This window comes from Mesorhizobium sp. M0029 (assembly GCF_040323735.1).
GTDB lineage: Bacteria > Pseudomonadota > Alphaproteobacteria > Rhizobiales > Rhizobiaceae > Mesorhizobium.
In genome coordinates, this window is sequence record NZ_JAMYVF010000001.1 from 1 (window position 1) to 227,758 (window position 227,758).

A 227,758-nucleotide genomic window follows, 5' to 3' on the forward strand; every position below is an offset into this window, starting at 1 on the left:
GGTGTGTTTGTCCGGCGGGCGGGGCGCGTTTTTCTCCTCCCTCCGGCGGGGGGGGGGTCGCCAATGCCGGCGGGGCGCGGGGGCGGGGCCTTGGGGCGGGGGGGGGGCGGCCCGGCGGCCGCCTTCGCACGTATGGTCGCAGCCCTTGGCGGTCCCGCCGATTTCGTCGAGAAGCCGGAAAAATACCTGCCGAAAGCGGCGGTGGAGTTTGCGGTCAAGGCGGCAGGCAACGGCTTTGCCACCGGCATTGCCACCCGCGATATCGGCCTTGCCGTGGTCGGGCTCGGTGGCGGGCGTACGCGGCCGGACGACAGGATCGACCATGCGGTCGGCATCACCAGGCTGCTGCCGCTCGGCGCCGAGGTGCGGACCGGCGAGCCGCTGGCGCTCGTCCACGCCCGCACGCAAGCGGAGGCCGAAGCGGCCGCAGCCGCCGTGCTTTCGGCCTATACGATCGGGGCGTCGAAACCAGCCGCCGACAAGACTGTCATCCGGCGCGTGCTGCCGCGCGGGTAGCGGAAGGCGCTACTGCACCAGCAACAGTGTGCCGTTTTCGACCTGGTATTTTGCCAGCCGCTGCAAAAAGCTCATGCCGATCAGGTTGGTGCGCAGCGCCTTGTCGTCGAGGACCACGGCCTGGATGTTGTCGACGCTGATCTTGCCGATCTGCAGGCGGTCGATGTTGACCACAGCGGCCCTGATCGCGCCATTGGCGGTGTTGACCTGATGGCTGAAATCCGACGGGTTGAGCGAGATGCCGATGCGGCGCGCCGTCGAGGTGTTGATGGCGACCAAAGTGGCGCCGGTGTCGATCATGCCGTCGACCTGGCGGCCGTTGAGCTTGAAGGCGGAGGTGAAATGGCCGCGCTCGTCGGCCGCCACCAGGACCTTGCGACCGGTGGGCAGCGGTGCGGCCGGCTTGTCGGGAACCGAGGCGAGGCTCAGCTCGGGCTGCGGTTGCGGCTTGCCGGCGACGGTCGACTTCAACAGGTTGTCGAGAATCTGCGGGTTCGACTGATAGACGATCGGGATCGATGCCGACGTTCCGGCGAACACGCCCAGAATAAGAAGCTTGCGCAGCATGAATGGACCTTCGTGAAGGCCCATTTTTGCCCACGTATGGTGTGTGCCGCTTTAACGCCAACCCGAAACCGCGGCTTTGCGTAAACGGGCGGTAAACGACTGGATGCCAGCTGGCCTTGCCAGCCGCCGTCATTTGGTTCCGTACATGCGGTCGCCGGCATCGCCGAGGCCGGGCATGATGTAGCCCTTCTCGTTGAGCTGGCGGTCGATGGAAGCGGTAAAGACCGGGACATCCGGATGCGCCTTGGTGAAGCGCTCGATGCCTTCTGGCGCCGCCAGCAGGCAAAGGAAACGGATGTTGGTGGCTCCGCGCTCCTTCAGCTTGTCGATGGCCGCGATGGCCGAGTTCGCGGTCGCCAGCATCGGATCGACGACGATCACCAGCCGGTCGGCGAGATCGCTCGGCGCCTTGAAGAAATATTCCACCGCCTCCAGCGTTTCGTGATCGCGGTAGAGGCCGACATGCGCGACGCGGGCCGCCGGGACCAGGTCGAGCAGGCCTTCGAGCAGGCCATTGCCGGCGCGCAGCACCGAGGCGAAGACCAGCTTCTTGCCCTCCAGCGTCGGCGCTTCCATGGTTTCCATCGGCGTTTCGATGGTCGTCGTCGTCAGTTCGAGGTTGCGGGTGACCTCGTAGCCGAGCAGGAGCGAGATCTCGCGGAGCAGTCGCCGGAAGCCGGCGGTCGACGTCTCCTTCTTGCGCATGATGGTCAGCTTGTGCTGGACAAGCGGGTGGTCGACGACGGTGACGCCCTGCATGGGTTGCTCCAGTGAATGGTGAATAGTGAATAGTGAATAGTGAGCAGGTTTGCGAGTCCCGATGGATCGATCATTGCCGTTGACAGGCCGAACCGCCGGCAAACCAATCACCAATCACCAATCACCAGTCACCTCTTCGCATCGAGCCGGGCAAGCAGCGCGCTTTTCGTCTTCCTGTCGACGAAAGCCGCTTCGATCGCCGTCCTGGTGACGGCGGTCAAAGCTTTTTCATTCATGGAGAAATGCTCGGCGGCGATGTCGTATTCGCGCTTCAGCGAGGTCCAGAAATAGGGTGGGTCGTCGGAGTTCAGCGTCACCTTGCAGCCGGCCGCCTGCAGGGCAGGCAAAGGGTGATCGGCGAAACTGTCGTAGACTTTGAGCGCGATGTTGGAGCCGGGGCAGCATTCGAGCACGATGCCCTCATCGGCGATGCGGCGCACCAGGTCGGGATTTTCGATGGCGCGCACGCCATGGCCGATGCGCGAGGGGCGGATGTGGTCGAGTGCGGCCTGCACCGTCTCCCACCCGGTCAACTCGCCGGCATGGATGGTGATGCCAAGGCCGGCTTCGCGGGCGATCTCGAAGGCCCTGACATAATCCTCCATCTCGCCCATGCGCTCGTCGCCGGCGACGCCGAAGCCGGTGACCAGCGGATTTCCGCAGCGCGCCGCAAAGCGCGCCGCCTGCTCGATCGACTCGACGCCGACATGGCGTACGCCGGTGACGATCATGCGGCCCTCGATGCCGGTCTTGGCTTTGGCGCGCAGCATGCCTTCGCCGAGCGCATCGGTATAGGCCTTGGGCGACAGGCCGGCCCTGACGGCATGGTCGGGCGAGGTGAAGACCTCGGAATAGATGGCGCCGTCGCGGGCAAGGCTGGTCAGATAATGGTCGGCGAGGCGGGCATAATCCTCCTCGGTGCGGAACAGGTCGGCGGAAAAATCATAAGCCGCCAGGAACGAGGTGAAATCATGCCAGACGAAGGAGCCGTTCTGGATATAAAGCGAGGTGTCCTTGCCGTATTTCTGCGCCTGACGGATGACGAGTTCGGGCGCCGCTGCCCCCTCGATGTGGCAGTGCAGTTCTGCTTTCAAAGGCATGCAGTTATCCCGTCTCATCAGTCCAGGCCGTAAAGCCCACCACCTGGAAGCGCGGCCGAACACCGCGCCTTAAACAATAGCGCCCGCACCATCGATCGGCTATGGTCCCGCCGGTTTTATGACGGATCAAAATAATGTCAGTTGAGAGAACCACGGCCGCGGGCGGCATGGAAACCTCCTATGGTTTCAAGAAGGTAGGGCCAGGCGACAAGCAGCCTCTGGTCAACGATGTTTTCCACAAGGTGGCGAACCGCTACGACCTGATGAACGACCTGATGTCGGCCGGGCTGCACCGGCTGTGGAAGGATGCCATGGTGACATGGCTCAATCCGCCGAAACGTCCGGGCTGGAAAGTGCTTGACGTGGCGGGCGGCACCGGCGACATCGCCTTCCGCATTGTAGACGCCAGCCAAGGCAACGCGCATGCCACGGTGCTCGACATCAACGGCTCGATGCTCAGCGTCGGCCGTGACCGCGCGGAGAAAAAGGGCCTGTCCGGCAACACCGATTTCGTCGAGGCCAATGCCGAGGAACTGCCTTTCACCGATAGCACCTTCGACGCCTACACCATCGCATTCGGCATCCGCAACGTGCCGCGCATCGATGTCGCGCTGACGGAAGCCTTTCGCGTGCTGAAGCCCGGCGGACGGTTCCTGTGCCTGGAGTTTTCCGAGGTCGAGATGCCGCTGCTCGACAAGGTCTACGAAGCCTGGTCGTTCAACGCCATTCCGCAGATCGGCAAGATGGTGACGGGCGACGGCGAGCCCTATTCCTATCTGGTCGAATCGATCCGCAAATTTCCCAACCAACAGAATTTTGCTGCCATGATCACCCGCGCCGGCTTCGAGCGCGTGTCGTTCCGCAACTATTCCGGCGGCATCGCAGCGCTTCATTCGGGCTGGAAGCTTTGAGGCCGGACAGTTTGCAGCAGCAGGGTAGACGATGAGCAGCGTCGGCGCCGCCTTTCGGCTCGCGCGGGCCGGCTGGGTGCTGGTCCGCGAGGGCGTGATCGCAGCACTGCCGGGGGACGAACTCAGCGGCCTGCCGAAATTCGGCTGGCGCATGGCCCGGCTGTTCACCCGCCGCCGCGCGCTCGCTTATGAGCGCAGCGACCGGCTGGCCAAGGCGGTGGTCCGGCTCGGACCCTCTTATGTCAAGCTCGGCCAGTTCCTGGCGACGCGGCCCGATGTCGTCGGCAACGACATGGCGCTCGACCTCGCCATGCTGCAGGACAAGATGCACACTTTTTCGCAGGCGGAAGCGGTGGCGGCGATCGAGGGGTCGCTCGGGCGCAAGATCGGCGAACTCTATACGCAGTTCGGCGGGCCGGTCGCGGCGGCCTCCATCGCCCAGGTCCATCCCGCGCAGGCCATGCATGACGGTGTCGATACCAAGGTGGCGGTGAAGGTGATCCGGCCTGGCGTGCGCCGCCGCTTCTTTCAGGATCTCGAAAGCTATTTCCTCGCCGCCCGGCTGCAGGAGAAATACATCCCGTCGTCGCGCCGGCTGCGGCCGGTCGAGGTGACCGAGACGCTGGCGCAGACCACCAAGATCGAGATGGATCTTCGCCTCGAGGCGGCCGCACTTTCGGAACTGGGCGAAAACACCAAGGACGATCCGGGCTTCCGCGTGCCGTCCGTCGACTGGGAGCGCACCGGGCGCGATGTGCTGACCATGGAATGGGTCGACGGCGTCAAGATGAACGACATCGCCGGCCTCGCTGCGGCGGGGCACGATCTGAAGGCGATCGCCACCAACCTGATCCAGTCGTTCCTGCGTCACACGCTGCGGGACGGCTTCTTCCATGCCGACATGCATCCAGGCAATCTGTTCGTCGAGGCCAATGGCAATATCGTCGCCGTCGATCTCGGCATTGCCGGACGGCTCGGCAAGAAGGAGCGCCGGTTCCTCGCCGAAATCCTCTACGGCTTCATCACCCGCGACTATTTGCGCGTCGCCGAGGTGCATTTCGAGGCCGGCTACGTGCCGCGCCAGCACAATGTCGCGGCTTTCGCGCAGGCGATCCGCGCCATCGGCGAGCCGATCCACGGCCAGCCGGCCGAGACCATTTCGATGGCCAAGCTTTTGACGCTGCTCTTCGAGGTCACCGAACTGTTCGATATGGCCACGCGGTCGGAACTGATCCTGTTGCAGAAGACCATGGTGGTGGTGGAGGGCGTCGCGCGTACGCTCGACCCGGCCTTCAACATGTGGAAGACGGCCGAGCCGGTGGTCGGCCAGTGGATCGCCGGCAATCTCGGGCCGAGCGGCCTGCTGATGGACGCGCGCGACGGCGCCAAGGCGCTGCTGGCGCTCGCCCGCCAAGCGCCGGACCTTGCCGCTCGCACCGAGCGGCTGTCACGCGAGATCGATTTTATGGCGGAGCACGGCCTCCGCTTCGACGAGGCGACATCGCGCGCCATCGGCAAGGCCGAAGCCCGTTACACCCGCTCGGGCCGGCTGGCGGTGTGGGTGATCGCGCTGACGCTGGTTTACATCGCGTGGAAGCTGCTCTGATCGCTTGCAACGCTAGCAACGGTGGTGCTAGCGTTGCAGTCGCGCTATTGATGTCGCGGAGCAAGTCATGGGCACCATTACTGTCCGCAATCTAGCTGACGACGTGAAGCAGAAATTGCGTGAGCGCGCTGCGGCGCGCGGGGTGTCGATGGAGGAAGAGGCGCGTGATGCGCTTGCCAAGAGCGTGCTGTCGGCGGAAGCCGGCATGCCCGCGAGCGAAACCCTCTATGCAACAATCCGCCGCTTGGTTGAGCCTCATGGAGGTTTTGACATCGATCTGCCCCAGCGAGGTCAATCCACAAAAACGCAAAAAACCCTCGACGGCAAGCGCATCCTGCTGATCATCGGCGGCGGCATCGCCGCCTACAAGGCGCTCGACCTGATCCGCCGGCTGCGCGAGCGCGGTGCTGGCGTGCGCGTGGTGATGACATCGGCCGCGCAGGAATTCGTCACCACGCTTTCGGTCGGCGCGCTTTCGGCCGACCATGTCTTCACCGAACTGTTCGACCGCAATGACGAGCACGATGTCGGCCATATCAGGCTGTCGCGCGAGGCCGACCTTCTGGTGGTGGCGCCGGCCACTGCCGATCTGATGGCCAAGCTCGCCAACGGCCATGCCAACGATCTGGCCTCGACGGTGCTGCTCGCCACCGACAAGAAGGTGCTGATGGCGCCGGCGATGAACCCGAAAATGTGGTCGCATGCCGCGACGAGCCGCAACCGGGCGACGCTCGCCAAGGATGGCATCGCCTTCGTCGGCCCGGCCAAGGGCGAGATGGCGGAAAGCAACGAGGCGGGCGAGGGCCGCATGGCCGAGCCGCTGGAGATCGTGGCAGTGATCGAGGCACAGCTCGACAGCAGGCCGAAGCCGCTGGCCGGCCGCAGGATCATCGTCACCTCGGGGCCGACGCATGAGCCGATCGACCCGGTGCGCTACATCGCCAACCGCTCTTCGGGCAAGCAGGGCCATGCGATTGCGGCAGCGCTGGCAAGACTGGGCGCGGATGTACGCCTGATCTCCGGTCCGGTCAGCATTGCCGATCCGGCCGGCGTTGTGACGACACATGTCGAGACCGCGGCCGAGATGAAGGCGGCCGTCGAACAGTTGTTGCCGGCGGACGCTGCGGTCTTCGTAGCTGCCGTCGCCGACTGGCGCACCGCTGGCACGGCCGGCGAGAAGATCAAGAAGGTGGCGGGCCAGGGCCCACCGGCGCTGCAGATGATCGAAAACCCCGACATTCTCGCCGGTGTTGGTCATCACGGGCAACGGCCGGGGCTGGTTGTCGGCTTCGCCGCCGAGACGCAGGACCTGATTGCCAACGCCGAGGCCAAGCTGAAGAAGAAGGGCGCCGATTTCATTGTCGCCAACGATGTCTCGCGTGAAAGCGGCGTCGGCCCCACCGGCGTCATGGGCGGCGACCGCAACAAGGTGCGCATCGTCTCGAAGGACGGCGTCGAGGAATGGCCTGAGATGGGCAAGGACGAGGTGGCGGCGCGGCTCGCCGCGCTCATCGCCGAGCGTTTGCAAGCCTGAGCGGCCGCCGGTCCGCAATCAGGCACGGGCCATGGTCTTGCAAGCAGCCTTGTGGTCGAGGGCATTTGACGCCGACAGCGCCGGCGGAATGCTGTCGCCAAATTCTCCATCCGCCGTGCCCTCAGCCTGTCGCCAATTGCGGCCGGCGTGCCGCCAAAGCCATCTTCAACGCCGCCAGGCAACCGACAATGCCAAGTGGCACGAAGGCCAGGTACAGCCAGCCGGCGACGTGCGCTGCTGCCTCGCGGTTCAGCCCGTCCGAAAAGCCGCTGGCATTGGCGATGATGCCGGCCATGGCGGCGCCCACGGCGTAGCCGATGCGCTGCATGGTCGGCACGGCGGCCGAGGCGATCGTCTGCTCGCCGTTGCGGGCCGAGGCGACGATGATGCGGGTCAGGAAGGGCCATGACATGCCGAAGCCACCGCCTTGCAACAAAGCGCAGAGCAGGATCACCGGGATCGAGCCGGCGGGGATGGCATAGGCGAAACCGGCGAGGCCGGCTGCAATCATCAGCGCGCCGATAACGAGGATCTGCCGTTCGCGCTGCAGCGGCGCATTGGCGACGGCGATCGACAGGATTGACCAGGCGATCGATTCGGCGGCGATGATGTAGCCTGTGGTCAGGATCGGGATGCCGTGCAGCGTGGTAAGCAGAAGCGGCCCGTAGATGGAAAAAGAGACTGTCGCCACCGAGAAGGCGGCAACCATGCTCATGCCGCTGCCGACCGGCGAGCGCCATGAGAACAGGCCCGACGGGAACAGTCGCGATTGCGGCTTCATGGCGTCAACGAAAACGAACAGCGCCAGGCCGGCGAGGCCGAGGACCAGCAGCAGCGACGAGCGCAGCAAGGCGACGTCGACGCCTGCGGTGGCGATCAGCACGACGGCGATGGCGAGGCAGCCAAGTGCTGCAAAGGGGAAGGGCGGCGAGGTGCCGGCGGCGGCTTGCGGCTTCGTCGCTTCCGGCGTGTTCAGGACGATGAAGCTTGCCGATGCCATGGCGATGCCACCCAGCACGAAGACGCCGAAGGCCCAGCGCCAGGACAGGAGCTCGACCATGATCGCGCCGAGCATCGGGCCGCTGAAGGCGGCGACGCCCCAGATCGCCGACATTATGCCGAACAGCTGTGGCCAGATGCTGCGGTTAAACAGCCGCTCGACCGAGACGAAGGCCAGCGACACCAGCGCACCGCCGCCGAGACCCTCGACCAGACGGCCGCCAAAAACACCGGCATGGACGGCGCGGTGGCGCAGATCAGTGCGCCCACGGCATAGAGCAGGGCGGCGACCGTGACGTTGGAGCGTAGAGCGACATAGCTGACCAGCCGCCCGGCCGCTGCGCCGGCGACAATGGCGCCGAGCTCGTAGACGGCCAGCGACCAGCCGACGAACTGCACACCGGCGAGGTCCCCGACCATGGCCGGCATGACCGTCGCCACCATCGTTTCGTTGGTGGCGTGCAGCAGGATGCCGAGGCTGATGAAGCAGAAGCGCGCGAGGTCGCCGCTTGCCCACAATGCCCGCCAGTCGACCTTGTTGCTGGTGATTTCAGTCATTCTTTTACCCTGCCTTTGCATATCTCGATGCCGGCGCATGGCGCCAGAAGCCAGTCGGGCTTACCAGCGGGGCCATGCGCGCTGTTTCAGTCAGGCGAGTTGTAAAACCTCAAGCGCAGTTGAGCTCAAGTGGCTTTTTATCGAAGTGGAAACGGTCGAGATTGGCCGGAAGCCTCTCCGCTTGATGCGCCGGTCAGTTCTCAATGCTGCGCAGCTGAAACTGGCTGACGCCGATCGCAATGTTGATACCGGTCTGCGTCTGCAGGCTGAGCGGCTGCAGGGTGAAGGCCTGCGAGGAGCCGCCGACCAGGAGATTGGCGCCGGCGCCGACCGCCGCGGTCACTTCGGCGCTGGCGCCGATATAGTCGCCGGCCAGCCCGCCGGGCGCATAGATGTTCCTCAGCGGCGTCAGCACCAGCCATTGCATGATCGTCTGCTTGGTGGTGCCGATGTCGAGCCCGTATTTGTTGACGGCGCCGAAATAGGCTTCGGGCGAAAAGCTCTTGTCGGCCGGCGTGAAGGTGCAGCTCAGATCCTTGCTGGAGCCGAAGATGAAGCCGGTGCCGCCGCCGATGGCGCAATCGAGCACGCCGAGTTCGATGCCCTGGTCTTGCGCTTGGGCCTGGGCGGTACAGATGATGGTGATAGCGGCGGCGATGGCTGGTTTCAGCACGGCGGATCCCCCAAAAAGCATACGGCGCGAAACAGTAACCTGTTCCGCGCCGCGCGTAGAGGGATCAGTCGATCCTTATTTGCCGATGCTTACTTGAACGAGTGGATCAGCTCCAGGGAGGTCACGGCGACCGCTACATTGACGCCGGTCTGCGCCTGGACGCTGAGCGGCTCCAGCACAAAGGCGCCGTCGAGCCCGCCGACCAGCAGATTGGCGCCGCCGCCGGTCACCACGCTCGCCTCGGCGTTGACGCCGTAATAATGGCCGGCAAGGTCGCCCTCATCATGGCCGCGGGTGGCGGCCAGAACCGCCCACACCAGCTGGCCCTGATGCGTCTGGCCGAGATCGACGCCGAGCTTGGAGATCATCCCCGTGTATTTCTCGGACGGCCCATGGTGATAAGGACGGAACGTGCAGTCGACGCCCTTGTTCGACGTGATGACGTAACCGACGCCGCCGTCGATGGTGCAATCGAGCGTGCCGAGTTGAAGCTTGCCGGCGCTGGCGGGAACGGCAAGCAGCGTCGTGGCAAGTGCCGCGGCACAGATGATTTTCTTGATCATGGGTCAGTCCTTTCGAAAATGCCTTCAACAACGGTTGAATGGCCCGGAGCGTTCCGCTGAAAACTTGGCGCGATCAAGGCAGGGGTTAACGCTTTGCCCCGGTGGTTAAGATTGGGTGATAGTGGGGTTTTCTGGATACGCAATCCGTAGCGGAAGGGCTCTGCGCTTTCCCGGGGAGAAACCGCTCACGCGGCGCACCGTATCAGGAATGGAGCGTTGTTGAAGAAGCCGCCGCCGATGGCGGCGCGCCGGCCGCATGTCAGCCGGCGGTGGCGCCCGATGTGCGCGACAGGCCGTCCTTGGCCGGCTGGTAGGTCGGGTCGAGATGGACGGCTTCGCGGTAGGCCTTCGAGGCCTTGACCTTGTCGCCGCGGCGCTCGTAGATCAGCGCCTGGTTGGACCAGGCTTCGGCGTTCTTGCCGTCGAGCTTGATGGCCATGTTGAAGTCGGAGAAGGCGTTGTCCTCGTCATTCATGGCGAGATAGGAGAGGCCGCGGCCGTTGTAGGGTTCGGCGGCGTCCGGCGCCAGCGAGATGGCGGTCGAGAAATCCTCGATGGCAAACTTGTGCTGGCCCTGGCTCTGATAGATCAGGCCGCGATTGTGGTAGGCGCGGGCATCCGTGGTGTCGAGCTGGATCGCCTTCTGGAAATCGTTGAAGGCCTGCTGGGTCTGGCCGGCCTTGCGATAAAGGTTGCCGCGGCCGATATAGGCGGCGTCATAATTTGCATTGATCTGGATCGAGCGGTTGTAGTCGGCAAGGGCGGCCGCCTGGTTGCCGAGGAAGCGCTGGATCAGCGCCCGGTTCGAATAGGCCTGGTAGAAATTCGGGTTGAGCTGGATGGCGGTGTCGAAATCCTTCAGCGCCGCCTGATACTGGCCGCCACGGCCATAGGCTGAGCCGCGCACATTGTAGCCTTCCGGATCCTGCGGATTGCGCTGGATCACCGCCGACAGCGAGGAGATGTTCTCGCTCGAGCCTTGCGCCTTGTCGATGTTGTTGAATTCGCCGGTCGGAACGCTCTGGCAACTGGCAAGCACAAGGCCGGACATCAGGGCTGCCGCCAGGGCCAAACCGCGCATTGTGGTTCTGCGCTCTACGCCGATTGCGTTCATGTCTGCCCTGTCCTCACTTCAGCCTCGCCGTCCAGGTCCCCCTCCGGGCCGGGTCACAGATTCTCGTAACAAAATCTAGAACGCCGTTTGCGCGTTCAAGGGAACGGCCTCCAACAGAATGGCGGCGCTCCAAACAAAAAGGTGGCGGCGATTCCGCATCGCGCCACCTCTGAGTATCCTTCGAAAAGGACGAAAAATTGGCGTCAGAACCGCGGCGGACGCGGAGCACCACCAGGACCACCGGCGGCGCCGGCAGCAACCGGGCGCGGCGTCATCGGCAGCAGGCCTTCGCGCTGGGCGCGCTTGCGGGCCAGCTTGCGGGCGCGGCGAACGGCTTCGGCCTTTTCACGGGCGCGCTTCTCGGAAGGCTTCTCGTAATGGCCGCGCATCTTCATTTCGCGGAAAATGCCTTCGCGCTGCATCTTCTTCTTGAGAGCGCGAAGCGCCTGATCAACGTTATTGTCGCGGACGAGTACCTGCACGGGCAATCCTGTCTTTCGGGTTTGATATCAACAGGCAAGTGGCCATAGCCACATGCCTCCGCGGCGCTTTACACCACGAATTGTGGCGGCTGATAGCAGAATCAGGCCGCGCTGTCCACACTGGAAATGAAGGACAACCGCCAATTTGCCACGGCAGCCCCGAGATAGGGCGCCAACTAGGCGCTGGCCAGATGGAGCCGTGCGAAATCCTCGAAGAATTCGCCGTAATCGCAGGTAATTTCCTCGCCGGCTGATATATCTCGAGTGGCGGTGGCGCCGCCATATTGCGAAAAATCCGTGTTCGGCCGCTCGGCGTGGTTCATGAAGCGGCCATTATCGACTTCATAGACCATGAAGCCGGGACGGTCGGGGCTCGGATAGGCATAGCGGTCGAGCAATTCCTTGAGGTGCGGCGGCGCCGCCTCATATTTGTCCATCGGGATCAGCCGGTCGAAATCCGGATCGAGCCGCCATATCGAGGCGCCCTTCCTGATCGGCTCGGCGGCGAACACGCCGACGCCTTCGATTGCGCTCTGGGCGACATAGGTCCTGATCAGCAGCATGTCCGTCCTCCTCACCCGAAACCGAATCGCCAAATCGCGAGGAAAAAGCAAGTCCGGTTTCGGGTTCTATGGCTGATCGGCGCGGGCGATGACCCGCGAAATGCTTCACGTCCGGGTGATCGAGACGCCGCCATCGGCAAACAGCGCCGATCCTGTGGTGAAGCTCGACGCATCCGATGCCAGGAAGAGCGCAGCGCGGGCGATCTCTTCAGGCACAGCCACACGTTTCAAGGCATGCAGGTTTTCCACGAAAGCGCGTGATTCCGGCGTCTTGAATGTTGCCGACGGCGTGTCGGTGCCACCCGGCATCAGCGCGTTGACCCGCACGCCCCTGGGGCCGTATTCGGCGGCCAGCACCTGCGTCAGGCCGATCAGTCCGGCCTTGCTGGCGGCATAGCTGGTCATGCCCGGCATGCCGACTGTGTGACCGACGAAGGTCGAGGTGAAGATCAGCGATCCGCCGCCGCGTTCGACCATCGCCGGCACCTGGTATTTCGCGCCGAGAAAGGCGCTGGTCAGATTGGCGTCGAGCGTCTCGCGCCATCCGTCCAGCGACAGTTCCGAAATCGGACCCATCGTTCCGACGGAGCCGACATTGTTGAAGGCGATATCGAGCCCGCCGAATTTTTCGACGGCGAGATCGACGAGGGCTTTTGCATAGGCTTCGTCGCGGACATCGCCGGCAAGCGCGACTGCCGTGCCGTCGGCGTCCTCGATTTCGACGACCAGCGCATCGAGTTCGGCCTGGCGGCGGGCGGCGATGACGACCCTGGCGCCTTCTTCGGCGAAGAGTTTTGCGGTGGCGCGGCCGATGCCGGAACTGGCGCCGGTGACGATCGCTATTTTATTGGTGAGTGCGAACATTTTTTACATCCTTTCATCGCGCCGGCTGTGCCGGCAACCGGGATGTTGATCGCAGTTCGGGACGGTGCTAGCCACCCGATACGTGCTCGACTTGCTGAATGGCTTCGCAGCGGCACAAGCGCCGCGCGCCGGACTATTGCTTCAGCAGCCAGCCGAGGCGATCGAGCGAAAATGCGTAGCTGATGGCGATGAGCAGCGTGATGACAACGCCCGTGGTCGTGTGACCGGCGGCATAGAATCCGGCTGCACCGCCAAACAGGATGGCCAGTTCAAGCACCAGCCTGACTGCGCCTGGTACAGGAACCGGCGCGCGTCCGGACCGGCTCGGGTCGCCGCGCACCGCGAAGGTTCCCCACAGCGCAGCTGCAATGAACGGCAAGGCCAAGGCGAAGAGCCAGCGCCACCATCCGCCGGAGAGGCTCCAGCCGGCAAAGCCGAGGCCAAGCAAGGCGGCAAGTTCCAGCAGGAAACGCAAGGTCAGATTCCACCAGGCGTTGCCCATATTCGTCCTCCAGAGTCTCTCGATCGCCAGTGTGTCCGAACGCAGCCATGCCTGCCAGCCCGGGTAGGTCTTTTCCACCGCGGCGCAAAACGGCAAGCGCCGTCGCAAACAGCGCAAGGGTGGAAGCGCCGTTTCGCTAGTGATACACCTCGCGCGCCGGGGCTGCGTAAAATACCCCATCGCCATTTGCGAGGCTGGAACGTTGAAAAAATATTCGGTATTCGCCATCGCCCGCGAGGCCATGCGCGGCCACAAGGGCTGGGAGGAACAATGGTCCTCGCCGGAGCCGAAGAAGGAATATGACGTCATCATCGTCGGCGCCGGCGGTCATGGCCTGGCCACCGCCTACTATCTCGCCACCGTGCACGGCATCACCAATGTCGCGGTGCTGGAAAAGGGCTGGCTAGGCGGCGGCAACACCGGGCGCAACACCACCATCATCCGCTCCAACTACCTCTATGACGAGAGCGCCGGCATTTACGACCATGCGCTGAAGCTGTGGGATGGGCTCTCCCAGGAACTCAACTACAACGTCATGTATTCGGCGCGCGGCGTCATGATGCTGGCGCACAATGTGCACGACATCCAGGTGCTGAAGCGCCATGTCCATGCCAACCGTCTCAACGGCATCGACAATGAATGGCTGACGCCTGAGCAGGCGAAGGAATTCTGCCCGCCGCTCAACATTTCCAGGCAGGCGCGCTATCCCGTCGTCGGCGCCGCGTTGCAGCGGCGAGGCGGCACGGCGCGTCACGATGCGGTGGCCTGGGGCTATGCGCGCGGCGCTTCGGCGCGCGGCGTGCACATCATCCAGAATTGCGAGGTCACCGGCGTCAAGCGGGCGGCCAATGGCGCGGTCATGGGCGTCGACACGACGCGCGGCTTCATCAGCGCCAAGAAGGTCGGCGTGGTGGCTGCAGGCCACTCCTCGGTGATCATGAACATGGCCGGCGTGCGCATGCCGCTGGAAAGCTATCCGCTGCAGGCGCTGGTGTCGGAGCCGGTCAAGCCGGTGGTGCCGTGCGTGGTGATGTCGAACACGGTGCACGCCTACATCTCGCAGTCCGACAAGGGCGAACTGGTGATCGGCGCCGGTACCGACCAGTATGTCTCCTATTCGCAGACCGGCGGCCTGCACATTTTGCAGCATACGCTGGACGCCATCTGCGAGATGTTCCCGATCTTCACCCGCATGAAGATGCTGCGCTCGTGGGGCGGCATCGTCGACGTGACGCCCGACCGTTCGCCGATCCTGGCCAAGACGCCGGTATCAGGCCTCTATGTCAATTGCGGCTGGGGCACGGGCGGCTTCAAGGCAACGCCCGGCTCAGGCCATGTCTTTGCCCACACGATTGCCAAGGACGATCCGCATCCGATCAACGCGCCCTTCACCATCGAGCGCTTCCGCACCGGGCGCCTCATCGACGAGGCAGCAGCGGCGGCGGTGGCGCACTGATGATGGTGGAACTGGCTGTAGCGGTGCCGCTGGTGCTGGCGGGGGAGCAGGACCTGTTCCATTTTCCGTCACCGGACGAGGTGCGGACGCAGCCGATCAGCCGCGCCGGCAACGAAGCCAATTGGCCGTTTTCGATCGACGCCGGCATTCTGGGATGCGTGTGGAGTGGTGGCCAGAAGGTGGTCATCTTCATGGAGAACAGGCCCTCCGGTCTCGGCGAGGACGACACATTCGATGCGCGCAGCGTCATCGTGACGACCGATCCGTTTCAGCTCACGATCGGCAACATGGCGTATCGCGAGCTGTTTCGCCCCGCCGCAAGTGTAGAGGAGCGCATTCGGCTCGTCGCGCCTTTTGCTGCGATGGGCCAGAGGCTTTGCAACCAACCGGCCGGCGCGCATGTCGGCCACGGCGAATTGTAGGAACGAACGATAATGCTTCTCATCCGCTGCCCCTATTGCGAGGAAGAGCGCCCGGAGCTCGAGTTCCGTAACGCCGGCGAGGCGCATATTGCGCGTTCGGCCAACATGGCGGGCGAGAGCGACGACGATTTTGAAAAGTTCTTCTTCATCCGCTCGAACCCCAAGGGCATCATCTATGAGCGCTGGCGCCACATCCATGGCTGCGCACGCTTCTTCAATGCGGTGCGCGACACCGTCACCGACAAGTTCGTCATGACTTACAAAGCCGGCGAGCCGAAACCGTCCAAGCTGCCCAAAAACTCCAACGAAATGGCTTCCAAATGAGCGGCGCGTTCCGCATTCCGAGCGCCGGCCGTCTCAGCCAGGCCAAGACCGCGCGGTTCTCTTTCGACGGCCAGTCTTACACCGGCATCGAAGGCGACACGCTGGCCTCGGCGCTGCTTGCCAATGGCGTGCATTTGGTGGGACGTTCGTTCAAGTATCACCGTCCGCGCGGCTTCCTGTCGGCCGGAGCGGAAGAGCCCAACGCGCTGGTCGAGGTCAAGCGCGACGCGGCACGCAAGGCGCCCAACATCCGCGCCACGGTGCAGGAGCTCTATGACGGGCTGGTCGCGCAGTCGCAGAACCGCTGGCCTTCGCTGGCCTTCGATGTCGGCGCGGTCAACGACATTGCATCGCCGCTGTTTTCGGCCGGCTTCTACTACAAGACCTTCATGTGGCCGAAGGCAGCCTGGAAGAGCCTCTACGAGCCGAAGATCCGCGCCGCGGCCGGCCTCGGCGTTTCGCCTGACAAGCCAGATCCCGACCATTATTCGTCGCGCTATGCGCATTGCGACGTGCTGGTGCTAGGCGGCGGTGCGGCCGGCATTGCGGCAGCGCTCGCCGCTGCCGAAACCGGCGCGCGTGTCATCCTCGCCGATGAACAGGCCAGCTTCGGCGGCAGCCTGCGCTTCGAGAGCGGGGCGAAGATCGACGGCCAGGACGGCTATGCCTGGGCGCAAGGCGCGGTGGCCAAGCTCACCGCCATGGACAATGTCCGCGTTTTGTCGCGGACGACGGCGTTCGGCTACTACGCGCAGAATTTCGTCGGCCTGGTCGAGCGGGTCAGCGACCATCTGCAGAACCCCGGCCGCGATCTGCCGCGCGAAAGGCTGTGGCAGGTCCGCGCCAAGCGCGTGGTGCTGGCGACCGGCGCCATCGAACGCCATATGGTGTTTGCCGACAATGACCGGCCCGGCATCATGCTGGCCTCGGCGGCGCGGACTTATCTCAACCAGTACGGTGTCGCGGTCGGCAAAAATGTCGGCGTCTACACCGCAAATGACTCGGCCTACTCCGCCGCGATCGACCTGAAGAAGGCCGGCGTCAACGTGGCGGCGATCGTCGACCTGCGCGACCATCCGACCGGGCCTGTGATCGACGAGGCGAGGGCGCTCGGGATCGAGGTCAATTTCGGCCGCGCGGTGATCCGCGCCGGCGGCAAGTTGCGCGTGACCTCGATGACGGTGCAGCCGAAGAATGGGGGCGGCGAGCGCACCATTCCGGTCGACGCCATCCTGATGTCGGCCGGCTGGACGCCGTCGGTGCATTTGTTCTCACAGTCGCGCGGCAAGGTCGCCTTCGATGACGAGACCAAGCGCTTCGTGCCGGGCATCTATGCGCAGGACTGCGTTTCGGTCGGCGCCTGCAACGGCACCGATGGGCTGTCGGCGTCGATCGACGAAGCCTATGCGGCCGGCGCCAAGGCGGCGAAGGATGCGGACGGCAAAGTGGCCAAGGGCGTTAAGCCGAAGGTCGACGCGTCGGAAAGCTGGTCGCGCGGCATGCTGGGCGCGGCGCCCGGCGCCGGGCCGGACAAGACGGTCAAGGCCTTCGTCGATTTTCAGAACGACGTCACCGCCAAGGACATCCGCCAGGCGGTGCATGAAGGCATGCGCTCGATCGAGCACGTCAAGCGCTTCACCACCAACGGCATGGCGACCGACCAGGGCAAGACCTCCAACATGCACGGCCTGGCGATTGCCGCCGAGACGCTTGGCAAGCCGATCCCCGAGGTCGGGCTGACCACGTTCCGCGCGCCCTATACGCCTGTCACTTTCGGCGCGATCGTCAGCCATTCGCGCGGTCCGCTGTTCGACCCGACACGGAAGACCGCGATCCATCCCTGGGCGGAAGCTCAAGGCGCGGTGTTCGAGGATGTCGGCCAGTGGAAGCGCGCCTGGTATTTCCCCAAACCCGGCGAGGACATGCACAAGGCGGTCGACCGCGAATGCGTCGCTGTGCGCACCAATGCCGGCCTGTTCGATGCCTCGACGCTGGGCAAGATCGAAGTGGTCGGACCGGATGCGGCCAGGTTCATGGAACTGCTCTATACCAATCCATGGGAGAAGCTTGAGCCCGGCCGCTGCCGCTATGGCATCATGCTGCGCGAGGACGGCTTCATCTATGATGACGGCGTCGTCGGCCGACTGGCGCCGGATCGTTTCCATGTGACGACGACAACGGGTGGCGCGCCGCGCGTCATGAACCACATGGAGGACTATCTCCAGACCGAGTTCCCGCATCTCAATGTCTGGCTGACGTCGATCACCGAACAATGGGCGGTCATCGCCGTGCAGGGGCCGAAGTCGCGAGACATCATTGCACCGCTGGTCGAAGGCGTCGACATGTCGGACGAGGCGCTGCCGCATATGTCGGTGCGCGAAGGCAAGATCTGCGGCGTGCCGACCAGGCTGTTTCGCATGTCGTTCACCGGCGAGCGCGGCTTCGAGGTCAATGTGCCGGCAGACTACGGGCAGGCCGTTTGGGAAGCGCTGTGGGCCGAAGGCCAAAAGCATGGCGCGACTGCTTACGGCACCGAGGCGATGCACGTGCTGCGCGCCGAAAAGGGCTACATCATCGTCGGCCAGGACACGGACGGCACGGTGACGCCGAACGATGCCGGGCTCGACTGGGCGGTCGGCAAGAAGAAGACCGACTTCGTCGGCATCCGCGGCCTGACGCGGCCCGATCTGGTCGCCAAGGGCCGCAAGCAGCTGGTCGGCTTGAAGACCAAGGACCCGAAAGTGGTGCTTGAGGAAGGCGCGCAGATCGTCGCCGACCCGAAGCAGGCGATCCCGATGAAGATGATCGGTCACGTCACATCCAGCTACTGGTCGGAAAATTGCGGTCGCTCGATCGCGCTGGCGCTGGTTGCCGGCGGCCGCGACCGGATGGGCGACACGCTCTATGTGCCGATGCCGAACAGGGTGATCGAAGTGGAGGTTACGGGCATGGTGTTCTTCGACGAGACGGGAGGGCGCCTCAATGGCTAAGGCTGCTGCAAAGAAGACGGCCCCAGCTGCAGCGCCGTCCATCGAGCGCCGCCCGGCCCTGGCTGGACGCGTCGTTTCCGCAACGGATGTCAAGGTTGAGGTGCTGCCGCCGGCGGAGCGCATGTCGCTGCGCGCGCCGGAGGCTTCCGTCGCGGCGCTGTCGAAGGCGCTCGGCCTGACCTTGCCGAAGCAGCCGAAAACTTCGGCGGCCAAGGCTGGCCGCACGGCGCTGTGGCTCGGCCCTGACGAGTGGCTGGTCATCGACGAGGCCGGCAAGGATCCGCTGGCCGATTGTGCTGGGGTTGCCGCATTGCATTCGGCGGTCGGCATCTCGCACCGCAACGTCGCCTTCGTCGTCACCGGCCCGGCGGCGGCCGCCGCGATCAATGCAGGCTGCCCGCAGGATTTGTCGCTCGAGGCTTTTCCGGTGCGCGCGGCGTCGCGCACCAGTCTCGGCAAGTGCGAAATCCTGCTGCTGCGCACGGCAGCCGATGCCTTCCGGGTCGAGTGCTGGCGTTCCTTCTCGGACTATGTCTTTACTTTCCTGTCGGAAGCAGCCAGCGACGCGGCGGCGTAGGAACGTTTGACGGGTCAAGCCGTTCTGCTTCCCTCATCAGGGAGAACATACGATGCCGTCGAAAGCGCCGCCGAAGTCAGCTGGCAAGACGTCCGCCGTGCGCTCACTCGAACATGAGCAGCATCACGAGGTGACTGCCGAAGAGGAACTCGAGGAAGGCCTCGAGGACACGTTTCCGGCCAGCGATCCGGTGTCGATCACCTCGACCGCCATCCCAGGCGCGCCGGCAAGACCCGGCAGGGCCAAGACGGCGCCGGGTCGCAAACCGCGCAAGAAATAACCGTTCGGCTACGCCAGGTTTGAACTCGAAGAAGCCCAGCTTGCGCTGAGAAAATGGGGGCGCTGAGGAAAAAACGGGCGGCCGGGATTATCCTGCCGCCCTTAAATTAATCGTTGTGCTGTGGTCGAGCCCGATCAACTTAGAACGTGCTCGGCACGATCCATGGGTTGATCTCGATGCCGAGACGCGGGCTCTTGGCCTTGACGTCGGACTTTTCGACCGAGCCGGTCACGGCGCAATCGAGCTTGGCATTGGTCGTGGTGTCGACGCAGGTGGCGGCGGGGGCCTGCTTGGTCGAGTGTGTGTTGTTGGCGGCGAAAGCCGAGCCGGAGAGAGCCAGCACGGTGGCGAGAGCGAGAAGGGTCTTGTTCATGTCTGTCTCCATCGGTTAAATTCTTTTCGTACATGTACGATACAACGTACACATACGTCCACCGAGATGGGTTTTCAAGTCGGAAAACGTACGCGTACGAAAAATCTTTTTGAACGCCGAAAATTGCGGCGCACTGACACAGCCGAAGCTGTCAGGCCGGACGTTGAATTGGAGGGGCGGGGATGCTCAGCAGTCGACCGGGGTCTCGGTCAGCGGCGGCACATTCTGAGTGCTGAGCGTGGCGAGTGTGAAATCGCACATCCGCGTCACGAAAGCCTGCGGATCCCCGAAGGGGTAGAACGGGAACGTGATCAAAAGCGAGATGGTGCCGTGGCCGACTGCCCAAAGCATGGTGGCGATGGCGCGCGGATCGCCCTGCAGCTTGCCTGCAGCAACGCAGGCCTCGACCCTGGATATCAGCGCTTTCATCGCCGGGTTGGCCTCTTCCATGTCCTCATAGCTTCTGCCTTCCGGCAGCTTGGTCTTTTCGGTCATGAACACGGTGCGGTATTCGTTGGGATTGCCGAGCCCGAAGGCGGCATATTCGGTCATCACCGCACGCAAGGCCTCGATCGGATCGTCGGAAGGATGCTCCTCGATGCGGCGGGCAAGTGTTTCGAAGGCATCCTCGGCCAGCGCAAACAGGATGTCCTGCTTGTCGGCGAAGTAGGAATAGACCGACATCGGAGCATAGCCGACCCGCTTGGCCAACTTGCGGATGGTCAGCCCTTCATAGCCTTCTTCCTTGACGAGCTTGTGGGCTGCGTCGAGCAATTCGGAACGCAGTTCGGCTTTTTGTTTTTCGCGGCGTTTCTGGACGCTCAGTGGCAAGACCCGGTGCCTTTGGTTGGTTGTGCATGGCTAAATATATACGCTGTACGGAAACGGGCAAGGGCGCTGTCAGGGACATCAAAAAGCGACCTCAAGCTTTCTCTCGAATAGTCGTGCCCGTTCTGGTCCATTTCGACAGCATCTATGTCACAGCATGTGTAACCTGGGCGCACGCAGGCAACATCGGACTGCTACAAACAAAGCCTATTTGGCGGCTCTGCAAGAAATTTCGGTTTTGGGGGGCCTCTATGACTGCGATAGAGCTTTCGTCCGGGCTGCCGGGCGCACATCCACTTTCTCATGGCGCAAGGCTGGCGCTCAGGCGAGTCGTGATAGTCGCATGGCTGGCGATCGCAATCGGCTTCGCCATGGAAGCGCTTATTCTGACTGCCGGATTTGCGGCAGGTTCGCACCCGGCCCCGACCCAGGTTCTGATCGACTTGGCGCAAGGCGTGACCTGGTCATTCTTCGTCTGCGCCGGCGTCAGCCTCGGCACGGCGATCACCAAGGTGCGAGCCTCGCTTGGCGGCCTGATCGCCATGATCTCGGGGCCGCTGGCCATGGGCATCGCCAAAGGTACGCAAAAGGTGATGGTGAGCGCGCTTGATGTATCGGCAAAGCCCGTGATCCTGTCGCTCACCACGCTCGGTATGTTGCGGGCGATCGAGTATGGTTTGCTGGGCTGGATGCTGGCTTCGCTGGCATCCAAGGAAGAACCTCGCTCGCTGCATTTCATGCTGGCGGGTGCCTTGGCCGGCGCGGTGTTCGGCGGCGGGATCACGGCGCTGACGATCGAGACCGCCGCAGCCAAGGACATTGCGCTGGCATTGCCGCAGGCTGTCGCCACCGGCCTCATTGAGATCGTGTTTCCGATCGGATGCTCGCTGGTCGTCTACATCGCCCTGCAAGTCAGCCGGCACATGAAGTTCATTTCCAGCGATGCGCGCTAGAGCCGGATGATTTCAGGTCGAATTGACCTCAAATCTGAAACCGGCTCTAATCAAATAGATAGAGCATGATGTCGTCCGAAAACCGCTTCACACTTTCGGCATCATGCTCTGTCTACAGACGGTGATCGGTTTGCGTCCTGTTTCCAGGCCGGTTGCCACCACCTCCGTATGGGCTTGCTCCCCGGTCGGGGAACGGAACTGATCCGATCTGTCATCAAATCGCGCCGACCACAATATCTCATTGTCGAGTCAGGTTCGGTCGATCAGGTTGGCGGAAAGGTGCGACAGCAGCTTCACCGCTTCGCCATAGGTTTTTGCCTTTTCGGGATTTGAGGCGTTGCCGTCGAGCGCCCGCTTGTAGACACCCTGGCAGATGGCCGCCAAACGGAAGAAGGAGAAGGCGAGGAAGAAGCTCCAATTGTCGATGCCGCCCAGCCGGCGCCGCCTGCAATAGGCCGCGACATAGGCTTCCTCCGAGGGCAGGCCGAGGGCGGCGCGGTCGACGCCGCCAAGGCCGCGAAAGCCTGAGGCGTGCGGCAGCCGCCATTGCATGCATTGATAGGCGATGTCGGCGAAGGGATGGCCGAGTGTCGACAGTTCCCAGTCGAGAACCGCCAGCACTTTCGGCTCGCTGGGCGCGAAGATCATGTTGTCCAGCCGGTAGTCGCCATGCACGAGAGATTTTCGGCCGTCATCGGCCGGCATATGCGTCTCCAGCCACGCGATCAGCAGGTCCATGTCGGCGACCGTGCCGGTCTCCGAGGCGCGGTACTGGCTGGTCCAGCGTGCCAGCTGGCGTTCGAAGTAATTGCCGGGTTTGCCGAAATCGCCGAGCCCGACCGCCTCGACATCGACATCGTGCAGGGCCGCCAGCGTGGCGTTCATAGCATCGTAGAGGGCGGCGCGCTCATCGTTGCCAGCGGCCTCCGGCACTGCCGGATCCCAGAAGATGCGGCCGTCGAGAAAATCCATGACGTAGAACATGCGGCCGATCGGCGTCGCCTCCGCCGACAGATGCAGCATCGCCGGCACCGGCACGGCGGTGCCGGCCAGCGCCTTCATGACCGTGAATTCGCGGTCGACCTGATGCGCCGATTTCAGCAACGGGCCCGGCGGCTTGGCGCGCAGGACATAGCGGCCGCTGGCCGCGGTCAGCAGATAGGTCGGGTTCGACTGGCCGGATTTGAATTTTTCGATGGAATGAAGCCCGGCAAAACCCGGGATGTGCGCCTCGAGATAGGGCGCTAGTGCCGTCTGGTCCAGCGCGTTGGCGTCGCCGCTCATGCGGTCTCCGGCTCACGCTCGATCAGCGTCAGCGTCAGCCAGCGCGCCGTCAGCGCCGGCTTCTTCGAGCCTTCGATCTCGATGGTCACGTCATGCGCCGTCTGCACCCAGCCCGACGGCCTGACCTTGACGTCGGCCAGCACGAAGCGGGTGCGGATGCGCGCGCCGGTCTTCACCGGCGCCAGGAAGCGCAGCGAATCGAAACCGTGGTTGACGCCCATCTTGCCCTTTTCCAGCGGCGGCATGGTCTCGAAGGTCATCGCCGAGAGCAGCGACAACGACAGGAAGCCATGCGCGATGGTGCCGCCGAACGGCGTCTCGTTTTTGGCCCGCTCGGGGTCGCAATGGATGAACTGGTGGTCGTCGGTGGCGTCGGCGAACTGGTCGATCATGGTCTGTGTGACCTCGCGCCATGGCGAGACGCCGACTTCCTTGCCGACGCTGGCCAGAAGCACATCGAGACTGATCGGTTCCACTGCGGTGTCCTCCCCTCGCCGCCGACCGCGGCTCATTCCTTGAACAGTGTCAGCCCATGCTGCACCGACTGCCCGCCGTCGATCGGCAGGATGGCGCCGGTGACATAGGAACCGGCACGGCTGCACAAATAGAGCGTTGCGCCGCCGATGTCATCCGCCACGCCGATACGGCCGATGGGGACATGGCTGCCGACATGTCTGGCCTTTTCGTCGGTGCCCGTGGCAAAGGCGGTCATCCGGCTCTGGAAGGGACCGGGCGCGAAGGCGTTGACGGTGATGCGCCGCGCCGCGAGTTCGATCGCCAGCGTGCGCGTCAGGTGGTGAACGGCGCCCTTGGACGCGGTGTAGGAATAGGCATCGTCGGCCAGCGGCTGCGTGCCCATCACCGAGCCCAGATTGATGACGCGGGCCGGATCGGCATCGCTCGCGGCGGCTTCCAGCAGCGGCAGCAATTCGCGCGTCAGATGAAAGACGGCGGTGACGTTGACGGCGAACACCTTGGCCCAGCCGCTATAGGGAAAATCCTCCAGGGAGGCACCCCAGGATATGCCGGCATTGTTGACCAGAATGTGCAGCTTCTCGGTGCGCGCCTTGACCTCGCCGACCAGCGCGGCAATGCCTGCTTCGCTCGAGACGTCACCGGCAAAGCCTTCGGCACTGCCGGAGCCGCCGAGCCCGTTCAACTCAGCGGCGACCTTGATGCAATCCTCGCCCTTGCGCGAGGCGATCATCACGGTAGCGCCGGCTTGGACCAAAGCGGTCGCCACCATGCGGCCGATGCCGGTCGCGGCTCCCGTCACCAGCGCTGTCTTGCCGGCGACTGAGAACAGTTCTTCCAGATAGCTCATCGCAATTCCTCCGCGCCTCTCTGCTCACGGTCTGGGGCGAAAGGGCTCGCGTTGACAAGGCTACCCGAAGTACGGTCATCCTTGCCACGGGTAAAGTGCCCCAGATGCGTGAAAGGGTTGGAGACCGATGGCGGACATGAATCTCGGCATGACCGAGCGGCTGAAGCCGATCCACGCCCGTGTCGCCGCCATGGTGTGCGACGAGATCATGCCGCTCGATCATGAGTTTTTGAGCGAGGTCGGCAAGGGCGGCGACCGCTGGGTCTACACCGCGCGGCAGACCGAGATCCTCGAAGGGTTGAAGAAAACGGCCAAGGATCGCGGCCTGTGGAATTTCTGGCTGACCGGCTCCGAGCGCGGCTATGGGCTGTCAACCGTCGAATATGCCTATCTGGCCGAGGAGATGGGCAAGGCGCATCTCGGCGCGGAGACCTTCAATTGCTCGGCGCCCGACACCGGCAATATGGAGGTGCTGGAGCGCTATGGCTCGGAGGACCACAAGCAGGCATGGCTGGCGCCGCTGCTCGAGGGGAAAATCCGCTCGGCCTATCTGATGACGGAGCCGGATGTCGCCTCCTCCGACGCCACCAACATCGCCATGCGCTGCGAAAAGCAAGGCGGCGACTATGTACTCAACGGCGAGAAATGGTGGGCGTCGGGCGCCGGGGACCCGCGCTGCGCCATCTACATTGTCATGGTTCGCACCGGCGAAGCCGAGACGCAGCACCGCCGCCATTCGATGATCCTGGTGCCGTCCGGCACCAAGGGCGTGACCAAGCTGCGGCCGATGCAGGTCTATGGCGACGACGACGCGCCGCATGGCCACATGCATCTTCGCTTCGACAATGTCAGGGTGCCGGCCGGAAACCTGATCCTCGGCGAGGGCAGGGGGTTCGAGATCGCCCAGGGGCGGCTTGGCCCCGGCCGCATCCACCATTGCATGCGCGCCATCGGCCAGGCCGAAATGGCGCTGGAGCTGCTGTGCCAGCGCTCGGTGCGCCGCGAGGCCTTCGGCCAGCCCTTGGCCAAGCTCGGCGCCAATTTCGACATCATCGCCGAATGCCGCATGGAGATCGAGATGGCGCGGCTGCTCTGCCTCAAGGCGGCGTGGATGATCGACCAAGGCGATGCGCGCGCAGCCGCGCCCTGGATCAGCCAGATCAAGGTCATCGCACCGCGCGTCGCGCTCAAGGTCACCGACGAGGCGGTGCAGATGTTCGGGGCGCAAGGCATCAGCCAGGACACGCCGCTGGCACGCTCATGGACGCATCTGCGAACCCTGCGCCTCGCCGACGGGCCGGACGCCGTGCACCGCCGGCAGGTGGCGCGTACGGAGCTCAGGAAATACACGCAGGAAAAGGTCTGAGCGGATGAAGGCCATTATCGCCCGCGATTTCGCGCCGCTCGACCAGCTCGTCCATGCCGACAATCTGAAGGAACTGGTCGGCTGGCATCTCGCCGGCAAGGTTCGGCCGGTCATCGAAGGCACTTATCCGCTGGCCGATGCCGCCGCCGTGGTGACGCGCGTGCTTGGCCGTGGCGCATCCGGCAAGCTCATCCTCAAACTGTAAGGAGCCCCGCCATGGCGATCCCCTCAGACATGAAAGCACTGCTGCTGACCGGCGACGGCTACACCAGGACGCCCTCCGGCAGTGCGCTGGAGGCGATGGAGCCGTATCTCAAGCTTGGCAGCATCGGCGTGCCGACGCCCGGACCGAGCCAGGTTCTGATCAAGGTCAGCCTCGCCTCGATCAACCCGTCCGACGTCATGTTCATCAAGGGCCAGTACGGTCAGCCGCGCGCCAAGGGCCAGCCGGCCGGCTTCGAGGGTGTCGGCACGGTCGTTGCCAGCGGCGATGAGCCCTATGCGAAAAGCCTGATCGGCAAGCGCATCGCCTTCACCACCGGCGTCACCAATTGGGGCGCGTGGGCGGACTATGCAGTTGCCGAAGCTGCCGGCTGCATTCCGCTGCTCGACACGGTCCGCGACGAGGATGGCGCGGCGATGATCGTCAACCCGCTCACGGCGCTCGCCATGTTCGACATCGTCAAGGAGACGGGCGAAAAAGCCTTCATCATGACCGCCGGCGCCAGCCAGCTTTGCAAGCTGATCGCGGGTCTCGCCAAGGAGGCTGGGTTCCGGCCGATCGTCACCGTGCGCCGCGACGAGCAGATTCCGCTGTTGAAGGAGGTCGGGGCGGCCCATGTGCTCAACGAGAAGGCGCCGGATTTCAAGGCAGCACTACGCGATGTGGTCAAGGCCGAGCAGCCGCGCATCTTACTCGATGCGGTGACCGGGCCGCTGGCCTCGGCGATCTTCGACGCCATGCCGAAGCGCTCGCGCTGGATCATCTATGGGCGGCTCGATCCGGACACCACTGTCATCCGTGAGCCCGGCCAGATGATCTTCCAACACAAGCACATTGAAGGCTTCTGGCTGGTCGAATGGATGCGCCACTTCCGCGACAAGCGCGGCCCGGCGATCATGGAAGCACAGAAGCGCTTTTCGGATGGGCGCTGGTCGACCGACGTGACGGCGGTGCTACCGCTGGATGAGGCGATGGCGAAGGTCCCGGCGGAGCTGGCCAAGCCGAACGGGAAGGTGTTTATCAGGCCGTGACTTTCTACCCTCCCCCTTGTGGGGAGGGTCGACGAAAGAGCAATTTTGCTCGTTCGTCGGGGTGGGGGTCTTGGCTCCACCTCTGTTATTCGCGGGAGCGCTGGACCGACGTTAGTTGGCGCTGCACCCCCACCCCGGACCTGCGGTCCGACCCTCCCCACAAGGGGGAGGGTAAGCGGAGCTACTCCGCCGGCTCCACATTCGTGTACGCCGCTTCCTCAAGCTCCCGCTTCAGCCTCGCTTCCTCATGCGACTTCGGCGTGACGAAGCGGCCGAGCAGGAGGTAGGCGACCGGGGTCAGGAAAAGCGTCGAGACGGTGGCGAGACCCAGCCCGCCGACGATGACCCAGCCGAGCGCGATGCGCGCTTCGGCACCGGCGCCGGCGGCCAGCACCAGCGGGACCCCGCCGAGGATGGTGCAGATCATCGTCATCATCACCGGCCGCAGGCGGATGATCGAGGCCTGCTCGATCGCCTCGCGCACGCCGAGGCCGCCGTCGCGCAGCTGGTTGGCGAATTCGACGATGAGGATGCCGTTCTTGGCCATGACGCCGACCAGAAGCACGAGGCCGATCTGGCTGTAGGCATTGAGGCTGGTGCCTGACAAAAGCAGCGCAAAGATTGCGCAGGCAAGGCCGAGCGGGACCGTCGCCATGATGATGACGGCGCTGACGAAGCTTTCGAACTGGGCGGCAAGCACCAGGAGGATGATGACCAGCGCGAAGCCGAAAATGGTGATCATGGCGCTGTTGGTCTCGCCGAGCGTCGCGGCTTCGGCCAGCGGCAGGACGCGGCTGCCCGGCGGCAGCAGCGGGGCGGCGATCTGCTCGGCAACGCCGAGCGCGTCACCCAGTGCGAAATTGCCGTTCAGGTTCGAGGTGATCGCCACCGAAGGCTGCTGCTGTTCGCGGGTCAGCGACGGCGGCACGGCGCGCTCGGTCAGCGTGGCGATGGTCGACATTGGCACGAAGCGGCCGTCGGCGGTCTTCAGGAAGATGTTTTCCAGATCGGTCGGATCATTGATCGGGTTGGTGGTCGAGACCAGCTTCACGCCATAGCTGCGGTCGGCGATGTAGACATCGACGACATCGTTGCCGTCGAGCATCGCCTGCAAGGTGTTGGCGAGCCCTGATATGTCGATGCCGAGATCGGAGGCGCGCTCGCGGTCTATGGCCACCGCCAGCTGCGGCTGCGTCGGGTCGATGGAAAGCCGCGGCGTCTGGAAGCGCGGATCGGCCTGCATCCGGGCGATGATCTTCACCGCCGCGTCGCCGAGCGCCTTGCGGTCGTTGCCGACCAGCGCGAATTGCAGGCCGTTGCCGGCGCCGCGAATGCCGAGGCTATTGGCCTGCACCGGGAAGATGCGCACGGATGGCACCTGCCGGGTCAGCTGGCTTATCTGCGCCATGATCTCCTGCTGGCTGCGCGTGCGCTCGTCCCACGGCGCCAGCGTCATCACCATGAAGCCGGAATTGTAGGCGCCGTTCTGGCCGGCGTTTTCGAAGGTCGAGACGATCTCGCCGGAATCGCGCAGCGGCTGGATCAGCCGCTCGATCTTCTGCATCTGCTGCGTGGTGTAATCGAGGCTGACGCCTTGCGGCGCGTTGATGCGCAACAGCACGACGGCGCGGTCCTCGCTCGGCGTCAGTTCCTGGCGGATGGTGCCGAACAGGCTGAAGGCGACGCCCGCAAACAGCACCGCAACCAGCAGCACGATCCACGGCGCGCCGAGGCAGGCATGCAAGGCGCGCTTGTAGGCCGCGTTCAGCGCGCCACCGACGCGCGCGCCAATGCCGTGACCGCCTTCATGGTGGAGCGATGCGCCGGTCAACATGCGCGAGGCCAGCATCGGGCACAGCGTCAGCGCCACCACGCAGGAGAGCAGCACCGACATGGCGAGGACGAAGCCGAATTCGCGAAACAGGCCGCCGGTCTGTCCCGGCAGGAAGGAGATCGGCACGAAAACGGCAACGAGCGTCAGCGTCGTGGCGATGACTGCGAAGAACACTTCTTGGGCGCCGAGCACGGCGGCGGCACGAGGCCCCATGCCTTCGTTGCGCCGTCGCACGATGTTTTCCAAAACGACGATGGCGTCGTCGACGACAAGGCCGGTCGCCAGCACCAGCGCCAGAAGCGTCAGAATGTTGATGGAGAAGCCTGCGAGATAGATGGCGGCGATGGTGCCGATCATGGCGACCGGCATTGACAGACCAGGGATCAGCGTCGCGCGCCAGTCGAGCAGGAAGATGTAGATGACGATCAGCACCATGGAGATCGACAGGCCGAGCGCGATCTCGACCTCGTGCACGGCGCCGTTGACGAAGACTGCGTCGTCGCTGGTGATCTTGATCGACATGCCCTTGGGCAGGTTTTCCTGCAGCTTGGCGACGGCTGCTTTCACTCCGGTGGAAATATCCAGCGTGTTCGATTCCGCCTGACGGATGATGCCAAGGCCAATGCCGGTCTTGCCGTCGGAGCGCAACGAGGTCTGGCCGATGTCGGGACCGAGCGTGACGGTGGCGACGTCGCGGATGCGCGTCGTGCCGCCGATGATGATGTTTTCGAATTCTTCCGGCGTCGTCACATCGGCCGTGGTGCGGACGATGAGATCCTGGTTGGTGGTGGTGATCGAACCGGCTGGTGAATCGAAAGCGACCGAGGCAAGCGCTGCCCTCAGATCGGCGACAGTGAAGCCGAGGCTGGCGAGCTTGTTCTGGTCGACATCGATGCGGAAGATCTTGTCGCGGTCGCCATAGACCTGAACGTCGGCGACGCCAGGCACGGCAGCCAGTTCGTCCTCGATCTGGTCCTGGACAATCACCGTCATGTCCTGCACCGACATGGTGTCGGAGGTGACGGCCAGTCGCATCACGGCATCGGAATTGGCATCGGCCTTGACGATGCGCGGCGGATCGGAGGTCTCCGGTATCATGTTGGCGACACGGCCGACCGCGTCGCGCACGTCGGAAGCGGCGACGTTCAAATCGACGCCGTCGTTGAACTCGATGGTGACGCGGCTCTGGCCGAAGGACGAGGTCGACGAGATCGACTTGACGCCGGATACGCGCGCGACCGCACCCTCGATGGTGTCGGTCAGTTCACGGTCGACGGTTTCGGCGGCGGCACCCTCGAAAGCCGTCGACACGGTGACGACGGCGCGGTCGACATCGGGCAGTTCGCGGATTTCGACGCCGTAGAAAGCGGCAAGGCCGGCCACTGCGATCAGCGTGTTCAGCACGAAGGCCATGACCGGCCTGCGGATGAAGAGAGCGGTGAAGCCGGTTTCGCTGGCGGTGCTGACAGGCGCGGTCATGAGCCTTCGGCCGCGTCCGCGGCGCGCTGATCCTGGCCGGCGATGCGGACCGCGCCGCCTTCGCTGACGCTCTGGGTGCCTTCGGTCACCACCATGTCGCCATCCTCGATCTCAGCGTCGATCAGCACCGTCTCGGTGTTGCGCTGGATGATGCGCACGGGAACGCGCCTGGCCTTGCCGTCCTCGACCTGCCAGACATAGGCGCCGTCGGAACCCCACAGGATCGCCAGGGGGCTGATGGCCGGGTAGGTGTCGCCGGGGAAGCGCATGGTGATGCCGAACGACATGCCGGCGCGCAGCGAATCCGCCGGATTGGCGATTGCAGCCTTGACCAGCAGAGTGCGGCTCTTTTCGTCGATGTGGTTGTCGATGGCCGACACGGTGCCGGTATAGGCCTTGCTCGGATTGGCGATCGGCGTCGCCGACAGTTGCGCGCCGACCTTGACGGCGGCGGCGAAGCGCTCGGGCACCAGGAAATCGACCAGGATGGAGGAGCGGTCGTCAAGCGTGGCGATCGCCGACTGGCTGGTGACGTAATTGCCGGCCGATATCGGCAGGATGCCGACCGTGCCGGCGATAGGGGCGACGATCGAACGACGCTGCAAGGCGAGTTCGGCATCCTGCAGCGCCAGTTTGGCGCCGGCCAGCACCACTTGGGCATCGGCGACGGCGACCGGGGTCGCGGCGTTAGAGGCCCTCAATGATTTCACCCGCTCGAGCTTGTCATGGGCATCCTGCAAGGCGAGCTTGGCACGATCTTGCGAGATCACCTCGGTCTCGGAATCGAGAACAGCGATGATCTGCCCCTTGTCGACGCGGGTGCCGGATTGGACGAGAAATTCAACGAGGCGCCCAGAGCTGTATGGGTTGACCGTCACCGAGGCGTTGGCGCGGCCGGTGCCGATCGCCTGCAGGCGATCGTTGATGGTGGCGGTGGTCGCCGGCAAGGCGACGACATTTGCCGGGCGGCCGGCAGCGTTGCGGCCGCCTGCCTGTTTCGTCGTGTCGACCGCACCGGTTGTGGCGGGCGCCGAAGGATAGGTCCAGTCGATGCCCCAGCGTGCTAGAACCTCCGGCGCGCCCGGGAAGAATCGCGCCCAGGCGAGGACAGCCGCGACCAGGATCACAAGCGCAAAAACGATCTGTTTCCAGGCGGCCATCGACACTCCGGTTGGCAAAACGTCTACCGGTTTCGCCAAGCAAAAAAACGCGCAGCGACGCACCCGGTATGTGCGAAGCCGCCGCAATATCATGGCTTTATGGCAATTCTGCCGCTTCCATGCACATTAAATCTGCGTAATTTTGCGCACCTGCGGCGGGGATTGAACGTGTCAGCGCAGGCTTTCGAGGTCGCGGATGCGCCTGGCGCTGTCGGCCTCGAGCTGCCTCGTGACGGCGCCGATCAGCGTCTCGGCGACAACGAACAGAGCGGCCGAAGAGTCCCACGCCGAAGGCACGCCGGTGCGTCCGGCAATGACATGGCGGGCAAAGCGGGCGATCGGCGATAGCCACTGGTCGGTGAACAGCACGATCTGAACGCCGCGCTGATGCGCGGTCTGGGCAAAGCGGACCAGACTGTCCTGGTAGCGCCTGATGTCGAAGATCACCAGCACGTCGCGCTTGCCCATGTCGATCAGCCGGTCGCGCCAGATGCTCTCCTGGCCGGCAAGGTGATAGACATCGGGCTGGATGATGGCGAGATGGGCGGCCATGTAGCGTGCCAACGGATCGGTGAAGCGGCCGCCGATCAGGAATGTCTTGCCGCGCCGGTCGGCAAGCCTTGCGGCGATGTCGGCAAGCTGTCTGTCGGAGAGATGCCTGAAGGTCTCACGCATATTGTCCAGCGTCGCCTCCAGCATTGGCGATACTGCACCGCTTGGGGAGGCCGGGTTGAGCGTGCGCGATGCCGGCGACTGCAATTGCGCCGCCAGTTCGTCCTGCAGCGCCGACTGGAATTCGGGATAGTTCTGGAACCCCAGCCTGGAGACAAAGCGCAGGATGGTCGGCGACGATACGCCGGCGGCGGTCGAGAACTCGGCGACCGTCTTCAGCCCGATCAGCGGATAGTTCGCAATCAGTGTCTGCGCGGCGCGGCGCTCGCCGGCCGGCATCGTGCCGATGCGGTCCGAAATCAGTTCGGCAATGCTGGAAATCATCGTTTTCCCCACCCCTGAGCCCGTCCAGACCGCTTCCCCGAAATCGCATTTGACAAAGCCGGACAAACTGTATGAAATCATCCACAGGGACGCAATGAGGCAAAATACGTAACATAAGATACAGCGCTCCCCAGGGGACGGCAGACTATGGAGAGAGCACGGCCCGCCAGCCTTGCATCGTCTGATACCGTAGGGGTGACGAACCCCGGCGGGTCCAGCCCTTTCGTGCTGACCTGCGACCACGCTTCCAACTTCCTGCCGTCCGAATTCGGCACGCTTGGCCTGCCGGCCGAGGACCTCTCCCGCCACATCGCCTGGGACCCCGGCGCGCTGCCGGTGGCCCGCCGCATCGCGACCGCCCTCGATGCGACGCTCATCGAAACCCGCATCTCGCGCCTGATCATCGACTGCAACCGTCCGCTCGACGCACCGGACCTGGTGCCGCCGGTCAGCGAGACGACGGCCATTCCGGGCAATGCCGGCCTGTCGGACAGTGAGCGCGCCGAGCGCATCGCTTTGTCGTGGCGGCCGTTCCACGACACGATCGCATCGATCATCGACGACCGGCAGGCGCGTGGGCAGGAGACCCGGCTGGTGTCGGTGCATTCCTTCACCCCGGTCTACAAGGGCAAGAACCGGCCCTGGCATATCGGCATCATCCATGATGACGACCGCCGGCTGGCGTCGCCACTGTTAGCGGCGCTGCAGCGGCTCTCCGGCGTCACTGTCGGCATCAACGAGCCCTATTCGCCGGCCGACCGCGTCTATTTCACTTTGGAGCGCCATGCACGCTCGCGCGGCCTTGCCTGCGCAATGATCGAAATCCGCAACGACGAGATTTCCGGCGAGACCGGGCAGCGGAAATGGGCGGATCTGCTCACAGGCATTTTTTCTGACCTGGAACCTGAGGAGGCCAAGGGTTCCCGGCGACAAGCAATGGGAAAGTCAGTTCAATCGGCCAGCTAGAAAACAGGGGACGAAAATGGCAGGACCGGACAAATCAGACGCTGAAAGATCGGAGGATGTAAAAACCCTCCATAGCATGGGCTATGCCCAGGAGTTGGCTCGCCGCATGAGCGGCTTCTCGAACTTCGCTATTTCCTTTTCGATCATTTGCATTCTGGCGGGCGGCATCACGTCCTTCCCGCTGGCCATGGCGACCGGCAGCGGCTTCGAGGCGACTGTCGGCTGGGTCATCGGCGGCGTCTTTGCACTTGTCGTTGCCGCGTCCCTTGGCCAGATCGGCTCGGCCTATCCGACGGCCGGCGGTCTCTACCACTGGTCGTCAATTCTCGGCGGGCGCGGCTGGGGCTGGGCCACGGCCTGGATCAACTTGCTCGGCCTGGTCTTCGTCGTCGCCTCGGTCAATGTCGGCGTCTACGCGCTGTTCAAGGACCTTGTCTGGTCCGGCGTGTTCGGTAACGACGTCTCCGCGTGGGGCTATCAGGAGCAGGTGATCGGCGTTGTGATCATCACGGTCGCGCAGGCGCTGATCAATCATTTCGGTATCAGGCTCACCACCATGCTGACGGATTTCTCGGGCTACCTCATTCTGGTCGTCGCCGTCGTGTTGACCGCGATGTTCCTGATCTGGGGCGCAAGCTGGGATTTCTCGCGGCTCACCACCTTCGTCAACAACACCGGTGATCCAGGCGCAGGCTACGTTCCGACCGCACGGACGGCACTCGTCGCCTTCCTGATCGGCCTGCTCTACCCACTCTACACCATCACCGGCTTCGACGCTTCGGCCCACACGTCCGAAGAGACCCACAATGCCCGCGTGGCGGTGCCGCGCGGCATGATCCATTCGGTTCTGTGGTCGCTGGTGTTCGGCTTCGTCATGGCCGTTTCGTTCGTACTGGCCAGCCCCGATCTGGCAGCGACGGCCAAGGATGGCGCCAATGCCTGGTTCAATCTCTTCAACAATCTGCCGGCACCATTCCTGCTGAAGAGCATGATTGCCATCGCAATCGTGCTGGCGAATTTCATCTGCGCGCTCGCCGGACTGACGTCGACCTCGCGCATGATCTTTGCCTTCGCGCGTGACGGCGGCCTGCCCGGTTCGTCGGTGTGGAAAACCGTCAGCCCGACATGGCGTACGCCGGTGGCGGCGATCTGGCTCGGAGCGGTGCTCGCTGTCGCAGCGACATTGTACTCGCCGGCTTTCGCCGCACTGGCGGCCGGCTGTGCATTGTTCCTCTACGTGTCCTACGCCATGCCGGTGGCCGCAGGCCTGCTTGCCGAGGGCAAGAGTTGGACCGAATTCGGCCCGTTCCGCCTTGGCATCTGGTCCAAGCCGTTCGCCGTCATCACGGTGCTTGGCGTTCTGGTGCTGATGTATGCCGGCATCCAGCCGCCCTTCGACATCCTGATCAACTATGCCATCGGCCTGATCGTTCTGCTCGTGGTTCTGTGGTTCGGTATCGAATCGCGCCGCTTCAAGGGCCCGCCGATCGGCGCCGACATTGCTCGCCGCGCTTCGGAGATCGCGGCCGCGGAAGCAGCCGTCGGCCAGACGGCAGGCTAACAGCAAGACTAGATGCTCCGGCCGGCGCAAGCCGCCGGGGCAGGGCCGGCCAGCTAAGAACGCAAAAGGGGACTACAATGGCAGCACCGGGTTATTCAGACACAGACAAGGCGGAAGACGTAAAGCACCTCCATTCCATGGGCTACGCCCAGGAACTTGAGCGGCGGCTAAGCCGCTTCTCCAACTTCGCCGTTTCCTTCTCCATCATCTGCATCCTGTCGGGCGGCATCAATTCGCTAGCGCAGGCAACGTCGGGCGCCGGCGGTATCGGTATCGGCATCGGCTGGCTGGTCGGCTGCTTCGTTTCGCTCACCTTCGCGGTCGCCATGTCGCAGATCAGCTCGGCCTATCCGACGGCCGGCGGCCTCTATCACTGGGGTTCGATCCTCGGCAATCGCGGCACCGGCTGGGTGACGGCCTGGCTCAACCTGCTCGGCCTGATCACCGTGCTCGGCGCCATCAATGTCGGCACCTGGACGTTCTTCATCGGCGCCTTCGGGCCGACGCTCGGCATCGAGGGTACGCTGACCAATCAGATGATCTTCCTGGTCATCATCACCGGCGCCCAAGCGCTGATCAACCATCTCGGCATCAAGCTGACGGCGAAGTTGACCGACTTTTCGGGCTACCTGATCTTCTTCGGCTCGATCCTGATTGCGGTCGTCTGCCTGTTCTCTGCCGAGACCTGGGATTTCAGCCGGCTCTTCACCTTCCACAACTACTCGGGTGAGGCCGGCGCCAGCGTCTGGCCGTCCGTCTCGAACGCCTGGGTGTTCGCTCTCGGCCTCTTGCTGCCGATCTACACCATCACCGGCTACGATGCTTCGGCACACACTTCCGAGGAAACCATCAAGGCGGCCTCATCGGTGCCGCGTGCGATGGTGATGTCGGTTATCTGGTCGGCGGTCTTCGGCTATTTGTTCCTGGCCGCCTTCGTGCTGATGATCCCCAACATGGACGACGCCGCCAAGCAGGGTTGGAACGTGTTCTTCTGGGCCTTCGACCAGCGCGTCAGTCCCGGCCTCAAGGAGTTCGTCTACCTCGTCGTGTTCATCGCCCAGCTGTTGTGCGGCCTCGCAACCGTCACCTCGGCTTCGCGCATGATCTTTGCCTTCTCGCGTGACGGCGGCCTGCCGGGCTCGTCGGCACTGGCCAAGGTCAGCCCGACCTATCGCACGCCAGTGGCGGCCATCTGGACGGCGTCGGTCCTGTCGGTGCTGTTCGTTTGGGGTTCGACGCTGGTTTCGGTCGCCGGCACTTCGGCCTACACCATCGTCGTCTCGTGCACCGTCATCTTCCTGTTCCTGTCCTTCACCGTGCCGATCGTGCTCGGCATGGTGGCCTGGGGCACGCCGAAGTGGGACAAGATGGGACCGTGGAACCTGGGCCGTGGCATCTTCATGCTGTTCGGGGTCCTTTCCATAGTGTCGATGATCCTGATCTTCATCATCGGCATCCAGCCGCCGAACGACTGGGCGCTGTACATCACCGTCGGCTTCTTCATCCTGACGGCGATTGTCTGGTTCGCCTTCGAGCGCAATCGCTTCCAGGGCCCGCCGCTGGGCGACATCATCGCGGCGCGTCAGGCAGCGATCAAGGCTGCCGAACAAGCTGTCGGCGAAACCGGCCACTGACGTCACGATCATGGCCATGGCCGGCGGGCAGCCGGCTATGGTTCGTCCTCAACGACCAAGCACTGGAGTGCCAAAGGAATGGCCGGAAATTTCTCGTTCGATCAGTTGAAGAAAGCGGTCTCCAGTGGCGAGATCGACACGGTGCTGGCCTGCATCGTCGACATGCAGGGGCGGCTCGCGGGAAAGCGTTTCCTGGCGCAGTACTTTGTGGATTCTGCTCATGACGAGACGCATGGCTGCAACTATCTGCTCGCCGCCGACATCGATATGGAGCCGGTGCCGGGCTACAAGGCGGCAAGCTGGTCGAAGGGCTATGGCGACTTCGTCATGAAGCCGGACCTTGCGACGCTGCGGCGGATTCCGTGGCTGGAAAAGACCGCGCTGGTGATCTGCGACGTGCTCGACCACCACACCCATGACGACCTTCCGCATTCGCCGCGCGCGATGCTGAAAAAGCAGGTCAAGCGGCTCACCGAACGCGGCTATATCGGCTACTTCGCCTCCGAGCTCGAATTCTACCTGTTCAACGAGACCTACGATTCCGCCCGCAAGAAGCACTGGCAGGGGCTCGACACCGCGTCGCCCTATATCGGCGACTACCAGATCGGCATCACCACCAAGGAAGAAGGCGTCATGCGCCGGCTTCGCAACGAGATGGAAGCGGCGGGCATTCCGATCGAAAACTCCAAGGGCGAATGGGGCCCGGGGCAGGAAGAGATCAATGTGCGCTATGCCGAGGCGCTCGACATGGCGGACCGCCACGTCATCCTGAAGAACGGCGCCAAGGAGATTGCCGAGTCCGAAGGCAAGTCGATTTCCTTCATGTCGAAATACAATTACGGGCTCGCCGGTAATTCCAGCCACATCCACAATTCGCTGTGGAGCGCCGATGGCAAGACGCCATTGTTCTTCGACAAGAAGGCGGACTGGACTTTGTCCACGCTTGGCCAGCAATGGGCGGCTGGGCAACTGAAATATGCCAGGGAGTTTACCTGGTTCCTGGCGCCCTACATCAACTCCTACAAGCGCTTCCAGGCCGGCACCTTCGCACCGACCAAGATCATGTGGAGCGAGGACAACCGCACCGCCGGCTTCCGCCTGTGCGGTGAGGGCACCAAGGGCATCCGCATGGAATGCCGCATCGGCGGCGCCGACCTGAACCCCTATCTCGCTTTCGCGGCGCTGATCGCCGCCGGCCTTGCCGGCATCGACGAGAAGCTCGAACTGCAGAAGCCGTTCGTCGGCGATGCCTACCAGGCCTCGCGCCTGCCGGAGATCCCGAAGACGTTGCGCGACGCCACCGAGACGCTGGCCAAGTCGAAGATGCTGAAGCAGGCGCTCGGCGACGATGTGCTCGAACATTATGTCCACACCGCAAAGTGGGAGCAGTTCGAATACGACCGCCGCATTACGGATTGGGAACTGCACAGGGGGTTCGAGCGGTATTAAAACTTTATACAGCTTTAATGTTGACAATGTAGTGAAGTTAGTACCATATGGTACCTGTAAAGTGCAGTGCGCTACATTGAGGAGTTTGCAATGTCCAAATATGCGCCGCTCAAGGACTTTCTCATTGCCCAAAATGTCGATCGCATTCCGATGTCATTCGCCGAAATCGAGAGAGTGCTCAATCTGCCGCTGCCCGCATCGAAGCAATACCCTGCATGGTGGAGCAACAATCCGAGCAACAATCCCATGACAAGGGAGTGGCTTGAGGCTGGGTTCGAGACCGAATCCGTCAATATAGGGAGTGGGAAACTGGTATTTCGCCGCGTTCGCAAAGTACCCATTTCGGCGCCGCCCAGTGGTAGCGTGCCTGCCGCGCCAAAGGAGGCGCGCGCGGATCGCCACCCCGGTTTTGGTTTCATGAAGGGCCTGATAACAATCGAAGCCGGATTTGATATCACCAAACCTTTCGATGACGAGCCATGGGACGGGGGCTATCTGGGCGGTGAGGCTGACGCGCGTCACGGCAAACTTGCGGTGCGTAAATGAGCGAAGGGCCAAACCTGCTTCTGGATACATGTGCGATGATCTTTGTCGCCAACGATAGTCTGATCGATCCGCACGCAAGCCGGGAGATTTCGGAAGCGGCCTATGACGGCCGTCTGTATCTTTCGCCGATGTCGGCATGGGAGATCGGAATTGGCGTAGCCAAGGGCCGGCTCAATCTGCCATTGGCGCCACTCGACTTCGTGGAGCGATTCATCGAGCGAATGTCGGCAAAGCTCAGCGCTATCTCACCAGCCATTCTGATTGCGTCATCCAACCTGCCCGGTCCGCCTCATGGTGATCCCACGGATCGGATACTGATGGCAAGTGCGAGAGCGTTGGACATGGTTCTGGTGACGCGTGACGAGCCCATCCTTCGCTATGGCCGCAATGGCCATCTGCGCACCCTAGCCTGCTAACTTGGAGTATCCATTGGAAACCGTAAAACTCAAATCGCCCATCGATGGTTCGATTTACGCCGAGCGGCCGATCGCGACCGACCAGGCGATCAATGCCGCGGTCGAGCGCGCCAAGGCGGCGCAGGAGAAGTGGGCGCTGACGCCGATCGTCGAGCGCGGCAAATTTATGCTGGCGATGCTCGAAGCGCTGGTCGCGATGACCGACGAGATCGTGCCGGAGATCGCCTGGCAGATGGGGCGACCGGTGCGCTATGGCGGCGAGTTCGGCGGCGTCAGGGAACGCACCAATTACATGGTCGAGATCGCTGAAGCCGCGCTGAAATCCGTGCCGGCATCCAACCCGAAGGACGGCTTCCGACGCTATGTGAAGAAGGATCCGCTCGGCGTCGTCATGGTGATCGCGCCGTGGAACTATCCCTATCTGACCGCCGTCAACACCATCGTGCCGGCACTGATGGCCGGCAATACCGTTATCCTCAAACATGCGGCGCAGACGCTGCTGGTTGGCGAACGGTTCCAGCAGGCGTTCGACAAGGTTGGGCTGCCCAAGGGCGTGTTCCAGAATGTCGTGCTGAACCATGCCCAGACCGAGAAGCTGCTCGGCTCGGGCAAGATCGACCATGTCAATTTCACCGGTTCGGTCGGCGGCGGCCGCGCCATCGAGAGGGCGGCGGCCGGCACCTTCATGACGCTCGGGCTCGAACTCGGCGGCAAGGATCCGGCCTATGTGCTGCCCGACGCCAAGCTCGACCATGCGGTGGCCAATCTGGTCGACGGCGCCTTCTACAATTCCGGCCAGTGCTGCTGCGGCATCGAGCGCGTCTATGTGCATGAGAAGGTCTACGACCAGTTCGTCGAAGGTTTCATCGCCGAGACGAAGAATTATGCCGTCGGCAATCCGCTGGAACAGGCGACGACAATGGGGCCGATGGCGCAGGCGCGCTTTGCCGACCTGATCCGCGAGCAGAAGGCCGAGGCGCTGCGCAAGGGTGCAATCGCACACATCAATATGAAGGTGGCTAACGACAAGGCCGGCTCGCCCTATCTGGCGCCGGAAGTGCTGACCGGCGTCGACCACCAGATGAGCGTCATGCGCGAGGAAAGTTTTGGCCCGATCGTCGGCATCATGAAGGTGCGCAACGACGAGGAGGCGATCGCGCTGATGAACGACAGCCCCTACGGGCTGACCGCTTCGATCTGGACCGACGATATCGAGCATGCGGTGGCGATCGGCGACCGCGTCGAGACCGGCACCGTGTTCATGAACCGCTGCGACTACCTCGATCCGGCGCTGGTCTGGACCGGCGTCAAGGACACCGGCAAAGGCGTCGCCCTTTCGGCGCTCGGCTACGACAATCTGACCCGGCCGAAATCCTTCCATCTGCGCGAAGCCATCTGATTTTTTGAAAGACAAGACATGTCCAAGCTGATCTCCAAATGGAACTACCCGACCACCGTCCGCTTCGGCGCGGGGCGCATCAAGGAACTGCCTGAGGTGCTCGCTGCCACCGGCATTAAGCGGCCGCTATTCGTCACCGATCCGGGGTTGGCGAAACTGCCGGTCGTCGCTTCGACGCTGAAAATCCTCGACGACGCCAAGGTATCCTATGGCGTGTTCTCCGAGGTGAAGCCGAACCCGGTCGATTCCAACCTCACCGCCGGCATCGCCGTGTTCAAGAAGGGCAAGCATGACGGCGTCATCGCCTTCGGCGGCGGTTCAGCGCTCGATCTCGGCAAGCTGATCGCGTTCCAGGCCGGCCAGACGCGACCGATCTGGGACTTTGAGGATGTCGGCGACTGGTGGACGCGCGCCAATTCGGATGCCATCGCGCCGATCATCGCCGTGCCGACCACTGCCGGCACAGGCTCGGAAGTCGGGCGTGCCGGCGTCATCACCAATGAGGCGACGCACACCAAGAAGGTCATCTTCCATCCGAAGCTTTTGCCGGCAATCGTCATTGCCGATCCGGAACTGTCGGTCGGCATGCCCGGCTTCATCACCGCCGGCACCGGCATGGATGCGCTGGCACATTGCCTCGAAGCCTATTGCGCGCCGGGCTACCATCCGATGGCCGACGGCATTGCGGTGGAAGGTGTGCGCCTGGTGTTCGAGAACCTGCCCAGGGCCTACGCCAAAGGCAAGGACCTTGTCGCGCGCGCCCACATGATGAGTGCGGCCGCCATGGGTGCTGCCGCCTTCCAGAAGGGTCTTGGCGCCATCCACTCGCTGTCGCATCCGATCGGCGCGCTCTACGACACCCATCACGGCATGACGAATGCGGTGTTCATGCCCTATGTCTTGGCCTTCAATCGCGACTCCATCGAGGAGCGGATTGCCCGGCTCGCTGCCTATTGCGGCATCAAGGGTGGCTTCGACGGCTTTGCCAAAGCGATCATCAAGCTGCGCAAGGAATTGAAGGTGCCGCATGCGCTGCCCGATCTGATCAAGGGGCTCGACATGGACAAGAAGCGCAAAGGGCTGATCGCCGACATGGCGGTGGTCGATCCGACCGCCGGCGGCAACCCGGTCAGGCTGACCAAAAAGGCGGCGCTGACGCTGCTCGAGAACACTATCGCCGGCACTGTCTGAGGCGGTTTCTGCGCCGGACGTGATCTAAAAACGAAGGGAAAGGAAGGGCAAGGGGGCAAAAAGCAAGCCAATAAACCATTAGCCGGGAAATTAAGTCGAGGCTAATTGCTACAGCCGGTTAAAAAGAGTTAACTTTTCGTACCGCCGGGGGCCAGTTTCAAAAAGCTTTCATCTGGCTGTCATATGAAACCGATACCGCATCGCAGGCGTCCAGGACGCCAGTTCAACGGAGAGAACACATGTTCAAGTTCACAGGGAAAGTGCTTTCCCTTTCGGCCGTCGCCCTCATGGCGACCTCTGCTATCTCGTCGGCCCAGTCCATGGATGAACTGGTTGCCGCTGCGAAGAAGGAAGGCCAGCTCACCACCATCGCGCTGCCGCATGACTGGTGCGGCTACGGCGCCGTCATCGACGGCTTCAAGGCAAAGTATCCTGAGATCACCATCAACGAACTCAACCCCGATGCCGGCTCCGGCGACGAGGTCGAGGCGATCAAGGCCAACAAGGACAACAAGGGCCCGCAGGCGCCCGACGTCATCGACGTTGGCCTGTCCTTCGGCCCGACCGCCAAGGCTGACGGCCTGATCCAGCCCTACAAAGTGTCGACCTGGGACTCGATCCCCGACAGCGCCAAGGATGCCGATGGTTACTGGACCGGCGACTACTATGGCGTGCTATCCTTCCTGGTGAACAAGGACCTCGTCAAGGAAGCGCCTGCTGACTGGGCTGACCTGCTGAAGCCGGAATTCGCCAACACCGTGGCGCTTGCCGGCGACCCGCGCGCCTCGAACCAGGCCATCCAGGCCGTCTACGCGGCCGGCATTTCCGGTGGTGCGGCTGCCGGCGAAGCTGCTGGCACTGCTGGTCTCGACTTCTTCAAGAAGCTTAACGCCGCCGGCAATTTCGTGCCGGTCATCGGCAAACCGGCGACCCTGGCACAAGGCCAGACGCCGATCCTGGTGACCTGGGATTACAATGCACTTGCCGGTCGCGACACGCTGAAGGGCAATCCGCCCGTCGACGTCGTCGTGCCCAAGACCGGTGTCGTTGCCGGCGTCTATGTGCAGGCGATCAGTGCTTTCGCACCGCATCCGAACGCTGCCAAGCTCTGGCTTGAGTATCTCTACTCCGACGAAGGCCAGATCGGCTGGCTGAAGGGCTATTGCCACCCGATCCGCTTCAACGATCTTGCCAAGAACGGCAAGCTCCCGGCCGACGTGATGGCCAAGCTGCCGCCGGCCGAGGCTTACGCTGCCGCGGTGTTCCCGACGCTGGACGAGCAGGGCAAGGCAAAGGAAGCCGTCACCAAGAACTGGGATGCCGTCGTCGGCGCCAACGTCAAGTAAGGCTTGAAACCAACCGGGCGGCCTCGCGGCCGCCCGGTGTTCCTCGGAGACGGTAGCCGCCGCATGACAGATATCTCGCTTTCCGATCACGCAGTTGCCGGGAAGACCGCGCCCCCCAGCCAGGCGCGTGCAATGCGACTGCCGACGCAATGGCTCGGCGTTGCGCCATTCTTCATCTTCGCCATCATGTTCCTGATCCTACCCACGCTCTATCTGATGCTGGGTGCATTCCAGAACGATGCCGGCGAATTCACGTTCGAAAACATAGCAGCACTGGCGCAGCCATCGATTGTCGCCGCCTACTGGATCTCGCTCAAGGTCAGCCTTTCCTCGGCGCTGATCGGCGCCTTGGCCGGGCTTGCGATCGCCATCGCGATCGTGCGCGGCGGCCTGCCGGAGTGGATACGCTCGGCAACGCTAACCTTTTCCGGCGTTGCTTCCAATTTCGCCGGCGTACCGCTGGCCTTCGCCTTCCTCGCGACACTGGGACGGCTCGGTCTCGCGACGGTGCTTCTGAACACGGTGTTCGGCCTCAACATCTACGCACACGGCTTCAACATCCTGTCGTTCTGGGGCCTGACGCTGACCTATGTCTATTTCCAGATCCCGCTGATGGTGGTCATCATCACGCCGGCGATCGACGGTTTGAAGAAGGAATGGGGCGAGGCCGCCGCGACGCTCGGCGCCACCCAGGCGCAATACTGGCGCATGGTGGTGATCCCGGTGATCTGGCCAAGCTTCCTCGGCACGGTCATCCTGCTCTTTGCCAATGCCTTCGGCGCGATCGCCACCGCTTATGCGCTGACCGGCTCCTCCCTCAACATCGTGCCGATCCTGCTCTATGCGCAGATCCGCGGTGACGTGCTGCACAATGCCCATCTCGGCTATGCGATCGCCTTCGGTATGATCGTCATCACCGGGCTGGCCAATGTCTTCTACATCTGGTTCCGGACGCGCTCGGAGAGGTGGCTGAAATGAAGTCCGGAAAATTCTGGGCCTGGGTCGTCTTCGGGCTGGGCGCGGCCTATTTCTTCATTCCGCTGATCGCGACGGTGGAATTTTCCTTGCGCATGCGGCGCGGCGCTTATTCCTTCGACGCCTATCAGATCGTGCTTGGCGACCCTCGTTTTCAGGCGACCTTTGGCTACTCAGTGCTTGCCGCCATCTTCACCATCATTCTGGGCGTGTTGATCGTGGTGCCCGCCGCCTACTGGATTCGACTGCGCCTGCCGCAACTGCGGCCGATCGTAGAGTTCATCACGCTGCTGCCGCTGGTCATTCCCGCCATCGTCATCGTCTTCGGCTATATCAGGATGTACGGTTCGAATTCGCCGCTGCCGTTCCTGGCGACCGACATGGGCACAAATGCCTTGCTGGTCATCGGCTATGCAATGCTGGCGCTGCCCTACATGTATCGCGCGGTCGATACCGGACTGCGCACCATCGACGTCAGGACGCTGACCGAAGCGGCGCAGATCCTTGGCGCCGGTTGGGGCACGATCATTGGTCGTGTGATCCTGCCCAATGTGCTGATCGCCGTGCTGTCGGGCGCCTTCCTTACCTTCGCCATCGTCATTGGCGAATTCACCATGGCCAGCTTGCTCAACCGGCCCGCCTTCGGTCCCTATCTGCAAAACGTTGGCGCCAACCGCGCCTATGAGCCGGCGGCGCTTGCCATCATCGCCTTCGCCATCACCTGGGGCTGTATGTCGCTGATCCAGATCCTGTCCCGTTTCGCGCCGAGATCGGCGAACCGCCCGAACTGATCGACAAAGTACTGATCGAAAGAAAAAGCCATGGCCGAACCATTCCTCTCCATCCAGCATGTGCGAAAATCCTTCGGCGCCACCACCGTGGTCGAAGATTTCAATCTTGATGTCGAGCCGGGCGAGTTCGTTTCCTTCCTTGGGCCATCGGGTTGCGGCAAGACCACCGTGCTGCGCATGGTCGCCGGTTTCGAAGAGCCGTCGGCGGGCAAGATCGTCGTCGCAGGCAAGGACATCACGAGGCTGAAGCCCAACCAGCGCAATGTCGGTATGGTGTTCCAGGCTTACGCGCTGTTCCCGAACCTGACCGTGGCGCAAAATATCGGCTTCGGCCTGAAGGTCGCCGGCATGGCAAGGGCAGAGATCGATTCCCGGGTCGCCGAGATGCTCGACATCATCAAGCTGCCGCAGATGGCCGCCCGCTATCCCTACCAGCTCTCCGGCGGCCAGCAACAGCGCATCGCGCTGGCCCGCGCCATCGCGCCGAAGCCGAAGCTGCTTTTGCTCGACGAGCCGCTGTCGGCGCTCGACGCCAAGGTGCGCGTCTCGCTGCGCGAGGAAATCCGCTCGATCCAGAAGAAGCTCGGCATCACTACCATCTTCGTCACACATGACCAGGAAGAGGCGCTGTCGATCTCGGACCGCATCGCGGTGATGTATGGCGGCAAGGCCGAGCAGGTCGGCACCCCGTTCGAGATCTACAACCGGCCGGCGACCAAGTTCGTCGCCAATTTCGTCGGCACGCTGAACGTGCTCGAAGGCACTGTCACCGATGCCGCGTCCGGCAAGGTGCGCGTCAACACGCAGGAAGTCTCGCTAATGGGCAAGCTCAACGGCTCGAAGTCCGGTGACACGCTGTCGCTGGCGCTGCGACCGGAGGCGATTTCGCTCGGACGCCAACCCGGGCGCGATTCAAGCCTGTCGGGCGAAATCTCCGAAGTGCACTTCCTCGGCTCAGTCATTCGCGTTCGCGTCGGCATCGGCGGCAACACAGTGTCGCTCGACACCTTCAACAGCCCGGCAACGCCACCGCCCGCGGTCGGCGAGAAGGCCGACATATCGTTCTCATCAAGCGATATGCTGGTGCTGCACTAGCAAGCAGCATTTTGGCGCGACCGAGGCGGTCGATTCGAGCTGGCGCGATGAACGGCCGTATCATTGCCGGACCCCGAGTGCTGGATAATCAACAGCATCTTGCCATCCAGCCACTGCCCATGATGCCGCTTCGCCGCTACGATGGGCCATGGCGCTATTCGAACTTACCCTCATCCTGCTTCTGGCTGCCGTCGCGCTGACGGCGCTGTCGCGGCGGCTGGAAATTCCCTATCCGTCCCTGCTGGCTCTGGCCGGCGTCGCGATTGCCTTCGTACCCGGTGCGCCGACGATCGAGATCGATCCGGAGCTGGCGCTTGCCCTGTTCATCGCGCCGGTGCTTCTCGACGCCGCCTATGACACGTCGCTGCGCGACCTCAAGCGCTACCGGCTGTCGCTCGCGTTGCTCGCGCTGGGCGCCGTGGTCTTCACCACCGTGGTGGTTGCCTTGGTCGGCTGGAAGATGGCCGGCCTGCCGATCGCGGCGGCAATCGCGCTTGGCGCCATCGTCGCGCCGCCGGATGCGGTGGCCGCATCCGCCGTGCTCAGCCAGTTCAAGGTACCGCACCGCATCACCGCCATCCTGCAGGGCGAGAGCCTGCTCAACGATGCCACGGCGCTGCTGATCTACCGGCTGGCGGTTTCGGCCGCGCTTGGCACGATCATGCTCAGCAACGCCGTTCCGGTGATCCTGCTGGCAACGATCGGCAGTGTGATCGCGGGCTATCTGTTTGGCCGCGTCTCGCTGCTGGCGCTCGGCCGCATCGAGGATGCGGCGAGCAGCACGGTGGTGCAGTTTGCCGGAACCTTCGCCGTGTGGATCATCGCCGACAGGCTCGGCCTTTCCGCCATCATCACCATCGTCGTCTATGCCATAACCATTGCGCGCAGGGCGCCGCGCCAGTCGTCGGCGAGACGCCGCGTCAGCACCTATTCGGTCTGGGAGTCGGCGGTGTTCGTGCTCAACGTGCTGGCTTTCGTGCTGATGGGCCTGCAGGCACGCACGATCGTTGGCAGGCTGGCCGGCGACGGGCAAGGCGAAGCATTCCTTTTCGCCGCAACGGTGCTGGTCGTCGTTATCGTCGCGCGCCTTGTCTGGGTGGCGAGTTACGTCGCGATCATCCGGTGGCTTGCCCGCTTCGGCAGCCAAGAGGCAAGGCGGGAATTGCCGACGTTCGGCGGCGCCGTCATTGTCGGCTGGTGCGGCATGCGTGGGTTGGTGACGCTGGTGGTGGCCATTGCGCTGCCGGCCGATTTTCCCGGCCGCGACCCGATCGTGCTTGCCGCCTTCGCGGTGGTGCTGGGCACGCTGGTGCTGCAAGGCATGACGCTGAAGCCGCTGCTGCGCTGGATCAACTTCGACCCCGATAGAACCGTCGACAATGAGGTGGCGCAGGCGCGCGTCGCCATCATGCAGGCAGCACTGGACGTGCTGAGCCGCAAGACATCTGCGGCCGCCGCCGTCGTGCGCGAACAGTATGAAGCGCAGCGCCTGATTGCGGAAAACCCGGAGGACGCTCAGGCCGCGACCGAATACGACCGGCTGCGCCTCTATGCCATCAACCGCCAGCGCGACACGCTCGAGGAGTTGCGCAGCAACGGCACGATCGGCGACGAAGCCTACCACCGGCTGGAGGAAGAGATCGACTGGGCCGAACTGGCGGCATCGCCGGCGGGCCGGTTCCAGCCGCTGACCACATCATAGACGCTGGCCCAGTTCCGCCGTCGTGCCGGTACATTGCAACCCGTCTGCCGAACCGCTACTGCCAAAGCGAAATTGAGCCGGATAAGCAATGAAGCTGGTCAGCTACAACATCCAGTACGGGTTCGGCGGCGATGGCCGTTACGATCTTTCGCGCTGCACCAAGCTGGTCGACGGCGCCGATATCATCGCGCTGCAGGAGGTCGAGCGGCATTGGCAGCGCACCAATGAGGACGACCAGCCGGAGGTCCTGTCCAAGCTGCTGCCTAGCTATTACTGGGTCTATGGCCCGGCCTTCGACATGGACGCCAGTGAGCAGCGCGACGGCCGGGTCGTCAACCGCCGCCGCCAGTTCGGCACCATGCTGCTGTCGAAGCTGCCGATCGCCTGGTCGCGGCTGCACGCGCTGCCCATGCGCCGCACGCTGCGGCCGCTCAACACGCGTAACGCCGCGCTCGAATGCATGATCCGCACGCCGGCCGGACCGGTAAGGGTCCTGTCGCTGCATCTCGCCCATATCGCGGCGGAGGAGCGTCTGGAGCAGATCGACTATCTCTTGGCCGAGCATCGCCGCGCGCCGTCCGAGGGCGGCCCGTGGAGCGGCGCGGACGATGAGCCTTCGCGCAACTGGACCAGCGGCGAGGCCGAGCCGGAGAACCCGACGGCGGCGATCTGGATGGGCGATTTCAACATGGAGCCTGGCAGCGCCGAATACAGCCGCATCGTCGGCAGCACGCCCTATCATCGCGGGGCGGCCTATCTCGACGGCTTTGTTGATGCCGCTGCCGTCGCTAGCGAGCCGGCTGCCGATTACCACACCCATGTGAAAACTATCGACGGGAAAGTGGCAAAACGCCGGCTCGACCATTGCTTCGTCGGCGGTATGTTCGCCGACCGTGTGCGCTCGGTCAGTGCCGATATAGGCGAGATCGCTTCAGACCATTTTCCGGTCCGGATCGATATCGATCTCGAAACGCCTTTGAGCTCGGGAGATCGGTGAGCCCTCGATGACGCTTTTCGTCTTCTTCGCGGTGCTTGCCGCCGCCGCCATGCACGCGATCTGGAACGCGCTGGTCAAGGTCCATCTCGATCGCTTCCTGTCGATCACGCTGATGACACTGGGCATGGGGTTTGCCGCGCTTTTCGTGCTGCCCTTCGTCGAGTTTCCGAAGGCCGAAGTGTGGCCTTTCATCATCGCCTCGGTGATTTTCCACATGGGCTACCGGACTTTCCTGATCGGCGCCTACAAGGCCGGCGATTTCGCCCAAACCTATCCGCTGGCGCGCGGCACGGCGCCGCTTTTGACCGCCCTCGGCGGCGTTGTCGTGGTGCAGGAGATGCCGGCGCCTTTCGCCATCCTCGGCATCCTGCTGCTGTCGGCCGGCACGTTGGTGATGTCGTTTCGCGGCGGCGCGCATCTGGAGCGGATCAATGTGCGGGCGGTCGGCTTTGCGCTCGGCACTTCGATCTTCATATCCAGCTACACGCTCTCCGACGGCAGCGGCGCGCGGCTGGCCGCAACGGCAACGAGCTATGCCGCATGGCTGTTCATCTGCGATGCCACGTGGGCGCTGGTGCTGTGCCTCATCTTTCGCGGGCCCAAGGCGCTGCCCGTGCTGGCGCGCGACTGGAAGGCAGGCCTGTTCACCGGCGTGCTTAGCGGCGCGGCCTACTGGATCGTCATGTGGGCGATGACCAAGGCGCCGATCGCCTCGGTGGCGTCGTTGCGCGAGACGTCGATCCTGTTTGCCATGATGATCTCGGTTTTCGCGCTCGGCGAGAAGATGACAGGCTGGCGCGGCGCCGCCGCGCTCAGCATCGTCGCCGGTGTCGTGGCCCTCAGACTGGGCTGAGAGCCTGATACTTCAGCCGAGCACCGTCATCACCTGTCCGCGCCGTTCCGGACTGAAGCGGATGACGACGATGATGCAGACGGCGACCACGCCGGCAAACAGCGCCAGCGCGTAGCCATAGCTGCCTCCAGACGTCTCGGCGATGCCGGCCTGGTAGGGACCGCCATAGGACGCCGCGAGATTGCCGGCCTGGTAGATGAAGCCGGGCAAGGTTGCCCGCACGGCGCCGGGCGACAGCTCGTTAAGATGCACCGGGATGACGCCCCAGGCGCCCTGCACCGCGACCTGCATGACGAAGGCGCCGATGGCCAGCATGAACGGTGTCGAGCTGAAGGCCCAGAGCGGAATCGAGGGCAAGGCAATCAGGCAGGCGAGCGTTATCGCGCTGACGCGGCCGATCTTCTCCGACAGTGCGCCGAACGCCAACCCGCCGACGATGGCGCCGATATTGGCGACGATGGTGATCCAACTCACCGTGTGCGGGTCGAAGCCATGCTGCTTCTTGAGGAAGGTCGGGTAGAGGTCCTGCGTGCCGTGGCTGAAGAAATTGAAGAACATCATCAGCACGACCGCATAGACGGCGACGCCCCAGTGCTTCCGCAGCGTTTCAAGAACGCCAGGTCTGACGGACTTCTGCGCCTCGACGAAGGCCGGCGATTCCGGCACATGCGAGCGGATGAAGAGCACGATCAGTGCCGGCAGGAAGGAGAGCAGGAACATGGCGCGCCAGCCGATCGTGTAACCACCGATCGTCTGCTCGTAAAGCACGCCGTAAACCACGGCCGCCAGAAGGTAGCCGGTGGGATAGCCGCATTGCAGGATGCCCGAGACCATGCCGCGGGCACTGGGCGGAATGGACTCCATGGCGAGCGAACTGCCCAGCCCCCATTCGCCGCCCATGGCGATGCCGAACAGAGCGCGCAGCGCCAGGAAAATGCCGAGATTGGGCGAGAAGGCAGCCAGCGCGCCGATCACCGAATAGCTTACGATGTTGAGCATCAGAATGGGCTTGCGGCCATATTTGTCGGCCAGCCTGCCGAAGAAGAAGGCGCCGATGAAGCGTGTCGCCAGCGTCAGGAACAACGCTTTGGAGACTGCCGGGACGTCAGTGTTGGATTCGGTTGCGATATCGGTGAGCAGGAACGTCAGAAGGAAGAAATCAAAAGCGTCGAGCGTCCAGCCGAGGAAGGAGGCAAGGACGGTTTTCTTCTTCTGCGCGGTGAGAGCCACGACGTTCCTCCTAAACGCCCCCGGGGAACGATATGTTCCTTGGGGCGCAAAAGAGAACAGGCGTCAGCCGGCTTTCGAAAGAAGCGCGGTCACTTTTTCGTAATGTCGAGATCGAACACCATCAGCCCGTCGGTGCCGCCTTCGAGCGCTGCGACCAATCGGGCGCCGGCGCGCTGATGCGCTTCATGCACGAGATAGGCGTCGCGGGCGGCGGCATCGCGGAAGTCGATGGTGAAGGCATGGCTGAAGCCGCGCGCGAACGGCTCCGGGCTGACATTGGTGCTGAAATGGACCGTGTCCATGCCGTCGACAACAGAGCGCAGTGCTTCGAGATCGGCGTGGATTGCCGTGCGCTCGGTGGCGGGCACATCGCTGCGGAAGCGTACGAAGACGCAGTGTCTGATCATTGGTTCGTTCTCCTAAGTGGCTATGCGGCCCGATTGCCGGAGAACACCGCCGGCGGAAGCGGCTCGCGGCCGAGGATGATGTCGGCGCCTTTTTCGCCGACCATGATGGTCGGCGCATTGGTGTTGGAGGAAGGCACGCGCGGCATCACCGAGGCATCGCAGACGCGCAGGCCCTCGATGCCGCGCAGGCGCAGGTCCGGTGTGACCACCGCCATATCGTCATGGCCCATGCGGCAGGTGCCCACGGGGTGATGGTCGGTCTTGGCGGTGCGGCAGGCATAGTCGATCAGCTCGTCGTCGCTGGCGAGCGATGGTCCGGGCAGCACCTCGCGCAACACGTAAGGTGCAAGCGCCTTCTGCCGCATGATCTCGCGCGCAAGCCTGAGGCCCTTGATCGACATGGCGCGGTCATAAGGGTCCGACCAATAGTTGGGATCGATCAGCGGGTGGTCGGCCGGGTCGGCGCTGCTCAGCCGCACCGTGCCGCGCGAGCGCGGGCGCAGGAAGGCCGAGTTCAAGGTCACGCCGGGGTTCTGCAACCTCTCGACGCCGGCCTCGATGCCGGAGCCGAGTCCCAGATGGAACTGGATGTCGGGCGAGGCGGCGGTCGGATCGGCGTACCAGAAGCCGCCGGTCTCGAACAGGCTGGAGGCGACCGGCCCTTTCTTCAGCAGCAGATACTGCAAGCCGGCCCACGCGGTGCGGTGCAGCTTGGCGTAGTTGTCATAGGTGTGGTCGCCGGTGCATTCGGCGATGACGAACAAATCGAGATGGTCCTGCATGTTGGAGCCGACACCGGGCAGATCATGCACCGGCGTCACGCCGACCGATTTCAGGTGATCAGCCGGGCCGATGCCCGACTGCATCAACAGCTTCGGCGAACCGATGGCGCCGGACGAGACGATCACTTCGCGCTCGGCGCGCATGATGGTCTTCTCGCCGCCGGGTTTGTCGACGATCTCGACGCCGGTGGCGCGGCCTTTCTCGACGACGATGCGGGTGACCAGCACATCGGTTCGGACCGTCAGGTTCTTGCGGGCGCGGATGGGCTTCAAATAGGCGACCGAAGCGGATGAGCGCCGGGCGTCCTTCTGGGTCAGCTGGTAGTAGCCGACGCCTTCCTGGCTAGCGCCGTTGAAATCCGGGTTGAAGGGGATGCCCATCTCTTGGCCGGCGCGGAAATAGGCCTCGCAAATCGGCAGCGGCGAAATCGGGTTCGACACGCCGAGCGGCCCCTGGTCGCCGTGAAAATCGTTGGCGAAGCGCTGGTTGTTCTCGGCGCGCTTGAAATAGGGCAGCACGTCGCGATAGCCCCAGCCCGCGAGGCCCTCTTCCTTCTCCCATGCGTCGTAGTCGCGAGCGTTGCCGCGCGTGTATATCTGGGCATTGATGGACGAGCCGCCGCCGACCACCTTCGCCTGCGTATACCAGAAGACGCGGTTCTGCATGTGCCTCTGCGGCACGGTCGACCAGCCCCAGGAAGCGATGCCCTTGGTCATCTTGGCAAAGCCCGCCGGCATGTGGATGTAGGGGTGCCAGTCCTTGCCGCCGGCCTCGAGCAGCAGCACGGAGTTCGCTGGATCCTCGCTCAGCCGGTTGGCCAGAACGCAGCCGGCCGGGCCGGCACCTACGATGATGTAGTCGGTCATAACCCTATCCACCTACAGTCGAGGCACGGAGAGCGCGCCGTCGACATTGATAATCGAGCCTGTGGAAAAGCCGAGCTTGCCGGCGGCAAGCGTCGCCACCACGGCGCCGATGTCCGATGCTTCGCCCCAGCGTTTTGCCGGCACCAGGCCGCTGTCGATAAGCGCGTCGTATTTGGCTGATACGCTCGCGGTCATGTCGGTGCGAATGATGCCCGGCCGCAGTTCGAACACGCCGATGTTTTCCGGCGCAAGCCGTAGCGCCAGGTTCTTCACCCACATCGAAAGGCCGGCTTTCGAGATGCAGTAGTCGGCGCGTTCCGGCGAGGCCATATCGGCGCTGACCGAGGTGATGGTGATGATCGAGCGCGGATGATTGCTGGGAGCCGCCAGCATCGCCTTGGCGACGGCCTGGCTAAGGAAGACTGTGCCGCGCAAATTGACGTCCAGCGCACGGTCGAAATTCTCGGGCTTCAGCTCCAGCAGATCGCCGCGCACCACGGCGCCGATGCCGGCATTGTTGACGAGGCAGTCGATGCGGCTGAAGGCACGTATGGCGGCGTCGACGAGGGCCGTGTGATCCTCGAGGTTGGCGATATCACAACGGACATAGGCGAACTCCGCACCCCGTGCGGTGATGTTGGCGGCCAGTTCGTCCGGCGCTTGTTCGGCAAGGTCGGCGATCAAAATGTCGAAGCCGTCCCCGGCCAGCGCCTCGGCGCAGGCGAGCCCAATGCCGCGCGCACCGCCGGTGACGATTGCTGCGGGGCGGGTCATGCCGCGAGGTCCGTTCGGCGAATATGCTCGGCCACGCGCAGCGCCTGTGCCGCAATCGACAGCGCCGGATTCACGGCGGCCGAGTTCGGCAAAAAACTGGCGTCGACAACGAACAGGTTCGGGTGGTCGAAGGCGCGGCAGAAAGGGTCGAGCGGCGACGTCGCCGGATGGTCGCCCATTTTCACCGTGCCGCACTGGTGCGAGGGCGTGCGCTTGTCGAAGGGACGCGACAGCACGATGGGATAACCGCAGGCGCGGAAGTTCTCACGCATCACCCTGGTCAGCCCGTCCAGCGACTGCATGTTGGAGCGCCGCCATTGCATGACGATGTCCTTGCCGTCGACCATGATGCGGCTTTCCGGATCGGGTAGATCCTCGCACATCAGATACCAGTCGACGGCGTGACCGGCCATGTAATCGAGCGCGAATTTCGGCACGCGTTTGACGTTGGCCTTCAACATGTTGCCGTCGATCTTGCCGAGCAGCTGGACGTTGCCGAGCGGCTTGCCGCCTTTGCCGTCGGAGAGATAGTAGTCATTCAGCATCAGCGTCTTCTGGTAGACGCTGTCGTTCCTGCGGCGCGGATCGATCGCCAGCATGGCGCTCGAATTATGGTTCATGAAATTGCGGCCGACCTGGTCGGAGCGGTTGGCGAGGCCTTTGCCATCTGGTGAAGGCGAGCGCAGCAGGATGACGGCGGAATTGACCGCGCCGGCCGACAGAATGACCAGCTTCGGCGCGACTTTCTTCATCTCGCCATTCTGACGGTAGTGAACGGCAGCGATGCTTTTGCCGTCGGACGACGCTTCGAGATATTCGACATGGCAGCCGGTTTCGAGTCGGATATTGCTGTCCTTAAGTGCAGCCGTCAGCGGTCCGGTCTGCGCATCAACCTTGCCCTGGGCGGTGTTGGGGAATGCGTCCCAGCCGGTCTTGCCCCCTTTCAGCCAGGTGTCGATGTCGACGCCGAGCGGCAGCGAGGCGGGGTGCAGGCCCAGTCCCTTCAGCTCGGCGCGGGCGCGCGCAATCGGCGCCTCGTCGGGCACCGGCTTGAAGGCATAGGGGATGGAGTGGAACGGTTCGGTCGGGTCCTCGCCGAGTGAACCGCGGACGCGAAACAGCTGCTCGGCTTTCGAATACCAAGGCTCGAATTCATCGTAGGAAAACGGCCATGCCGGCGAGACGCCACCGAAGTGCTCCATGGCGGCGAAATCCTCTTTGCGGTAGCGGATCAGCACCGCGCCATAGAATTTCGAATTGCCGCCGACATAGTAGTAATTGCCGGGGTTGAAGGCCGCACCGCCGGCCTCGCGCCACATCTCCTTCGGACGGTAGTGGCCGTCGACGAAAATGGAGCGCGTGTCGCGGGCATGCGGCGTTGCCGTCAAGGGCTCACCGCGCTCCAGCATCAGGATCGAGGCACCGCTGCCCGCCAGACCGGAGGCGATCGTAGCGCCGCCGATACCGGAGCCGATGATGACGATATCGGGGCTGACCATCTCGATCAGCGGATGCGGTGTTCGGTCGCCGGATCGAAGAACACGGCCTTGGTCAGGTTGAAGGCGAGCGGCGTGCTGGTGCCCGGCTGGATGTTGGCGTCGGCCCGCAACCGCGCCACCACGCCCTTGCCGCCGAGGTTGGTCACCGCGAACGTGTCGGACCCTGCCGGCTCGACCACTTCGATGTGCAGGTCGGCAGTGGCAATGTTGGAGGCGTTGCGTTCCGCACCTTCCGGATCGGTCAGCGCTTCCGGGCGCACGCCGAAGATGATCGGCTTGCCCTGGAATGCCGAAAGACCCGCCGGCGCGTTGGCCATCGGCAGCGTGATCGGCTCGCGCGCCTCGCGCTCCAACACGACGGACAGCGCATTGCCCGACGTGGCAATGGTCGCCGGGATCAGGTTCATCGCTGGCGAACCCATGAAGTCGGCGACGAACAAATTGGTCGGGTTGTTGTAGATCTCGGCCGGGGTGCCGAACTGCTGCACCTCGCCGTCGCGCATGACGGCGATCTTGGTAGCCAGCGTCATCGCCTCGATCTGGTCGTGGGTGACGTAGACGATGGTTGTGCCGGTGGTGGCATGCAGGCGCTTGATCTCGATGCGCATGTCGACGCGCAATTTGGCGTCGAGGTTGGACAAAGGCTCGTCGAACAGGAACAGCTTGGGGTCGCGCACCAGCGCCCGGCCCATGGCGACGCGCTGGCGCTGGCCGCCGGAAAGCTGGCTCGGCTTGCGCTGCAGGAGGTGGCCGATCTGCAGGACCTTGGCCACCTTGTCGATCGCCTTTTGGCGTTCGTCGGCCGGCACGCCGCGCATCTCCATGCCGAAGGAGATGTTTCCGGCCACCGTCATGTTCGGATAGAGCGCATAGCTCTGGAACACCATGGCGATGTCGCGCTTGGATGGGTGCAGATCGTTGATGGCGCGGCCGTCGACGCGGATTTCGCCCTCGGTGATCTGCTCCAGGCCGGCAATCGTGTTGAGCAAGGTGGACTTGCCGCAGCCGGACGGGCCGACCAGCACCAGGAAGCCGCCCTTTTCGAGCTCGACATCGATGCCCTTCAGGATCTCGACATTCCCGAAGCGCTTCTTCAGCCCATCAATTTCCAGAAAAGCCATGGTCGTTCCTTCCGAATTGATCAGCCCTTGACCGCGCCAGCCATCAGCCCGCGCACGAAATAGCGGCCGGCGACGACATAGACGATCAGAGTGGGCAGAGCCGCGATCATCGCGGCCGCCATGTTGACGTTGTATTCGACGACGCCGGTCGAGGTGTTGACGACGTTGTTGAGCGCCACCGTCATCGGCATGGAGTCGCCTGTGCCGGCGTAAGCCGAAGCGAACAGGAAGTCGTTCCAGATGTTGGTGAACTGGTAGATGACGGTGACGACGAAGATCGGCATCGAGTTCGGCAGCATGATGCGGCGGAAGATCTGGAAGAAGGAGGCGCCGTCGACCTGCGCCGCCTTGATCAGTTCGTTCGGGAACGCCTCGTAATAGTTGCGGAAAAACAGCGTGGTGAAGCCGATGCCGTAGACGACATGGACGAAGACCAGGTTGACCGTCGGATTGCCGAGACCGAAACTCGTACCCGTCGCATTCTGCAGCTTCACGCCGAAACGTCCCAGGCTGCCGAGGATGGTCGCCATCGGCAGCAGCACCGACTGGAACGGAATGAAGCAGGCAAACAGCATCAGCCCGAACACCAGCGTGGCGCCGCGAAAGCGCCATTTGGTCAAGACGTAGCCGTTGAGCGCGCCGAGCATGGTCGAGATCAGTACGGCTGGAACCACCATCTTGATCGAGTTCCAGAAATAGCCCTTGATGCCGGCGCAGGTGAGGCCGACGCAGGTCTCGCCCCAGGCCTTCAGCCACGGGTCGAAGGTCGGCGCCGTGGGCAACGCCAGCATGTTGCCGTTCTGGATCTCGTCCATGGTCTTGAACGAGGTCACCAGCATGACGAACAGCGGCATCAGATAAAACAGCGCAAACAGCGCTAGAAGCCCGTAGATGACGATACGGTTGAGGGTCTTGGTGCTCATGCCGCCGGAGGCCTTTTGGGAAGCAGCGGGGCGGGCAGGGGTGGCGACAGCGCTCATCGCGGCTTCTCCCTGAGTTCCGAATAGAGATAAGGCACGATGATGGCAACGATGGTCATCAGCATGATCACGGCACTGGCCGAGCCGACAGCCATTTCGTTGCGCTTGAACGTGTACTCATACATGAAGTTGGACGGCAGCCAGGCCGAGCCACCGGGGCCGCCGCTGGTCAGCGCCACCACCAGATCGTACGACTTGATGGCGAGGTGGGCGAGCACGATGAAGGCCGACAGGAAGATTGGCCGCAGCAGCGGAATGACGATGCGGCGATAGAGCTGGAAGGTGGTGGCACCGTCGATCTGCGCCGCCTTCATGATCTCGCCGTCGATGCCGCGCAGGCCGGCCAGGAACATCGCCATGATGAAGCCGGAGGCCTGCCAGACGCCGGCAATGACCACCGTGTAGATGACGAAATCCTTGTTCTTGATCCAGTCGAAATGGAAGCTCGTCCAGCCCCACTGATGCAAGGTCTGCTCAAGACCGAGGCCCGGGTCGAGGAACCATTTCCAGGCAACGCCGGTGACGATGAAGGACAGCGCCATCGGGTAGAGATAGATCGGCCGCAGCACGCCTTCGCCGCGGATCTTCTGGTCGAGCAGGATGGCCAGGAACAGGCCGAGCGCCAGGCAGATGGCGATGTAGAGAAAACCGAAAATGCCCATATTGACGATCGACGTGTACCAGCTCGATGGCGGGTCGGAGTCGAACGTCCAGCCCCATAGCCGTAGATACGCGCGTGGTCCGGTAATGACATAGGACGGGAAGGTCTTGGAATTGGTGAAGGACAGATAGACCGTCCACAGGATAAAGCCATAGACGAAGACGATGGTGATGGCGAAGCTCGGCGCCAGCACGATCTTCGGCAGCGCGTCCTGCAGTCGCGCGCGCACGGAGGGGCGAGACCGCTCGGGTGTCAGCTTGATCTGGGTTGTCGCTACACAGCTCATGAGGCTCCTCCCGTTAGGGTCGTCCGTGCTCTGCCGTCAGGAGGCAAGGCGGCCCCGTGCATACGGGTCTCTGGTCGGCATGGTGTTCAAGAGCGCTTTCACCGTTTCACGGAAACGGCGAACCTCTCTAACTCTTTCTTTCACGCAATTCCGGCCGGAAAACCGCTCACACTTTTCCTGGAATTGCGCCAGCTGGCCAATCCTTAGGTGACACCTTCCCCGCCGAAGCGGGGAAGGTGTGTTTCTGGCCAGCGCTTACTTGGCGTCGTCGATTGCCTTGACCAGTTCGGTCACGGCTTCGTCCGAGGTCTTGATCTGACCATGGACGAACTTCGAAACGACGTCCTTGTAGGCATTGGCGACCGCCGGAGGCGCGCCATAGCCCTGGGCAAGCGAGCCGAACAGTGTGCCGCCTTCGTTGGCAGCCTTCAGGTCGGCGATGCCCTTCTTGCCGCACGCGTCGAAGTCGGTGTCCGGAACGTCGGTACGGGCGGGAACCGAACCCTTGACGACGTTGAAGGCCGACTGGAAGCTCTTCGACAGGGTGGCGGTGGCCAACGCGACCTGGGCGGCCTTGCGGTCGTCCGGAACGTTGAACATGCCGAACATGTCGGAGTTGTAGACCACCGAGCCTTCCGTGCCCGGGAAGCGATAGCACAGGAAGTCGGTGCCCGGCGTTTTCTTGGCGGCGTTGAACTCGCCCTTGGCCCAGTCACCCATCACCTGCACCAGGGCATCGCCCTTGATGACCATGGCGGTGGCAAGGTTCCAGTCGCGGCCCGAGAAGTTCGGGTCGACATAGGTGACGAGCTTGGCGAGGTTGTCGAACGACTTCTTCATCGTGTCCGACTTGAGGGACTCGTCGTCGAGGTCGTTGAAGGCCTTCTTGTAGAACTCAGGTCCGCCGGTCGACAGCACAACCGAGTCGAACATGGTGGCTTCCTGCCAGTTCTGGCCGCCAAGGGCGAGCGGAATGACGCCAGCCGCCTTGGCTTTGTCGAGCAGGGCGACGAAGTCGTCGAAGGTCTTTGGCTCGGTGCCGCCGATCTTGTCCATCACCGCCTTGTTGATCCACAGCCAGTTGACGGAGTGGACGTTGACCGGAGCAGCGACCCACTTGCCGTCATAGACGGAGAACTTCTGCAGGGCTGCCGGAACCGACTTGTCCCAGCCTTCCTTCTTCGCCGTCTCGGTCAGGTCGCCCATCACGCCGGCCGCCGCATAGTCGAGCACGGTGTAGCCGAGCATCTGCGACGCGGTCGGGTAATTGCCGGCCGCGACCATCGCCTTCAGCGCAGTCATGGCGGCGTCGCCGCCACCACCGGCCACCGGCACGTCCTTCCAGGCATAGCCTTCCTTGGCAAGGTCGCCCTTGAGGACGTTGAGAGCAGCCGCTTCGCCGCCCGACGTCCACCAATGCAGCATCTGCACTTCCTTGACGTCCTCGGCATGGGCCGAGAAAGCAAAGGCCGTCGCCAGAGCCGTTCCGATAAGCAGTTTGCGCAACATGTTCTACCTCCCTTGTTGCATTACACGACCGGTGGAAGCCCCACCGGGTTCTTCCAAACTCAGCCGACCCACCAACCGGTGCGCTGGCCGCGATGAAACTGGATTGTCTTTTCCTCGGTATAATCCTCGACAGCGCGTTTGCCGAGTTCGCGTCCGATGCCGGACTGCTTGTAGCCCCCGAATGGCAACTCGGGAAAGCCTTCCATGAATGTGTTCACCCAAACGGTCCCCGAACGCACACCACGCGCCACCGACATACAAGTGTCGATGCTGGCGCTCCACACCCCTGCAGACAGACCATAGGGCGTGTTGTTGGCGATGTGCAACGCCTTTTCAATCGATCCAAAAGTCAGCACGGAGAGCACCGGGCCAAACACTTCCTCGCGCGCAATAGCCATGTCTTCGGTAACGCCGCGGATGATGGTCGGATCGAGGTACTGGCCGGCATTGGACGCCAATTGGCCGCCACCGGTATAGACATTGCTGCCGTCTTTTGCTGCCGCCACGACGTAATCCGCCACCTTGGTCAGATGGTCGGCGGAAATCATCGCGCCAACCTTGGTTCGGTCGTCGAGTGGGTCCCCGACCGTTACCTTGGCGGTCAGGGCCTTGACAGTGGAGAGGAAATCGTCGGCGATGGCTTCATGCACGATCAGCCGGCTGCCGGCATTGCAGCATTCGCCGGCGTTGAAGAAGCCGCCGAACACTGCTGCGTCAGCGGCCGCCTCGAGATCGGCATCGGGGAAGACGATCTGGCCGTTCTTGCCGCCGAGCTCCATCGAGACTTTCTTCAGCGACTGCGCGGCGGAAGCCATGGTCATCTTGCCGACGCGGGTAGAGCCGGTGAACGACACCATCTCGACCAGCGGATGGCTGACCATCGGCCCCCCGACATCGGCGCCGAGGCCGGCCAGGATGTTGACGACGCCCGCGGGCAGGCCGGCCTGCATCAGGATGTCGCCGAGCACGAAGGTCGAGGCCGAGGTCATTTCGCTCGGCTTGACCACCGCGGTGCAGCCGGCGGCGAGCGCGAAGGGCAGTTTCTGGCTGACGATCAGGAACGGGAAATTCCACGGGGTGATGATCGAGACGACGCCGATCGGCTCGCGCAGCACCACGCCCAGCATGGCGTCGCCGAGATTGGCGTAACTCTCGCCGTGCAGCGTGCGGGCGAGCGAGGCGGCATAGCGCCAGATGTCGACGGCGCCGCCGATCTCGCCGCGTGCCTGGGCGATCGGCTTGCCGGATTCCAGCGCATCGAGGCGGGCGATGTCTTCGAGCTGGGCCTCGATCAGGTCAGCCGTCTTGAGCAAGATCGCGGCGCGCTCGGCCGCCTTCGTGCGCGGCCACGGGCCGGTCTCGAATGCCTTGTGCGCGGCCTGCATGGCCGCCTCCACCTCGGCCTCGCCGGCCTGCGCATAGCGCGAAACGGTGAAGCCATGGCCGGGGCTGTTGCGCGCAATCGTGCGGCCGTCACGGGCATCGACATGCTTGCCGTCGATCAGGAGCTTGTAAGCCTTCGGCGCCTTGGACGCCTCGGCCGGCATGGAAATGTTGAGCGGTGCGTTCATCATGCTTTCTCTAGGATCTTGAAAAGGCCGGCTTCTGCTTGGCCTTGAAGGCGCTCACGCCGGCTTTGAGGTCGCCGGTCCGCGCAATGAAGCCGCTGGCGAGCGCCTCGGTGGCGGCGGCGCTTTCCTCGCCTTCGGCGACCGCAATCATCAGCTTGGCGGCTTCAGTTGCGAGCGGCCCCCGTTCGGTGATTTTTTCGGCCCAAATCCTGGCCTCTGCCAGCGCCTGGCCGGTCTCGACCACGCGGTCAACGACGCCGAGTGCAAGCGCGTCGGAGGCGGCAAAGAGCTCGCCGCCGAGTGCCATGCGGCGCACGATCTGGGCCCCAAAGCGGCGCACGGCGCGCTGCGTGCCGGACCAACCGGGGACGACGCCGATCGATGTCTCGGGAAAGCCGAGCTTCACCTGCGTTTCGGCGACACGGAAGTCGCAGGCGACTGCCAGCTCCAGCCCGCCACCCAACGCATGGCCGGAAAGCACGGCGATGGTCGGCTGCCGCAGCCGCGCCAGTCGGTCGAAGACGCGGTGGCCATAACGCACCCATTGCACCTGAAAGTCGGCAGCGCTCATCTCGCCCCAGGCCTCGACATCGCCGCCGGCGCAAAAGCCCTTGCCTTCGCCGCGGATCAGCACGACGCGCACGCCTTCAGCCATTTCGGCTTCGTCGAGCGCTGTCTCGAGCGCGCGCAGCATTGGAATGTCCAGCGCGTTGAACTTCTCCGGCCGGCGCAGCGTGACGATACCGATGGCGCCGTCCTGCTCGAAGGTGACGAGGCGCTCAGCCATGCGCGCCTCCGAGCGAAGCGCCACCATTCAGCGACAGGCCGATCGGCCGATCCTGGTACAGCGCCGCCGGTGTCACCTTGAGGTCGTTGGCGACGCCGAGCGGTGTTTCGGACTGCGCCAGCACATCGCGTTCGAGGTCGATGCCAGGCGCCAGTTCCGTCACCATCAGACCGTCCGGCGTCAGCTTCATCACACAACGCTCGGTGACGTAGGTGATGTCCTGGCCTTGAGCGACGGCGCGCTTGCCGGAGAAGGAGATGTGTTCGACCTCGTTGACGACCTTCTTGACCTTGCCTTCCGCGTCGATGCGGATGCCGCCATCGGCGAGCGAAAGCTTGGCGCCGGCATTGAAGAAGCCGGAGAAGACGATCTTTTTCGCCCGTGCCGTGATGTCGACAAAGCCGCCGGCCCCGGCGGTGACATGTGGCCGGGCCGAGAGTTTCGACACGTTGACGGAGCCATGGCGGTCGATCTGCAAGAAGGAGAGCAGCGAGGCATCGAAGCCGCCGGCCTGGAAATAGATGAACTGGTGCGGCGAGGGCATGATCGCCTCGGCGTTGGAAGCGCAGCCGAACTTGAAGTCGAGCAGCGGCACGCCGCCGACCGCGCCCTGCTCGATCACCCAGGTGACCTTGCCGTGCTGGCCTTCCTCGAGAAGGATACGCGGCACGTTGGCCGAGATGCCGAAGCCGATATTGACGGCCATGCCATCGCGCAACTCCATGGCGACGCGGCGCGCGATTACTTTCTGGATGTTCATTTCGGCGTTGCGAAAGCTTGACAGCGGGCGGAAGATCTCGCCCGAAATCGCCGGGTCGTAAGGCGTCAGCGTCGTCTGCAACTGGTCCGGCGCCACCACGATGTGGTCTACCAGCACGCCGGGCACGCGCACGTCATGCGGCTTCAGCGTGCCGTTCTCGACGACGCGCTTGACCTGCGCAATGACGATGCCGCCATTGTTGCGCGCGGCAAGCGCCTGTTCGAGGCCGCCGAGATAGGCGCCTTCATGTTCATAGGTCAGGTTGCCGCGCTCGTCGGCGGTGGTGGCGCGGATGATCGAAATGTTGGGCACGATCGAGCGGAAATAGAGCCATTCCTCGCCGTCGAACTGCTGCACCGAGACGATCGGCTCGCTTGCAGCCGCGTTCATGGCGCAGCCCTGGTGGCGCGGGTCGGCAAAAGTGTCAAGGCCGACCTTGGTCAGCACGCCCGGCCGCTTGGCGGCAGCTTCGCGGTGCATGTCGAACAGGATGCCGGACGGCACATTGTAGGCGGCGACCGAATTGTCGCCGATCATCTTCCATATCTGCGGCGGCTCGGACGAGGAGGGGCCCGAGGGATAGGAGCCGCAGAGCGTGCGCTTCAACAGGCCAGGCTTAGCCAGATGGTCGATGCCCTTGATGCCATACATGTCGCCGGCGGCGATCGGATGCAGCGTGGTGATATTTTTCGGATGGCCTTCAGCGTCGAAGCGCTCGCCGATGGCAGCCAGCACGGCATCCGGGCAGCCGAGGCCGCTCGATGACGAGACGGAGACGGTCATGCCGTCCTTGATGAGGCTGGCGGCCTGCTGAGCGGAGACGAGCTTGCTCACTTGGCGCTCCCGAGTTTCGGCTCGATGGCAACCGCCTTGCCGGATTTCCCGGACAGCAACGCTGCTTCGGCGCAGGCTAGTGACCAGACGCCGTCCTCGCCGGTTGCGGAGGGCTGGCCCGCGCCGCTAATAGCGGCATGGAACTGGCGCAGCGACCTGACGTAGAGGTCTTCGCGGTCGAAGCTCAGTTCCTCCTCGCCCTTGGCGGTGCGTAGCAGCACCGAACCGACCGGCTTCTGCGTCATCACATTTTTTGCGATCAGCGAACCTTCGGAACCATGCACCTCAAAGCCGGTATCGGCGAACTTGGTTGTGAAGCCTTCATGCGACTGGGCGATGATGCCCGACCCGAAGCGCCAGATGCACATGGCGCCGTCTTCCAGCCCGCTGCTGGCCATGCCGGCCAACTGGGTGAAGGCGGAGACCTCGACCGGGTCGTCGCCGAGCACGAAGCGCAGCGTGTCGGCATCATGCACGGTGATGTCGAGCACCACGCCGCCGCCGGCCTCAGGCTTGGTAATGCGCCAGCCCTGCAGGTTTTCCGGCAAATAGACGGAATGGAAGACGCGCGCGGCAATCGGCTTGCCGATATGGCCGGCTGATATGGCGTCGCGCATGGCGCGGTGGGCGCCGGCATTGCGCAGATGATGATTGGTGCCAAGCACGACACCGGCTTCCTTGGCGGCGGCGACCATTGTGCGCGCGTCGGCGCTGTTCAGCGCCAGCGGCTTTTCGCACAGAACATGCTTTCCCGCCTTGATCGCAGCCAATGCCTGTTCGAGATGCAGTTCATTGGTGGTCGAGATGTAGACGGCGTCGATTTCGGCGCCGAGCAGGTCGTCCAGCGTCGAGACGGCAAGCGGAATATTCTGTTCCGCGGCATAAGTCTTGGCGCGCTGCGGACTGGAGCTCATCACCGCCGCGATCTCGCCACTCTCTTGCGCGCGGATTGCGTTGATCATGAACTGTTTGGCGATCGTGCTGGCGCCGATCAGTCCCCATCTGACGCTCATGCTGCGTCTCCCATTCCTGCTGATGTGTTCTGGGCTCGGCGACCGGGACCGCAGCTGTCCCTGACGACCAGATTGACGGCGCCGATATGGTCCTCGGCATGCGTGGTGCGCGACTGGATCATCTTCAGCATGACGTGGGCGGCGCGTTCGCCGAGGCCGGGTGTGTCGACCGAGACGCTGGTCAGCGCCGGCATATAATGCTCGGCCTCGACCACGTCGTCGAAGCCGACGACGGCAAAGTCCGCGCCGGGCTCCAGCCCGCGCTTGCGCAGCGCCAGCATGACGCCGAAGGCGACGGCGTCGTTGAAGCACAGCGCCGCCGTCGGCGGCTCGGCCATGGCAAGGGCGGTTTCCAGGCACGCGATGCCGCCCCTGCGGCTGGTCTCGCCTTCGACGACAAGCACGTCGCGCCTGGCGATGCCCAATGTTTCGCAAGCTTCACGAAAACCGCCCAGGCGCTCCTGATAGACGATCAGGTCGGAGGTGCCGCCGAAGAAGGCCAGCCGGTGATGGCCCTTGCCGATCAGATGGGCGGCGGCGAGATACGCGCCGCGATGGTTGTCAGGAGCGATCACCGGGATGCGGCTGTCCGGCAGGCGGCGCATGGCGAAGACGACCGGCACGCCCGCCATCTCGAGGCGACGGAAGGCGCCCGGCGTGGTGCCGCGTGCCGGTGACACGATCAGGCCTGCGACGCCCTGTTCCATCAGCGACTTCAGCACTTCTTCCTGGCGCACCGGGTTCTCCGCCGTGTTGGCGATGAAGGGCACGATGCCGGCCGACTGGAAGACGCGCTCCATGCCGACCGCCAGCTCGGCGAAAAAGGGGTTGGTGAGATCGTTGATGACCATGCCGATGACGTTGGAATGGGCTTTGCGCAGATTGGCGGCGCCGCGGTTGTAGACATAGCCGACATCCTCGATCGCCTTGCGAACCTTGACCGCGGTTTCAGGCCGGATCAGCCCTGAGCCTTGCAGCACAAGCGACACCGTCGATTTGGACACACCAGCCTCGCGGGCGATGTCCAGGATCGTTGCCTTGGCCCGGCTGGCCATGTCGGTGGTTTCCTTCGCCTGAATGAGAAAATCTATTGGAACGTTCTAATCACTCTGCCAAACGAGAGTCAATCGGGATTCTTGCGGAGATCGAAAAGGTGATGAATGTGGTTCCCAGCAAGGACTCTTCGCCTTATTGAACGTTTGGGCCGGTTCAATCGCCGGAATCATAAAGTTCATTGATTTATTGGAACGTTCCATTTATAGGATGCCGAAACGGAGGTTGCCATGGATATCACCCTGCCTACGCAGAATGGCGGCCGCGTCAGCTACAAGCTCGCGGGCAGTCCGGTCGAGCCCGTAATCGGTGCGGTTTTCCCGCGCATCGCCTATGCCGCGGCCCATGTCGTCGCCGACCCTTTCGCGATGACCGACCCCTGGTCGAAGCCTGCGGTCGACTGGGACAAGACGATGGCGTTTCGGCATCATTTGTGGCGGCTTGGCTTCCGCATCGCCGAGGCGATGGACACCTCCCAGCGCGGCATGGGTTTCGACTGGGCGAATGCGCAGGAATTGATCCGCCGCTCGATCGCCGAGGCGCGCAGCGTCGAAGGCGCAGACCTCGCCTCGGGCGCGGGCACCGATCATCTGGCGCCGGCCGCTGCCAGAACGCTCGACGATGTGATCGCCGCCTATGAGGAGCAGTTCACCTTCATCGAAGGCGAGGGCGGCAAGGCGATCATGATGGCCAGCCGGTCGCTGGCGACGGTCGCAAAAGATCCGGACGACTATATCAGGGTCTACGATCGCATCCTCAGCCAGGCATCCGGCAAGGTCATCCTGCACTGGCTGGGCGACATGTTCGATCCGGCGTTGCAGGGATATTGGGGCAGTGGGAATTTCGAGGCTGCGCTCGACACCGTCGTCGCCATCATCGAGCGCCATGCTAATAAGGTCGAGGGGATAAAGATATCGCTGCTCGATGCCGGCAAGGAAGTTGCCTTGCGCAACCGGCTGCCGGAAGGCGTCGTCATGTTCACCGGCGACGATTTCAACTATCCCGAACTGATTGCCGGCGACGGGAAGCGGCACTCGCACGCCTTGCTCGGCATCTTCGACGCCATCGCGCCGGTCGCCAATGCGGCGCTCGCAAAACTGGCTGACGGAGACCGCGCCGGCTATGACGCGCTGATGGCGCCGACCGTGCCGTTGTCGCGCAAGATCTTCGAGGCGCCGACCGAGTATTACAAGGCCGGCATCGTCTTCATGGCCTGGCTCAACGGCCATCAGGACCATTTCGCCATGGTCGGCGGCATGCAGTCGGCGCGCGGTATCCTGCACTATGCCGACATCTTCCGCCTTGCCGACCAGGCAGGGTTGCTCGCCGATCCCGAGCGTGCGCTGGCCAGGATGAAGCATTTCTGCGCGATTGCAGGTGCCTGAGAACGACACAATCGCTGGCTGAAACCTGTCCCCCGTATGGGGGATTTGCGTTCTCGCGCCAAATCTGTATTCGGTTGCCGGGATTGGATGCGGACGGAGCGGCAATGACGGAAAAAGTGGCGCTCATCACCGGGGTTACCGGGCAGGACGGGGCCTATCTCGCAGAATTGCTTCTGCAGAAGGGCTATATTGTCCATGGCGTCAAACGCCGCTCGTCCTCGTTCAACACCGAGCGCGTTGACGACATCTATGTCGATCCGCACGAGCGCGGTGCGCGTTTCTTCCTGCATTATGGCGACCTGACCGACGCGACCAACCTTATTCGCCTGGTGCAGGAGACACAGCCCGGCGAGATCTACAATCTCGGCGCCCAGAGTCATGTCCAGGTGAGTTTCGAGACGCCGGAATACACCGGCAATGCCGATGCGCTGGGAACACTCAGGCTGCTCGAGGCGATCCGCATCCTGCGCCTGGAGAAGTCGGTGCGCTTCTATCAGGCATCGACGTCGGAGCTTTACGGCAAGGCGCGCGAGGTCCCGCAAAGCGAGGCGACGCCCTTCCATCCGCGCTCGCCCTATGCCGCGGCCAAGCTTTACGCCTACTGGATCACGGTCAACTACCGCGAGGCTTACGGCATGTTCGCCGCCAACGGAATCCTGTTCAACCACGAAAGCCCGACACGCGGCGAAACCTTCGTCACCCGCAAGATCACGCGGGCCGTCGCCTCGATCCATCACGGCCTTCAGGCCACGCTCTATCTCGGCAATCTCGACGCCAAGCGTGACTGGGGCCATGCGCGCGACTATGTGGAGGGCATGTGGCGCATTCTGCAGCACAGTGAAGCCGACGATTTCGTGCTGGCGACCGGCGAGGCGCATTCGGTGCGTGAATTCGTCGAACTGGCGTTTGCCGAGACCGGGCGCAGCATTCGCTGGCAAGGCTCGGGTGTCGACGAGGTCGGTGTCGACGCCGGTTCGGGCGCTGTCGTGGTGCGCGTCGATCCGCGCTATTTCCGGCCGACCGAGGTCGATCTGCTGCTCGGTGACCCCGCCAAGGCCAAGGCAAGACTTGGCTGGTCGCACACGACCGGCTTCAGGGATCTGGTGACGGAAATGGTGCAGGCCGATCTGGCGCGCGCGGCCGGCGGCACGCGGCAGAACAGCCGTTCTGCGTGAGGCAGGCCGATGGACGCGACATTTGAGCTGAAGGGCAAGCGTGTCTTCGTCGCCGGGCATCGCGGCATGGTCGGTTCGGCCGTCGTGCGCCGGCTGGCGAGCGAGGACTGCGAGATACTCACCATATCGCGCGACAGGCTCGACCTGCTCGACCAGGCAGGGGTGCAGCGCTGGATGGCCGAGCACAGGCCGGATGCGGTGGTGATGGCGGCCGCCAAGGTCGGCGGTATCCTGGCCAATGACCGGTTCCCGGTCGATTTCCTGCAGGACAATTTGGTCATGCAGGGCAATGTCATCGACGGCGCCTTTCGCAGCGAGGTCGGCAAACTGCTGTTTCTCGGTTCGTCCTGCATCTATCCCAGGCTCGCGCCGCAGCCGATCAGGGAAGACGCCCTGCTGACCGGTCCGCTCGAACCCACCAATGAATGGTATGCGATCGCCAAGATCGCCGGGCTCAAACTGTGCCAGGCCTATCGGCGCCAGCATGGCGTCGACTACATCTCGGCGATGCCGGCCAACCTATACGGTCCTGGCGACAATTTCGATCTCCAGTCCAGCCATGTCGTACCGGCGCTGATGCGCAAGGCGCATGCGCTGGCACTGAGCGGTGGCAACAGCCTCGAGGTCTGGGGCTCGGGCACGCCACGGCGTGAATTCCTGCATGTCGACGACGCCGCCGATGCCTTGGTCTGGCTGTTGAAGAATTATGCCGGCGACAGCCACGTCAATGTCGGTTCGGGCGAGGATGTCACCATTGCCGAGCTTGCCCAGACCGTCGCATCGGTCGCCGGCTTCGAGGCTGATATCGCCTTCGATACGACCAAGCCAGACGGCACGCCGCGCAAGTTGATGGATGTTTCGCGGCTGTTTGCGACGGGATGGCGCCCGCGCTACGCGCTTCGCGGTGGATTGGAACAGACATATGCGTGGTTTCTCAACCATATTGGGAAGGGTGGTGTCCGCCTCGGCGCGGCCTGATTCCAATTTTCCTTGAACCATTTCGCTGCCGCCCGCGACCAAGCGGTGTGTAGCAAACACGGTCCATCAAGGAGAACGTCAATGTTTATCACTTCAAGAAACGCATTTCTCGCCGCCATCGCGGTTTCGGTGCTGGCAGGGTGTCAGACGGCACCGCCGAGGGAATGCGAGAAGACCAAGCCCGGTGTCACCTACAACGGCAAATGCTGCGGCATCGGCACACCGTGCCGTGAAGGCAACAACACCCCTCATGACAAGCCCGACAGGCCCGATCCGCGGCCACAGTGATCCGCGAGCCAGAAACGTCCCGGCACGTGCCGGGACGTTTCGCCCCCGACAGGGCGGATTTACGGATCGGAAGGCCGCTACCCGGTTCCTTGCTGGCCGGCATTTGAATACGAAACGGGACGGCGGGGCAGTAGACGATGCGGTCGCGCAGATCGCGCGAAAACTTCCCGCCGGATCTGTACTTCAAGGGGCTGTTCGACTGTTCGAAGGGAAGGTCCCGTAGAAACTCAGATTTCGCTTTCCGTCGATGCGAAGGATGCTACTAAAAAAAATTCGAGATGCTCTTGAACTCATTTGGGGCGCCTCCTAATTCGATTTCCGCCAAGGCCATAAGGCTCGGCAAAAAATGGCGGCGCCGCACGGGGCGGCGTCCTTGTACCCATGTTGCTTCAAGGAGGATGTGGCTATGAGAACCTTTGATACCCTCTATCGGACCACCGTCGGTTTCGACCGGCTTTTCGACATGCTCGACAGCGGCACGCGTCCGGACTGGCCGCCCTATAACATCGAGAAGGTCGACGAGAACGATTACCGTATCTCGATGGCCATCGCAGGCTTCAGCCAGGATGAGGTGGAGCTGACCCAGCATGGACCCGAACTGGTCGTGGTAGGCCAGAAGGCTGATGATCAGAGCGGACGCCAGCTGCTGCACCAGGGCATCGCCTATCGCAGTTTCAGGCAGACGTTCAAGCTTGCCGACCACATGAAGATCAAGGCAGCCAAACTGGAGAATGGCCTCCTCTCGATCGACATCGTCCGTGAGATTCCCGAAGAGCTGAAACCGCGCCGCATCAGCATCGGCGTGGGCGACACGCCAACGGCCGCCACTCAGATCACGCAAGACACGGACCGCGCGCGTAAAGCCGCGTAATCCTGTCGATCTGTCACTTTGAACTGCGGGTCCGCCTCCCGGTTCCGGCCGGGAGGCTGTGATTGCGGAGAAACGAAGATGATCACTGCAGGACGTACTGGCGCGCATCTGTCGCGCGCCCGCAGTTGGCCTGGACCGCGCAAACCATGAACTCAATGGTTCGTTCGATTTGGAGGATCATATGAACGATCGGATGTTTGACAGCGCCGTTTTCGTGAAAAGCGGCGACAACCTTGTTCAGGAAATCACGTGTCTCGAGGACGCTCTGGAGTTCCTCTATGAGTGGCCGAAGGACAGGCGCGGCCCCATTCACCAAACCGCATTGCGGGCCTGCCAGCGAGCTTTCGATAGCGATTATCCGCTTTCCGCAGCCAGAGACGCGTTCAGCGGTTTTGCGAAAGCAGCCAGAATCCTTGAGGAAGAAGTATCCACGACAATGCCGTGGATGATGGGCAGAGGTGGCGAAGGCGGAGGAGTGACTGCCTAAAGCGCGTCGCGCTGAAACCGATTCATGCGACACGCTTTAAGTCTTTGTTTTGATGCATGTCGTTGTCCCAGACCCGCGGCACACTTCTGGGTGACATGCATTAGGGAAGGAGGTCATGATGCTATCGAAACCTTTTGAAAAGCCAGTCCGGGTGTGGGTGGGCTTAGGCTTTCCCCGCCAACTCAACACGGTCGCAGATGCCTATCAATTCGCATCCGAATGGTGTGGCAACAGCCCGGAGCAGAGAGCTGCTATTCGCGCTTGCAAAGCCGCTCTGATTGGTGACGTGGAACCCGAGACAGCACGAGGCGTCTTCGTCGCGTTCGCTCGCAAGAAGGATATTCTTATGGAGGACGGCATCGAGCCTGCGCCTTCAAGGACGCTAAGCCCGCACCACGTCTAAAGCGCGTCGCGTTTGAACGAGGCGGCTGCCACAAGCGGTGGCCGCCTTACCGGCTAAGTTGTCGAAGGGGTGCGCCAAAAACGGGCTTGGCCAAGTTATCGAAAGGATGGTGGGCGTGACAGGGCTACCCACCATCGTCTCAAAGCCATATGCCGCTTGGCTCTCGGCGAGGTAGGGAGACACAATGCCTCCCTTTTATGTCTCACCTGACATGGGTCGGTCCTCGAATGCAAGCCACCATCGCTCAGGACGGCCAGGGAGGGCCGCCAGACGGGACGTGAAGATGTGGTGACAATTGGGGGACTCTCAGTCCTGCAAGCCGCTATGAAAGGCCGCCCCATGCCTTTGGGTGGAGAGCTGAGGAGGGCGTCTGCCAGGCTGCGCAAAGGCTTGCCTACCATGGGTCATAGCAGGGAGGAGGCAGTGACCTTAAACCAAACTCGCACCGACTGCTCGGTCAGGCCAAGCCCAACTCCTCACTCTCTGATTGGCTGTGGCGACAGGCTCAGAAGCAGACTCTAGCGCACGTCATTGATCACGTGACAGCTATGTAAGAGCAATTTATGTGCTTTTTTTGCACATTATAGGTGTTGATTTTTGTGCATTAAATGCTATATGAGCCCAGGTCAATTCCCCCGCAGGCTACAAAAAAGGAGCAGAAAAAATGGCAAAAGTTCGGATGAACGTTGAAGTTAGCCAAGAGATCGCAGACTGGCTGGACGAACTAGCCCGCGATGAGGATACCACGAAAACCGAGTTAGTTCGTCGGGCGCTTTCGGTGCTGAAGGCATATAAGAAGCAAAAGACGCTTGGTAGAACCCATATGGGGTTCACATCAGATCCAAGCACACTTCAAGCAGAACTCGTTGGCATTTTAGATAATTAGGAGATCCAATGAATAGAAATTCAGACCCGGATATTATCTCCTCCGAAGATGTAATCGAGCCAGGCAAGGTTGAAGTTGATCCGGATCCTGAATTAATCAAGGTTAAGGCTGCGGTGGCAATTGCCGCCGCAGCAATATTGATTGGTGTCGGTTTTTTGATTGTATCCATATGCATAGTGGATAATGAGTTGAAATCGTGGGCTACCGGATTGATATCGCTGGTGGTTGGTGCTGCAATTGGATTTGTGTTTAGTAGCAGCAGTCGCGCAAGTTGAAAAGATTCGGGGGTTTTTTGAATGAGCATTGCAACGGCCTTAGAAGGTCTGGACCTTCCCGGTAAGAAGCGGCCCGGTGCATGGAGAGTTCTAGAGAAGCTTTCACACAGCAAGCAAAATTCGACAGAGAAGTGTTCTGTTGGTTATCGTGTTCAACACAGCGATGGGACATTGGGTTTTCTAAAGGCCTCAGACATTGATCTGATGACGTCTGGTGACGATATGCTGGCCCGCTTATTCGCTGCAACTGAGTTGCAAACATTCGAGAGAGCAATATTGAACCACTGCCAAGGCAGTAACATGGACAGAGTCGTAACGCCGCTTGATTATGGTGATGATCTTCGTGTTTATGAAAGTGTACGGCAGCCTTTGTTCTGGATTGTGTTCGAGCTTGCTAAATGTGATGCTCGGATGCAGATGAATATAAATCGAAGGTTAGATTTTTCTTGGAGTCTTACGGCGCTTCATAACCTCTCGACGGCGGTTAGCCAGCTGCACGGTGCCTCAGTCTCGCACAATGACATAAAACCTTCGAATTTGCTCGTATTCGATGATCTCCTGCAAAAGCTAGGAGATCTTGGTAGCGCGACATCGCCTTCATATCCGGCCCTCCACGATGGTGAAGGGTGTATCGGAGATGCTCGGTATGCTGCGCCTGAGACTGTCTATTCAGACTTCGAGCAAGAGAGTTCCATTGTGTTCGCAAGCCGACGAGCTAGCGACCTATATCTTCTTGGCAGCATGGCCTTCTTCTTTATGACTGGCACCATGCTAACGCCAGCAGTGTTGAGTCGTATGCTTGAGGTCCACCAGCCCCATAAGTGGGGCGGAGGATTTCAAGCCATTCTTCCGTATTGGCGACAAGCATTTGCTGATACCCTGATGAGTCTTCGTCGCGAGCTTCCTGCTAATGCCGATGGCGCTTTGACCAATCATTCTCAGCGGTTCGTAGAGGCTGTAAAGCAACTATGTGAACCCGATCCTTCCCTGCGGGGGCACCCACTATCGCGTAATGTTCACGGCGACCCATATTCGGTTGAAAGGTATATCGCGCTGTTCGATCTGCTTCGTAAATCGAGCTTAAACTAGCGATGGAACCGAACGGCGTTGGCAATAATAGAAGCGTGGTTCCGCGCTGGCGTCCCTTAGGCGAAACGCCGAGCTATGAGCTGACGGTTAAGCCGCACGGTAAGCGCAAGCCAGCTGTTCGTGCAGTCACTCGATTTAAAGATTCGCTAGACGAGAGCACGAGCAAACTGTTTATCGCCGCATCTGAACTGGAGAGTGATCTAATAGATGGACCATCCTCGTCAACGGTAAAAGCTGCTATTTATATTATTTCTCGCACCTCGGAGGCCACAGCTGAGCTGAGAGGCATGGCTCAGCGAATAGTGGATAGGGCAACTCCTGTTGCTGATAAATTCCTTGATGAGGGTGCATCTGGCATAAGGGACAAAATATATTTACAGATAAGGAATTTTAAGAGAAAGCTTGCTGAGTATCCGCGAGATGCACTCACGTCTCTGGAATTAGGGCGCCTATATACCGTTGTTGGTCAGCCGGGTAGGGCTAAGCAATTTGTCGAGAGGGCGGCTATTCTTTGTCCGAATGACAGGTACGTATTGCGCTCGTGCGCTAGTTTCTTCTCACATACAGATAGACCAGACATAGCCTACGATATCATCAAGCAGAGTGAGTTGGCTTCGGTAGATAGCTGGGTCCAGGCTGCTGAGTTGTCGGTTAGTGTTCAACTTGGGAAAATTCCAAGGTGGGCTGAGCATGAAATTAAGCGATTTCATAAACTGGTTCATACAAGGGTCAATGCCAGTGAGCTTGCTGCGGGCCTCGGATCTGTTGAGCTTAATAATGGCAGTATTAGAAGAGCCAGGAGGCTTTTTGAGAGGAGCATGGATGCGCCGACGGAGAATGCGCTAGCGCAACTGCGTTGGACGCAGACAACAGGCGACCTCAAAAATGTGGCCAACAACAGAGAGTTTAATATCCCCCAGTCATATGAGGCTCAAGCCTACGCGTTCTACGCAAGAGAAGAGCCTGCTGGAATTGTGGATGCGGCGAGTAAGTGGCTAGAGTATGATCCGATGTCAGGTCATGCGGCAATGCTTGGATCGGCGTATGCGACAATATCTCTGAGGCAGTACGATAGGGCGGTAGATATAGCGGATCGTGGGTTGCTCTCATCGCCTGACAATCTGATGTTAATCAACAACAAGATTGTGGCTCTCGCAAAAGGTGGCCATATCGATCAAGCAAAGGCTCTCCTCCCCTCAATCAGCCGCTTCAAATCCGATGAACGTGCTGCGTTCTATTATGCAGCCTCGGGATTGATAGCCTTTGTTGAAGGCGATGAAATAGGCGGCAGAGAATTGTATGCCCTGGCGATGAATGCGTCCAGAGATTGCAGCAACTTTGAACGCTCGCTCTATGCTATAATTTTTTGGCTTGAGCAGGAAGTCGATTACACTAACTTTGATACCAGTTACGTGCTGAGCGCACGTGATAAATTAGCGACGATCATAGATCGCCATGGTGTGGGACGACCGGCGCTTAAGATGGCTTGGCGATCTGTGTCAGCACGAATTGACCAGAGAATAGAAGTAATGAGGAGTGATGAGCCATTGCTTGTTCATGACAATCTTCAATTAACGAACGCAATAGAGGATATAGCCCCGGAGTTAGGACTGCTGTTATAGGCATCTGCTATAACAACCATCGTTGGCGAGATCATTGTGTGATGGGACCAGCAGGGGGCGTGGTCGTATTTCCGGTGTGCGTCTCGTGAATGGAATCGACCGATCTGAGCTAGATTTCCGGATCGTTCTTGACGCTCGGGACTGTGGTTGCCGCCACCAGCCATTCTCCCAAGCTCTTTGCCTCGTGGTGAGGCAGCATGTAGCTTAGCCAGCCATGCCCTGTGTGGCGCAGGTTGAGTAGTATGCCTGATAGACCTGGATGGATATTGGAATCGGTACGCCATGTGGGATTAATGACAACTATCGAGTCACCTGTGGGCTTAAGTGGAACCTCTGGAATCAGGTCTGTCCTGTGACGCGCTAATTCGGAAACTAAATTGGCAAGAGTGTCGGCGTGCAAGTCGATCGTGCACTCTCCAACCGCAAGTGATACCGCCTTGTCCGACGTCTTAGTGACGGATACGCCGTCAGGGAGCTGTATGCCGTCGCTCATATCAAGCGAAATCCGGTGATGAAATTCCGTGGCAGTGTTGTGTACCGAATAAGAGATTGCATTCCCATGGTCCGCTATGACGACGTCGATCTCGCCGCCCACACCCTGCAGAACGCGCAACTTTCTCAGAGGCCATGGCTTCTCGTCGCCAATAAATAGCGATGCGTCGCGCCCCAAGCTGCTCTTTACCGCTGCTATGAACTCGCTGGGCGAGCCGGGGATGTTATGCAGCTCGTATCCGACGTCATTCTTTAGAACCACAACTCCAGACTGCCGCTGGGCTGTGTAAACAACCATCCCGTCGTTTTCCAATAGGCCCGTCACGGACACCGTGTACCCACCTAGCTCTGGGGTACCCGGACCAATCAGGTTGCCTGCCTGATGCATTTCAAATGTGGGATCGGAAACTGCGTAGACATAGCCGCAGAATGCCGCGCCCGCTTCGGTCAGAAGATAGGGAGTTGCCCAACCGCCAACGTCATGCTCACCGGTGGCCGAGAACAGTTCGCACATTGCAACAATCGCTCTATCAAGTTCGCGAGGGACTTCTCTCCCAGCAACGCCGCACATGAAGTGTTTGAACGCTTTTGGAGCAAAGCTGGCACCTTCGGTTCTAAACCGCTGAAACCTTTCAAAGGCGTCAGGCGAACCAATATGCAGTGTGGGAAGTTCAGTTGCATCTCCGCTTCTTATTCGGTGCAAGATCGGCCGATCTTTCTGAACCAACGCAACAGCGAAGTCGGCGTCCACCTCGCGGGATGCTTCAATCAAAATGCGCAGTGCATCTTCGGCATTATCAGCAGATGAAGCCTCCCTCGCTCGCTGGCTGCCCAACTCAGCGGCACCGGCGAAAGCAAAGAGGCCAGGAAAGTTCTTGCTGACCTCGATCTTCGGGAGAAACTGCCTCTCTCTTAAGCCGATGGGCCCACCAGTGATTGCGGTGTCGCCAACCATCCACGCCGAGTCGCCGGATATCCCAGCTACGATTAAGGTCACTGCCGATACCTCTCATTTGTGTGGGCAAATCAGAGCTGTCGTCTAGAAATATATCCGGTTCCGGCACATACTTGGACACGTACGGGTTACAAGCGATAAGTGCGTGTAGGCTGAGCGACCATTGCTAAAAGCGAATCCCCGAAACGCCGAAATTTTTCGCGGGGACATCAATACAACCAAGGAAGCGTATTTCCCCCATGGGGTGCCTGGTCGCTCTCTTCGACGCGGTGGCTCACTTGGAAATCTTAGATCGTCAGCCAAAGGCCGATTGGACGCGTATGGGGGGCCGATACCCTTGAACAATTGCCTTGTATATGAGCCACTGGCTTGTACTCCCTATGTGGAGCTAAAGCGAAGCCGGTATGATCTGGCTTAGATATCTGGTGTAAGAGCCGGATACTAAGAGCGTCTGGTATCAGTTGACAGTAGTAAGATAGCTGAACCATCTAGATATGATATCCATATATATTACAAATGATACACATATATATATCAAGGATACATATATAAATACATAGATAGCAGACATAGAGATATTCTAATGCATATCCGAAATAGCTATCCACATAATAGATATATATAATAGATATAATAGTAATACATAGATATAAATACCAATGCATATCTAATAAATAGATCCAGTAATTATCATTCTTATATAATCCATGCTAGCAGTCCGCTTCGGCTTGGGCCTACGCTACCAGCTAGAACATGGTGGTAACTGGATAGATATATCATAGGCGAGCGAACAGGGTATGGCTCGTGAGCTGCAGGCCGCGCTTGAGCCGCTAGGCTATGCTAACGAGACGCCTGCTCAAGGTTCTGCTTTCTGAGTTCGGCCTTCACTGCCACCGATCGGCTTATCTCGGCCACTATGCCCAGAGCGACGCCAATCAAGAGATACAGCAGGCCCTGATCGATAACCTCACCTGTGGTTTTTGATCCGAAGTATCTGGGAGCTGTAGCTTGACCTGTCGTGTAGGCGATGGAGAAGGCGGCAACCACTCTAAGGCCGCTGACGACCACTAACAGCCATGCAATGGCCAGCCCTAACTTTGTGAAGATCATGACCCCTCCCTTTCAACTTACCCGTTGTAGCTACCCTGCGCCCAGGACAATCGCAACTAGGTCAGCTCGTTAGGGTATACCCTAGCGGGCATACAATCCGGCTTGCATCTAGGTGTACGTAAGGGTTGACATAGGTCAACGGACAGTTATATATACGGACATCACCCTAACGTACATATGGGAGCCTGCAATGTCCGTTATCCTCTACGCTCGCGTATCCACGGCTGACCAGACCATTGAGCATCAAGAGACGCAGGCCAGGAACGCTGGTTTCGAGATTGACACTGTGGTTGCCGACCACGGTAGTTCCGGCTTGAACACACTGCTTAGAGAACGCGCGGAAGGTCGGCGCCTCTACGATATGCTACGCAAGGGCGATACGCTTGTGGTGCGGTGGGTGGATCGGCTCGGCCGGAACTACCAAGATGTCTGCGATGCGATCAGGGAGTTCATGCGTAGAGGCGTTACCATACGAACCGTGATCAACAAGATGACGTTCGACGGCGCTACTGCCGACCCCATTCAGCAAGCAGTACGAGATGCGCTCATAGCGTTCATGGCGGCAACTGCTCAGGCGCAAGCTGAGGCGACGAAGGAAGCTCAGCGCGCGGGTATAGCTCATGCCAGGGCAAAGGATACGAAGTACCGTGGTCGCAAGCCAACCTATGACCGAAACCAGTATCAGCTGGTGCTGGATATGCTCGCTGGTGGCGCTGGAGCATCAGCCATTGCGAAGGCATCAGACCTAACACGGCAAACGGTGTTGCGCATCAAATCAGCACCCGATCAGGCCGAAGCGGCGCTGCTGGCGTGGGGGCACTAGCGATGGGCTTCAAATCGGTCAGGGAGGGCGGCTGAGAGGCGTTAGGGAACTTCCGCCTGTCATCCTGTGCCAGACCACAAACCGAATCCTGCGGGCTTCGCTGGCCAAACTAGCCAACAGCCCAAGGCGGCGGTGGCCCGAACTTCAAAATTTCTGCCGCAAGCTTTTCGGGGTTTATTCCGTCAGCATACGCGCTTTGTGCCTTCATCGTCAGTCAATTCCATCCAATGCAAGTCGGTCGCAGCTTTACCGTCTAAGCGCTTCGCCTCTGCTACAACGGCGCTACGATAGTTATCGAAACCCATCCGCTGATTTTGCATTTTGTTAGCCTGCACAATCTCTTGGTAAACAGCATTGCGACGTTCATGAGTGTCGATGCTGCCGGTCTTTTGCTTTACGTTGCCGTGCTTCGGGGCAGATGAATGAAGCATGTCTATAAGGACTTGATACCAACCTGCGAGCTTAGGTGTCATACCCTTTCGATACGCTTCCGCGATCGTGGGCAACTGCTTACCTCCGTAGAACAGCCGCACATGGTTCACAGCGTCATGGATCGTAGATGTCGGCAAACTTTCAACATCCACGCTCGCCACAAGGTTGGCCTCCGCGACCGTGTGGCCAGACTCCAAGCCAGTCAAGAATATCGACGCTCTCACCGTCTCGGCACCTCTCCGTGCGTTGCCCTTGAGAAAATAGAACCCTGCGGCTCCAATCCCGATCAGCACTAGCAAGATTTCCATGTTAGCCCCTGTCTGCCCTGCTAAGTAACAGAGCGTGCGTGCCCGAATATCCGATTTTTGGATAATCTGAATTTCGGATTACCCGCCCGTTAGACATCTCGTCAACGGGCCAATGCCAAAGTCTCTGCACTCAAAACGTCATCTGATGATAGCGGCGGCACTGTCAGAGCAGCGTCGCATTAAGGGCATGTCTCAGGCACAGGTTGCCAAGGCTTTTGGACGCCATCAACCTTTCATAGCCAACATTGAGAGCGGCCAGCGTAGGGTTGACCTTGTGGAGCTTTTGGAACTCGCCGAGATCATTGACCTTGACGTTCTGGCGCTCGTCAAACAGGTGATGGATAGCTAGAAGTTGCGCAATGCTTCCTGCATCTGTGCGAGCGTATAGCCCTGCTTGAAATAGTGCTTCTGCGTAACGCCCTGCCTCGTGTGGCCAACGATGGCTTTGACCATGTTTTCGTCTACCCCAGCCTGCAAGAGCTTTGTCACCATGCCATGTCTGAAACTGTGGAACACCAAGTCTTTGGATTTGATGTCGAGCTGAACGAGGAAGCGATTGTTGAACCATCTTCCGAGTGCTCTCCCGTAGCCCTCCTTTGCACTCAACGAAAACTCCGGGAAAAGCCGTGTCTCACCATGCGACCTAAGCGCTTCTACGAAATCCAACAATCCGAGTTTAAGAAGCTGATCATGAATGGGTACGATCCTGCGAGAGGCTGTGTTCTTCAGGTGCTTTTTATCGCCCTCATCATTGATATCGAAATACGAGATGCCGTCAGCTTCCTTGATGTCTGAGAGTTCAATCTGGCATATCTCGTTAAGTCTAGCGCCTGTGTACAGCCCGATCAAAGGCCCCCATTTCTGATAATCCAGGTTGACCAATTCTCTGTGATTGTTGAGCAACTCGCCTAACATCAGGTCGATCTGAGCTTGCGAAAAGGCTCCTCTCTGGGCTGCCTCCGCTTGTTTCTTGTTCTCGCGGACACTGATTCCGTCGAACAAATTTTCGGACACATATCTGTTTCTCTTGGCCCATGAGAACAGCCCGGAATAGGTTTGGAGATACGTGTTCATAGTGCGGACGCTCAGCGTCTCATGACCCCGCACCGTGGCCAGCTCATCGATAGACCGGCCTCGGGTGGCTTCAGATTTGTTCCGATTGCGGGGATAGCTTGAGAGGATTTCCTTGACCCGCTGCACATCCAGAGATGTGACTTGCGCGATATCGATCTCAGCTCCAAGAATCTCATTCAAAAGATCTAGGTGTGATCGCTTCTGATCCTCGGTTCGCCTAACCCAACTCTCAGCCTTTTTTTGTTCTGCGATGAACTTGGTTGCTACGTCGGTAAGGGTGCGCTTGTCCCCGGGCTGGGGTTTTGAAAACGTAGCGCCGATGACAGGTTCGTCGAAGTCGAAGCTCTCGAAGGACTGGTCGTGAGCCAAAACCTTTTCGCAATAATCCCTGTACGCCTTCCGCATCTCCGTTTTGAGTATTTCAAAGGCAGGCGAGTCCGGTCCTACAGGAAGGCTGTACTTCTCGGCAAAGGCGATAGCTTGCGAGTCGTCGCTAACGTACGGGATGATATCAGCGCCCGTCGCTACCGCTTCAACCGCGAACGCGAGCCCGTTCTGCAGGGCGTCCAATATCTCAGATCTTAGTCGGCCTCCGGCGGCCATCTCGCTTTTGCGGCGTTCAAGTGCGTCTTGGAAGTGCTTCTTGAGAGCTGCACGTATCTCGTCATACCGCATGCTGGATGCAGACCACCGTTTCATAAGGACTTGACCGACATAGCTTAGGTGTCGAGCTAGGTACAAGGCTTCCGAGCCGACCCGCGTACCTAGCGATATTTTGAGGCTAGCTGGCTTTGTCCCATACACTGGGCAAAGCTTGGTCAACGGCCAGCGAAAATAGAAGATTCTGTTTCTGGATAGTTCGAGATAGGTCGGATTGCGCACGCAAATGCATCCCTTGGATGCCTCACCAGCGGAAACCTAAGCGTAACATATTGATTTTTAAGAGGATGGTGGGCGTGACAGGGATTGAACCTGTGACCCCTGCAATGTCAATGCAGTGCTCTCCCGCTGAGCTACACGCCCATCCGAAGCCGCGCATACACCATTTTTGGTCCAGCGCGTCAATAGCCGGAAAGGGAAAGAAAGGCTCGTTTTGTCGCGCCGCCGACGAAGCGGCGAGATCACACTGTGCGTGCTTCAGGCGGCCTGCAGCATTTTTTCGACCTCGTTGACGAGATCGCGCAGGTGGAAGGGCTTGGACAGCACCTTGGCGTCTTTCGGCGCCTTGGAATCGGGGTTGAGCGCGACGGCCGCGAAACCGGTGATGAACATCACCTTCAGGTCGGGATCGATCTCGGTGGCGCGGCGGGCGAGTTCGATGCCGTCCATCTCCGGCATGACGATATCGGTCAGCAGCAGGGAGAAAGGTTCTTCGCGCAGCCGCTCGTAGGCGCTGGCGCCATTGTCGAAATCGCTGACGTGGTAGCCGGCCCGCTCCAGTGCCTTGACCAGGAACCGGCGCATGTCGTCGTCGTCTTCCGCCAGCAGAATGCGTGCCATCTTGTCCCGTCCGAATCACCCCAGCCAAGCCTGCCGTCCGGCAAGCCCGTTAACCATCCTGTATATGAGGTGCTGACGGTAAACATCAAGTGAACGTTGGCGGCATTAATCCTGATTTGACGGGGTTCCTGACATGCCGAAATGCTGGACATGCGGCCGATGAGGTGGCAGTTTCCCATCATGATGCATTGCTGTTTCCGGGTTCGTTCAAATTGACGACGGCAGCCGAAGATTTTTCGGTCGTTCCACCCTTCGAAATCCGATCGGGCGCCGAGCAGCGCGTTCCCTTCGTCTTCAACTCACCGCATAGCGGCCGCTATTATCCAGACCGCTTCCTGGCCATGGCGCGGCTCGACCGGAACGCCATCCGCCGCTCCGAGGATTGCTATGTCGACGAGCTGTTCGGCAGCGCGGTGGTGCTGGGCGCGCCGATGCTGGCGGCGAATTTTCCGCGCGCCTACCTCGACGTCAATCGCGAACCCTGGGAACTCGACCCGCGCATGTTCGCCGAGCCGGTGCCGTCCTTCTGCAACATCCGCTCGGCGCGCGTTGCCGGCGGGCTCGGCACCGTGCCCAAGCTGGTGGGTGAGGGGCTCGACATCTATTCCGGCCGTCTGCCGCTGGCGGAGGCCGTCCAGCGCATAGAGGCGGTCTACAAACCCTATCACGAGACGCTGAAGCGGCTATTGACCAGAACCCATGCCAGGTTCGGCTATGCCGTGCTGATCGACTGCCATTCGATGCCGGCGAGCATCAGGGTGGGCGACAGCGGCCTGCGGCCGGATTTCATCGTCGGCGACCGTTTCGGCATCTCGGCCACGGCGGCCCTGACCGAAACGGCGATCGGCCTGCTCATCGGCATGGGCTACACCGTCGCCCACAACAAACCCTATGCAGGCGGTTTCATCACCGAGCATTACGGCCGGCCGGCGCGCCACCTGCATGCGCTGCAGATCGAGGTCAATCGCGGCCTCTACATGAATGAGCGGACGTTCCAGAAATCGGCCGGCTTCGATGCGCTGGCCGACGATATGGCGCGCTTTTCGGCCGACCTGATGGCGATGCCCGACCACCACTTCGTCGACCTGCCGCTGGCCGCCGAATGACGCCGGAGCGGCGGCTGTTCATGCAATCCCGCGCTGGCCATCCCGCAGCGTAAAAAAAGACCGCATCGTTTGCACGACACGGTCGAAGTCTAGGGAGGAAACGCCCAAGGAGGGCATGGACAGGAAAACCTGTCCGAGAACAAATTTATTGTGCGATGCACAAATGTCAATCGATCCCACGCTTTTTTAATTCACTCTGATGTGAAAATGCGTTTCGATGGCGCCGATGTGTGACATTTCGGCAACACTGATGTCACTGATAAATCGATAAACCGGCTTGTTTTGGCGGGAAAGTGCCGCCAGACCGGGTTGGCACTCTGCAATGCGGGAGAATCACGTGGACATCAGCATCGATTTCATGCGCCGGATCGCGCAAGCGGCGGCGGCTGAAACCTTGCCGCGTTTCCGCGCACAGGGCGCGGTGGCCAACAAGGAAAAAGGCAGTTTCGACCCGGTCACCGAGGCCGACCGCGAGGCCGAGCGCGCCATCCGGGCGCTGATCTCGGCTGAGTATCCCGATCACGGTATCCTTGGCGAAGAACATGGCAGCGAAAACATCTCCTCAAGGCATGTCTGGGTGATCGATCCGATCGATGGCACCCGCGCCTTCATCTCAGGCCTGCCGGTGTGGGGAACGCTGGTCGGATTGACGGTCGACGGTGACGCCGTCGCCGGCATGATGGCGCAGCCCTTCACCGGCGAGCTGTTCTACGCCAACGCTTCCGGCTCCCACTACGAAGGCCCCGGTGGGCCGCGGAAGCTGTCGACCCGTAAGACGACGAAGCTTGACGAGGCGACCTTGTTCACCACCACGCCGGCGCTTTTCAAGGGCGAGGCGCGCACCCGCTACGACGCGTTCGAGAAACAGATCCAGCTCGCCCGCTACGGAGCCGATTGCTACGCCTTTGCCATGATCGCGTCCGGCAGCGTCGACATCGTCGCCGATCCCGGATTGAAACCCTACGACATCGTGGCGCTGATCCCGATCATCGAAAAGGCCGGCGGCGTCGTCACCACATTCGAGGGCGGTCCGGCGGAAAAGGGCGGCGACATCCTGGCCGCCGCAACGCCGGAGCTTCACGCGGCTGCAATGGCAGCCTTGCGCGGCTGATAGTCGACCCGATCAGCGCGGCTTGATCGAGCGCTGGAATTCCGCCGGCGTTCGCCCGTAGACCTGCCTGAACGCTGAGCTGAAATGACTGTGGCTGGAGAAGCCGAGGTCCAGGCCGAGCGTGGTCAGATTGTCGTAGCGGCCAAGCAGGTGGAGCGCGCGCGCCAGCCGCAGGCGCAGATGGTAGCGATAGAGCGGCATCGCCTCGACCTGCTGGAAAACCTGCGTGAGATAAACCGGTGATACCCCGACTTCAGCGGCGATCTCGGCCAGCGTCCAGCGCCGCGAAAGATTCGAGGACAGGACGAGCTTGGCGCGATCGACCAGCTTCTGCCGGCCAGCGCTGGCGCCGGCGGCATGCGAGGTGCGCTCGCCGAGGGAGCGCCGCACCAGCGTCAGCGCCAGGGTTTCGGCCTCCAGCGTTTCGGCAATGTTGCGGCTCAGGCTGTGGCGCAGCACCGCCACCAGCGCCTGAGCCCGCGGGTCGATGCGGCGGCGCTGACGACGAAACGCCACGGCGCTGCCCAAGCGCAACTGCTCCTTCGGCGTCAGCTCCTGCAGTTGCGCCTCCTCGACAACGAGATCGAGGCAGGAATCGCCACCCTCGACGGGATGGCTGATCCGGTAGCCTTCGGCGTTGTTGAAGAACAACAACTGGTTGGCTTCGGCGACCGCATCGTTGCGGCCGACATGGCGCACGAAGACGCCGCGATAGGGAAACACAAGATGCGTGGCAGCGGTGCACTCTTCTTCGCTCTTGTGCCGGCATTCGCCGCTGCAGAGGACATCCCTCACCCCGACGGTGCCGGTGTCCAGAAGCGTCTGTACCGTGAACTGCGACATGGTGAGCTGAGACATGGCCGTTGCATTCTACCCTTGCACCGAAAGCTGCTCCGGCACATTTAGGCGATTGGCTTGTCCAAACCTGTCAGGAGACTTCACCTGTCGGGCCCTTCGTAACGGCGATGGCTCAGTCCCACAAACGGCGCATGTATTCGCAGTGAGCGTCGCTGCGCGACAGACCGATGTCCTTGAGCTGTTCGTCGGTCATTTCGAGCAAGGCAAGGCGGCTTCGGCGCCTTTCCAGTTGACGGCCGATCCAGTTGGCCGCCGCGATGCCTTGTGTCCGCAAGGACCGCCGGAACGTCGCGGTTTGAGTTGTCGGCTGATGTGCGAGGCATTGCGCCGCCGCTGCATGATCTGGGCGCATCGCTCAGGCTTCCCCGTTGCCGGCCACTGATGCGCCGGCCACTGAGGCGCCGGCTTCGTTCAGCGCAATCGCGCATTCCTCGCAGCAGACCTCGACGGTCTTGCCGCCGACCTTGACGCGGATCGGGTTGGCGTCCAGCTGGCAATCGCAGGCAGCGCAGGTTTTCTCGGTCATGACGTCATCCCCTTGGCGTTCGGTTCGACCCGGAGAGATGAGCATTCCGGGGCGGCACCGGCTGTCAGAATCTTTAGCTCTTTGGGTGCTGCCGGCGCTGCTCCTGACAGAAGGCTGTCAGCAGGCGACGCAAGCTCAAGGCGCCGCAACATGCAGCGCCGGCGGCATCAGGCTGTCGGGTCGTCGTTGCCGGGTATGAAGGCGTCGAAGGCGGCGAGCAACTGCTCGCGATAGACATCGGCCTCCTGCAGGATCTCGTGTTTCGAGCCATCGATCATCAGCAGCGAGCCGAGGCGCAGACGCCTGGCATAGGCTTCCACGGCCTTGGTCGAGACGACCTGATCGGCGCCGGCGGCGATCATCAGCAGCGGCACCTGGATCCTGGCCATGAAGTCGGGCTCACTGATGGCTTCGCCTGCCTTGATTGCCGCCTGCAGCCAGCGGATCGTCGGCCCGCCGAGCGCCAGTTGCGGATAGTGCTCGTAGATTTTCGTGTTGCGCTGATAGCGCCCGGGGTCCGATGTCACCTTGTTGAGGGCGAAGGGCAGGGTTTCCCTGGGACGCGGACCCCAGGCGGCGTAGAGCCGGCCGAGGCCGAGAAAGCACAATATCGAGCAGACGCGGCGCGCGGTTTTTGCCGACACGGGCGAGTCGGGCACCGTCAGGAAAGGCGCAATCAGCACCATGCGACGCACCCGGTTGACCATCGACGGCGCCGCGAGCAGCGCGATCACGGCGCCCATCGAATGGGCGAGGATGTAATACGGGCCGCGGCAGTCGGGCAGCACGATATCCTCGAAGAACTGTTCGAGGTCGCCGGTGTAATCGTAGAAAGAGCGGACATAGCCGCGTTGCGGATCGGCGATCAGCCGGTCGGAATCGCCCTGGCCGCGCCAGTCGAGCGTGGCGACGCCGAGGCTGCGGTCGGTCAGGTTGCGGATGGTTTCGAAATATTTCTCGATGCACTCGTTGCGGCCGGGCAGCAGCACGACGGTGCCTTTCAGCGGCCGGGTGACCGCGGCAAACAGGCCGTAGCGGATCTTCTTGCCGTCGCGCGTGGTGAAAAAGCCGCCGGCGACATTTTGCGGCGGCGGATTGCCTGGCGTGGGATGGAAGAGATCCGTCATTAGGCGCTTGCGTCTTCGTGGTGTCTCACCCGGCAGGGCGTCGGCATGGTGATAGACGCCAATGGATGAAAAGCAAAGGGAGGACGCCAAGGGGGCGGACGAACGACAAGCAAGGCCGGAAGCAGCCTGCGGCGGCGTGCTTCCGGCCTCTGTCGATCCGGGAGGAAGGGACGTTACACCCGGTCGGCCTCGTCGCGGCGCTTTCATCCGGCGCCGCCTGGTTCTTTATCCTGGGGGCACTCTAGCGCCGGCCGGCTGAACGGGCGCCGAAGCAGCGGTTCATCTGCCGTTCATCGACGCCTCGATTGGCGCTCTTCAAAAATCCTTGAAATGCGCTTTTGCGCTCCCCAAATGTCGGATGCAGCCGCCGATGTCGGGGCTGCTGGTCCACCCGAAACGCCTTTCCAGGGTTTCGCACCGGCCACACGCAAACATGTTGCTCAACAGGAGAACACCTCATGCGTCACGTTGATTTTTCCCCGCTCTATCGCTCGACCGTCGGCTTCGACCGCCTGTTCACCATGCTCGACTCGCTGGCCCAGCCCGATGGCGCGCAGACCTATCCGCCCTACAACATCGAGCGCACCGGCGAGGACGCCTATCGCATCTCGATGGCGGTTGCCGGCTTCTCGGACGAAGAGATTTCGATCGAAGCCCACCGCAACGTGCTGACCGTCAAGGGTGAGCGCAAGGAAGAGGGCAATGGCGAAGGCTCCGAGCTGCTCTACCGCGGCATTGCCTCGCGTTCGTTCGAGCGCCGCTTCCAGCTTGCCGACCATGTCGAGGTCGTCGGCGCCACGCTGAAGAACGGCCTGCTTTTCGTCGACCTTAAGCGCAACATCCCCGAGGAGCTGAAGCCGCGCAAGATCGCGATTACCGCCTCTTCGGCCAACGCCAAGCAGATCGAGGCCAAGAACGCCGCGTGATCAAGACGGCGGCGTCACAACGCCCAAGTTTAAAAGCGTCTCCTCCCGAGACGAAAGCGGCGCCGCGAGGCGCCGCTTTTTTTCGCCGCAGCCTCTGTCACCCCAACCGAAGAGTTCTGGCTCTTTTGCGGCGGGCGCCGTCTTCCCATGAAGGGCGATGTCTGATCTCTCGGCTGATTTTTCCCTGGCCCTAACGGCAACCATTGCGGTGCTCTTCCTGCTGGCCGGCATCGTCAAGGGCGTTACCGGTATGGGACTGCCGACGTTGGCGATGGGGCTGCTGGGCACAATCATGCCGCCGGTCGCCGCGGCTTCGCTGCTGATCGTGCCGTCCTTCGTCACCAATATCTGGCAGCTGTTTGCCGGCCCGAGCTTCGGATGGATCCTCAGTCGGCTGTGGCAGATGATGGTCGGCATCGTCGCCGGCACGCTGGCCGGCTCATGGCTGCTGGCCAGCGACAATGTCAAATGGACGACGGCCGGCCTCGGGGCGGTGCTGATCGTCTATGCCGTCTATACGCTGCTGGCGCGGCAGTTGACGGTTCCCGCGTCAGCCGAGCGCTGGTCGTCGCCCATCGTCGGTTTCCTTACCGGCATCGTCACCGGCGGCACCGGCGTGTTCGTCGTGCCCGCTGTACCTTACATTCAGGCGCTGGGCTTGAGCCGTGACGATCTGATCCAGGCGCTCGGCCTGTCCTTCACCGTGTCGACGATCGCGCTCGCTGCCGGCCTTGCCTCGCACGGCGCGTTCCAGGTCGGGCATGTCGCCATGTCGTCGCTGGCGGTTGCGCCGGCCTTGCTCGGCATGTGGCTCGGACAGTTGCTCCGGCAGCGGATCAGCCCGGCGACCTTCCGGCGCTGGTTTCTTATTCTCCTGATCTTGCTTGGCCTCGAGCTTTTGGCGCGGCCTTTCCTTGCTTAGCGACCGGTGCCGGTTGCGAGAACGGCCTCGATGTTTTGCCGGTGGACGGGCTCGTACAGCGCGAAGTACTCGACCGCGCCAGTGGCGAACATGTCGGCGCCGAAGGTTTTCAGATCCTGCTTCGCAAGATCAGGCTCATGCCGGCAGCGAAGCAGTTTTTGAACGTAGGCTTGCGTGGCGGCGACGAGGCCTTTGTCGTAGCCGCCTCGCTCAATCGCTTCGAGCGAGCCGTGATTGGGCAAGATGCGGTCTATCGGCCACCCGCTCATGCGTTCGAGATCGACCAGATGTTGCGCCAGCCGATCCGCCTCGCTGACAAAGGTGATCGGATCCTCGAGCGTGTCGCCTGCCAGCAGCAGGCCGATCCCAGCCATGAAGAGCACCGTGCCGTCATGGCTGTGGATTTCGACCTGACGCAGTTCGACGGCGATTGATCCAACGGCGAGGTCAAGACTGCCTTCGAAGGTCCTGTTCGGCAGCACGAGAGGCTTGATCGGTGGAACACCGCTTTCGATCTCGGCCCGGTTGTTCGCGAGCGCCGAGGCGGTGAGCGTGTTGGCGATAATCTCGCAATCCTGAAACACCTCATTGCCGGCAATATGATCGTCATGCCAGTGGCTGAGCACGACCCGGATCGATGTTGCGCCCATGTCTTCGAGCGTCTGCCTGATGAAGCGCGCGTGAGGCAGCGAAATATGCGTGTCGTAGACAAGCGCCTGCGACCCATCGACGCTCGAATAGGTGCAGATGCCGAGGGCATAGGCGCCGTCGTCCAGCCAGTTCGGCTCGTCCGACCAGGCGCGAACGCCGTCAACGCGGCCATCGTAGAAGCCGAGCACGTTTGGCGCCGGGCGAACCAGCCGCATGGTTGAGCCGAGAGGCATTGGCGCGGTCTCGCGGGTTCAGGCGATCATCTGGCCGAAGCGATCGACCTCATCTGAAGTCGTGGCAAAGCTGGTGACGAAGCGATAGAGCAACTCGTCCTCGCCGACATGGCCGTCGAAGCCGTGCGGCCGGTGCCAGTCGTAAAAGGCGGCGCCGACGGATTGCAGCCTTTCGGCTTCCGCCTTTTTCATCACCGCGAACACCTCGTTGGCCTGCGGCAACCAGGCGAGCTTAGCCGTCGCCGAATCCTCGATCGCAGCCACCAGGCGCGCGGCCATGGCATTGGCATGACGGGCCATGTCCAGCCACAGGCCGTCCGTGAAGTAGGCGTCGAACTGCGCTGCGATGAAGCGCGACTTGGAGAACAGCTGTGCGGCGCGCTTGCGCAGGAAGGACAGCTCCTTGGCGCGGTCTAGATCGAACAGCACCACCGCTTCGGCGCACCAGCAGCCGTTCTTGGTGCCGCCGAACGAGACGATATCGACGCCGCGCTTCCAGGTCATTTCGGCCGGAGTCGTCTCAAGCGCGACCAATGCGTTGGCAAAACGGGCGCCGTCCATATGCAGCGGCAGGGAAAAGCGTTTGGCGATCTCCGAAATGGTGGAAATGTCGTCGAGCCCGTACACTGTGCCGACTTCGGTCGATTGGGTGATCGAGACGGCCGTCGGGCGTCCCCAATGGACGATTTCGGGTGCGAAACGGGCGACGGCCCGTTCAAGATTGTGCGGGTCGATCTTGCCCAGGGCGCCGTCGACAGCATGGAGACGCGAGCCGCCGCTGAAATATTCCGGCGCGCCGCATTCGTCCTCGATGATGTGCGATTCGCGGTGCGCAAAGGAAATGCCGCCGGGCTTGTTGTAAGCGGCCAGGGACAGCGAGTTGGCCGCCGTGCCGGTAGCGACGAAGAACACCGCGACCTCGCGTTCGAAGATCTCGCTGAAACGCTGGTAGACGGCGCGGTCGAGATCGCCATCGCCATAGGCGGTCGAAAAGCCGCCGGCGTTGGCTGACAGCCCGGCGGCAATGTTGGAATGGACGCCCGCCCAGTTGTCGGATGCAAAGAACATCAGGAAAGTCCCTGTCTGGTTGAGAAAGTCTGGTTGCGACAAGAGCGCGACCATGGCCGTTTCGGGGTTTGACGCGCAAGGGCCAAGGGCTGAAAAAGCGGTAAAGCCAAAGGCGATCACGAAGGAGTGCCAGGACCGAAATTTCGTTTCGACAGCGCCCGACGTAATTTTCTGTCGCCAAACGTCCAAGAATTTGGTGAATCGGTCTTGTGTACGCCCAGGATTTCTGACATAAAAATTTAGGACAGTAGTGCTGTCTTATTTTGTCGCACAAGTCAGGCTGGATTGGCGTATCATTTGGGCCACTCCGGCCGTTGCCGCGAGCGACGGGTAGACGGCTCGGCTGTGGCCTGTACGATACCGGATACGAACCGGCGGTGCACCGCACGGTCCGCCAAGGATTTCGAAAAGACGTGCCGCAAGATGAGAGCGGAAGCCAGTCGCTTCCCAAGGTAGACCAGCGCCCCAAATGCTAGACGTGCAAGGGGCCGGAACGGAGGACAGGACGATGACGGAACTGACGCCATCTGCGATTATCGGCCAGGCCGCGCAGACGAAAGCGGCAGCCGTTAAAAATACCGTTCTGACCAAAGAAGGCCGAACCACCAACGGCCTGACCACCAACGGCCTGACCACCAATGGCATGGCCGCGCAGGGTCTCTACGATCCGCGCAACGAGCATGACGCGTGCGGCGTCGGCTTCATCGTCAACATGAAGAACGTGAAGTCGCACCAGATCGTCAAGGACGGGCTCTTCGTGCTCGAAAACCTGACGCATCGCGGCGCTGTCGGCGCCGATCCGCTGATGGGCGATGGCGCCGGCGTGCTGGTGCAGATTCCCGATCATTTCTTCCGCGAAGAGATGGCGGCCCAAGGCGTCGAACTGCCGGCGGCAGGCCAATACGGCGTCGGCCACTGGTTCATGCCGCAGGATGCGGCACTGCGCGCCCATATCGAAGAGATCATCGCCGAATCGGCGCAGTCAGAAGGGCTGCCGCTGCTCGGCTTTCGCGACGTGCCGGTCGACAATTCATCGCTGTCGAAGGCGCCCGATATTGCGGCCTCCGAACCGTTCCATCGCCAGGTCTTCATCGGCCGCACATCGGACATTCCAGATGACGAGGAATACGAGGCCAGGCTGTACCTGCTGCGCAAGGTGATTTCCGGCCGCATCTACGCCGAGAACAACAACAAGGATATCGGCGCCTACTGTGTGTCGCTATCGGCGCGTACCATCGTCTACAAGGGCATGTTCCTGGCCTACCAGGTCGGCGCCTATTACAAGGATTTGTCGGATCCGCGTTTCGAGACCGCGCTGATCCTCGTCCACCAGCGCTTCTCGACCAACACCTTCCCGTCATGGAAGCTCGCGCACCCCTACCGCATGGTCGCGCATAATGGCGAGATCAACACGGTGCGCGGCAACAACAACTGGATGGCGGCGCGCCAGGCCTCGGTCGATTCCGAACTGTTCGGCAACAACATCTCCAAGCTGTGGCCGATCTCCTATGACGGCCAGTCCGACACGGCGTGCTTCGACAATGCGCTCGAATTCCTGTTCCAGGGCGGCTACAGCCTCAGCCACGCCATGATGATGCTGATCCCGGAAGCCTGGGCCGGCAACAAGCTGATGGATGCCGATCGCAAGGCTTTCTACGAATACCATGCAGCGCTTATGGAGCCGTGGGACGGGCCGGCCGCGGTCGCCTTCACCGACGGCCGCCAGATCGGCGCCACGCTCGACCGCAACGGGCTGCGGCCGGCGCGCTACATCGTCACCGACGACGACCGCGTCATCGTGGCGTCAGAGGCCGGCGTGCTGCCGGTGCCGGAGGAGAGGATCGTCAAGAAGTGGCGGCTGCAGCCCGGCCGCATGCTTCTGATCGACCTCGCCAAGGGCCGCATCATTTCCGACGAGGAGATCAAGTCGGAGATCGCCACCAGGCATCCCTACAAGACCTGGCTCAACAACACGCAGCTGATCCTCGAGGATCTGAAGCCGGTGGAGCCGCGCGCGCTGCGCAAGGATGTCAGCCTGCTCGATCGCCAGCAGGCTTTCGGCTACACGCAGGAAGACACCAAGCTGTTGATGTCGCCGATGGCGACCACCGGCCAGGAAGCCGTGGGTTCGATGGGCACCGACACGCCGATCTCGGCGATGTCGGACAAGTCGAAGCTGCTCTACACCTATTTCAAACAGAATTTCGCCCAGGTCACCAACCCGCCGATCGACCCGATCCGCGAGGAGCTGGTGATGAGCCTTGTCTCGTTCATCGGGCCGCGGCCCAACATCTTCGACCTGGTCGGCAATTCGCGCCGCAAGCGGCTCGAAGTGCGCCAGCCGATCCTGACCAATGGCGATCTGGAAAAGATCCGCTCGATCGGCCACACCGAGGACCGTTTCGACACCAAGACCATCGACATCACCTACGGGTCGAGCGAGGGCGCGGCCGGCATGCAGGGCGCCCTCGAGCGTCTGTGCGAGCGGGCGGAAGCCGCTGTCGCCGGCGGCTACAACATCATCATCCTGTCCGACCGCCAGGTGGGTCCCGACCGTATCGCCATCCCGGCACTGCTGGCGACGGCTGCCGTGCACCACCACCTGATCCGCAAGGGTCTGCGCACCGCGGTCGGCCTGGTCGTGGAATCCGGCGAGCCGCGCGAAGTGCATCATTTCTGCTGTCTCGCCGGCTACGGCGCCGAGGCGATCAACCCCTACCTTGCCTTCGATACGCTGCTCGACATGCACAAGCGTGGCGAACTGCCGGCTGAGGTCGACGCCTACGAGGTGGTCTCGCGCTACATCAAGTCGATCGGCAAGGGCATCCTCAAGGTGATGTCGAAGATGGGCATCTCCACCTACCAGTCCTATTGCGGCGCGCAGATATTCGACGCCATCGGGCTGAAGTCAGATTTCGTCGAGAAGTACTTCACCGGCACAGCGACGCTGATCGAAGGTGTCGGCCTGGACGAGGTCGCGGCCGAGACGCTCAGCCGCCACACCGACGGTTTCGGCAACGATCCGGTGCTGCGCAACAGCCTCGAGGTCGGCGGCGAGTACATGTACCGCATGCGCGGCGAAGCCCATATGTGGTCGCCCGACGCCGTCGCCACCTTGCAGCACGCCGTGCGCCAGGGCTCGTGGGAGACGTTCAAGGAGTATTCCGCGCAGATCGACAGCGAGACGGCCCGTGCCCAGACCATACGCGGCCTGTTCAGGATCAAGCTTGCGGAAGAGACCGGCCGCAAGAAGGTCGCGATAGAGGACGTGATGTCGGCGGCCGATATCGTCAAGCGCTTCTCGACCGGGGCGATGTCGTTCGGCTCGATCTCGCGCGAGGCACACACGACGCTGGCGCGCGCCATGAACCAGATCGGCGGCAAGTCGAACACCGGCGAGGGCGGCGAAGAGGCAGACCGCTATCTGCCGCTGCCCGGCGGCGGCAAGAACCCCGAACGTTCGGCGATCAAGCAGGTCGCCTCGGGGCGGTTTGGCGTCACCGCCGAGTATCTCGTCAATTCCGATGTCATGCAGATCAAGGTCGCGCAGGGCGCCAAGCCCGGTGAGGGCGGCCAGCTGCCCGGCCACAAGGTCGACGCCACCATCGCCAAGGTCCGGCACTCGACGCCCGGCGTCGGCCTGATCTCGCCGCCGCCGCATCACGACATCTATTCGATCGAGGATCTGGCGCAGCTGATCTACGACCTGAAGAACGTCAACCCGGCGGCCGACGTATCGGTCAAGCTGGTGTCGGAAGTCGGTGTCGGTACGGTTGCGGCCGGCGTCGCCAAGGCACGCGCCGACCACATCACCATCTCCGGCTATGATGGCGGCACCGGCGCGTCGCCGCTGACCTCGCTCAAGCATGCCGGCAGTCCATGGGAAATGGGCCTTGCCGAGACGCACCAGACGCTGGTGCTGAACGGGCTGCGCTCGCGCGTTGCACTGCAGGTCGATGGTGGCTTGCGCACGGGGCGCGACGTCATCATCGGTGCGCTGCTCGGTGCCGACGAGTTCGGCTTCTCGACCGCGCCGCTGATCGCGGCCGGCTGCATCATGATGCGCAAGTGCCACTTGAACACCTGCCCGGTCGGCGTCGCGACGCAGGACCCGGTTCTGCGCAAGCGTTTCAAGGGCACGCCCGAGCATGTCGTCAACTTCTTCTTCTATGTTGCGGAAGAGGTGAGGGGGCTGCTGGCCGAGATGGGCTACACCCATATCGACCAGATCATCGGCGACAGCGACCTGCTGGAGAAGCGCGAGATGATCCAGCATTGGAAGGCGCGTGGGCTCGATTTCGGCAAGATGTTCTTCAAGCCGGACGCGCCGCATGAGGCGGTGCACTGGACCGAACGGCAGAAACACCCGATCGACGATGTACTCGATCGCAAGCTGATCGAACTGGCGAAGCCCGCGCTCGAAAGCAAGCAGCCGGTCAAGATCGAGGTCGACATCCGCAATGTCGATCGCTCCACGGGCGCCATGCTGTCGGGCGAAGTCGCCAAGCGCTTCAGGCACAAGGGCCTGCGCGAGGACACGATCCAGGTGAAGCTGACCGGCACCGCCGGCCAGTCGTTCGGCGCCTTCCTGGCGCGCGGCATCTCGTTCGATCTCGTCGGTGCGGCCAACGACTATGTCGGCAAGGGCCTGTCGGGCGGACGCATCGTCATCCGGCCGCCGGAGGAGTCCAGGATCGTCGCGGCGGAATCGATCATCGTCGGCAACACCGTCCTCTATGGCGCGACCGAGGGCGAGGCCTATTTCGCAGGTGTCGCCGGCGAGCGCTTCGCGGTGCGCAATTCGGGCGTCGCCGCCGTCGTTGAAGGCGTCGGCGATCATGGCTGCGAATACATGACCGGCGGCATCGTCGTCGTCATCGGCCAGACCGGTCGCAACTTCGCTGCCGGCATGTCGGGCGGCGTGGCCTATGTTCTGGATGAGGCCGGCGATTTCGCCGCGCGCTGCAACATGGCGATGGTCGAGCTGGAGCCGGTTCCGGAAGAAGACGATCTGATGGAAAGGCTGCTGCATCATGGCGGTGACCTCGACCACAAGGGTCGCGTCGACGTCTCGGGCGACATGACCACCCATGACGAGGAACGGCTTTACCAGCTTATCTCGAACCACGTCCATTTCACCGGTTCGGTACGCGGCCGCGAGATACTCGACGACTGGACGACCTTCCGGCCGAAATTCCGCAAGATCATGCCGGTCGAATACCGCCGCGCGCTGATCGAGATGGAACGCATGCGCATGGGCGTGGCGGCGGAATAGGTTTTTCGACTTGCCGGGAGGCGCAGGCTTCCCGGCGGAACTTTCAGCGACAGTTTGACCTCGGATGCAAGGTTGCCACGGCTGCCTCAAGGGGTTAACGGGTGCGAAAACCGCACCATCTGGACAGCAGGAACTGGACTATGGGCAAGGTAACAGGCTTTCTCGAAATCGACCGGCAGGTGCACAAGTACCAGCCGGCCTCCGACCGCATCCGGCATTTTCGTGAATTCACGCTGCCGATGTCGGACAAGGAGGTCGAGAAACAGGCGGCGCGCTGCATGGATTGCGGCATCCCGTTCTGCCACGGGCCGACCGGTTGCCCGATCCACAACCAGATCCCGGACTGGAACGACCTCGTCTACAATGGCGACTGGGACAATGCGATCCGCAACCTGCATTCGACCAACAATTTCCCCGAGTTCACCGGCCGCATCTGCCCCGCGCCCTGCGAGGAAGCCTGCACGCTGAACCTCGAGGACATTCCGGTTGCCATCAAGACTGTCGAACAGGCAATCGCCGACAAGGCTTATGAAACCGGCCATATCCGGCCTTATCCGCCAGAGAAGAAGACGGGCAAGCGGGTCGCTGTCATCGGCTCCGGCCCGGCAGGGATGGCGGCGGCGCAGCAGCTTGGCCGCGCCGGCCACGAGGTCAGCGTTTATGAGCGTGAGAGCCGTCCCGGCGGGCTGATGCGCTACGGCATTCCCGACTTCAAGATCGAGAAGCACTATATCGACCGCCGCATCGAGCAGATGCAGGGCGAGGGCGTGACCTTCCATTGCGGCGTCAATGTCGGCGTCGACAAGCCGGTGGCAGAGTTGCTCGCCGGATACGATGCGGTGCTCTATTGCGGCGGTTCGGAATCGCCGCGTCCGGCCAATATTCCGGGCGACGATCTCGGCGGCGTCTATGACGCCATGCCCTATCTGGTGCAGCAGAACCGTCGCGTCGGCGGCGAGCCGATCCAGTCGGTGGCCTGGCCGTCGCATCCGATCATCGCCGGCGGCCAGCATGTCGTCGTCGTCGGCGGCGGCGATACCGCGTCCGACTGCGTCGGCACCGCCTTCCGCCAGGGCGCGGTGCGCGTCACCCAGCTCGACATCCGCCCGCAGCCGCCGGAGAAGGAAGACAAGCTTTCGGTCTGGCCTTACTGGGCGACCAAGATGCGCACCTCGTCCTCACAGGCCGAAGGTGCGGAGCGCGAATTCCAGGTGGCGACGCTCGAATTCATCGGCGAGGACGGCCAGCTGACCGGCGTCAAATGCTGCGAAGTCGACGAGAAGCGCAAGCCTATCCCCGGCACCGAATTCGTCATCCGTGCAGACCTCGCCTTCATCGCCATCGGCTTTGCCGGACCGGCTGCCGCCGGCGTCGCGAAAGAGCTGGACGGTGAGATGAAAATCACCACCGACAGCCGCCGTTCCCGCAATGTCGAAGCCAACGATCGCGACTACAAGACCAGCGTCGACAAGCTCTACGCCGCAGGTGATGTGCGCCGCGGCCAGTCGCTGGTTGTGTGGGCGATCCGCGAAGGCCGCCAGGCCGCGCGCTCGATCGATGAAGCGCTGATGGGGTCGACGGTACTCCCCCGTTAACGGTTGATCGCCGTCGTCGTATCCGTCGCGGCAGCGGCCTTGGGCGGCCAGGAGAAGTCGTCGGCGCGACCGGGCGAGGCCTCGGGCGCCTTGCCTTCGAGGATTAGTTTTTCGCCGGGCAGATCCGGATTGGCTTTCGGCGCCGCCGCCGCACCGAGAAGCTCGGTCCCGCCGTCGAGCGCCGGATCGTTGAGCAGCATTGGAACGGTGCGGTCGACCACGATCGGGGCGGCGGGCAGCGACGGCGCCTCGACCGGGGCGCCGGCCGGTGCGGCAGCCGTCACCACGCTTCCCGGCGCTGCCAGGCCGAGGATCTTGGCCAGCGGCTTTTCGGTGTAGAAGGCGAGCTTTCGCTTGCCGGCTTTCGAGACGTTGATGCCGTCGTCGGAGCGCAGCCGCACGGCCTGGCCGTTAATGTCGGGGCCGGTCGAGACAAAGGCGCCGTTCTCGTCGACGAACCCATCCCAGACATCGACGAATTCGCCGCCGTTCTTCTCGGCAGCCGAGTGGTAGATGTCGTTGAATGCCAGCATGTCGGAGGTCATCTTCGGCGTCTTGAAGGCTGGCATGCCGACCCACAGATAAGGCACCTTGGTCGCCGCCAGTGCCTTTCCCAAGGCTTCGGTCCGGCGTTCGTATTCCTTGGTCCAGTTCTCGGAGCGCGGCTGCTCGCGCACATCGTTGACGCGCATCTGCTGGCGGTCGTTGGAGCCCAGCATGACGACCACGGCGGCGGGCTTCTCGGTCTCGACCAGCGATTTGACCTGTTCGGGCCAGTTGTAGACATCATCGCGCACGAAACCCGAAGAACCGTTGGCGCGCTCGACGATCCTGACGTTGGCATTGTCGGCAAAGGCTGTTTCGAGGCCTTCGGCCAGGCCGTTGGCCATGAAATCGCCGATCACCAGAACGACGCGGGCATCCGGTGTCTTCTCGACAATCGGAGCGGAAGGTTCAACGGGTGCACGGGGCTTCTTCTTGACCTTCGGCTTTGCCTTGCGGACGTCGAGCGGCGGCTCGATGCGTTCGCTGCGGCGCGGGAACAGAAGGTCGCGCAGCGACCAGCCGCGGTTCTGCGGTTGTTCCTGCGCCAAAGCCGGTGTGTGGAAAGTGCCGGCGAGTCCCGTCGCCAGGACAACGATGGCCAGAACGAGGATCGGCAAGCGGAAAACGATCACACGGATACGCGTTGCCGAAACCAAGCACCCTCTCCATCCCTTGGTGCATGGCCCTCGCAGGGGATCATGCACAGACCGATGCTACGGCATCCCCTGCGCGTCACAGATGCGCGCTGCCGTCGCCGGCTCTATTTCTTTCTGAGCCATTTGAGCACTTCCATGCTCGGATACCCGTCCTGGGTCAAGCCGACCGTTGCCTGATAGGTCATGATGGCGGTTTTCGTGCCGTCACCGATCTTGCCGTCGAACTTGCCGTCGTAAAGTCCGTGCTGCGAAAGCCGCTTCTGCAACTCCTGCCTTTCCTCGAAGGACAGTTTGGTGAAGGGCCGCTTCCAGTCCTGCACCAGACCATTAGAGCCGGCGATTTCGTCGGCAAGAAGGCCGACGGCCAGGGCATATTTGTCGGCGTTGTTGTAGGCCTTGATGACGGAGAAGTTCTTGATCATCAGGAAGGCCGGTCCGCCGCGGCCGTCCGGCACTTTCAGCGTCGCCTTGTCGGTTGCGTTCTTGAACGGCTTGCCATTGGCCCTGGCGACGCCGAGCGCCTGCCACTGCGCCAATGTCTTCGAGCCGGCCGGCAGTTTGCCCGCCGGAATGGTGACCTCGTAGCCCCAGGTCTTGCCGCCCTGCCAGCCATTCTTCTTCAGCAGATTGGCTGATGTCGCCAACGCATCGGGGATCGAATTCCAGATGTCGCGCTTGCCGTTGCCGTCCATGTCGACGGCATAATGCTGGTAGCTGGTCGGGATGAACTGGGTCTGGCCCATGGCGCCGGCCCAGGAGCCCATCAGGTGGCTTTCGTCGATGTCGCCGGTCTGCAGGATTTTCAGCGCGGCGACCAATTGGGTGCGGGCGAATTTCGAACGCTTCGGGTCGCCATAGGCGAGGGTTGCCAGCGAGCGGATGACATTGCGCATGATGTCGTCGCGCTTGAGGATCTCGCCATAATTCGATTCCATCGACCAGATGGCGAGCAGGATGTAGCGGTCGACGCCGAACCTCGCCTCGATCCGTTCCAGCCACGGCTTCCATTTCCTGGCCATCTGCTGGCCGACGGCAACGGACTGGTCGTGGACGCGGTTGTCGAAATAGTCCCAGGCAGGTGCGGTGAATTCGGGCTGGGTGCGTGCCTTTTCCAGCACCACCGGGTCGGGTTCATTGATGCCCCGGAACGCCCGGTCGTAGACCGCGCCGGAAACGCCGCCCGCCACGGCGGTGGCGCGGAAGCCGGCGACCCATTGCCGAAACCCGGCATCGGCGAAGGCCGGTCCGGCCGGCATCAGCAAGGCGAGCGAGAGGCTGGCCGCCGTCAGCACGCTGGTAAAGAGTTTTGCGGCACTGCGAACGGACATATTTTCCCCTTTCTTTATCTCAGGAAAGACCATTCATCGCCGAACCGGGTTAGCAATTGGTTTACCATAGGCGGCGCCTGGAACGAAAAGACACCTGGATGCTTTACCGGTTGATGTTTCCCTCAATGGCCCGATAATCCACAATTCCGGCGCGAAAATGTCGCGAGGCGGGATTGCCGGGCACGCCCTCAAACGGATAATTGACGCATGAAGCGAGTTCGCAAGGCAGTTTTCCCGGTCGCCGGTCTCGGCACACGGTTTCTCCCGGCCACAAAGGCCATCCCCAAGGAGATGCTGACCGTCGTCGACCGGCCCGTCATCCAGTATGTCGTCGATGAGGCGCGCGAGGCCGGCATCGAACATTTCATCTTTGTCACCGGCCGCAACAAGGCGGTCATAGAAGACCATTTCGATATCCAGTTCGAGCTCTATGATACGCTGGCACAGCGCGGCAAGGACGAGCAGTTGGCCCGCCTGCAGCGGCTGCAGCCGGCGCCTGGGCAGACCTCCTTCACCCGCCAGCAGGTGCCGATGGGGCTTGGCCATGCCGTCTGGTGCGCCCGTGAACTGGTCGGCGACGAACCCTTCGCGCTGTTGCTGCCCGACATGATCATGCAGTCGGAGAAGAGCTGCACGAAGGCCATGGTCGAGCTCTACGAGGAGACGGGCAACAACATCATCGCCGTGCAGGAATGCGATCCGGCCGAGACCCACAAATATGGCATTGTCGGCCGGGGCGAGGACACGCATCACGGCTTCCGCATCACCGAGATGGTCGAAAAGCCGAAGACCGGCACCGCACCGTCCAATCTCTACATCAACGGCCGCTACATCCTGCAGCCCGAGATTTTCAAGATCCTGGAAAGCCAGGAAAAGGGCGCCGGCAACGAGATCCAGCTCACCGACGCGATGCTGAAGCTGGAAAAGCAGCAGCCCTTCTTTGGCTACCACTTTCAGGGCCGCACCTTCGATTGCGGCTCGCCGGAAGGGTTCGTCGAGGCCAATGTCGCCTTCGCGCTGTGGCGCAGCGACATGAACGAGAACATGGCCGGCGTCATCCGCACGCTGCTCGATGAGATGAAGCCGTCCGAGCGTCGCGGCGCTGCTTTTTAGCTACCGCTGCAGCTTCAGCCCCAAATAGATGCTGTTGGCGGTGTAGTTGCGCCCGGGCAGATTGCTGGTCAGCTTTTCGGTGCGGGCGCGGCTGGTGAGACCGACGTAACGGTTCAGCCACCAGGTCAGCCCGGCCTCTGCACTCAGTGTCATGTCATGGCCGTCGGAGCCGGTGTAATTGCGCCAGTCGAGCCCAAGGGCTGCGTTGCCGGTCAGGTCGGCGCGGATCTGCCGCTCGCCGGTGAGGCGGCCGGAATAGAGGATGTCGCCGCTCTCACCGGCATTCGTTGTGCCTTCGACCGTGGTTCGCCCGGTGAGGCCGATGATGGTGCCGCGCTCGGGCGACCATTTGAGGTCGGCATTGATGGTGGCTCCCGAAATCGCCTCCAGGTTCTTGTCGTCGATCGCTTCCCGCAGCCAGCCGGCCGAGAACTCACCTTTGAGCTTCTCGCCCATGTCGACTTCGATACCGGCGCGTGCGCCAAGCCGGGTCGAAGAGCGCTCGAAGCCCTTGTTGTCGATCCGTTGGTCATATACCCGGCGGCCGAGCTCAATCTCGGCAAAGGGCGTCAGAGCCGGGGAAATTTCATAGCCGGTCCGCAACGTTGCGGTATAGAGCGTGTTGTCCTGGTCCTTCTGCGACAGCGAGGTGCCATCGGTAAGTTCGGCATCGCCATAGATGTCGTGGGTGACTGCGCCGGTCAGCGCAAAGCGCATCTTGCCAACGTCCTTCTCGACGCCGAGGCTGCCGTCGACCGTCTGGCGGATCGGCTGCGATTTGACGCCGGCAATGGCGTCGGGCGCGGAGGCCGATTCCGGCGCAATCTCGTAGCCGAGCTTGGCGATGGCACGCAGTTCATTGTCGAGGTCGACATTGTACGTGCCTTGGATACGGCCGCGTGCCTCATTGATCTTCTGGCCCGAAATGGTGTTGCGGAAATTGCCGTAGCCGTCGATGACCGCCGAATTCTCGCGCCAATCGGAGGCGGCGGAAAAACGCAGCGCCGTTTCGGACAGCACCGCCGACTTGCCGCCAGCGCTGGAATCGGCGTTCGACGTGACGGCAACGCCCTGCTCGAGCGTCGGCCGCAGCAGGAACGAGCCGACCTTGATGCCGGTTGCCGCGTACGGGTCGTCCTCGAGCTTCTTCTTCTGGCCCTCGATGGCGTCGGTGCGCTCGGCGCCAGGGTCGAGCTTCTCCCGGTCGACGCTGTCGACGGTGAGGACACGGCGGTTGGCTGTGTCCTGATCGGCGTCGTCTGCCGCAGTGCCGTCCGGAGTCGTTCCGGTGGTGGTCTGGTCCGTGGCTTTGCCAGGCTTCTTCTTGTCGGCAGCCTTGGTTTTGTCCTTGGCCTTGTCTGCATCCGCGGAGGCGCGTTGTTTTGCCGTCGACGGCCGGCGTGGCTGGACGGTAGGCGGCTTGTCGGCGAACGAATCGTCGATGGTCGCCGGCGGGTCGAAAATGCTGTTTGCGCCGGCCTGTGACGGGTCGGTGTCGTCAGGCAAGGCGCCATCGCTGGCTGGCACATAGGCGGTTGGCGTGTTTCCCGTGGGGGCGGTATCGGCAGGGGCGGGCTTGACCTGCGTGTTGGCCTTGCTCAATTGCCTGGCCCGGCGCTGCTGGTCGGACAGGATCGCCGATTCCGAAACTTCACCGCGCAGCTCCGTCTCCTGGGCATGAAGCGCAGTTGGCCGCAGCAAAGCGAGCACGCTCGTCGCCAGAAGCAGAGCGCAAAAGGCTCTGCCCGTTCGACCTTTTTTCTCTTGAGGCTGGGCCCGCGACATCGTCACCACTGCTTGCGCGGCGCAAGCGCGCCATACTTACCGAACCGTAAACGGGGATGGTTAACGGAGGGTTGAAGGTGTGCCTGTACGACATGGCTGGACGGCAATTCTGTTGGACAGGCGAACGGCAAAGCGCTAATCGCATCAGCCATGCATGCGGGATCCCCAGAAAAGAAGCCTTTGGAGGCTTCGGTCGCCTCGGCGCTGAGAACGGTAGCCACGGAACAGGCCGGCGTGGCGGCATTGGCCGCCGCGCTGGAGAACGAACTGGCCGAACCTTTCGCCCGCGCCGTCGACATGGTGTCGCGCATCAATGGCCGCGTCATAGTCACCGGCGTCGGCAAAAGCGGCCATATCGGCACTAAGATCGCGGCTAGTCTGGCTTCGACCGGCACGCCTGCCTTCTTCGTCCATCCGGCGGAGGCCAATCATGGCGACCTTGGCATGATCGCCAGAGACGATGCCATCATCGCCATGTCATGGTCCGGCGAGAGCAAAGAATTGATGGGCATCGTCGCCTATTCCAGGCGCTTCTCGATCCCGCTGATTGCGATTACCGCGGGCGCGGCCTCGGCGCTGGCGCGCGCGGCCGACGTGGTGGTGCTCCTGCCGTCCGCGCCGGAAGCCTGCCCGCACGGTCTGGCGCCGACGACATCGACCCTGCTGCAACTGGTGGTCGGCGATGCGCTGGCTATCGCGCTGCTCGAAGCGCGCGGCTTCACGCCCGACCATTTCCGCACGTTCCACCCCGGCGGCCAGCTCGGCGCCAATCTCACGCAGATCCACGAGATCATGCATGTCGGCGAAAGGCTGCCGCTGGTGGCTTCCGGCACGGGCATGCGCGAGGCGATCCTCGAATTGTCGAACAAGGGCTTCGGCTGCGTGGCGATCGCGACGGCGGATGGCGCGTTGGTGGGCATCATCACCGATGGCGACATCAGGCGTCACATCGGCAGCAATCTCATGGAAATGAGCGTCGATCAGGTGATGACGAAAAAGCCGAAGACGGCCACACCGGACACGCTGGTGGCGACGGCGCTGCAGATTATCAACAATTCGGCCATTACGAGCCTGATGGTGGTCGAAGGCAGGCGGCTCGTGGGACTGGTTCATCTGCACGACCTGCTGCGCATCGGCGCCGCCTGAAAAAATCAAAGGACGCGTCGCGTTCGGGAAGCCCTACGCGACGCGCCCTGATTTTCCGGATCGAAAGCGCCATGCGCTTTCGAAATGTCAAACAGCCTCGACGGTCAGTTCCAGATCGGTGTCGGCCGAACTGACGACGCGCACCTGCGTGCCGGCCGGCAGGTCGGGACCGGAGACGCGCCACAGCGTGTCGCCGAGCTTGATGCGGCCGCGACCGTCCTTGATCGGCTCGGCCAGCGTTGCCATCCTGCCGACCAACTGCGCGCCGCGCCGGTTGAGCAGCGGCTGATCACTCGGGACATTACGCCCGCCGACTAGTTTCTTGCCGACGAAGGCCGAGACCAGCGACAGCGCCAAGAAGGCGAGGACCTGGACTTCCCAGGCCCAGAAGCTTGCGTCCCAGATGAGCAGGGAAATCACACCGATTACCAATGCGGCGATGCCGATCCACAGCATGAATATTCCTGGCGCGATGACCTCCATCACCAGGAGGACGAAGCCCAGAACCATCCAGTTCCACGGACCAAGTTCGGAAATGATGCGGTCAAACATGGGCGTGCGCTCCTACTTCCTGTGGAGCATGATCTTTTCCGAAAACCGGTTCCCACTTTTCGGGATCATGCTCGCGACCTCAGTTCTCGTCAGGTCTCAGTTCTCATTCGGGCGAACCACCGGAGGGCGGCCTGCCTGCCTGGCGGCGCCGGCGGTGCCTTCGCTGCGGAACACCTCCCTGGCGATCTCGCTTATGCCGCCGAGCGTGCCGATCAGCGCCGAGGCTTCCATCGGCATCAGCACGACCTTGCTGTTGTTGGCGGTACCGATCTTGCCCATCGCTTCGGTGTATTTGAGCGCCACGAAGTAGTTGAGTGCCTGCACGTCGCCCTTGGAGATGGCTTCCGATACAACCTGGGTGGCTCGCGCTTCGGCCTCGGCCGAGCGTTCGCGTGCCTCGGCGTCGCGGAAGGCGGCTTCCTTGCGGCCTTCGGCCTCGAGGATCTGCGACTGCTTGAGGCCTTCGGCGGCGAGGATCTGCGCACGCTTGTTACGTTCGGCCGTCATCTGACGACCCATCGATTCGATGAGGTTGGCCGGCGGATTGATATCCTTGATCTCGACGCGGGTGATCTTGATGCCCCACGGATGCGCCGCTTCGTCGACGACGCGCAGCAGGCGCTCGTTGATGGCGTCGCGGTTCGACAGCAATTCGTCGAGGTCCATCGAGCCCATGACGGTACGGATGTTGGTCATCGTCAAATTGAGAATGGCGTTCTCCAGGCCGGCGACCTGGTAGGCGGCCTGCGCCGCATTGAGGATCTGGTAGAAGGCGATGCCGTCGACGCCGACAATGGCGTTGTCGCGCGTGATGATTTCCTGGCTCGGAACGTCGAGCACCTGCTCCATCATGTTCATCTTGGCGCCGATGCGGTCGACGAACGGCACGATGAGGTTGAGGCCGGGGCTTAGTGTTTTGGTGTAACGGCCAAAGCGCTCCACCGTATAATTATAGCCTTGCGGGATTGTCCGGATGCCTTTGATAAGAAGCACCAATACCAGAAAGGCAAGCGCACCAATCGCAATACCGAAACCACTGAAGTCCATTTGAATCTCCCTCAGATGCCGGCCATGGCGTTGATTCCATGCAACCGACTTCACCAAACACTTAGGTGTGTTTCAATAATGTTACAATCAGGTGATCGTTGATTATTGGTGCATGGAATAGCGCAACTGCGGCGATCGATCGCCGCAACGTGGCGGCCTCAGACCCAGCCCGACAGCTCGCGCCGCACCATCGCCTCGATCACCGCCATGCCTTCTGCACTGTCGTTGAGGCACGGGATGTGGGCGAATTTCTCGCCGCCGGCGTGATGGAAGGTCTCGGCCGCCTCGCGGCCGATTTCGTCCAGCGTCTCGATGCAGTCGACGGAAAAGCCTGGGTTGACGATGGCGATCGATTTCACGCCGTCCTTCGCCAGTTTCTCGACCGTCTTGTCGGTGTAGGGCTGCAGCCATTCCTGGGCGCCGAAGCGCGACTGGAAGGTGATGATCAGCTTCTTTTCATCCCACCCCAGTCGTTCACGCAACAGCCGTGTCGTCTTCTGGCAGTGGCAGTGATAGGGATCGCCCTTCTCGAAATAGGGCTTCGGGATGCCGTGATAGGAGGTGATGACCACCTCGGGCTCGAAGTCTAGCGTTGCCAGATGCCGTTCGATCGAATGGGCGAGCGCCTCGATGTAGACCGGCTCGTCATAGTAGGGCGGAACACTGCGCACGGCAGGCGCGCGGCGCATCTTCATCAAGGCGCGAAACAGCTGGTCGTTGGCGGTCGCGGTGGTGGTCGCGGAGTATTGCGGGTAGAGTGGGAACGACAGGATGCGGTCGCAGCCTTGCTCGACCAGCCTTTGAGCGACGCTCGCGGTCGAGGGGTTGCCGTAGCGCATCGCCCAGTCGACCACGACATCGGGTAGGTCGATGAGCGCTGCGGCCAGCTTTTCGCCCTGCGCGCGGGTGTAGGTGCGCAGCGGCGACTCGTTCCTCTCGCGGTTCCATATCCTGGCGTAATTGGCGCCGGACTTCTTCGGTCTGGTGGTCAGTACCAAGCCGTAGAGGATCGGATACCAGATCGCCTTGTTGAGTTCGATGACGCGCGGATCGGACAGGAATTCGCGGAGATAGCGCCACATCGGCTTGAAATCGGTACCGTCGGGCGTGCCGAGATTGACCAGCATGACGCCGATCTTGCCTGCCTTTACCGGCGGATGTCCGGCCGGTAGCGGGTCGAGCGCTTTCGCGGCTTTGGGGTCGACAGGCGTGGAAAGCGTCATGAAGGTCTCCCGACACCGCGAAAACCGACGATGTCGGGCGAAACTAGCGATGCGGCGCGAGTTTTCAATGCTGCGTCTGGCCGCACCTTACCTTGAAAGCCAAAAACCCCGCCGGTTACCCGGACGGGTTTTGCTGGTCGCAAGTGCGAAGCGAGGTTACTTCGCCGGAATGGTCAAGGTCGCGCCGACAGGAAGCCGGCGTGGTTCGTAGCCTTTGTTGGCCTCGGAGATCACCTTCCACTTGGCGCCGTCGCCGTAGGCCTTCTTGGCGAGATCCCAATAGGTATCGCCGGCGACGATGACATGGCTGGCTTCGGCCGGGGCGGCGTCAGCCGGCTTTGCCGGAGCAGGTGCGGCTTCGGCCGGTTTTGCCGGTTCGGCCGGAGCCGGCGTTGCCGGGGCGGTTTCCGCCGGGACAGTCGGCGGCGTGGTGGTGATGTCGCCGGAGCCTGCCGGCAATGCGGGCATCGCCGGCTCCGCCGGTGCAGCCTCGGCCGGTTTTGCCGGTTCCGCTGGAGCAGGTGCCGGTTCGGCTGGTTTTGCCGGCTCGGCGGCCGGGGCAGCCGCTACGGTTGCGGTAACCTCGGTGATGCGGCCGTCGAGCTTGGGCGTATAGGGCCGGTGCGCGGCGAGATAGTCGGCGACCACCTGTTCGAGGCCCGGGCCGTAATCATAGGCGTTCTTGGCCTTCTCGGCGAAGACCTTGTAGCCGTCGCCGCCCTGGCGGACGTAATTGTTGGTGGCGACCAGATAGTCCTTGTCCGGATTGATCGGCGCCCAGGCACCGTTCTGCATCACCTCGACCGACTTGACTCGGCCGGCATTGGGCGCGACCGACTTGTCGAAGGAGTATTTGAGACCTGCCACCTGCGGGAAGCGGCCGCCGCCGTCCTCGACCTGGCTGACGCCGTTTTCCAGCCCGGCAACCAGATCCTTTCCGGAAATCTGGAAGGTCGCCAGCGTGTTCTGGAACGGCAGCACGGTCAGCACCTCGCCCATGGTGACGGTGCCCTTGTCGATCGAAGCACGCAGGCCGCCGCCATTCGAGACGACGATCTCGACGCCCTGTCCCTTGACGCGGTCGAGGATGGCGTCGGAGACGAGGTTGCCCATCGCGCATTCCTTGGTGCGGCAGCTTTCGCGGCTGCCGTCGATGGCCTCGGTGGTCTCGGCCACTTCCTTGTTCTTCAGCGCCTCGATCGGCGCGCCAAGCTCCTTGATGCGGGCAAGAACGGCCGGATCGGGAGTGATCGACTTGTCGAGGAAGATCGGGTCGCCGCTGGCTTCCTTGACGTTGCCATTGTCGTCGAACACGACCTTGAATTCGCCGAGATATTTCGAATAGGACGCGGCCTGCACCACAGGCACCTTGGAGCCGTCGGGGTTGTCGACCATCGTCGGGTAGGGGCCTTCAGCCTTCGGGTCGGTGTTGGACAGAAGCGAATGGCTGTGGCCGCCGACCACCACATCGATGCCCGGGATCTTGGCGATGACATCGCGCTCGCGCCTGTAGCCGATATGGGTGACGGCAATGATCTTGTTGACGCCTTGCGCCTTCAGCTTCTCGACCTCGGCGGTGATCGACTTGACGTCGTCGGCGATGGTGATGTTGGGGCCGGGAGAGGCGAGTTCCGGCGTGTCGTTGGTCACGGCGCCGACAATGCCGATCTTCTGGCCGCCGACCTCAAGCACAATCGACGGCTTGATCTTGCCTGCGGCGCCGGACTTGTCGTTGGGCACGACATTGGCGCTGACGATCGGGAACTTCGCCTTGTCGAGATAAGGCACCAGCGCGCTCTCGCCATCGTCGAATTCGTGGTTGCCGAGCGTCACCGCGTCGGGCTTGATCTGATTGAGGAATTCCTCCTCCGCCGTGCCCTTGTAGGTGATGTAGAACAGCGATCCCTGAAAGCTGTCGCCGGCATTGAGCAGCAGCACGTTCTGGCCTTCGAGCTTCTTGCGCTCCTGTGCGATCGCGGTGACCAGCCGGCCGGCGCCGCCGATGCACTCACCCTTGGTCTCTTCCTCGGCCGAGCAGGTTGACTCGTATTTGTTGTTGCCTTCGATGCGGCTGTGCCAATCGTTGAAATGCAGGATGTTCAACGTGTAGTCGGCAAAGGATGGTGCGGCCGACAGGCCGAGTGTCGAGGCAGAGAGGGCGGCAATGGCGGCGAGCTTCTTCATCTTCGTCTCCCGGATATGATCAAAGGCGTTTAACGCTCTTGCCCGACTGCAGGATAACAGCCAGCATTTCGGGTATGTTCACATCGCGGTTGTGGCGATGCAAGAAGAATCAGGGCGGATAACCGGCATCGGTTTGCCGGCATAAAAAAGGCGGCGGCATCGCGCCGCCGCCATCCGCAAAGCCGCATGGGAAAGGTTCAGCCGCGCCTGGTCAGCACGAAGTTCTGCCCGGCGGAGCTGGTGCAATTCAGCTGGTTTATGGACACCAGCAGGCAGTTGAAAGCGATTGGCTGCTGCCGGATCAGCGAGGTTCCGTTGATCTCGACCGAGGTGGCGCCGGTCTTGGTGTAGCTGCCGTCAGCGAATTTCTCACCGGTCTCCGCCGAAACGGTGGTGAAGACGCCGCCGTTCAATGTCGAGACCGCCTTGCCCTCGGCGTTCAGCCAGGAGCCTTCGACGCCTCGCGCCTGCGATGAGATCGGTGGCCCGTCGGAACCGCCGGTGGTGCAGGCGGCAAGCATCGTCGCAAGAACGCCCGCCGCGCCCGCAGAAAGAATTTTGCGCGCAATCGTCATATCAAATCCTCTCCTGGCGCATCGGCCCAATCGCCAAACGACGTTTGGGGAACCGATGTGCGTGGCCTCAAGTTTCCAGAGCCGTCCCTCGTGCGTCCAAACGGATGCACACTGCTCTCGTCCGCATCCCTTCAATCGCCCGATTTCCGGGCGATTGCAAGGCAGTGGGGCAGGGGTATGGAACCGCTATCGAACGAGGATGTTGCGGAATTGCCACGGGTCGCTTTTGTCGAGGTCCTCGGGAAACAGGCCCGGACGGTTATCGAGCGGCGTCCAGTCGGTGTAGTAGCCCTTGACCGGTCCGAGATACTGGGACTGCACTTCCAGGCAGCGCTTGTAGTCCATCTCGTCGGCCTCGACGATGCCGACTTCCGGGTTTTCCAGCGCCCAGACCATGCCGGCGAGCACGGCCGAGGTGACCTGCATGCCGGTAGCGTTCTGGTAGGGCGCCAGCTTGCGGGCTTCGGCCAGCGACAGCTGCGAACCGTACCAGTAGGCGTTCTTGGCATGGCCGTAGAGCAGCACGCCAAGCTCGTCGACGCCGTCGACCAGTTCGTTTTCGTCAAGCACATGGTGGACCGGCTGCGGCTTGCCGGCGGCGCCGAACATTTCGTGCAGCGACAGCACGGCGTCGTTGCAGGGGTGATAGGCATAGTGGCAGGTCGGGCGGAATTGCACCTTGCCCTTCTTACCGCGCACGGTGAAGAAGTCGGCGATCGAGATCGCCTCATTGTGCGTCACCAGGAAACCGTATTGCGCGCCCGGCGTCGGGCACCAGGAGCGCACGCGGGTGTTGGCGCCGGGCTGTTCGAGATAGATCGCAGCCTTGGAGCCATGCTTGTGCTCCTTGCCGTTCTTCGGCATCCATCTCTCATGCGTGCCCCAGCCGAGCTCGGCCGGCTGCAGCCCTTCCGAGATGAAACCCTCGACCGACCAGGTGTTCCAGAACACGTTCATCGGCTTCGGCTTCTTGGTGCGCTGGGTGTCGCGCTCGGCGATGTGGATGCCCTTGACGCCGGCCTTCTTCATCAGCTTCGCCCAGCCGTCACGGTCGTCCTGCGCCGGTTCGGAAAATTCGAGGCCGAGGTCGCCGGCAAGGTTCAGCAGCGCCTGCTTGACGAACCACGAGACCATGCCCGGATTGGCGCCACAGGTCGAAACCGCGGTAGCGCCGCCGGGCTTGTCGTGCTTCTCCTTGATCAAGGCTTCGCGCAGCGCGTAGTTGGTGCGGCTGGCATTGTCGGCCTTGGCGTCGAAATAGAAGCCGAGCCACGGCTCGACGACGGTGTCGATGTAGAGCACGCCGAGCTTGCGGCAGAGCCGCATCAGGTCGACCGAGCCGGTATCGACCGACAGATTGATGCAAAAGCCCTGGCCGCCACCCTTGGTCAAAAGCGGCGTCAGCAGTTTCTTGTAGTTCTTCTCGGTCACGTGCTCCTGGACGAAGGCGATGCCGCGCTCGTCGAGCAGCTTGCGGTCGGTGTCGAGCGGGTCGATGACCGTCATGCGCGACTTGTCGAATTTGAAATGGCGCTCGATCAGAGGCAGCGTTCCCCGTCCGATCGAACCAAAGCCGATCATCACGACAGGGCCGGTGATTTCACCGTAAACGGGCCAGTTTTCATTCGCCATTTTATCGAGCACTCCTTCAAGCAACGCGCCAAAACGGCCGTTCGACCGCCGCGCGACAAACCATAGATCATTGTCACAATAAAGCGAAAAGCAGGGATAAGGTTAGTTCCCGACGGCGCAGATGCGCCTACGGTTCGAGCAGTTTCGCGAATTCCGGTGTGAACAGCGCTTGTGCTTCGGAGACCGGCATTTCAACGAGATCGTCGCCGCAAGCCTGGATGACGTTGGGCAAACCTTGCAGCCCGAAGACCAGAACCTGCCTGTCGCCATCGCGTTTCAGGCTGGCGCCGAGATAGTCGCTGATCAAATCGTCGATGCCGCATTCGGCCTCGTAATCCACCTCGGTCTGGTCGCTTGGCTTCTTGCGCTTCTCCTTGACGAAGGTGGCCAGCGAGGGGCCTGGCTTGCCGTCGACCGTATCGGAAAACATGTCGTGAAGGGTAAGCAAGGCGCCACGGCGCACGTCCATGACATAGGCGTCGGAATAGTTGTTCGGATGCGCACCGCCGCAATAGAGGCTGCCGGATTCCGACCAGCTCATCAGCTTCGGCGTCAATGACGTCACTTTGGACGTCGTGTCTTCATAGCCGCCAAGCGAATCGTCATCCATGCCCTCCATCGGCGGCCCGTCGTGGAAACCGGCATATTGCAGCGCCGCGCACGTCAAGGCGCTGAGGCTGTCATGCCAATGGCGGTTCTGCAGCAAGGCATTGGCGGCTTCGATCGGCGCACTGCCGGCGAGATCGACGATGCGCGGCCTGGCGAATTTGGTGCGCGGATCGGTGACATAGTTGTAGGCTGCATCCGGCCAACCTTCCTTGGCGTCTGCCTTGGGCGCAAAATCCAGCTTGAGATAGTCGTAGGGCGATGCCGCCATGGTGATCGGCGCATCGTCACCCGAGAATGTCATGTCGGTGAAATCATAGAGATCGCGTGGCGTCGTCGCCGGCGTCTTTGTCTGGGCACGGCTGGCGATCCTTGTCAGCTTCAGCGGCAGGGTCTTTTTGGCCGTCCAGGTGCCTTCCAGCGTCTTGCCCTTGTCGGCGGAACTCAACCGCCAGACGGCGCCGATGGGTGGAGCCTGGCCGTCGCCGCACTTCTTGGCATCGCAGGCTTCTTCCTCGGCCAATTGAAAGGTGGCGCCCTTGCTCGACTTCGCCTGCAGAGGAATATCGATGCCCTTGGAGCGGTAGAAATAGCGCGCCGCCAGTGCCTCTCCAGCCGTCGCCGGATCGCCGGTAAACTCGACGACGATGTCGATGTTGCCGAGCTTGCCGGCATAGGTGACGGGGTCGGCGAGCGCCGTTGCCGGCAACGCCAGCAATGCACCGAGCAATACGGCTTGCTCCAGGATTTTTCGGATCATCGTCACTCCAGCGTCATGGCTTGCAGGCGTTGCACCAGCCTGTCACGGTCTGACGTCATCCCCTTATAGTCGAGTTGAGCCTCATCCAGCGCCTGCAATTGCGCCGCGAAAGAGGCGGCAAGCGTTGCCCGGTCGGGATGCCGCGCCAGCACTTTCAGCGGGTCGAGGTGGATGCGGATGGTGAACAGGATGTCGCGCGACAGAGGCAGTTTGCGCAGCGTCTGGCGCTCGACGCGGATGAAGGCGTGGGTGTTGACGTCGCCGTCGGGAAATCGCGAGGGGCGCCTGGTGGCGCGGTCGATGCGCTCGACATTGGAGAGCGGGTGATAGAGCGCGTCGCCGGCCTGGATCGACCAGTTGAAGCGTTCGACGGCCTGACCCTGCAGGCCGTCGAACATGCGGTTGATGAGCTCGGCCGGCCTGGTGCCCGGACCGAAGCCCGGCACCGGTGCGTGGATCTGCTGCAGCGGCCGGCCGAATTTTTCGACCAGCGACCATGATGACGGGAAGCACAGCGAGCCGGCGGCGAGTCGCCAGCCCGTGTCGTCACGGCGCATCAGGATCAGGTCTTCCTGGACGAGCAGCGACGCTGCGACCAGCGGGGCATCGGGGAAGGTGGCGTCAGAGTCGGCTTTGGCGCCAATGACCTCAACCCCGGCATTGGTGCGCCGGTACATCCCGGGAAATGTCGACAGCAGATGTGCTTCGATGAGGCCGCGCACTTCGCGCTGGGTGTCGCGCGTGCCGTCTTCCTCGACAAACACCTTGTCGGGAATTTCGGCATAGAGCCGGCGCTTTTCGGCGAGATGGTCGAAGAGATACCGGTCGACCTCGATCCACTTGTCGAGCTCGAGCGGCTTCAGCCCGATGGTGAAGAGCTTTGAGGAGCCATCATAGGGCGTGTGCGTGGGCTGACGAGAATTCATGCTTCGCTAGAAAGTGTCCAATGCCGGCGGTTATTCTCGCAGCCGCTTCGTATCAGGCCAATGTTGCCGGGATCAAGCCGCGCAGAGAATTGCCGACGAACAGTGTTTTGGCGGATTTCAACTCGTCATAGCTGTGGATCGCCTCCTGGGCGCGCCCTTCGTCCAGCAGCTCGGCGCGCAATACGCCAGGCAGCAGGCCGCAGTCGAGCCTGGGTGTCATCAGCATGCCATCACCGAAATCGGCGAAGACGTTGGTGATGGTGCCTTCGCAGATTTCACTGCGCTCATTTGCGAGCAACACTTCGTCGGCCTGGGTGATCAGATATTCGGAGCGGGCGTGAGTGTAGACTTGCCGCCGGCCGGTCTTGTGGCGCAGCAGCGTGTCGGTGGAGGAGAGCCGGACCCGCGCCAGTCGCAGCCGCCAGACCTTGTCGGCGGCGAGTGGCTCGTAAGGCTGAACAGAAACCGTCACCTCGCCATTGCGCTGCAGGACGAGCCGGGTGCGCAGCGCCGTCTGCTGCGCCCCGATAGTATTCGCCAGCACCTCGCCGATCCGCTGCGGATCGCAGGCAAAGCCGAGTTCTTCCGCCGACCCGTAAAGGCGTGCGAGATGGCGTTCGAAGCGCAGAAAGCCCTGGCCGGGCTCCCAGCGCATCGTCTCGATCAGCTCGAAATCGGCGGTGTCCCCGTCGCGAAGCGCGCCTTCAGCAGACACTCCTGATACTCCTCTTGCGCGGTCGAATCGAAGACGACGCCGCCGCCGACATTGTAAACTGCCTCGCCACTGGAAAAGAGCGATATAGTGCGGATCGCCACCGAAAAGCGCATCATGCCGCCAGGCGCGATCCAGCCGATGGCGCCGCAATAGACGTCGCGCGGTGTGTCTTCCAGCTCGTGCAGGATTTCCATCGCGCGGATTTTCGGCGCGCCGGTGATCGAGCCGCAGGGAAACAGCGCGCCAAAGATTTGGCGGATGCCGAGATCAGGCAGAAGCTTCGCCCGCACACGGCTCACCATCTGATGGACGGTCGGGTAGCTCTCGATGCGGAACAGTTCCGGGACTTCCAGCGTGCCGACCTCGCTGATCAGCGAGATGTCATTGCGCAGGAGATCGACGATCATCCGGTTCTCGGCCTGGTTCTTTTCGTCGCTGCGCAAGAAGGACTTCAACCGCGCGTCCTCGGCCTTGGTCGCGCCGCGCGGTGCGGTGCCCTTCATCGGATGGGTTTCGATCATGCCTAAGGCATTGATCTCGAAGAACAGCTCGGGCGAACGCGACAAGACGATGGGATCGCCGAGCGAAATCAGCGCGCCATACTTGACCGGCTGGCGTCCTGTCAGTGCGTCGAAGGCAGCAAGCGGATCGCCCGACCATTGGGCACGGACCGGAAAGGTCAGGTTGCCTTGGTAGCAATCGCCCTTGCGGATGTGGTCGTGAAGGCGCGCGAAGCGTTTGGCGTAGTCCTGAGCGGACCAACTGGCCTTGGCGTCGAAGATGGGGCCATTGGTGGCCGGCGCATCGTTGCGCGGCACGGCCTCTTCGACCGGAGCATCGAACACACCCAGACAAACCAGTGGCGCGCGCCGGCCTTCAGGCAGCAGCGGCACCAGTTTCGGTTCGAGCAGATAGCCCGCTTCGTAGGAGAAATAGCCGGCCAGCCATTTGCCGGCATCGCTCGCCGCCTGCGCGGCCACCAGCGCCGGCAGAAAATCCTTGGCATCATAGGCAATGATGATGTCGGCCTGGTGGTCGAAGACCAACTGACGGCCGCTTTCATCGTTGCGGAAAATGGCAGAGGGCAGGGGCATGGGGCTCGGGTACTGCGGTCGATGACGCCAGAACCGCTCTATATGGGGGCCGGGCGGCGTGCAATCGAGGGAGCGGCGTCGCAGGGCGCAAAGACAGTGGCGAATGCAAAAACAAAGACGGCGCCCGAAAGCGCCGCCTCTGGTTATGTTGCCGATGACGGATCAGCTGTTGTTGGCGGTCCCGGCGCTCGGGAATTGGCGTGCGAACTCCTTTTCGTCGCCGGTGGCAAGCAGCTTGGCCTGCTCGACCCACTTTTCGCGGGCGATGCGGCCGTCGAAATTCAGCGTGTCCTCGATGCGCTTGACGTCGGCCGCGGTCCAGCCGGCGATCTGCGCGTAGGTCGTGACGCCAAGGCCCTTGAGCAGTTTGTCGTTGACCGGGCCGATACCGATCAGGCGGCGCAGATTATCGGCCTTCCCAGCTGCCGGGGCGGCTTTCTTCGGGACGGCGGCGGGCTTTGAAGCAGCGGCTTTGGGCGCGGCCTTGGCGGCGGCAGGTTTGCTGGCCGCTGGTTTTGCGGCCGCGGATTTGGCCGCAGCTGGTTTGGCCGCGGCGGGTTTGGCGGGGGCCGGTTTCGCGGCCGGGGCGGACTTGGCCTTTGCCGCTGTCGATACCAGCGTCGCCGGCGCCGAACTTGAAGGCTTGGCGGATGGAGCTGATGTTTCACGCAGCCGGCGTTCGAGATCGGCGCGGGTCTTGCCGCAGGCGTCGAGTTCGCCAGTCAGACGATCGGCGTCGGCGCGCAGTCTGTCACGCTCGCTGCGGGTGCGGTCGAGATCGCCGCGCAGGCTGTCAAGTTCGCCGCGCAGCCGGCCCCAGATAAACCAGCCAACCAACACGCCTACAAGGAACGCCAGGACAATGTAAAAGAAGGTCATCGTCTCTCTCCAGTCGGATCCGTCCGCCGCCGTCCCAAGTCATGACCTTGGCAGATCGGATCATCCAATGTGGTTCGGCGGCTCAGGGAACAGCCGGTCTGTCGTCGACTGTCGTAGTTCGGCTTTGCCGCCCATTGCCAACCGTCGCTGTCGCATCCGCCAGGCCGCTGCCATGGGCCGGGATGCTGTCCGGCCTTAAGCCGCGCGCCCGGCTGAGCTTCGGTCGGAAAGCTATCATACGGCTTCGGGAAAGCTAACGGAAAATTTCGCCGGAGAGTTATTCAAGAACAGGTATTTAGAACAAGAACAGCGCTGCCGTCACATGCATTCCGGCTAAACTGTTCTGCGATTCAGCAAAGTCGAGACCGCTGCTGAACCTGTCACTCTGCGCCATCGGTCCAATGGGTGCGCGCATTAACTGTCGAGCGCTTCCAACTCGTCGATCAGGCCGCCGATCACGCCAAGCCCGATCTGCCAGAAGGCGGGGTCGGTGGCGTCGAGGCCGAAGGGGGCGAGAAGTTCGGAGTGATGCTTGGTGCCACCAGCGCGCAGCATCTCGAAATACTTATCCTGGAAGCCGTGCTCGGCGTTCTGGTAGACCGCGTAGAGCGAGTTCACCAGGCAGTCGCCAAAGGCATAGGCGTAGACGTAGAAGGGGGAGTGGACGAAGTGCGGGACGTAGGTCCAGAAGACCTCATAGCCCTCGCGCAGCTTGATCGCCGGCCCCAGGCTTTCTGCCTGCACCTCGAGCCAGAACTGGCCGAGCTTGTCGGAGGTCAGTTCGCCGTTCTTGCGCTCTGCATGCACCTTGCGCTCGAACTCGTAGAAGGCGATCTGGCGCACGACCGTGTTGATCATGTCCTCGACCTTCTGGGCGAGCATCGCCTTGCGCTCGCGCTTGTCGGTGGTCTGGTCGAGCAGCGAACGGAAGGTCAGCATCTCGCCGAACACCGAGGCCGTCTCGGCCAAAGTCAGCGGCGTCGAAGCCATCAGGGCGCCCTGGCCGCCGGCCAGCACCTGATGCACGCCGTGGCCGAGTTCATGCGCCAGCGTCATCACATCGCGCGGCTTGCCCATGTAGTTTAGCAGCACGTAAGGGTGCGCCGAAGGCACGGTCGGATGGGCGAAGGCGCCGGGCGACTTGCCGGGCCTGACCGGCGCGTCGATCCAGTTGCGGTCGAAGAAGACGCGGGCGATCTCCGCCATATCGGGGGAAAAGCGCTGATAGGCCGACAGCACGGTGTTCCTGGCATCATCCCAAGGAATCACCGCTTGCGGCGTTTCGGGCAAGGGGGCGTTGCGGTCCCAGTGGTTCATCACCTCCATGCCGAGCCAGCGCGCCTTCATCGCGTAGTAGCGATGAGACAGGCGCGGATAGGCCTCGCGCACGGCCAACGCCAGCGCATCAACCACGCTGCGCTCGACGCGGTTGGCGAGATGGCGGGAGTCGGCGATGTCCTCGAAGCCGCGCCAGCGGTCGGAAATCTCCTTGTCCTTGGCCAGCGTGTTGGTGATCAGCGTGAAGGTGCGCAGGCTCTTGCGGAAGGTTGCGGCCAGCGCTTCGGAGGCGCGGCGGCGGACCTCCCCATCGGCGTCCTGCAGGCGGTTCAGCGCCGGCTCCAGCGTCAGTTCCTCGCCGTCTATGTCGAAGCGCAGATCGGTCATCGTCTCGTCGAACAGCCGGTTCCAGGCACCGCGTCCGGTGATCGATTTCTCATGGAACAGCTGCTCGACCCGGTCCTCGAGCTGGTAGGGCTTGTCCATTCTGAGGTCGAGCACCCAGGGGCGGTAATGGGCAAAGCCGGCGTCGGCGGCGAGGGCTGCTTCGAGCGCCTTGTCGTCGATCAGGTTCAGCTCCAGCGCGAAGAACAGAAGATGCGCGCTGGCGTCGGTCATCTTCTCCTGGATGTCGCCATAGAGCTTTGCGCGCTGCGGATCGGCGGTGTTGCCGGCATAGATCAGGCCGGCATAGGAGACGATGCGGCCGATCAGTTCCTCCAGCGCCTCATAGGCTGTCAGCGCCTCGCCAAGCCTGCCGGCGCTGCCGCGCTCGGCCTCCGCAGCCAGCGTGCCCTTCCAGCGGTTCTCGAAGGCGACGGCATCGGCCGCCGCCTTGGCAAGGTCGCGCTTCAGTTCGGGCGCCTCCATGCCGGAATAAAGATCGGCGAGATTCCATTCCGGCAGGTCGCCGAGTTCCGCCGCGCCCTGACCGGACGCTACCGCCGCAAGCTGCCGACCGAGAATCCTGCTCATCAACAATTACCTTCTGGAATCAAGGGGAAAGGACAAGCCGGTCAAATCCTAAGGAATTCGTTCACCGGGTTTTTTGAAACCTTGTTTAGAACCCTGTGCCAAGATGATCCATGGGAATTTCCCAGGCGGGCAACTCAAATCAGTCATGACAGGTTCCATTCTTATAGTCGATGACGATCCCGTGCAGCGCCGGCTGCTCGAGGCGGCGGTGACGAAATTCGGCCACAGCGCCATCGTTGCCGATGGCGGCGAGGCCGGTCTGAGCGCGCTTGACGGACCCAATGCGAGGGATATTTCGGCAGTCATCCTCGACCTTGTCATGCCGGGCCTCGACGGCATCGGCGTGCTGAAGGCGATGCGCGAGCGCGGCATCACTGTTCCCGTCATCGTGCAGACTGCGCAGGGCGGCATCGAAACGGTGGTTTCGGCGATGCGCCACGGCGCCTTCGATTTTGTCGTCAAGCCGGCGTCTCCCGACCGGCTGCAGACCGCGGTCGGCAACGCGCTCAAGGTCGAGGCGGTCGAGGACGAGGTCAAGCGCACGTCGCGGCGTCGCGGCGGCCACCTGACCTTCAAGGACATGATCACGCACAGCCCGGCGATGGACCGGGTGATCCGCCTCGGCCAGAAGGCTGCGGCCTCCAACATCCCGATCCTGATCGAGGGCGAATCGGGCGTCGGCAAGGAATTGGTGGCGCGCGCCATCCAGGGCAGCGGCGAACGCCGCACAAAGCCGTTCGTCACCGTCAATTGCGGCGCCATCCCCGACAATCTGGTCGAATCGATCCTGTTCGGTCACGAAAAAGGTTCGTTCACCGGCGCCACCGAAAAGCACACCGGCAAGTTCGTCGAGGCGCATTCGGGCACGCTGTTCCTGGATGAGATCGGCGACCTGCCGCTCGACGTGCAGGTCAAGCTGTTGCGCGCCGTGCAGGATGGCGAGGTCGATCCGGTCGGCGGCCGTTCCACCGTCAGGGTCGACATCAGGCTGATCTCGGCCACGCACCGCAACCTTCTGCAGCAGGTCAAGGACGGCAAGTTTCGCGAGGACCTGTTCTACCGGCTCAACGTTTACCCGATCGTCGTGCCGCCGCTGCGCGACCGCCGCGACGACATCCCCTATCTGGTCAAGCATTTCATGGACAAGGTGGCGCCGGCGGGCAATCGCCTGCACGGCATCTCGGATGCCGCACTGGCCATGCTGCAGGCCTATGATTGGCCGGGAAACATCAGGCAGCTGGAAAACGCCGTGTTCAGGGCCTCGGTGCTTGCCGAAGGCGATGTGCTCACGACTGACGAATTTCCGCAGATCCGGGCGCAGGTCGACGGCACCGTCAATCTCGACGCCGATGCGTCCTTGTCGGACCCCGGCATGGCCTTGAGCACCGGATCGCAAGGCGATGGCGCGCAGACTGATGACGCCGGTACTGCAGCTGCCGAGCTCGCCCCTCCGGCCAGGTTGCTTCAGCGTTTCGGCACGCTGCGGGCGCTGGACGAGCGTGGCAATGTGCGTGCGCTGGCCGATGTCGAACTCGAAATGATCAAGCTCGCCATCGACCATTACAACGGCCAGATGAGCGAGGTCGCACGGCGTCTCGGCATCGGCCGCTCGACGCTCTACCGCAAGCTCAAGGAATACGGCATCGACCCGGAAACCGGCCGCCTCGACCGCCTTGCCTCCTGAACGCCGAATTCCACAGCTTGCCAACGCAAGGCCGGGACCAGCTTGCCATGCCGCATCCGGCGCTGCATAAGCGGTTGGGGCGGGAATATGGCTGATGCGGACAGCGTTGTTCACGCATTAAGGCCATCGGTAACAGATCGTGTAGCGGGAAAAGGCTGAATCTTGATCTAAACCAGCAGTTTACCAAGAAATCCTGTGTATTATTTTTGACGGGATATCGCCACGGTGTTACCGCATTTCGGCTTCAATAAGCGATGATTAACCATTAGGATCGATATTCGGATGTGAGAACCACGCATCCGTTTGGACAAATCCGGGGACAAACGGCAGCCTGCAAGGCCTTTTGATTTGAACAAAGTCGAACGACACAGAAACGGGCGGCGCGATCACATGGGCGTCTGGCCGAGATGGCTGGCAGCGTTGATCGTTGCGTTCGCTTTCCTCGCCGCAACTGCTGCCGGCGCCAGCGCTGAAACGCGCTCGCTCAAGCTCTATCACCTCCACACGCACGAAAAGGCCGAGATCGTCTACAAGCGCAATGGCCGCTACGATCCGGCAGGCCTCAGGAAGATCAACATCATCCTGCGCGACTGGCGTCGCAACGAACCGACCAAGATGGATCCGCGCCTGCTCGATCTGGTGTGGGAAGCTTACCGGCAGGCCGGCGCCACCGACTACATCCAGGTCGTCTGCGGCTATCGCTCGCCGTCGACCAATTCGATGCTGCGCAGCCGCAGCCGCGGTGTCGCCAAGGAAAGCCAGCATATGCTGGGCAAGGCGATGGACTTCTACATTCCGGGAGTGCCGCTGAAAAAGCTGCGCAACATCGGCCTGAAGATGCAGGGCGGCGGCGTCGGCTACTATCCGTCGTCGGGGTCGCCCTTCGTCCACATGGACGTCGGCAATGTGCGGCATTGGCCAGGCATCAGCCGCCAGGAACTGGTCAGCCTGTTCCCCAATGGCAAGACGCTGCATGTGCCGAGCGACGGCAGGCCGTTGCCGGGTTATGACCAGGCGCTCGCCTCCTACAAGGCGCGCAAGGGCGCCGGTTCTCCTGCCATCATGATGGCCAGCGCAGGCGGCAGCACCAAGAAATCCGGTGGCTTCCTGTCCGCGTTCTTTGGCGGTGGCGGTGAAGACGAAGCCGACGACAGCGCCGATGTCGCTACCGCCGCGCCGCCGCCGAGAAGCGTGAAGCCGGTGCTGGCTGCCACGAGCAACAACAACAGCAATCTGCCTGGCATCGCGATCGTGTCGCCGCAGAACGCCAAGCGCGCCAACATTCCGCAGCTTGCCGACGACAGCGCTGACGATTCGGAGCCGCAGGACACGCCGGAGACGATCATCGCCGCGCTGCCCGCCAAGGAAGTGCCGCTGCCCGCTTTCGCACCGCGGCCGAAGGCCGATGTCGGCGCGCAACAACCTGAGACCGTGCCGTTCGGCGTGGCCGATGCCACCACCGAACAGACGGTGGCGACGGCGCAGGCGCCGGCCAATGTGCCGTTCGGCACGGCCGATGCGAGCAATGCCGACCAGGGGGCCGATCAAGCTGCCGCTCCGGCGCAGGTCGCGGTCAACGTCCCGTTGCCGACCTGGCGTCCCGACCGCTCTTTGCCGCCGGCTGAGCTTGCGCCGCAGGACAAGGGCGTTCTGCTGGCGCTGGCCGATACGGCTGCCCACAAGCAGACCGCAACCGACGCGTTCTCGGTGCTGCCGTCGCAGCGTCCGGACGAGGTCAAGGCGGTTCTCGAACAGGCAAGCGCCGCCGATGCAGCCGGTGCTACCGACGACTATCAGGTTGCGTCGCTTGAGCCGCGCTCGGCTTTCAACGATCCGTCAGGTGTCGATGCCGCATCGCCGCGCGGTGCTATTGCTGCCCGTCCCGCCGGTACCGATCCAGCCTCGGTGATCGGCGCCGGCGTCAAGACGACACGCAAGGAAGCAAGGGCTTCGGCTCGCGACCTGAAGCCAGGACCGAAGGCAGTGGTGGTGGCGGCCGAACCGCAGGCGGCGCGCTGGGCGCTGAGCAGCGGCGACAACATCGCCACCGTTTCCAGCCCGACGACAGCGCCGCGCTATGCCTACAACATCGTGCATACGCCGCCGAGCGAGGTCTACACCGCAGGCTTCCAGGCGAACAACCAGATGGCCGATGCCAACCGCTTCACCGGCAATGCCGTAAAATTCCTTTCGGTCGCCCGCTTCCAGACGAAGTAGGGCGTGACCCGGTCAATATCGAAATCGAAGCCGCGCTGGGCAAGCCGTGCGGCTTTTGCTTCTAGCGAGATATCGAGCACTGGCTTCCATCGCCACAGAATGCTAACCACCAAACTGCATTCCCGCTTCGTCTAATGGTAGGACAGCGCCCTTTGAAGGCGTGAATCGTGGTTCGAGCCCATGAGCGGGAACCAAAATCTCAACGCGTAGCAAACCCGGTCGGCGCAGCTGGCGGGTTTTTGTGCCGAGTGCAATTCCGGGAACACTGTGATTTTCCCGGGAAAGCGCGGAGCGCTTCCCTTGGGAATTGCGCAAAGACAAAGTAGCGGAGGTTATTTTCCGAGCTTGCTCGCGGTCTGTGCGAGCGCCTCGATCTCATCCCACTTGCCGGCCTTGACCAACTCGTCCGGCGCCACCCACGAGCCGCCGACGCAGATAACGTTGGACAGGCTGAGATAGTCGGCCGCGTTCTTGGCCGAGATGCCGCCGGTCGGGCAGAATTTCACGTCGGCCAGCGGCGAGGCAAAGGCCTTCAGCGAGGCGATGCCGCCGGATTGTTCGGCCGGGAAGAATTTCAGGAACCGCAGGCCGGCCTCGCGGGCAGCCATGATCTCGCCGGGCGTGATGGCGCCGGGCAGCAAGGGAACGTCGCTGTCCTTGGCCGCCGCCAGCAACTCTCGCGTGATGCCGGGGCTGACGATGAATTTCGAGCCAGCGGCCGCTGCCTCGTCGAACTGCTTGGCATCGAGAATTGTGCCGGCGCCGACAATGGCGCCCTCGACCTCACCGGCGACGCGGCGGATCGCTTCCAGCGCATCGGCGGTTCTCAACGTGATCTCGATTGCCGGCAGGCCGCCGGCGGCCAGCGCCCGGGCGAGCGGGACGGCGTCCGCGACATTGGCGATCTTCAGCACCGGAATGACCGGCTGGCCATTGAGCAGCGACAGGAGCGTTTCGGTCTTGCTGAGCATTGGCTTGTCTCTCCCTAGGTGATTTCAACCGATTAGCAGAAGGCCGATTCCGAGTCCACGAAACCCGGCCTGCCGCGATGTCACATGTCGGCCAACGAGCCTGCTGGCGAATACCGACGAAGTGTCTTTAGCTCTGCCTTGAATCCGCTTTGACCACGGTTTAGTGGCTTGGCGATGACCAACCGTGAACCCGTGCGCGTTGCCGCACTCTACAAATTTGCGAGGCTGGGCGACTTCGAGGCGCTGCGGGTCTTGCGCACGCCACTTGCCGCCTTCTGCTGCGGGCGCGGCATCAAGGGCACATTGCTTCTGGCGCAGGAAGGTATTAACGGCACGGTCGCCGGCAGCGAAACCGACATAGCCGACCTGATCGCTTATCTCGAGGCCATCGAGGGTCTTGCCGATCTCGAGGTCAAATACAGCACTGCCGCCGAAATGCCGTTTCATCGCATGAAGGTGCGGCTGAAGCGCGAGATCGTCACCATGGGCGTCGAAGACCTCGACCCGGCGACGGGTGCGGGGACCTATGTCGCGCCGGCCGACTGGAACGCGCTGATCTCGGACCCCGGCACCATCGTCATCGACACTCGCAACGCGTACGAAGTGTCGATCGGCACGTTCGAGGGCGCGGTGGACCCGCGCACGTCACGCTTTCGCGAATTCCCGGCCTGGGTGGAAAAACACCGCGACCAACTCGACGGCCGCAAGGTCGCGATGTTCTGCACCGGCGGCATCCGCTGCGAAAAGGCGACGGCCTATGTGAAGTCGCTCGGCTTCAAGGATGTGTTCCATCTCAAGGGCGGCATCCTCAGATATCTTGAAGAGGTCCCGGCCGAAGACAGCCTGTGGCAGGGCGAGTGTTTCGTCTTCGACGAGCGGGTCTCGGTGTCGCATGGGTTGACCGAAGGCGAGGCCGAACTCTGCCGCGCCTGCCGGCATCCGCTGACGCCGGAGGACCGGCTGTCGCCGCATTTTTCCACCGGCGTGTCATGCCCGCATTGCTACGAGGCACGCTCGGATGAGGATCGCACCCGCTATGCCGAGCGCCAGCGCCAGGTCGAACTTGCGCAGGCGCAGGGCAGGGGACATATCGGCAGTTAAGTGCCGCCGACGCCCTGACTGGATCACCACACGACAGAATAGCGGTCGATCACCCACAGCCATGTGCCGTCGGCCTGCCGGCGCGCGACCTCTGAGGTTATCGAGCCGTCGGCAAGCCTGGTCGACGTCAACGCGAGGTCGCCGTTAATGGCCGCCGGGCGCTGCTCGCCGCGCTGGAACTTTCGTCCGCTCGCGGCAAAGGCTTCGAACAAAGCGCGGATCGCCTCGTGGCCACGCGTCAATTCGGCTGCTCCGGTGTCGATGACGGCATCGGGTTGGAACAGCGCCACCATGCCGTCAATGTCTCCGGCCCACTGCCGGTCGATCAACAAACGTTCCAGATCCTGCGGATCGCGCGCCGGTTCCCGGCCAGGTTGATCGGTCACGGCAAGGTTCCTCCCTCGGCAATGCCGCGGCGACATTAGCGCAAGCCGAGGCCGGTATCGACACACCGATCACCGATTTGCGGCATTGCCGGCGCCGATAGTAAAGCGCGTCTCCGTCATTGTAATGTCAGTGTGCGGGACCTACCTCTGCAACGTCCAAAACCTGCCCGTTCACGTTTGGCGCGGGCCCTTTTCTGGAGGCACCATGTTCGACCCCAAGAAGCTTCTCGACGATCTGCTCGGCTCGCAAGTTCCCGGCACAACCGGCACCGTTCGCGACAAGGCCGGGCAGGCTGTGCAGATGGCCAAGGACAATCCGCTGGCCGCCGGTGCGCTGGCCGCGGTGCTGCTTGGAACCGGCACGGGACGGCAGGTCACCGGCACGGCCGTGAAGCTCGGCGGACTGGCTGCGATCGGCGGTCTCGCCTACAAGGCCTACCAGAATTACAAGGCCGGCAATGCACCCGAGCAGGCGCCGGCGGCCGGCCAGCCGGAATTGCTGCCGCCGCCCGCCGACACCGGCTTTCATCCTTCACAGGCGCCACAGGGGGAGGACGAGTTCACGCTGACCCTGGTGCGGGCGATGATCTCGGCGGCCAAGGCCGATGGCCATGTCGATGACGCGGAACGCCAAAAGATCGCCGGCAAGCTCAGTCTGGCCGGCATCGGCACGGAAGCGGAAAAGTTTCTGATGGCCGAGCTGGACAGCCCGCTCGACCTCGATACGCTGGTCGCAGGCGCCAAGACCGATGAGCAGAGGCTCGAGCTCTACACGGCGTCCCGACTGACGATCGACCCCGATACGCGCGCCGAACGCGGCTATCTCGACCTGCTCGCCGGCCGGCTCGGCCTGCCGGATGCGCTCGTCGATCATGTCGAGGCGACGGTGTCGGCGGCCAAGGTGCCGGTTCCGTCAGGCACGGCGCCGAACCCGCGCTGGTAGACAACGCAGCCGCGCGGGAAAAGCGTTAACTTCTCGTTTACCGAGGAAGCGCATGATTTTAGTCAGTCGGATCGGCTTTTCCTCCTCCCAAGCCCGGTTCAGATCAGGGCGGTCGCCAATGACCGCCCTTTTTGTCGGACCGATCACATAAAGCGCGTCGCGCTTCATGTTTTTGTCCTGATGCATGTCGTTCGCTCAAAACCGGGGCCACTTTTGAGCGACATGCATTAGTGTCCGGCTTGCCATGATCGCCTTCATTTGCGATGGGTCGGTGCATTCGGATGCACCCCGATCTGTGCCGGGGATGCGCGGCGCGCAGGAGCAAAATCCATGACAGCCCTCACAGAGAAAACCGTCATCGTCACGGGTGCCGGCACCGGCATCGGCAAGAGCGTCGCCACGGCGCTGCTCAAGGCGGGTTGGAACACGGTGTTTTGCGGCCGCCGCAAAGCGGTGCTCGATGCCGCCATTGCCGAGGCCGGGAAAACGGATGCCAAGGCGCTGGCGGTTGCCTGCGACATCAGCAAGGCCGGCGAAGTCGATGATCTGTTCGAGACGGTGGCCGCAGCCTTCGGCCGCGTCGATCTGCTCTTCAACAATGCCGGCATGAGCTACAAGTCGACGCCCATCGACGAGATCCCGGTCGAGGTCTGGAACGATATTGTCGGCGTCAATCTCACCGGATCGTTCCTATGCGCTCGCGCCGCCTTCGGCGTCATGCGCAAGCAAAAGCCAATGGGCGGCCGCATCATCAACAATGGCTCTGTGTCGGCCTATGCGCCACGGCCGGGCTCGGTGCCCTACACCGCGACCAAGCACGCCATATCGGGGCTGACCAAGACGCTGGCGCTCGACGGCCGGCCCTATGACATCGCCTGCGGCCAGATCGACATAGGCAACGCGCTGACCGATATGGCGCACGCAATGACGGTCGGCGTGCCGCAGGCCAATGGCACCATCGCCGCCGAAGCGGTGATGGACGTCCAGCGCGTCGCCGACGCCGTCGTCCACATGGCCAGCCTGCCGCTCGACGCCAACGTGCTGTTCATGACCGTGATGGCGACCAAGATGCCGTTCGTGGGGCGTGGGTGAGCAGCCGAAGGCCTAGTTCTTCAAAAACGCCTCGATCCGCTCCAGCGCGTGCAAGATGTTCTCTTCGGAATTGGCGTAGGAAAGCCTGAGGTAGCCTTCGCCGAGAATGCCGAAATCGGGGCCGCCGATCAGCGCCACGCCGGCCTCCTCGAGCAGTGCCGAGGCGAGCTTCTTGGCCTTCCAGCCGGTCTTCGAAACATTCGGGAAGGCATAGAATGCGCCCTTGGGCGTGATGCAGGAGACGCCGGGCAGCGCGTTCAGCCCCTCGACCACGATCTTCCTGCGGTTGTCGAAGGCGCGCATCATCTTGTCGACATCGTCCTGCGGGCCGTCGATGGCGGCGATGCCGGCGAACTGGCTCGGCGCATTGACGCAGGACCAGCAATTGACCGCCAGCTTGCGGACCTTGTCGTAGAGATGCCCGCCCTTGTCGCCATTCGGCCAGATCGACCAGCCCATGCGCCAGCCGGTCATCGCCCATGTCTTCGACCAGCCGTTGAGCACGATCAGCCGGTCGCGAATTTCCGGAAAATTGAGCAGCGAAAAATGCGTCTCGCCGTCATAGGTCATGACGTCGTAGATCTCGTCGGACAGGATAGCGACCTGCGGATGCGCCTGCAGTCCCTTCACCAGCTTCTCGATCTCGGCGCGCGGCGTGACGCCGCCGGTCGGGTTGGCCGGTGAGTTGAGGATTAGCAGCCTCGTCTTCGAGGTGATCAGCGCCAGCGTCTCTTCTGCCGAGAAGGCAAAGCCGTTCTCCTCGCGGATCGGCACCGGAATGGGCGCGGCGCCGGTGAACTCGATCATCGAGCGATAGATCGGAAAGCCTGGGTCTGGATAGAGGATCTCGGCGCCGGGTTCGCCGAACATCAGGATCGCCGCGAACATGGTCGGCTTGCCGCCGGGCAGGATCATTACATTTTCCGGCGAGACCTCGACGCCGGTGGTGGTCAGCGTGCGCCGCACCACCGCTTCGCGCGTCGCCAGCAGGCCGTTGGCCGGGGTGTAGCCATGGTGACCGTCGCGCAGCGCCTTGATCGCGGCGTCGACAATGTGCTGCGGCGTTTTGAAGTCGGGCTGGCCGATGCCGAGATTGACGATATCGCGGCCCTGTTGAGCCAGTGCGGTCGCCCGCGCCAGCACGGCAAAGGCGTTTTCCTCGCCGAGGCGGTCGAAGGCCGAAATCGTGTGGAGCATTTTTCCCGTCCGTGTGGTTCTTGCTGTTGGGTCGCGTTTTTGTGAGCGTCTGCTCACAAAAGTCAAACGGATTGGAGTTTTGCGTGTCGGAAAATCTCAAAGATTGGCAAGCGCGTCCGCGACCCGAGCGCAAGCCCATTGACGGCCGCTATGTCCGGCTCGAACCGCTGAGCGCCGAAAAGCACGGCGATGGCCTTTACGAGGCGTCGTCGGTGCCTGACATTGACGGCCGCTTTGCCTGGTTGCCCGACTATCCGCCGCAAACCCGCGCCGATTTCCAGCCATGGCTGGACAAGGTCGAGGCGAGCGAGGATCCGCTGTTCTTCACCGTCATCGACAAGGCCAGCGGCAAGGTCGCCGGGCGACAGACGCTGATGCGCATCGATCCCGCCTATGGCGTCATCGAGATCGGCAACATCTATTGGGGGCCACTGATCTCGCGCAAGCCGGCAGCGACCGAAGCGCAGTTCCTGTTCATGAAGTACATTTTCGACGGGCTGGGCTATCGCCGCTATGAGTGGAAATGCAACAACCGCAACGACCCTTCGAAGCGCGCGGCCGAGCGGTTCGGCTTCAAGTTCGAGGGCATTTTCCGCCAGCATCTTGTGGTCAAGGGGGAAAACCGCGATACGGCATGGTACTCGATCATCGACAAGGAATGGCCGGCGCTGCGCAAAGCCTATGAGGCATGGCTCGATCCTGCCAATTTCGATGGCGAAGGCCGGCAGAAGCGGCGGCTCGAGGATTTCCGCGCCGAGTTCGGCGCGTAACAGGAGTTTTTTCCGATGGCGCACAGCCATGATCATGGTTTGCATGCTGGGCATGGCGCCGGCCACGTGCATGGCTCGACCGACAAGAAGCGTGTGCTGATCGCAGCCTGCCTGACCGCCGGCTTCATGGTGGCCGAAGGGCTTGGCGGCCTTTTGACGGGATCGCTGGCGCTGCTGGCCGACGCCGGCCACATGCTCGCCGACTCGATTGCGCTTGGCCTTGCCTGGTACGCCTTCCATCTTGGCGGGCGGCCGGCGACGGTGCGCCTCACCTACGGCTTCGGCCGAGTCAAGACGCTGGTTGCCTACACCAACGGCATTGCCATCTTCGCGATTGCGCTGTGGATCGTCTACGAAGCCTGGGGCCGGCTGATGACGCCGGCGCCGGTGCTGGGCGGGCCGATGCTGGTGGTGGCGATCGCCGGCCTTCTGGTAAACTTCGCCTCGTTCTTCGTGCTGCATGGCGGCGACCACGACAGCCTCAACATGCGCGGCGCCATCCTGCATGTGCTGGGCGACCTGCTCGGTTCGGCGGCGGCGATCGTGGCGGCGCTGGTCATCCTGGCCACCGGCTGGACGCCGATCGACCCGATTCTGTCGGTGCTGGTCTCGGTGCTGATCCTGTCCACCGCATGGTCATTGATGCGCGAAGCCGCCCACGTCCTTCTCGAAGGCGTACCGGCAAGCCTCGACCGCGACATCATCGCCAAGGACATTGCCGGCACCGTCAAGGGCGTGCGCGAGGTGCACCATATGCATGTCTGGTCGCTGGACGGCTCCAGCAACATGGCGACGCTGCATGCCTGCCTCAACGATGGCGTCGATCCGCACCAGGCGGTCAGCGCCATCAAGAAGCGGCTCGCCGCCGAACACGGCATCAGCCACGCGACGGTCGAACCGGAATTCGGCCAGTGCGCCGACAGCCATGACGAGCACGATCATGACCACGACCATGGTGCGCCACCGCATCACGGCCATTATCACTGACAGGGAATTTCATGGCATTGGCATCCGAGTTGACGAGTTCCCGCTGTGGCGGGGCGGCATGATGGATCGCGACACGCGAAACGCGCTGATTGCCGCAGCCTGGATCATGCTGCTGTTCGGCATCGCGGCGTTCTATCTGCCGACCGTGATGCTGGCCGTCGGCAATGTCTCGACCGTACTTGCCGGCATCGTCGGCATCGCCTTCGTGCTGGCATTCTTTCTGGTGTTCTGGTTGCGGGGCCGCAGCCAGAACAAGGGCAAATAAGAGGCTTTGAAATGCGCATCCTGATTACTGGCGCCGCCGGCATGGTCGGCCGCAAACTTGTCGACCGGCTGGCCAAGGACGGCACGCTCAACGGCCGCAAGATCACCGGGCTCGACCTGCACGACATCGTGCCGCCGCAGGCGCCGGCGATGGACGGCGTCAGCATCGCCACGCATACCGGCGACCTTGCCGACGCCGGTGCTGCCGAGAGCCTGGTCGCCTCACGCCCCGACGTCATGTTCCATCTCGCCGGCATCGTGTCGGGTGAGGCGGAAGCCAATTTCGATCTCGGCTACCGCGTCAATCTCGACGGCACACGGGCGCTGTTCGACGCCGTGCGGCTGGCGGGCTTTTCGCCGCGCCTCGTCTTTACCTCGTCGATCGCGGTGTTCGGCGCGCCGTTCCCGGATGTGATCCCGGACGATTTCCACCCGACGCCGCTGACCTCCTACGGCACGCAGAAGCAGATGAGCGAAGCGCTGCTTGCCGACTATTCCAGGCGCGGCTTCTTCGACGGCATCGGCATAAGGCTGCCGACCATCTGCGTGCGGCCGGGCAAGCCGAACAAGGCGGCGTCTGGTTTCTTCTCCGGCATCATCCGCGAGCCGCTGAGCGGCCACGAGGCGATCCTGCCGGTGCCGCGCTCGGTGCTGCACACCCATGCCAGCCCGCGCTCTGCGGTCGGTTTCCTGATCCATGCCGCTGGGCTCGACTGTGCCGCTGTCGGGCCGCGCCGCAACCTCACAATGCCCGGCGTTGCCGTCACCGTCGGCGAGCAGATCGAGGCGCTGGAGCGCACTGCAGGCGCCGAGGTGGCGAGCCTGATCCGTGAGGAGCCCGACGAAACGATCTGGGCGATCGTCAAGGGTTGGCCGACGCGCTTCGAGGCGCGCCGTGCAAGGGACCTCGGCTTCAGCGCCGAAAACAGTTTCGATGAAATCATCCGCGCTCATATCGAGGATGAGCTGGGCGGAATGATCGCGGGTCAGGCCTGACCCGCCGAGGTCACACAGCTCCGGACAGGCTCGCCGACAACAGCAACAGCCCGAACAGGAAGACGAACGCGGCGCCGCCGATTTCGACGAATGTGTGGATACGGTTGCCCATGCGGCCATCGCCGGCGAAATAGACCGCCCAGTTCTTGGCTGTCACGGCGATCGTCGCCAACGCCGAGACTGTGATGGCGGTGCCGATAGACATCGCCAGCACCGACAGCAGGCCGCCGAGCCACAGGCCGTTGAGCAGCGCGAAGCTGAGCACAATCAGCGCGCCGGAGCAGGGGCGGATGCCGACGGCGGCTACAGCCGACCAGGCCGTGCGCCAGTCGAAGCGATCGCCCGACAGCAGCGCCGGATCAGGCGCATGCGAATGGCCGCACGTGTCGCAGACCTCGCCGGCCGGTTGATCGTGAGCGGCGTGATTGTGATGAGCGTGGTCGTGATGGGAATGATCGTGTGTGTCGTCGTCGTGCGCGGCGTGATCGTGATGATCATGCGAATGGTCGTGATGCACATGCAAGGCATGCGCCTGCGCCGCGTGGCTGTGACCGGCATGCGAATGGCCGCCATGGCCGGCGTGGGCTGCCGACAGGCTGTAGGCGGGCGCCCTGCCGAACCAGCGCTGGACCGTGGGCCCAAGCTTGCGCCACAGCAGCCAGGCGCCGAACAAAGTGACGAAGACATAGCTCATGATCTCCATGAACCAGGCTGCGTCGGTCATCGAGATCGCGGTGCCGCGCAGGACGAAATAGGCAAGCAGCATCACCAGGATCGCGGTCAGGCCCTGCAGCAGCGCCGAGACGAAGGACAGCAGGATACCGCGCCTGAGCGCCACTTCGTTGGCCACCATGTAGGACGAGATGACCGCCTTGCCGTGGCCGGGGCCTGCGGCGTGGAAAATACCATAGGCGAAGGACAGGCCGATCAGCAGCCACATCTTGCTGCCGTCCTCGCGCATCGCCTTCATCGCGGTGGCCAGTGCGCGGTAGAATTCCTGCTGGCGCAGATTGATCCACATCAGGATGTGGGCGAACGGGCCGGTGGTGGGCGCCATGCCGTCATTGACACCGATGCCGAGTGAACTCTGGGCATGGGCCTGCCCGAGAAAGTGCGTCATCAGCAGGGCAGCGGCCACGAGGCCGAATGCCAAACTCAGGGACGTTTTCATCACCGGATCTATCCTTCTGGCGGGCAATTCAGTTCGAGCTTGGTGGCGAAGATCTTGCTCATGTCGGTGCCTGTCGGGTCGTTGAAGAACGCGTCCGTCAGGGTCTTCTGGTTTTCCTTGATCGCCTCGTCTGGATCAGGCCGGATGACGCTCTTGGTGCAGTTCGAGGGCAGGCCTTCCACCGTGATGTTGCTATCCTCGGTGAAGTCGATCGCTGTGTAGAAGGTTGGATCGTAGACGCCGAAATCGATCTTGCCGGCGAGCTTGATCGGCACCTTGGGTTCGGATTCGAACAGGATGATCAGCTGGTCGTTTTCGAAATTGGCCATAAGATGCGGTGGCGGCGTCATCGGCACGTCCTTGCCGTCGACGGTGACGAGCTGGAAATAATTGAACTCGGCCAGCGAGGCATGAACGGTGTCGGCGACATCCTTCAGCTCCTTGTCGTCAAGCTTCAGGTCGGAGTTCTTGTCGAACTCCATCATCACCGTACTCGAAAACAGATCATCGAAACGCCAGAGGTGACGCAGCGCTTTCACACTTTGGTGATCCGGCGAGAGGATCACGTCGAGGCGGGCCTCGGCGAAGACATGAGGATGCGCGCCAGCCGCTCCGACGGAGGCAAAAGTCGTCGCCAGGGCCGAAGCCAGCATGATTGCGTGCCGTTTCAGATGCATTCTCGGTCGCTGTTCCATCGGCCTCGGAGAGATTTCGAGAGGTTACCAGAAACGGGGCGAAATTGGGACCGCGGCACGGCAGGACCGGCTCAAGCGCTCTCGCGGTTCTTGAACCATTGCACCAGGAAATCGACGAAGACACGGACCTTGGCCGGCAGATAGCGACGGTGCGGGTAGACGGCGAAAATGCCGCTGCCCGACTGGATGCGGTCGTCGAGCAAGGACACCAGCAGCCCGGATGCGAGGTCGGGCGCGGCGATGAAATCCGGCAGGATGGTGAAGCCCAGACCGGACACGGCGGCGGCTCGCGCGGCCATCGGGCTGTTGACCTCGATCGGACCCGATACGTTGACACTGACTGACTCCTCGCCATCGCCCCTGAAGCGCCAGTTGGCGAGCGAGCGGCCATTGGTGTCGACGATGCAGGGCAAGTTGGCGAGATCCTGCGGGCGCGTCGGCTTGCCGTGCTTGGCGATCAGCTCCGGCGAGGCGCAAAGCTTGATCGAAAACGGCCCCAGGCGGCGGGCGATCAGCGATGAGTTCTCCAGGCGCGAGATGCGCACGGCAAGATCGAAACCTTCCTCGACCAGATCGACAAAACGGTCGTCGAGATGGATGTCGAGCACGATGTCGGGATGCTGTTTGGCGAAGTCGATGAGCGACTGGCCTATCGGCGCGTCGGCGAAGGTGCGCGCCGCGGAGAGCTTGATCCTGCCGCGCACGTCGCCGGAGGATTCGCGCACGGCGTCGGCTAGGCTGTCGACCTCGCGCACGATTTCCGAAGCGCGGCTGTAATAGGTATGGCCGGCCTCAGTCAACGAGAACTGCCGCGTGGTGCGGTTGAGCAGCAGCGCGCCGAGTTCGTCCTCGAGTTCGCGCACATATTTCGACAGCAGCGCCTTGGAGCGACCGATCTTGCGCGCGGCCGCCGAAAAGCCTTCGGCCTCGACGACGTCGATGAAGGCGCGCATGCGGGTCAGTGTATCCATCATCAGGCCTTTCGTGCCGCATCGAGAATTCGCCGGCCGAGCCGTATCAGGGCAATGTCGCTGCCGGGAGGGCCGAGCAGCGAGAGGCCGAAAGGGGCACCGTCAACCGAGCCCAGCGGCAGGGTGATTTGCGGGAAGCCTGAAAGACCCGAAAGGCACAAAAGATGCAAGGCCCTTTCGCGGTAGGCCTGGAGCTGCTGCGGCTCGCTTTTGACCAGAGGTGCGGGGCCTGGAACGGTGGGCAGGACAAGAAACCCGTCCTGGCCGAGCAGCGCGGCTAGCTCGGAGCGGAACGTCAAGCGGCGCACCGCCTCGGCCCGCGCGGTCTTTTCGTCGATTGTCCGGCCGAAACCAAAGCGCTCCTCGACGCCCGGCCCGAGATCGCGCTCGCCCGAAATGATCCAGGCGCCATGCTGCTGCCAGGCCTCGGCGGCCTGGAGGCGGCGAAAGCACCAGTAGAGCTCGTCGGGGAAGGAGGCGAAGCTGTATTCCACCGGCGCCGGCTCGCCGACAAGGCCGGCCGCCAGCGCTCTCATCCCGGCGTATTCGGCTGCCTCGGCCGGGCCGGCGACGAAGGCGTCCAGCCAGCGGATCGACAGCGGCCGGTTGAGCGGATGCTGGTGCGGGTCGCGGCCAAGCAGCAATTTGCCGATCGTCTCATAGGTTTCGATGTCGTCGGCGAACCAGCCGAATGTGTCGAAGCTCGGCGCCAGCTTCATCGTGCCTTCGAGCGAAATGCGGCCATGCGTGGTGCGCAGCCCGATCAATCCGCAAAAGCTCGCCGGGGCGCGGATCGAGCCGCCGGTGTCGGAGCCGGTGGCGATGTCGGCAAGCTTGCCGGCCACCGCCGCGGCCGATCCGGAGGACGAGCCGCCGGTGACGCGGTCGGGGGCAGCCGGGTTCACCGGAAACGGAAAATGCGCGTTCTGGCCCATCAGCGAGAAGGCGAACTCGTCGGTCTGCGTCTTGCCGATGAAGCGCGCGCCGGCGTCGAGAATCACCTGCACGGCCGGTGCCGTGCTGGACGCGGCATGCGCCTCGTCGAACTTCACCGGATTGCCGCAACCGGTGCGGTAGCCGGCGACGTCGTAAATGTCCTTTACCGCCAGCCTGAGCCCTGCCAGCGGGCCCAGTTCCGCATTGGCCACCGGCATGCGACGAAGGTCGAGGAAGGCGTTGAGCGGGCCGTGCGTGCCTGTCATCGTTCGATATCCGTATACGGTTGGCGAAGCATTGTTCGATGGCAGGAATTTTACAACCTGGGATACGATTTTTATTGATTGTGAAATCTTTCGACCCTATATCGCGCTTGCCCAAAGTCGCACGTGCCTGTGGGTGTCCGCCGATCCTCGAATGGTGAGGGAAATCGGTAAGGTAACTGGAGCTAACCCCTCCAGTCGGTCTAGCGGCCAACCGCCAGCCCGAGGACACCTTGAAGCAACGACGGTGCGGGCCTTTCTGGTGTTCTGCCGGTCGTCCAAAGACCGGGGTTACTGAAGAGGCACACCTTCATTGCCGGCAGTGCGGACGGGTCTCCCATCCAAGCCAAGGCAGACAAAGCGAACCGAGGCCGGGCAAGGCCAAGGTTCACCGCCGCGAGACGGCGTTTCATGGTTCCGGGGTCTCCACCGGCTGGTTCCATGAATTTCCGTCCCGCCTTTGTTTGACCGCGCGTCGCGAGGCCGAGAGCCCGCGTCCGCAGCCTTATTGCGCGCCGCAAGGCGTTAATGGAGAGACCCCGATGGCCACTCAGCGCATCCTCGACTTCCTCGCCACCCGACGTCCGTCCGGCCCCTGCCTCGTCGTCGACCTCGATGTCGTGCGCGACAATTTTCGCGCCTTCGAAAAGGCGCTGCCCGATTCCCGGATCTACTATGCGGTGAAAGCAAATCCGGCGCCGGAAATCCTGCGCCTGCTTGCTGCGATGGGCTCATCCTTCGACACCGCTTCCGTTGCCGAGGTCGAGATGGCGATGGACGCCGGTGCGCCGGCGGACCGTATCTCCTTCGGCAACACCATCAAGAAGGAGCGTGACATTGCACGCGCCTACCAGCTCGGCATTCGGCTGTTTGCCGTCGATTGCGTCGAGGAAGTCGACAAGATCGCCCGCGTCGCTCCCGGCGCCCGCGTGTTCTGCCGCGTGCTGACCGACGGCGAAGGCGCCGAGTGGCCGCTGTCGCGCAAGTTCGGCTGCGTGCCGGCGATGGCCGTCGACGTGCTGCGCCATGCCAGGACGCTCGGCCTCGACGCCTATGGCGTGTCGTTCCATGTCGGCTCGCAGCAGACCGACCTGACGGCGTGGGACCGTGCGCTGGCCGACGCCAAGAAGGTGTTCGCCACGCTCGCCGATGAAGGCATCGTCCTCAAGATGGTCAATATGGGCGGCGGTTTCCCGACGCGCTATCTGCGTGACGTGCCGGCGGCCCAGGCCTATGGCCAGGCCATCTTCTCGGCGCTGCGCAAGCATTTCGGCAATGCGATCCCTGAGACCATCATCGAGCCGGGTCGCGGCATGGTCGGCAATGCCGGCGTCATCAAGTCGGAAGTCGTGCTGATCTCGAAGAAGGCCGAAAACGACAATGTGCGCTGGGTGTTCCTCGACATCGGCAAGTTCGGCGGTCTGGCCGAGACGATGGACGAGGCGATCCGCTATCCGATCGTCACCCGCCATGACGGTTCGGAGACCGCACCTTGCGTGCTCGCCGGCCCGACCTGCGATTCGGCCGACGTGATGTACGAGAAGACGCCGTATCCGCTGCCTCTGTCGCTGACCATCGGCGACGATGTGCTGATCGAAGGCACCGGCGCCTACACGACCACCTACTCGGCGGTCGCCTTCAACGGCTTCGAGCCTCTCCGATCCTACGTGATCTGACGGCTTCGGCCTTCAGATCACCCCAGGCGGACGTTTGCGTCCGCCTGGGTTCGCCTGTGGAACAAGCTCCGCTCGTGAAGGATCGCGGAAATGGACATTGTAAATTACATTGACGGCATTGGATTCTCCCCCCCCGAGGGGGAGATGGCCGGCGCCATTCCCATCGTCGCCGAAACTGCGGCAGACATTGGATCGCGTGAAGCGTTGCTCGATCGCGCCATGGGGCCGATGCGGCGCAAGAAATCGTCGGAGAAGCTGCGGCGTGGCCGCCGGCCTTCCGAAGGTCTCGCTTTTGTCGTGCGGGATGCCGCCGGCGCGGTTGCCGGCACGGTGCGGCTGTGGGACGTACGTCTGGGCGAGGGCGGCCCGGGAGCACTTCTGCTCGGACCGGTCGCCGTCGATCCGGCGCTGAAGAACGCCGGCATCGGCTCGGCGCTGATGCGCCATGCTTTGGCCGAGGCCGCGCGTCTCGGCCATGCCGCGGTGCTGCTGGTCGGCGATGCGCCTTATTACGGTCGCTTCGGCTTTTCGGCGGAGAAGACCGGCGCGCTAGCCATGCCTGGTCCGTACGAGCGGCACCGCCTGCTCGCGCTGGAACTGATCGATGGTGCGCTCGACGGCGCGCATGGCACGCTGAAGGCTGCAGGTCGCAAGCTCAAGACACAGAGGCTCTCGCTGGCCGCCTGATTGGTCACAAACAAACGCCGCCGGTCCTTTGCATTTCAGCGAGGGCGGCGTTTTGTTTTTGCGAAGGGCTCAGCCGATCAGCTGGCTGAGCGCCATGGCGACCGACATATCGCCTTCGACCTTTATCTTGCCGGACATGAACGCCATGGTCGGATTGAGGTCGCCGGCGATCAGCGAATCCAGATCGTCGAGCGACAGCTTGATGGTGCAGTCGGTCGGCGCATCGGTGTTTGAGACGGTCGCGCCATCGATGACGATGACGCCGTCGGTGCCGGTGTCGAACTTCACGGAATGTTCGAACCCGGCGCTCGCCACGCGCGACCTCATCTTCTCGGCAATGTCCTGAACGCTCATGACTGTTCTCCTGGTCTCGTTGCGTTTTGCCGCGCTTCAGTGACCGGCCTCCGCCGAAGTCGCTGTCTCGCGCGTACCGCGATCCTGGTCGCTTGGCGCATATAGCTTCGAGTTGACGTAAACGTCAACGCGCGATGCGTCATCTCGTTTCAGTCGGAAGGAATGCGGCAGAGACATTCACCCTGCGATGAAGGTTAGTGTTCAGCAGCGGACTTTGCCGCCTCGGCCTGGGCCGATTCCGCCGGGGCCGGTTCGGTCGGCGTGGCCGGATCCTTGCGGCGGCGCATGGCGTTGTCGCGGATTTCGTCCTTGGTCAGGAAGTTGACCTGGTCGATCAGCACTTCATGCACCAGGTCGGCGCCGACGCGCGCGTTGACGGTGTCGCGTATGGCCTTGCGGAAGGCATCGAGATCGATGGTTTCCTTCTTGGTGAAGTCGATCTGAGGATTGGAGTAGAGATAGGAATAGACCTGATCGGTCATCAGGGCTTCGGCCGGAATCGACATCTTCTTTATCTCGGCCGGCTCGACCGTGTAGACGAGCTTGGTGAGGAAATAGCCGTCGATCTTGGAATCGCGGATCAGCGGCACCGAGATGATGTCGGTCTTGACGTAGTCGAGGCCACCCAGCATCGGTTTCGGCGTCTCGCCGACGCCGCGCTCACCGGCCGCCTGGAACGAATAGAACACGGCGCCCAGCGTGGCGGCGCAGATCCAGATCGCGGCGGCGATGAATTTGATCACCGGTTGTTCCCGCCTGGTGCCGAGATCATCAGCTCGCCCAACCGAATTCGCCGGCCGAATAGGTGCCGTCGGCTTCGGCGCGCTGAATGGCGTTCTTCAACAGCGTGGCGACTTCGTTGACCGCGTTGAGGTGGGCGAGGATTGCAGCCTCGTTTTTCGCGAGCTTCTGGCGCAGCCGCGCCAGACTGTCGCGATGCTGTTCCAGGAATTCGATCTCGTTGGCGCCCTTCAGGGCGCGGGTCAGCTCATAGAGGTAGCGGCTCTTGCGGGCGTTGGAGGCCTTGAGGTCATAGCTGGTGTCGTTCTTCAAGCCGGCCGTCTCTTCCTCGACCGCTTCCTCGATGCGGCCGATGATGGCGGCAAGGTTGCCCGGCCGTGCAAACGGGATCGGCGCTTCGGACGTACGCGCCGGCAGGTTGGAAGAGTATTTTGAAAAATCGGCCATTGAAAATCCTGGTCTAGATCTTGATTTCGGTTTTGATGGTCGTCTCGTCGCCGGTCATCGACCGTGCGGCCTTGCGCTGCAATTCCTCGACCAGCGAGGTGGACAGCCGGGTCTGCTGGTCGATCTCGGTCTTGTGCGGCCCGGTTGACACCGGGCCGATCGGCACGGTGCGCTTGCCGTCCTTGTAGTGGTCGGCGAGCAGCGATTTGGCGATGCCGATCCCGCCGCGCTCGGCCATGACGTCGGCGACACGCTCGGCAAGCTGCGATTTCCACATGTCGCCGGCCAGCCCCTTGCCGTAGACGCCCTCGGTGTCCTTGGGCAGCATGTTCTGGATGAAGGTCTGCAAGACCATCGCCTCGAACTTCTTGAACTTGCTGGCGGGATCGGCATTTGCGGCGGCCTTGTCGGCGGTAGCGCGCGACAGGATCGAGCCGGCATCGACCGAAGCAGCCATGTCGACAGAAAAATTACCGCCAACGCCGTTGGCCCGCTTGGCCAGCGCGGCACGGGCAGCCTCGATATCCGCCGGGTCGACGGCTCGGGCAACATCGAGAACGATGTCACTGGGTGGAGAAATCGCCAAGAAAGTCCGCCTCTTTGCCGGGTTTCCTGAGCGACCATGCCGCAACAAGCTTGTGGCAGGCTTGCCGGCTCGAAATCCTTCGCCGGATGCTAGGCCATTGCTATCAGCAGCGGCAACTCCGGCTGGGTCGATGCGATCTGGTCGTTTGCGGTGGGCGCTGCCGGCGTCGCCATGGTCAGATCGTAGGTGGCGTAGGCGCAGAGGCCGAACACGGCGCCGTACACCCAACACAGCCCGCCGCACGGAACGAAACCGAACGCCGTCCGCAGGTGACCCGGCTCTAACTTCCGATTATTCCTGCCCTCGCCTCTGCGCGATCAGATCGAGCCGGTCGCGGTCGGAGCGTTCGCGTTCGTCCTGTCGGCGCACGTCCTTGTAGGCGCGCTCGACCATGTTGGTGCGCGCCGTCGCAGTGGCGATGAGCGTGACCTCCTGCCTGGCGCCTTCCAGGCTCGCTTCCTGCCGGACCAGCGCATTGGCGATGCGGCGATGGTAGAGGTCAGGGAACAGCACCGCCATCGACTGGTCGGCGTCGAAATGCTGGACAAGTTCCCTGGCCTCGGTTTCGGCGGTTGCCGCTGCCGCCAGGAAGGCCGCATGGCGCGTCTCGTGCAGGGCCTTCAGCTGCTCCTGCACCTTGACCAGTTTCTTCAGCCGTTCCTTGCGCGTGCTCATCTCACCTCGCCAGCGTCAGATCGACAAAGCCGTCGACGAACAGCGACAGCATGGTGCCGATGGCGAAGTAGAAGATGATCATGCCGCCGGCGATGACGAAAGGCAGTGAGATGAAGTAGACCGGAATCTGCGGCGTCAGCTTGTTGACGAAGCCGATCGTCAAATTGACCAGGATGGCATAGGCGATGAACGGGCTGCCGAGCCGGATGACCAGGAAGAAGGCGTCCGACACCGTGTCGGTGAGATCGACCAGGGCGGCCTGCGGATTGAAGAAGACGTTGACCGGCGCCACCGTGTAGGAGGCGACCAGAGCGCGGATGATCTCGTGGTCGAAATCGAAGACGAAGAGCAGCAGCAACGCTGAAAACGAGATGATGGCGGCGAGGGCCGCCTGCGGCTCTGGCTCCTCGATGGCGGGGCCGCCGGTGCCGCCATAGCCGATCAGCATGGCGATGGCCGAACCCATGAAGCGCAGCGCCTCCATGTAGAGCCTCGTCATCGCGCCGATCAGCCCGCCGACCAAAAGTTCGGAGATGATCATCGGCGCCAGCACCTGCGGACGCGCATCGACGAAGGGAAAGATCTTGTCCCACAGGAAGGCGAGCAGGCCACCGGTGGCGGCGATCGACACGAACAGCCGGACCTGGACCGGCACGCGAGCGCTGGACAGGCCCGGCATCAGCATGAAGCAGGCGCCGATGCGACAGAAGGCGAGGAAGGCGGCGATGACGACGCCTTGCGACAGTATGTTCACGAGATCGTCCCGAGCACCTTGATCTCGACGCCCTTGGCGATTTCGACATGGGAGAGAACGGGAAGCGTCGTGAACAGGCGCTCGATGATCATGCGCACATAGGGGCGAGCATCGGGCGCGGTGACGAGGACAAAACGCTCGCCGGCCTCGAGATGCTTGCGGATCGCCTTGGTCGCGTCCTGGCCGAATTCCTCCAGCTGGCGCGGGTCGATGTCGAATTCGCGCACCTCGCCCTTGGCGTCGCGCTTGAGGCTCTGGTGGAAGGCGAGGTCCCAGCGGTTGCCGAGGCGCAGCACCTTGAGCATGCCGCCCTCGGAGAGATCGCCGCAGATCTGCTGGGCCATGCGGATGCGGACATGCTCGACGATCTGCTCGGTGCGGCGCACATGCGGCGCGATCTCGGCGATAGCCTCGATGATCAAATGCAGGTTGCGGATCGATACGCGTTCGGCCAGCAGCAATTTGAGCACCGCCTGCAGGCCGGGATAGGAGATGTGCGAGGTGCAGATCTCGTCGGCGAGCTTGCGGTATTCCGGATCCTGGCGCTCGAGCAGCGCCTTCATGTCCTTGTAGGACAGAAGCTGCGGCAGGTTGTTGCGGATCACCTCGGACAAATGGGTGAGCAGCACCGACATGTTGTCGGCAAAGGTATAGTTCTCGCGCTTCAGATCCTCGGCGAAGGTTTCGAGCACCGAGAAGGCGCGCATGCCGAAGGCCGGCTCGCGGATTTCCTCGCCGGGAACGTCGGGCAAATCCCGGTTGCCGAGCAGCACCATGATCTCGCCGACGCGCATCTGGTATTCGGCGACGACGGTGCCGTGGACCTTGATCTGATAGCTTTTCGGCGGGATGCCGAAATCGTCGGCGACGCGCACTTCCGGCACGACGAAGCCATATTGCGTGGCAAATTTCTTGCGCATCTTGGCCATGCGGAACACCAGTTCCTGATGCGACACCAGCAGCCGCGTCGACAGCTGTTTGCCGATCAGAAGCTCGATCTCGGCGGTGGTCAGCGAAGCCTTGACCGAGTTCTTCTCTTCCTCGACCTTGTTCGCCTTCTCCAGATCCTTGATCGCTTCGGCGGCGGCAGCCTCGCGGTTGGCGCGCATCGGGATGACGTAGCCAAGGCCGGCCATGCCGGCGGCTAGCGTGAAGAACGGGAAGAACGGCAGGCCGGGCATCAGGCCGAGCAGGACGAGCAGCGAGGCCGCGACATAGAGCGCGCGCGGATGCGCACCGAGCTGGCCGAACACCGCCTGGTTGGTCGAGCCGCGCGTGCCGCCCTTGGACACAAGCAGGCCGGCGGCGAGCGAAACGATAAGCGCCGGGATCTGGGTGACCAGGCCGTCGCCGACCGACAGTTTGATGAAGACATCGGCGGCTTCGCCCATGCCCATGCCGTGCCTGATGTAGCCGATGGCGATGCCGCCGACGATGTTGATGGCGGTGATGATGAGGCCGGCAATGGCGTCGCCGCGGACGAATTTCGAGGCGCCGTCCATCGAGCCGAAGAAGGAGGATTCCTCTTCCAGCTCGCGGCGGCGCAGCTGCGCGGTCTTGTCGTCGATCATGCCGGCGGACAGGTCGGCGTCGATCGACATCTGCTTGCCCGGGATAGCGTCCAGGGTGAAGCGGGCGCCGACTTCGGCAATACGGGTGGCGCCCTTGGTGATGACGATGAAGTTGACCACGATCAGGATCATGAAGACGATCAGGCCGATGACGAAATCGCTGGCCATCACAAGTTTGGAGAAGCCGGCGATGACATAGCCGGCGGCGTGCGTGCCTTCATTGCCATGCGACAGGATCATGCGCGTCGTGGCGATGTTGAGCGACAGCCGCAGCATGGTGGCGATCAGCAGCACGGTCGGGAAGGACGAGAAATCGAGCGGCCGCTGGATCCACAGCGCCACCATCAGGATCAGCACCGACAGTGCGATCGAGAAGGCGAGGCCGATGTCGATGAGGAAGGCCGGGATCGGCAGGAACAGCACGGCCAGGATGATGACGATGCCGATGGCGAAGAAGACATCGCGGCCGTTCTTGGCCACTGTTCCTGTCGCTAAGCTTTCGCTGACCGCCATGTCGTCCCCAATCACCAGCCTGCCGAGCACGCGACAGCCCTTCGAGCCTAACCGGTCAAGCTTGCGCGAGGGTGGGAGGACTGGTTACTTGCCAGGACGACAGAGGCCTTGAGGAGAGAGATCATGCTGGTGATCATCGGCACCATTCGCTTGCCGGCGGAACGGCTCGACGAGGCAAGGCCGGCCATGCGGCGCATGATACTGGGCAGCTGGGCGGAGCCCGGCTGCATCGAATACTCCTACGCGCAGGACGTGCTCGACGCCGGGCTCATCCATGTAATCGAGGTGTGGAGCGACAGGGCCGCGCTCGACGCGCATTTCCGCTCGCCTCACATCGCCGATTGGCGGGCGAGCTGGGCATCGCTCGGCATAGGCGAGCGCAACCTCATGCTCTACGAGGCCGGCGAGCCGAAGCCGATCTGAGGACCGGGCACAGTCAAGAAGGCGTAGGCCCAAGAAAGTCTAGCAGGCGTTGACCTGTCTGCAGGACCATCCGCCGCCATCGGTATCGTGGCAGTCTTCATAGCTGCCGTAGCAGGTGTTCGTCGAATTGCGATACCAAGGGTAGCCGCCAGGACAGCAAACATCTTGTTGTGCAGTCTGGATAAATTCCTTTGCCGGCCGGCTTTGGTTTTCCGGATTGCCTCCCGCCAAAAAAAGAGACATCGGGTGTGACACAACAGACCTAACCGGCATATCCATGCTTGAATTGCTCACCGCAGACGAGCTCAAAAAAATCATGCCAACAGCTAATGAAAAAAATCCCCGCGCACTCATCTTCTCCTCCTTGAGGGAAATGGAGACGGCCAAAAATAACACAGCTGCGTCGATTGCGTAAGCGATCGCTCATATACCTCGACACGCTCGCGGGGAATTGAAGCGGGGCGGCAAGCCTGACTGCGCCTCAGCGCCAGAATGGCGCCGCAAGCAGCCGGCATTATGTCGGCGTGCTGATCGTCGCCGAACTGCACAGCGATCCGTTCGATGGTGAGACGCCGGTGCTGGCGCCGGCCAAATTCCGGCATGCGGTGCTGGTGCCGACCATGAACGTCCAGTCCGCCGCCGGAACCTCCAGCGCGCCGTCGCCGAGGAACTGGCGGTGGTCGAGAATTTCGACAACCGGGCCGTTGTCGGCTTTTGACCGAGGGCCATCTGATGCGACGCTACGCCGAGGACTCGACAAGGCGCGGCGCGACCTGTCGGGCGAAGAACAGGCCTCAGCCGGCATTTTAAAATGTCCCGGCGCTTGCCACGTGTACAGTGTCACTGTACAAATTGTTCAGTGGGAGAAAAAGACGGGATGAGCACCGACCAGGCTCCGGTCAAGAACGGCGTCGCCTCGACAGCGACGCATGCCCATCAGATGCTGGGCCAGCGGCTGAAGAGCCTGCGTCTCGGCCGCCGGCTTTCGCTGCGTGAGCTCGCCGAGCTGACCGGGACCAGCGCCAGCTTCATCAGCCAGCTCGAGCGCGGCCTGACCGGCGCCAGCACCGCCTCGCTCAACCAGATGGCCTCGGCGCTTGGGGTGAGCGTGGCGATGCTGTTCGAGGATAGTGCCGCCGGGCAGCGCGGGGTCTTGCTGCGCAGCGAGCGGCCGAGCCTGCCGCCCAGCGACGGCTGCCGCAAGATGCTGCTCTCGCGTCCCCCTTTAAGCGACATGGAAGTCTATGTAGGCGAGTTCGAAATCGGCGGCTCGACCGGCCCAGCGCTCTACACCCATGGCGACGCGCACGAGATGCTCGTCGTGCTGCGCGGCATCGTCGAGGTTTCGCTCGGCGATGTCAGGCATGTGCTGGAAGAGGGCGACAGCATCGAATACGCGACATCGACAGCACATCGCTCAGAGAACATCGGCAGTGGCCGAGCCGAGGTGATGTGGATCATTGCGCCACCGACTTCGGTGCGCGCCGAACTCGATCAATACAGGGCCTGGAAACCGCTCGCAGCCAGGTAGGTTCAATCCATGCGGGTCAAATGGGAGAACAATAATCATGCTGAAAACAAGACATCTTGGCCTTGGCGCCGTGCTGGCGCTCGGCGTTCTGGCAACCGCAGCGTTCGCGCAGGAAAAGCCTGTCGCGGGTGAGGTCAAGGAAGGCTCGCTCAAGGGCAAGACGCTGACGCTCGTCTCCTATGGCGGCATCTACCAGGACGGCCAGGCCGCCGCGCTCAAGGAGTTCGTCGAAAAGTCCGGCGCCACGCTGCTCAATGACGGGCCGACAGAGATCGCCAAGCTGCAGGCGCAGGTCGAATCCGGCAACGTCACCTGGGACGTCGTCGACACCGCCGACCTGCCGCCTTACGTCTATTGCGGCAAGCTGTTCCAGAAGCTTGATTTCAGCAAGCTCGACGTCTCCAAGGTGCCCGAGGGCCAGGTCGGCGAATGCTCGGTGCCGGCCATGAACTACGGCGTCGTGCTGATGTACAACAAGGAGAAGTATGGGGATAACCCGCCCAAGAACTGGGCCGATTTCTTCGACACGGCAAAATTCCCCGGCACGCGCGCGCTCGACGGTTCGGGCGACCCGACGGGCGGCCTGCTGGAGCAGGCGTTGAAGGCGTCTGGCGGCGACCCGAAGGCGATGACGGTGGCCGACATCGACAAGGCCATCGATGTCATCCGCAAGCTCGGTCCCGACACGATCTATTGGAAGACCGGCGCTGAATCGCAGCAGCTTGCCGAATCTGGCGAAGCCGACATGCTGATGATGTGGACCGGACGTGCCATGACGGCGGTGAAGAACGGCGCCAAATATGCGCCGGCCTGGCAGGACTGGCTGGTGGTGATGGACCAGATGACCATTCCGGTCGGCGTCAAGGATACGGATGCGGCTTATGCGCTGCTCAATGCCTATCTCGGCAAGGGGGCGCAGGAGATCCTGGCGCAGCAGACCTCCTATACGCCGATCAACAATGACGCGCAGCCCAAGGTCGATGCGTCGGTCGCCGCCTTCCTGACCAACACGCCCGAGCGCCAGAAGCAGGGTTACAAGCAGAACATCAAGTTCTGGGTCGAGAACTTCCCGGTGGCGCAGGAGAAGTGGTCGGCGCTGATGGCCGGCAACTGAACAGCCAAGTGAGAGCCAGGCCGTGAGCGCGTCCGAACCCATCGCCCAACCCGCCGCCCATGCGCGGTCGGGTCGGGCATGGCGGCCGTTCGCGCTCACGGCGCCGGCGCTCATCCTGCTCGTCGCGGTGATCGGGTATCCGCTGCTCACCATCGTGCTGCGCAGCCTGTCGGAACCTGAGTGGGGGCTGCAGAACTATGCCTGGTTCTTCGGCGCGCCGGTCAACCTGACAGTGCTGCAGCGGACTTTCGTCATTTCGGCCTGGGTGACGCTGGTCTGCGTCATCGCGGCCTATCCCTATGCCTATCTGATGACCGCGGTCGGGCCGCGCGTCCGGCTGATGCTTGTGCTTTGCGTGCTGATCCCGTTCTGGGTGAGTGGTGTGGTGCGAACGCTGTCATGGGTGATCCTGCTGCAGGATTCGGGCGTCATCAATTCGTTGCTGCGCTCGGTCGGGTTCGGCGGCGTCAAGCTGATCCGCACCCAGACCGGCGTGGTCATCGGCATGGCGCAGGTGCTGTTGCCGTTCATGATCCTGCCGCTCTATTCCGTGATGCAAGGCATCGACCTCAGGCTGATGCGTGCGGCGCAAAGCCTCGGTGCGCGGCCGTCGCGCGCGTTCTTCACCGTCTATCTGCCGCTGTCGCTGCCCGGCGTCTATGCCGGCGCGATCATCGTCTTCATCCTGTCGCTCGGCTTCTACATCACGCCTGCTTTGCTCGGCGGCCCGCGCTCGACCATGCTGTCGACGCTGGTGCAGACGCAGGTGCTCAGCCTGCTGCAATGGGGCAGGGGCGGCGCCATGGGCGTCGTTCTGCTGGTCACCACCTTCGTGCTGCTGGCGCTGGCAGCACCTGTGATGCGGTCCAGTCATCGGGAAGCGGGGCGGCGCTGATGGAGATGAAGCCGCTCACCCGCGTTCTTCTCGGGCTCGTCTGCGTGCTGGTGGCGATATGGCTGGTGGCGCCGACGCTCGTCGTGGTGCCGATGTCATTCAACGAAAACAAATCGCTGGCGTTTCCGCCGCAAGGCTTTTCCTGGCAGTGGTACCAGAATTTCGCCACCAATCCGGACTGGTCGAACAGCTTCCTGAACTCGCTGAAAGTCGCCTCCATCGTTGCCGTCCTGGCAACGGTGCTCGGCACGCTTGCCGCCTTCGGCCTCGACCGCATGAAGGCGCGGCCGGCGAACCTTTTGCGTATGCTGATGCTGACGCCGATGGTGGTGCCGGGCGTGGTGCTGGCGATCGGCATCTATGCCGTCTATCTCGACACGCAGCTCGTCGGGACGCTGCTCGGCTTCGTGCTGGCCCACACCATCCTTGCGCTGCCCTTCGTGCTGATCGCGGTCTCGGCCAGTCTCGAAGTGTTCGACCGCCGGCTGGAGACAGCCGCCGCGAGCCTGGGCGCCGGCGCACTGACCACGTTTCGCACGGTGACGCTGCCGCTGATCGCGCCGGGCGTGCTCTCAGGCCTGCTGTTCGCTTTCGCCACCTCGTTCGACGAGATTGTCGTGTCGCTGTTCATCACGAACCCCTATCTCAAGACATTGCCGGTGCAGATTTTTGCCTCGATCACGCGCGACGCCGATCCGACGGTGGCGGCTGTCGGCACGATCCTGCTTTTCGCGACCACGATCCTGATCGGCGGCGGCATGCTCCTTCTTGGCCGCGAGCGGAAAGGACGCCAATGAATCCGAAGCCGACAAGCAAGGGCGCGGCGATCGATCTCGAAGCGATCAGCAAGGCCTATGGCGGCTTCAAGGCGCTGGACGGCGTGTCGCTGCGCATCGAGCCCGGCGAGTTCATGACGCTGCTCGGCCCCAGCGGCTCGGGCAAGACGACGACGCTCAACGTGGTTGCCGGTTTCACCGATGTCACCAGCGGTAAGCTTCTGGTCGGGGAAAAAAGCGTCGTCGGCGTGCCGGCGCACAAGCGCAACATCGGCGTCGTCTTCCAGCATTACGCGCTGTTCCCGCATATGAGCGTCGGCCGCAACGTCGCCTATCCGCTGACGCTGCGCGGCGTCGACCAGGCGACGCGGCAGACACGCGTGGCAAGGGCGCTCGACATGGTCAAGATGGGCGATTTCGCGCATCGCTATCCCAGCGAATTGTCGGGCGGCCAGCAGCAGCGCGTGGCGTTGGCACGCGCCATCGTCTTCGACCCGCCGCTGCTCCTGATGGACGAGCCGCTCGGCGCCCTCGACAAGAAGCTGCGCGAATGGCTTCAGCTCGAGATCAAGCGCATCCATCGCGAACTCGGCACCACCTTCGTCTATGTCACGCACGACCAGGAAGAGGCGCTCGTGCTGTCCGACCGCATCGCCGTGTTCAACCGCGGGCGCATCGAGCAGGTCGGCACCGGCCGCCAGCTCTACGACGAGCCAGCAACGCTGTTCGTCGGCCGCTTCATCGGCGATTCCACCGTGCTGCGCGGCAAGGCGCGCAGCGATGGCAACAGCACCGCGCTAAGCATCGCCGGCGAGACGGTGACGGTACCGCGTAAGCTGTCGGGAGAAGCCAGTCCGGTGATGCTGCTGCGTCCCGAAAAGCTCGCGATCCGAAGAGCCGGCCAAAGTGCTGCCAATGGCGCCAACCGCCTGTCGGGAACGATCGCGGAAGCCATCTATCTCGGCTCGGAATCGAAATACGAAGTTAAGCTCGCCGACGGCTCGGCCGCGATCGTGCGCTCACCGCTGACCGGCGAAAGTTTTGGCCTCGGCGACAAGGTCGAGCTCTGCTTCGACGGCACCGACGCCAAGCTGCTGGCGGACGACGCAAGCGCCGACACCACACTCACCTGATTCCATCTGGCCTGATCCCATCTGGCCTTATCCCATCTGAAAGTCATTCCATGCAAGCCAAGCGCAACGGCGACATATCGTTCTGGTATGCGGATCTGGGGGCGGTTCCCGTTCCGCGCCCGCCCTTGCCTGGAAACATCGAGGCCGATGTCGCCATTGTCGGCGCCGGCTATACCGGCCTGTGGACCGCCTACTATCTGAAAAAGGCGAAGCCATCGCTGCGCGTCGTGATCGTCGAGCGCGAATTTGCCGGCTTCGGCGCTTCGGGGCGCAATGGCGGCTGGCTGTCGGGCGGCTTCAGCTGGTCGCGGGAAAAATATCTCAAGACATCGAGCCGGCAAGGCGTGATGGCGATGCAGGCTGCGATGGCAGGCTGCGTTGACGAAGTGATCCGAGTCGCGACCAAGGAAGGCATCGACGCCGACATTCGCCGCGTCGACAACCTGACGGTGGCCACCAACGCAGCGCAGTTGGAGCGCGTGCGCGAAGAATGTGAGACGATCCGTTCCTGGGATGTCGACCCGAACCGCGCCGAGATGCTGGACGCCGCCTCAACGCGCACGCGCATCAACATCCGTAACGTCATGGGCGGCTTCGTCGTGCATGGCCAGGCGCGGGTGCAGCCGGCCAAGCTGGTGCGTGGGCTTGCCGATGCCGTCGAGCGGCTGGGCGTGCCGATCTATGAGAAGACGACGGTGACAAGCATCGCCAAGGGCAGTGTGACGACAGACCGCGGTACGGTGCAGGCGGAGACGATCATCCGCGCGACCGAGGGTTTTACATCAGGCATCCCCGGCGAGGAGCGGACCTGGCTGGCGCTCAACAGCGCGCAGATCGTGACTGAGCCGCTGCCGCCCGACCTGTGGCGCGACATCGGTTGGGAAGGGCACGAACTGCTCGGCAATGCGGCGCATGCCTATTGCTATGCCCAGCGCACGCGTGAGGGACGCATCACGATGGGCGGACGCGGCGTCCCTTATCGCTACGGCTCGCGCACCGACGTCAACGGCCAGACGCAGCAGGCCACGATCGACCAGCTGCACACGATCCTGACGACGCTCTTGCCGCAGACCAAGGGATGCCGCATCGATCACGCCTGGTGCGGCGTGCTCGGCGTGCCGCGCGACTGGTGCACCACGGTCGGCCTCGACCCCGCGACCCGCATCGGCTGGGCCGGCGGCTATGTCGGCCTCGGCGTGTCCAGCTCCAACCTTTCGGGGCGCACGCTGGCTGACCTTGTTCTCGGGGCAAACACCGAGCTGACGAAGCTGCCCTGGGTCAACCGCAAGGTCAGGCCATGGGAACCGGAGCCCTTCCGCTGGCTGGGCGTGCATTCGATGTACCAGCTTTATCGCATTGCCGATGGCCGCGAGGCGGCAGGGCTTGCGCGCACCTCGAAGCTGGCCGCGTTGGCCGACAGCATCACCGGCCACTAAAGCCATTTGTTCTCACGCAATTCCGGGGCAGACACCTTTCCTGGAATTGCTCTTATCCATGGAGCTAGACTTGATCGATCTTTCGACCTTCCACGATCTCGCCAAGGCCGAGATCGGCGCGTTCTCTCCTAAGCCAACCTCGATTGAAGGGGATCAGGTCGAGGCCGTGCGCTCGTTCTTTCAATCGCCGGACGGGACTGTCGATGTCGGCATCTGGGAATGCACGCCCGGCCGCTTCACCGCCGATCGTTCGGACTCGTCGGAGATCTGCCACATCATTTCGGGGCGCGTGGAACTGAGCCGCATCGATGGCGAGGTGCGGGAACTCGGTCCGGGCGATCTCCTCGTCCTGCCGCAGGGCTGGAAGGGCGAGTGGCTGATACGCGAGACCACGCGCAAGCTCTACATGATCCAGAGCGCCGGCTGACCGGCGCTACGGCTATGGCGAGTTCAGTGATCGATCGGCCCCTTCGGCGAGACCAGCGCGGTGCCGGCGGTCGTCGGGCGCTCGATCAGGCGGCGCACGCGCGGCGGTTCGTCGCCGCTGTGCAGCGCCCGCACCCGCTCGCCGACGACGGCGTCGGCATGGGTGGCGCGCCGGTTGTGGCGGATGTATTCCAGCCAGGTCGGCGTGTGGTAGTGTTCGATCCAGACTGCGGGATTTTCTAGGTCCCGAGCCAGCGTCCAGTTGCGGGCGCCGTCGCGGCGGCGGATGCGCCCGCGCTCGGCCATGGTGGCGAGGAATTCGGGCACATCTTCGTCGCGGATAATGTACTCTATCATGATGGCGATGGGGCCGCTGCGCGGCTTCAGGTCGAGGCCGAGATGCGGCTCCTTGAAGCGGTTGAGCGGGTCGAGGTTGAGAGTCGTCTGCTGCGGCAGCGGCAGGAACAGGCCGATGGCGCCGCCAACAAGCATCGCGATGGCCGCCGCAATCAGCGCGGTTTCGGCGCCATGCGCATCGGCAACGACGCCCCAGATCCAGCTGCCCAGCGCAATGCCGCCGAAGGTCGCCGTCTGGTAGACCGACAGCACCCGGCCGACGACCCAGCGCGGCGTCGACATCTGCACCGTGACGTTGAAATGCGACAGCGCGATCACCCAGCAGGCGCCGCCGATGAGCAAACCCGCCGCAGTCTGCCAGGCATTGAGGCTGATGGCGGCATTGAAGGCGCAGACGGCAAAGCCGGCGAAGGCCATCCGCACCATCGTTTCGCTGGATAGCAATTGTCTGAGACGCACGCTTATCAGCGCGCCGCAGACGGCGCCGATGCCGAAGGCGCCGAGCATGATGCCGTAGGTCAAGGCATCGCCCTTGACGACGTCGCGCGCCACCAGCGGCAGCAGCGCCAAAACCGCGCCGGCGCTGAAGCCGAAGGCGGAGCCCCTGACCAGCACCTTGCCGATGTTGGGCGACATGGCGACATAGCGCAGGCCGGCGCCCATGGCGGCGCCCAGCGTCTCGCGCGGTAGCGTCGAGACCGGCAGCTCCGGCTTCCAGCGGAATAGCACGATGATGAGACCTATATAGCTCAGCGCATTCGCGGCGAACGCAGCAGCCGCACCAGCGGCGGCAACGATGATGCCGCCGATCGCCGGGCCGACGCTGCGTGTCAGGTTGAAGCCCAGTGAATTGAGTGCAACCGCGGCCGGCAGCTTGTTGCGCGGCACCATGTCGCCGACCGATGCCTGCCATGACGGGTTGTTGAGCGCCGTGCCGCTGTCGATCAGGAAGGTGAAGGCAAGCAGCGTCCATGGCGTCATCCAGCCGTTCCAGGTGAACAGCGTTAGAAGTGCAGAGACGACCAGCATGAAGATTTGGGCGATCAGCATCACCTTGCGCCGGTTGAAGCTGTCGGCGATGGCGCCGGCGACGAGTGCAAACAGCATGATCGGCAGAGTGGCCGAGGCCTGGACCAGCGCCACCTGATAGGGCGACGTGGCGATGGTGGTCATCATCCAGGCGGCGCCGACGCCCTGGATCAGGCCACCGAAATTCGACACCAGGCTGGCCGACCAGACGGCGCGGAAGATGCCGTGCCGGAACGGCGCCAGCGCCGAAACGCGTTCGCTGTCCGGCTCGTCATCGATCATCAGACCTGTCCCACCTTAACGTGCTGGTTTCGTCCGCCGGGACGACAATCATGGCATCCGTTTGAAATAGAGCACGACATCCAAAAGGGCGAACGCGTCTTCGAAAAAGATCATGGTCCAACAACAGGATAGCAAGGCGAAAATACGTCAGCCGGGAAGGGTTCGCTACCCAGAGCGATGTTCTCATTGGTCCACTGCGCGGGGCTGTCGGCCGCGCGCGAAGTCAGCTTCTGTCCCGGGCAGCGGTATGCAAGGCTTCGGTCAGCGTGCCTGTCGTCTCGCCGCCGGCGTGAAGGCGCAGGAAAAGCTCCATGCCGACAAGCCGCAGCCTGGACGGTTGCTCGCGCCGCGCCAACTGGACCATGTCCTCCAAATTCGCGGCGGGCCATTTCAAGGCATCGCGCAGGAAACCGCCGCGCAGCAAAGTCTCCGTGCCGGCCGAAAATTGCGACGACATCTCGAAGCCGATCTTGCGCGCCTGGACGTTCTGGCGCGGAATATGCTTTTCAGCGACCTTTCGCAAAAGCCATTTTCCTGTTTTGTCGCGGTATTTCTGCCGCCTCGGCAAATGGATGGCGAAGTCGATCAGGCGGTTTTCCAGGAACGGGACCCGCAGTTCCACGGACGCCGCCATGCTCAGCCGGTCGTGCCGGTGCAGGATGTCCTGCAGATGCGAATAGAGGTCGTAGAGGCAACTACCGAGAAAGGCGCGATCCGCGGGCGGCATAACCGGCTCCAGGCGGTCGAAGATCTCGGTTTGCAGAAAATTCAGCTCCGGCGACAAAGCACGCAGGACCATGCTGCGATCCATTTGTGAGTGGCTTCCAGCCGAGACCTTGTAGGGGGCATGACGCTGTTGCTCGAATCTCCGGTCGAGCGAGCGCTTCGAATGGACCAGGCGCCGGGGCCACGACCAGGAACGCCACTTCTTCATGCTCAAGGCCTGCAAGGGGTAGCCGCCAAACAATTCGTCTGCGCCTTCGCCGGTGAGCAGCACCTTGACGCCATCGGCCCGGCATCGTTCGGCAAGCGCCAGCAGTGCGACATGGCTGGCGTGCCAGCCATCGCTTTCAAGATGCCAGATTACCCTTGGCCAAAGTTCGAAAAACCGGTTCCTGTCGACCGGCACCCGGCGCAAGGGCACGCCGACATGGCGGCCGGTGCGTTCGGCGTCTTCGGCCTCGCTGTTGCCGAGCTGCGGGTCGACGACATAACCGTGGACTTCCGGCCTGAACCGCTTTGCCAGCGCCGTTATCAGGCCGGAATCGACACCGCTGCTGCAGGCGGTGGCAACGCTGGTATCGGCGATGCAGTGAAGTCCGACGCTGTCCTTGAGCAACGCCTCGAGCGTCGCCATGTGTTCAGCATCAGCGGATGCATCGCCGGTAATGCGCGCGGTCTCCAGCACGTCCAGCACATGCCAGAAGCGGCGCTTCTCGATAACGCCATCGGTGATCTTCCACAGGCCGGCGGGCGGCAGGCGCTCGATGCGGTCGAACAGGCTGTAGCTGGAATCGCGGCTCTGCCAGGCAAGCCGCAAGGTGATCTCGCGGCTGTCGATGTCGCGCGGAAAACCGTCGCAGGCGAGGATCGCCTTGTCCTCCGAGGCGAACAGGATTCGCTCCGGCGTGTCGGCCACCGACATCGGCTTGATTCCAAGACGGTCACGCGCAAGCCACAGCGCACTGCTGCGAGCGTCGAAATAGGCGAAGGAAAACATCCCGTCGAACAGCGGCACGGCTTTTTCGGGGCCCCAGTGATGCAAGGCTTCGAGAACCACTTCGGCATCGCAGATGGTTCGAAAGACGACGCCTTGCGCCTGCAGCGTTTCGCGCAGCGAGCGGTAATTGTAGACCTCGCCATTGTAGACGAGAACGCCATCGCCGGAAGAAGTCAGCATCGGCTCACGGGCGGCGGGCGAGGGATCGATGATGGTAAGTCGGCGGTGACCGAGCGCCAGCCGATTGTTGTGCCAGCTGTCATGATCGTCGGGGCCGCGATGTACCAACGCCTGCATCATGCTGGCGACATCCGACAGGTCGTTGGCGTCGATCGGGTTTCGTTTGCGCCAGACGCCGGCTATTCCGCACATGGCCTGCCGGTGAGTTCTGCCTGAGTCATGGCCTGCAATCTAGCCGGAACACAGCCGCCTGCAAGCGCTGCCTAGAACCCGTTTTCGATGCGCTCGAAGATGACGTTGGTGAAGGCCGATATCTGGCTGCCGATGAACGGACCGGTCAGCGCCACGACCAGCATGATGGCTACGATCTTGGGTACGAAGGTCAGGGTGATTTCCTGGATTTGGGTCAGGGCCTGGATCAGCGCGATGCCGATGCCGACCACCATGGCAACCAGCACCACCGGCGCGGACGCGACGAGCACCGTCCACACCGCATACTGGACGATGTCTAGGGCGTCGGCCTCGTTCATGTGAGCGCGCCTTTATGGAACTGTCTAGCTGGCCGGCTTTATCGAAACGCCCGCGCCGACCGGCACTTCGGTGCCGTTCTGCAGCACGGCGATCACGCCGTTGCTTGCAAGCTTGACCGAGGCCACGACGCCGGTCGTGTTGCCGTCGGCCGAGGTGATCGAACGGCCGATCAGGGCATCGGCCTGCGACAGCGCCGACGACTGCATGATCTGGTCGAGCTTGGTGTTGGTCTGCACCGATTGCTCGACCTGCGAGAAGGTGGCGAGTTGGGCGACGTACTGCGTCGAATCCATCGGTTTCGTCGGATCCTGGTTCTTCATCTCGGCGATCAACAGCTTCAGGAACGACTGGTAGTCGACCGCTGTCTTCGACGTCTGCTGGGTACCCTGGTTGGCGCCCGTGGGGATCGTCGTCGTCATGTCCACATTCATCAGTATTGTGCTCCCACGGCCAGCGGGCGCTTCGCACCCTGAACATCGTCATTGCCGCCAAGTGCGCGGCGTTCGAGCGGATAAAGCGCGCGGATAGCCTTCAGCGCTTCATAGATATGGTCTTCGCCGACCATGCGGTCGATCTGCTTCAGCGCGCCACTGATCTGCTCATCCTCGAAGCTTGCCAAAAGCAAGGGCAGCGAGCGGCGGAACATGGCGCGCGCCTCGATGGCGCCGGCCGGGTTCATCAGCATCACCTGCAGGATGAAATAGAGCTGCTTGAGCGGCGTCGAGGCATCGTCGGCCTGGATGACATGGTTCTCGAGCAGGAACTGTACGTCGTTCATCAGCTCGACGGTGACCTTGCGGTCGACGCGGATGACGGCGCCGTTGATGTAGATCTTCTCGTTCGGCTTCAGCGATATCTTCAGCGTGTTGGTCATTGAATGCCGTCCCGGATGATCTGGGACACTTCGATCAGCCCTTCGAAATTGTCGGTGCGGCCCTGGCGGATGTCCTCGGCCTCGCGCAGCAGCCACAGGCCGATGGAGATGAGGTTGGCGCGCAGTTCCTTGGGCAGGACATTGTCGCTGGAACCGAGATCCTCGACGAAGGTGGTCCAGACCCGGTTGGTGAAGTGCAGCGCCTCGACTGCTTCCATCGAGGCGTGGCCGACCGCCGCCGCCGCCGCCAGCATTTCGATCGAGCGGGTCAAAAGCTGCCGCTCGCGATCTTTCGCATCGGCAACGGAGTCGGTCTGGATGTCGGCGTAGGAGAATTGGTACATCGTTTGGCTCTACCGTTGCGGTTGAGATTGTCAGGTCAGGTAGTTCAGCAGGCTCATCTGCTGCAGGCGCGCGGTCAGCGCGAAGGACGTCTCGATATGCTGCGTCAGATCCGCGACGCGGGTGGCTGCCTCGGCGGGGTCGACGCCTTCCAGATCGAGGATATGGCGCTCGAACAGGTCGACCTGCGTCTTCATGCGGTCGCTGGCGTCGGAGACCCGCTTCTCGGCAAGGCCGGTCTCGGCCTGCAGTTGCCCTAGCCCGCCTAGCGCCTCGCCGACCATCGCCTGGGCGCGGCCGACAACGGCGGTCTTCGCCGCCTGGCTGATATTGCCGGAGAGCAGGTCGGTGATCAGGGCGGAAGCCATGGCGAGCTTGCGGATGCTGTCTTCATTGGCGCTGGCCGAGGTCTGGGTGGTTTCGCCCAGCGAAATACGGCTGACGATCTGCTGGTCGGTGGCGTTCGACCAGTTGGCCTGCCAGCCGGCGCCCATGAACTGCGGCATGACATTGCTGGTGATGAAGCTATCCATCTGGGCGGCGGTGATGTTGGCGGCGAGCGGATCGGTCTGCGTGAAGCCGAAATACGACGAGAAGGAAGCGTCGAACGCCGCCTTGGCCGGCGAGCCGGCGGCGGTGAAATCGTCGATCGGCTTGACGTCGGTGTTGGTGCCGGCAAACAGATATTCGCCGTTGACGCTGGCATTGAGGATAGAGGTCATCTGCTGCACGGCGGCCTTGCCGGCTTGCTGCGTGATGGTGCTCGAGGAATTGCCGGCGGCGGTCAGTGCGGTCAGCAAATTCTGCGCAGTGTCGGAAAGCTGGCCAAGCGCAGCCTGCGTCGAGGACAGCCGAGCGGTGACCAGCGAATTGGAATCGATGATGACGTTCAACCGGTCGAGGTCGCGCGAGAAGGTGACCGCCTGCGAGGTGCGCGCGCCGAGCGCCAGACCGACATCGGCGACGGTGCCGGTCGTCGATTCCTTGGTGGCTTTGACCAGTTCGGCCTGCATGCGCATCTGCTGATAGCGCGCGGCGTTGGAGAGGGCGGCTGATGAGACGGATGTGGCTTTCATGGCTTATCCTACGGCATCGAGCAGGGCCGACAGCATGTCGTCGACGGTTTTCATCATGCGCGCCGAGGCCTGATAGGTGTGTTCGAGGTCGAGCAGCAGCGACATCTCCTGGTCGACATTGACGCCGGTGTCGTTGGACAGCGCCTCGGCGGTGCGCGATGCCAGCGCTTCCTTGGCGTCTGCATTGCTCGAGGCCTGCTGGCGCTGGCCTTCGAACCAGCCAATGGCATTGGCGGCGTAGTCGGAGACGCTGGACGTCACGGTGATGCCGGCCGCAGCGTCGAAAGGCATCGGCTTGTCGAGCTTGTCGCCATAGCCGATCAAGAGCTGCGAATAGGAGGCGTTGCCGGCGGTGTTGGCGATATACGCCGCACCATTGGCGCCGCCGTCGCGCAGCAGCACCGGATTGCCGCCGACGCTCGGGTCCATTGCGGCGTTGACCTTGATGGAGCCGGCAAGCCCGTCGATCAGCGTGCCGGCGGCCGGAATGGCGGGCGCACCCGACCAGGTGAACAGGCCGGTTCGGTCGGGCTGCGAAGGTGCTGTTTCGGCAAAGGCGGTGATGAGGCCGCGCGCCACTTCGTCGAGCTGGCTCTGCATCGTCGCCGCGACGCCGTCGCGCAAGGTAATGAGCCCGGCGAGCTTGCCGTCGGCGCTGGTGTTGCCGCCAGCCCCGGCGCTGACCGGCACATTGTCGATGTAGATGGTGTTGCCTGGTGTGCCGGCCGTGTAGCCCGCCGACGGGGTGAAACTTACCGAGCGCGGAATGGTCTCGAACAGTGTCGTGCCATCCTTGGTGGTGATGACCATGTCGTTGTCGCCCCGCGTGAAGGTCGACACCGGCACATAGTCCGCGATCTTCTTCAGCAAAGCGTCGCGCTGGTCGAGCGCGTCGGATGCGTCGGTACCCGAACGGGTTGCGGAGATGACCGCCTTGTTGGCGTCCTGGAACTGACTAAGCAGCGAGTTGAGATCGTTAACCGCCGTTGATATCTCGCCATCGGCCTGGGTGCGGAAATCCTGGATCGCGTTGGTGCCGTCGTTCAGAGCGCGCACCACCTGCTGGGCCGCGTCGATGACGCTGGAGCCGAGGTTCTGGTTGGATGGCGTAGCGGCGTAAAGCTGCAGCGCGTTCTGCAGCTTGCCGATCGCGGTCGAGGCAGAGGAGGCGTTGTCGACGCCGTTGACGGCAACGGCGAGGCGGTCAATTCCGCTGTAAAGCGTGCTCTGGCCGCTCCATGCCGATTGCGCGCTAAGGTTCTGGCGAAACAGCAGGGCGTTGGTGGCGCGCTGGATCTCGACCGAGCGGGCGCCGGGCGCGCTGCTGACGACGACCGCCGTGCGGCGGGCATAGTCGGGGTTGCTGGCGTCGGCAATATTGCGGGAAAGGACGCTGGTCTGCTTCGATGTGGTCTGAAGCGACTGTTGGGCTATGGTCAATGCGGAAGTCAGCGACATGCGGGTCTTTCACGAGGCCAGTGGGGAGGGGATGACGTCTCTGCCCTGTCGGCGGCGTCGGCGTTCGGAAACCTGCAATTCCAGACCACCCCGGCCGGTTTGCCGGTGTGGCCTTGAATTCGAAATCCGCGCACCGCGCTGCTCTGGTTTGGGTTCATTCCCCTGGCGCCCGTCGTTTATCTCTTCAGGTTGACAAGGACATCCATGAGGTCGGAACCGGTCTGGAACACTTTCGAGTTAGCGGTGTAGCTGCGCTGCGCCGCGATCATGTTGGTCAATTCCTCGGCGATATCGACGTTGGAATTTTCCAACGCGCCGGAGATGATGCTGCCGAGCTTGCCTTCATTGGCGAAGCCGATGCGCACGGTGCCGGAGTCGGTGGACTGCGCATAGACATTGCCAGGCAGTGCGGTGAGGTTGTCGGCGCTCTGGACGTCGGCCAGTGGGATCTTGAACAGCGGCTTGGTCGAGCCGTCCTGATACTGGGCGTAAATGACTCCGTCCTCGCCGATCTGGATCTTTTCGATCGTGCTGGGCGCGTTGCCGTTGACCTTGGCTTCGGAGACCGTGAAGCCGGTGCCGAGCTGAGTCAGCTTGGACAAATCGAGGTCGAGCGACGCACCGCCCGGTACGGGGATCGTTATGCTGTCGACCGCGCCGGTTAGCTTGCCGGTGGTGGTGTCGAAGGTCAGGTTGGCCGTGGCCAGCGCGCCGCCCGTATAGGGGAAGGATGTGCCCGGCGTCGCCTGGGACTGGTCGAACACAGAGACCGACCAGGCGCCGGTGCCGGTGTTGGTGAAATAGACGTCGAGCAGCTTCTTGTTGCCGAGATTGTCGTAGGTGACCATCGAGGACTTCGACGTGTATTCGGCGGTCGGGCTGTTGGTGGAAGGCAGCGGACCGGCGGGCGGCGTGGCGCCAGCCGGCAGATTGGCGTTGAAATTGCCTGTGGTGCTGGGCGTCGCCGTCATTTCCTGGTCGGAGATCTGGACCGGAACCAGCCCTTCGAAGCCGTTGGCGGTGGCTGCCGGCGTGCCGTTGGCGTAGCTGTATGCCATCAGCTGGTAGCCGGCGGCGTTGACCAGCCTGCCCTGAGCGTCGGGAACGAATGCGCCGGCGCGGGTGAGGAAAGGCGTTCCGCTGGGGTCCTGGACGACGAAGAAACCGTTGCCGTTGACCGCAAGGTCGGAAACCGAGGTCGTGTACTGCAGCACGCCCTGGGCGCTGATGGCCGAGCGGATGGTGGTGTTGACGCCGCCGGAATTATAGGCGCCGCCGACCTGCGGCATGATCAGCGTCGAAAACTCGGCCGAGGATCGCTTGTAGCCGGTGGTGTCGGAATTGGCGATGTTGTCGGCTGTCGCCGAAAGGCGGTTGGCCTGCGCGTTCATGCCGGAAACGCCGGTCCGCATCATTCCGTAAAGGCTCATCGAAACGTCTCCTCAATGCCCAACATCGTTGGGCCCATGTCTGTGGTCGCGAGGATATAATTTTTGTCTTGCGCGAGGCTGGCGCAGACCGGCATCAGAACACCAGCCGGTAGCCGAGGAAGCGCTTGGAATCTATCGGGTCCTGGCCGAGCTTTTCGCGCAGCTTCTTGCGCAATTTGGAGATGTGGCTCTCGACGACGTTCTCCTCGACCTCTTCGTCGAAGATGCCGTAGATGGCGTTGAAGACCTGGGTCTTGGTGACGCGGCGTCCGCGGTTGCTCGCCAGATATTCGAGGATGCGGCGTTCGCGGCGCGGCAGAGGCAACGGCTGGCCATCGATCTCGGGATCGCGGCCGTCCATGAAGATGCGCATGGCGCCGATCTCGGTATAGCTGACGTCCTCATGGGCGCGGCGGCGGATGGCGGTGATGCGGGCCAGGATCTCCCGGATATGGACCGGCTTGCGGATGACGTCGTCGACACCGCTCTCGAACAGCCGCAGCGTATTTTCAAGCGAGTGCTGTTCGCTGAGCGCGATAACCGGAGCGCCGGTGCGGTCGCGGATCTGGCGTGGCGAGATGGCGCCTTCGCGGCAGTCGCCGATGAGGAAGGCTCGGACCGATCGCAAATCCGTGTCGGCGGCCGATGTCACCCACTCGCCGAATTCACCGGACGCGAAGCCTGCACAGGCGACGCCCTCACGATCGAAAAGTGAATTATAGCCTTCAGTTACGAGCTCACGCTCGTCAACGATTACAATCATCGGCCCCGCCTCCGAATCAGATCATCTGCCCCGTGGGAAGAGCCGTAACCGGTGCCGGGAATCCTGAACAACCATCATTTCTTGTAGCTATTTTCTTGGGAGTTATTTCGAGTTTCGAAATAACCGCAATCAGGAGGTTGTATCGTTGGTTGCCGAACGGGTGACGTGGCACGTCACCCGCCGGGCGTGGATTTGCAGCCGTTCGCAAGAGATGATTCACCTAATGGTTGCAGAAGTTGCGGGCGTTCGGGGTCCATTTGCCGAAGCCGGTGGCGACCATATTGGCGATGACGCGGCAGACATAGAATTTCTGCGCGGGGTCATTGTCGGGGCCGGCGTGGTAGCGGGCGACGGCCATCGACCAGCTGACATGACGCGCATGCAGGCTGGCCAGGAAGCGCGCGGCATAGTCGACATTCTGGCGCGGGTCCAGCATGTCGTCGACGCTGCGGAAATGCGCGGCGTGATAGTGATGGTTGATCTGCATGCAGCCGAGATCGATGAGTGTCTTGCCCTCGCGCCGGGCTGCTTCGAAGGCGGCCAGGGCCTCGGTGCGGTTCCTTGGAAATACCGCTTTCCCCTCTATATTCAACGCATTAGGCTGCAGGCTTCCCTTCTTGCCGGTCTCGGTCAGTCCGACCGCATAGAGGATGCCGGCCGGCACGCCATAGCGATCGGCGGCACGCAAAATCTCGGGCTCGCAAGGGTTGGTGGCGGCGGTGGCCGGCTTGGTGGCGAGGCTAGATAAACATATCGTCGCCAGCACGCTCGCGAGCAGGCGCGCCAGCGCGGCCGAATTCCTGGGCATCGTCATTGCGGTTTCTTCCCGACTGGTGGCCGCCCGAACCCGTATTGTTGCCGCTCGAGTTTCCGGGCTGAAAAGCGGACTGGTCGCGGCCTTGCGGCATTGGATGCGAGTTCGCTGCATCGCTGCGGGCCGCTGCGTGGATCGCTATCGAGGGTTGCAGGATGGTCACCTTGTCGACATCGAAGCCGAGCCCGCGCAACGACTTCACGATGGCGTCGCTGTCGGTGGCGAGACGGCGGTAAGCCTCATGGGTTTCGGGCTTCAATTCTATCGAAAGTTGTTCTCCGGAAAGCCTGAGACTGGCGGTGACCATGCCGAGCTCTGCCGGGTGAAGCTCGATCTTCAATATATGTGTCGGAACGGCAACAGAACCGGCCGTCTGGGCGGTCGTCGACGGCGTCGAAACCGCTTGCCGCAGGCCGTTATCCGAAGCCAGCGCGTCGATAAGCGCCGAAGTCGTTTGGTTTATCGGACTATGCGCCGGCGCGGGGAAGCTCTGTTCGGCGACAATGTCGACGCGCGCAGCGAATGGCGGCTGTTTTCCCTGTGTGGACGATGCCGCGGAATGGGCTCCATCGACGGACTTCGCCGACGGCGCGGACCGTTTTGCCTCGGGTGCCGAAACGTCGCTTGCCGTCTGGCCCGCCGGTAGAGGAGGCGTCGGACCATCCTGGTGCGGCAGTTTGCCGGACTGGAGCCCGATCGCGGGCAGCTTTTGCCCCTGATCCTGTGCGGAAACGCTGGTACCGGGCTTGGCCCGTTCCGATCGCGTCGTCGTGTCGAGTCTGTTGTCAATGCCGGACGCTGCGCGGTGTCTCTTCAGAGGCGACGTCTGTGCAGAAGTGGCCTCGCCAGCGGGCGCCGGTTGCCCAGTCTGTCCATTCGTCGCGATGCCGTTCCCGCTTGTCCGGACCGTTGAGAAATGCCTGATATCGTGCAGCGCCAGCACCAGTGGCAAATGATCCTGCAGCGATCCTGCATCCGCGTCTCGTCCGGCCACCTCAGCGTCCTTGGATGGTTTGTCCGGGCCACTATCGGCATGTTCTTTTGCGGCCTTGCCGGCAGCGGATTTCGTCCCCGTTTTGCCAGACTGGGTGTGTGGGATTTCGCTTTTGCCGGGACCGGCAGGGCTGCGTTTGGCCCAATGCAGCTCGTGCGACGCGGCCTCAATTGCTCCCTGGCCTATCGGTGTCGGCGCATCGTCGTCGCCGCGCACCATGTCGCCGAAGCTTTTGTCGCCGCCCTTGGCGTTTGAGGCCGACTGCTTCGATCCGGCGTGCGCGGGAGCCGGCAGGGCCTGGCCAACATTGGTGGTCATTTCGGGGCTGCTCCAAGCATCTGGTCGATCAAATCGAGCTGGCGACGCGTCCTCGCCATGGCGGCGTCGGTGGGATCGGTAGGCTCTACTGCGGCGGGGGCCGGCACCGATGCCGGCACGACCGGAGCCGCATCGCTGGCCGAGGCGACTGCAGGCGTTTCCGCCGCCTTTGGCTCGGGCGTGCTCGGTGCCTGCGCGGCCGGCTCACTTGCCGCCTTCGGTCGGTCGGTTGCGGGCTGTTCACTCGACGTTGTGGCGGCTGGCTGTTCCGGCATCGCGCCTTCGACCGGCGGCAGCTCTGGCTCGTCGGGTCTTTCCACGGCCGCGGTCTTGACCGGCTCCTGCCTGGCCGCGGCAGGTGCGGGCTTTTCGGCAGGCAGCGGCGCCGGCGGGGCGATGACTTCACCCGCCACGGCCTGCGCGGCATCGAGCAGGTCGCGGTCGCTTTGCGAAAGCTGGTTGCGATCGATCTTGTCCAGCTTGGCGCGGACCTCGCCGATGGTGCCGGACGTTACCGTGGACAGGCTGGAATAGAGCTGGGCGCGCGGATCGTCCTGATTGTGGATGCCGTCGCGGCCCCGTTCAGCCCTGGCCGAGGCAAAGGCGGAGAGATCGGCAAAGCCGTCGATCGCGGCGCGGCGGGCGATGCGCAGATAGATCACCTTCTCGCGTTCTGGATCCATCATTGCGGTGATGTCGGCGAGCTTGTCCTGGCTGATCGCCATGTGCAGCGTGATGACGCCGGAGACGAAGGCGTCGGCGAACTGGCTGGCATAGGGCGAATAGAGGTAGTCTTCGACGTATTGGGTTGAGGCAAGCGCGAAACGCGCACCGTCGCCTTGCGCGGCGGCGATGCCGACCGAGCGGCGCAGTGCTGCTTCCTCGACCAGCGTGCCGGGGCTGAGCAGGCGAGCATCGTCGAGCAGCGCAAGCGCGCTGACCGGTTGCTCGGTGGCGAGAAGCGAGCCCTTGACCAGCGCCAGAAAGGCACCGACATCGGGGGGCAGGGTCATCGGATCGATCGGCTTCAGCGCCTCGATCGCAGCCGCCTGCCGGCCGTTCAGATAATCGACAATGCCCTTGGCGATGGTCAGGCTTTGCGGGTCGGTCTTGGCGCGCGACACCGCCGCCTCGACGGTGACGGGGTTGCCGCCACTCATGCCATAGACCAGCAAGGCGCGAAAATTCTTCGGGTCGCTGAAATCATCTGCGTCCGCCGCGCGCAGCCTTGTGTCGGCCATTTCGAGCAGCTTGGCCTGCATCGGCAGCGCGGCGTGATCGCCGGCGGCGATGCGGTCCTGCACAAGCTGCAGCGAGCGCACCAGCTGATAGGGCTGCAAGCCGTCCTCGGCGAAGGCCGATGGCGGATGGACAGCGCTCAGCAGCAGCAGCCCGACGGCGCGGCCGATGATGGCGGCGCGCCTCATCCGTCGGTCGCCATCAGGATTTCGATGCGGCGGTTCGCGGCCGCCATCGGGTCGGCTGCAATTTTCGGCTCGCGATCGGCGAAGCCGGCGACCTCGGTGATGCGGCGCTCGTCGACGCCGCCGCGCACCAGCATGTAATAGGCGGAATGGGCGCGCGCCGTGGACAGCCGCCAATTGTCGTAAGTGTCGCTGCGGAACGGCCGCGCGTCGGTGTGGCCGTTGATGCTGATCGTGCCTTTCTGCTCGTTGACGATGCGGCCGATCTTTTCCATCGCCAGCACCAGTTCACGCCTAGGCACCGCCGATCCGATCTCGAACATGCCGAAATCGAACTGGTCCGTGATCGAAATGACGACACCCTTGTCGGTGGCTTCGACGGAGACGCCATTATGCAATTTGTCGCCTGGCTTGAAGGCCTCGGCCAGTTCCTGCTTGACCTGCGCCGCGGCTCTAACAGTGGCGGCCGTCGGCGCTTTTTCCGCGGCTTCGGGTTTGGGTGCGGGTTGTGCTTCGGCGGCTTCGGCCTTTGCAATTTCAGCCTTCGCTGCTTCAGCCTTGGCCTCTGCTTTGGCTTCAGCCTTGGTCAGCGGCTTATCGGAAACGGATTTCGCCAGCGGCTCGAGCGGCGCCGCGGCCACTGGCGGCGCGGCCGGCACGGCCTTCACCTCCGCCACTTGCGTCTGTGCCGCCTTGTCACCCGGCTTCAGGGGATCGCCTTCGATCTTGGTGCGTTCGGCGGTGGCTTCGGCGCCTGGTGCAGCCACCTGCTGCGACCAGAAATCCGGCGCGAACGGGTCGCGGTAGGATTGGCCGCCGGATGCGCCGGTAGCCGGGCCGGACGCCTGCGCGCCGCCATCGCCCTTCTCGCTGACATTTTGCATGACGCCGGTGTCGGTGGCGATTTCCGACAGCACCGCATAGGGATCGGCAAACAGATGCTCGTCGGAAAGATCCGTCTTTGGCGCCGATTCCTTCGATTGCTTCTTGTCGGAAGTACCGGCGCCGCCGACGCCGTCCTGTCCGGCCTTGCTGGTCTTGTCCCGCGGGTCGTCCGCCGTCAGCCCGACCTTGCTCGGGCCATCGCCGAGGTCTTCGAGGCCCTTGCGGCTGGCGTTGCGATCGACCAGCTTGACCGGATTGAAGTAGCTGGCGACGGCTGCCTTGGTCTGCTCGTTGGCGGCGTTGATCAGCCACATGACGAGGAAGAAGCACATCATGGCAGTCATGAAATCGGCAAAGGCGATCTTCCAGACGCCGCCATGGTGGGCGTCGTCGTGGTCGTCGTGGTTGCGCCGCACGATGATGATCTCATGCCTGGCGTCTCCGGCCTCGACAACGCTCATGACGTCCACTCGTTCGTAAGAGGGCCCTCGCTCATGACAGGGCCTCCGACAAGGCGGCCGACCATTCGGCAATGCGGGTTTCGAACACCGCCTCGTCAATGGCGACGGTAAGGTCGAAGCCGGGCGCCTCGACGAAATCGAGATTGGCCGCGCGTGGGCCGAGCGAAGCCTTCAGCGTCTCGAACAATGACAGCGGTCCGCGCACGGCGATGCGCACCGCCTCGCTGTCGCCGACGGCTTCGCGGATCGTGCCGGCAAGGGTTTCCAGCGAACGCTTCTGCAGATCGTCGCTGACAAGGCCGCCAATGATGCGCGCAATGGTGGCGCCGACGAGGTCGCTGACCTTGGCCTCCATGATCTCGATACGGGCAGTGACGACCGCGCCGAGATCGCCGCCGAAACTTTCCAGAAAGGCCTTTGCTTCATCGGCGTTGGCCTGTCTCTGCGCCTCGAGCGCTGCCTGGTGGGCGATGGCAAGGCGGGCTTCAAGGGCGGCTTCGGCATCGATGACCGCTTCGGCGATCAGCGCGCCGATGTCGGCCTGCGGCGCCGACGTCTCCGGCCTTGGCTCGGCCATGGCGGCGAGCGAGGGCTGGCCGGCACGCTGGCTGCGTGCGCCGAAATCCGGCAAAAGGTCGAAAAGCGCTGCCGAGGCCATGGTCTATACCGCTGCTTCCTGGGCCGCCCATTTGCGCAGGATCTGCGCGGTGCGCTCCTCATTGATGTCGACCATGCGGGCAAGCCGCTCCTGCGGCGCCGGCCTGATCTTCTGACGAAGATCGTCGAGTGGAGTCGGGCCTGGGCGGCTGCCGGGCAAGGCAGCCGGCGCCTGTTCGGCGCTGGCGGCTTCGGGTGTCGGCAGTGAACGCTGGACGTCGTCGAAGCTCGGACCGGCAAGTGCCGGCGTCGGCCGCGCGCTCAGCGCGGTGGCCATCGGCCTCAGGCCGAAGAAGGCGACCAGGAACACCACGACGATGAAAGCGCCGGCGTTGATCATCGTACCGGCATGGGTTCCGATCGATGCCATTATGCCCGGCTGTTCGACCGCTTCGCCGTCCAGCCCGTCGATGAACTCGACCGCCGAGACATCGATGATGTCGCCGCGCTTGTCGTCGAAGCCGGTGGCCGAAGCCACCATTTTCTGGATGTCGGCGACGCGCTTGGCGATCTGTTCGGGTGTGGCGTCCTTGCCGAGGATGGTCATCAGCCGCTGCTGGTTGACGACGACGGCGATCGACATCTTGGTGACGGAATAGCCATTGGAGACTGTGGCGATCTTCTTGGAGTTGATCTCGTAATTGGTGATCTCCTCCTTGCGATCATTCTCCGATGACGTCTGCGGACCATCGGTGCTGGTCGCCTGGGTCTCGGGCAGGTTCTGCTCGACGGTGGCCGGGGTCGAGGCCTGCCTCTGATTGCTGTTTTCGTTGGCGCGCACCGACTGCACGGAACGCTCCACGCGTGACTCCGGATCGAAGATCGTCTCTTCGGTCTGGCGGGTGTCGGTGTTGACGTCGGCCTTGACGCTGGCGCGGAAATTGTCGGGGCCGAGATAAGGCGTCAGCGCGCGGCGGATGTTGTCGCCGATCTGCGCCTCGACGGTCTGCTCGACGCCGAGCGTGCGGGCAGCACTTGTGTTGGAGGGATCGTCGCCGGCGGCGAGAAGGTTGCCGTTGGAATCGAGCACGGTAACCTTGTCGGCCGACAGGCCCGGCACGGCGGCGGCGACGAGATGGCGGATCGACATGGCGCTCTTTTCGGCGTCGATGCCGGAATAGCGGATGACCACCGAGGCGGAGGGCTGCTGTTCGTCGCGGCGGAAATTGGCGCGCTCGGACATGACGATGTGAACGCGGGCGGCCTTGATGCCGGATATCGACTGGATGGTGCGGGCGATCTCGCCTTCCAGCGCGCGCACGCGGGTGATCTGCTGCATGAAGGAGGTCAGCCCGAGCGAGCCGACATTGTCGAACAGTTCGTAGCCGGCATTGGCGCTGGTCGGCAGGCCCTTTTCGGCGAGCAGCATGCGCGCCTGCGCGGTGGTGCCGGCCGGCACCAGCACGGAGGTGCCGTCGGAGCCGACGTCGAAGCCGATGCCGGCCTCGCCGAGCACCAGGCCGATCTGGTTCACGTCGGAGCGATCGAGCCCGACATAGAGCGTCTCATAGGCCGGGCGGTTGAGATAGACCGAGCCGATGCCGATGACGGCCATCACCAGCGCGGCAATGCCGGCCAGCATGGCAAGGCGCCTGACGCCAAATGCCCTGAGATTCGAGATGATGCTCTGGATCTGTTGCGGCACGATTCAAGCGCTCCCAGCATGATATTCCGTGGGAACACTAGACCGCGAAGCTTGTGCGAAGATGATAGAGCATGTCGCCCGGAAGTGTGCAGCGGTTCCGGGTCAACGACATGCGTCAAAACACACCCACAAAGCGAAAGGGCCGCGCTGTTGGCGCGGCCCTTATTCAAGGAAGAGAAAGCCGGGTCAGGCTTACTGCTTGAACAGCGCCAGGATCGACTGCGAGTTGCCGTTGGCGATCGACAGCGACTGGATGCCGAGCTGCTGCTGGACCTGGAGGGCCTGCAGCCGCGTGGATTCCTTGTTCATGTCGGCGTCGACCAGCGCGCCGACGCCCTTGTCGATGGAGTCCGAGAGGTTCGACAGGAAGCTCTTCTGGGTGTCGATGCGCGACTTGGCGGCGCCGAGATAGGCGGCACCCGTGGACAGCTTGGCAAGCGCCGTTTCAACGGCGCCGAGTGCGGTGTCGATGGCCGCCGGGAGGACCTGGGTGGTGCTGGGATCGAAGAAGGTCGTCGCCAGCAGAGCGCCGACGATGCCGCCAGTGCCAGGAAGATCGAGAACCTGCGTGTCGGCCGCCTTGACGTCGATGGTGTCGATGGCGACGGTCGTGCCGGTGCGGTTATAGGACGCGACGATCTTCAGGTCGGAGGTCGCAGCAGCGTCGTTCTGCAGCAGGTTCGAGCCGGCATAGGAGGCGTTGGTAACCGACGACTTGATCTGGTCCTGGATGGCCTTGATTTCGGTCGCGATCTTCTGCTGGTCGTCCTTGCTGGCGCTGCGTGCAGTGACCAGCTTGGCCTTGATCAGGTCGACCTGGTCCTTGATGTCGGTGATGGCGGTGTAGGCGGTATCGACCTTGCCGGCGCCGAGGCCAAGCGCGTCCTGAACGGCCGAAAGCGCCTTGTTGTCGGACTTCATCGTGGTGGCGATCGACCAGTAGGCGGCGTTGTCGCTGGCGGTGGCGACGCGGTAGCCGGTCGAAATGCGTGACTGGGTGGTTTCAAGCTGCTTGTTGGTGTTGTTCAGGCTCTGCAGCGCGGTCAGAGCCGAAGCGTTCGTCATGATGCTAGCCAAGATATTTACCCCTTTTCAAACACTGGCGTGTCCCGAACACGCCGGATCAACTTCATCAAGGGGGTAGGCATAAGCCCATCGACCGTATGGTCTGCCCGCCATGGAATGGTTAACCATGACTACCGGGATATGGTTAACGTCCTCTTAAACCAAGCCATTCAGGGCGCTGGCCAAGAGCAAAAATCGGCAGCCATTTAGCAAGACAATCAACAGCCGCAAAAAGAAATCGGGCCGCGCTGTTGGCGCGGCCCGACGGATGGTGTCAGTCGTAATGTCGAGAGATCAGCCGCGGAAGAGCGACAGGATCGACTGCGAGTTGCCGTTGGCGATCGACAGCGCCTGGATGCCGAGCTGCTGCTGGACCTGGAGGGCCTGCAGACGGGTCGATTCCTTATTCATGTCGGCGTCGACCAGAGCGCCGACGCCCTTGTCGATCGAGTCCGACAGGTTCGACAGGAAGCTCTTCTGGGTGTCAATGCGCGACTTGGCGGCGCCGAGCGAGGCAGCGCCGGTGGACAGCTTGGCAAGCGCGGTTTCAACAGTGCCGAGCGCGGTGTCGATGGCGGCGGGGGTAACCGCCGTGGTGCTCGGGTCGAAGAAGGCAGCGGCGAGCAGGCCGCCGACGATGCCGCCCGTGCCGGCGACATCGAGAACCTGCGTATCGGCAGCCTTGACGTCGATGGTGTCGATGGTGACGGTCGCGCCGGTACGGTTGTAAGCGGCAACGATCTTCAGGTCGGACGCAGCGGCAGCGTCGTTCTGCAGCAGGTTCGAGCCGGCGAAGTTGGCGTTGGCGACCGAGGACTTGATCTGCGCCTGGATGGCGTTGATTTCGGTCGCGATCTTCTGCTGGTCTTCCTTCGAGGCGCTACGGGCAGTGACCAGCTTGGTCTTGATCAGGTCGACCTGGTCCTTGACGTCGTTGATGGCGGTGTAGGCGGTGTCAACCTTGCCGGCGCCGAGGCCGAGGGCGTCCTGCACGGCCGAGTTGGCCTTGTTGTCGGACTTCATCGAGGTCGCGATCGACCAGTAAGCGGCGTTGTCGGAAGCGGTGGCAACGCGGTAGCCGGTCGAGATGCGGGCCTGCGTCTGCTCGAGGGATTTGTTGGTGTTGTTCAGGCTCTGCAGCGCGGTCAGCGCCGAGGCGTTCGTCATGATACTGGACATGGCTACTCGTACCTTGATTTTTACAGGGTGTTTTTGACATACCGGCTTTTCCGGTATGACGGAGCGGCATCATGCCAATGATCGTGAGACCCGATCACCCGCCATCTGCGAGCAATATGCGGGCAAGTCCCTACCAAAGGGCTAAACGGGACGGTTAACCGGAAATATATTGCATAAAACTTTAGCAAGGCGCCAACGGCGCGCGGACGATCAGGTGAAGGAGCGCACCAGGCTGCCGACAAGCAGGTTCCAGCCGTCGATGAGGACGAAGAACAGGATCTTGAAGGGCAGCGAAACGACGGTCGGCGGCAGCATCATCATGCCCATGGCCATGGTGATGGTGGCGACGATCAGGTCGATGACGAGGAACGGCAGCACGATCAGGAAGCCGATCTCGAAGCCGCGGCGGATTTCGGAGATCATGAAGGCCGGCACCAGGATGCGCAGGTCGACGCTGTCCTTGGCAACCACCTGGCCTCGCTCGCGGGCTAGGTCGGCGAACAGGTCGAAGTCCTTGTCGCGGACATTGTGCAGCATGAAGGTGCGGAACGGGTCCGAAATCTTTTCGAACGCCTCGGTCTGGCTGATCTGGTTGTCCATCAGCGGCTTGACGCCGGTGTTCCAGGCCTGGTCGAAGGTCGGCGCCATGACGTAGAAGGTCATGAACAGCGACAGCGAGATCAGGATCAGATTGGCCGGCGTCGACTGCAGGCCGATGCCGGCGCGCAGGATCGAGAAGGCGATGACGAAGCGGGTGAAGCTCGTCACCATGATCAACAGGCCCGGCGCCACCGACAGCACGGTGAGCAGACCGAACATCTGGATGATATAGCCGACGGTGGCGCCGTCGGCCTTGCCGATGCCGCCGAGATCGAGCTGCTGGGCGGCGGCGACAGAGGTGGTGGCGACGACGATCGCGGCGGCGAGGACGAGTTTTCTCATTCGAGCAGCAATGTCCTGATCAGAACCTGTTTGGCATGGCCACCGCTGCGGATTGCGGCGCGCTCCTCGAGGTCGGCTTTCAAATGCTGGTAGCCGCTGGCACCTTCGATCTGATGCATCTTCAGGGTGCGGACCATGGCCAGCAGGTCCTGGTGAATGCTTTCGGTGAGTTCGGGCGGCTGCGGCGCATCGTAGATCACCGACGCTTCCAGCCTTATCCAGGTGTCGGCAGGCGAAGCCAGATTGGTGGTGATCGGCGCCAGCTGGACAAGCGTCGGCCCGGTGCCGGGAGCATGTTCGGCCGCCTTGCTCGGTTGCTCGGCATTGGACTGGTTCTCCGGTGCGGCGGGCACAGGCACCGGTCCCCCGACGCCCTTCAGATAGCCGCCGGACATCCAGCCCATGCCGATCGCGGCGCCCGTCACCGCCAGCAGCATCGCAAGCTGGATGACAAGCGACGGGCCCTTTTTTTGCTGAACCTGTTCGACATTTGCCACGGCGCCGTTCTCCAGTCCTAAAAGGGGAGGACTTGGTCGAGGATCTGCTGACCGTAAGCGGGCTGCTGGATTTCGCTGACGCGGCCGCGGCCGCCATAGGAGATGCGCGCCTCGGCGATGCGTTCATAAGAGATGGTGTTTTCAGCGCCGATATCGGATGGACGCACCATGCCGGCGATGGTCAGCACCCTGAGCTCGTAATTGACGCGCACTTCCTGCGAGCCGCGGATCATCAAATTGCCGTTGGGCAGGACTTCGGTGACGACCGCGGCGACGTTGAGCTCGAGGTTCTCCGAGCGCTTGATTTCGCCGTCCGCATTGGTTTCGGTGGTGGAACTCAAGCCGGCGTCGCCCTTGCCGCTGGTGGTGGCACCTTCCCATCCGAGGTTGACGTCATAGCCGAGCTTGCGCCCGGCGGTGCGGCTGCGGTCGTTCTGGTTCTTGAAGTTGGCCTTGTCGTTGAGCTTGATCCTCACGGTGAGGATGTCGCCGTCGCGCAGCGCGCGTGGGTCGGTGAACAACCGGCTCTGGCGATCATCCCACAGCGAGAATTTCTTCACCGGCGCGGGTGGCGTTTCGGGATAGGAGTAGGGCGCATTGACGCTGCCGGTAATGCCGGTGCCGACCGGCGACAGCGCCGGCTCCCTGCCGATCTCCCTGGGGTCGGAGGCGCAGCCGGCAAGCACGGCGGCCGCGACCAGGGCGAGAATATGCGACTTCATGACGGATCTACCCTTCGGGCCGCGCTGGCCATGATGCCGGTGAGTGTGGCCGCTGCCTTCTGGTCCATCTCGTTGAGAATGACGCCGGCCTTGCGCGAATCGAGTTTCATCAGGATGGCAGCGGCGAGATCGGTGTTGACCATGGCCAGGCGCTCGGCCGCGGCATCCGGTTTCATGCCGGCATAAATCTTGACGACGCCATCCTCAGCGCGGGCCAGGAAGACTTCACGCCGCTTCAGCCATTGCTCGTATTCGGCGCGCTTGTCGTCCAGCGCCTTCATGCGGAGGTCGATGCCGGCCTGCAACTGCTTCAACTCTTCGGCCTGCAGCGCGTAACGGCGGTCGCGGGCGGCGTCGGCGATGTTGGAGCAGAAGCGCTGGATCTCGCTTTCATCGGGCACCTTCTCGCGGACCAGCTGCTGCACTGCCGCCGGCTGTTGTCCGCCAGGCAGAACCTGCCGCACCGCTTCTTCCGCGCGGACAGTGCCGCCGGCAAGGACGGTGGCGGCGATGACGCAAGCTGCCAAGGCTGCGCTTCGGCGGTGCTGCTTTTGGGAAAAGAAATCGATCATCGGCATGGCCTATTGGAGAACCAGATCGGCCTGCAAAGCGCCGGCCGACTTGATGCCTTGCAAAATGGCAATGATGCCGTCCGGCTTGACGCCGAGACGGTTGAGGCCAGACACCAGCGTTTCGAGGTTCGGTCCGTCGAGCACATTGACGCGGGCGTCAGGCCGCGTGGCATCGATGGTGGTGAAGGGTTCCTCCGCTGTCACGCCCTTGGAGAACGGTTCGGGCTGGACGATCTTCGGCTGCTCGGTGATGCGCACGGTGAGCGTGCCGTGGCTGATCGCCACCCGCGAGATCTTGACCTCGTTGCCGATGACGATGGTGCCGGTGCGTTCGTCGATGACCACGCGCGCCGGCGTGTCGGTCTCGACCACCAAATTCTCGATCTCGGCATAGAAACGCGCCGCCGAAACGTTCTTCGGCCGCCTGATCTGCACGGTGCGCGCATCGCGCTCCGCCGCCACGCGCATGCCGAAGCGCTGCGAGGTGTAGCCGTTGATGGCGTCGGCGATGCGGACGGCAGTGGAGAAATCGGGATTGCGCAATTGCAAGGTGAGCAGCGCCTGGTCCTCGAATTCGGCGCGCACCGTGCGCTCGACGATGGCGCCGTTGGGCACGCGGCCGGCCGTCGGCACGCCCTGCGTCAGCTTTTCGGCATCGCCTTGGGCAGTGAAGCCGGAAACGATGACCGAGCCTTGCCCGACAGCATAGATCTCGCCATCGGCCGCCTTCAGTGGCGTCATTATCAGCGTGCCGCCGGCAAGCGATGTGGCGTCGCCCATGGAGGAGACGTCGATGTCGATGCGGGCGCCCGACTGCACGTAAGGCGGCATGTTGGCGGTGACGATGACGGCGGCGACGTTCTTGGCCCGCGCGCTGCCACCTTCGGTGGCGATGCCGAGATTTTCGAGCATGGCGCGGATCGACTGTTCGGTGAAGGGCGAATTGCGCAGGCTGTCGCCCGATCCGGCGAGGCCGATGACGAGGCCGTAGCCGACGAGCTGGTTGTCGCGCGAGGCCTGCAGCTGCGCGATGTCCTTGATGCGCGATGCGACCTGGCCGGGTGGCAGAGAGCTTGGGCCGTTGGACACCCTGAACATGCGGCTGGTGGTGGCCGGATCATATTCGGGATGGACAAAGGCGCCGCCATTCTGGCCGGCAAGATCGCGCTTTTGCTTCGGCGTAAGACCGTCGGCCAGCGCCGGCTGCAGGCCGACAACGGCCGCGAGCAGAAGGGCAGCTCCGCGTCTCATGACGCGCTGACCCGGATGGTGCCGTCCGCCATCACCGTGCCGGAAAAGATCTTGCCGCTGTCTGTGTTGCGGACCTTGATCAAATCGCCGGCGGCACCCGGCTGCAGCGACACCGCCGTAGCCGAAATGGTGAGGTCGCCGGCGATGAAATAGACCTGCACGGCAGCACCTTGTTCGACCAGCCAGGAATCGCGGATGGCGGCGACCGGGATATAGCGGCCGGGCAGCAGCGTGCGCTTGGCAACCTTGCCCTGCAGTTCCTGCGCCTGCGTGGCAACCGCATCCGGCCTGTGCTTGCCGGGGAGCAACGTCACCGGCTTCAACGCGCCTTGGTCGATCATCTCGCCGGGATAGATGACCCGGTTGGGGATCAGCACGACCTCGCCGGTCGCCTGAGTGCTCGCAACCTGGGTGCTGTTCTCCTGATTTGCGGTCTCTTGCGCAAACGCCGGAACGCTGCCGGCCACCAGCGCGAGGATCAGCGCGGTGCGGCAGAGCGCGGAGCGGGAGGCCGGAGAGAGCATCAAACCTTACCTGATGTTCTTGGACACGACGGAGGCCATGTCGTCGGCGGCCTGGATGACCTTGGAGTTCATCTCATAGGCGCGCTGCGCCGAGATCAGCTCGGTGATTTCCTTGACCGGATCGACGTTGGAGGCCTCGAGATAACCCTGCTCGACCGAGGCGAAGCCGGGATCGCCGGGCACGCCGACATTGGCCGGGCCGGAGGCCGGCGTCTCCTGGAACAGATTGTCGCCGAGCGGCGCGAGGCCGGCTTCATTGGCGAAGTTGGCGAGCTGCAGCTGGCCCAGCAGCTGGAGGTCGGTCTGGCCGTCGATGCGGGCAAAGACCTGGCCGGTCTTGTTGACGACGACTTCGATGGCATCGGTCGGCACGGTGATGGCCGGGATGACATTGGCGCCGTCGACGGTCACCAGCTGGCCGGTGGCGTTGGTGTTGAAGGCGCCGGCGCGGCTGTAGAGCGTGCCGCCGTCGCCGCCCTCGATCTGGAACCAGCCGCGGCCGGTCAGCGCCATGTCGAAACTGTTGCCGGTCGAGGTCAGTTCGCCCTGGGTATGGACGTTGCGCACCGCCGTCGTCTTGACGCCGAGGCCGATCGAGACGCCTTCCGGCACCAGCGAGGAATTGGAGCGGTTGGGCACGCCCTGTGTGCGGTCGACCTGGTAGAGCAGGTCGGAGAATTCGGCCCGCGCGCGCTTGTAGCCGGTGGTGTTGATGTTGGCGATGTTGTTGGCGATGACTTCCAGATTGGTCTGCTGGGCATTCATGCCGGTCGCTGCGATGGCGAGTGCTTTCACGGCAAGTTCTCCTCAGATGCCCATACGGCTGATTTCGAGATAGGCGGAGACGACCTTGTCGCGGATGGCGATCGTGGTCTGCAGGGCCTGCTGGGCGCTCATGACGGCGTCGACGACCTGGCGGGTGTCGGCGTCGCCCCTCAGCGCCTGGATTGACACCTGCTCGGCATTCTGCAAGGTGTTGACGGTCTTTGAAGCAGCCTGGCTCAGCGCTTCGGCGAAGGTGGTGCCGATCCCGGTGCCGGCCGTCGGCGCCCTGGTGCCCTGGAACAGGTCGGTCGTGGTATCGGCGCCACCGATCTCCGGCTTGAGGGGAAGCGATCCGATACCGCCAATGCCGCTGATCATTACTGGTTCCTCATCAGGTCGATGGTCATGGAGATCAGATCACGCGCCTGCTTGATGACCTGAAGGTTGGCTTCGTAGGAGCGGTTGGCCTCGCTCATGTCGGCCATCTCGACCAGCACGTTTACATTGGGCATCTTGACGTAGCCCTTGTCGTCGGCGGCCTCGTTGCCGGGCTGGAATTCGACGGGAAAGTCGCTGGGGTCGCGGTCGATGGAGTTGACCTCGACCGTCGTGCCACCCGAGGCACGATCGAGTTCCGAGACGAAACTGATGGTCTTGCGGCGGTAGGGATCGGCGCCCGGGGTGTTGCCGGTCGACTGCGCGTTGGCAAGGTTTTCCGAAACGACGCGCAAACGGTCGGACTGGGCGCTGAGGCCGGACGCGGCGATCTTGAGGGCTGAGGTCAAAGCGTCCATGGTCAGCTCTTCACCGCCATCATCATCATCGAATGGAAGGCCTTGACGATCGCGGTGTTGAGTTCAAACGAGCGGCGGACCTCGCCGGCCTTCATCAGTTCGTTCTCGACCACCACCGTGTTCTTCGAGGGCATGATGGCGCCGGTCGTCTCTTCTGGCTTGACCGTGAAGCCGGCATTAGTGGCGGCAGTGCCGAGGTGGCCTGCCTGGGTGGCGGTCAGCGACACTGCCGTGCGGTCGAGCACCTTCTCGAACGGCTCGACATCGCCGGCGGTGTAGCCCGGCGTGTTGACGTTGGCGATGTTGCCGGCAATGGCCGACTGGCGCACCGACAGCCATTGCGACTGCTTGGCGGCGAGATCGAAAAGATTGACGGGCTCCATGGGGATCTCCGGGCTGGTACGTACAAGACTAGGCTGCCAGTCTTGCGCGGACCTTGCGCGGGTCGGGCGCTCGGCCCGTGCCGTTACTTCGAGAGTGCGACTACCTGGAGAGTTCGATCATCTGGTCGGTGCTGGTGACCATCACCCATTTGCCGCCGCGCTGCTCGATCGACGAGACCATGCTGGAATCGGGCAACTTCGAACCGCGCTGGACGATCCACAGGCCGGCATCGTCCTCGATCATGGCGCGGCCGTTGGCGACATGAACCATGCGGAATTTGGGGTCCGCCGGAAAGGGCTGTTCGTCGGGAACCTGGACCGGGACCTCGGGGTCCTGCAGCGTGCCGGTGGCGAACAGGTCGACATCGGGAACATCGTTTGCCGTCAGCGGCTGACCGCTGTTCTCCATCTGCGAGCCGCCGCTGACCCGCCCTGCATTGGTGCCGCTGCCGCCGAACTTGATCGCCTGCACGCCGAACTGGTCCTGATTGAAGAAGATATACCAGGGAAACAGCGCGCAGATCAGGCCAAGCGTGATGCCGAGCGCGGCAAAGACGATATCGCTGCGGCGGTCGGATTTCTTGTCGAGCCTGGGATATTGCGGCCTTGGCGGCTGCGGCCATTCGGTGACCGGGAACAGCCCGTCGAGAAGCGAGTCACGACTGGTCTCGATCGCTTCTTTGGGGCCGGCGCGAGGGGTCCTTGGCAATTCAGGCTTGACGACGCTGGGCAAGGCAGGCTCGGCCAAGCGAGGCACAGTGGACTCGACTACGCTGGCTACCCTGGGCAAGAATGGCCTGGCGGCCCTGGCCAGAATGGCCTCAGCCTTGGCGGCCTTGTCGAGATCGGCCTTTGCCCTGACAGCTCTCGCTTCGTTGGCCCGGGCTTCTTCCGCGGCACTGGCCTCTGCGATCATCTCGCGCAAAAGCCGCTCGGTGTACTGAAGCTCAGTCTCCTGCATCGACACTTTGCTTGCCTTTCAGATGACGGGCGAGGTCGGAGAATGCGTCGCTCGAGGCGCGATCCCTGGGCGACTGCGTCAGCGCCTCGTAGATCAGCGGCACCTGGCGCACGGCAATATCGAGCTCGGCGTCGGCGCCGCCCTGATAGGCACCGAGCAGGCGGATGTCGCGTGTGTCCTCGAAGCGCGAGATCATCGATTTCAGCCTGGTCACCAGCATGCGTTGCTCGGGGCTCCATGCCTTGTCGGCGAGGCGCGAGATCGACGACAGCGGATTGACCGGGGGGTAGCGGCCCTGTTCGGCAATGGCGCGGTCGAGCACGACATGGCCGTCGAGGATGCCGCGTACCGAATCGGCAACCGGGTCGTTGTGGTCATCGCCGTCGACCAGCACCGAGATGATGGCAGTGATCGATCCCTGTCCTTTGATACCGGGGCCTTCAGCGCCAGGTCCGGCGCGTTCGAGCAGCTTCGGCAGGTCGGTGAAAACCGAAGCGGGATAGCCGCGGGCGACCGGCGGCTCGCCGGTGCCGGTCGCCACCTCGCGCAGCGCATGGGCAAAGCGGGTAATCGAATCCAGCACCAGCAGCACGCGGTGGCCCTGGTCGCGAAAATGTTCGGCAACGCGCATGGCGGTATCCGGCGCGCGCCGGCGCATCATGGCGCTCTCGTCGCTGGTGGCGACGACGGCGACCGTCTTGGCCATGCTCTCTGCGCCGATCGTGTCTTCGAGGAATTCGCGTACCTCGCGGCCGCGCTCGCCGATCAGCGCCACGACCACGGTGTCGAAGGCGTCGGCGCCGGCCAGCATAGCGAGCAGCGTCGACTTGCCGACGCCGGAACCGGCAAAGACGCCGAGGCGCTGGCCGAGGCAGAGCGGCGTGAAGATGTCGATGACCTTGACCCCGGTCGTGAAGGCGGTGCCGACGCGCTGCCGCGCCATGGCGCCGGGCGTCGTGCCGTCGCCGCTCGCAGCCTCGCCGATCCTGATCAGCGGCGGGCCGCCGTCGATGACGCGGGTCAGCGCGTCGATGGCGCGCCCACGCCACGAAGCATGCGGCGTTACCGTCAGCGGGCCGCGGCGAAACACGGCGTCGCCGATGCCGGCGTCGGCGCTGCGTTCGAAAGGGGCGATGACGACTTCGTCGCGGCCGATCCTGACGATCTCGCCGCGGCGCGTGCCGGCATTGCCGCGCTGTTCGACGAGGTCGCCAAGCCTGGCGACTTCAGACAGGCCGCGCACCTTGTAATGCGTTGGCGAAACCTCCGAAACACGGCCGCCGCGCCGCAGCAACGTCTCGGTGTCATCGAAGCGGCGCCAGATCCGCTCCAGCGCAGCCAGCCGGTTTTCCGGTGCTGTCTCCGGTTGCCGTTCAAGCGCGCGTATCGATGATTTGCTGCTCGACATGCCGCTACGACTTGGAGCCGAGCGTCTTGATGGCGTCGTCGGTCGAGGCGTCGGTCTGGCGCATCAGCGCCGCCGTGTTCTCGAAGGCGCGCTGGACCATGATCAGGCGCGTCATCTCCAGCACCGGATTGACGTTGGATTCCTCGACATAGCCCTGCGCGACGCCGAGATCGGAACGGTCGGTGACTGGCTCCGGCGCACGCGCGGGCACGATGCCAGAATTGCCGTAGCGGACGAAATTCGGGCCGGGATCGAAATTGAACAGGCCGATGGCGCCGACGAGCTTGTCGCCCTGGCGCAGCGAGCCGTCGGCGCCCGCCTTGGGCGGACCGTCGCGCGGGTCGAGCTGGATCGGCGCACCGCCGGCGTCGAGCACCGGATGGCCTTCGAGCGACATCAACTCGCCGTTCTCGTTCATCGAAAAACGTCCGTCGCGCGTCATCACGGTGCCGGCCGGGGTGTCGATGCCGAACCAGGCATCGCCCTGGACGGCGAAGTCGAACGGGTTGCCGGTCTGCGTCATCGCGCCATGCGCGCCGGACAAATAGGTCTTGCCGGAGGAGGCGAAGGACACCGATTTGGGGCCGCTGCCGGAGACGACATCCTCGAACTTCACGCCGGTGGCGCGAAAGCCGATGGTCGAGGCGTTGGCGACATTATCGGCGATGGTGTCGAGACGGCGCTCAAGCGCGATCTGTGAGGAAAGGGCGACGTAAAGGCTGTCCTGCATGGTGTTCTCAGAATCTCAGTTTCTGCATGGCCATCATCAGATCGGTCGAGATGCCGACGGTGGTCGGCTGCGCAAACAGCACACCGATCGATGTCTGGGCGGTCGAGGTCGGATGATTGATTTCCCAAAGGCTGGTGAAGCGGGTGAGGAATTTCTCGAGCTTGGCCGGGTCGGTGAAATCGGTGAGGTCGAGTTTTGCCTCGAAGGCCTGCGCCTGCTTGTCGATATCTGCGGCAGCGAAGGAATCGGGCAGGCCGATGGCGGTGCGTACCACGCTGGCCAGGGCCGTGTCGGCCAGCACGTCGTACCAGTTGGTGATGGTCGAGGCCTTGCGCTCGAAATAGAGCGCCAACCGCACGCCCTCATTGGTCTTGCCGGCGTCTTCTTCCAGGGTCTGGCGCATGTATTTGTCGACCACCGGCTGCTGCGACGGGCTGCGGGTCGTTGCCGCTTCGCCGTAGGCCTCGAAATTCAACGAGGTGGCGAGCCTGGCATAGGCCTTGTTGGAGAGCTTGTTGGCGACACTGGCGGGATCGCGGACACCGCCCTCCAGGACATCACGGACGAGATCCTTGTTGGTGGTCGCCGGATCGAGCCCGCTTGCGGACAGAGCATAGTTATAAAGGCGGCTGTCGGCCATCAGGTCGTCGACCGATTTCACCTTGGTGATGTTGGCGAGGTAGTAGCTGGTCTCGGCCTGGACGGCGTCCGCATTCGGCTTGATGAGGCCAAGACTGGACTCGGTCGTGTAGAGCTTCGGCGTGGTCTTCAGCACCGCTTCGCGCGTGGTCGTCTGATCGTCATACTGGGCAAAATCAAAGGCGCTGACGAAGTTGGCGTAGCTCTTGTCGGTCAACAGGTTGGCGGGACTCAACGGATCGGTGACGCCGCCATTGACCATGGTGCGGATCTGCTTCGTCGTCTGGGTCGATGCATCAAGCCCATAGGCAGCCATGGCGAAGGTCAGCAGGCGCTTGTCCTTCAGCAGGTCTTCGATAGACTTCACCTTGGAGATGTTGGCTGCGTAGTAGTCGGCCTCGCCCTTGATGTATTGCGCGGTCGGCTTGACGAGCAACAGTCCGGTTCCGCCGATCACAGCCTTCGGCACCGCCTGCTGGACGGCGTCGCGCGCCGTAGCCTGGTCGCGATATTGGGCAAAGTCGAAAGCCGCGACGAAAGCCGCATAGCCCTTGTTTGTCGACGTGTTTGCGGGGCTGTTCGGGTCGGTGACGCCGCCTTCCAGCATGGCCCGCACGGTCGCAGCCGGCTCGGCGTCGGCGTCCAGGCCGAACGCGGCCATCGCATAGGTGAGCAGGCGATCGTTGCCCATCAGGTCGTCGATCGATTTTACGTTGGAAATGTTGCTCAGGTAGTACGAGGTTTCGCCCTTGTAGTAGGTGTAGCCGTTCTGCGAAGGGCCGACCGAGACCTGGAGACCATAATTGTTGGTCACGCCCTGCTGTGCCGAATTGTAGCTCGTGGCATTAGCGCCAAGTGCGGCGAAATTGAAGGCCGACACGAACTCGGCATAACGCTTGTCGCTCAATTTGTTGGCGAAGCTGTCGGAATCCGACACCCCTTCCTTCAGCGCTTTGACCATGAAGGCCTTGGCGTAAGCCATGTCGCCGAGACCGAAGGCTTTCATGGCATATTTGAACAGCCGGTCGTTCTTGACGAAATCGTCGATCGATTTCACGCTGCCGATGTTGGCGAGATAGTAGTCGGTGTCGCGCTTGGTGATCGGCTCCGCCTCGATGCGGTCGATCGCCTTGGGGATGTCCCTGGCGATGAGCTGGTAGCTGGTAAAAGTGCTCAACACGACATGCCTCCGGTCGCAGCTTCAAAAGCAAGAGTATGCGGACTTGCTTGCGCGAGGCTGAATCGCCTCACCTTGCATGATTCAAGCCTCACACAAGGCACGGGGGCTATCGGTTAGGCCTGACGTGATGCGGAAGGATCTGGCGTGGGCATTCTGATCGGACTTGTGGTGACGCTCGGCTGTGTTCTCGGCGGCTTCATGGCCATGGGCGGCCATCTGCATGTGCTGATGCAGCCTTGGGAAGCGGTGGTCATCTGTGGCGCCGCACTTGGCACCTTTCTCGTCGCCAACCCGATGAAGACGGTCAAGGACACCGGCAGGGGTATCCTCGAAGCGTTCAAGCAGGCGGTACCGAAAGAACGCGACTATCTGGAGACGCTGGGCGTGCTGCACAGCCTGATGCGCGAACTGCGCTCGAAGTCGCGCAGCGAGGTCGAGGCGCACATCGACAATCCGGAGGAGTCGGCGATCTTCCAGGCGTTCCCGACCGTGCTGAAGAACCACGACCTGACGAATTTCATCTGCGACTACTGCCGCATCATCATCATCGGCAATGCCCGCTCGCATGAGATCGAGGCGCTGATGGACGAGGAAATCCAGACCATCAAGTCCGACAAGATGAAGGCCTACCATGCGCTGGTGGCGGTGGGCGACGGTCTGCCTGCGCTCGGCATCGTCGCCGCCGTGCTCGGCGTGGTCAAGGCGATGGGCGCGCTCGACCAGTCGCCCGAAATCCTCGGCGGCCTGATCGGCGCCGCCCTTGTCGGAACCTTCCTCGGCATCTTCCTGTCTTATGCGGTGGTCGGACCGGTTGCCACCAAGATCAAGACGGTGCGCGAGAAGAAGAATCGCCTCTATATCATCGTCAAGCAGACGCTGCTTGCCTATATGAACGGCGCTCTGCCGCAGGTGGCGATCGAGTTCGGCCGCAAGACCATCTCGTCCTATGAGCGGCCGACGATCGATGCCGTCGAGCAAAGCACGATGAACACAGCTTCCGCCGAGAAGAAAGCGGCTTGAGCCATGCATGAAGACAGACAGGACCGCACGCCGTCATGACAAGTCCTGGCAGCCCCTCGCAAGCCCGCTCGCTGATCATCGAGCGTCTGGTCGGTGAAAGCGGTGAGGCCGCTCACGTCATCGGCACCGGGCGCTCGATGGGGGAGCGCGCACTGCCGCTGCTGCAGAAGAGCCTGGCCGGCGAGCTCGGTGCACCGGTCACCGTCGACCTGCGCACGGTCGAGATCAGCCGTGTTCCCGATGCCCGCACGAATGCCGGCGATGCCTTTGCCATGGCCATCATAGCATCGCCGACGTCTTCGGATGCGATGACGCTGGTGGCTGATGCGCCGGCCATCGCCGTGATGGTGTGCGCGCTGTTCGGCGGCGATCCGGATCAGCCGGTTTCGCCGATCGAGCGCGCTCTGTCGCAGATCGAGACCGATGTTGCGACCACGGTCTTCCAGGAAGTTGCGCAGGCGTTGAACGGATCAGGCCGGCGCTCGCTCGAGCTGCGGCTGCCGGTGCCGCGGGCGCTTTCGGGCAGCGAAGCCAAGCGCCGCGTGCTGCGCGATGGCGCGGCGGTGCGCATCGTCTTCGGCATCTCGACGCCGACCGACAGCGGAACGGTCACGGTGATGATCCCGCAGCGCATCCTGCTGGCCACACGCGGTATCGCCGATGTCCACGACAGCGAAGGCACGACCTCCGACTGGCGGGCACGTTTTTCCGAAGAGGTCATGCGCTCGACGGTGACGCTCGAAGCGACCATGCCGCTGGCCCGCCTGACGCTCGGCCATCTCGCCGGTTTCGAGCCGGGCCAGATCATCGAGTTCGAGGAAACCGCGCAGTCGCACGCCAAGCTGAGCGCGCGCGACAAGACGCTGTTTGTCTGCGAGTTCGGCAAACTCGGGCAGAACTACACCGTCCGGATCAGGCATCCTTACGATGCCGGTCAGGATTTTATCGATGGGCTCATGCCGGGCTGACGCCGGGCAAGCTCAAGCATTTGGAGACGACTTATGGCCAAGACCAAGGTGGAAGCCAACATCGACCAGCCGGACGAGCAGCTCGACCGCGCCATCGAGGAATTGCGCGGCGTCCTCCAGGAGGAGGAAAAGCGCCCCGAGGCCGCCTTGCGGGCTGCCACGTCCGGCGCCAATTCGAACATCATCATGAGCATCCCGGTCGATGTGCAGATCATCCTCGGCAGTACGGAAATGCCGGTGTCGGACCTGATGGCGCTGCAGAAGGGCTCGACGGTGGCGCTCAACCGGCGCATCGGCGAACCGGTCGATGTCGTGGTCAACGGCCGCAAGATAGCGCGCGGCGAGATCACCGTGCTGGAAAGCGATCCGTCGCGCTTTGGCATCAGGCTGACCGAAATCATCGCTGCCGCCAAGAGCGCCTGAGGATTAGACGACATGCGGTCTCAGCAGCGATCGGAGCTTATGCCATGACGACGCCGGTGACGCTCACGCGCCCGCAAAAGGCCGCCGCCATCCTGGTGGCGATGGGCAAACCTTCGGCCAGCCGGCTGCTGAAATTCTTCAAGCAAGAAGAACTGAAGGCACTGATCGAAGGGGCGCGGCTGCTGCGCACCATTCCGCAAAGCGACCTCGAACGCATCGTCGCCGAATTCGAGGCCGAGTTCACCGAAGGTGCGGGCCTGCTCGATTCCGCCGACCGGATGGACACGATCCTCAATGAATCGCTGTCGCCCGAAGAGATGAGCGCCATCATGGGCGACAAGCGCTTCGAGGTTGCGCCGGAAGGACCACCGCCGATCTGGCCGGAGCTGGAAAAGCTCGAGCCGACGCGTCTGGGCACGTTCCTTGCCGCCGAGCATCCCCAGACCGCGGCCATGGTGCTGTCGAAGCTTGCGCCGCAGGCCGCCGCCAACATTTTGCTGACCATGGAAAAGCCGATGCGCAGCGAGATCATCAAGCGCATGGTGACGATGGCGACCATTCCGGACGCGGCCACCAGGATCATCGAGAACCAGCTGCGCGCCAGCGTGCTGGCGCAGACAGCGACCAAGGATATCTCGGCCGGACAGGCGCGCGTCGCCAGTGTGCTCAACGAAATGGACAAGCCGCAGCTGGAAGAGGTCATGCAGGATCTGGAAGAGGCCGGCACGCCGGACCTCGGCGGTGTCCGCTCCAGGTTGTTTGCCTTCGACGATCTGCCGCTTTTGACGCAGAAGGCGCGGGTGCTTCTGTTCGACGGGCTGTCGACCGAACTGATTACGGTGGCGCTGCGCGGTGCACCACCCGCATTGACGGAATCGGCGCTCTCGGCGATCGGCGCACGGTCGCGGCGCATGATCGAGTCCGAGCTCGGACAGGGCTCGGAAGGCATTCAGCTTGCCGACATCATGACGGCGCGCAAGAACATCGCGGTGGCGACAATCCGGCTTTCGCGCGAGGGGGCTTTCGAACTGCCCTCATCGCAGCAGAGCGAAGCGGCTTAACGCCGAGCGCTGAATGGCTGAAGCGGCGGACAAAGACTCCAAAACCGAAGACGCGACCGAAAAGAAGATCCGCGACACCGTCGAACAGGGCAAGCTGCCCCATTCGCGAGAGGCCGCACTTCTGGCGTCCTTCATCGCCATACTGGTGTTCACCGTCTTCTACGCCAAGGACGCGGTCGTTGATCTCGGCATGTTCCTGTCGATGTTCCTGGAAAAGCCCGAGGCGTGGCCGATGGACACCGAGACCGACGTCATCGCGCTCTACAAGACCGTGATGATGGAAATAGGCAACGCCGTCGTCAGCCTGCTGGTGCTGCTGGTGGTGGCCGGCATCGGCGCCTCGGTGCTGCAGAACATGCCGCAAGTCGTCGGCGAGCGGATCCGGCCGCAACTGTCGCGCATCTCGATAGCTAAGGGCTGGACCAGGATGTTCGGTATTCAGGGCTGGGTAGAATTCCTGAAATCGCTGGGCAAGCTCGGCTTCGCCAGTATCGTGCTCTACTTCACGCTGTCGCAGGACTACCGCCAGCTCCTGGCCGGCATGATCACCAACCCCGTCGCTTTCGGCCTCGTCATCAAAAGCATCACCGTCGACATATTGGTGGCGATCGTCTTCGTCATGGGGCTGATCGCGGCGGTCGACGTCGTCTGGTCGCGCTTCCATTGGAAGCAGGATCTGCGGATGACCAAGCAGGAGGTCAAGGACGAGTTCAAACAGTCCGAGGGCGACCCGATCATCAAGTCGCGGCTGCGCTCGCTGGCGCGTGACCGGGCGCGCAAGCGGATGATGACGGCGGTGCCGCGCGCGACGCTGATCATCGCCAATCCGACGCACTTTTCCATCGCGCTCAGATATGTCCGCGACGAGGATTCAGCACCCATGGTGCTGGCCAAGGGCCAGGACCTTGTGGCGCTCAAGATTCGCGAGATTGCCAAGGAGCACAACATCCCGATCTTCGAGGACGTGGCGCTCGCCCGCTCCATGTACAAGCAAGTTTCGGTTGATAGCGTGATCCCGTCGCAATTCTACCAGGCCGTCGCCGAACTGGTGCGGATCGTCTACTCCAAAAAGGCTGAGCGGAGACAAATTTCATGAACCGCCAACCGCACGCAAAATCCCGCGAACTCATTGTCGCCAAGGCCATCGAGCAGGTGGTCGACGAGTTGCGGCTGATCGATGTCGCCGACTACATCGCTTTCATCCGGCTCGAGCATTTCGCTTGCCTGTCGGATCTGGTGGATTCGGCGGTGGAGCTGTTCTTCCTGCCGGGCACGCTCAGGCTCGGCCATGGCGGAGAGGCACATGTCGACTGGAGCGGCAGCCCGCGCATCGTGCTCGATCTCGAGCTTCGGCCGCCGGGCGTCACCGTCTATTTCCAGCTGACGCTGAGCGAGGAGAGGTCTTCGGTCGCGGTCAACTATGTGTCGTTCGAGAAGCCCGGCGAAGACCCCGAGCACAACACCGCCTTGCTGGAGACGGTCATCGAAGAGGCGCGCATTCGCCGGACCGAGCCGCTCGCCTATCGCTGATTTTCTTTCGCAAGCCGAATCGCTGGACGCTGACTACTCGATCAGCCCCAGCCGCAGCGCCTTGGCCACCGCCTGGTTGCGGTTGACCGCGTTGAGCTTCTGCGTCGACTGGGTGAGATACTGGTTGGCGGTGTGGACCGACAGCTTCAGCAGCCTGGCGATCTCTTCGCTGGTGTTGCCGTTGGCGGTCAGCTTCAGGCACTCCAGTTCACGCTTGGAGATCGACCGCATCCGGCCGGCATCGTTCGGACGAATTCGGGCGACGGCGGCGAACAGCGAAAAACAGCGGGCGTGGATTTCGTAGAGCGTGTCCTCCGGCAAAGCGATCGTCGAGCCGAGGAACACCACCAGCCCGCAATGGCCCCGATCGGCATGGACGGGAAAGGCAATGCCGTTGGTGCCCGGCGCCAGCGGCGCCGTCCGCTCCGCCCAGGCGAGGTTCTGGAAGACGGCGTCCGAGCCGGCGATGCCGTCGTCCGCCCACCAGCGCGGCGCTGTCGAGGCGCCGCTGTGGTGCACCATCTCCTCGCCATTGGCGCCGGCGATGAACTTGGTTGTCACCGCGGTGGCGGGATAGTCGGAATCGAAGCTCGGCACCAGGCGCGCCCGTTCCGGCGAGGGGCTGACGAAGTAGAGGCCGAAGGCCGACGCGTTGATGTCGACGGCGATCCAGCGGCAGCGGCGCACCGCGTCCGGGATGGTAACGGCATGGTGCGTCTCGGAACTGATGGAGAAGGCGCCGAACGGATTTCGCTGCTCGTTGAAAAGGGCTTCGGCCGCCGCCTTGATGTCAGCGTGTTTCAAATGATGCCGCTCCTGATCGCCGTGGCGATGGCCATCGCGCGGTTCGACGCCGCGAATTTCTGGATGGCGTGGGTGATGTAGCTGTTGACGGTGTTGGACGAGACCCCGAGGATCACTGCGACCTCATCGGTGGTTTTGCCTTCAGACACCCAGAACAGGCATTCGCGCTCGCGGTCGGACAGCGGGTCCTGCATGGCGACGGCGGCGATCAATTGCGGGATGGCGGACAGCGCGTAACAGCACTTCAACTGAGCCTTCATCAGCGCCGGCTGGTCGATACTGCCGGCCTCGGCCGCCGAGAAAAGCGCAAACAGCCGCTGGCGGCCGACATTGAGCCGCAGTGAATAGACTTCGGCATGTCCAAGCACGTCGAGCAGGCGCGCCTCTTCGCCTGTGAGCAGTCCGCCGGCGTCGGGTGCCGCGGCGGCGACCAGGGGCCTCGGGCGGATGCCAGGTGCAACGGTCAGCGGTCCCTGGGCAAGGCCGGCGATCAGCCGCTTGCCGATCAGTTCAATGGCGTCGAAGATCCAGTTGGATGAGACGATGCGGGCGTCGTTGCGGTCCTGGTCGTGGACGATGGCGACGAGCATGTAGCTGTCGGCGCCGATCTCGGCGGCAAGCTGCATGAAAAAGGAGGTGAGATCGCCGCGCGATTCGAGGCGCGAGCCTAACGTATCGGATTGGAGAAGCGCGGCGGAACTGCTCATTGGATGCTTTGGTTGTATGTCATGGCCGGAGTCTTTTCTTGAGCCCGGACGCTGGGGTTAGCAGCGGCCGAACTTGAAGACGCATCACGTTTACGAAGCACTCACACGGCGCGGCGGTCGCGCTGATCACCGAATCCATTCAGGGAACGCGAAGCCGTCCGCGTCTGGTGCCGGTCATTGGCCGGAACTTGAGACTTTGGGTGGTCGCCGCGCCCCCCAAGGACCGGCTGATTCGGGTCTAATCTACCCGCAGATGAATCCGACATCAAACGCGATTTGACAAAATCAATATTATTGGACTCAAGCGACTCAGGCGCGACTTTCGCGGCCTTTCCGCCGCAAAAGGCCTGAAACGCCGACACGAAAAAGCCAGAGGGTGTTGCGATACTGCCGTATCGAGGGCCGATCGATTCCGATAGGGTCTCGGCAGCCGGCAGGGATGGGCATCCCTTCGGTCATACGGCGGATTTGGCGGCGCTTGCTCGCGGCCATCAGCATCGGGGGTCATGATGAAGCAGGTTTTCCTGGCGTTCACGGTGGTGCTTGCGGTTCTTGCCGGCATGGCAGCGCCCGCCAAGGCTGAGCCGACCGTTACCTATGCGCTCGACAACGGGCTGCAGGTGGTGCTGGTGCCCGACCATCGCGTGCCGAAGGTGGTGATGAACCTGCGCTACCGCGTCGGGTCGATGAATGAACCCGCGGGACGCTCGGGCTTTGCGCATCTGTTCGAACATCTGATGTTTTCCGGCACGCCGGCCTGGCCGAACGTGTTCGGCGCGCACGCCGCGCTCGGCAACGAGATCAATGCCTGGACCACCGAGGACGGCACGGTTTATTATGTCGACGGGTTGTCGTCGTCACTGCCGATGATCTTGTCGCTTGAGGCAGACCGCATGGCCAATCTCGGCCGCTCGGTGACTCAGGCCAAGCTCGATCTGCAGCGCTCGGTGGTCAAGAACGAGATGCGCCAGAACGTGCTCGACAAGGCCGGCGCATCCGGCTGGGAAGCTTTCTGGTCCGGCCTGTTCCCGAAGCCGCATCCCTATAGCCGCATGGTCATCGGCTCGGTCGCCGATCTCGATGCGGCGACGCTCGACGATGTCAGGGGTTTCTTCAACAGCTACTATCTGCCCAACAATGCGGTGCTGGTGCTGGTCGGCGACTTGGAGATCGACGACACCAAGGCGCTGATTGCCGACACGTTCGGCCGCGTGGCGCGCGGCGCCGATGTGGCGCGGCCCGCCGTGCCGGCACCGACGCAGGCCCGGCTCAAGCTGGTGCTCGAGGATCGTGTGCCAAGCCCCATCGTCGTGGTCGGCTTCAGTGGCCCGGTGGCGCAGTCGCCCGACAATGGTGCGCTCAGCATTGCCGCCGAACTGCTCGGCAACGGCGAATATGGGTTTTTGCGCAACCGGCTGGTTTCGCAGTTGGGCATTGCCACCTATGCCAGCGCGAGCTGGACCGGCGGTCTGCTCGGTGGCCGCTTTACCTTCGAGGCGGGTGCCGCCGAAGGTGTGGCGCCGGAAGCGCTGGAAAGCGCGATGAAAACGGCGTTTGCGGATTTCCTGAAGACCCCGCTCGATCCGGTCGATGTCGAGCGTGCGCGCACCGGCATCTTGCAGGCAGCGCGGCTCGGCAGCGAAGCACTGAAGGATCGCGCCGGCGTCGTCTCCTACAATGCCGACGTGCTCGGCGATGCGCAGAGCGCGCTGGTCGACGACCCGCGGGTGAAGGACGCCAGCGTGGCGGATGTCGAGGCAACGATGAAGCGGCTGTTGAAACCGGAAGATGCCAGCGTACTGATGCTGAAGCCCGGCCCGCGCGGCGGCTATCCCGATGCACTGATCGGGTCGTCCGGCACACCGCAGCCGTTCACCGCGCCGGAGCGAGCGGCGATCGACATTCCGAAGCATGCGGCCGGGCAAGCGCCTTCGGCAAAACTGCCCGCCATGGAAACGGCGACGCTCTCGAATGGCATCAAACTCGTCCACTACACAATGCCGGAAGCGCCGATGGTGTATGTCGCCGCCAGTGCCGCCGGCGGCTGGAACAGCGTGCCGGAAGGCAAGGAGGGATTGCTGGAGCTTGCAGCAAGCATGGCGACACGCGGGGCCGCCGATCGCGGCTCGGCTGATTTCGCCAAGGCGGCCAGCGACATCGGCGCCGGCGTCGGCCACCAGGCCGGAACGCTGACCACGATGATGACGCTTGGCGTGCCGCCGGAAAAGCTCGACCAGGGTATTGGCCTGCTCGCCGACGCGGTGCTGAAGCCTCGTTTCGACAGGACCGAATGGACGGTGCTGATGGCGCAGACAGTCGACTGGCTAAACGGCCGCGAGGCGGATCTGCCCGGCGTTGCCGGCCGCATGGCAAAGGCGACGCTGATCCCGCAGGTGCCGGGCAAGGCAGCGGTGGACTGGTCGGCAAAGGCGCTGGCCTCGATCTCGCTCGACGAGGCGAGGGACGCATTCAAGGCGGAGTTCACGCCGAAGGCGGTGACCTTCTACAGCGTCGGCCCGATGCCGGTCGCGACCGTCGCCGCCAGCCTTGAAAAAGCATTCGGCGCGTGGACAAGCGACACCGCCGGCTATGCCGTCGAGCCGTCGCCGGCGGCGCATTTCAACGGGGGACAGAAAGTGCTGCTGGTGCCCGAACCCGGCGCCAGCCAGTCGGCGCTGTTCGTGGCGCGGCCGGCGCCCGGCACCGACGAGAGCGAGCGCGCTGAATCGACCGCGGTCTCCAACCTGCTTGGCGCCGATTTCTCCAGCCGGCTGAATTCGGTGATCCGCGAGGAGAAGGGCTATTCCTATGGCGTGTCGAGCTATCTAATGAGCCCGATGAAGGCCGGCTCGGGATTGGTCGTGGCAACCACCGTCGAGCGCGCCAACACCGGGCCGGCGATTACCGAAATCCTGAAAGGATTTGCCGGCCTGACCACCTTGCCGGTGGCGCAGGACGAGGTCGACCGCACGGTGACTGTCTATCGCCGGGCGCTGGCTGGATCGGCCGAGACGTCGGCTGGTCTGTTCTCCTCGCTGATTGGCGCGGTCGGCAGCGGATCGACGCTGGAGGACCAGCAAACCCGCATTGCGGCGCGCACAAAGCTGACGCTCGATGCGGTTCAGAAACAGGCGCTGGCCCTGGCGTCGCTCGATCCGTCGCTGATCGTGGTGGCGGGCGACCCCGATGTGGTGATGCCGCAGCTTGCCGCGATCGGCCTCAAGGACGTCGAGATCGTCAAGCGTGACGAGGCTGGTGAAGAGACGGCGATGCGGGCGCTCGATCTTCTCGGGGGCAATCGCCAGGCGCCGCTGTCTGCCTCGCCGTGGCGGGTTGGCGATGGCGGCACGACGCGCGCGGTGCACGCCTGCGCCGGCGAAAGGGATTGCGGCGCGCAGATCCACGCCGATTGACGGGCTAAACGCGCAGCCGCCGGCCGCGTTGTAATTTTGGGATAACTTTGTTTCGGGGGAAACGATGAGCGATTCATTTCGGGAAGTAACGCCCGTCTCGTGGTTCGGGCGGATCAAGCGCGCGGTCGGCGGGGTCATCTTCGGCCTTATCCTGATCGCGCTGATGGTGATCGGGCTGTTCTGGAACGAGGGCCGCGCCGTGCAGACGGCGCGCTCGCTGGCCGAAGGTTCTGGAGCGGTGGTTTCGGTCGGCGCCGACAGCGTCGATACCGCCAATGACGGCAAGCTGGTTCATGTCAGCGGACTGGTGACGGCGGACAGCGGCCTGGCGGATCCGGATTTCGGCATCGCCACGCAAGGGCTGCGGCTGTCGCGCAGTGTCGAGATGTATCAGTGGAAGGAAGAGTCCAAGTCGGAGACGACCAAGAAGCTCGGCGGTGGCGAAGAGACGGTGACCACCTACAGCTATTCCAAGGTGTGGGACGACAGCCAGATCGACTCGTCGGACTTCAAGAAGCCGGACGGCCACCAGAATTCGCCGATGGAAATCCACGGCCGGACCTTCCAGATTCCTGAGGGCAAGCTTGTCGCCTTCGATCTCGATACGCCAGTGCTGGACCGTATCGAGGGTGACAAGGACTATTCGCTCTCAGCCGACCAGTCGGCGGCGATAAAGGCTGCCTATATCGGAACGAAACCGCTCAGCATCGTGGATGGCAAGATTTATCTCGGCAATGACAACACGACGCCCGCTTTGGGTGACTATCGCATCGGCTACGAACTGGCGCCGCTGGGCGTGATCAGTATCATCGCGCGCCAGGCCGGCAGCCGCTTCGAGCCCTACCAGACGCAAGCCGGCGATGCGCTGCTGATGGTCGATACCGGCAACGTCCCGGCCGAAAAGATGTTCGCCGACGCGGTCAGCGCCAACACGCTGATCACCTGGCTGCTGCGCGGCGCCGGCTTGCTGTTGCTGACCATAGGCTTTGCGCTGTTCCTCAGCCCGATCGGGGTGATCCTCGACGTCATACCCTTCCTCGGCAGCATGGCGCGGATGGGCACCGGCATCATCGCCTTCGTTCTGGCGATCCTGGTCGGCACGGTGACGATCGCGATTGCCTGGTTCTGGTACCGGCCGTTGCTGGCGCTCGCCATCCTGGCGGCAGGCGTGATTGCGGCGGTGATTGTCTACCGCATCGGCCGGTCGCGAAGGCCAGCCGTTCCGGTGGTTGCACCTAACCCGGCTGCGGCCGCCTAGATGGTCGGGGCGGCCGGAGCCGCCCCATATCTCTTTGGCGCAATCCGGCCGGAAAACCGCCTCACACTTATCCTGGAATTGCTTTCCTATTTGTCCTCGAAGCCGGTGAGCACGCCGACGGCGTTGATGCCGATCTCCTCGACGGCGTAGCCGCCTTCCATCACGAACAGCGTCGGCAGGCCGAGCTTGGCCATGCGCCGGCCGATCTTCGGATAGTCCGGGCTTTTCAGCTTGAACTGGCTGATCGGGTCCTTCTCGAAGGTGTCGACGCCAAGGGAGACGATGACGATATCGGGGGCGTAGGCGGCGAGCTTGACGCAGGCATCCTCCAGCGAGGCGTTCCAGGCGTCCCAATTGGTGCCGAAGGGCATGGGATAGTTGACGTTGAAACCTTCGCCGGCGCCGGCGCCGCGTTCATCGGCATGGCCGAGGAAGAACGGATACTCGACCATGGGATCGCCATGCAGGTTGAGAACCTGCACGTCGGCGCGTTCATAGAAGATCTCCTGCGTGCCATTGCCGTGGTGGTAGTCGACGTCGAGGATCGAGACGCGTTCGGCGCCCTGGTCGAGGAACCACTGCGCGGCGACCGCAGCATTGTTGATGTAGCAGTAGCCGCCCATGAACCCGGCACCGGCGTGATGGCCGGGCGGGCGGCAAAGCGCGAAGGCCGACCGCTCGCCACCCTTGACCAAGGCCGCCGCCGTCAGCGCCACGTCATAGGACGATTTGATGGCGGTCCATGTGCCTTCGACGAAGGTGGCGCCGGCGTCGAAGGAGTAATAGCCGAGCAAGGCGTCGACGCGCTTGGGTGGCACGTCGCCGCGCAGGCCGCGCGTCGGCCAGGTGAAGGGCATCGCCGTGCCATCGAGGCCGGCGGCCTTCCACGCTGGCCAGACGGTTGGCAGGAAGTCGATATAGTCGGCCTTGTGGATGCGCTTGGCGGCTGTGAGATCGTGCTCGACCGGTCCGATGATCGGCCCCAGCTTCTCGCTCTCGACCCGCGCCTTGATGAACTCGGCCCGCGATGGCTTTTCGAAACCCGGCACGATTGCCGACGTGACCAGTTCCATCTGGCCGGCATGGCCGGCATGAAGCGGCGAATAGACAGTCTTCATGAATTTCCTCTCGAAATAGCGAGATCAGTCAAGGTTGAGATAGGGGGTGACCAAAGCGAGCCACATTCTTTCCACATCGTCCTCGATGAGGTCGTATGTCTTGCGATCCCGCTTCAACCCCACAAGCCGGCAGGCGTGCCCGACATCCATCATCAGCACGCCGAGCCGGCTGGCGATCTTGTCTTCAAGGGCCGGGTTCACATGCTGCAGCCACGCGGCGTAAAGCGCGATGATCTGCTCGTCATATTCGTCCTGGATCGGCCTGAGGTCGGCATTGCCGGATATCGCCTCGATCACCGGCATCAGGGTGGCGTTTTCGAGATATATTCTGGAGGTATCGATGAAGAGCTTGCGCACCTCCTGCCGAAACTCGTCGCGGTTGGTGGGTGGGGTGACCTCGATGCGCCTGGCGATCACCTCGGGAAACGACGACAGCCAGCGCCGGGCGAGGTCGAGGAGAATGGCTTCCTTGTTGGGAAAGTACTGGTAGACCGAACCGACCGACAGGCCCGCGCGCCGGGCAATGGCGAGCGTCGTCGGCGTCTTGGTTCCTTGCTCCCGCGTCAGGATCAGCGCAGCGTCGAGTATCCTGTCGACCACCTTGCTCGACCGTTCCTGCCGCGGCTGCTTGCGCGGTTCGAGCGCCATCCTGGTTTCGCGGCTGAGACTGCGCTTCACGGATTGATGCCTTCGTTCCCTGCCGGTTTCAACACAGGTCCCGGTCTCAACATTGGCGTGGTGTGTTGTCCACAATACATTCGAAATTCGGCACGTTGACAAACGCGAATAATTAGTCGCATTCTTTTATCCACGCTGTTTTGAGAGATCGCAAGGGGAATTTCGAAGCAGCGCACTGGCATCAGTTTTCGTCCGATAACGCCGCTCCAGCGGAGTGGCAGCTTGTCGGACAAGAGGGTTGTCGGTCTCAGCCAGTCGTCAAAAGCGCGGAGTCGCGATGTCTGTCACGGGTGCGGGTCAAAATGCTGATCTGATCGTCATCAATGGTCGCGTGCGGACCATGGACGATGACAATCCCGCCGCCGAGGCGATTGCCGTCAAGGACGGCGCCATCATCGCCATCGGCAACCACGCCGCCATCGAAAAACTCAAGGGAACGACCACAGAGGTGATCGACGCCAAGGGCGGTTCGGTCCTGCCCGGTTTCATCGAAGCCCACATGCATCTGTTCTCGGGAGGGGCCGAGCTCGCGCATCTTCAACTCGGCGGTATCCATGGCTTCGAGGCGCTTCAAAGCGCCATCCGCGACTACGCAACGACGCGGCCCGAGGCGAAAATGCTTGTGGGCCAGGGCGTCGACTACACCGTGCTCGGCGACGAGCGGGTGACACGCCATCATCTCGACGCCATCCTGCCCGACCGCCCCTTCTGCATGGCAGCGCCCGACCACCATACGATGTGGGCCAACACCAAGGCGCTGGAGATGGCCGGCATCCTGAAGGGACGCACGCTCGGTCCGGGCAACGAGATCGTGATGGGTGACGACGGCCTGGCCGCGGGCGAATTGCGCGAGGGCGAAGCCTTCGGTCCGGTGCTCGACCTTGCCGGCGAAAGCCGGGTGCGGCTGGGACTGTCGACCGGCGGCGAGCCCGACCCAATGCCGTCGGCCGTCGAGCGGGCCGCCGACCGCGACATCATACGGCGCGGACTTGCCTGGTGCGCGCGCCACGGCATCACCTCGATCCAGAACATGGACGGCAATCTCTACCAGCTCGAACTGCTTTCCGAGATCGAGGCCGAGGAGGGATTGCCCTGCCGCGTCAAGATCCCATTCCACTACAAGAACTTCATGACGCTCGACATGCTGGAGAAGGCATCCGTCATGGCCGAGCGCTACGACAGCGAGTGGCTGTCATCGGGCATGGTCAAGGTGTTCTATGACGGCGTGCTCGATTCCTGGACCGCTGTTATGGTCGAACCCTATGCGGATCGTCCCGACTGGGTCGGCGAGCCGCTGTTCACGCCGCAGCAATTTATCGATCTCGCCGTGGCTATCGACAAACGCGGGCTGCAGATCGCCGTGCACTCGATCGGCGACGGCGCGGTGCGCGCGGTGCTCGACGGTTACGAGGCGGCGCGGAAGGTCAATGGCAAGCGCGACAGCCGGCACAGGGTTGAGCACATCGAGGTCACCACAGCAGCCGACGTGCCGCGTTTTGCCGAACTCGGCGTCATCGCCTCGATGCAGCCGTCGCATCCGCCCGGCGCCATGGATTTTCCGCTGGAGCCGACGGTGTCACGCATCGGGCGGGACCGCTGGCCGCTGAGCTATGCCTGGCGCACCCTGAAAAGCGCCGGCGCCCATGTCGTGTTCGCCTCGGACTGGCCGGTGGCGGCGATCGACCCGATCCTGAGCATTCAGGCGGCAGTGCAGCGCAAACCATGGGCAGAAGGCGATCCTGACCAGAGTTTCTCGCTGCAAGAAGCGATTGCCGCCTACACGGTCGAGGGCGCCTATGCCGAATTCGCCGAACATCGCAAAGGCGTTCTGAAACCCGGCTATATGGCGGATCTGGTGGTTTTGTCGGCCGATATCGAGAAGACGGCGCCGGCCGATCTACACAAGCTGCGGCCGGTGACGACGGTCTGCGGTGGCAAGGTCACCTACCAGGCCTGACAATGGCATGCGGCTTGCACAGCTTGCCGCTTGCAAGACGAAATGACCGACTGAACTGTGGTTCAATGCCGGACTTGCCAACCTACCGGCCGTGTGGTCACATCGAACAGGGGAAAAACTCCGCCAGCAAGAGCGGGGTCAACAGTGAGGCGTATCGTGCCGGAAAAACCGGATCGGAATGCAATTGAAGTCGTAAACGTCAGTAAAATTTTCGGATCGGGTGAGGGGCAGGTTGCTGCCCTCGATACGGTCTCGGTATCCATCCGCGAGAATGAGTTCTTCACCCTGCTGGGACCATCCGGCTGCGGCAAGACCACGTTGCTGCGGCTGATTGCCGGCTTCGACTTCCCAACCGCCGGCGAAATCCTCCTCTACGGTCAGGACATCGCGCCGTTGCCGCCCTTCAAGCGGCCGGTCAACACCGTCTTCCAATCCTACGCGCTGTTCCCGCATATGACGGTCGCCGACAATATCGGCTTTGGCCTGGAAATGCTGGGCAAGCCGAAGGCCGAGATCAAGGCGCGCGTCGCCGAGATGCTGAAACTGGTGAAGATGGAGGCGCTGGCGGGCCGCCGCACCAGCCAGATCTCCGGCGGCCAGCAGCAGCGCGTGGCGCTCGCCCGGGCGCTGGCGCCGCAGCCCAAGGTGCTCCTGCTCGACGAACCGCTCTCGGCCCTGGACTACAAGCTGCGCAAGGAAATGCAGATCGAATTGAAGCGGCTGCAGCACGAGACGGGCATCACCTTCATCTTCGTCACCCACGACCAGGAGGAAGCGCTGACCATGTCGGATCGCATCGCGGTGATGTCGTCGGGCAAGATCCTGCAGGTCGGCTCGCCGCGCGACATCTACGACCGGCCGGCCGAGCGTTTCGTCGCCGACTTCATCGGCGAGTCGAACTTCCTCAAGGCGGATGTGGTTAGCGCGACTGGTGGCCGGGCGACGGTGAAGCTGCCGTCTGGTGTGGAAATCCCAGCCTCGCTGCCGGAAGGCTTCAGCCCCAGCGGCAAGGTCACCATCGTCGTGCGTCCAGAGCATGCGCAGTTGGGCACGGCCAGCCCGAGCGCTTCGCTGTCCGGCACCGTCGAAAACATCGTCTATCTCGGCACCGACACGCACTTCCATCTGCGCCTTGCCGGTGGCGAGCCGTTCATCGTGCGGCGTCAGAACAGCCGCGGCGCCGGTGACGGCTTCGTGCAGGGCGGCCAGATCGGCATCATGATCGGCAACGACGCCGCGCAAGTGCTGAAGGACTGATCATGGCGACCGCGGAACAAGTCGCCAAGGCAGCGCAGCGACGCGATGTGCGCGACCGGTGGCTGCTGTCAGCGCCAGCCTTGCTGGTGATCTTCCTCGCCGCGACAGGCCCCTTGCTGATCGTGCTGATCTACTCGTTCCTGACGCCTGGCCCCTATGGCGATGTGAAGTGGCAGTTTTCGCCCGATGCCTGGCTGTCGGTGTTCATGGAACGCGACATTTTCGACGATACGCTTTCGCTTGCGGCAGCGCATGTCACCATCTTCTGGCGCTCGATCAAGCTGGCGGTGATAACGACGATCGCCACTTTGGCATTGGGGTTTCCAACCGCCTATTTCATGGCGACGCGCAGCGAGAAAACCAGGGATCTCTGGCTGTTCCTGATCACCATTCCGTTCTGGACCAACCTTCTGATCCGCACCTTCGCCGTGCTGCAGATCATCCGCAACGAAGGCATCATCAACACCATCCTGATCAAGCTTGGTATCGTCTCGGCGCCGGTGCAGATCCTCTTCACCGACACGGCGATTCTGATCGGCATGGCCTATGTCTATCTGCCGCTGATGGTGCTGCCGATCTATGCCAGCATGGAGAAGCTTGATTTTCGCCTCGTCGAGGCGGGCTACGACCTCTACGCGACCCGATTCAAGGTATTGCGGAAGATCATTTTCCCGCTGGTCAAACCCGGCGTCATTGCCGGCTCCATCCTGGTCTTCATTCCAGCCCTTGGCGCCTATGTGACGCCGAGCGTGCTTGGCGGCGGCAAGAATATGATGCTGTCCAACCTGATCGAATTGCAGTTCGGCCAAGGCCGCAACTGGCCGCTCGGCTCGGCGCTGTCGATCACGGTGATGATCATCGTCATGGTGGCGCTGCTTGCCTATGTGCGCAATGCCGGCAAGTCGGGGGCGCGGCATGGCTAAGAACTTTTCCATCAAGCACCAGACCGGCTTCACGGTGATCGCTGCGACCTGTTTTATCGTGCTCTATCTGCCGATCATCGTGCTGGTCGCCTATGCCTTCAACGCGGCGAACTCGACGTCCGAATGGGGCGGCTTTTCGATGCGCTGGTTCCAGTCGGCTTGGCAGAACGTGCAAGTTATCGACGCGACGCTACGCTCGTTCCAGATCGGCGCCGTGGCTGCGGTGCTGTCGACAATCTTTGCCACCATGGCCGCGCTTGCCACCACGCGCACCGCGTCCTATCCGGGCCTCACCTTCAAATATGCGGCGATCAACCAGCCGCTGATGGTGCCCGAGATCGTCACGGGCGTGGCGCTGCTGATCTTCTTCTCGCGCATCAAGATCTTCACCGGCTATTCCGGCATTGGCTATCTGATCGCCGCCCACACGGCGTTCTGCATCCCGTTCGCCTATCTGCCGATCCGGGCGCGGCTGGAAAACATGGACCTGACGCTGGAGCGCGCGGCCGCCGATCTGTACGCGACGCCTTGGAAGACCTTCCGCCGCATCACGCTGCCGCTTTTGTGGCCCGGCATACTGGCCGGACTGATGCTGGCCTTCGTCATCTCGCTCGATGACGTCGTCATCACCGAGTTTGTCAAATCGGGCGGCCAGGATGCGCTGCCCACCTACATGCTCGGCCAGATCCGCCGCGGCATCACGCCTGAGATCAACGCGATATCGACCGCCTTCCTGCTGCTTTCGGTCGCGATCGTCACGTTGTTTTTCTTCGTCAGCAGGAAAAGAGACTGAACCGACAAATGGGAGCTAAAACCATGAACTGGAAAACAACGACAGCCGCCATCGGGTTGGCGCTGCTCGCAACGACGAGCCTGGCCCACGCCGATGGCGAGCTGAACATCTACAATTGGGGCAACTATACCAGCCCCGACGTGATCAAAAAGTTCGAAGCCAAATACAACGTCAAGGTGACGATCACCGATTACGATTCCAACGATACGGCGCTCGCCAAGGTACGCCAGGGCGGCACCGGCTTCGACATCGCCGTTCCGTCGCAAACCTACGTGCCGATCTGGATCAAGGAGGGCCTCGTGCAGGAGACCGATCCGGGCAAGATGGAGAACTTCAAGAACGTGGCGCCGGAATGGGCCAATCCAGACTTCGACCCCGGCCGCAAATATTCCGTGCCGTGGGCGCTGGGCACCGTCGGCGTTGTCGTCAACACCGATGCCTACAAGGGACCAGCCGACAGCTGGGGCATCATCTTCAACACGCCGGACGAGCTGAAGGGCAAGACTAATGTCGTTCCGGAGATGAATGACGTTATCTTCGCGGCGATCAAATATGTCGGCGGCCAGCAGTGCACCGACGACAAGACGGTGCTGAAGAAGGTGCGCGACACGCTTGTCGCGGCCAAGCCGAACTGGATCGCCATGGAATACAATACCATCGAAAAGATGGGCGCCGGCGACTTCAAGGCGACCAGCGACTGGAACGGCTCGGCGCTACGCCAGCGGTTGGCCAATCCGGCCATCCATTACAATTATCCGAAGGAAGGCTACGGCCTGTGGAGCGATAACGTCGTCGTTCTCAAGGAAGCCAAGAACGTCGAGAACGCCAAGCTGTTCCAGAACTTCATCATGGATCCGGAAAACGCGGCCGGCCTCTCGGCCTTCCATCGCTACGCAAACGCCATTACCGGCTCGGACAAGTACATGCCGGCCGACATGAAGGATGCGCCGGAAGTCGTCATTCCGGAGACTGCGAAGGCACAAGGCGAATTCCAGAAGATGTGCGCGCCTGAGATCCAGGACATCTACACCAAGATTTGGACCGAACTGCAGAAATAACCGCAGTCTGACAGACCCGGCGGCAGCCGCCGCCGGGTCTTTTCTTTTCCGGAATGGCTTTCATGGACTCCTATCGCAACAGCGATCCGCGGCCGTCGATCATGCGGGGCTCGCCGCCTCAAATGGTGCTGCCGAAGCTCGACTGGGACCGGCCGCCATGGAATCGCTGGGCCTTCCAACACATCCGCGAATTCCTGCCGACCATCGAGGTCTGGCGCGGTAATGGCCATCGCCATCGTCTTGAGCGCGCAGAGACCGATCTCGACGCGCTGCCGGTGGAAGACAGCAAGGGCCGTCCGACGACGCTCGTTGGCCTGCTCGACGAGACCTACACGGACGGCTTCCTGGTGCTCAAAGACGGCAAGGTCGCCTATGAGCGCTATTTCAACGGCATGGCCGAGCGCACGCTGCATCTGTCGCAGTCGATGGCGAAGTCGGTAACAGGCACCGTGTTCGGTATTCTGGTTGGGCGCGGCTTGATCGACCCGGCCAAACCGGTGACCGCCTATCTGCAGGAGCTCGGCGCGACCGGCTGGGACGGCGCCAGCGTGCAGCATGTGCTTGACATGACGACGGGTGTTCGCTTTTCCGAGGAATACACCGATCGCTATTCCGATATCGGCCAGGTCGATGTCGCCACCGGCTGGAAGCCGGTGCCGCCGGACAGCGATCCGGATTTCCAATGGCCGCCGCATCTGTTCGAGTTGATCCTGCAGCTGAAGGACAAGGTGCGGCCGCATGGCGCCGCGTTCGAGTACCGCTCGATCGAGACCGACGTGCTTGCCTTCATCATGGAGCGGGTCACCGGTAAACGGCTGGCGCAGCTGGTGTCCGAGGAGCTGTGGCAAAAGCTCGGCGCCGACGAGAGCGCCTGCTTCACGGTTGACAGCGCCGGCTATGCGCTGGCCGATGGCGGCTTCAACGCGACGCTGCGAGACTACGCCCGCTTCGGCCAGTTGATCCTCGACAATGGCCGCGGCATCGTGCCGGCCGACTGGATCGAGGCGACTCGCAACGGCAGGCATGCGCCGGATTTCAATCCGAGCCTGCCGGAGGGCAGCTACCGCAACCAGTTCTGGATCGAAAACCCGCGCTCACGCGCACTGATGTGCCGGGGCGTGTTCGGGCAGATGATCCATATCGACTGGGACACCGGCATGGTCGTGGTCAAGCTTTCAAGCTATCCGGATTTCAGCAATGTCGCCTATTCGGTGGCAACGCTGAAGGCGGTGCACGCCATCGCCAAGGCGCTTGGTTGACCCACAACAAATCATCCCTCCGAGGAAACGTTCATGACTGGCAAGACTGCGTTCGAGATCCGCTACGGCTTTGCCCGCAATGAGGTGCTGCTCTCCAACTGGCGCGAAAACCCGTTCAACCGCTGGTCATTCCAGAACCTTGGCGAACTGGTGCCGACCGCTCCCGTGGCGGCGACGCCGGGAAGCGTCGAAGCGCCGGTGCGGGACCTGAGCGGCCTGCTCGGCGAAAAGGTTTCGATCGCCAGCGCCCCGGAAACGGTGGCCGAATTCCTCACACGTTCGAGCAGCGACGCGCTGACGGTGATGAAGGCTGGCAAGGTCATCGGCGACTGGTTCGCGCCCAATATGGATTTCGGCGCCCGTCACATCATCTTTTCGATCAGCAAATCGGTCACCGCGATCATCGCCGGAATACTGGAAGGCGAGGGCGTGTTCGACCCGGAAGCGCCGGTGACCCAGTACATTCCGGAAGCCGCCGGTTCGGCCTATGCCGATGCAAGCTGCCGGCATGTGCTCGATATGAGCGTCAGCCTCGACTTCGAGGAGGCCTATCTCGATCCCGAAAGCGCCTTTGCCCGTTACCGTCGCGCTACGCTGTGGAATCCGGGCGGCGGCACTGAAAGCTTGCGCGAATTCATTCTGACCTTGCAGCGGCTCGAAGAACCGCACGGCAAAACCTTCCGCTACCGTTCGCCCAATTCCGATCTGCTCGGCCTGCTGCTCGAACGAGCTTCCGGCCTGCGCTTCCCGGACTTGATGCGCGAGAAACTGTGGCTACCCCTGGGTGCTGTCAGCGAGGCTTCGATCGGCGTCGACATGGAAGGTACGGCGCGCACCGCCGGCGGCATTTCGGTGACGCCGCGCGACCTGGCGCGTATCGGCGAGATGATGCGGCAGGGCGGCACGGCCAATGGCCGGCGCATCGTGCCGGAAGGCTGGGTGCGCGATACGACCGTTGCCGGCGGCAGCGCGGAGGCCTGGCAGCGCGGCACGATGGTGCATCTGTTCCCGAAGGGCCGCTATCGCAACAAGTGGTACCAAACGGGTGCGGCAAACGGTGCTTTCTGCGGCATCGGCATCCACGGCCAATGGCTCTACGTCGATCCGAAGATGGAAGTGGTGATTGCAAAAATGGGGTCGCAGCCGGTGCCTGAAGATTATCCGCTCGAACGCGAGATCGTTGCCTTTTTCGAGGCGCTGAGCGGGATGGTCTGAGGACGAGCCAAAGCAAGGCGCTTTCCTGTGGACCTCTTTGACGCTTGAGAACACTGCGGTTGGCGTGACGGACATCAGCGCCTATGGTCGCCCCTCTTTGCGACAGGGACCAGCATGGCAGCAGACAGCAAACGCATCGCATCCATCATCGCGGCAGAGATCGGGGCGCGGCCGGAGCAGGCATCAGCAGCTATAGGGCTGCTCGATGAGGGCGCGACGGTGCCGTTTGTGGCGCGCTACCGCAAGGAGGTCACCGGCGGGCTAGACGACACCCAATTGCGCGACCTTGCCGAGCGATTGGCCTATCTGCGCGAACTCGATGCGCGCCGCGATATCATTCTCGGTTCGATCCGCGAGCAGGGCAAGCTGACCGAGGAACTTGAGGCCAAAATTGTGGCTGCCGCCACCAAGGCTGAACTGGAAGACATCTACCTGCCCTACAAGCCCAAGCGCCGCACCAAGGCCGAGATCGCCCGGGAGCGCGGGCTGGGGCCATTGGCGGAGGCTATTTTGGCCAACCGGTCGTTGGTGCCCGCCGAGGCGGCGCTGGCTTATGTGACCGAGGATGTGACCGACGCCAAGGCCGCACTGGAAGGCGCACGCGACATCCTGTCGGAACAGTTCGCGGAAAATGCCGATCTGGTCGGCAAGCTTCGCACCTACATGAAGGAGCGCGCTTTCATGCGTGCCCGTGTCGTCGACGGTAAGCAGGAGGCCGGGGCGAAATTCTCCGACTATTTCGAGCATGTCGAGCGCTGGGCCAATGTTCCGAGCCACCGCGCGCTGGCCATGCTGCGCGGCCGCAACGAAGAGGTGTTGTCGCTCGACATCGAGGTCGATGCCGACGATGCCTCGCCGGTGAAGCCGGTCGAGCGGATGATCGCCAATGCCTACGCCATCGGCGGCAGCCTGCCGGGCGACCGCTGGCTGATTGAAGTGGCCGGCTGGACCTGGCGGATCAAGCTTTCGCTGCACCTGACGCTCGATTTGATGCGCGACCTGCGCGAGCGGGCGGAGGAAGAGGCGATCCATGTCTTTGCACGCAACCTCAAGGATTTGCTTCTGGCAGCACCCGCCGGCTCGCGGCCGACCATGGGCCTCGATCCCGGCATCCGCACCGGCGTCAAGGTCGCTGTCGTGGATGGCACCGGCAAGGTGCTGGCGACGACGACCGTCTATCCATTTCCGCCGCGGAACGATGTGCGCGGCACACAGGCCCAGCTCGCAGCACTCATCCGCCAGCATAAGGTCGAGCTGATTTCGATCGGCAACGGCACCGGCAGCCGCGAGACTGAAAAGCTGGTCGCCGACATGCTGTCCGACATGCCTTCGGATGGTGGGCCAAAGCCGCTCAAGGTGATCGTCAGCGAGGCCGGCGCCTCGGTCTATTCGGCCTCGGCGACAGCGGCGGCTGAGTTTCCCGGGCTCGACGTGTCGCTGCGCGGTGCGGTGTCGATCGCCAGGCGCCTGCAGGACCCGCTCGCCGAACTGGTCAAGATCGAGCCGAAATCGATCGGCGTTGGCCAGTACCAGCATGATGTCGACCAGTACCGGCTTGGCCGCTCGCTGGAGGCGGTGGTGGAGGACGCGGTGAATGCTGTCGGCGTCGATCTCAACACCGCCTCGGCGCCGCTTTTGGCCCGCGTGTCAGGCCTAGGCGCGTCGCTTGCCGATGCCATTGTCGCGCATCGCGATGCGACCGGGCCGTTCGCCAGCCGCAAGGAACTGCTCAAGGTGGCGCGGCTTGGACCGCGCGCGTTCGAACAATCCGCAGGCTTCCTGCGCATTGCCAATGGCAGCGAGCCGCTCGACGCCTCGTCGGTCCATCCGGAAGCCTATGGCGTGGCCAAGAAGATCGTCGCTGCCTGCGGCCGCGATGTGCGCTCGCTGATGGGCGACAGCGCAGCGCTCAAGGCGCTCGATCCGCGAGTCTTCGTCGACGAACGCTTCGGCCTGCCGACGGTGCGCGACATCATTGCCGAGCTGGAAAAGCCCGGCCGCGACCCGCGCCCCGGCTTCAAGACCGCAACCTTTGCCGATGGCATCGACGACATCAAGGATCTGAAGCCCGGCATGCTTCTGGAAGGCACCGTTACCAATGTCGCTGCCTTCGGCGCCTTCGTCGATATCGGCGTGCACCAGGACGGGCTGGTGCATGTCTCGCAACTGGCCGATCGTTTCATCAAGGACGCGCATGAGGTGGTGAAGGCCGGCGACGTGGTGAAGGTGCGGGTCGTCGATGTCGACATCAAGCGCAAGCGCATCGCGCTGTCCATGCGCAAGGACGGCGGCGAGGGCGGGACGCCGAAGGGGCCGCGCGACAATGGCGGCGGCAAGCCGGCGCAACCTTCGCCGATGCCGCAGCGTCAGCCGGAACGACCGGCACAGCAAGGCGCGTTTGGCGCAGCACTGGCCGATGCCTTGAAGCGGAAGTAGCCTCGAATGGTTCCTTGCAATCGCTAGAGCGTTATCTACCATTCTTGTGTGGAGATACGCGCGATATGGCAAGTTTCGAGAAAGTGAGTGTCCAAGAGTTGGGGCGTCTTTGGGACGAGGGCATGGCGAGTGGCAGTTCGGTCGATGGAGACCAGGCTTTCGCCCGGATCAAAAGCAAGCTCGATGCGAAAGTTGCCGAACGCAAGTCGCAAAAACGCTGCGCTTCCAGCCGGAAACCGAGCCGATGAAGCGGAAGTAGCTACCAGGCCAGAACGGCCGGTTCCTTCTCAACCTGGCCCAGCAGCCAGTCGCGAAAGCTGACGACGGGCGGGTGGCCGCGCTTGTCGTTCGGGACGACGAGGTAGTAGGCGCTGCGGCTTTGCATCGGCTGTCCCGGCGCCGGCACGAGCTGACCGCGCTGCAATTCGCCGGCGATAAGAACTTGCGGCAGGAGCGCGACGCCAAGCCCCGCCATGCAGGCTTGGGCAACGGTGCCGAATTGCTCGAACTGCATGCCGGGTCCGATCGGTGCGCTCAAGCCCTGTTCCTCGAACCATTCGCCCCAGGCGCCAGGGCGCGTCGCCATGTGCAGCAGCGGCAGGCGGCTGATGTCGGCCGCCGTGGTGATATCGCGGCTGGCAAGGAAGTCGGGCGAAACCACCGGCATCACGGTTTCGCGCATCAACAATGTGGAATCGGCGTCCGGCCAGTCCGGCTGGCCATGATGGATAGCGGCGTCGAGGCGTTCGCGGGCGAAGTCGAAGCGGCCGATGCGGGTGACGAAGTTGATGGTGATGTCAGGGTTTTCTGCGACGAAATCCGGGATCAGCGGCATCAGCCAGCGCGTGCCGAAGGTCGGCAGTATGGCGAGGTTCAGCATGCCGCTATGCCGATTGCTCATCAATCCGAGCGCGGCGTCGCGCAATTGCCCGAGTGCCGCCCGCACGGCTTCGGCATAGATTTCGCCCGCCGTGGACAGCCGAACATTGCGGCTGTCGCGCTCGAACAGCCGGCGGCCGAACTGTTCCTCCAGAAGTGCTATCTGGCGGCTGACGGCCCCTTGGGTCAAATCGAGTTCCTGGGCGGCAGCGGTGAAGGAGCCAAGGCGGGCCACGGCCTCGAAGGCGGCAAGGGCGCTGGTGCTGGGTAAAAGCCGGCGTTGGACGTTCATGATCCATTACTAAACCTCATTGATCTGTGATGCAATTTTGTTTGATTTTTCCGAAGCGGAGGTGGATAAGCCCGAGCACTTCAAGATTTTGGGAGAGAGCGAAGCCATGGCCGCCGACAAGAACGCGTTCGTCTGGGAAGACCCCTTCCTGATCGAGAACCAGCTTTCCGAGGATGAGCGCATGGTGCGCGATGGCGCGGCCGCCTTTGCCGCCGACAAGCTCGCGCCGCGCATCGAGGAGGCCTATCTCGAGGAAAAGACCGATGCCGGCATCTTTCGCGAGATGGGCGAGGCCGGCCTGCTCGGCATCACCATCCCTGAGGAATATGGCGGGCTCGGCGCCAATTACGTCACCTACGGGTTGGTGGCGCGCGAGGTCGAGCGGGTCGATTCCGGCTACCGGTCGATGATGTCCGTGCAGTCGTCGCTGGTGATGTATCCGATCCATGCCTATGGCTCGGAAGAACAGCGCAAGAAATTTCTGCCTAAGCTGGCCTCGGGCGAATGGATCGGCTGCTTCGGCCTGACCGAACCGGATGCGGGTTCCGATCCCGGCGGTATGAAGACGCGGGCCGAGAAGACCGCGAACGGCTACAGGATTTCCGGCTCGAAAATGTGGATATCCAACGCGCCGATCGCCGATGTGTTCGTGGTCTGGGCGAAGCTGAAGGGCGACAACGGCAAGGACGAAATCCGCGGTTTCGTGCTGGAGAAGGGCATGAAGGGGCTGTCGGCGCCGAAGATCGGCGGCAAGCTCAGCCTTAGGGCCTCGATCACCGGCGAGGTGGTGATGGAAGGCGTCGAAGTCGGCGAAGACGCGCTGCTGCCCAACGCCAGGGGCCTCGGCGGCCCATTCGGCTGCCTCAACCGGGCCCGCTACGGCATTTCCTGGGGCGCGATGGGCGCCGCCGAGGATTGCTGGCACCGGGCCCGGCAGTATGGACTCGACCGCAAGCAGTTCGGCAAGCCGCTCGCCGGCACGCAGCTGTTCCAGAAAAAGCTCGCCGACATGCAGACCGAGATCGCGCTGGGCCTGCAGGGCTCGCTGCGCGTCGGGCGGCTGATGGACGAGGGCAAGATGGCACCGGAGATGATCTCGATCGTCAAGCGCAACAATTGCGGCAAGGCGCTCGACATCGCCCGCCAGGCCCGCGACATGCATGGCGGCAACGGCATCCAGATCGGCTACCACGTCATGCGCCACGCGCAGAACCTGGAGACGGTCAACACCTATGAAGGCACGCATGACGTGCATGCGCTGATCCTTGGCAGGGCTCAGACGGGGATACAGGCGTTTTTCTAAAGCTGTGCCGATGTTCAGGTGAGGCCGGCCTGCAAATGGCCGATACCTGCGCTTCCGGTGCTCGCGTACCAAAAGTACGCTCTGCGCCGGTTCTCGGTATCAGCCATTTTCGACTCGGCCTGACCTGAATCTCGACACAGCGTAGCCGGCTTCGGCTGCTTAATTTAGGTGCAGCGCAACATCTCTGCTTGGAGAATGGCCAATAGATGTGTCAGGGTTCGGCTGAAGAAACGCCGATCTCCGGGGCCCCATGGCAATACTGGCAGCCGTCTACCACCTGACCCATTACAAATATGACCGGCCGGTGGTTCTCGGGCCCCAGGTCATCAGGCTGCAGCCGGCACCGCATTCCCGCACCAAGGTGCTCAGCCATTCGCTGAAGGTCGGGCCGGCGAACCACTTCGTCAATCTGCAGCAGGACCCCTACGGCAATTTCCTGGCCCGCTTCGTCTTCCCGGAGCCGGTGACGGAATTGAAGATCGAGGTCGACCTCGTCGCCGACATGACGGTCTACAATCCGTTCGATTTCTTCGTCGAGCCATCGGCCGAGACCCTCCCGTTCGAGTACCCCGAAGACATCAGGGACGATCTCGCCATCTACCGCACGCCGGAGCCGGCGGGGCCGCTGCTGTCTGCTTTCCTCGCAACCATCGACCGTAGCGCCACCAACACCGTCAATTTCGTCGTCGACCTCAATGCGCGGCTGCAGCGGGAGATCGCCTATATCGTGCGGATGGAAACCGGCGTGTTCTCGCCGGAGGAAACGCTGGCCGCGAAAAAGGGATCGTGCCGGGATTCGAGCTGGCTGCTGGTGCAAATCCTCAGGAATCTCGGCCTCGCCGCGCGTTTCGTCTCAGGCTATCTGATCCAGCTGAAGCCCGATCTGGTCGCGCTCGATGGCCCAGCCGGGACCGCCGTAGACTTCACCGACCTGCACGCCTGGTGCGAGGTCTATCTGCCGGGCGCCGGCTGGATCGGCTTCGATCCGACGTCCGGCCTGCTCACCGGCGAAAGCCATGTGCCGCTGGCGGCCACGCCGCATTTCCGCAACGCCGCACCCATTTCCGGCATGGCGAGCTTCGCCAATGTCGAATTCGGCTTCGACATGCGTGTCGACCGCATCGCCGAACATCCGCGCATCACCAAGCCATTCTCGGACGAAAGCTGGCAGGCGCTGGATGCGCTGGGCAACAAGGTCGACGCCGCACTTCAAGCGGGCGACGTCAGGCTGACCATGGGCGGCGAGCCGACCTTTGTCTCCATCGACGATTTCGAGTCCGCCGAGTGGAACACCGCCGCCGTCGGCCCGACCAAGCGCGAAAAGGCCGATGCGCTGATCCGTAAATTGCGCGAACGCTTCGCGCCGGGCGGCTTCCTCCACTACGGCCAGGGCAAATGGTATCCGGGCGAAAGCCTGCCGCGCTGGACCTTTTCGCTCTATTGGCGCACCGACGGCCAGCCGGTGTGGAGCGATCCGTCGCTGATCGCACGCGAAAAGAGCGACGCAAAGGTGGGGCCGCAGCAGGCCGAGAGCTTGCTGACGGCAATCGCCGGCGAACTCGGCATCGACAAGGCGATGGTCAGCGAGGCCTATGAGGACCCGGCCGAATGGCTGCTGAAAGAAGGCAAGCTGCCCGACAATGTCGATCCGTCCAACTCCAAGCTGGAAGACCCGGAAGAGCGCAGCCGCATGGCGAAAGTGTTCGAGCGCGGGCTGACCAAGCCGTCGGGCTACGTGCTGCCGGTGCAGCGCTGGAACAGCCAGGCTTCGGACCCGCGCTGGCGCTCGGAGAAGTGGAAGACCCGGCGCGGGCGGCTGTTCCTGGTGCCGGGCGATTCCCCTGTCGGTTACCGCCTGCCGCTGGGCACGCTGCCCTATGTGCCGCCGGCGCAGTTCCCCTATATTGTGCCGGTCGATCCGTCGCTGCCGCGTAGACCGCTGCCGGCGCGGGAAGCCATACTGCCAGAACCGGCTCCGGCCGAGCTGGAAGGCGCCGACGAGATGGCACGACGCCAGCAGGCGATTTCTTTCACGGCGACGACCGGCCAGCAGGATAGGGTCGAACAGGAGATCACCGAGATCGGCGGCGCGGTGCGTACAGCACTTTCGGTCGAGCCACGCGACGGGCGGCTGTGCGTGTTCATGCCGCCGGTCGAGGCGCTGGAAGACTATCTCGAACTCGTCGCAGCCGCCGAAAACGCGGCCAAGGCGATCGGCCTTCCCGTGCATATCGAGGGCTATGGACCGCCGCACGATCCGCGCCTCAACGTCATCAGGGTGGCACCCGATCCCGGCGTCATCGAGGTCAACATCCATCCGGCTGCCAACTGGCAGGACTGCGTGGCGACGACGACGGCGATCTACGAGGAAGCACGGCAGACGCGGCTTGGCGCCGACAAGTTCATGATCGACGGCCGCCACACCGGTACCGGCGGGGGCAACCATGTCGTCGTCGGCGGCGCGACGCCCAATGACAGCCCGTTCCTGCGCCGGCCCGATCTGTTGAAGAGCCTGGTGCTGCAATGGCAGCGGCGCCCGTCGCTGTCCTATCTATTCTCCGGCCTGTTCATCGGCCCGACCAGCCAGGCGCCGCGCTTCGACGAGGCGCGGCACGATTCGCTTTACGAACTCGAGATCGCGATGGCGCAGGTGCCGCACCCGGGCCAGGGCAACCCACCGCTGCCTTGGCTGGTCGACCGACTGTTTCGCAACCTGTTGACCGATGTCACCGGCAATACGCACCGCTCGGAAATCTGCATCGACAAGCTGTTTTCGCCCGATGGCCCGACCGGCCGGCTTGGGCTTGTTGAGTTCCGCGGTTTCGAGATGCCGCCCAATGCGCGCATGTCGCTGGCGCAGCAATTGCTGGTACGCGCCATCATCGCCCGTGCGTGGAACAACCCGCTTGATGGCCGCTTCGTGCGCTGGGGCACCTCGCTCCATGACCGTTTCATGCTGCCGCATTATGTCTGGGCGGATTTCCTCGACATGCTCGACGACCTCAAGCTCAACGGTTTCGAATTCCGGCCGGAATGGTTCGATGCCCAGCTGGAGTTCCGCTTTCCGTTCTGCGGCGAAGTCCAGCATGCCGGCATCAAGCTGGAACTGCGGCAGGCGCTGGAGCCGTGGCATGTGATGGGTGAGCAAGGCGCCATCGGCGGCACCGTGCGCTTCGTCGATTCCTCGGTCGAACGGCTGCAGGTCAGGACCGAAGGCCTCAACCCGGAACGTCATGCCATTGTCTGCAATGGCCGAATCGTGCCGATGAAGGTCCCCGACAATCGCGAGGTCGCGGTGGCCGGTGTGCGCTTCAAGGCCTGGCAGCCTTCGTCGGGCCTGCATCCGGCGCTGCCGGTCAACACGCCTTTGGTCTTCGACATTTACGACCGTTGGTCGGGGCGGGCGGTGGGCGGCTGCGTCTACCATGTCGCGCATCCAGGTGGGCGCAGCTACGACACGTTCCCGGTCAACGGCAATGAGGCCGAGGCGAGGCGTCTCGCCCGCTTCGAGCCGCGCGGCCATACGCCGTCGGCCTATGTGCTGCGCAATGAAGAAGCCTCTGAAGACTTCCCCATGACCCTTGACCTCAGGCGGCCAGCAAGACTCTGATCAGCGATGGCAAAGGGGAATCAGAAAAAGGTCCGCGGCAAGCCGCTGAGGCACAGTCTGCTGGAGCACTACCAGCCGATTGACGGCGTCGTCGACGAGATGGTCGATGCTTCGGGCCATCCGCGTCCGGCCTGGGCGCCCTTCATCGAGGCGCTGGAGGAGCTGGGTCCCGAAAAGCTGGGCCAGCGCTTTGCCCGCGCCGACCAGTATCTGCGCGACGCCGGCGTTTATTATCGCGTCTACGACAAGGCCGGCGCCAACGAGCGCGAATGGCCACTGGCGCATATCCCGCTGCTGATCGAAGACAAGGAATGGGCCGGGATCAGCGCCGGTCTCGTCCAGCGCGCCGAGCTTTTCGAGGAGATAGTCGCTGATATCTATGGCCCGAACCGGCTGATCGAGAAGGGAATCCTGCCGGCAGGCCTGATTGCGGCGAGCCCCGAATTTTTGCGCCCCGTCGTCGGCACCATGCCGGCCAGCGGTCATTTCCTGCATTTTTGCGCCTTCGAGCTCGGTCGTGGGCCGGATGGAAGCTGGTGGGTGCTGGGCGACCGCACGCAGGCGCCGTCGGGCGCCGGCTTTGCGCTGGAAAACCGCGTCGCCACGACGCGGGCTTTGTCCGACGTCTATGGCGAGATGCATGTGCATCGCCTGGCCGGTTTCTTCCGCCGCTTTCGCGATGCGCTGATCGGCATGGCGAAGGAGAATGACGGCCGCGTCGCCATTCTGACGCCGGGGCCGCTCAACGAGACTTATTACGAGCACGCCTATATCGCCCGCTATCTCGGCATCATGCTGCTCGAGGGCGAGGATCTGACCGTCTCCGGCGGCAAGCTGATGGTGCGCACGGTTTCCGGGCTGATGCCGATCAGCGTGCTGTGGCGGCGGCTCGATGCCGCCTTTGCCGATCCGCTGGAACTGAGGTCGGACTCGCATATCGGCACGCCGGGGCTGGTCGAGGCGATCCGCCGCGGCACCGTGTCTACGGTCAATGCGCTGGGGTCGGGCTTGATGGAAACCCGGGCGCTGCTCGCCTTCCTGCCGAAGATTTCGCGCGCATTGCGCGGCGAAGAGCTTCTGTTGCCAAGCGTGGCCACCTGGTGGTGCGGGCAAGCAACCGAACGGGCGCATGTGCTTGCCAATATCGATCGCATGGTGATCGGTCCGGCGCTGTCGACGCGGCTGGCCTTCGAGGATGACGGCCAGACCAGGCTCGGTTCGGCACTGACGCCGGAGGAACGCATCGCGCTGATCGCGCGCATCGAGAGCGATGGCAGCGGTTTCGTCGGCCAGGAAGCGGTGACGCTGTCGACGACGCCGGTCTATGTCGGCGGCTGGCTGGAACCGCGACCGGCAAGCCTGCGCGTTTATCTGGCGCGCACGCCCGATGGCTGGACGGTAATGCCGGGCGGTTTCGCCCGTGTCGGCCTTTCGCTCGACCCGACGGCCATCGCCATGCAGCGCGGCGGCCAGGCGGCCGACGTCTGGGTGGTCAGCGACCGGTCGGTCGAGCGCGAGACGCTGCTGCCGCAGGAGCATGACAGCTTTGTCCGCACCATGCCGGGCAGCCTGCCCAGCCGCGCGGCGGAAAACCTGACCTGGCTCGGCCGCTATATCGAGCGCTCGGAGGATACGGTTCGCATCCTGCGCGCCTATCATGTGCGGCTGGCCGAGACGTCCGATCCTGACATGCTGCTGCTCGCCGATATCAGGGACTATCTCGAACCCTTCGGCGTCGATCTCGAAGCGGCCATTCCGCCCGGATTGATCGGCACGCTGGACAGCGCCGTCTACAGCGCCGGACAGATCCGCGACCGCTTTTCGCCCGATGGCTGGCTGGCGCTGAAGGACCTGTCGAAGACCATTCATCAGTTCGCCACCACGGTGGCGCCGGGTGACGACGCGACACGGGCGATGACGGTCATGCTGCGCAAGCTCGCCGGTTTCTCTGGCCTGTTGCACGAGAATATGTACCGTTTCACCGGCTGGCGTTTCCTCGAGATCGGCCGGCGGATCGAGCGCGGCATCCAGATCGCCCGTACGCTAGCCCGACTGACAAGGTCCGGTGCGCCGGACGGCTCGCTCGACATGATGCTGGAGATCGGCGACAGCGTCATGACCCACCGCCGGCAATATCCGGTGCGGGCCGGACGGCGCACGGTGATCGACCTCTTGGCGCTCGACCCACTCAACCCGCGCTCGATCCTGTTCCAGCTCGAACGGCTGAAGGCGGAGATCGGCCTGTTGCCATCGGTTGGGCCGGAGGGGCATATGTCGGTCGCGGCCAAGGAAATCCTGCAGCTCAACACGGCAATTGCCGTCATGGAGCCATCGGAGATGTCGGCGGAGGTGCTGGACGATCTCGCAACTGAGATCGGCAACCTCTATAGCAGCCTGGCTAAAGCGTATTTTGGTTAACATGCTGTACGATATCAGGCTTCATCTCAGCTACGATTATGACGCCGCGGCCGGCGGCAGCCGGCATCAGGTGCGTGTATTGCCGCCGACCATTGCCGGCGTGCAGCGCGTGATCGCGGCCTCGCTTTCGTTTGTGCCGACCCCATCGGAGCGCACGGATTTTGCCGATTTCTTCGGCAACAATGTCACCGCGATCGCCTTTCGCGACGTCCATGACGGGCTCGACATCAGAATGAGCGCGCGCGTGTCGGTGTCACGGCCGGAGCCTGGGCTCGACGTGTCGCCCGATCTGCAGCGCCTGCAGGAAGAACTCGGCGCCGTACGGTCACTGGCGCCGGATGCACCGCATCACTTTCTCGCCGCCAGCGATCATGCCGGCATCGATGCGGCGATCACCGCCTATGCCCGCGACAGCGCCGGCGGCTCGACGGTCGGCATGGCCATCGATCTGTGCAACCGCATCCACCGCGATTTCACCTATGACGGGGAAGCGACCACGGTGCGTACCGGGGCCAGCGATGCCTTCGGTTTGAAGCGGGGCGTGTGCCAGGACTTCTCCCACATCATGATCGCCGGCCTGCGCGGGCTAGGTATTCCTGCGGGTTATGTCAGCGGCTTCCTGCGCACCATTCCCCCGAAAGGGAAGCCGCGGCTCGAAGGCGCCGATGCCATGCATGCCTGGGTCAAGGTGTGGTGTGGGCGCGATGCCGGCTGGCAGGAATTCGACCCGACCAATGGCATGCGGGCCAGCAACGACCACATCACCGTTGGCTATGGCCGCGACTATTCCGACGTGGCTCCGATCGTCGGCGTGCTGAAAACCACCGGCGGCCAGGTCGGCGACCAGGCCGTCGACGTCATCCCGGTCGCGCTCGAGAAGGCCTGACAGCCTCGAAGCACAGCTTCTCAACAACGGCGATGCCCGTTATGCTCGGTTGAAACTTCGGGGAGGATCGGTCGGCAGGCATGCTGATGCGGAGTTCGGTATTGACGGCAATCAGTGTCATCATCCCGGCGCACAATGCGGCGGCAACCATAGCGGCCACGCTGGCCTCGCTTCGTTCCGAAGCCGAGGTTATCGGCGAGGTGCTGCTGGTCGACGATTCCTCCTCGGACGGGACGGCAGAAGCCGCGCTGAATGCCGCCACGCAATTCTCGTTGCCGTTGCGCGTGCTCATGAGCAACTGCCGGGACGCGGGCGGCTCCCGCAATGTGGCGCTGGCGCAGGCGCAATGCTCCTGGATCTACCTGATCGACGCCGACGACTTGCATCTGGAGGGCGGGCTGCGGTCGATGCTGGTCCGGGCGGGGGCGCAGCCGGCCGCCGACATGGTGATCGGCGCCTACCGTCGGCGCACCGATGGCGAGAACCGGAACCTCAAGCTTCCAGCCGGCTACATAGAAGATGGTATAGCCAATGCCTCGGCCTATCTGGAAGGTCACATTCGCTCGATCGCCGTGGGCAGTGCGCTGGTTTCCCGGCGCGTCGTCGGCGACACGCGCTTCCCGACCGGGCTTGCCTATGACGAGGACACGCTGTTCTGGTCCAGGCTGATGGGCAGGGCGTCGCTTGCCCTGATCGTGCATCCCGTCATGATCTACCACGTTTCGGCAGTGCGTTCCGATGATCGCTTCATCACCAGGCCGGTGCGCCGCTTTCTCGACTGGCGGCTGGCGCTGCGCGAGCTGACTGACTGTGGCATCCCACTGTCGTCGCTAAAAACCAGGGAGGGGCTGGTCGCCCTCAAGATCGCCAGGGTTCACTATGCGCGCGGCGATCTGGAGACGGCGGCGCGGTTCCTGAGGATCGCGGCGGCGGCGCCGAAGGTGCGGTCGAACACCTGGCGTTGCAGGCGCTACCAGCTGAAGCTGGCGCTGCGGCGCTGGTTTTCCTCTCCGCGCGTCCAGTTGCAACGTGCCTGAATCAGCCCCGCCGCAGCTTGCCGTCATTGTCATCGGCTATCGCGCGCCGGCTCAAATCGTCGAGGCGGTGACATCCCTGCTTGATCAGAATGCGCCGCTCGAGATCATGGTGGTCAACTCGGGCGGAGGCGAGGTCCTGGCGCTGCTGACCGGCGCCGGGGTCAAGGTGCCAGTGATCGAGGTCGGTCGAAGGCTGTTTGTCGGCGCAGCCCGCAATCTCGGCATTGCGGCCACCAAAGCGCCTTTCGTTGCCTTTCTTGCCGATGATTGCCTCGCCTGTTCGGGCTGGGCCGAGGCACGGATGCAGCGGCATCTGGCTGGCGACCGCGCCGTGGCGAGCGCGATGGTGAATAGCCATCCGCGCAATCTGATCGCCTGTGCGGCTCATCTGATCATGTTCATGCGACGGCTTCCCGGTCTGCCGTCGGATCGTGCGCTGCGTTACGGCGTGTCGTTCGATCGGCGGCTGTTCGATGAATATGGCTTGTTCGATGAAACCATGCCTGCTGCCGAAGACACCGAATTCCTGGGGCGGCTGCCGCAGGAACTGCAGCCGGTCTGGGAGCCTAAGGTGCAAACCGTTCATCGCAACGAAACCCGGCTGTCCAGATTGCTTGCCGATCAGTACAGGCGCGGCTGTCGCCGCGGCGATTACCTCGCAGCGTCCGCCCTGAACACTCCGTTTCGGTGTTTTCGCGACACGTTTCGCGATCGGCGGAATGCCCGCAAGCTGGCGAAGATCGGGCTTTCCGATCGGGATCGAACTTTCGCGATGATGTCGATGCCAATTGTCTGGCTTGCCCTGCTGGTCAAATCCGTGGGTGTCTATATTGGCGTGCGAAATCGCGTGAAAGCGGCAACAAGAAAATGATAACGAGCCAAATCAAGCCTCGACGCTGGCGACGGAGCCGACTGTTCTGGACGCGCCAGAGAACGGTCGCAGTTTTCAGCTATCGTTATGACGCGCATCTGGTTGCCGATCTGATCACCAATATCGATCCGGTCGTTGACGGCTGGATTGCCTATGACGATCGCGGGGCGACCGGCGTGTTCAGCAGCGAGCCGCAGCGGCGGCGGATCTTGCTCGACGCAGCGCATGAAGCTGCCGCCGACTGGATCCTGGCTATTGATCCCGATGAGCGGCTGGAACGCGGTACCGCGGAGCGGATCGGACAGCTGACGGGGGATTACAGGCGCATGGCCTGGGGGTTCCGGCTCCGCGAATTGTATTCGCCGACCGAGTACCGGGTCGACGGGCTGTGGGCCGAAAAGTTCCAGTATCGTCTGTTCAGAGCCTACGATCCGGCGAAGTACCGACCAGAGGACCTGCACGGGCTCTGGTATCCTCCCGATCTTGGTTTCAAGGCCCGCAACAGCGGGCTCAACCTCTATCATTTAAAGATGATGGAGCCGAAGCGGCGGATCGCCCGCCGCAATCTCTACCACCACCTTGATCCAAAGGGGCTCCTGCAGGATGTGGGCTATGACTACCTTGCCGATGAGGCAGGGGCCGTGTTCGAACAGATTCCGCCCGGGCGCGACTACCATCCGCCTCACGTCGACGATGGCGGCCTCTGGATGGCCGTGCCGGCTGGTGCCACCATTGGTGGACCCGACCACATTCCATAGCAACGGGGTGGAACCAGCAGTCGGCTTAGCGCTTATCTACGAGAAAAATTTCGTGGAGCGGGCATGCTTGACAAATCTGGGACGCCATCCGGCCGGTCGGCTGCCGGACGGGGGGACGATGGAGCGCCGAAGAACGGCGCGCAGACCGCTGCCGAACAGGCCTCGCTCACCTATATCAGCGACAGCGAGCCGGGGATCCGGCGCCTGAAGGCGGGCGAAGGCTTTTCCTACAAGGGCGCGAAAGGACAGGCCGTCGGCGCGGCAGCCATTGCCCGCATCAAGGCGCTGGCCATTCCGCCGGCATGGACGGATGTGTGGATCTCGCCCGATCCCGCCGGCCACATCCAGGCGACCGGCCGCGATCAGCGCGGGCGCAAACAGTACCGCTACCATCCGCTGTGGGCCGCCGAGCGCGACGGCGCCAAATACTCCAGCCTTGTCGCCTTTGCCGAAAGCCTGCCGGAGCTGCGCCGCCGGATCGATGCCGATCTGCGCCGCCGTGGCCTGCCGGCCGAGCGCGTCGTGGCGGCAATTGTCTGGCTGCTCGACAACACGATGATCCGGGTCGGCAATGCCGCCTATGCCCGCGACAACAAGAGCTTTGGGCTGACGACGCTACGCGACCGCCACGTCGACATCAAGGGATCGAGCCTGCGCTTTGCCTTCAAGGGCAAGTCCGGCAAGGAATGGAAATTGAAGCTGGTCGACCGCCGCATCGCCCGGGTCGTGCGCGGCGCGCAGGATATTCCGGGGCAGCAACTGTTCCAATATCTCGACGAGGATGGCGAGAGGCATGGAGTGCGCTCCGACGATGTCAACCGCTATATCCGCGACGCGATCGGCGCCAATTTCAGCTCCAAGCATTTCCGCACCTGGGGCGGCACCATCCATGCCGCGTCGCTGTTTGCGCGGACGGAGCTTCCCGAAAGCCAGGCGCAGACCAAGCGTGTGATGAACGCGGTCATCGACAAGGTGGCCGAGCGGCTCGGCAACACACGCGCCGTCTGCCGCAAATGCTACATCCATCCACAGGTTTTCGAAGCCTGGGTGGAAGGGCGGCTGCTTAGCGAAATGACCGAGGCCAACAAGCGCAAGCGAGCGATCGACGGTCTCGATGATGAAGAGGCTCTTGTGCTGAGATGGTTGAAGGCAAGCGAAGGCTGACAAAAATGGCGTAACTTTTTTGTCGACGCCATGTCGGCACAGGCCCTACTGTTTCGTCCTTTGAGACAGAAAAGGACGTCCCATGCTCTACGCTATCCTCTGCTATGCCTCCGAAGATGTCGTCTCCTCCTGGAGCAAGGCACAGGATGACGAGGTCATGGCAAAGCTCATGCATGTGCAGGAAAAATATGCTCAAGCCGGCCGGCTTGGGCCGGTGGCGCGGCTTTTGCCCACCACCGCCGCGACGACGCTGCGCAAGGTCAAGGGCGAATCGGTCGTCATCGACGGCCCGTTTGCCGAGACCAAGGAACAGTTCCTCGGCTTCTACACGCTGGAATGCGCCGATCTCGACGAAGCCGTCGACTTCGCGCGCGAGCTTTCCGAGGTTAATCCCAGCGGCGGATCCTATGAGATCCGACCGGTTTCCGTCTTCAACCCAACCAGAGTAGCCACATGACAGACCTCGCCTGGATAAGCTCGGCGATCAGCGCTGCCCGCCCGCAGGCTATGGGTGCGCTGCTGCGCTATTTCCGCAATCTCGATACGGCGGAGGAAGCTTTCCAGGACGCGTGCCTGAGGGCACTCAAGAACTGGCCGCAGAACGGGCCGCCGCGCGATCCTGCGGCCTGGCTGATCTTTGTCGGCCGCAACACCGGCATCGACGCGGTGCGCAAGCGCGCCAAGCAGGCGCCGATGCCGGAAGAGGACCAGATCTCGGACCTGGAAGATGCCGAGAGCGATATCGCCGAACGGCTGGACGGCGCGCACTACCGCGATGACATATTGCGGCTCTTGTTCATCTGCTGCCATCCGGATCTGCCGCCTACGCAGCAGATCGCGGTGGCGCTGCGCATCGTCTCCGGTCTCACCGTCAAGCAGATCGCGCGTGCGTTCCTGGTCGGCGAAAGCGCCATGGAACAGCGCATCACGCGCGCCAAGGCGCGCATTGCAGATGCCGGCGTGCCGTTCGAGACACCCGGCGCGGTCGAGCGCTCGGAGCGGCTCGCCGCCGTCGCCGCCATGGTCTATCTGATCTTCAACGAAGGTTATTCCACCAACAGCGGCGAGGCGCCGGCGCGTGCGCCGCTTTGCGAGGAAGCGATCCGGCTGGCTCGCCTGTTGCTGCGGCTGTTCCAGACCGAGCCGGAGATCATGGGCCTGACGGCATTGCTTTTGCTGCAGCATGCGCGCGCGCCGGCCCGCTTCGACGAGAATGGCGAGATCGTGCTGCTCGACGACCAGGACCGCTCGCTGTGGAGCCGCAAGATGATCGACGAAGGCCTGGCGCTGGTCGACAAGGCCCTGCGCCACCAGAAGCCCGGACCCTACCAGGTGCAGGCGGCGATCGCCGCCCTTCATGCGCGGGCGGCAACCCCCGAGGAGACCGACTGGACAGAGATCGACCTGCTCTACAGCCTGCTGGAGGCGATGCAACCTTCGCCGGTGGTGACGCTGAACCGTGCCGTTGCGGTCGCCAAGGTGCGCGGGCCGGAAGCTGCCCTTGCCATGATCGAGCCGCTTGGCGAGAGGCTGTCCGGCTATTTCCACTTCTTCGGCCTCAAGGGCGGTCTGTTGATGCAGCTCGGCCGTGGCGAAGAGGCGCGTGTCGCCTTCGATCGCGCCATTGCGTTGGCCAACACGGCAGCGGAAGCCGCCCATATCCGCATGCATATCGACCGGCTGATGCGGGACGGAGCCGTGAAGGCGCCGGCGAAGACAGCGCACTAAGCCTGTTCCTCCTCTGGCTCAATCGTGCAATCCCGGCTTGGACCATGCCGGGGTGGCGATTTTCCCCTGAAACGAGTAATGGCACGCCATGACAGCGCCTGCGGCATGCGGGCGATAATGGCGCCAAGGCTCGACCGCCGCCCTATGATGGCGAGCGGATCTGAAAGGGATAAAAATGACGATAGCGAAGGAAACGGCCGAACTTCTGGCGAAACTGGGTGTGGCCAAGGACGCGCTGACCGGCGGCGACCTCGTCGTGCGCAGCCCGGTGACGGGTGAACAGATCGCGGCGCTGAAGACGATTTCGCCGGCCGATGCGGCCAAGACCATCGATGCCGCGCACACGGCGTTCCAGGCCTGGCGGATGGTGCCGGGTCCCCGACGCGGCGAACTGGTGCGGCTGCTCGGCGAGGAGTTGCGCGCGCACAAAACCGAGCTTGGCCGGCTGGTGTCGATCGAGGTCGGCAAGATCCCGTCGGAAGGCCTCGGCGAAGTTCAGGAAATGATCGACATCTGCGATTTCGCCGTCGGCCTTTCCCGCCAGCTCTACGGTCTAACCATCGCCACCGAGCGTCCGGGACATCGCATGATGGAGACCTGGCATCCGCTCGGCGTCGTCGGCGTCATTTCGGCCTTCAACTTCCCGGTCGCGGTGTGGTCGTGGAACGCGGCGCTCGCGCTGGTCTGCGGCGACGCCGTGGTGTGGAAGCCCTCGGAAAAGACGCCGCTGACGGCGCTCGCCTGCGAGGCGATTTTTGCCGGCGCGGTCAAGCGCTTCGGCGCAGATGCGCCGCATGGCCTGGCACCGGTGCTGATTGGCGACCGCTCCGTCGGCGAGATCCTGGTCGACCACCCGAAGGTGGCGCTGGTTTCGGCCACCGGCTCGACCCGCATGGGCCGGGATGTCGGCCCGCGGCTGGCCAAGCGCTTTGCCCGCGCCGTGCTCGAGCTCGGCGGCAACAATGCCGGCATCGTCTGCCCGACCGCCGATCTCGACATGGCGCTGCGCGCCATCGCCTTTGGCGCCATGGGCACCGCGGGCCAGCGCTGCACGACGCTGCGGCGCCTGTTCGTGCATGACAGCGTCTATGACACGCTGCTGCCGCGGCTGAAGAAGGCCTATGAGAGCGTCTCGGTCGGCAACCCGCTGGAGACGTCTTCGCTCGTCGGGCCGCTGATCGACAAGGCGGCGTTTGACGCCATGCAAAAGGCGCTCAAGGAAGCCACCGCTCACGGCGGCAAGCTGACCGGCGGTTCGCGGGTCGAGAATGGCCATCCCGATGCCTATTACGTGCATCCGGCGCTAGTCGAAATGCCGAAGCAGGTGGCTCCCGTTACCGAAGAAACCTTCGCGCCGATCCTCTATGTAATGAAGTACTCCGATTTCGATGCCGTGCTCGACGAGCACAATGCGGTCGGCGCCGGACTGTCGTCGTCGATCTTCACCCGCGACCTGCAGGAATCCGAGCGCTTCCTCGGCGTCGATGGTTCGGATTGCGGCATCGCCAACGTCAACATCGGCACGTCGGGCGCCGAGATCGGCGGCGCGTTCGGCGGCGAGAAGGAAACCGGCGGCGGCCGCGAGAGCGGCTCCGATGCCTGGAAGGCCTATATGCGCCGCGCCACCAACACGGTGAACTATTCCAAGGCGCTGCCGCTGGCGCAGGGCGTGTCATTCGACATCGATTGAGATGCTGCGCCCGGCTTTTGACCAGTTGATCCACCCGAACCCGTCGGGCGGATCGCTGCCGCTCGCGCGGATCGTTCCGCTTTCAGGCTTCGCCCCCGCTGTCCAGATGTCCGTATCCCGACGGCGGAAAGGCCACCTCGGCCATGCGCCCGGACGGGTCCTCGCGGTCGACACGATCGGCTGCGCAACAGCGTCTGCGCCGAACGTTCAGCCAGCGTGCGGCGACGCCGGTCGGCAGGCTTCGAACGCGGCATCGATGACGGCAAGTTTGGCGGCCTGCACGGTCATGTATTCCTGGTAGAAGCTGTTCGAGACCCACATTACGGAATGCCCGCGCCGGCCCAGCCAGCCGACGCTGCCGAGCTTTTCGGCGTCGCGCAATTTGCGCGCAAGATGGGTGCGCGAGAGTTTTAGCCAACTGGCGAATTCGCCGATCGAAACCACGCTGGTCGGGATCCGGTCGAGGCCGGCATTGTCGGGATCGATGCCAGACATCAGCCAATCCATGACGATGCCGCCATTGTTGAGCCAGATGAACAGCGAAAACGTCTGCTTGGGCTCACGCACAGGGTTGGAGGAGAGCAGGCCTTCCGCCACCAGCGGCTGCAGCCTGGCAATCATGCCGTGCTGCTCGAGAAAGGCGGCGAGGCGGTCGCCGCCGTCGAGACCGTCGAGCGTGCGCAGATGCGCAACCACCCAGCCATCGAATTCCTTCAGCGTCGCTGCCGTCACCTGAAAGGGATGGGCTCGTCCATCACCGGTGTGCGGCAGGTATTCGATGATGTGATAGTACAGCATCTCCTTGATGAAGGCTTCGGCCGTGTTGCGGCTGGCGACGGAATAGTGAAGCACGGCATCGATGAAGCGGGCCAGTGTCAGTTCCATGCGGGGATCGCGCGGGTCGCGGGCGAAATGCAGGGCTAGGCCGGTGTGAGCCAGCAACCAGCGCTGTTGCGTGGCGAACACGGCGGCCAGGCGTGGGCTCGTTTCATAGATATGCAGCAGCGCCTTCGACTGCGCCTCGACATGACGGTGCAGCGCCGGATGGCCGGCAATATATTCGAAATTCAGCGCCATCCTCCTCGTCCTCCGGCCAGCCCCCCGGCAGCGAAGACGTGCAATCACATTTCCAGCCTTAGCTGCCCGTGTCCAGCCATGCCAACCCGGAAAAAAGGCCTAGAGCGAGCCTGGGCTATCGTTCCGGCTATTACGGCCGCAACCGCGAGGTGAAGGAGAGCCATCGCGTCCTAGCCACGAAGACCACATCGTGGCAAACTTCTTGTTAACCACATGCTCGGTGAAAATATCGGATTAACCTCAGATGCCACTATCGAGGTTATGTTCCGTTCCTTAGCGTTCAATATGAGTTCAAGGGATGTGTGGATTCGGGGGTTATTTCGGGTCAATCCGGGATGCGGAAGCTTTGCTCACGCACATGGTAGCCGCAATTGCCCATCGTGGGCCGGATGAGCAAGGGAAATTCGTAGCACCCGATGCCGGGCTCGGGCATGCGCGGCTGTCGGTGATCGGCATCGGCGATGGCCAGCAACCGATGTCCGACGAGGCCGGCAATTTGACGATTGCGTTCAACGGCGAGATTTTCAACTACATAGAACTGCGCGAAGGGCTGATCGCCAAGGGCCGACACTTTCGGACGTCGAGCGACACAGAGGTCATCCTTCAGCTCTATGAGGAGATGGGCGAAGACTGCTTGTCTCTCCTGAACGGTGATTTCGCCTTGGCGATATGGGACAATCGGCAGCGACGAATGGTGCTTGCACGAGACCGGATGGGTGTCCGGCCGCTCTTCTACACAAGTAATGACGGGGTGCTTTACTTTGCCTCGGAGATCAAAGCCCTGTTGAAGGTCCCGGGCGTCTCCGCTGAAATTGATCCGATTGCGCTGGATCAGATCTTTACGCTGTGGGCGCCGATCGCTCCGCGCACGGCGTTCCGCAATATCCACGAGTTGGAACCGGCAAGTGTGATGATCGCGACGCAGGGGCAGGTCACGGTCAGACGATACTGGCACCTGGACTATCCGCATCGTGATGAGCCGTCGAAGATCACGAACGAGGACCACGCGGCAGAGGAGTTGCAAGCCCTTCTGACCGATGCGGTGAGGCTTCGCATGCGGGCCGACGTGCCGGTCGGTTCCTATCTTTCCGGAGGGCTCGATTCGTCGCTCGTTTCGGCGCTTGCCGCCGGCATGACTCCTCGGAGACTGGAGACATTTTCCGTAACCTTCGACAGCGCCGAGCATGACGAAAGCGCCTTTCAGACCGAAATGGCCTCGGCGCTCGGCACGCGCCACCACGCCATAGAATGCGGCGCCCGCGATATCGCCAGCGTCTTTCCTGAGGTCATCCGCTTTGCCGAGCGGCCGATCATCCGCACGGCGCCAGCGCCACTCTACAAATTGTCCGCCCTGGTTCGCCAGGCCGGCCTGAAGGTGGTGCTGACGGGTGAAGGCGCCGACGAGGTCTTCGCCGGTTACGACGTCTTCAAGGAGGCGCGTGTCCGCCGGTTCTGCGGGCGGCAGCCCACATCGCGCATGAGGCCGCAGCTGTTCCGCCGGCTTTACCCGTATCTGCCGGGCCTGCAACAGCAATCGGTGGAGTATCTGGCTGCCTTCTTCGGCACCAGCAACGCTGCCCTCGACGATCCGCTGTTCTCGCATCGGCCACGCTTCAAGACCACGGCGGCGGCGAAAATCTTCTTTTCCGGCGACCTGCGCGCGACGTTGAAGGGTTATGACGCAGCTGAAGAGCTGACCAGCCGCCTACCCGAGGCGTTTTCCCTTTGGCATCCGCTGCATCAGGCGCAATATCTCGAAACCCGCTTCCTCCTGCCCGGCTACATCCTCTCCAGCCAAGGCGATCGGATGGCCATGGCGCACGGCATCGAAGGGCGGTTTCCTTTCCTGGATCATCGCGTGGTAGAGTTCGCGGCAAGACTTCCGCCGGAGATGAAACTGAAAGGCTTGATGGAGAAGCACATATTGCGCAAGGTGGCCAGGCACCACCTTCCGGCGGCGATCGGTAAACGCACCAAGCAACCTTACCGCGCCCCGGAGGCCCGCTCCTTCGTCGGGGCGGAGGAACTAGACTATGTTCGTGACTGCCTGGGCGAGGCGAGCATTACCGCCGGCGGCCTGTTCAACGCCAAGGCGGTGGCCAAGCTCCACGAGAAATGCCGCATGGAGACCGCGACCGGATTTCGCGACAACGCCGCCTTCGTCGGCATTCTGTCGACGCAGCTGTGGCAGAAGAATTTCGCCGGCCAAGCGGTCGGCGCGGCAAGAGCGGCCTGAGACGGCGAGGAAAAGGAAAGACACGATGACGGCAATCAAGGACAGGGTCAGAAGCTTTATCGTCGACAACTTCCTGTTCGGCGACACCTCCTACAAACTGTCGGATTCAGCCTCGCTGATCGAGAACGACATTATCGACTCGACTGCGGTGCTTGAGCTGGTGGCCTTCATCGAGGACAATTTCGGCATCGCGATGGTGGATGCCGACATCGTTCCGACCAACCTGGACTCGCTTGACCGCATCTCGTCCTTCATCGAGGCGAGAGCACAAACGCTGGCAGCGTAAGCGCCAACGGCGAGGAACGTCCCGTGCGGATCGAGCATTTTCTGGTGGCGAAGGCTGCTGCCCACCCGGCCAAGACGGCATTGGTCACCAGGGGCAAAAGGCTGAGCTACGAAGAACTCGACGACCTTTCGAGCCGGCTGGCCACCGCTCTCTTCATGAATGGGATCAGGCGCGACGACCGCGTCCTGATCTTCATGGACAATTGCTGGGAGGCCGCCGTATCGATCTTTGCCGCACTCAAGGCAGGTGCGACCTTCAGTCCGATCAACCCCTCCACAAAGGCCGACAAGCTCGGTTACGTCATCGCCGATTGCGACGCCAGGGCGGTCCTGACGCAGGCGAAGCTGGTGCCCGTGGTCACCGAAGCCTGCGCATCGCAAGGCAAGACCGGCATCTTCGTGGCTTCCACCCCTGGGGCCGATGGGCAATGCCCGGCAGGGGCCGCGTCCCTGACTGACTGCCTGACGTTCGATGGCGCGGAGGTGAACCATCGCGGCATCGACGTCGACCTTGCGATGCTGATCTACACGTCAGGTTCGACCGGCCGGCCCAAGGGTGTGATGATGACGCATCGCAATTGCGACGCTGCCGCGGGGTCGATCGCCACCTATCTGCGCAACGCGCCGGACGACATCATCCTGAACGTCCTCCCGCTTGCCTTCGACTATGGCCTCTACCAGTTGCTGATGGCAGTCAGGCTCGGGGCCACGCTGGTGCTCGAGAAGTCCTTCGCCTTCCCGCACGAGATCTTCGAACGCATCCGCAAAGAGGGCGTCACCGGCCTTCCGCTGGTGCCTACCATGGCGGCGATGATCCTGCAGATGCGTGATCTGGCGCCGGGTTTCCTGCCCAGCCTCCGCTATATTTCCAACACCGCGGCCGCCTTGCCGCCAGCCCACATAGAACGCCTGCGCTCGCTGCTGCCCGGCGTCCGGATCTATTCGATGTATGGGCTGACCGAATGCAAGCGCTGCACCTATTTGCCACCCGAGGAACTTGACCGCCGGCCAGGGTCGGTCGGCATAGCCATCCCCAACACGGAAGCCTTTGTCGTCGACGACCTTGGACAACGCGTGCCGGCGGGCGTGGCAGGTGAGCTCGTTATCCGCGGTCCGCACGTCATGCAGGGCTATTGGCGCAACCAGGCCGCGACGGAACGAGCGCTCCGGCCGGGGCCTAACCCTTGGGAAAAGGTGCTCTATACGGGCGACCTGTTCCAGACCGACGAGGACGGCTTTCTCTATTTTGTCGGGCGTAAGGACGATATCATCAAGACGCGTGGCGAGAAGGTCGCCCCCAAGGAAGTGGAGGCAGTGCTCCACGCCCATCCAGGTATCGCGGAAGCGGTGGTCGTCGGCGTGCCGGATCCGGTGCTGGGGCATGCGATTGGCGCGCTCGTCGTGCGGTCCGATCCGGCGCTTGGCGGAAAGGACATCATTCGTCACTGCGCGCGGCACCTGGAGGATTTCATGGTCCCCAAAATCATAGAGTTCCGCAGCGAATTACCGAAGACGGAGTCGGGCAAGGTCAGCCGCCGGCTCGCGGCTGAGATGATGGAGGCCGAGCAATGAACATCGGCTCAACCCAGGATGCGCCGGCCTTCACGCAAGCCCTGGTCATCGATCCCGCCGCCGAAACGGACAGGATCGTGGCGGCCCTGCGCGAGCAGTTGCGCGGCATTCGCAAGCGCGGCCTCGTGCTCGGTCTTTCGGGCGGTATAGATTCCAGCGTTTCGGCTGCATTGGCCGCGCGTGCCGTCGGCCAGCAGAATGTGCTGTGCGTGCTCATGCCGGAAAGCGATTCCGACCCCGAAAGCCTGCGACTCGGCCATCTGGTCGCCGACACTTTCGGCGTCGAGGCCGTTGTGGAGGATATCGGGCCGACCCTGCGGGCAATGGGCTGCTATGAACGCCGCGACGCCTTCATCCGCGAAATGGTCCCGGACTATGGCAAGGGCTGGGCCTCAAAGATCGTGATCGCGAACGTGCTCGAAGGCGAGGGCTACAACATCTCCTCGCTGGTGGTGCAGGACCCGCAAGGCAAGCAGACGAAACTGCGGATGCCGGTGGCGGTCTATCTCGGCATCGTTGCCGCCACCAACATGAAGCAGCGCACCCGCAAGCAGATCGAATATTATCATGCCGACCGGCTGAACTTCGCCGTGCTCGGCACACCGAACCGGCTGGAATACGACCAGGGGTTCTTCGTCAAGAACGGCGACGGCGCCGCCGACGTCAAGCCGATCGCGCATCTCTACAAGACGCAGGTCTATGCGCTAGCCGCCTATCTCGGCATTCCGGAAGAGGTCCGCAACCGGCCGCCGACCACCGACACCTACTCGCTGGCGCAGACGCAGGAAGAATTCTACTTCTCCCTGCCTTACGATCGGATGGATCTGTGTCTCTACGGCCTCAACAACGGCGTGTCCGCCGAGGTGGTAGGGCAAGCGGCGGGATTGACCGCCTCACAGATCGAACGCGTCTGGGCCGACATCGCCGCCAAGCGAAAGGCAACGCGCTATCTGCACCTGCGCCCGCAGCTCGTTGACGGCGTGGACGAAGTCGGCTCCTGACC

The 227,758-nt window shown here is 62.9% G+C and carries 215 protein-coding genes, 2 tRNA genes and 1 pseudogene; 103 read left to right on the top strand and 115 right to left on the bottom strand.

Going from position 1 to position 227,758, the window contains the following annotated elements; genetic code table 11:
- The first annotated feature begins 132 nt into the window (after nt 1–132).
- Entirely contained in the window at nt 133–516 is a 384-nt protein-coding gene (locus tag NKJ76_RS00005) for a hypothetical protein (protein ID WP_502902230.1), read from the top strand.
- A gap of 9 nt (nt 517–525) precedes the next feature.
- On the opposite strand, the gene NKJ76_RS00010 is transcribed toward NKJ76_RS00005, so the two are convergent.
- The 3 genes from NKJ76_RS00010 to NKJ76_RS00020 form a co-directional block, all read right to left on the bottom strand.
- Nucleotides 526–1,083: a TIGR02281 family clan AA aspartic protease gene (locus NKJ76_RS00010; RefSeq protein WP_023740923.1), complete on the bottom strand. Its 558-nt coding sequence runs from the start codon at nt 1,081–1,083 to the stop codon at nt 526–528.
- 129 nt (nt 1,084–1,212) lie between these two features.
- A complete protein-coding gene (upp, locus tag NKJ76_RS00015) occupies nt 1,213–1,842 on the bottom strand; it encodes a uracil phosphoribosyltransferase (protein ID WP_023671129.1) in 630 nt (209 codons plus the stop codon).
- Nucleotides 1,843–1,970: 128 nt separating this feature from the next.
- Nucleotides 1,971–2,942, bottom strand: a complete 972-nt coding sequence (locus tag NKJ76_RS00020; RefSeq protein ID WP_023704052.1) for an adenosine deaminase — start codon at nt 2,940–2,942, stop codon at nt 1,971–1,973.
- A gap of 134 nt (nt 2,943–3,076) precedes the next feature.
- Here NKJ76_RS00020 and ubiE point away from each other — a divergent pair, with 134 nt between their 5' ends.
- From ubiE to coaBC, 3 genes are all read left to right on the top strand, one after another.
- A complete protein-coding gene (gene ubiE, locus NKJ76_RS00025) occupies nt 3,077–3,853 on the top strand; it encodes a bifunctional demethylmenaquinone methyltransferase/2-methoxy-6-polyprenyl-1,4-benzoquinol methylase UbiE (protein WP_352536500.1) in 777 nt (258 codons plus the stop codon).
- Between the two features lie 31 nt (nt 3,854–3,884).
- On the top strand, nt 3,885–5,459 hold the full coding sequence (ubiB, locus tag NKJ76_RS00030; RefSeq protein WP_023749085.1) for a 2-polyprenylphenol 6-hydroxylase: 1,575 nt from the start codon (nt 3,885–3,887) through the stop codon (nt 5,457–5,459).
- A gap of 67 nt (nt 5,460–5,526) precedes the next feature.
- The gene (gene coaBC / locus NKJ76_RS00035) at nt 5,527–6,993 is read left to right on the top strand and encodes a bifunctional phosphopantothenoylcysteine decarboxylase/phosphopantothenate--cysteine ligase CoaBC (protein WP_023737607.1); all 1,467 of its coding nucleotides are present in this window, start codon (nt 5,527–5,529) and stop codon (nt 6,991–6,993) included.
- A gap of 121 nt (nt 6,994–7,114) precedes the next feature.
- Here coaBC and NKJ76_RS00040 read toward each other — a convergent pair.
- The 8 genes and pseudogenes from NKJ76_RS00040 to NKJ76_RS00075 all read right to left on the bottom strand — a co-directional run bounded on the left by NKJ76_RS00040 (nt 7,115) and on the right by NKJ76_RS00075 (nt 13,311).
- A pseudogene (locus NKJ76_RS00040) lies at nt 7,115–8,550 on the bottom strand (MFS transporter).
- Between the two features lie 193 nt (nt 8,551–8,743).
- On the bottom strand, nt 8,744–9,223 hold the full coding sequence (locus NKJ76_RS00045; RefSeq protein WP_352536501.1) for a DUF992 domain-containing protein: 480 nt from the start codon (nt 9,221–9,223) through the stop codon (nt 8,744–8,746).
- 89 nt (nt 9,224–9,312) lie between these two features.
- Nucleotides 9,313–9,786 carry a DUF992 domain-containing protein gene (locus NKJ76_RS00050; protein ID WP_023671136.1) on the bottom strand — a complete coding sequence of 158 codons (474 nt, stop codon included), beginning with the start codon at nt 9,784–9,786 and terminating at the stop codon, nt 9,313–9,315.
- Between the two features lie 259 nt (nt 9,787–10,045).
- A complete protein-coding gene (locus NKJ76_RS00055; protein WP_023700994.1) occupies nt 10,046–10,900 on the bottom strand; it encodes a tetratricopeptide repeat protein in 855 nt (284 codons plus the stop codon).
- A gap of 203 nt (nt 10,901–11,103) precedes the next feature.
- Nucleotides 11,104–11,382 (bottom strand): 30S ribosomal protein S21, encoded by a 279-nt coding sequence (gene rpsU, locus NKJ76_RS00060; RefSeq protein WP_023671138.1) that lies wholly within the window; start codon nt 11,380–11,382, stop codon nt 11,104–11,106.
- A 176-nt stretch (nt 11,383–11,558) separates the two neighbouring features.
- Nucleotides 11,559–11,945, bottom strand: coding sequence for an SET domain-containing protein (locus NKJ76_RS00065; protein ID WP_023671139.1), 387 nt, complete (start codon nt 11,943–11,945; stop codon nt 11,559–11,561).
- A 105-nt stretch (nt 11,946–12,050) separates the two neighbouring features.
- Nucleotides 12,051–12,809 carry an SDR family oxidoreductase gene (locus NKJ76_RS00070; RefSeq protein ID WP_023671140.1) on the bottom strand — a complete coding sequence of 253 codons (759 nt, stop codon included), beginning with the start codon at nt 12,807–12,809 and terminating at the stop codon, nt 12,051–12,053.
- Nucleotides 12,810–12,942: 133 nt separating this feature from the next.
- Nucleotides 12,943–13,311, bottom strand: coding sequence for a YrdB family protein (locus NKJ76_RS00075; protein WP_023671141.1), 369 nt, complete (start codon nt 13,309–13,311; stop codon nt 12,943–12,945).
- Nucleotides 13,312–13,513: 202 nt separating this feature from the next.
- On the opposite strand from NKJ76_RS00075, the gene NKJ76_RS00080 reads away from it, so the two are divergent.
- Genes NKJ76_RS00080 through NKJ76_RS00105 form a run of 6 tightly spaced genes read left to right on the top strand, consistent with a single transcriptional unit; the run spans nt 13,514 to nt 19,360 of the window.
- Nucleotides 13,514–14,767 carry a sarcosine oxidase subunit beta gene (locus tag NKJ76_RS00080; RefSeq protein ID WP_023671142.1) on the top strand — a complete coding sequence of 418 codons (1,254 nt, stop codon included), beginning with the start codon at nt 13,514–13,516 and terminating at the stop codon, nt 14,765–14,767.
- Nucleotides 14,767–15,189, top strand: a complete 423-nt coding sequence (locus NKJ76_RS00085) for a hypothetical protein (RefSeq protein ID WP_352536502.1) — start codon at nt 14,767–14,769, stop codon at nt 15,187–15,189. Before NKJ76_RS00080 ends, NKJ76_RS00085 begins: the two co-directional genes overlap by 1 nt.
- A 12-nt stretch (nt 15,190–15,201) precedes the next feature.
- Entirely contained in the window at nt 15,202–15,513 is a 312-nt protein-coding gene (locus NKJ76_RS00090) for a sarcosine oxidase subunit delta (RefSeq protein ID WP_023683197.1), read from the top strand.
- Nucleotides 15,510–18,503: a sarcosine oxidase subunit alpha gene (locus NKJ76_RS00095; RefSeq protein WP_352536503.1), complete on the top strand. Its 2,994-nt coding sequence runs from the start codon at nt 15,510–15,512 to the stop codon at nt 18,501–18,503. Before NKJ76_RS00090 ends, NKJ76_RS00095 begins: the two co-directional genes overlap by 4 nt.
- Nucleotides 18,496–19,080, top strand: a complete 585-nt coding sequence (locus tag NKJ76_RS00100; RefSeq protein WP_352536504.1) for a sarcosine oxidase subunit gamma — start codon at nt 18,496–18,498, stop codon at nt 19,078–19,080. Before NKJ76_RS00095 ends, NKJ76_RS00100 begins: the two co-directional genes overlap by 8 nt.
- A 52-nt stretch (nt 19,081–19,132) precedes the next feature.
- A complete protein-coding gene (locus NKJ76_RS00105; protein WP_023817243.1) occupies nt 19,133–19,360 on the top strand; it encodes a hypothetical protein in 228 nt (75 codons plus the stop codon).
- A gap of 139 nt (nt 19,361–19,499) precedes the next feature.
- On the opposite strand, the gene NKJ76_RS00110 is transcribed toward NKJ76_RS00105, so the two are convergent.
- Together NKJ76_RS00110 and NKJ76_RS00115 are read right to left on the bottom strand one after the other, a co-directional pair.
- On the bottom strand, nt 19,500–19,733 hold the full coding sequence (locus NKJ76_RS00110) for a DUF680 domain-containing protein (protein WP_023671148.1): 234 nt from the start codon (nt 19,731–19,733) through the stop codon (nt 19,500–19,502).
- A gap of 186 nt (nt 19,734–19,919) precedes the next feature.
- A complete protein-coding gene (locus NKJ76_RS00115; protein WP_023671149.1) occupies nt 19,920–20,564 on the bottom strand; it encodes a TetR/AcrR family transcriptional regulator in 645 nt (214 codons plus the stop codon).
- Nucleotides 20,565–20,677: 113 nt separating this feature from the next.
- Between NKJ76_RS00115 and NKJ76_RS00120 the strand changes: the two genes are divergently transcribed.
- Complete coding sequence (locus tag NKJ76_RS00120; RefSeq protein ID WP_352536505.1) at nt 20,678–21,514, top strand: hypothetical protein; 837 nt, start codon at nt 20,678–20,680, stop codon at nt 21,512–21,514.
- Nucleotides 21,515–21,763: 249 nt separating this feature from the next.
- Here the strand turns inward: NKJ76_RS00120 and NKJ76_RS00125 are convergent, their stop codons facing one another.
- The 3 genes from NKJ76_RS00125 to NKJ76_RS00135 are packed head-to-tail and all read right to left on the bottom strand — an operon-like array spanning nt 21,764 to nt 24,122.
- Nucleotides 21,764–22,798 carry a phosphotransferase family protein gene (locus tag NKJ76_RS00125; protein ID WP_352536506.1) on the bottom strand — a complete coding sequence of 345 codons (1,035 nt, stop codon included), beginning with the start codon at nt 22,796–22,798 and terminating at the stop codon, nt 21,764–21,766.
- The gene (locus NKJ76_RS00130; RefSeq protein ID WP_280791431.1) at nt 22,795–23,310 is read right to left on the bottom strand and encodes a MaoC family dehydratase; all 516 of its coding nucleotides are present in this window, start codon (nt 23,308–23,310) and stop codon (nt 22,795–22,797) included. Before NKJ76_RS00130 ends, NKJ76_RS00125 begins: the two co-directional genes overlap by 4 nt.
- The gene (locus NKJ76_RS00135) at nt 23,307–24,122 is read right to left on the bottom strand and encodes an SDR family oxidoreductase (protein WP_352536507.1); all 816 of its coding nucleotides are present in this window, start codon (nt 24,120–24,122) and stop codon (nt 23,307–23,309) included. Before NKJ76_RS00135 ends, NKJ76_RS00130 begins: the two co-directional genes overlap by 4 nt.
- A gap of 127 nt (nt 24,123–24,249) precedes the next feature.
- Here NKJ76_RS00135 and NKJ76_RS00140 point away from each other — a divergent pair, with 127 nt between their 5' ends.
- The 3 genes from NKJ76_RS00140 to NKJ76_RS00150 are packed head-to-tail and all read left to right on the top strand — an operon-like array spanning nt 24,250 to nt 26,742.
- A complete protein-coding gene (locus tag NKJ76_RS00140) occupies nt 24,250–25,488 on the top strand; it encodes an acyl-CoA dehydrogenase family protein (RefSeq protein ID WP_352536508.1) in 1,239 nt (412 codons plus the stop codon).
- Nucleotides 25,391–25,693 (top strand): zinc-binding dehydrogenase, encoded by a 303-nt coding sequence (locus tag NKJ76_RS00145; RefSeq protein ID WP_352536757.1) that lies wholly within the window; start codon nt 25,391–25,393, stop codon nt 25,691–25,693. The genes NKJ76_RS00140 and NKJ76_RS00145 overlap by 98 nt, the downstream gene beginning before the upstream one ends.
- Before the next feature lie 11 nt (nt 25,694–25,704).
- The gene (locus tag NKJ76_RS00150) at nt 25,705–26,742 is read left to right on the top strand and encodes a zinc-binding dehydrogenase (RefSeq protein ID WP_352536509.1); all 1,038 of its coding nucleotides are present in this window, start codon (nt 25,705–25,707) and stop codon (nt 26,740–26,742) included.
- Between the two features lie 181 nt (nt 26,743–26,923).
- Here the strand turns inward: NKJ76_RS00150 and NKJ76_RS00155 are convergent, their stop codons facing one another.
- The 3 genes from NKJ76_RS00155 to NKJ76_RS00165 form a co-directional block, all read right to left on the bottom strand.
- Nucleotides 26,924–30,055 carry an efflux RND transporter permease subunit gene (locus tag NKJ76_RS00155; RefSeq protein ID WP_352536510.1) on the bottom strand — a complete coding sequence of 1,044 codons (3,132 nt, stop codon included), beginning with the start codon at nt 30,053–30,055 and terminating at the stop codon, nt 26,924–26,926.
- Complete coding sequence (locus NKJ76_RS00160) at nt 30,052–31,215, bottom strand: efflux RND transporter periplasmic adaptor subunit (RefSeq protein ID WP_352536511.1); 1,164 nt, start codon at nt 31,213–31,215, stop codon at nt 30,052–30,054. Before NKJ76_RS00160 ends, NKJ76_RS00155 begins: the two co-directional genes overlap by 4 nt.
- 171 nt (nt 31,216–31,386) lie before the next feature.
- Entirely contained in the window at nt 31,387–32,211 is an 825-nt protein-coding gene (locus tag NKJ76_RS00165; RefSeq protein WP_352536512.1) for a MurR/RpiR family transcriptional regulator, read from the bottom strand.
- Between the two features lie 147 nt (nt 32,212–32,358).
- On the opposite strand from NKJ76_RS00165, the gene NKJ76_RS00170 reads away from it, so the two are divergent.
- From NKJ76_RS00170 to NKJ76_RS00240, 15 genes are all read left to right on the top strand, one after another.
- On the top strand, nt 32,359–33,177 hold the full coding sequence (locus tag NKJ76_RS00170) for an N-formylglutamate amidohydrolase (protein ID WP_352536513.1): 819 nt from the start codon (nt 32,359–32,361) through the stop codon (nt 33,175–33,177).
- Between the two features lie 16 nt (nt 33,178–33,193).
- On the top strand, nt 33,194–34,738 hold the full coding sequence (locus NKJ76_RS00175; RefSeq protein ID WP_023740938.1) for an amino acid permease: 1,545 nt from the start codon (nt 33,194–33,196) through the stop codon (nt 34,736–34,738).
- Between the two features lie 77 nt (nt 34,739–34,815).
- Nucleotides 34,816–36,372: an amino acid permease gene (locus tag NKJ76_RS00180; protein ID WP_023691841.1), complete on the top strand. Its 1,557-nt coding sequence runs from the start codon at nt 34,816–34,818 to the stop codon at nt 36,370–36,372.
- A gap of 78 nt (nt 36,373–36,450) precedes the next feature.
- Nucleotides 36,451–37,821 (top strand): glutamine synthetase family protein, encoded by a 1,371-nt coding sequence (locus tag NKJ76_RS00185; protein WP_023701008.1) that lies wholly within the window; start codon nt 36,451–36,453, stop codon nt 37,819–37,821.
- Nucleotides 37,822–37,911: 90 nt separating this feature from the next.
- The gene (locus NKJ76_RS00190) at nt 37,912–38,367 is read left to right on the top strand and encodes a DUF7662 domain-containing protein (protein ID WP_352536514.1); all 456 of its coding nucleotides are present in this window, start codon (nt 37,912–37,914) and stop codon (nt 38,365–38,367) included.
- Entirely contained in the window at nt 38,364–38,783 is a 420-nt protein-coding gene (locus tag NKJ76_RS00195; RefSeq protein ID WP_031253200.1) for a type II toxin-antitoxin system VapC family toxin, read from the top strand. The genes NKJ76_RS00190 and NKJ76_RS00195 overlap by 4 nt, the downstream gene beginning before the upstream one ends.
- Before the next feature lie 13 nt (nt 38,784–38,796).
- Nucleotides 38,797–40,182 carry an aldehyde dehydrogenase family protein gene (locus tag NKJ76_RS00200; protein ID WP_352536515.1) on the top strand — a complete coding sequence of 462 codons (1,386 nt, stop codon included), beginning with the start codon at nt 38,797–38,799 and terminating at the stop codon, nt 40,180–40,182.
- Between the two features lie 18 nt (nt 40,183–40,200).
- The gene (locus NKJ76_RS00205; RefSeq protein WP_352536516.1) at nt 40,201–41,373 is read left to right on the top strand and encodes an iron-containing alcohol dehydrogenase; all 1,173 of its coding nucleotides are present in this window, start codon (nt 40,201–40,203) and stop codon (nt 41,371–41,373) included.
- A 239-nt stretch (nt 41,374–41,612) separates the two neighbouring features.
- Nucleotides 41,613–42,719 carry an ABC transporter substrate-binding protein gene (locus NKJ76_RS00210; protein ID WP_023671169.1) on the top strand — a complete coding sequence of 369 codons (1,107 nt, stop codon included), beginning with the start codon at nt 41,613–41,615 and terminating at the stop codon, nt 42,717–42,719.
- 63 nt (nt 42,720–42,782) lie between these two features.
- Nucleotides 42,783–43,697 (top strand): ABC transporter permease, encoded by a 915-nt coding sequence (locus tag NKJ76_RS00215; RefSeq protein ID WP_352536517.1) that lies wholly within the window; start codon nt 42,783–42,785, stop codon nt 43,695–43,697.
- Complete coding sequence (locus NKJ76_RS00220) at nt 43,694–44,485, top strand: ABC transporter permease (protein WP_023671171.1); 792 nt, start codon at nt 43,694–43,696, stop codon at nt 44,483–44,485. Before NKJ76_RS00215 ends, NKJ76_RS00220 begins: the two co-directional genes overlap by 4 nt.
- Before the next feature lie 30 nt (nt 44,486–44,515).
- Nucleotides 44,516–45,580: an ABC transporter ATP-binding protein gene (locus tag NKJ76_RS00225; protein ID WP_352536518.1), complete on the top strand. Its 1,065-nt coding sequence runs from the start codon at nt 44,516–44,518 to the stop codon at nt 45,578–45,580.
- A gap of 148 nt (nt 45,581–45,728) precedes the next feature.
- Nucleotides 45,729–47,282, top strand: a complete 1,554-nt coding sequence (locus NKJ76_RS00230) for a cation:proton antiporter (protein WP_352536519.1) — start codon at nt 45,729–45,731, stop codon at nt 47,280–47,282.
- A gap of 88 nt (nt 47,283–47,370) precedes the next feature.
- Nucleotides 47,371–48,279, top strand: a complete 909-nt coding sequence (locus NKJ76_RS00235; protein WP_023740943.1) for an endonuclease/exonuclease/phosphatase family protein — start codon at nt 47,371–47,373, stop codon at nt 48,277–48,279.
- 7 nt (nt 48,280–48,286) lie between these two features.
- Nucleotides 48,287–49,132 carry an EamA family transporter gene (locus NKJ76_RS00240; RefSeq protein ID WP_023701015.1) on the top strand — a complete coding sequence of 282 codons (846 nt, stop codon included), beginning with the start codon at nt 48,287–48,289 and terminating at the stop codon, nt 49,130–49,132.
- A gap of 12 nt (nt 49,133–49,144) precedes the next feature.
- Here the strand turns inward: NKJ76_RS00240 and NKJ76_RS00245 are convergent, their stop codons facing one another.
- From NKJ76_RS00245 to NKJ76_RS00310, 14 genes are all read right to left on the bottom strand, one after another.
- Nucleotides 49,145–50,362, bottom strand: a complete 1,218-nt coding sequence (locus tag NKJ76_RS00245; protein WP_352536520.1) for an MFS transporter — start codon at nt 50,360–50,362, stop codon at nt 49,145–49,147.
- A gap of 89 nt (nt 50,363–50,451) precedes the next feature.
- On the bottom strand, nt 50,452–50,769 hold the full coding sequence (locus NKJ76_RS00250) for a Dabb family protein (protein WP_023683219.1): 318 nt from the start codon (nt 50,767–50,769) through the stop codon (nt 50,452–50,454).
- A gap of 20 nt (nt 50,770–50,789) precedes the next feature.
- A complete protein-coding gene (locus tag NKJ76_RS00255; protein WP_352536521.1) occupies nt 50,790–52,418 on the bottom strand; it encodes a GMC family oxidoreductase in 1,629 nt (542 codons plus the stop codon).
- 12 nt (nt 52,419–52,430) lie between these two features.
- Nucleotides 52,431–53,192: a 3-ketoacyl-ACP reductase gene (locus NKJ76_RS00260; RefSeq protein WP_023671178.1), complete on the bottom strand. Its 762-nt coding sequence runs from the start codon at nt 53,190–53,192 to the stop codon at nt 52,431–52,433.
- On the bottom strand, nt 53,189–54,691 hold the full coding sequence (locus NKJ76_RS00265; protein ID WP_023686433.1) for a GMC oxidoreductase: 1,503 nt from the start codon (nt 54,689–54,691) through the stop codon (nt 53,189–53,191). Before NKJ76_RS00265 ends, NKJ76_RS00260 begins: the two co-directional genes overlap by 4 nt.
- Nucleotides 54,692–54,696: 5 nt before the next feature.
- Nucleotides 54,697–55,812: an ABC transporter ATP-binding protein gene (locus tag NKJ76_RS00270; RefSeq protein WP_023671180.1), complete on the bottom strand. Its 1,116-nt coding sequence runs from the start codon at nt 55,810–55,812 to the stop codon at nt 54,697–54,699.
- A gap of 20 nt (nt 55,813–55,832) precedes the next feature.
- Entirely contained in the window at nt 55,833–56,792 is a 960-nt protein-coding gene (locus NKJ76_RS00275) for a carbohydrate ABC transporter permease (RefSeq protein ID WP_023671181.1), read from the bottom strand.
- On the bottom strand, nt 56,789–57,739 hold the full coding sequence (locus NKJ76_RS00280; protein ID WP_352536522.1) for a carbohydrate ABC transporter permease: 951 nt from the start codon (nt 57,737–57,739) through the stop codon (nt 56,789–56,791). The genes NKJ76_RS00275 and NKJ76_RS00280 overlap by 4 nt, the downstream gene beginning before the upstream one ends.
- 255 nt (nt 57,740–57,994) lie before the next feature.
- A complete protein-coding gene (locus NKJ76_RS00285) occupies nt 57,995–59,248 on the bottom strand; it encodes an ABC transporter substrate-binding protein (protein ID WP_027049809.1) in 1,254 nt (417 codons plus the stop codon).
- Between the two features lie 59 nt (nt 59,249–59,307).
- Nucleotides 59,308–60,819 (bottom strand): aldehyde dehydrogenase family protein, encoded by a 1,512-nt coding sequence (locus tag NKJ76_RS00290; RefSeq protein WP_023686432.1) that lies wholly within the window; start codon nt 60,817–60,819, stop codon nt 59,308–59,310.
- 10 nt (nt 60,820–60,829) lie between these two features.
- Nucleotides 60,830–61,606: an enoyl-CoA hydratase/isomerase family protein gene (locus tag NKJ76_RS00295; RefSeq protein ID WP_352536523.1), complete on the bottom strand. Its 777-nt coding sequence runs from the start codon at nt 61,604–61,606 to the stop codon at nt 60,830–60,832.
- Complete coding sequence (locus NKJ76_RS00300) at nt 61,599–63,200, bottom strand: acyl CoA:acetate/3-ketoacid CoA transferase (protein WP_352536524.1); 1,602 nt, start codon at nt 63,198–63,200, stop codon at nt 61,599–61,601. Before NKJ76_RS00300 ends, NKJ76_RS00295 begins: the two co-directional genes overlap by 8 nt.
- Nucleotides 63,197–64,213 (bottom strand): Gfo/Idh/MocA family protein, encoded by a 1,017-nt coding sequence (locus tag NKJ76_RS00305; RefSeq protein WP_023691826.1) that lies wholly within the window; start codon nt 64,211–64,213, stop codon nt 63,197–63,199. Before NKJ76_RS00305 ends, NKJ76_RS00300 begins: the two co-directional genes overlap by 4 nt.
- The gene (locus tag NKJ76_RS00310; protein ID WP_352536525.1) at nt 64,210–65,268 is read right to left on the bottom strand and encodes a LacI family DNA-binding transcriptional regulator; all 1,059 of its coding nucleotides are present in this window, start codon (nt 65,266–65,268) and stop codon (nt 64,210–64,212) included. Before NKJ76_RS00310 ends, NKJ76_RS00305 begins: the two co-directional genes overlap by 4 nt.
- A 228-nt stretch (nt 65,269–65,496) precedes the next feature.
- Here NKJ76_RS00310 and NKJ76_RS00315 point away from each other — a divergent pair, with 228 nt between their 5' ends.
- The 11 genes from NKJ76_RS00315 (at nt 65,497) to NKJ76_RS00365 (ending at nt 74,725) form a co-directional block, all read left to right on the top strand.
- A complete protein-coding gene (locus NKJ76_RS00315; RefSeq protein ID WP_352536526.1) occupies nt 65,497–66,651 on the top strand; it encodes a dihydrodipicolinate synthase family protein in 1,155 nt (384 codons plus the stop codon).
- Between the two features lie 104 nt (nt 66,652–66,755).
- Nucleotides 66,756–67,826, top strand: coding sequence for a GDP-mannose 4,6-dehydratase (gmd, locus tag NKJ76_RS00320; protein ID WP_352536527.1), 1,071 nt, complete (start codon nt 66,756–66,758; stop codon nt 67,824–67,826).
- Nucleotides 67,827–67,835: 9 nt separating this feature from the next.
- A complete protein-coding gene (fcl, locus tag NKJ76_RS00325; RefSeq protein WP_352536528.1) occupies nt 67,836–68,804 on the top strand; it encodes a GDP-L-fucose synthase in 969 nt (322 codons plus the stop codon).
- Between the two features lie 81 nt (nt 68,805–68,885).
- Nucleotides 68,886–69,092, top strand: coding sequence for a hypothetical protein (locus tag NKJ76_RS00330; protein WP_023710933.1), 207 nt, complete (start codon nt 68,886–68,888; stop codon nt 69,090–69,092).
- A gap of 406 nt (nt 69,093–69,498) precedes the next feature.
- The gene (locus tag NKJ76_RS00335; RefSeq protein WP_023671192.1) at nt 69,499–69,963 is read left to right on the top strand and encodes an Hsp20 family protein; all 465 of its coding nucleotides are present in this window, start codon (nt 69,499–69,501) and stop codon (nt 69,961–69,963) included.
- Between the two features lie 181 nt (nt 69,964–70,144).
- Nucleotides 70,145–70,450 carry a DUF982 domain-containing protein gene (locus tag NKJ76_RS00340; RefSeq protein ID WP_023701027.1) on the top strand — a complete coding sequence of 102 codons (306 nt, stop codon included), beginning with the start codon at nt 70,145–70,147 and terminating at the stop codon, nt 70,448–70,450.
- 115 nt (nt 70,451–70,565) lie between these two features.
- Nucleotides 70,566–70,853: a DUF982 domain-containing protein gene (locus tag NKJ76_RS00345; protein WP_031197745.1), complete on the top strand. Its 288-nt coding sequence runs from the start codon at nt 70,566–70,568 to the stop codon at nt 70,851–70,853.
- A 664-nt stretch (nt 70,854–71,517) separates the two neighbouring features.
- Nucleotides 71,518–71,739 carry a ribbon-helix-helix protein, CopG family gene (locus NKJ76_RS00350; RefSeq protein WP_352536529.1) on the top strand — a complete coding sequence of 74 codons (222 nt, stop codon included), beginning with the start codon at nt 71,518–71,520 and terminating at the stop codon, nt 71,737–71,739.
- Between the two features lie 8 nt (nt 71,740–71,747).
- On the top strand, nt 71,748–72,014 hold the full coding sequence (locus tag NKJ76_RS00355) for a hypothetical protein (RefSeq protein WP_352536530.1): 267 nt from the start codon (nt 71,748–71,750) through the stop codon (nt 72,012–72,014).
- Between the two features lie 21 nt (nt 72,015–72,035).
- Nucleotides 72,036–73,103, top strand: a complete 1,068-nt coding sequence (locus NKJ76_RS00360) for a protein kinase domain-containing protein (protein ID WP_352536531.1) — start codon at nt 72,036–72,038, stop codon at nt 73,101–73,103.
- Nucleotides 73,104–73,105: 2 nt separating this feature from the next.
- On the top strand, nt 73,106–74,725 hold the full coding sequence (locus tag NKJ76_RS00365; RefSeq protein ID WP_352536532.1) for a tetratricopeptide repeat protein: 1,620 nt from the start codon (nt 73,106–73,108) through the stop codon (nt 74,723–74,725).
- Between the two features lie 109 nt (nt 74,726–74,834).
- Here the strand turns inward: NKJ76_RS00365 and NKJ76_RS00370 are convergent, their stop codons facing one another.
- Nucleotides 74,835–76,172, bottom strand: coding sequence for a hypothetical protein (locus NKJ76_RS00370; RefSeq protein WP_352536533.1), 1,338 nt, complete (start codon nt 76,170–76,172; stop codon nt 74,835–74,837).
- Between the two features lie 840 nt (nt 76,173–77,012).
- The gene (locus NKJ76_RS00375) at nt 77,013–77,282 is read right to left on the bottom strand and encodes a hypothetical protein (protein ID WP_352536534.1); all 270 of its coding nucleotides are present in this window, start codon (nt 77,280–77,282) and stop codon (nt 77,013–77,015) included.
- Between the two features lie 190 nt (nt 77,283–77,472).
- On the opposite strand from NKJ76_RS00375, the gene NKJ76_RS00380 reads away from it, so the two are divergent.
- On the top strand, nt 77,473–78,105 hold the full coding sequence (locus NKJ76_RS00380; RefSeq protein WP_352536535.1) for a recombinase family protein: 633 nt from the start codon (nt 77,473–77,475) through the stop codon (nt 78,103–78,105).
- 182 nt (nt 78,106–78,287) lie between these two features.
- On the opposite strand, the gene NKJ76_RS00385 is transcribed toward NKJ76_RS00380, so the two are convergent.
- The gene (locus NKJ76_RS00385; protein WP_352536536.1) at nt 78,288–78,845 is read right to left on the bottom strand and encodes a hypothetical protein; all 558 of its coding nucleotides are present in this window, start codon (nt 78,843–78,845) and stop codon (nt 78,288–78,290) included.
- Nucleotides 78,846–78,957: 112 nt separating this feature from the next.
- Here NKJ76_RS00385 and NKJ76_RS00390 point away from each other — a divergent pair, with 112 nt between their 5' ends.
- Nucleotides 78,958–79,194, top strand: a complete 237-nt coding sequence (locus tag NKJ76_RS00390; RefSeq protein WP_352536537.1) for a helix-turn-helix domain-containing protein — start codon at nt 78,958–78,960, stop codon at nt 79,192–79,194.
- Here the strand turns inward: NKJ76_RS00390 and NKJ76_RS00395 are convergent.
- The 3 genes from NKJ76_RS00395 to cpdR all read right to left on the bottom strand — a co-directional run bounded on the left by NKJ76_RS00395 (nt 79,191) and on the right by cpdR (nt 81,419).
- Nucleotides 79,191–80,594 (bottom strand): site-specific integrase, encoded by a 1,404-nt coding sequence (locus tag NKJ76_RS00395; RefSeq protein WP_352536538.1) that lies wholly within the window; start codon nt 80,592–80,594, stop codon nt 79,191–79,193. The two genes, NKJ76_RS00390 and NKJ76_RS00395, sit on opposite strands and share 4 nt — an antisense overlap.
- Before the next feature lie 273 nt (nt 80,595–80,867).
- Nucleotides 80,868–80,942 (bottom strand) — tRNA-Val (locus tag NKJ76_RS00400).
- A gap of 114 nt (nt 80,943–81,056) precedes the next feature.
- Nucleotides 81,057–81,419: a cell cycle two-component system response regulator CpdR gene (gene cpdR, locus NKJ76_RS00405; RefSeq protein ID WP_023671195.1), complete on the bottom strand. Its 363-nt coding sequence runs from the start codon at nt 81,417–81,419 to the stop codon at nt 81,057–81,059.
- 164 nt (nt 81,420–81,583) lie between these two features.
- Between cpdR and NKJ76_RS00410 the strand changes: the two genes are divergently transcribed.
- Together NKJ76_RS00410 and hisN are read left to right on the top strand one after the other, a co-directional pair.
- Entirely contained in the window at nt 81,584–82,525 is a 942-nt protein-coding gene (locus NKJ76_RS00410) for an N-formylglutamate amidohydrolase (RefSeq protein WP_023671196.1), read from the top strand.
- Between the two features lie 337 nt (nt 82,526–82,862).
- On the top strand, nt 82,863–83,636 hold the full coding sequence (gene hisN / locus NKJ76_RS00415) for a histidinol-phosphatase (RefSeq protein ID WP_352443493.1): 774 nt from the start codon (nt 82,863–82,865) through the stop codon (nt 83,634–83,636).
- 12 nt (nt 83,637–83,648) lie between these two features.
- On the opposite strand, the gene NKJ76_RS00420 is transcribed toward hisN, so the two are convergent.
- From NKJ76_RS00420 to NKJ76_RS00435, 4 genes are all read right to left on the bottom strand, one after another.
- Nucleotides 83,649–84,479, bottom strand: coding sequence for a helix-turn-helix domain-containing protein (locus tag NKJ76_RS00420; RefSeq protein WP_352536758.1), 831 nt, complete (start codon nt 84,477–84,479; stop codon nt 83,649–83,651).
- Nucleotides 84,480–84,606: 127 nt separating this feature from the next.
- Nucleotides 84,607–84,846 (bottom strand): DUF1127 domain-containing protein, encoded by a 240-nt coding sequence (locus NKJ76_RS00425; protein ID WP_023686421.1) that lies wholly within the window; start codon nt 84,844–84,846, stop codon nt 84,607–84,609.
- 3 nt (nt 84,847–84,849) lie between these two features.
- Nucleotides 84,850–85,020, bottom strand: coding sequence for a hypothetical protein (locus NKJ76_RS00430; RefSeq protein ID WP_023683236.1), 171 nt, complete (start codon nt 85,018–85,020; stop codon nt 84,850–84,852).
- 167 nt (nt 85,021–85,187) lie between these two features.
- Nucleotides 85,188–86,147 (bottom strand): alpha/beta fold hydrolase, encoded by a 960-nt coding sequence (locus NKJ76_RS00435; protein WP_352536539.1) that lies wholly within the window; start codon nt 86,145–86,147, stop codon nt 85,188–85,190.
- 458 nt (nt 86,148–86,605) lie between these two features.
- Between NKJ76_RS00435 and NKJ76_RS00440 the strand changes: the two genes are divergently transcribed.
- Together NKJ76_RS00440 and NKJ76_RS00445 are read left to right on the top strand one after the other, a co-directional pair.
- Nucleotides 86,606–87,073 carry an Hsp20 family protein gene (locus NKJ76_RS00440; protein WP_023671202.1) on the top strand — a complete coding sequence of 156 codons (468 nt, stop codon included), beginning with the start codon at nt 86,606–86,608 and terminating at the stop codon, nt 87,071–87,073.
- A gap of 157 nt (nt 87,074–87,230) precedes the next feature.
- The gene (locus NKJ76_RS00445) at nt 87,231–87,995 is read left to right on the top strand and encodes a sulfite exporter TauE/SafE family protein (protein WP_352536540.1); all 765 of its coding nucleotides are present in this window, start codon (nt 87,231–87,233) and stop codon (nt 87,993–87,995) included.
- On the opposite strand, the gene NKJ76_RS00450 is transcribed toward NKJ76_RS00445, so the two are convergent.
- Nucleotides 87,992–88,879, bottom strand: a complete 888-nt coding sequence (locus NKJ76_RS00450) for an MBL fold metallo-hydrolase (RefSeq protein WP_352536541.1) — start codon at nt 88,877–88,879, stop codon at nt 87,992–87,994. The genes NKJ76_RS00445 and NKJ76_RS00450 overlap by 4 nt on opposite strands.
- 18 nt (nt 88,880–88,897) lie before the next feature.
- Nucleotides 88,898–89,947, bottom strand: a complete 1,050-nt coding sequence (locus NKJ76_RS00455) for a threonine aldolase family protein (protein WP_352536542.1) — start codon at nt 89,945–89,947, stop codon at nt 88,898–88,900.
- A gap of 508 nt (nt 89,948–90,455) precedes the next feature.
- On the opposite strand from NKJ76_RS00455, the gene gltB reads away from it, so the two are divergent.
- Both gltB and NKJ76_RS00465 read left to right on the top strand, forming a co-directional pair.
- A complete protein-coding gene (gene gltB / locus NKJ76_RS00460; RefSeq protein ID WP_352536543.1) occupies nt 90,456–95,222 on the top strand; it encodes a glutamate synthase large subunit in 4,767 nt (1,588 codons plus the stop codon).
- A gap of 140 nt (nt 95,223–95,362) precedes the next feature.
- On the top strand, nt 95,363–96,817 hold the full coding sequence (locus NKJ76_RS00465) for a glutamate synthase subunit beta (RefSeq protein ID WP_023686414.1): 1,455 nt from the start codon (nt 95,363–95,365) through the stop codon (nt 96,815–96,817).
- Here NKJ76_RS00465 and NKJ76_RS00470 read toward each other — a convergent pair.
- Together NKJ76_RS00470 and NKJ76_RS00475 are read right to left on the bottom strand one after the other, a co-directional pair.
- Nucleotides 96,814–98,019 carry an SGNH/GDSL hydrolase family protein gene (locus NKJ76_RS00470; protein WP_023755025.1) on the bottom strand — a complete coding sequence of 402 codons (1,206 nt, stop codon included), beginning with the start codon at nt 98,017–98,019 and terminating at the stop codon, nt 96,814–96,816. The two genes, NKJ76_RS00465 and NKJ76_RS00470, sit on opposite strands and share 4 nt — an antisense overlap.
- Before the next feature lie 104 nt (nt 98,020–98,123).
- Nucleotides 98,124–99,347 (bottom strand): lytic murein transglycosylase, encoded by a 1,224-nt coding sequence (locus NKJ76_RS00475; protein WP_023714036.1) that lies wholly within the window; start codon nt 99,345–99,347, stop codon nt 98,124–98,126.
- Nucleotides 99,348–99,554: 207 nt separating this feature from the next.
- Between NKJ76_RS00475 and galU the strand changes: the two genes are divergently transcribed.
- Nucleotides 99,555–100,460 (top strand): UTP--glucose-1-phosphate uridylyltransferase GalU, encoded by a 906-nt coding sequence (gene galU, locus NKJ76_RS00480; RefSeq protein WP_023714035.1) that lies wholly within the window; start codon nt 99,555–99,557, stop codon nt 100,458–100,460.
- On the opposite strand, the gene NKJ76_RS00485 is transcribed toward galU, so the two are convergent.
- A complete protein-coding gene (locus tag NKJ76_RS00485) occupies nt 100,461–102,245 on the bottom strand; it encodes an outer membrane beta-barrel protein (protein ID WP_352536544.1) in 1,785 nt (594 codons plus the stop codon).
- A gap of 150 nt (nt 102,246–102,395) precedes the next feature.
- Here NKJ76_RS00485 and NKJ76_RS00490 point away from each other — a divergent pair, with 150 nt between their 5' ends.
- Nucleotides 102,396–103,391, top strand: coding sequence for a KpsF/GutQ family sugar-phosphate isomerase (locus tag NKJ76_RS00490; protein WP_023704013.1), 996 nt, complete (start codon nt 102,396–102,398; stop codon nt 103,389–103,391).
- An 87-nt stretch (nt 103,392–103,478) separates the two neighbouring features.
- Here NKJ76_RS00490 and NKJ76_RS00495 read toward each other — a convergent pair whose 3' ends face one another.
- The 12 genes from NKJ76_RS00495 to NKJ76_RS00550 all read right to left on the bottom strand — a co-directional run bounded on the left by NKJ76_RS00495 (nt 103,479) and on the right by NKJ76_RS00550 (nt 117,837).
- Nucleotides 103,479–103,943, bottom strand: coding sequence for an NfeD family protein (locus NKJ76_RS00495; protein ID WP_023701036.1), 465 nt, complete (start codon nt 103,941–103,943; stop codon nt 103,479–103,481).
- 96 nt (nt 103,944–104,039) lie between these two features.
- Nucleotides 104,040–104,990 (bottom strand): SPFH domain-containing protein, encoded by a 951-nt coding sequence (locus tag NKJ76_RS00500; protein ID WP_023701037.1) that lies wholly within the window; start codon nt 104,988–104,990, stop codon nt 104,040–104,042.
- 158 nt (nt 104,991–105,148) lie between these two features.
- Entirely contained in the window at nt 105,149–106,213 is a 1,065-nt protein-coding gene (gene hemH / locus NKJ76_RS00505; RefSeq protein ID WP_023686407.1) for a ferrochelatase, read from the bottom strand.
- A 156-nt stretch (nt 106,214–106,369) separates the two neighbouring features.
- On the bottom strand, nt 106,370–108,397 hold the full coding sequence (locus tag NKJ76_RS00510) for a bifunctional metallophosphatase/5'-nucleotidase (RefSeq protein WP_023701038.1): 2,028 nt from the start codon (nt 108,395–108,397) through the stop codon (nt 106,370–106,372).
- A 197-nt stretch (nt 108,398–108,594) separates the two neighbouring features.
- Complete coding sequence (locus tag NKJ76_RS00515; RefSeq protein ID WP_023671949.1) at nt 108,595–108,972, bottom strand: Omp10 family outer membrane lipoprotein; 378 nt, start codon at nt 108,970–108,972, stop codon at nt 108,595–108,597.
- Nucleotides 108,973–109,158: 186 nt separating this feature from the next.
- Nucleotides 109,159–110,604, bottom strand: a complete 1,446-nt coding sequence (locus NKJ76_RS00520) for a homospermidine synthase (RefSeq protein ID WP_352536545.1) — start codon at nt 110,602–110,604, stop codon at nt 109,159–109,161.
- A 127-nt stretch (nt 110,605–110,731) separates the two neighbouring features.
- Nucleotides 110,732–111,970, bottom strand: coding sequence for a hypothetical protein (locus NKJ76_RS00525; RefSeq protein WP_352536546.1), 1,239 nt, complete (start codon nt 111,968–111,970; stop codon nt 110,732–110,734).
- A gap of 2 nt (nt 111,971–111,972) precedes the next feature.
- The gene (locus tag NKJ76_RS00530) at nt 111,973–112,896 is read right to left on the bottom strand and encodes a heme-dependent oxidative N-demethylase family protein (protein WP_352536547.1); all 924 of its coding nucleotides are present in this window, start codon (nt 112,894–112,896) and stop codon (nt 111,973–111,975) included.
- 52 nt (nt 112,897–112,948) lie between these two features.
- Nucleotides 112,949–113,611, bottom strand: coding sequence for an aminotransferase class IV family protein (locus NKJ76_RS00535; protein WP_031192935.1), 663 nt, complete (start codon nt 113,609–113,611; stop codon nt 112,949–112,951).
- On the bottom strand, nt 113,560–114,705 hold the full coding sequence (locus tag NKJ76_RS00540) for an aminodeoxychorismate synthase component I (RefSeq protein WP_352536548.1): 1,146 nt from the start codon (nt 114,703–114,705) through the stop codon (nt 113,560–113,562). The genes NKJ76_RS00535 and NKJ76_RS00540 overlap by 52 nt, the downstream gene beginning before the upstream one ends.
- A gap of 162 nt (nt 114,706–114,867) precedes the next feature.
- Nucleotides 114,868–115,584 carry a helix-hairpin-helix domain-containing protein gene (locus tag NKJ76_RS00545; protein WP_352462022.1) on the bottom strand — a complete coding sequence of 239 codons (717 nt, stop codon included), beginning with the start codon at nt 115,582–115,584 and terminating at the stop codon, nt 114,868–114,870.
- Between the two features lie 414 nt (nt 115,585–115,998).
- Nucleotides 115,999–117,837 carry a M3 family oligoendopeptidase gene (locus NKJ76_RS00550; RefSeq protein WP_352536549.1) on the bottom strand — a complete coding sequence of 613 codons (1,839 nt, stop codon included), beginning with the start codon at nt 117,835–117,837 and terminating at the stop codon, nt 115,999–116,001.
- A 145-nt stretch (nt 117,838–117,982) separates the two neighbouring features.
- Between NKJ76_RS00550 and NKJ76_RS00555 the strand changes: the two genes are divergently transcribed.
- The 3 genes from NKJ76_RS00555 to NKJ76_RS00565 all read left to right on the top strand — a co-directional run bounded on the left by NKJ76_RS00555 (nt 117,983) and on the right by NKJ76_RS00565 (nt 121,932).
- Nucleotides 117,983–119,521 carry a sigma-54-dependent transcriptional regulator gene (locus NKJ76_RS00555; protein ID WP_023671940.1) on the top strand — a complete coding sequence of 513 codons (1,539 nt, stop codon included), beginning with the start codon at nt 117,983–117,985 and terminating at the stop codon, nt 119,519–119,521.
- A 390-nt stretch (nt 119,522–119,911) separates the two neighbouring features.
- On the top strand, nt 119,912–121,738 hold the full coding sequence (gene mepK, locus NKJ76_RS00560) for a peptidoglycan L,D-endopeptidase MepK (protein WP_352536550.1): 1,827 nt from the start codon (nt 119,912–119,914) through the stop codon (nt 121,736–121,738).
- Nucleotides 121,739–121,858: 120 nt separating this feature from the next.
- Nucleotides 121,859–121,932 (top strand) — tRNA-Gln (locus NKJ76_RS00565).
- A gap of 138 nt (nt 121,933–122,070) precedes the next feature.
- On the opposite strand, the gene NKJ76_RS00570 is transcribed toward NKJ76_RS00565, so the two are convergent.
- Nucleotides 122,071–122,709 carry a 2-dehydro-3-deoxy-phosphogluconate aldolase gene (locus NKJ76_RS00570; protein WP_023701045.1) on the bottom strand — a complete coding sequence of 213 codons (639 nt, stop codon included), beginning with the start codon at nt 122,707–122,709 and terminating at the stop codon, nt 122,071–122,073.
- 174 nt (nt 122,710–122,883) lie between these two features.
- Between NKJ76_RS00570 and trhO the strand changes: the two genes are divergently transcribed.
- Nucleotides 122,884–123,810 carry an oxygen-dependent tRNA uridine(34) hydroxylase TrhO gene (gene trhO / locus NKJ76_RS00575; protein WP_352536551.1) on the top strand — a complete coding sequence of 309 codons (927 nt, stop codon included), beginning with the start codon at nt 122,884–122,886 and terminating at the stop codon, nt 123,808–123,810.
- A 23-nt stretch (nt 123,811–123,833) separates the two neighbouring features.
- On the opposite strand, the gene NKJ76_RS00580 is transcribed toward trhO, so the two are convergent.
- Nucleotides 123,834–124,196, bottom strand: a complete 363-nt coding sequence (locus tag NKJ76_RS00580; RefSeq protein WP_023701047.1) for a YybH family protein — start codon at nt 124,194–124,196, stop codon at nt 123,834–123,836.
- A gap of 205 nt (nt 124,197–124,401) precedes the next feature.
- Here NKJ76_RS00580 and NKJ76_RS00585 point away from each other — a divergent pair, with 205 nt between their 5' ends.
- Nucleotides 124,402–125,139, top strand: coding sequence for a tellurite resistance TerB family protein (locus NKJ76_RS00585; RefSeq protein ID WP_023671935.1), 738 nt, complete (start codon nt 124,402–124,404; stop codon nt 125,137–125,139).
- Here NKJ76_RS00585 and NKJ76_RS00590 read toward each other — a convergent pair.
- Nucleotides 125,110–125,325, bottom strand: coding sequence for a hypothetical protein (locus tag NKJ76_RS00590; RefSeq protein WP_352536552.1), 216 nt, complete (start codon nt 125,323–125,325; stop codon nt 125,110–125,112). The genes NKJ76_RS00585 and NKJ76_RS00590 overlap by 30 nt on opposite strands.
- Nucleotides 125,326–125,469: 144 nt before the next feature.
- Between NKJ76_RS00590 and NKJ76_RS00595 the strand changes: the two genes are divergently transcribed.
- Nucleotides 125,470–126,231, top strand: coding sequence for an SDR family oxidoreductase (locus NKJ76_RS00595; RefSeq protein WP_352536553.1), 762 nt, complete (start codon nt 125,470–125,472; stop codon nt 126,229–126,231).
- A gap of 12 nt (nt 126,232–126,243) precedes the next feature.
- Here the strand turns inward: NKJ76_RS00595 and NKJ76_RS00600 are convergent, their stop codons facing one another.
- Nucleotides 126,244–127,428 carry a pyridoxal phosphate-dependent aminotransferase gene (locus NKJ76_RS00600; RefSeq protein WP_352536554.1) on the bottom strand — a complete coding sequence of 395 codons (1,185 nt, stop codon included), beginning with the start codon at nt 127,426–127,428 and terminating at the stop codon, nt 126,244–126,246.
- 83 nt (nt 127,429–127,511) lie between these two features.
- Between NKJ76_RS00600 and NKJ76_RS00605 the strand changes: the two genes are divergently transcribed.
- Genes NKJ76_RS00605 through denD form a run of 4 tightly spaced genes read left to right on the top strand, consistent with a single transcriptional unit; the run spans nt 127,512 to nt 130,445 of the window.
- On the top strand, nt 127,512–128,198 hold the full coding sequence (locus NKJ76_RS00605) for a GNAT family N-acetyltransferase (RefSeq protein WP_023710954.1): 687 nt from the start codon (nt 127,512–127,514) through the stop codon (nt 128,196–128,198).
- A gap of 15 nt (nt 128,199–128,213) precedes the next feature.
- Nucleotides 128,214–129,185, top strand: coding sequence for a cation diffusion facilitator family transporter (locus NKJ76_RS00610; protein WP_023728397.1), 972 nt, complete (start codon nt 128,214–128,216; stop codon nt 129,183–129,185).
- Nucleotides 129,186–129,243: 58 nt separating this feature from the next.
- On the top strand, nt 129,244–129,450 hold the full coding sequence (locus tag NKJ76_RS00615; protein ID WP_023686390.1) for a hypothetical protein: 207 nt from the start codon (nt 129,244–129,246) through the stop codon (nt 129,448–129,450).
- Nucleotides 129,451–129,461: 11 nt separating this feature from the next.
- Nucleotides 129,462–130,445: a D-erythronate dehydrogenase gene (denD, locus tag NKJ76_RS00620; protein ID WP_352536555.1), complete on the top strand. Its 984-nt coding sequence runs from the start codon at nt 129,462–129,464 to the stop codon at nt 130,443–130,445.
- Nucleotides 130,446–130,455: 10 nt separating this feature from the next.
- On the opposite strand, the gene NKJ76_RS00625 is transcribed toward denD, so the two are convergent.
- From NKJ76_RS00625 to NKJ76_RS00640, 4 genes are all read right to left on the bottom strand, one after another.
- Entirely contained in the window at nt 130,456–131,616 is a 1,161-nt protein-coding gene (locus NKJ76_RS00625; protein WP_352536556.1) for a nickel/cobalt transporter, read from the bottom strand.
- An 8-nt stretch (nt 131,617–131,624) separates the two neighbouring features.
- On the bottom strand, nt 131,625–132,293 hold the full coding sequence (locus NKJ76_RS00630) for a DUF1007 family protein (protein ID WP_023725173.1): 669 nt from the start codon (nt 132,291–132,293) through the stop codon (nt 131,625–131,627).
- 89 nt (nt 132,294–132,382) lie between these two features.
- A complete protein-coding gene (locus NKJ76_RS00635; protein ID WP_023671925.1) occupies nt 132,383–133,282 on the bottom strand; it encodes a LysR family transcriptional regulator in 900 nt (299 codons plus the stop codon).
- Nucleotides 133,283–133,284: 2 nt separating this feature from the next.
- Entirely contained in the window at nt 133,285–134,484 is a 1,200-nt protein-coding gene (locus tag NKJ76_RS00640) for an amidase (protein WP_023825417.1), read from the bottom strand.
- 539 nt (nt 134,485–135,023) lie between these two features.
- On the opposite strand from NKJ76_RS00640, the gene odc2 reads away from it, so the two are divergent.
- Both odc2 and NKJ76_RS00650 read left to right on the top strand, forming a co-directional pair.
- Nucleotides 135,024–136,157 (top strand): ornithine/lysine decarboxylase, encoded by a 1,134-nt coding sequence (odc2, locus tag NKJ76_RS00645; RefSeq protein ID WP_023671923.1) that lies wholly within the window; start codon nt 135,024–135,026, stop codon nt 136,155–136,157.
- Between the two features lie 144 nt (nt 136,158–136,301).
- Nucleotides 136,302–136,844 carry a GNAT family N-acetyltransferase gene (locus NKJ76_RS00650; RefSeq protein WP_352536759.1) on the top strand — a complete coding sequence of 181 codons (543 nt, stop codon included), beginning with the start codon at nt 136,302–136,304 and terminating at the stop codon, nt 136,842–136,844.
- Between the two features lie 69 nt (nt 136,845–136,913).
- Here the strand turns inward: NKJ76_RS00650 and NKJ76_RS00655 are convergent, their stop codons facing one another.
- From NKJ76_RS00655 to flhA, 8 genes are all read right to left on the bottom strand, one after another.
- On the bottom strand, nt 136,914–137,198 hold the full coding sequence (locus NKJ76_RS00655; protein WP_023714024.1) for an SCP2 sterol-binding domain-containing protein: 285 nt from the start codon (nt 137,196–137,198) through the stop codon (nt 136,914–136,916).
- A gap of 194 nt (nt 137,199–137,392) precedes the next feature.
- Nucleotides 137,393–137,941, bottom strand: coding sequence for a hypothetical protein (locus NKJ76_RS00660; RefSeq protein WP_023714023.1), 549 nt, complete (start codon nt 137,939–137,941; stop codon nt 137,393–137,395).
- Nucleotides 137,942–137,969: 28 nt separating this feature from the next.
- Entirely contained in the window at nt 137,970–138,386 is a 417-nt protein-coding gene (locus NKJ76_RS00665) for a hypothetical protein (protein WP_352536557.1), read from the bottom strand.
- Between the two features lie 13 nt (nt 138,387–138,399).
- Nucleotides 138,400–138,972, bottom strand: coding sequence for a rod-binding protein (locus NKJ76_RS00670; RefSeq protein ID WP_023671918.1), 573 nt, complete (start codon nt 138,970–138,972; stop codon nt 138,400–138,402).
- Nucleotides 138,973–139,061: 89 nt separating this feature from the next.
- Nucleotides 139,062–139,196, bottom strand: coding sequence for a hypothetical protein (locus NKJ76_RS00675; RefSeq protein WP_023691742.1), 135 nt, complete (start codon nt 139,194–139,196; stop codon nt 139,062–139,064).
- Between the two features lie 67 nt (nt 139,197–139,263).
- A complete protein-coding gene (locus NKJ76_RS00680) occupies nt 139,264–139,647 on the bottom strand; it encodes a hypothetical protein (protein ID WP_023691741.1) in 384 nt (127 codons plus the stop codon).
- Nucleotide 139,648: 1 nt separating this feature from the next.
- Complete coding sequence (gene fliR / locus NKJ76_RS00685; RefSeq protein WP_023691740.1) at nt 139,649–140,401, bottom strand: flagellar biosynthetic protein FliR; 753 nt, start codon at nt 140,399–140,401, stop codon at nt 139,649–139,651.
- Nucleotides 140,398–142,485 (bottom strand): flagellar biosynthesis protein FlhA, encoded by a 2,088-nt coding sequence (gene flhA, locus NKJ76_RS00690; RefSeq protein ID WP_023671908.1) that lies wholly within the window; start codon nt 142,483–142,485, stop codon nt 140,398–140,400. Before flhA ends, fliR begins: the two co-directional genes overlap by 4 nt.
- Before the next feature lie 123 nt (nt 142,486–142,608).
- On the opposite strand from flhA, the gene NKJ76_RS00695 reads away from it, so the two are divergent.
- Nucleotides 142,609–142,908: a putative quinol monooxygenase gene (locus tag NKJ76_RS00695; protein ID WP_023691739.1), complete on the top strand. Its 300-nt coding sequence runs from the start codon at nt 142,609–142,611 to the stop codon at nt 142,906–142,908.
- A gap of 39 nt (nt 142,909–142,947) precedes the next feature.
- Here the strand turns inward: NKJ76_RS00695 and NKJ76_RS00700 are convergent, their stop codons facing one another.
- Complete coding sequence (locus NKJ76_RS00700; RefSeq protein WP_155921527.1) at nt 142,948–143,262, bottom strand: hypothetical protein; 315 nt, start codon at nt 143,260–143,262, stop codon at nt 142,948–142,950.
- 170 nt (nt 143,263–143,432) lie between these two features.
- On the opposite strand from NKJ76_RS00700, the gene NKJ76_RS00705 reads away from it, so the two are divergent.
- The 8 genes from NKJ76_RS00705 to NKJ76_RS00740 are packed head-to-tail and all read left to right on the top strand — an operon-like array spanning nt 143,433 to nt 150,220.
- A complete protein-coding gene (locus NKJ76_RS00705; protein WP_352536558.1) occupies nt 143,433–143,789 on the top strand; it encodes a hypothetical protein in 357 nt (118 codons plus the stop codon).
- The gene (locus NKJ76_RS00710; protein ID WP_027049833.1) at nt 143,786–144,439 is read left to right on the top strand and encodes a helix-turn-helix domain-containing protein; all 654 of its coding nucleotides are present in this window, start codon (nt 143,786–143,788) and stop codon (nt 144,437–144,439) included. Before NKJ76_RS00705 ends, NKJ76_RS00710 begins: the two co-directional genes overlap by 4 nt.
- A 37-nt stretch (nt 144,440–144,476) precedes the next feature.
- Complete coding sequence (locus tag NKJ76_RS00715) at nt 144,477–145,553, top strand: extracellular solute-binding protein (RefSeq protein ID WP_023686368.1); 1,077 nt, start codon at nt 144,477–144,479, stop codon at nt 145,551–145,553.
- A 22-nt stretch (nt 145,554–145,575) separates the two neighbouring features.
- Nucleotides 145,576–146,448 carry an ABC transporter permease gene (locus NKJ76_RS00720; protein WP_352536559.1) on the top strand — a complete coding sequence of 291 codons (873 nt, stop codon included), beginning with the start codon at nt 145,576–145,578 and terminating at the stop codon, nt 146,446–146,448.
- The gene (locus NKJ76_RS00725; protein WP_352536560.1) at nt 146,448–147,245 is read left to right on the top strand and encodes an ABC transporter permease; all 798 of its coding nucleotides are present in this window, start codon (nt 146,448–146,450) and stop codon (nt 147,243–147,245) included. The genes NKJ76_RS00720 and NKJ76_RS00725 overlap by 1 nt, the downstream gene beginning before the upstream one ends.
- On the top strand, nt 147,242–148,357 hold the full coding sequence (locus tag NKJ76_RS00730) for an ABC transporter ATP-binding protein (protein ID WP_352536561.1): 1,116 nt from the start codon (nt 147,242–147,244) through the stop codon (nt 148,355–148,357). The genes NKJ76_RS00725 and NKJ76_RS00730 overlap by 4 nt, the downstream gene beginning before the upstream one ends.
- 50 nt (nt 148,358–148,407) lie before the next feature.
- Nucleotides 148,408–149,793 (top strand): NAD(P)/FAD-dependent oxidoreductase, encoded by a 1,386-nt coding sequence (locus NKJ76_RS00735; RefSeq protein ID WP_352536562.1) that lies wholly within the window; start codon nt 148,408–148,410, stop codon nt 149,791–149,793.
- Nucleotides 149,794–149,851: 58 nt separating this feature from the next.
- The gene (locus tag NKJ76_RS00740) at nt 149,852–150,220 is read left to right on the top strand and encodes a cupin domain-containing protein (protein ID WP_081726812.1); all 369 of its coding nucleotides are present in this window, start codon (nt 149,852–149,854) and stop codon (nt 150,218–150,220) included.
- A gap of 23 nt (nt 150,221–150,243) precedes the next feature.
- Here the strand turns inward: NKJ76_RS00740 and NKJ76_RS00745 are convergent, their stop codons facing one another.
- From NKJ76_RS00745 to NKJ76_RS00900, 32 genes are all read right to left on the bottom strand, one after another.
- Nucleotides 150,244–151,887 carry an MFS transporter gene (locus NKJ76_RS00745; protein ID WP_352536563.1) on the bottom strand — a complete coding sequence of 548 codons (1,644 nt, stop codon included), beginning with the start codon at nt 151,885–151,887 and terminating at the stop codon, nt 150,244–150,246.
- Between the two features lie 223 nt (nt 151,888–152,110).
- Nucleotides 152,111–153,979: an asparagine synthase (glutamine-hydrolyzing) gene (asnB, locus tag NKJ76_RS00750; RefSeq protein WP_023691732.1), complete on the bottom strand. Its 1,869-nt coding sequence runs from the start codon at nt 153,977–153,979 to the stop codon at nt 152,111–152,113.
- A gap of 71 nt (nt 153,980–154,050) precedes the next feature.
- The gene (gene fliQ, locus NKJ76_RS00755) at nt 154,051–154,317 is read right to left on the bottom strand and encodes a flagellar biosynthesis protein FliQ (protein ID WP_023671896.1); all 267 of its coding nucleotides are present in this window, start codon (nt 154,315–154,317) and stop codon (nt 154,051–154,053) included.
- Between the two features lie 24 nt (nt 154,318–154,341).
- A complete protein-coding gene (gene flgD, locus NKJ76_RS00760; RefSeq protein WP_352536564.1) occupies nt 154,342–154,749 on the bottom strand; it encodes a flagellar hook assembly protein FlgD in 408 nt (135 codons plus the stop codon).
- Nucleotides 154,749–155,192, bottom strand: a complete 444-nt coding sequence (gene flbT, locus NKJ76_RS00765) for a flagellar biosynthesis repressor FlbT (RefSeq protein ID WP_023683290.1) — start codon at nt 155,190–155,192, stop codon at nt 154,749–154,751. The genes flgD and flbT overlap by 1 nt, the downstream gene beginning before the upstream one ends.
- Nucleotides 155,189–155,536 carry a flagellar biosynthesis regulator FlaF gene (flaF, locus tag NKJ76_RS00770; RefSeq protein WP_352536565.1) on the bottom strand — a complete coding sequence of 116 codons (348 nt, stop codon included), beginning with the start codon at nt 155,534–155,536 and terminating at the stop codon, nt 155,189–155,191. The genes flbT and flaF overlap by 4 nt, the downstream gene beginning before the upstream one ends.
- Before the next feature lie 30 nt (nt 155,537–155,566).
- Complete coding sequence (locus NKJ76_RS00775; protein WP_352536566.1) at nt 155,567–156,610, bottom strand: flagellar hook-associated family protein; 1,044 nt, start codon at nt 156,608–156,610, stop codon at nt 155,567–155,569.
- A 3-nt stretch (nt 156,611–156,613) separates the two neighbouring features.
- A complete protein-coding gene (flgK, locus tag NKJ76_RS00780; protein WP_023701067.1) occupies nt 156,614–158,068 on the bottom strand; it encodes a flagellar hook-associated protein FlgK in 1,455 nt (484 codons plus the stop codon).
- A gap of 176 nt (nt 158,069–158,244) precedes the next feature.
- Nucleotides 158,245–159,498, bottom strand: a complete 1,254-nt coding sequence (locus NKJ76_RS00785) for a flagellar hook protein FlgE (protein WP_023671890.1) — start codon at nt 159,496–159,498, stop codon at nt 158,245–158,247.
- Nucleotides 159,499–159,592: 94 nt separating this feature from the next.
- Nucleotides 159,593–160,261, bottom strand: coding sequence for a response regulator transcription factor (locus NKJ76_RS00790; protein ID WP_023683295.1), 669 nt, complete (start codon nt 160,259–160,261; stop codon nt 159,593–159,595).
- 220 nt (nt 160,262–160,481) lie between these two features.
- Nucleotides 160,482–161,069: a transglycosylase SLT domain-containing protein gene (locus NKJ76_RS00795; RefSeq protein ID WP_373432824.1), complete on the bottom strand. Its 588-nt coding sequence runs from the start codon at nt 161,067–161,069 to the stop codon at nt 160,482–160,484.
- Nucleotides 161,002–162,387 carry a flagellar hook-length control protein FliK gene (gene fliK / locus NKJ76_RS00800; protein ID WP_023686354.1) on the bottom strand — a complete coding sequence of 462 codons (1,386 nt, stop codon included), beginning with the start codon at nt 162,385–162,387 and terminating at the stop codon, nt 161,002–161,004. Before fliK ends, NKJ76_RS00795 begins: the two co-directional genes overlap by 68 nt.
- Complete coding sequence (locus NKJ76_RS00805) at nt 162,384–163,814, bottom strand: MotC family chemotaxis protein (RefSeq protein ID WP_352536567.1); 1,431 nt, start codon at nt 163,812–163,814, stop codon at nt 162,384–162,386. The genes fliK and NKJ76_RS00805 overlap by 4 nt, the downstream gene beginning before the upstream one ends.
- Nucleotides 163,811–165,157: a MotB family protein gene (locus tag NKJ76_RS00810; protein ID WP_352536568.1), complete on the bottom strand. Its 1,347-nt coding sequence runs from the start codon at nt 165,155–165,157 to the stop codon at nt 163,811–163,813. The genes NKJ76_RS00805 and NKJ76_RS00810 overlap by 4 nt, the downstream gene beginning before the upstream one ends.
- 31 nt (nt 165,158–165,188) lie before the next feature.
- Nucleotides 165,189–165,815 carry a hypothetical protein gene (locus NKJ76_RS00815; protein ID WP_023686351.1) on the bottom strand — a complete coding sequence of 209 codons (627 nt, stop codon included), beginning with the start codon at nt 165,813–165,815 and terminating at the stop codon, nt 165,189–165,191.
- Between the two features lie 3 nt (nt 165,816–165,818).
- The gene (fliF, locus tag NKJ76_RS00820) at nt 165,819–167,459 is read right to left on the bottom strand and encodes a flagellar basal-body MS-ring/collar protein FliF (protein WP_023686350.1); all 1,641 of its coding nucleotides are present in this window, start codon (nt 167,457–167,459) and stop codon (nt 165,819–165,821) included.
- A 192-nt stretch (nt 167,460–167,651) separates the two neighbouring features.
- Nucleotides 167,652–168,536, bottom strand: coding sequence for a flagellin N-terminal helical domain-containing protein (locus NKJ76_RS00825; RefSeq protein ID WP_023683302.1), 885 nt, complete (start codon nt 168,534–168,536; stop codon nt 167,652–167,654).
- A 282-nt stretch (nt 168,537–168,818) separates the two neighbouring features.
- Nucleotides 168,819–169,703, bottom strand: coding sequence for a flagellin N-terminal helical domain-containing protein (locus NKJ76_RS00830; protein ID WP_023683303.1), 885 nt, complete (start codon nt 169,701–169,703; stop codon nt 168,819–168,821).
- Between the two features lie 210 nt (nt 169,704–169,913).
- Complete coding sequence (gene fliP / locus NKJ76_RS00835) at nt 169,914–170,645, bottom strand: flagellar type III secretion system pore protein FliP (protein WP_352536569.1); 732 nt, start codon at nt 170,643–170,645, stop codon at nt 169,914–169,916.
- Nucleotides 170,642–171,142: a flagellar basal body-associated FliL family protein gene (locus tag NKJ76_RS00840; RefSeq protein ID WP_023733437.1), complete on the bottom strand. Its 501-nt coding sequence runs from the start codon at nt 171,140–171,142 to the stop codon at nt 170,642–170,644. Before NKJ76_RS00840 ends, fliP begins: the two co-directional genes overlap by 4 nt.
- 17 nt (nt 171,143–171,159) lie before the next feature.
- Nucleotides 171,160–171,864 (bottom strand): flagellar basal body L-ring protein FlgH, encoded by a 705-nt coding sequence (flgH, locus tag NKJ76_RS00845; RefSeq protein WP_352536570.1) that lies wholly within the window; start codon nt 171,862–171,864, stop codon nt 171,160–171,162.
- Nucleotides 171,861–172,442 carry a MotE family protein gene (locus NKJ76_RS00850; RefSeq protein WP_031201303.1) on the bottom strand — a complete coding sequence of 194 codons (582 nt, stop codon included), beginning with the start codon at nt 172,440–172,442 and terminating at the stop codon, nt 171,861–171,863. Before NKJ76_RS00850 ends, flgH begins: the two co-directional genes overlap by 4 nt.
- A 3-nt stretch (nt 172,443–172,445) precedes the next feature.
- Entirely contained in the window at nt 172,446–173,687 is a 1,242-nt protein-coding gene (locus tag NKJ76_RS00855; protein ID WP_352536571.1) for a flagellar basal body P-ring protein FlgI, read from the bottom strand.
- Nucleotides 173,684–174,211: a flagellar basal body P-ring formation chaperone FlgA gene (flgA, locus tag NKJ76_RS00860; protein ID WP_352536572.1), complete on the bottom strand. Its 528-nt coding sequence runs from the start codon at nt 174,209–174,211 to the stop codon at nt 173,684–173,686. Before flgA ends, NKJ76_RS00855 begins: the two co-directional genes overlap by 4 nt.
- Nucleotides 174,212–174,217: 6 nt before the next feature.
- Nucleotides 174,218–175,006 (bottom strand): flagellar basal-body rod protein FlgG, encoded by a 789-nt coding sequence (flgG, locus tag NKJ76_RS00865; protein ID WP_023673650.1) that lies wholly within the window; start codon nt 175,004–175,006, stop codon nt 174,218–174,220.
- 12 nt (nt 175,007–175,018) lie between these two features.
- Nucleotides 175,019–175,354 (bottom strand): flagellar hook-basal body complex protein FliE, encoded by a 336-nt coding sequence (gene fliE, locus NKJ76_RS00870; protein WP_352536573.1) that lies wholly within the window; start codon nt 175,352–175,354, stop codon nt 175,019–175,021.
- Nucleotides 175,354–175,770, bottom strand: coding sequence for a flagellar basal body rod protein FlgC (gene flgC / locus NKJ76_RS00875; RefSeq protein WP_023686341.1), 417 nt, complete (start codon nt 175,768–175,770; stop codon nt 175,354–175,356). The genes fliE and flgC overlap by 1 nt, the downstream gene beginning before the upstream one ends.
- A gap of 2 nt (nt 175,771–175,772) precedes the next feature.
- Nucleotides 175,773–176,153 (bottom strand): flagellar basal body rod protein FlgB, encoded by a 381-nt coding sequence (flgB, locus tag NKJ76_RS00880; protein WP_023683310.1) that lies wholly within the window; start codon nt 176,151–176,153, stop codon nt 175,773–175,775.
- Nucleotides 176,154–176,253: 100 nt separating this feature from the next.
- The gene (locus tag NKJ76_RS00885; RefSeq protein ID WP_352536574.1) at nt 176,254–177,114 is read right to left on the bottom strand and encodes a hypothetical protein; all 861 of its coding nucleotides are present in this window, start codon (nt 177,112–177,114) and stop codon (nt 176,254–176,256) included.
- Nucleotides 177,101–178,522, bottom strand: a complete 1,422-nt coding sequence (gene fliI / locus NKJ76_RS00890) for a flagellar protein export ATPase FliI (protein WP_023710976.1) — start codon at nt 178,520–178,522, stop codon at nt 177,101–177,103. Before fliI ends, NKJ76_RS00885 begins: the two co-directional genes overlap by 14 nt.
- Nucleotides 178,523–178,526: 4 nt before the next feature.
- Complete coding sequence (flgF, locus tag NKJ76_RS00895; RefSeq protein WP_023671749.1) at nt 178,527–179,252, bottom strand: flagellar basal-body rod protein FlgF; 726 nt, start codon at nt 179,250–179,252, stop codon at nt 178,527–178,529.
- Between the two features lie 7 nt (nt 179,253–179,259).
- Nucleotides 179,260–181,071: a DUF1217 domain-containing protein gene (locus tag NKJ76_RS00900; protein WP_352536575.1), complete on the bottom strand. Its 1,812-nt coding sequence runs from the start codon at nt 181,069–181,071 to the stop codon at nt 179,260–179,262.
- 144 nt (nt 181,072–181,215) lie between these two features.
- Here NKJ76_RS00900 and motA point away from each other — a divergent pair, with 144 nt between their 5' ends.
- Genes motA through NKJ76_RS00930 form a run of 6 tightly spaced genes read left to right on the top strand, consistent with a single transcriptional unit; the run spans nt 181,216 to nt 186,073 of the window.
- The gene (motA, locus tag NKJ76_RS00905; protein WP_023671751.1) at nt 181,216–182,091 is read left to right on the top strand and encodes a flagellar motor stator protein MotA; all 876 of its coding nucleotides are present in this window, start codon (nt 181,216–181,218) and stop codon (nt 182,089–182,091) included.
- Between the two features lie 35 nt (nt 182,092–182,126).
- Nucleotides 182,127–183,059 (top strand): FliM/FliN family flagellar motor switch protein, encoded by a 933-nt coding sequence (locus NKJ76_RS00910; protein ID WP_352536576.1) that lies wholly within the window; start codon nt 182,127–182,129, stop codon nt 183,057–183,059.
- Between the two features lie 33 nt (nt 183,060–183,092).
- The gene (gene fliN / locus NKJ76_RS00915) at nt 183,093–183,482 is read left to right on the top strand and encodes a flagellar motor switch protein FliN (protein WP_352536577.1); all 390 of its coding nucleotides are present in this window, start codon (nt 183,093–183,095) and stop codon (nt 183,480–183,482) included.
- A 44-nt stretch (nt 183,483–183,526) separates the two neighbouring features.
- Complete coding sequence (locus NKJ76_RS00920; protein WP_352536578.1) at nt 183,527–184,543, top strand: flagellar motor switch protein FliG; 1,017 nt, start codon at nt 183,527–183,529, stop codon at nt 184,541–184,543.
- Between the two features lie 13 nt (nt 184,544–184,556).
- The gene (gene flhB, locus NKJ76_RS00925) at nt 184,557–185,639 is read left to right on the top strand and encodes a flagellar biosynthesis protein FlhB (RefSeq protein WP_023683475.1); all 1,083 of its coding nucleotides are present in this window, start codon (nt 184,557–184,559) and stop codon (nt 185,637–185,639) included.
- Entirely contained in the window at nt 185,636–186,073 is a 438-nt protein-coding gene (locus tag NKJ76_RS00930; RefSeq protein WP_023671756.1) for a BspJ family T4SS effector nucleomodulin, read from the top strand. Before flhB ends, NKJ76_RS00930 begins: the two co-directional genes overlap by 4 nt.
- A gap of 33 nt (nt 186,074–186,106) precedes the next feature.
- Here the strand turns inward: NKJ76_RS00930 and NKJ76_RS00935 are convergent, their stop codons facing one another.
- Both NKJ76_RS00935 and NKJ76_RS00940 read right to left on the bottom strand, forming a co-directional pair.
- Complete coding sequence (locus tag NKJ76_RS00935; RefSeq protein WP_023737686.1) at nt 186,107–186,877, bottom strand: helix-turn-helix transcriptional regulator; 771 nt, start codon at nt 186,875–186,877, stop codon at nt 186,107–186,109.
- Entirely contained in the window at nt 186,874–187,584 is a 711-nt protein-coding gene (locus NKJ76_RS00940; RefSeq protein WP_023683473.1) for a helix-turn-helix transcriptional regulator, read from the bottom strand. Before NKJ76_RS00940 ends, NKJ76_RS00935 begins: the two co-directional genes overlap by 4 nt.
- Before the next feature lie 506 nt (nt 187,585–188,090).
- On the opposite strand from NKJ76_RS00940, the gene NKJ76_RS00945 reads away from it, so the two are divergent.
- Nucleotides 188,091–190,997 carry a M16 family metallopeptidase gene (locus tag NKJ76_RS00945; RefSeq protein ID WP_352536579.1) on the top strand — a complete coding sequence of 969 codons (2,907 nt, stop codon included), beginning with the start codon at nt 188,091–188,093 and terminating at the stop codon, nt 190,995–190,997.
- A 64-nt stretch (nt 190,998–191,061) separates the two neighbouring features.
- The gene (locus NKJ76_RS00950) at nt 191,062–192,255 is read left to right on the top strand and encodes a TMEM43 family protein (protein ID WP_352536580.1); all 1,194 of its coding nucleotides are present in this window, start codon (nt 191,062–191,064) and stop codon (nt 192,253–192,255) included.
- Nucleotides 192,256–192,341: 86 nt separating this feature from the next.
- Here NKJ76_RS00950 and NKJ76_RS00955 read toward each other — a convergent pair whose 3' ends face one another.
- Together NKJ76_RS00955 and NKJ76_RS00960 are read right to left on the bottom strand one after the other, a co-directional pair.
- Nucleotides 192,342–193,373 carry a histone deacetylase family protein gene (locus NKJ76_RS00955; RefSeq protein WP_023747172.1) on the bottom strand — a complete coding sequence of 344 codons (1,032 nt, stop codon included), beginning with the start codon at nt 193,371–193,373 and terminating at the stop codon, nt 192,342–192,344.
- Nucleotides 193,374–193,397: 24 nt separating this feature from the next.
- Nucleotides 193,398–194,051, bottom strand: coding sequence for a TetR/AcrR family transcriptional regulator (locus NKJ76_RS00960; protein WP_023686329.1), 654 nt, complete (start codon nt 194,049–194,051; stop codon nt 193,398–193,400).
- A gap of 277 nt (nt 194,052–194,328) precedes the next feature.
- On the opposite strand from NKJ76_RS00960, the gene NKJ76_RS00965 reads away from it, so the two are divergent.
- The 9 genes from NKJ76_RS00965 to NKJ76_RS01005 all read left to right on the top strand — a co-directional run bounded on the left by NKJ76_RS00965 (nt 194,329) and on the right by NKJ76_RS01005 (nt 205,197).
- On the top strand, nt 194,329–196,008 hold the full coding sequence (locus NKJ76_RS00965; RefSeq protein WP_352536581.1) for an amidohydrolase: 1,680 nt from the start codon (nt 194,329–194,331) through the stop codon (nt 196,006–196,008).
- 156 nt (nt 196,009–196,164) lie between these two features.
- Nucleotides 196,165–197,265 carry an ABC transporter ATP-binding protein gene (locus tag NKJ76_RS00970; protein WP_023691713.1) on the top strand — a complete coding sequence of 367 codons (1,101 nt, stop codon included), beginning with the start codon at nt 196,165–196,167 and terminating at the stop codon, nt 197,263–197,265.
- 2 nt (nt 197,266–197,267) lie between these two features.
- Nucleotides 197,268–198,188 carry an ABC transporter permease gene (locus tag NKJ76_RS00975; RefSeq protein ID WP_023696888.1) on the top strand — a complete coding sequence of 307 codons (921 nt, stop codon included), beginning with the start codon at nt 197,268–197,270 and terminating at the stop codon, nt 198,186–198,188.
- Nucleotides 198,181–198,981, top strand: coding sequence for an ABC transporter permease (locus NKJ76_RS00980; protein ID WP_352536582.1), 801 nt, complete (start codon nt 198,181–198,183; stop codon nt 198,979–198,981). Before NKJ76_RS00975 ends, NKJ76_RS00980 begins: the two co-directional genes overlap by 8 nt.
- Before the next feature lie 23 nt (nt 198,982–199,004).
- Nucleotides 199,005–200,039, top strand: coding sequence for an ABC transporter substrate-binding protein (locus NKJ76_RS00985; protein WP_352536583.1), 1,035 nt, complete (start codon nt 199,005–199,007; stop codon nt 200,037–200,039).
- A 62-nt stretch (nt 200,040–200,101) separates the two neighbouring features.
- Complete coding sequence (locus NKJ76_RS00990; RefSeq protein WP_352536584.1) at nt 200,102–201,298, top strand: serine hydrolase domain-containing protein; 1,197 nt, start codon at nt 200,102–200,104, stop codon at nt 201,296–201,298.
- A gap of 33 nt (nt 201,299–201,331) precedes the next feature.
- A complete protein-coding gene (locus tag NKJ76_RS00995) occupies nt 201,332–202,513 on the top strand; it encodes a serine hydrolase domain-containing protein (protein ID WP_352536585.1) in 1,182 nt (393 codons plus the stop codon).
- Between the two features lie 114 nt (nt 202,514–202,627).
- The gene (locus NKJ76_RS01000; protein ID WP_352536586.1) at nt 202,628–204,949 is read left to right on the top strand and encodes a Tex family protein; all 2,322 of its coding nucleotides are present in this window, start codon (nt 202,628–202,630) and stop codon (nt 204,947–204,949) included.
- A 65-nt stretch (nt 204,950–205,014) separates the two neighbouring features.
- Nucleotides 205,015–205,197: a hypothetical protein gene (locus NKJ76_RS01005; RefSeq protein ID WP_023671771.1), complete on the top strand. Its 183-nt coding sequence runs from the start codon at nt 205,015–205,017 to the stop codon at nt 205,195–205,197.
- Nucleotides 205,198–205,208: 11 nt separating this feature from the next.
- On the opposite strand, the gene NKJ76_RS01010 is transcribed toward NKJ76_RS01005, so the two are convergent.
- Nucleotides 205,209–206,120, bottom strand: coding sequence for a LysR family transcriptional regulator (locus NKJ76_RS01010; RefSeq protein WP_023686321.1), 912 nt, complete (start codon nt 206,118–206,120; stop codon nt 205,209–205,211).
- A gap of 106 nt (nt 206,121–206,226) precedes the next feature.
- On the opposite strand from NKJ76_RS01010, the gene NKJ76_RS01015 reads away from it, so the two are divergent.
- From NKJ76_RS01015 to amaB, 11 genes are all read left to right on the top strand, one after another.
- On the top strand, nt 206,227–207,423 hold the full coding sequence (locus NKJ76_RS01015) for an acyl-CoA dehydrogenase (protein WP_023735009.1): 1,197 nt from the start codon (nt 206,227–206,229) through the stop codon (nt 207,421–207,423).
- Nucleotides 207,424–207,673: 250 nt separating this feature from the next.
- The gene (locus NKJ76_RS01020) at nt 207,674–211,033 is read left to right on the top strand and encodes a transglutaminase family protein (RefSeq protein WP_352536587.1); all 3,360 of its coding nucleotides are present in this window, start codon (nt 207,674–207,676) and stop codon (nt 211,031–211,033) included.
- A 6-nt stretch (nt 211,034–211,039) separates the two neighbouring features.
- Nucleotides 211,040–213,451 (top strand): circularly permuted type 2 ATP-grasp protein, encoded by a 2,412-nt coding sequence (locus tag NKJ76_RS01025; protein WP_023725137.1) that lies wholly within the window; start codon nt 211,040–211,042, stop codon nt 213,449–213,451.
- A gap of 1 nt (nt 213,452) precedes the next feature.
- Complete coding sequence (locus NKJ76_RS01030; protein WP_023725136.1) at nt 213,453–214,337, top strand: transglutaminase family protein; 885 nt, start codon at nt 213,453–213,455, stop codon at nt 214,335–214,337.
- A gap of 101 nt (nt 214,338–214,438) precedes the next feature.
- Nucleotides 214,439–215,374: a glycosyltransferase family 2 protein gene (locus NKJ76_RS01035; RefSeq protein WP_023725135.1), complete on the top strand. Its 936-nt coding sequence runs from the start codon at nt 214,439–214,441 to the stop codon at nt 215,372–215,374.
- Complete coding sequence (locus NKJ76_RS01040; RefSeq protein WP_023741010.1) at nt 215,367–216,245, top strand: glycosyltransferase family 2 protein; 879 nt, start codon at nt 215,367–215,369, stop codon at nt 216,243–216,245. Before NKJ76_RS01035 ends, NKJ76_RS01040 begins: the two co-directional genes overlap by 8 nt.
- Nucleotides 216,242–217,003 (top strand): hypothetical protein, encoded by a 762-nt coding sequence (locus NKJ76_RS01045; RefSeq protein ID WP_023686315.1) that lies wholly within the window; start codon nt 216,242–216,244, stop codon nt 217,001–217,003. The genes NKJ76_RS01040 and NKJ76_RS01045 overlap by 4 nt, the downstream gene beginning before the upstream one ends.
- Before the next feature lie 63 nt (nt 217,004–217,066).
- Nucleotides 217,067–218,167 carry a DNA topoisomerase IB gene (locus tag NKJ76_RS01050; RefSeq protein WP_023713995.1) on the top strand — a complete coding sequence of 367 codons (1,101 nt, stop codon included), beginning with the start codon at nt 217,067–217,069 and terminating at the stop codon, nt 218,165–218,167.
- 82 nt (nt 218,168–218,249) lie between these two features.
- A complete protein-coding gene (locus NKJ76_RS01055) occupies nt 218,250–218,624 on the top strand; it encodes a YciI family protein (RefSeq protein ID WP_023671781.1) in 375 nt (124 codons plus the stop codon).
- The gene (locus NKJ76_RS01060) at nt 218,621–219,895 is read left to right on the top strand and encodes an RNA polymerase sigma factor (protein WP_023707663.1); all 1,275 of its coding nucleotides are present in this window, start codon (nt 218,621–218,623) and stop codon (nt 219,893–219,895) included. The genes NKJ76_RS01055 and NKJ76_RS01060 overlap by 4 nt, the downstream gene beginning before the upstream one ends.
- Nucleotides 219,896–220,070: 175 nt before the next feature.
- The gene (gene amaB, locus NKJ76_RS01065; RefSeq protein WP_023691701.1) at nt 220,071–221,585 is read left to right on the top strand and encodes an L-piperidine-6-carboxylate dehydrogenase; all 1,515 of its coding nucleotides are present in this window, start codon (nt 220,071–220,073) and stop codon (nt 221,583–221,585) included.
- Between the two features lie 207 nt (nt 221,586–221,792).
- On the opposite strand, the gene NKJ76_RS01070 is transcribed toward amaB, so the two are convergent.
- A complete protein-coding gene (locus NKJ76_RS01070; protein ID WP_352536588.1) occupies nt 221,793–222,662 on the bottom strand; it encodes a hypothetical protein in 870 nt (289 codons plus the stop codon).
- A gap of 298 nt (nt 222,663–222,960) precedes the next feature.
- Here NKJ76_RS01070 and asnB (NKJ76_RS01075) point away from each other — a divergent pair, with 298 nt between their 5' ends.
- Genes asnB (NKJ76_RS01075) through nadE form a run of 4 tightly spaced genes read left to right on the top strand, consistent with a single transcriptional unit; the run spans nt 222,961 to nt 227,756 of the window.
- Nucleotides 222,961–224,898 carry an asparagine synthase (glutamine-hydrolyzing) gene (gene asnB / locus NKJ76_RS01075; protein ID WP_023737699.1) on the top strand — a complete coding sequence of 646 codons (1,938 nt, stop codon included), beginning with the start codon at nt 222,961–222,963 and terminating at the stop codon, nt 224,896–224,898.
- Between the two features lie 25 nt (nt 224,899–224,923).
- Nucleotides 224,924–225,184 carry an acyl carrier protein gene (locus tag NKJ76_RS01080; RefSeq protein ID WP_023686311.1) on the top strand — a complete coding sequence of 87 codons (261 nt, stop codon included), beginning with the start codon at nt 224,924–224,926 and terminating at the stop codon, nt 225,182–225,184.
- 23 nt (nt 225,185–225,207) lie between these two features.
- Nucleotides 225,208–226,755, top strand: a complete 1,548-nt coding sequence (locus tag NKJ76_RS01085; RefSeq protein ID WP_023686310.1) for a class I adenylate-forming enzyme family protein — start codon at nt 225,208–225,210, stop codon at nt 226,753–226,755.
- Nucleotides 226,752–227,756 (top strand): NAD(+) synthase, encoded by a 1,005-nt coding sequence (nadE, locus tag NKJ76_RS01090; protein ID WP_352536589.1) that lies wholly within the window; start codon nt 226,752–226,754, stop codon nt 227,754–227,756. The genes NKJ76_RS01085 and nadE overlap by 4 nt, the downstream gene beginning before the upstream one ends.
- Nucleotides 227,757–227,758 lie beyond the last annotated feature (2 nt).

Coding starts and splice junctions, on each gene's coding strand:
- NKJ76_RS00005 (WP_502902230.1), top strand. CDS start 133: ATGGTCGCAGCCCTTGGCGGTCCCGCCGATTTCGTCGAGAAGCCGGAA.
- NKJ76_RS00010 (WP_023740923.1), bottom strand. CDS start 1,083: ATGCTGCGCAAGCTTCTTATTCTGGGCGTGTTCGCCGGAACGTCGGCA.
- upp (WP_023671129.1), bottom strand. CDS start 1,842: ATGCAGGGCGTCACCGTCGTCGACCACCCGCTTGTCCAGCACAAGCTG.
- NKJ76_RS00020 (WP_023704052.1), bottom strand. CDS start 2,942: ATGCCTTTGAAAGCAGAACTGCACTGCCACATCGAGGGGGCAGCGGCG.
- ubiE (WP_352536500.1), top strand. CDS start 3,077: ATGTCAGTTGAGAGAACCACGGCCGCGGGCGGCATGGAAACCTCCTAT.
- ubiB (WP_023749085.1), top strand. CDS start 3,885: ATGAGCAGCGTCGGCGCCGCCTTTCGGCTCGCGCGGGCCGGCTGGGTG.
- coaBC (WP_023737607.1), top strand. CDS start 5,527: ATGGGCACCATTACTGTCCGCAATCTAGCTGACGACGTGAAGCAGAAA.
- NKJ76_RS00050 (WP_023671136.1), bottom strand. CDS start 9,786: ATGATCAAGAAAATCATCTGTGCCGCGGCACTTGCCACGACGCTGCTT.
- NKJ76_RS00055 (WP_023700994.1), bottom strand. CDS start 10,900: ATGAACGCAATCGGCGTAGAGCGCAGAACCACAATGCGCGGTTTGGCC.
- NKJ76_RS00065 (WP_023671139.1), bottom strand. CDS start 11,945: ATGCTGCTGATCAGGACCTATGTCGCCCAGAGCGCAATCGAAGGCGTC.
- NKJ76_RS00070 (WP_023671140.1), bottom strand. CDS start 12,809: ATGTTCGCACTCACCAATAAAATAGCGATCGTCACCGGCGCCAGTTCC.
- NKJ76_RS00075 (WP_023671141.1), bottom strand. CDS start 13,311: ATGGGCAACGCCTGGTGGAATCTGACCTTGCGTTTCCTGCTGGAACTT.
- NKJ76_RS00085 (WP_352536502.1), top strand. CDS start 14,767: ATGATGGTGGAACTGGCTGTAGCGGTGCCGCTGGTGCTGGCGGGGGAG.
- NKJ76_RS00090 (WP_023683197.1), top strand. CDS start 15,202: ATGCTTCTCATCCGCTGCCCCTATTGCGAGGAAGAGCGCCCGGAGCTC.
- NKJ76_RS00095 (WP_352536503.1), top strand. CDS start 15,510: ATGAGCGGCGCGTTCCGCATTCCGAGCGCCGGCCGTCTCAGCCAGGCC.
- NKJ76_RS00100 (WP_352536504.1), top strand. CDS start 18,496: ATGGCTAAGGCTGCTGCAAAGAAGACGGCCCCAGCTGCAGCGCCGTCC.
- NKJ76_RS00105 (WP_023817243.1), top strand. CDS start 19,133: ATGCCGTCGAAAGCGCCGCCGAAGTCAGCTGGCAAGACGTCCGCCGTG.
- NKJ76_RS00110 (WP_023671148.1), bottom strand. CDS start 19,733: ATGAACAAGACCCTTCTCGCTCTCGCCACCGTGCTGGCTCTCTCCGGC.
- NKJ76_RS00125 (WP_352536506.1), bottom strand. CDS start 22,798: ATGAGCGGCGACGCCAACGCGCTGGACCAGACGGCACTAGCGCCCTAT.
- NKJ76_RS00130 (WP_280791431.1), bottom strand. CDS start 23,310: ATGAGCCGCGGTCGGCGGCGAGGGGAGGACACCGCAGTGGAACCGATC.
- NKJ76_RS00135 (WP_352536507.1), bottom strand. CDS start 24,122: ATGAGCTATCTGGAAGAACTGTTCTCAGTCGCCGGCAAGACAGCGCTG.
- NKJ76_RS00140 (WP_352536508.1), top strand. CDS start 24,250: ATGGCGGACATGAATCTCGGCATGACCGAGCGGCTGAAGCCGATCCAC.
- NKJ76_RS00150 (WP_352536509.1), top strand. CDS start 25,705: ATGGCGATCCCCTCAGACATGAAAGCACTGCTGCTGACCGGCGACGGC.
- NKJ76_RS00155 (WP_352536510.1), bottom strand. CDS start 30,055: ATGACCGCGCCTGTCAGCACCGCCAGCGAAACCGGCTTCACCGCTCTC.
- NKJ76_RS00160 (WP_352536511.1), bottom strand. CDS start 31,215: ATGGCCGCCTGGAAACAGATCGTTTTTGCGCTTGTGATCCTGGTCGCG.
- NKJ76_RS00165 (WP_352536512.1), bottom strand. CDS start 32,211: ATGATTTCCAGCATTGCCGAACTGATTTCGGACCGCATCGGCACGATG.
- NKJ76_RS00170 (WP_352536513.1), top strand. CDS start 32,359: ATGGAGAGAGCACGGCCCGCCAGCCTTGCATCGTCTGATACCGTAGGG.
- NKJ76_RS00175 (WP_023740938.1), top strand. CDS start 33,194: ATGGCAGGACCGGACAAATCAGACGCTGAAAGATCGGAGGATGTAAAA.
- NKJ76_RS00180 (WP_023691841.1), top strand. CDS start 34,816: ATGGCAGCACCGGGTTATTCAGACACAGACAAGGCGGAAGACGTAAAG.
- NKJ76_RS00185 (WP_023701008.1), top strand. CDS start 36,451: ATGGCCGGAAATTTCTCGTTCGATCAGTTGAAGAAAGCGGTCTCCAGT.
- NKJ76_RS00190 (WP_352536514.1), top strand. CDS start 37,912: ATGTCCAAATATGCGCCGCTCAAGGACTTTCTCATTGCCCAAAATGTC.
- NKJ76_RS00195 (WP_031253200.1), top strand. CDS start 38,364: ATGAGCGAAGGGCCAAACCTGCTTCTGGATACATGTGCGATGATCTTT.
- NKJ76_RS00205 (WP_352536516.1), top strand. CDS start 40,201: ATGTCCAAGCTGATCTCCAAATGGAACTACCCGACCACCGTCCGCTTC.
- NKJ76_RS00210 (WP_023671169.1), top strand. CDS start 41,613: ATGTTCAAGTTCACAGGGAAAGTGCTTTCCCTTTCGGCCGTCGCCCTC.
- NKJ76_RS00215 (WP_352536517.1), top strand. CDS start 42,783: ATGACAGATATCTCGCTTTCCGATCACGCAGTTGCCGGGAAGACCGCG.
- NKJ76_RS00220 (WP_023671171.1), top strand. CDS start 43,694: ATGAAGTCCGGAAAATTCTGGGCCTGGGTCGTCTTCGGGCTGGGCGCG.
- NKJ76_RS00225 (WP_352536518.1), top strand. CDS start 44,516: ATGGCCGAACCATTCCTCTCCATCCAGCATGTGCGAAAATCCTTCGGC.
- NKJ76_RS00230 (WP_352536519.1), top strand. CDS start 45,729: ATGGCGCTATTCGAACTTACCCTCATCCTGCTTCTGGCTGCCGTCGCG.
- NKJ76_RS00235 (WP_023740943.1), top strand. CDS start 47,371: ATGAAGCTGGTCAGCTACAACATCCAGTACGGGTTCGGCGGCGATGGC.
- NKJ76_RS00240 (WP_023701015.1), top strand. CDS start 48,287: ATGACGCTTTTCGTCTTCTTCGCGGTGCTTGCCGCCGCCGCCATGCAC.
- NKJ76_RS00250 (WP_023683219.1), bottom strand. CDS start 50,769: ATGATCAGACACTGCGTCTTCGTACGCTTCCGCAGCGATGTGCCCGCC.
- NKJ76_RS00255 (WP_352536521.1), bottom strand. CDS start 52,418: ATGACCGACTACATCATCGTAGGTGCCGGCCCGGCCGGCTGCGTTCTG.
- NKJ76_RS00260 (WP_023671178.1), bottom strand. CDS start 53,192: ATGACCCGCCCCGCAGCAATCGTCACCGGCGGTGCGCGCGGCATTGGG.
- NKJ76_RS00265 (WP_023686433.1), bottom strand. CDS start 54,691: ATGGTCAGCCCCGATATCGTCATCATCGGCTCCGGTATCGGCGGCGCT.
- NKJ76_RS00270 (WP_023671180.1), bottom strand. CDS start 55,812: ATGGCTTTTCTGGAAATTGATGGGCTGAAGAAGCGCTTCGGGAATGTC.
- NKJ76_RS00275 (WP_023671181.1), bottom strand. CDS start 56,792: ATGAGCGCTGTCGCCACCCCTGCCCGCCCCGCTGCTTCCCAAAAGGCC.
- NKJ76_RS00280 (WP_352536522.1), bottom strand. CDS start 57,739: ATGAGCTGTGTAGCGACAACCCAGATCAAGCTGACACCCGAGCGGTCT.
- NKJ76_RS00285 (WP_027049809.1), bottom strand. CDS start 59,248: ATGTTGCGCAAACTGCTTATCGGAACGGCTCTGGCGACGGCCTTTGCT.
- NKJ76_RS00290 (WP_023686432.1), bottom strand. CDS start 60,819: ATGAACGCACCGCTCAACATTTCCATGCCGGCCGAGGCGTCCAAGGCG.
- NKJ76_RS00295 (WP_352536523.1), bottom strand. CDS start 61,606: ATGGCTGAGCGCCTCGTCACCTTCGAGCAGGACGGCGCCATCGGTATC.
- NKJ76_RS00305 (WP_023691826.1), bottom strand. CDS start 64,213: ATGAGCGTCAGATGGGGACTGATCGGCGCCAGCACGATCGCCAAACAG.
- NKJ76_RS00310 (WP_352536525.1), bottom strand. CDS start 65,268: ATGGCCAGCCGGGCCAAGGCAACGATCCTGGACATCGCCCGCGAGGCT.
- NKJ76_RS00315 (WP_352536526.1), top strand. CDS start 65,497: ATGGATATCACCCTGCCTACGCAGAATGGCGGCCGCGTCAGCTACAAG.
- gmd (WP_352536527.1), top strand. CDS start 66,756: ATGACGGAAAAAGTGGCGCTCATCACCGGGGTTACCGGGCAGGACGGG.
- fcl (WP_352536528.1), top strand. CDS start 67,836: ATGGACGCGACATTTGAGCTGAAGGGCAAGCGTGTCTTCGTCGCCGGG.
- NKJ76_RS00330 (WP_023710933.1), top strand. CDS start 68,886: ATGTTTATCACTTCAAGAAACGCATTTCTCGCCGCCATCGCGGTTTCG.
- NKJ76_RS00335 (WP_023671192.1), top strand. CDS start 69,499: ATGAGAACCTTTGATACCCTCTATCGGACCACCGTCGGTTTCGACCGG.
- NKJ76_RS00340 (WP_023701027.1), top strand. CDS start 70,145: ATGAACGATCGGATGTTTGACAGCGCCGTTTTCGTGAAAAGCGGCGAC.
- NKJ76_RS00345 (WP_031197745.1), top strand. CDS start 70,566: ATGATGCTATCGAAACCTTTTGAAAAGCCAGTCCGGGTGTGGGTGGGC.
- NKJ76_RS00350 (WP_352536529.1), top strand. CDS start 71,518: ATGGCAAAAGTTCGGATGAACGTTGAAGTTAGCCAAGAGATCGCAGAC.
- NKJ76_RS00355 (WP_352536530.1), top strand. CDS start 71,748: ATGAATAGAAATTCAGACCCGGATATTATCTCCTCCGAAGATGTAATC.
- NKJ76_RS00360 (WP_352536531.1), top strand. CDS start 72,036: ATGAGCATTGCAACGGCCTTAGAAGGTCTGGACCTTCCCGGTAAGAAG.
- NKJ76_RS00365 (WP_352536532.1), top strand. CDS start 73,106: ATGGAACCGAACGGCGTTGGCAATAATAGAAGCGTGGTTCCGCGCTGG.
- NKJ76_RS00370 (WP_352536533.1), bottom strand. CDS start 76,172: ATGGTTGGCGACACCGCAATCACTGGTGGGCCCATCGGCTTAAGAGAG.
- NKJ76_RS00375 (WP_352536534.1), bottom strand. CDS start 77,282: ATGATCTTCACAAAGTTAGGGCTGGCCATTGCATGGCTGTTAGTGGTC.
- NKJ76_RS00380 (WP_352536535.1), top strand. CDS start 77,473: ATGTCCGTTATCCTCTACGCTCGCGTATCCACGGCTGACCAGACCATT.
- NKJ76_RS00385 (WP_352536536.1), bottom strand. CDS start 78,845: ATGGAAATCTTGCTAGTGCTGATCGGGATTGGAGCCGCAGGGTTCTAT.
- NKJ76_RS00390 (WP_352536537.1), top strand. CDS start 78,958: ATGCCAAAGTCTCTGCACTCAAAACGTCATCTGATGATAGCGGCGGCA.
- NKJ76_RS00395 (WP_352536538.1), bottom strand. CDS start 80,594: ATGCGGTATGACGAGATACGTGCAGCTCTCAAGAAGCACTTCCAAGAC.
- cpdR (WP_023671195.1), bottom strand. CDS start 81,419: ATGGCACGCATTCTGCTGGCGGAAGACGACGACGACATGCGCCGGTTC.
- NKJ76_RS00420 (WP_352536758.1), bottom strand. CDS start 84,479: ATGTCGCAGTTCACGGTACAGACGCTTCTGGACACCGGCACCGTCGGG.
- NKJ76_RS00425 (WP_023686421.1), bottom strand. CDS start 84,846: ATGCGCCCAGATCATGCAGCGGCGGCGCAATGCCTCGCACATCAGCCG.
- NKJ76_RS00430 (WP_023683236.1), bottom strand. CDS start 85,020: ATGACCGAGAAAACCTGCGCTGCCTGCGATTGCCAGCTGGACGCCAAC.
- NKJ76_RS00435 (WP_352536539.1), bottom strand. CDS start 86,147: ATGACGGATCTCTTCCATCCCACGCCAGGCAATCCGCCGCCGCAAAAT.
- NKJ76_RS00440 (WP_023671202.1), top strand. CDS start 86,606: ATGCGTCACGTTGATTTTTCCCCGCTCTATCGCTCGACCGTCGGCTTC.
- NKJ76_RS00445 (WP_352536540.1), top strand. CDS start 87,231: ATGTCTGATCTCTCGGCTGATTTTTCCCTGGCCCTAACGGCAACCATT.
- NKJ76_RS00450 (WP_352536541.1), bottom strand. CDS start 88,879: ATGCCTCTCGGCTCAACCATGCGGCTGGTTCGCCCGGCGCCAAACGTG.
- NKJ76_RS00455 (WP_352536542.1), bottom strand. CDS start 89,947: ATGTTCTTTGCATCCGACAACTGGGCGGGCGTCCATTCCAACATTGCC.
- gltB (WP_352536543.1), top strand. CDS start 90,456: ATGACGGAACTGACGCCATCTGCGATTATCGGCCAGGCCGCGCAGACG.
- NKJ76_RS00465 (WP_023686414.1), top strand. CDS start 95,363: ATGGGCAAGGTAACAGGCTTTCTCGAAATCGACCGGCAGGTGCACAAG.
- NKJ76_RS00475 (WP_023714036.1), bottom strand. CDS start 99,347: ATGTCCGTTCGCAGTGCCGCAAAACTCTTTACCAGCGTGCTGACGGCG.
- galU (WP_023714035.1), top strand. CDS start 99,555: ATGAAGCGAGTTCGCAAGGCAGTTTTCCCGGTCGCCGGTCTCGGCACA.
- NKJ76_RS00485 (WP_352536544.1), bottom strand. CDS start 102,245: ATGTCGCGGGCCCAGCCTCAAGAGAAAAAAGGTCGAACGGGCAGAGCC.
- NKJ76_RS00490 (WP_023704013.1), top strand. CDS start 102,396: ATGCATGCGGGATCCCCAGAAAAGAAGCCTTTGGAGGCTTCGGTCGCC.
- NKJ76_RS00495 (WP_023701036.1), bottom strand. CDS start 103,943: ATGTTTGACCGCATCATTTCCGAACTTGGTCCGTGGAACTGGATGGTT.
- NKJ76_RS00500 (WP_023701037.1), bottom strand. CDS start 104,990: ATGGACTTCAGTGGTTTCGGTATTGCGATTGGTGCGCTTGCCTTTCTG.
- hemH (WP_023686407.1), bottom strand. CDS start 106,213: ATGACGCTTTCCACGCCTGTCGACCCCAAAGCCGCGAAAGCGCTCGAC.
- NKJ76_RS00510 (WP_023701038.1), bottom strand. CDS start 108,397: ATGAAGAAGCTCGCCGCCATTGCCGCCCTCTCTGCCTCGACACTCGGC.
- NKJ76_RS00515 (WP_023671949.1), bottom strand. CDS start 108,972: ATGACGATTGCGCGCAAAATTCTTTCTGCGGGCGCGGCGGGCGTTCTT.
- NKJ76_RS00520 (WP_352536545.1), bottom strand. CDS start 110,604: ATGGCGAATGAAAACTGGCCCGTTTACGGTGAAATCACCGGCCCTGTC.
- NKJ76_RS00525 (WP_352536546.1), bottom strand. CDS start 111,970: ATGATCCGAAAAATCCTGGAGCAAGCCGTATTGCTCGGTGCATTGCTG.
- NKJ76_RS00530 (WP_352536547.1), bottom strand. CDS start 112,896: ATGAATTCTCGTCAGCCCACGCACACGCCCTATGATGGCTCCTCAAAG.
- NKJ76_RS00540 (WP_352536548.1), bottom strand. CDS start 114,705: ATGCCCCTGCCCTCTGCCATTTTCCGCAACGATGAAAGCGGCCGTCAG.
- NKJ76_RS00545 (WP_352462022.1), bottom strand. CDS start 115,584: ATGACCTTCTTTTACATTGTCCTGGCGTTCCTTGTAGGCGTGTTGGTT.
- NKJ76_RS00550 (WP_352536549.1), bottom strand. CDS start 117,837: ATGAGCAGGATTCTCGGTCGGCAGCTTGCGGCGGTAGCGTCCGGTCAG.
- NKJ76_RS00555 (WP_023671940.1), top strand. CDS start 117,983: ATGACAGGTTCCATTCTTATAGTCGATGACGATCCCGTGCAGCGCCGG.
- mepK (WP_352536550.1), top strand. CDS start 119,912: ATGGGCGTCTGGCCGAGATGGCTGGCAGCGTTGATCGTTGCGTTCGCT.
- NKJ76_RS00570 (WP_023701045.1), bottom strand. CDS start 122,709: ATGCTCAGCAAGACCGAAACGCTCCTGTCGCTGCTCAATGGCCAGCCG.
- trhO (WP_352536551.1), top strand. CDS start 122,884: ATGACCAACCGTGAACCCGTGCGCGTTGCCGCACTCTACAAATTTGCG.
- NKJ76_RS00585 (WP_023671935.1), top strand. CDS start 124,402: ATGTTCGACCCCAAGAAGCTTCTCGACGATCTGCTCGGCTCGCAAGTT.
- NKJ76_RS00590 (WP_352536552.1), bottom strand. CDS start 125,325: ATGCATCAGGACAAAAACATGAAGCGCGACGCGCTTTATGTGATCGGT.
- NKJ76_RS00595 (WP_352536553.1), top strand. CDS start 125,470: ATGACAGCCCTCACAGAGAAAACCGTCATCGTCACGGGTGCCGGCACC.
- NKJ76_RS00600 (WP_352536554.1), bottom strand. CDS start 127,428: ATGCTCCACACGATTTCGGCCTTCGACCGCCTCGGCGAGGAAAACGCC.
- NKJ76_RS00610 (WP_023728397.1), top strand. CDS start 128,214: ATGGCGCACAGCCATGATCATGGTTTGCATGCTGGGCATGGCGCCGGC.
- NKJ76_RS00615 (WP_023686390.1), top strand. CDS start 129,244: ATGATGGATCGCGACACGCGAAACGCGCTGATTGCCGCAGCCTGGATC.
- denD (WP_352536555.1), top strand. CDS start 129,462: ATGCGCATCCTGATTACTGGCGCCGCCGGCATGGTCGGCCGCAAACTT.
- NKJ76_RS00625 (WP_352536556.1), bottom strand. CDS start 131,616: ATGAAAACGTCCCTGAGTTTGGCATTCGGCCTCGTGGCCGCTGCCCTG.
- NKJ76_RS00630 (WP_023725173.1), bottom strand. CDS start 132,293: ATGCATCTGAAACGGCACGCAATCATGCTGGCTTCGGCCCTGGCGACG.
- NKJ76_RS00635 (WP_023671925.1), bottom strand. CDS start 133,282: ATGGATACACTGACCCGCATGCGCGCCTTCATCGACGTCGTCGAGGCC.
- NKJ76_RS00640 (WP_023825417.1), bottom strand. CDS start 134,484: ATGACAGGCACGCACGGCCCGCTCAACGCCTTCCTCGACCTTCGTCGC.
- odc2 (WP_023671923.1), top strand. CDS start 135,024: ATGGCCACTCAGCGCATCCTCGACTTCCTCGCCACCCGACGTCCGTCC.
- NKJ76_RS00650 (WP_352536759.1), top strand. CDS start 136,302: ATGGCCGGCGCCATTCCCATCGTCGCCGAAACTGCGGCAGACATTGGA.
- NKJ76_RS00655 (WP_023714024.1), bottom strand. CDS start 137,198: ATGAGCGTTCAGGACATTGCCGAGAAGATGAGGTCGCGCGTGGCGAGC.
- NKJ76_RS00665 (WP_352536557.1), bottom strand. CDS start 138,386: ATGGCCGATTTTTCAAAATACTCTTCCAACCTGCCGGCGCGTACGTCC.
- NKJ76_RS00680 (WP_023691741.1), bottom strand. CDS start 139,647: ATGAGCACGCGCAAGGAACGGCTGAAGAAACTGGTCAAGGTGCAGGAG.
- flhA (WP_023671908.1), bottom strand. CDS start 142,485: ATGGCGGTCAGCGAAAGCTTAGCGACAGGAACAGTGGCCAAGAACGGC.
- NKJ76_RS00695 (WP_023691739.1), top strand. CDS start 142,609: ATGCTGGTGATCATCGGCACCATTCGCTTGCCGGCGGAACGGCTCGAC.
- NKJ76_RS00700 (WP_155921527.1), bottom strand. CDS start 143,262: ATGAGTGCGCGGGGATTTTTTTCATTAGCTGTTGGCATGATTTTTTTG.
- NKJ76_RS00710 (WP_027049833.1), top strand. CDS start 143,786: ATGAGCACCGACCAGGCTCCGGTCAAGAACGGCGTCGCCTCGACAGCG.
- NKJ76_RS00715 (WP_023686368.1), top strand. CDS start 144,477: ATGCTGAAAACAAGACATCTTGGCCTTGGCGCCGTGCTGGCGCTCGGC.
- NKJ76_RS00725 (WP_352536560.1), top strand. CDS start 146,448: ATGGAGATGAAGCCGCTCACCCGCGTTCTTCTCGGGCTCGTCTGCGTG.
- NKJ76_RS00730 (WP_352536561.1), top strand. CDS start 147,242: ATGAATCCGAAGCCGACAAGCAAGGGCGCGGCGATCGATCTCGAAGCG.
- NKJ76_RS00735 (WP_352536562.1), top strand. CDS start 148,408: ATGCAAGCCAAGCGCAACGGCGACATATCGTTCTGGTATGCGGATCTG.
- NKJ76_RS00740 (WP_081726812.1), top strand. CDS start 149,852: ATGGAGCTAGACTTGATCGATCTTTCGACCTTCCACGATCTCGCCAAG.
- NKJ76_RS00745 (WP_352536563.1), bottom strand. CDS start 151,887: ATGATCGATGACGAGCCGGACAGCGAACGCGTTTCGGCGCTGGCGCCG.
- asnB (WP_023691732.1), bottom strand. CDS start 153,979: ATGTGCGGAATAGCCGGCGTCTGGCGCAAACGAAACCCGATCGACGCC.
- fliQ (WP_023671896.1), bottom strand. CDS start 154,317: ATGAACGAGGCCGACGCCCTAGACATCGTCCAGTATGCGGTGTGGACG.
- flgD (WP_352536564.1), bottom strand. CDS start 154,749: ATGAATGTGGACATGACGACGACGATCCCCACGGGCGCCAACCAGGGT.
- flbT (WP_023683290.1), bottom strand. CDS start 155,192: ATGACCAACACGCTGAAGATATCGCTGAAGCCGAACGAGAAGATCTAC.
- flaF (WP_352536565.1), bottom strand. CDS start 155,536: ATGTACCAATTCTCCTACGCCGACATCCAGACCGACTCCGTTGCCGAT.
- NKJ76_RS00775 (WP_352536566.1), bottom strand. CDS start 156,610: ATGAAAGCCACATCCGTCTCATCAGCCGCCCTCTCCAACGCCGCGCGC.
- flgK (WP_023701067.1), bottom strand. CDS start 158,068: ATGTCGCTGACTTCCGCATTGACCATAGCCCAACAGTCGCTTCAGACC.
- NKJ76_RS00785 (WP_023671890.1), bottom strand. CDS start 159,498: ATGAGCCTTTACGGAATGATGCGGACCGGCGTTTCCGGCATGAACGCG.
- NKJ76_RS00790 (WP_023683295.1), bottom strand. CDS start 160,261: ATGATTGTAATCGTTGACGAGCGTGAGCTCGTAACTGAAGGCTATAAT.
- NKJ76_RS00795 (WP_373432824.1), bottom strand. CDS start 161,069: ATGCCCAGGAATTCGGCCGCGCTGGCGCGCCTGCTCGCGAGCGTGCTG.
- fliK (WP_023686354.1), bottom strand. CDS start 162,387: ATGACCACCAATGTTGGCCAGGCCCTGCCGGCTCCCGCGCACGCCGGA.
- NKJ76_RS00805 (WP_352536567.1), bottom strand. CDS start 163,814: ATGAGGCGCGCCGCCATCATCGGCCGCGCCGTCGGGCTGCTGCTGCTG.
- NKJ76_RS00810 (WP_352536568.1), bottom strand. CDS start 165,157: ATGAGCGTTGTCGAGGCCGGAGACGCCAGGCATGAGATCATCATCGTG.
- NKJ76_RS00815 (WP_023686351.1), bottom strand. CDS start 165,815: ATGGCCTCGGCAGCGCTTTTCGACCTTTTGCCGGATTTCGGCGCACGC.
- NKJ76_RS00830 (WP_023683303.1), bottom strand. CDS start 169,703: ATGTCCAGTATCATGACGAACGCCTCGGCGCTGACCGCGCTGCAGAGC.
- fliP (WP_352536569.1), bottom strand. CDS start 170,645: ATGAGAAAACTCGTCCTCGCCGCCGCGATCGTCGTCGCCACCACCTCT.
- flgH (WP_352536570.1), bottom strand. CDS start 171,864: ATGAAGTCGCATATTCTCGCCCTGGTCGCGGCCGCCGTGCTTGCCGGC.
- NKJ76_RS00850 (WP_031201303.1), bottom strand. CDS start 172,442: ATGCCGATGATCGATTTCTTTTCCCAAAAGCAGCACCGCCGAAGCGCA.
- NKJ76_RS00855 (WP_352536571.1), bottom strand. CDS start 173,687: ATGAGACGCGGAGCTGCCCTTCTGCTCGCGGCCGTTGTCGGCCTGCAG.
- flgA (WP_352536572.1), bottom strand. CDS start 174,211: ATGCTCTCTCCGGCCTCCCGCTCCGCGCTCTGCCGCACCGCGCTGATC.
- fliE (WP_352536573.1), bottom strand. CDS start 175,354: ATGATCAGCGGCATTGGCGGTATCGGATCGCTTCCCCTCAAGCCGGAG.
- flgC (WP_023686341.1), bottom strand. CDS start 175,770: ATGGACGCTTTGACCTCAGCCCTCAAGATCGCCGCGTCCGGCCTCAGC.
- flgB (WP_023683310.1), bottom strand. CDS start 176,153: ATGGAGCCCGTCAATCTTTTCGATCTCGCCGCCAAGCAGTCGCAATGG.
- NKJ76_RS00885 (WP_352536574.1), bottom strand. CDS start 177,114: ATGCAGGAGACTGAGCTTCAGTACACCGAGCGGCTTTTGCGCGAGATG.
- fliI (WP_023710976.1), bottom strand. CDS start 178,522: ATGTCGAGCAGCAAATCATCGATACGCGCGCTTGAACGGCAACCGGAG.
- flgF (WP_023671749.1), bottom strand. CDS start 179,252: ATGCAGGACAGCCTTTACGTCGCCCTTTCCTCACAGATCGCGCTTGAG.
- NKJ76_RS00910 (WP_352536576.1), top strand. CDS start 182,127: ATGACAAGTCCTGGCAGCCCCTCGCAAGCCCGCTCGCTGATCATCGAG.
- fliN (WP_352536577.1), top strand. CDS start 183,093: ATGGCCAAGACCAAGGTGGAAGCCAACATCGACCAGCCGGACGAGCAG.
- NKJ76_RS00920 (WP_352536578.1), top strand. CDS start 183,527: ATGACGACGCCGGTGACGCTCACGCGCCCGCAAAAGGCCGCCGCCATC.
- flhB (WP_023683475.1), top strand. CDS start 184,557: ATGGCTGAAGCGGCGGACAAAGACTCCAAAACCGAAGACGCGACCGAA.
- NKJ76_RS00930 (WP_023671756.1), top strand. CDS start 185,636: ATGAACCGCCAACCGCACGCAAAATCCCGCGAACTCATTGTCGCCAAG.
- NKJ76_RS00940 (WP_023683473.1), bottom strand. CDS start 187,584: ATGAGCAGTTCCGCCGCGCTTCTCCAATCCGATACGTTAGGCTCGCGC.
- NKJ76_RS00945 (WP_352536579.1), top strand. CDS start 188,091: ATGATGAAGCAGGTTTTCCTGGCGTTCACGGTGGTGCTTGCGGTTCTT.
- NKJ76_RS00950 (WP_352536580.1), top strand. CDS start 191,062: ATGAGCGATTCATTTCGGGAAGTAACGCCCGTCTCGTGGTTCGGGCGG.
- NKJ76_RS00955 (WP_023747172.1), bottom strand. CDS start 193,373: ATGAAGACTGTCTATTCGCCGCTTCATGCCGGCCATGCCGGCCAGATG.
- NKJ76_RS00965 (WP_352536581.1), top strand. CDS start 194,329: ATGTCTGTCACGGGTGCGGGTCAAAATGCTGATCTGATCGTCATCAAT.
- NKJ76_RS00975 (WP_023696888.1), top strand. CDS start 197,268: ATGGCGACCGCGGAACAAGTCGCCAAGGCAGCGCAGCGACGCGATGTG.
- NKJ76_RS00980 (WP_352536582.1), top strand. CDS start 198,181: ATGGCTAAGAACTTTTCCATCAAGCACCAGACCGGCTTCACGGTGATC.
- NKJ76_RS00985 (WP_352536583.1), top strand. CDS start 199,005: ATGAACTGGAAAACAACGACAGCCGCCATCGGGTTGGCGCTGCTCGCA.
- NKJ76_RS00990 (WP_352536584.1), top strand. CDS start 200,102: ATGGACTCCTATCGCAACAGCGATCCGCGGCCGTCGATCATGCGGGGC.
- NKJ76_RS00995 (WP_352536585.1), top strand. CDS start 201,332: ATGACTGGCAAGACTGCGTTCGAGATCCGCTACGGCTTTGCCCGCAAT.
- NKJ76_RS01000 (WP_352536586.1), top strand. CDS start 202,628: ATGGCAGCAGACAGCAAACGCATCGCATCCATCATCGCGGCAGAGATC.
- NKJ76_RS01005 (WP_023671771.1), top strand. CDS start 205,015: ATGGCAAGTTTCGAGAAAGTGAGTGTCCAAGAGTTGGGGCGTCTTTGG.
- NKJ76_RS01010 (WP_023686321.1), bottom strand. CDS start 206,120: ATGAACGTCCAACGCCGGCTTTTACCCAGCACCAGCGCCCTTGCCGCC.
- NKJ76_RS01015 (WP_023735009.1), top strand. CDS start 206,227: ATGGCCGCCGACAAGAACGCGTTCGTCTGGGAAGACCCCTTCCTGATC.
- NKJ76_RS01020 (WP_352536587.1), top strand. CDS start 207,674: ATGGCAATACTGGCAGCCGTCTACCACCTGACCCATTACAAATATGAC.
- NKJ76_RS01025 (WP_023725137.1), top strand. CDS start 211,040: ATGGCAAAGGGGAATCAGAAAAAGGTCCGCGGCAAGCCGCTGAGGCAC.
- NKJ76_RS01030 (WP_023725136.1), top strand. CDS start 213,453: ATGCTGTACGATATCAGGCTTCATCTCAGCTACGATTATGACGCCGCG.
- NKJ76_RS01045 (WP_023686315.1), top strand. CDS start 216,242: ATGATAACGAGCCAAATCAAGCCTCGACGCTGGCGACGGAGCCGACTG.
- NKJ76_RS01050 (WP_023713995.1), top strand. CDS start 217,067: ATGCTTGACAAATCTGGGACGCCATCCGGCCGGTCGGCTGCCGGACGG.
- NKJ76_RS01055 (WP_023671781.1), top strand. CDS start 218,250: ATGCTCTACGCTATCCTCTGCTATGCCTCCGAAGATGTCGTCTCCTCC.
- NKJ76_RS01060 (WP_023707663.1), top strand. CDS start 218,621: ATGACAGACCTCGCCTGGATAAGCTCGGCGATCAGCGCTGCCCGCCCG.
- amaB (WP_023691701.1), top strand. CDS start 220,071: ATGACGATAGCGAAGGAAACGGCCGAACTTCTGGCGAAACTGGGTGTG.
- NKJ76_RS01070 (WP_352536588.1), bottom strand. CDS start 222,662: ATGGCGCTGAATTTCGAATATATTGCCGGCCATCCGGCGCTGCACCGT.
- asnB (WP_023737699.1), top strand. CDS start 222,961: ATGTGTGGATTCGGGGGTTATTTCGGGTCAATCCGGGATGCGGAAGCT.
- NKJ76_RS01080 (WP_023686311.1), top strand. CDS start 224,924: ATGACGGCAATCAAGGACAGGGTCAGAAGCTTTATCGTCGACAACTTC.
- nadE (WP_352536589.1), top strand. CDS start 226,752: ATGAACATCGGCTCAACCCAGGATGCGCCGGCCTTCACGCAAGCCCTG.